At 33.8% G+C, this 229,567-nt stretch carries 243 protein-coding genes, 2 tRNA genes and 4 pseudogenes (2 of these 249 only partly in view); 128 read left to right on the top strand and 121 right to left on the bottom strand.

Translation table 11 applies throughout. The features are described from left to right. A protein-coding gene (locus tag ACQH2P_RS10285; RefSeq protein WP_425362619.1) for an IS630 family transposase occupies positions 1-712 on the top strand; the annotation gives its coding sequence in 2 pieces (ribosomal slippage) (positions 1-149 and positions 152-712; 882 coding nt in all); it begins 172 nt to the left of the window's first position. A gap of 277 nt (positions 713-989) precedes the next feature. Here the strand turns inward: ACQH2P_RS10285 and clpP are convergent. Continuing rightward, positions 990-1,592, bottom strand: coding sequence for an ATP-dependent Clp endopeptidase proteolytic subunit ClpP (clpP, locus tag ACQH2P_RS10280; RefSeq protein ID WP_425364011.1), 603 nt, complete (start codon positions 1,590-1,592; stop codon positions 990-992). Positions 1,593-1,641: 49 nt separating this feature from the next. Continuing rightward, the gene (locus tag ACQH2P_RS10275; protein WP_425364010.1) at positions 1,642-3,168 is read right to left on the bottom strand and encodes an Npt1/Npt2 family nucleotide transporter; all 1,527 of its coding nucleotides are present in this window, start codon (positions 3,166-3,168) and stop codon (positions 1,642-1,644) included. 464 nt (positions 3,169-3,632) lie between these two features. On the opposite strand from ACQH2P_RS10275, the gene pgsA reads away from it, so the two are divergent. The 9 genes from pgsA to tnpB (ACQH2P_RS10230) all read left to right on the top strand — a co-directional run bounded on the left by pgsA (position 3,633) and on the right by tnpB (ACQH2P_RS10230) (position 10,785). Further along, on the top strand, positions 3,633-4,181 hold the full coding sequence (pgsA, locus tag ACQH2P_RS10270; protein ID WP_425364009.1) for a CDP-diacylglycerol--glycerol-3-phosphate 3-phosphatidyltransferase: 549 nt from the start codon (positions 3,633-3,635) through the stop codon (positions 4,179-4,181). 245 nt (positions 4,182-4,426) lie between these two features. Beyond that, positions 4,427-5,833 (top strand): hypothetical protein, encoded by a 1,407-nt coding sequence (locus ACQH2P_RS10265; RefSeq protein ID WP_425364008.1) that lies wholly within the window; start codon positions 4,427-4,429, stop codon positions 5,831-5,833. After that, positions 5,830-8,082 (top strand): tetratricopeptide repeat protein, encoded by a 2,253-nt coding sequence (locus ACQH2P_RS10260; RefSeq protein WP_425364007.1) that lies wholly within the window; start codon positions 5,830-5,832, stop codon positions 8,080-8,082. Before ACQH2P_RS10265 ends, ACQH2P_RS10260 begins: the two co-directional genes overlap by 4 nt. A gap of 124 nt (positions 8,083-8,206) precedes the next feature. Further along, positions 8,207-8,830, top strand: a complete 624-nt coding sequence (locus tag ACQH2P_RS10255; protein ID WP_425364006.1) for a nucleotidyltransferase family protein — start codon at positions 8,207-8,209, stop codon at positions 8,828-8,830. A gap of 98 nt (positions 8,831-8,928) precedes the next feature. Next, a complete protein-coding gene (locus tag ACQH2P_RS10250) occupies positions 8,929-9,132 on the top strand; it encodes a hypothetical protein (protein WP_425364005.1) in 204 nt (67 codons plus the stop codon). A 93-nt stretch (positions 9,133-9,225) separates the two neighbouring features. Continuing rightward, on the top strand, positions 9,226-9,516 hold the full coding sequence (locus ACQH2P_RS10245) for a hypothetical protein (protein WP_425362654.1): 291 nt from the start codon (positions 9,226-9,228) through the stop codon (positions 9,514-9,516). Positions 9,517-9,605: 89 nt separating this feature from the next. Next, entirely contained in the window at positions 9,606-9,962 is a 357-nt protein-coding gene (locus ACQH2P_RS10240; RefSeq protein WP_425362711.1) for a transposase, read from the top strand. 56 nt (positions 9,963-10,018) lie between these two features. Continuing rightward, positions 10,019-10,444 carry a hypothetical protein gene (locus ACQH2P_RS10235; protein ID WP_425362592.1) on the top strand — a complete coding sequence of 142 codons (426 nt, stop codon included), beginning with the start codon at positions 10,019-10,021 and terminating at the stop codon, positions 10,442-10,444. Then, complete coding sequence (tnpB, locus tag ACQH2P_RS10230) at positions 10,432-10,785, top strand: IS66 family insertion sequence element accessory protein TnpB (RefSeq protein WP_425362591.1); 354 nt, start codon at positions 10,432-10,434, stop codon at positions 10,783-10,785. The genes ACQH2P_RS10235 and tnpB (ACQH2P_RS10230) overlap by 13 nt, the downstream gene beginning before the upstream one ends. Here the strand turns inward: tnpB (ACQH2P_RS10230) and ACQH2P_RS10225 are convergent. Beyond that, positions 10,782-11,891 carry an IS66 family transposase gene (locus ACQH2P_RS10225; protein WP_425362590.1) on the bottom strand — a complete coding sequence of 370 codons (1,110 nt, stop codon included), beginning with the start codon at positions 11,889-11,891 and terminating at the stop codon, positions 10,782-10,784. The two genes, tnpB (ACQH2P_RS10230) and ACQH2P_RS10225, sit on opposite strands and share 4 nt — an antisense overlap. Positions 11,892-12,193: 302 nt before the next feature. Then, positions 12,194-12,427: a hypothetical protein gene (locus ACQH2P_RS10220; protein ID WP_425362589.1), complete on the bottom strand. Its 234-nt coding sequence runs from the start codon at positions 12,425-12,427 to the stop codon at positions 12,194-12,196. Between the two features lie 263 nt (positions 12,428-12,690). Between ACQH2P_RS10220 and ACQH2P_RS10215 the strand changes: the two genes are divergently transcribed. The 11 genes from ACQH2P_RS10215 to tnpB (ACQH2P_RS10165) all read left to right on the top strand — a co-directional run bounded on the left by ACQH2P_RS10215 (position 12,691) and on the right by tnpB (ACQH2P_RS10165) (position 22,301). Further along, positions 12,691-13,257 carry a hypothetical protein gene (locus tag ACQH2P_RS10215; RefSeq protein ID WP_425364004.1) on the top strand — a complete coding sequence of 189 codons (567 nt, stop codon included), beginning with the start codon at positions 12,691-12,693 and terminating at the stop codon, positions 13,255-13,257. A 268-nt stretch (positions 13,258-13,525) separates the two neighbouring features. Beyond that, positions 13,526-15,439, top strand: coding sequence for a threonine--tRNA ligase (thrS, locus tag ACQH2P_RS10210; RefSeq protein WP_425364003.1), 1,914 nt, complete (start codon positions 13,526-13,528; stop codon positions 15,437-15,439). 33 nt (positions 15,440-15,472) lie between these two features. Then, on the top strand, positions 15,473-15,604 hold the full coding sequence (locus tag ACQH2P_RS10205; RefSeq protein ID WP_425364002.1) for a hypothetical protein: 132 nt from the start codon (positions 15,473-15,475) through the stop codon (positions 15,602-15,604). Positions 15,605-15,680: 76 nt separating this feature from the next. Further along, complete coding sequence (infC, locus tag ACQH2P_RS10200) at positions 15,681-16,223, top strand: translation initiation factor IF-3 (protein WP_425364160.1); 543 nt, start codon at positions 15,681-15,683, stop codon at positions 16,221-16,223. 15 nt (positions 16,224-16,238) lie between these two features. Further along, complete coding sequence (locus tag ACQH2P_RS10195; protein WP_425364001.1) at positions 16,239-17,480, top strand: pyruvate dehydrogenase complex dihydrolipoamide acetyltransferase; 1,242 nt, start codon at positions 16,239-16,241, stop codon at positions 17,478-17,480. Positions 17,481-17,760: 280 nt separating this feature from the next. Beyond that, the gene (gene prfA / locus ACQH2P_RS10190) at positions 17,761-18,828 is read left to right on the top strand and encodes a peptide chain release factor 1 (protein ID WP_425364000.1); all 1,068 of its coding nucleotides are present in this window, start codon (positions 17,761-17,763) and stop codon (positions 18,826-18,828) included. A 96-nt stretch (positions 18,829-18,924) separates the two neighbouring features. Beyond that, complete coding sequence (locus ACQH2P_RS10185; RefSeq protein WP_425362654.1) at positions 18,925-19,215, top strand: hypothetical protein; 291 nt, start codon at positions 18,925-18,927, stop codon at positions 19,213-19,215. Positions 19,216-19,304: 89 nt separating this feature from the next. Beyond that, positions 19,305-20,144, top strand: a complete 840-nt coding sequence (locus tag ACQH2P_RS10180) for a transposase (protein WP_425362653.1) — start codon at positions 19,305-19,307, stop codon at positions 20,142-20,144. 77 nt (positions 20,145-20,221) lie between these two features. Continuing rightward, on the top strand, positions 20,222-21,445 hold the full coding sequence (locus ACQH2P_RS10175; RefSeq protein ID WP_425362497.1) for an IS256 family transposase: 1,224 nt from the start codon (positions 20,222-20,224) through the stop codon (positions 21,443-21,445). An 89-nt stretch (positions 21,446-21,534) separates the two neighbouring features. Beyond that, positions 21,535-21,960 (top strand): hypothetical protein, encoded by a 426-nt coding sequence (locus ACQH2P_RS10170; protein ID WP_425362592.1) that lies wholly within the window; start codon positions 21,535-21,537, stop codon positions 21,958-21,960. Further along, positions 21,948-22,301: an IS66 family insertion sequence element accessory protein TnpB gene (tnpB, locus tag ACQH2P_RS10165; protein ID WP_425362591.1), complete on the top strand. Its 354-nt coding sequence runs from the start codon at positions 21,948-21,950 to the stop codon at positions 22,299-22,301. Before ACQH2P_RS10170 ends, tnpB (ACQH2P_RS10165) begins: the two co-directional genes overlap by 13 nt. On the opposite strand, the gene ACQH2P_RS10160 is transcribed toward tnpB (ACQH2P_RS10165), so the two are convergent. From ACQH2P_RS10160 to ACQH2P_RS10150, 3 genes are all read right to left on the bottom strand, one after another. Next, positions 22,298-23,407, bottom strand: a complete 1,110-nt coding sequence (locus ACQH2P_RS10160) for an IS66 family transposase (protein WP_425362590.1) — start codon at positions 23,405-23,407, stop codon at positions 22,298-22,300. The two genes, tnpB (ACQH2P_RS10165) and ACQH2P_RS10160, sit on opposite strands and share 4 nt — an antisense overlap. A 302-nt stretch (positions 23,408-23,709) precedes the next feature. After that, the gene (locus tag ACQH2P_RS10155; protein WP_425362589.1) at positions 23,710-23,943 is read right to left on the bottom strand and encodes a hypothetical protein; all 234 of its coding nucleotides are present in this window, start codon (positions 23,941-23,943) and stop codon (positions 23,710-23,712) included. Positions 23,944-24,428: 485 nt separating this feature from the next. Beyond that, on the bottom strand, positions 24,429-25,751 hold the full coding sequence (locus ACQH2P_RS10150) for an IS5 family transposase (protein ID WP_425362593.1): 1,323 nt from the start codon (positions 25,749-25,751) through the stop codon (positions 24,429-24,431). 145 nt (positions 25,752-25,896) lie between these two features. On the opposite strand from ACQH2P_RS10150, the gene ACQH2P_RS10145 reads away from it, so the two are divergent. Further along, positions 25,897-26,019, top strand: coding sequence for a hypothetical protein (locus tag ACQH2P_RS10145; protein ID WP_425363802.1), 123 nt, complete (start codon positions 25,897-25,899; stop codon positions 26,017-26,019). On the opposite strand, the gene hemC is transcribed toward ACQH2P_RS10145, so the two are convergent. After that, a complete protein-coding gene (hemC, locus tag ACQH2P_RS10140) occupies positions 26,009-26,920 on the bottom strand; it encodes a hydroxymethylbilane synthase (protein ID WP_425363999.1) in 912 nt (303 codons plus the stop codon). The two genes, ACQH2P_RS10145 and hemC, sit on opposite strands and share 11 nt — an antisense overlap. A gap of 5 nt (positions 26,921-26,925) precedes the next feature. After that, a complete protein-coding gene (locus ACQH2P_RS10135) occupies positions 26,926-29,412 on the bottom strand; it encodes a valine--tRNA ligase (protein ID WP_425363998.1) in 2,487 nt (828 codons plus the stop codon). 333 nt (positions 29,413-29,745) lie between these two features. On the opposite strand from ACQH2P_RS10135, the gene ubiA reads away from it, so the two are divergent. Beyond that, the gene (gene ubiA / locus ACQH2P_RS10130) at positions 29,746-30,606 is read left to right on the top strand and encodes a 4-hydroxybenzoate octaprenyltransferase (protein WP_425364159.1); all 861 of its coding nucleotides are present in this window, start codon (positions 29,746-29,748) and stop codon (positions 30,604-30,606) included. 22 nt (positions 30,607-30,628) lie between these two features. Here ubiA and ACQH2P_RS10125 read toward each other — a convergent pair whose 3' ends face one another. From ACQH2P_RS10125 to ykgO, 3 genes are all read right to left on the bottom strand, one after another. After that, positions 30,629-30,787 (bottom strand): hypothetical protein, encoded by a 159-nt coding sequence (locus tag ACQH2P_RS10125; protein WP_425363997.1) that lies wholly within the window; start codon positions 30,785-30,787, stop codon positions 30,629-30,631. 399 nt (positions 30,788-31,186) lie between these two features. Continuing rightward, positions 31,187-31,612 (bottom strand): DUF2660 domain-containing protein, encoded by a 426-nt coding sequence (locus ACQH2P_RS10120; RefSeq protein ID WP_425363996.1) that lies wholly within the window; start codon positions 31,610-31,612, stop codon positions 31,187-31,189. 52 nt (positions 31,613-31,664) lie between these two features. Further along, a complete protein-coding gene (gene ykgO / locus ACQH2P_RS10115) occupies positions 31,665-31,790 on the bottom strand; it encodes a type B 50S ribosomal protein L36 (protein WP_094648811.1) in 126 nt (41 codons plus the stop codon). A 218-nt stretch (positions 31,791-32,008) separates the two neighbouring features. On the opposite strand from ykgO, the gene ACQH2P_RS10110 reads away from it, so the two are divergent. Then, the gene (locus ACQH2P_RS10110) at positions 32,009-33,160 is read left to right on the top strand and encodes an HD domain-containing protein (protein WP_425363995.1); all 1,152 of its coding nucleotides are present in this window, start codon (positions 32,009-32,011) and stop codon (positions 33,158-33,160) included. Positions 33,161-33,257: 97 nt separating this feature from the next. Next, positions 33,258-34,499 carry an AmpG family muropeptide MFS transporter gene (locus tag ACQH2P_RS10105; protein WP_425363994.1) on the top strand — a complete coding sequence of 414 codons (1,242 nt, stop codon included), beginning with the start codon at positions 33,258-33,260 and terminating at the stop codon, positions 34,497-34,499. Positions 34,500-35,008: 509 nt separating this feature from the next. Here the strand turns inward: ACQH2P_RS10105 and ACQH2P_RS10100 are convergent. After that, positions 35,009-35,545, bottom strand: a complete 537-nt coding sequence (locus ACQH2P_RS10100; protein WP_425363993.1) for an invasion associated locus B family protein — start codon at positions 35,543-35,545, stop codon at positions 35,009-35,011. Between the two features lie 201 nt (positions 35,546-35,746). Here ACQH2P_RS10100 and ACQH2P_RS10095 point away from each other — a divergent pair, with 201 nt between their 5' ends. The 4 genes from ACQH2P_RS10095 to tnpB (ACQH2P_RS10080) all read left to right on the top strand — a co-directional run bounded on the left by ACQH2P_RS10095 (position 35,747) and on the right by tnpB (ACQH2P_RS10080) (position 39,405). Further along, positions 35,747-36,397 (top strand): bifunctional (p)ppGpp synthetase/guanosine-3',5'-bis(diphosphate) 3'-pyrophosphohydrolase, encoded by a 651-nt coding sequence (locus ACQH2P_RS10095; RefSeq protein WP_425363992.1) that lies wholly within the window; start codon positions 35,747-35,749, stop codon positions 36,395-36,397. A 282-nt stretch (positions 36,398-36,679) separates the two neighbouring features. After that, on the top strand, positions 36,680-38,002 hold the full coding sequence (locus ACQH2P_RS10090) for an IS5 family transposase (RefSeq protein WP_425362593.1): 1,323 nt from the start codon (positions 36,680-36,682) through the stop codon (positions 38,000-38,002). A 636-nt stretch (positions 38,003-38,638) separates the two neighbouring features. Next, positions 38,639-39,064: a hypothetical protein gene (locus tag ACQH2P_RS10085; protein WP_425362592.1), complete on the top strand. Its 426-nt coding sequence runs from the start codon at positions 38,639-38,641 to the stop codon at positions 39,062-39,064. Next, positions 39,052-39,405 carry an IS66 family insertion sequence element accessory protein TnpB gene (gene tnpB, locus ACQH2P_RS10080; protein ID WP_425362591.1) on the top strand — a complete coding sequence of 118 codons (354 nt, stop codon included), beginning with the start codon at positions 39,052-39,054 and terminating at the stop codon, positions 39,403-39,405. The genes ACQH2P_RS10085 and tnpB (ACQH2P_RS10080) overlap by 13 nt, the downstream gene beginning before the upstream one ends. Here the strand turns inward: tnpB (ACQH2P_RS10080) and ACQH2P_RS10075 are convergent. The 5 genes from ACQH2P_RS10075 to ACQH2P_RS10055 all read right to left on the bottom strand — a co-directional run bounded on the left by ACQH2P_RS10075 (position 39,402) and on the right by ACQH2P_RS10055 (position 44,309). Then, positions 39,402-40,511, bottom strand: coding sequence for an IS66 family transposase (locus ACQH2P_RS10075; protein ID WP_425363991.1), 1,110 nt, complete (start codon positions 40,509-40,511; stop codon positions 39,402-39,404). The two genes, tnpB (ACQH2P_RS10080) and ACQH2P_RS10075, sit on opposite strands and share 4 nt — an antisense overlap. 38 nt (positions 40,512-40,549) lie before the next feature. Next, positions 40,550-40,783, bottom strand: coding sequence for a hypothetical protein (locus tag ACQH2P_RS10070; RefSeq protein ID WP_425362621.1), 234 nt, complete (start codon positions 40,781-40,783; stop codon positions 40,550-40,552). A 30-nt stretch (positions 40,784-40,813) separates the two neighbouring features. Continuing rightward, positions 40,814-41,047 (bottom strand): hypothetical protein, encoded by a 234-nt coding sequence (locus ACQH2P_RS10065; RefSeq protein ID WP_425362620.1) that lies wholly within the window; start codon positions 41,045-41,047, stop codon positions 40,814-40,816. Between the two features lie 925 nt (positions 41,048-41,972). After that, positions 41,973-43,823, bottom strand: a complete 1,851-nt coding sequence (locus ACQH2P_RS10060) for an AAA family ATPase (RefSeq protein WP_425363990.1) — start codon at positions 43,821-43,823, stop codon at positions 41,973-41,975. 144 nt (positions 43,824-43,967) lie between these two features. After that, positions 43,968-44,309, bottom strand: a complete 342-nt coding sequence (locus ACQH2P_RS10055; protein WP_425363989.1) for a hypothetical protein — start codon at positions 44,307-44,309, stop codon at positions 43,968-43,970. Positions 44,310-44,374: 65 nt separating this feature from the next. Here ACQH2P_RS10055 and ACQH2P_RS10050 point away from each other — a divergent pair, with 65 nt between their 5' ends. The 4 genes from ACQH2P_RS10050 to gltX all read left to right on the top strand — a co-directional run bounded on the left by ACQH2P_RS10050 (position 44,375) and on the right by gltX (position 48,291). Further along, positions 44,375-44,605, top strand: coding sequence for a hypothetical protein (locus ACQH2P_RS10050; protein ID WP_425363988.1), 231 nt, complete (start codon positions 44,375-44,377; stop codon positions 44,603-44,605). A 107-nt stretch (positions 44,606-44,712) separates the two neighbouring features. Further along, positions 44,713-45,759, top strand: a complete 1,047-nt coding sequence (locus tag ACQH2P_RS10045; RefSeq protein ID WP_425362708.1) for an IS110 family RNA-guided transposase — start codon at positions 44,713-44,715, stop codon at positions 45,757-45,759. A gap of 379 nt (positions 45,760-46,138) precedes the next feature. Beyond that, a complete protein-coding gene (gene ubiG, locus ACQH2P_RS10040; RefSeq protein ID WP_425363987.1) occupies positions 46,139-46,882 on the top strand; it encodes a bifunctional 2-polyprenyl-6-hydroxyphenol methylase/3-demethylubiquinol 3-O-methyltransferase UbiG in 744 nt (247 codons plus the stop codon). Positions 46,883-46,890: 8 nt separating this feature from the next. After that, positions 46,891-48,291: a glutamate--tRNA ligase gene (gene gltX, locus ACQH2P_RS10035; protein WP_425363986.1), complete on the top strand. Its 1,401-nt coding sequence runs from the start codon at positions 46,891-46,893 to the stop codon at positions 48,289-48,291. 161 nt (positions 48,292-48,452) lie between these two features. Here gltX and ACQH2P_RS10030 read toward each other — a convergent pair. After that, positions 48,453-49,336 (bottom strand): IS630 family transposase gene (locus ACQH2P_RS10030; protein WP_425362619.1). Its coding sequence is split into 2 segments (ribosomal slippage): positions 48,453-49,013 and positions 49,016-49,336, totalling 882 coding nucleotides; the frame shifts between segments, so codons are not numbered across the junction. A gap of 195 nt (positions 49,337-49,531) precedes the next feature. Between ACQH2P_RS10030 and ACQH2P_RS10025 the strand changes: the two genes are divergently transcribed. Genes ACQH2P_RS10025 through ACQH2P_RS10015 form a run of 3 tightly spaced genes read left to right on the top strand, consistent with a single transcriptional unit; the run spans position 49,532 to position 51,177 of the window. Beyond that, a complete protein-coding gene (locus ACQH2P_RS10025) occupies positions 49,532-49,765 on the top strand; it encodes a hypothetical protein (protein ID WP_425362620.1) in 234 nt (77 codons plus the stop codon). Positions 49,766-49,795: 30 nt separating this feature from the next. Next, positions 49,796-50,029, top strand: coding sequence for a hypothetical protein (locus ACQH2P_RS10020; protein ID WP_425362621.1), 234 nt, complete (start codon positions 49,796-49,798; stop codon positions 50,027-50,029). A 38-nt stretch (positions 50,030-50,067) separates the two neighbouring features. Then, positions 50,068-51,177 (top strand): IS66 family transposase, encoded by a 1,110-nt coding sequence (locus ACQH2P_RS10015; protein WP_425362622.1) that lies wholly within the window; start codon positions 50,068-50,070, stop codon positions 51,175-51,177. Here ACQH2P_RS10015 and tnpB (ACQH2P_RS10010) read toward each other — a convergent pair. Continuing rightward, on the bottom strand, positions 51,174-51,527 hold the full coding sequence (gene tnpB, locus ACQH2P_RS10010) for an IS66 family insertion sequence element accessory protein TnpB (RefSeq protein ID WP_425362591.1): 354 nt from the start codon (positions 51,525-51,527) through the stop codon (positions 51,174-51,176). The two genes, ACQH2P_RS10015 and tnpB (ACQH2P_RS10010), sit on opposite strands and share 4 nt — an antisense overlap. After that, positions 51,515-51,940 carry a hypothetical protein gene (locus ACQH2P_RS10005; RefSeq protein WP_425362592.1) on the bottom strand — a complete coding sequence of 142 codons (426 nt, stop codon included), beginning with the start codon at positions 51,938-51,940 and terminating at the stop codon, positions 51,515-51,517. Before ACQH2P_RS10005 ends, tnpB (ACQH2P_RS10010) begins: the two co-directional genes overlap by 13 nt. A gap of 66 nt (positions 51,941-52,006) precedes the next feature. On the opposite strand from ACQH2P_RS10005, the gene ACQH2P_RS10000 reads away from it, so the two are divergent. After that, the gene (locus ACQH2P_RS10000; protein WP_425363985.1) at positions 52,007-52,408 is read left to right on the top strand and encodes a DUF6314 family protein; all 402 of its coding nucleotides are present in this window, start codon (positions 52,007-52,009) and stop codon (positions 52,406-52,408) included. Between the two features lie 185 nt (positions 52,409-52,593). Here ACQH2P_RS10000 and ACQH2P_RS09995 read toward each other — a convergent pair whose 3' ends face one another. Then, positions 52,594-53,328, bottom strand: coding sequence for a Bax inhibitor-1/YccA family protein (locus ACQH2P_RS09995; protein ID WP_425363984.1), 735 nt, complete (start codon positions 53,326-53,328; stop codon positions 52,594-52,596). A gap of 195 nt (positions 53,329-53,523) precedes the next feature. Between ACQH2P_RS09995 and ACQH2P_RS09990 the strand changes: the two genes are divergently transcribed. The 4 genes from ACQH2P_RS09990 (at position 53,524) to ACQH2P_RS09975 (ending at position 58,508) form a co-directional block, all read left to right on the top strand. Beyond that, a tRNA-Leu gene (locus tag ACQH2P_RS09990) sits at positions 53,524-53,608 on the top strand. A 139-nt stretch (positions 53,609-53,747) separates the two neighbouring features. After that, on the top strand, positions 53,748-54,506 hold the full coding sequence (locus tag ACQH2P_RS09985; RefSeq protein WP_425363983.1) for an outer membrane protein assembly factor BamD: 759 nt from the start codon (positions 53,748-53,750) through the stop codon (positions 54,504-54,506). A 6-nt stretch (positions 54,507-54,512) separates the two neighbouring features. Then, positions 54,513-56,303, top strand: a complete 1,791-nt coding sequence (gene recN, locus ACQH2P_RS09980; RefSeq protein WP_425363982.1) for a DNA repair protein RecN — start codon at positions 54,513-54,515, stop codon at positions 56,301-56,303. Positions 56,304-57,161: 858 nt separating this feature from the next. Continuing rightward, complete coding sequence (locus tag ACQH2P_RS09975; RefSeq protein WP_425363981.1) at positions 57,162-58,508, top strand: tyrosine-type recombinase/integrase; 1,347 nt, start codon at positions 57,162-57,164, stop codon at positions 58,506-58,508. A 57-nt stretch (positions 58,509-58,565) separates the two neighbouring features. Here ACQH2P_RS09975 and ACQH2P_RS09970 read toward each other — a convergent pair whose 3' ends face one another. Then, positions 58,566-59,396, bottom strand: coding sequence for a DNA adenine methylase (locus tag ACQH2P_RS09970; RefSeq protein ID WP_425364158.1), 831 nt, complete (start codon positions 59,394-59,396; stop codon positions 58,566-58,568). Positions 59,397-59,868: 472 nt separating this feature from the next. On the opposite strand from ACQH2P_RS09970, the gene ACQH2P_RS09965 reads away from it, so the two are divergent. From ACQH2P_RS09965 to ACQH2P_RS09945, 5 genes are all read left to right on the top strand, one after another. Beyond that, the gene (locus ACQH2P_RS09965; RefSeq protein ID WP_425363980.1) at positions 59,869-60,036 is read left to right on the top strand and encodes a hypothetical protein; all 168 of its coding nucleotides are present in this window, start codon (positions 59,869-59,871) and stop codon (positions 60,034-60,036) included. A 64-nt stretch (positions 60,037-60,100) separates the two neighbouring features. Beyond that, a protein-coding gene (locus tag ACQH2P_RS09960) for an IS630 family transposase (protein ID WP_425363003.1) occupies positions 60,101-60,984 on the top strand; the annotation gives its coding sequence in 2 pieces (ribosomal slippage) (positions 60,101-60,421 and positions 60,424-60,984; 882 coding nt in all). Continuing rightward, entirely contained in the window at positions 60,978-61,841 is an 864-nt protein-coding gene (locus tag ACQH2P_RS09955; RefSeq protein ID WP_425363979.1) for a sensor histidine kinase, read from the top strand. The genes ACQH2P_RS09960 and ACQH2P_RS09955 overlap by 7 nt, the downstream gene beginning before the upstream one ends. Before the next feature lie 105 nt (positions 61,842-61,946). Continuing rightward, complete coding sequence (locus tag ACQH2P_RS09950) at positions 61,947-62,609, top strand: leucine-rich repeat domain-containing protein (protein WP_425363978.1); 663 nt, start codon at positions 61,947-61,949, stop codon at positions 62,607-62,609. Positions 62,610-63,014: 405 nt separating this feature from the next. Continuing rightward, positions 63,015-63,728, top strand: coding sequence for an HD domain-containing protein (locus ACQH2P_RS09945; RefSeq protein ID WP_425363977.1), 714 nt, complete (start codon positions 63,015-63,017; stop codon positions 63,726-63,728). On the opposite strand, the gene ACQH2P_RS09940 is transcribed toward ACQH2P_RS09945, so the two are convergent. Continuing rightward, positions 63,709-65,043 (bottom strand): MFS transporter, encoded by a 1,335-nt coding sequence (locus ACQH2P_RS09940; protein ID WP_425363427.1) that lies wholly within the window; start codon positions 65,041-65,043, stop codon positions 63,709-63,711. The two genes, ACQH2P_RS09945 and ACQH2P_RS09940, sit on opposite strands and share 20 nt — an antisense overlap. 103 nt (positions 65,044-65,146) lie before the next feature. Further along, positions 65,147-65,653: a hypothetical protein gene (locus tag ACQH2P_RS09935; RefSeq protein ID WP_425363976.1), complete on the bottom strand. Its 507-nt coding sequence runs from the start codon at positions 65,651-65,653 to the stop codon at positions 65,147-65,149. Positions 65,654-65,733: 80 nt separating this feature from the next. Here ACQH2P_RS09935 and ACQH2P_RS09930 point away from each other — a divergent pair, with 80 nt between their 5' ends. Further along, positions 65,734-65,856: a hypothetical protein gene (locus ACQH2P_RS09930; RefSeq protein ID WP_425363425.1), complete on the top strand. Its 123-nt coding sequence runs from the start codon at positions 65,734-65,736 to the stop codon at positions 65,854-65,856. Positions 65,857-65,877: 21 nt separating this feature from the next. Here ACQH2P_RS09930 and ACQH2P_RS09925 read toward each other — a convergent pair whose 3' ends face one another. From ACQH2P_RS09925 to ACQH2P_RS09910, 4 genes are read right to left on the bottom strand one after another with little or no spacing between them, the layout of a single operon-like run. Next, positions 65,878-66,330, bottom strand: a complete 453-nt coding sequence (locus tag ACQH2P_RS09925; RefSeq protein WP_425363975.1) for a lysozyme — start codon at positions 66,328-66,330, stop codon at positions 65,878-65,880. Continuing rightward, complete coding sequence (locus tag ACQH2P_RS09920) at positions 66,320-66,856, bottom strand: hypothetical protein (RefSeq protein ID WP_425363423.1); 537 nt, start codon at positions 66,854-66,856, stop codon at positions 66,320-66,322. Before ACQH2P_RS09920 ends, ACQH2P_RS09925 begins: the two co-directional genes overlap by 11 nt. Positions 66,857-66,874: 18 nt before the next feature. Next, positions 66,875-67,126, bottom strand: a complete 252-nt coding sequence (locus ACQH2P_RS09915) for a hypothetical protein (RefSeq protein WP_425363974.1) — start codon at positions 67,124-67,126, stop codon at positions 66,875-66,877. Positions 67,127-67,151: 25 nt separating this feature from the next. Next, the gene (locus ACQH2P_RS09910) at positions 67,152-67,853 is read right to left on the bottom strand and encodes a hypothetical protein (protein WP_425363973.1); all 702 of its coding nucleotides are present in this window, start codon (positions 67,851-67,853) and stop codon (positions 67,152-67,154) included. 419 nt (positions 67,854-68,272) lie between these two features. On the opposite strand from ACQH2P_RS09910, the gene ACQH2P_RS09905 reads away from it, so the two are divergent. The 8 genes from ACQH2P_RS09905 (at position 68,273) to ACQH2P_RS09870 (ending at position 76,570) form a co-directional block, all read left to right on the top strand. Beyond that, complete coding sequence (locus ACQH2P_RS09905) at positions 68,273-69,004, top strand: leucine-rich repeat domain-containing protein (protein WP_425363972.1); 732 nt, start codon at positions 68,273-68,275, stop codon at positions 69,002-69,004. A 96-nt stretch (positions 69,005-69,100) separates the two neighbouring features. Then, complete coding sequence (locus ACQH2P_RS09900) at positions 69,101-69,994, top strand: transposase (RefSeq protein ID WP_425363013.1); 894 nt, start codon at positions 69,101-69,103, stop codon at positions 69,992-69,994. Between the two features lie 42 nt (positions 69,995-70,036). Further along, complete coding sequence (locus tag ACQH2P_RS09895; RefSeq protein ID WP_425363971.1) at positions 70,037-72,109, top strand: hypothetical protein; 2,073 nt, start codon at positions 70,037-70,039, stop codon at positions 72,107-72,109. A 122-nt stretch (positions 72,110-72,231) separates the two neighbouring features. After that, on the top strand, positions 72,232-73,746 hold the full coding sequence (istA, locus tag ACQH2P_RS09890) for an IS21 family transposase (RefSeq protein WP_425363970.1): 1,515 nt from the start codon (positions 72,232-72,234) through the stop codon (positions 73,744-73,746). Further along, positions 73,747-74,454 (top strand): IS21-like element helper ATPase IstB, encoded by a 708-nt coding sequence (gene istB, locus ACQH2P_RS09885; protein WP_425362751.1) that lies wholly within the window; start codon positions 73,747-73,749, stop codon positions 74,452-74,454. It begins immediately after the preceding gene. Positions 74,455-74,924: 470 nt separating this feature from the next. After that, entirely contained in the window at positions 74,925-75,158 is a 234-nt protein-coding gene (locus ACQH2P_RS09880) for a hypothetical protein (protein WP_425362589.1), read from the top strand. Between the two features lie 30 nt (positions 75,159-75,188). Then, the gene (locus tag ACQH2P_RS09875; RefSeq protein ID WP_425363969.1) at positions 75,189-75,422 is read left to right on the top strand and encodes a hypothetical protein; all 234 of its coding nucleotides are present in this window, start codon (positions 75,189-75,191) and stop codon (positions 75,420-75,422) included. Between the two features lie 38 nt (positions 75,423-75,460). Continuing rightward, a complete protein-coding gene (locus ACQH2P_RS09870; protein WP_425362670.1) occupies positions 75,461-76,570 on the top strand; it encodes an IS66 family transposase in 1,110 nt (369 codons plus the stop codon). Here the strand turns inward: ACQH2P_RS09870 and tnpB (ACQH2P_RS09865) are convergent. Then, on the bottom strand, positions 76,567-76,920 hold the full coding sequence (gene tnpB / locus ACQH2P_RS09865; protein ID WP_425362591.1) for an IS66 family insertion sequence element accessory protein TnpB: 354 nt from the start codon (positions 76,918-76,920) through the stop codon (positions 76,567-76,569). The two genes, ACQH2P_RS09870 and tnpB (ACQH2P_RS09865), sit on opposite strands and share 4 nt — an antisense overlap. Further along, positions 76,908-77,297: a hypothetical protein gene (locus ACQH2P_RS09860; protein ID WP_425362660.1), complete on the bottom strand. Its 390-nt coding sequence runs from the start codon at positions 77,295-77,297 to the stop codon at positions 76,908-76,910. Before ACQH2P_RS09860 ends, tnpB (ACQH2P_RS09865) begins: the two co-directional genes overlap by 13 nt. A 66-nt stretch (positions 77,298-77,363) precedes the next feature. Between ACQH2P_RS09860 and ACQH2P_RS09855 the strand changes: the two genes are divergently transcribed. Then, a complete protein-coding gene (locus tag ACQH2P_RS09855) occupies positions 77,364-78,089 on the top strand; it encodes a tetratricopeptide repeat protein (RefSeq protein ID WP_425363933.1) in 726 nt (241 codons plus the stop codon). Positions 78,090-78,406: 317 nt separating this feature from the next. Here the strand turns inward: ACQH2P_RS09855 and ACQH2P_RS09850 are convergent, their stop codons facing one another. The 7 genes from ACQH2P_RS09850 to ACQH2P_RS09820 form a co-directional block, all read right to left on the bottom strand. Next, positions 78,407-82,423, bottom strand: a complete 4,017-nt coding sequence (locus ACQH2P_RS09850) for a hypothetical protein (protein ID WP_425363932.1) — start codon at positions 82,421-82,423, stop codon at positions 78,407-78,409. 4 nt (positions 82,424-82,427) lie between these two features. Then, complete coding sequence (locus ACQH2P_RS09845; protein WP_425363931.1) at positions 82,428-84,572, bottom strand: hypothetical protein; 2,145 nt, start codon at positions 84,570-84,572, stop codon at positions 82,428-82,430. 30 nt (positions 84,573-84,602) lie between these two features. After that, entirely contained in the window at positions 84,603-85,166 is a 564-nt protein-coding gene (locus ACQH2P_RS09840) for a hypothetical protein (RefSeq protein WP_425363930.1), read from the bottom strand. A 262-nt stretch (positions 85,167-85,428) separates the two neighbouring features. Next, a complete protein-coding gene (locus ACQH2P_RS09835) occupies positions 85,429-85,677 on the bottom strand; it encodes a Txe/YoeB family addiction module toxin (protein WP_425363414.1) in 249 nt (82 codons plus the stop codon). Then, positions 85,670-86,317 carry a Panacea domain-containing protein gene (locus tag ACQH2P_RS09830; RefSeq protein ID WP_425363413.1) on the bottom strand — a complete coding sequence of 216 codons (648 nt, stop codon included), beginning with the start codon at positions 86,315-86,317 and terminating at the stop codon, positions 85,670-85,672. The genes ACQH2P_RS09835 and ACQH2P_RS09830 overlap by 8 nt, the downstream gene beginning before the upstream one ends. Before the next feature lie 45 nt (positions 86,318-86,362). Beyond that, positions 86,363-87,310 (bottom strand): hypothetical protein, encoded by a 948-nt coding sequence (locus tag ACQH2P_RS09825; protein WP_425363929.1) that lies wholly within the window; start codon positions 87,308-87,310, stop codon positions 86,363-86,365. 37 nt (positions 87,311-87,347) lie between these two features. Continuing rightward, positions 87,348-88,231, bottom strand: a protein-coding gene (locus ACQH2P_RS09820; RefSeq protein WP_425362619.1) for an IS630 family transposase whose coding sequence is annotated in 2 segments (ribosomal slippage) — positions 87,348-87,908 and positions 87,911-88,231 — 882 coding nt in all. Because the reading frame shifts where the segments join, the coding sequence is not laid out codon by codon here. 195 nt (positions 88,232-88,426) lie between these two features. On the opposite strand from ACQH2P_RS09820, the gene ACQH2P_RS09815 reads away from it, so the two are divergent. The 3 genes from ACQH2P_RS09815 to ACQH2P_RS09805 are packed head-to-tail and all read left to right on the top strand — an operon-like array spanning position 88,427 to position 90,072. Further along, positions 88,427-88,660 carry a hypothetical protein gene (locus tag ACQH2P_RS09815; RefSeq protein ID WP_425363882.1) on the top strand — a complete coding sequence of 78 codons (234 nt, stop codon included), beginning with the start codon at positions 88,427-88,429 and terminating at the stop codon, positions 88,658-88,660. A gap of 30 nt (positions 88,661-88,690) precedes the next feature. Next, positions 88,691-88,924 (top strand): hypothetical protein, encoded by a 234-nt coding sequence (locus ACQH2P_RS09810; RefSeq protein WP_425362621.1) that lies wholly within the window; start codon positions 88,691-88,693, stop codon positions 88,922-88,924. A gap of 38 nt (positions 88,925-88,962) precedes the next feature. Then, positions 88,963-90,072, top strand: coding sequence for an IS66 family transposase (locus ACQH2P_RS09805; protein WP_425362622.1), 1,110 nt, complete (start codon positions 88,963-88,965; stop codon positions 90,070-90,072). Here ACQH2P_RS09805 and tnpB (ACQH2P_RS09800) read toward each other — a convergent pair. The 5 genes from tnpB (ACQH2P_RS09800) to ACQH2P_RS09780 all read right to left on the bottom strand — a co-directional run bounded on the left by tnpB (ACQH2P_RS09800) (position 90,069) and on the right by ACQH2P_RS09780 (position 93,864). Further along, on the bottom strand, positions 90,069-90,422 hold the full coding sequence (tnpB, locus tag ACQH2P_RS09800) for an IS66 family insertion sequence element accessory protein TnpB (RefSeq protein WP_425362591.1): 354 nt from the start codon (positions 90,420-90,422) through the stop codon (positions 90,069-90,071). The two genes, ACQH2P_RS09805 and tnpB (ACQH2P_RS09800), sit on opposite strands and share 4 nt — an antisense overlap. Beyond that, on the bottom strand, positions 90,410-90,835 hold the full coding sequence (locus tag ACQH2P_RS09795; RefSeq protein WP_425362592.1) for a hypothetical protein: 426 nt from the start codon (positions 90,833-90,835) through the stop codon (positions 90,410-90,412). The genes tnpB (ACQH2P_RS09800) and ACQH2P_RS09795 overlap by 13 nt, the downstream gene beginning before the upstream one ends. A gap of 298 nt (positions 90,836-91,133) precedes the next feature. Next, positions 91,134-91,358: a hypothetical protein gene (locus ACQH2P_RS09790; RefSeq protein WP_425363968.1), complete on the bottom strand. Its 225-nt coding sequence runs from the start codon at positions 91,356-91,358 to the stop codon at positions 91,134-91,136. Between the two features lies 1 nt (position 91,359). Continuing rightward, positions 91,360-93,528, bottom strand: coding sequence for a Sca4 family protein (locus ACQH2P_RS09785; protein WP_425363967.1), 2,169 nt, complete (start codon positions 93,526-93,528; stop codon positions 91,360-91,362). 141 nt (positions 93,529-93,669) lie between these two features. Next, positions 93,670-93,864: a hypothetical protein gene (locus tag ACQH2P_RS09780; RefSeq protein ID WP_425363966.1), complete on the bottom strand. Its 195-nt coding sequence runs from the start codon at positions 93,862-93,864 to the stop codon at positions 93,670-93,672. Positions 93,865-94,080: 216 nt separating this feature from the next. Here ACQH2P_RS09780 and ACQH2P_RS09775 point away from each other — a divergent pair, with 216 nt between their 5' ends. Together ACQH2P_RS09775 and ACQH2P_RS09770 are read left to right on the top strand one after the other, a co-directional pair. Then, on the top strand, positions 94,081-94,254 hold the full coding sequence (locus tag ACQH2P_RS09775) for a hypothetical protein (protein WP_425363965.1): 174 nt from the start codon (positions 94,081-94,083) through the stop codon (positions 94,252-94,254). 130 nt (positions 94,255-94,384) lie between these two features. Then, on the top strand, positions 94,385-99,214 hold the full coding sequence (locus ACQH2P_RS09770; RefSeq protein ID WP_425363964.1) for an autotransporter domain-containing protein: 4,830 nt from the start codon (positions 94,385-94,387) through the stop codon (positions 99,212-99,214). 142 nt (positions 99,215-99,356) lie between these two features. Here ACQH2P_RS09770 and ACQH2P_RS09765 read toward each other — a convergent pair whose 3' ends face one another. Then, the gene (locus ACQH2P_RS09765; protein ID WP_425363963.1) at positions 99,357-99,551 is read right to left on the bottom strand and encodes a hypothetical protein; all 195 of its coding nucleotides are present in this window, start codon (positions 99,549-99,551) and stop codon (positions 99,357-99,359) included. 214 nt (positions 99,552-99,765) lie between these two features. On the opposite strand from ACQH2P_RS09765, the gene ACQH2P_RS09760 reads away from it, so the two are divergent. Then, positions 99,766-100,509, top strand: coding sequence for a hypothetical protein (locus tag ACQH2P_RS09760; protein WP_425363962.1), 744 nt, complete (start codon positions 99,766-99,768; stop codon positions 100,507-100,509). Between the two features lie 160 nt (positions 100,510-100,669). On the opposite strand, the gene ACQH2P_RS09755 is transcribed toward ACQH2P_RS09760, so the two are convergent. The 8 genes from ACQH2P_RS09755 to ACQH2P_RS09720 form a co-directional block, all read right to left on the bottom strand. Next, a complete protein-coding gene (locus ACQH2P_RS09755) occupies positions 100,670-100,822 on the bottom strand; it encodes a hypothetical protein (RefSeq protein WP_425363961.1) in 153 nt (50 codons plus the stop codon). Positions 100,823-100,907: 85 nt separating this feature from the next. Further along, positions 100,908-101,033 carry a hypothetical protein gene (locus ACQH2P_RS09750; RefSeq protein WP_425363960.1) on the bottom strand — a complete coding sequence of 42 codons (126 nt, stop codon included), beginning with the start codon at positions 101,031-101,033 and terminating at the stop codon, positions 100,908-100,910. A gap of 405 nt (positions 101,034-101,438) precedes the next feature. After that, the gene (locus ACQH2P_RS09745; protein WP_425363959.1) at positions 101,439-102,113 is read right to left on the bottom strand and encodes an Hsp20/alpha crystallin family protein; all 675 of its coding nucleotides are present in this window, start codon (positions 102,111-102,113) and stop codon (positions 101,439-101,441) included. A 168-nt stretch (positions 102,114-102,281) separates the two neighbouring features. Next, positions 102,282-102,518 (bottom strand): GapR family DNA-binding domain-containing protein, encoded by a 237-nt coding sequence (locus ACQH2P_RS09740; protein WP_425363958.1) that lies wholly within the window; start codon positions 102,516-102,518, stop codon positions 102,282-102,284. Between the two features lie 60 nt (positions 102,519-102,578). Next, positions 102,579-103,709 carry a D-alanyl-D-alanine carboxypeptidase family protein gene (locus ACQH2P_RS09735; RefSeq protein ID WP_425363957.1) on the bottom strand — a complete coding sequence of 377 codons (1,131 nt, stop codon included), beginning with the start codon at positions 103,707-103,709 and terminating at the stop codon, positions 102,579-102,581. Between the two features lie 209 nt (positions 103,710-103,918). Further along, positions 103,919-104,419 carry a pyrimidine dimer DNA glycosylase/endonuclease V gene (locus ACQH2P_RS09730; protein WP_425363956.1) on the bottom strand — a complete coding sequence of 167 codons (501 nt, stop codon included), beginning with the start codon at positions 104,417-104,419 and terminating at the stop codon, positions 103,919-103,921. 63 nt (positions 104,420-104,482) lie between these two features. Beyond that, on the bottom strand, positions 104,483-104,839 hold the full coding sequence (locus ACQH2P_RS09725; protein WP_425363955.1) for a hypothetical protein: 357 nt from the start codon (positions 104,837-104,839) through the stop codon (positions 104,483-104,485). Continuing rightward, positions 104,823-105,706 (bottom strand): IS630 family transposase gene (locus ACQH2P_RS09720; RefSeq protein ID WP_425363003.1). Its coding sequence is split into 2 segments (ribosomal slippage): positions 104,823-105,383 and positions 105,386-105,706, totalling 882 coding nucleotides; the frame shifts between segments, so codons are not numbered across the junction. The genes ACQH2P_RS09725 and ACQH2P_RS09720 overlap by 17 nt, the downstream gene beginning before the upstream one ends. Before the next feature lie 177 nt (positions 105,707-105,883). Here ACQH2P_RS09720 and ACQH2P_RS09715 point away from each other — a divergent pair. The 3 genes from ACQH2P_RS09715 to ACQH2P_RS09705 are packed head-to-tail and all read left to right on the top strand — an operon-like array spanning position 105,884 to position 107,529. Next, entirely contained in the window at positions 105,884-106,117 is a 234-nt protein-coding gene (locus ACQH2P_RS09715) for a hypothetical protein (RefSeq protein WP_425362589.1), read from the top strand. A 30-nt stretch (positions 106,118-106,147) separates the two neighbouring features. Then, positions 106,148-106,381: a hypothetical protein gene (locus ACQH2P_RS09710; protein WP_425362621.1), complete on the top strand. Its 234-nt coding sequence runs from the start codon at positions 106,148-106,150 to the stop codon at positions 106,379-106,381. Positions 106,382-106,419: 38 nt separating this feature from the next. Beyond that, a complete protein-coding gene (locus ACQH2P_RS09705) occupies positions 106,420-107,529 on the top strand; it encodes an IS66 family transposase (protein WP_425362755.1) in 1,110 nt (369 codons plus the stop codon). Here ACQH2P_RS09705 and tnpB (ACQH2P_RS09700) read toward each other — a convergent pair. The 3 genes from tnpB (ACQH2P_RS09700) to ACQH2P_RS09690 are packed head-to-tail and all read right to left on the bottom strand — an operon-like array spanning position 107,526 to position 108,633. Next, positions 107,526-107,879, bottom strand: a complete 354-nt coding sequence (gene tnpB / locus ACQH2P_RS09700) for an IS66 family insertion sequence element accessory protein TnpB (RefSeq protein ID WP_425362591.1) — start codon at positions 107,877-107,879, stop codon at positions 107,526-107,528. The genes ACQH2P_RS09705 and tnpB (ACQH2P_RS09700) overlap by 4 nt on opposite strands. Continuing rightward, a complete protein-coding gene (locus tag ACQH2P_RS09695; protein ID WP_425363954.1) occupies positions 107,867-108,109 on the bottom strand; it encodes a hypothetical protein in 243 nt (80 codons plus the stop codon). The genes tnpB (ACQH2P_RS09700) and ACQH2P_RS09695 overlap by 13 nt, the downstream gene beginning before the upstream one ends. Positions 108,110-108,132: 23 nt before the next feature. Continuing rightward, on the bottom strand, positions 108,133-108,633 hold the full coding sequence (locus tag ACQH2P_RS09690; RefSeq protein ID WP_425363953.1) for a hypothetical protein: 501 nt from the start codon (positions 108,631-108,633) through the stop codon (positions 108,133-108,135). A gap of 90 nt (positions 108,634-108,723) precedes the next feature. Here ACQH2P_RS09690 and ACQH2P_RS09685 point away from each other — a divergent pair. Together ACQH2P_RS09685 and ACQH2P_RS09680 are read left to right on the top strand one after the other, a co-directional pair. Beyond that, a protein-coding gene (locus tag ACQH2P_RS09685) for an IS5 family transposase (RefSeq protein WP_425363952.1) occupies positions 108,724-109,586 on the top strand; the annotation gives its coding sequence in 2 pieces (ribosomal slippage) (positions 108,724-109,120 and positions 109,120-109,586; 864 coding nt in all). A gap of 76 nt (positions 109,587-109,662) precedes the next feature. Next, a complete protein-coding gene (locus ACQH2P_RS09680; protein WP_425362497.1) occupies positions 109,663-110,886 on the top strand; it encodes an IS256 family transposase in 1,224 nt (407 codons plus the stop codon). Positions 110,887-110,903: 17 nt separating this feature from the next. Here the strand turns inward: ACQH2P_RS09680 and ACQH2P_RS09675 are convergent, their stop codons facing one another. After that, entirely contained in the window at positions 110,904-112,322 is a 1,419-nt protein-coding gene (locus ACQH2P_RS09675) for a hypothetical protein (protein ID WP_425363951.1), read from the bottom strand. A 156-nt stretch (positions 112,323-112,478) separates the two neighbouring features. On the opposite strand from ACQH2P_RS09675, the gene ACQH2P_RS09670 reads away from it, so the two are divergent. Then, the gene (locus tag ACQH2P_RS09670) at positions 112,479-112,634 is read left to right on the top strand and encodes a hypothetical protein (protein ID WP_425363950.1); all 156 of its coding nucleotides are present in this window, start codon (positions 112,479-112,481) and stop codon (positions 112,632-112,634) included. Between the two features lie 58 nt (positions 112,635-112,692). On the opposite strand, the gene ACQH2P_RS09665 is transcribed toward ACQH2P_RS09670, so the two are convergent. After that, positions 112,693-112,833 (bottom strand): hypothetical protein, encoded by a 141-nt coding sequence (locus ACQH2P_RS09665; protein ID WP_425363949.1) that lies wholly within the window; start codon positions 112,831-112,833, stop codon positions 112,693-112,695. A 174-nt stretch (positions 112,834-113,007) separates the two neighbouring features. Beyond that, on the bottom strand, positions 113,008-115,365 hold the full coding sequence (locus ACQH2P_RS09660) for a hypothetical protein (protein WP_425363948.1): 2,358 nt from the start codon (positions 115,363-115,365) through the stop codon (positions 113,008-113,010). 104 nt (positions 115,366-115,469) lie between these two features. Between ACQH2P_RS09660 and ACQH2P_RS09655 the strand changes: the two genes are divergently transcribed. The 6 genes from ACQH2P_RS09655 to ACQH2P_RS09630 all read left to right on the top strand — a co-directional run bounded on the left by ACQH2P_RS09655 (position 115,470) and on the right by ACQH2P_RS09630 (position 119,760). Then, a complete protein-coding gene (locus tag ACQH2P_RS09655) occupies positions 115,470-116,081 on the top strand; it encodes a 50S ribosomal protein L25/general stress protein Ctc (RefSeq protein ID WP_425363947.1) in 612 nt (203 codons plus the stop codon). Positions 116,082-116,252: 171 nt separating this feature from the next. Beyond that, positions 116,253-116,876 (top strand): aminoacyl-tRNA hydrolase, encoded by a 624-nt coding sequence (gene pth / locus ACQH2P_RS09650; RefSeq protein ID WP_425363946.1) that lies wholly within the window; start codon positions 116,253-116,255, stop codon positions 116,874-116,876. A gap of 4 nt (positions 116,877-116,880) precedes the next feature. After that, complete coding sequence (locus tag ACQH2P_RS09645; protein ID WP_425363945.1) at positions 116,881-117,315, top strand: GNAT family N-acetyltransferase; 435 nt, start codon at positions 116,881-116,883, stop codon at positions 117,313-117,315. Further along, entirely contained in the window at positions 117,312-118,406 is a 1,095-nt protein-coding gene (gene ychF, locus ACQH2P_RS09640) for a redox-regulated ATPase YchF (RefSeq protein WP_425363944.1), read from the top strand. The genes ACQH2P_RS09645 and ychF overlap by 4 nt, the downstream gene beginning before the upstream one ends. A gap of 14 nt (positions 118,407-118,420) precedes the next feature. Beyond that, entirely contained in the window at positions 118,421-119,089 is a 669-nt protein-coding gene (locus ACQH2P_RS09635) for a glutathione S-transferase family protein (RefSeq protein WP_425363943.1), read from the top strand. A 68-nt stretch (positions 119,090-119,157) separates the two neighbouring features. Continuing rightward, positions 119,158-119,760 carry a hypothetical protein gene (locus tag ACQH2P_RS09630; protein WP_425363942.1) on the top strand — a complete coding sequence of 201 codons (603 nt, stop codon included), beginning with the start codon at positions 119,158-119,160 and terminating at the stop codon, positions 119,758-119,760. A gap of 408 nt (positions 119,761-120,168) precedes the next feature. On the opposite strand, the gene ACQH2P_RS09625 is transcribed toward ACQH2P_RS09630, so the two are convergent. Both ACQH2P_RS09625 and ACQH2P_RS09620 read right to left on the bottom strand, forming a co-directional pair. Further along, on the bottom strand, positions 120,169-120,321 hold the full coding sequence (locus ACQH2P_RS09625) for a hypothetical protein (protein ID WP_425363941.1): 153 nt from the start codon (positions 120,319-120,321) through the stop codon (positions 120,169-120,171). A gap of 170 nt (positions 120,322-120,491) precedes the next feature. Continuing rightward, a complete protein-coding gene (locus ACQH2P_RS09620) occupies positions 120,492-121,358 on the bottom strand; it encodes a uracil-DNA glycosylase family protein (RefSeq protein ID WP_425363940.1) in 867 nt (288 codons plus the stop codon). Between the two features lie 26 nt (positions 121,359-121,384). Between ACQH2P_RS09620 and ACQH2P_RS09615 the strand changes: the two genes are divergently transcribed. Genes ACQH2P_RS09615 through ACQH2P_RS09595 form a run of 5 tightly spaced genes read left to right on the top strand, consistent with a single transcriptional unit; the run spans position 121,385 to position 123,958 of the window. Next, positions 121,385-122,323 carry an RluA family pseudouridine synthase gene (locus ACQH2P_RS09615; protein WP_425364157.1) on the top strand — a complete coding sequence of 313 codons (939 nt, stop codon included), beginning with the start codon at positions 121,385-121,387 and terminating at the stop codon, positions 122,321-122,323. After that, the gene (locus ACQH2P_RS09610) at positions 122,320-123,315 is read left to right on the top strand and encodes a HemK family protein methyltransferase (RefSeq protein ID WP_425363939.1); all 996 of its coding nucleotides are present in this window, start codon (positions 122,320-122,322) and stop codon (positions 123,313-123,315) included. Before ACQH2P_RS09615 ends, ACQH2P_RS09610 begins: the two co-directional genes overlap by 4 nt. A 38-nt stretch (positions 123,316-123,353) precedes the next feature. Next, positions 123,354-123,503 (top strand): hypothetical protein, encoded by a 150-nt coding sequence (locus tag ACQH2P_RS09605; protein WP_425363938.1) that lies wholly within the window; start codon positions 123,354-123,356, stop codon positions 123,501-123,503. Then, positions 123,504-123,662: a hypothetical protein gene (locus tag ACQH2P_RS09600; RefSeq protein WP_425363937.1), complete on the top strand. Its 159-nt coding sequence runs from the start codon at positions 123,504-123,506 to the stop codon at positions 123,660-123,662. Then, positions 123,659-123,958: a helix-turn-helix domain-containing protein gene (locus tag ACQH2P_RS09595; RefSeq protein WP_425363936.1), complete on the top strand. Its 300-nt coding sequence runs from the start codon at positions 123,659-123,661 to the stop codon at positions 123,956-123,958. The genes ACQH2P_RS09600 and ACQH2P_RS09595 overlap by 4 nt, the downstream gene beginning before the upstream one ends. 296 nt (positions 123,959-124,254) lie before the next feature. On the opposite strand, the gene tatA is transcribed toward ACQH2P_RS09595, so the two are convergent. Beyond that, positions 124,255-124,407: a twin-arginine translocase TatA gene (gene tatA, locus ACQH2P_RS09590; protein WP_341749841.1), complete on the bottom strand. Its 153-nt coding sequence runs from the start codon at positions 124,405-124,407 to the stop codon at positions 124,255-124,257. Positions 124,408-124,683: 276 nt separating this feature from the next. Between tatA and ACQH2P_RS09585 the strand changes: the two genes are divergently transcribed. Genes ACQH2P_RS09585 through ACQH2P_RS09565 form a run of 5 tightly spaced genes read left to right on the top strand, consistent with a single transcriptional unit; the run spans position 124,684 to position 127,394 of the window. Further along, a complete protein-coding gene (locus ACQH2P_RS09585) occupies positions 124,684-125,199 on the top strand; it encodes an aminoglycoside phosphotransferase family protein (protein ID WP_425363935.1) in 516 nt (171 codons plus the stop codon). Between the two features lie 47 nt (positions 125,200-125,246). Beyond that, positions 125,247-125,714, top strand: a complete 468-nt coding sequence (locus ACQH2P_RS09580) for a transposase (RefSeq protein WP_425363934.1) — start codon at positions 125,247-125,249, stop codon at positions 125,712-125,714. A 34-nt stretch (positions 125,715-125,748) separates the two neighbouring features. After that, a complete protein-coding gene (locus ACQH2P_RS09575) occupies positions 125,749-125,982 on the top strand; it encodes a hypothetical protein (RefSeq protein WP_425362589.1) in 234 nt (77 codons plus the stop codon). A 30-nt stretch (positions 125,983-126,012) separates the two neighbouring features. After that, positions 126,013-126,246 carry a hypothetical protein gene (locus ACQH2P_RS09570; protein WP_425362621.1) on the top strand — a complete coding sequence of 78 codons (234 nt, stop codon included), beginning with the start codon at positions 126,013-126,015 and terminating at the stop codon, positions 126,244-126,246. A gap of 38 nt (positions 126,247-126,284) precedes the next feature. Further along, positions 126,285-127,394: an IS66 family transposase gene (locus ACQH2P_RS09565; RefSeq protein ID WP_425362670.1), complete on the top strand. Its 1,110-nt coding sequence runs from the start codon at positions 126,285-126,287 to the stop codon at positions 127,392-127,394. Here the strand turns inward: ACQH2P_RS09565 and tnpB (ACQH2P_RS09560) are convergent. Continuing rightward, positions 127,391-127,744 (bottom strand): IS66 family insertion sequence element accessory protein TnpB, encoded by a 354-nt coding sequence (tnpB, locus tag ACQH2P_RS09560; RefSeq protein WP_425362591.1) that lies wholly within the window; start codon positions 127,742-127,744, stop codon positions 127,391-127,393. The two genes, ACQH2P_RS09565 and tnpB (ACQH2P_RS09560), sit on opposite strands and share 4 nt — an antisense overlap. Further along, positions 127,732-128,121 (bottom strand): hypothetical protein, encoded by a 390-nt coding sequence (locus tag ACQH2P_RS09555; protein WP_425362660.1) that lies wholly within the window; start codon positions 128,119-128,121, stop codon positions 127,732-127,734. Before ACQH2P_RS09555 ends, tnpB (ACQH2P_RS09560) begins: the two co-directional genes overlap by 13 nt. A gap of 66 nt (positions 128,122-128,187) precedes the next feature. Here ACQH2P_RS09555 and ACQH2P_RS09550 point away from each other — a divergent pair, with 66 nt between their 5' ends. Continuing rightward, positions 128,188-128,913, top strand: a complete 726-nt coding sequence (locus tag ACQH2P_RS09550) for a tetratricopeptide repeat protein (RefSeq protein ID WP_425363933.1) — start codon at positions 128,188-128,190, stop codon at positions 128,911-128,913. Positions 128,914-129,230: 317 nt separating this feature from the next. Here the strand turns inward: ACQH2P_RS09550 and ACQH2P_RS09545 are convergent, their stop codons facing one another. From ACQH2P_RS09545 to ACQH2P_RS09515, 7 genes are all read right to left on the bottom strand, one after another. After that, positions 129,231-133,247, bottom strand: a complete 4,017-nt coding sequence (locus ACQH2P_RS09545) for a hypothetical protein (RefSeq protein WP_425363932.1) — start codon at positions 133,245-133,247, stop codon at positions 129,231-129,233. Between the two features lie 4 nt (positions 133,248-133,251). Continuing rightward, positions 133,252-135,396, bottom strand: coding sequence for a hypothetical protein (locus tag ACQH2P_RS09540; protein WP_425363931.1), 2,145 nt, complete (start codon positions 135,394-135,396; stop codon positions 133,252-133,254). A gap of 30 nt (positions 135,397-135,426) precedes the next feature. Next, positions 135,427-135,990 carry a hypothetical protein gene (locus ACQH2P_RS09535; protein ID WP_425363930.1) on the bottom strand — a complete coding sequence of 188 codons (564 nt, stop codon included), beginning with the start codon at positions 135,988-135,990 and terminating at the stop codon, positions 135,427-135,429. Between the two features lie 262 nt (positions 135,991-136,252). Continuing rightward, complete coding sequence (locus ACQH2P_RS09530; protein WP_425363414.1) at positions 136,253-136,501, bottom strand: Txe/YoeB family addiction module toxin; 249 nt, start codon at positions 136,499-136,501, stop codon at positions 136,253-136,255. Then, on the bottom strand, positions 136,494-137,141 hold the full coding sequence (locus ACQH2P_RS09525) for a Panacea domain-containing protein (RefSeq protein WP_425363413.1): 648 nt from the start codon (positions 137,139-137,141) through the stop codon (positions 136,494-136,496). The genes ACQH2P_RS09530 and ACQH2P_RS09525 overlap by 8 nt, the downstream gene beginning before the upstream one ends. A gap of 45 nt (positions 137,142-137,186) precedes the next feature. Then, positions 137,187-138,134: a hypothetical protein gene (locus tag ACQH2P_RS09520; RefSeq protein ID WP_425363929.1), complete on the bottom strand. Its 948-nt coding sequence runs from the start codon at positions 138,132-138,134 to the stop codon at positions 137,187-137,189. Positions 138,135-138,171: 37 nt separating this feature from the next. Then, positions 138,172-139,055 (bottom strand): IS630 family transposase gene (locus ACQH2P_RS09515; RefSeq protein ID WP_425362619.1). Its coding sequence is split into 2 segments (ribosomal slippage): positions 138,172-138,732 and positions 138,735-139,055, totalling 882 coding nucleotides; the frame shifts between segments, so codons are not numbered across the junction. Between the two features lie 195 nt (positions 139,056-139,250). On the opposite strand from ACQH2P_RS09515, the gene ACQH2P_RS09510 reads away from it, so the two are divergent. Genes ACQH2P_RS09510 through ACQH2P_RS09500 form a run of 3 tightly spaced genes read left to right on the top strand, consistent with a single transcriptional unit; the run spans position 139,251 to position 140,896 of the window. Next, a complete protein-coding gene (locus ACQH2P_RS09510; RefSeq protein WP_425363882.1) occupies positions 139,251-139,484 on the top strand; it encodes a hypothetical protein in 234 nt (77 codons plus the stop codon). A 30-nt stretch (positions 139,485-139,514) separates the two neighbouring features. Then, positions 139,515-139,748, top strand: coding sequence for a hypothetical protein (locus ACQH2P_RS09505; protein ID WP_425362621.1), 234 nt, complete (start codon positions 139,515-139,517; stop codon positions 139,746-139,748). Between the two features lie 38 nt (positions 139,749-139,786). After that, positions 139,787-140,896, top strand: coding sequence for an IS66 family transposase (locus ACQH2P_RS09500; protein ID WP_425362622.1), 1,110 nt, complete (start codon positions 139,787-139,789; stop codon positions 140,894-140,896). Here ACQH2P_RS09500 and tnpB (ACQH2P_RS09495) read toward each other — a convergent pair. The 7 genes from tnpB (ACQH2P_RS09495) to ACQH2P_RS09465 all read right to left on the bottom strand — a co-directional run bounded on the left by tnpB (ACQH2P_RS09495) (position 140,893) and on the right by ACQH2P_RS09465 (position 148,449). Further along, positions 140,893-141,246, bottom strand: coding sequence for an IS66 family insertion sequence element accessory protein TnpB (gene tnpB / locus ACQH2P_RS09495; protein ID WP_425362591.1), 354 nt, complete (start codon positions 141,244-141,246; stop codon positions 140,893-140,895). The two genes, ACQH2P_RS09500 and tnpB (ACQH2P_RS09495), sit on opposite strands and share 4 nt — an antisense overlap. Next, positions 141,234-142,022, bottom strand: coding sequence for an IS66 family insertion sequence element accessory protein TnpB (tnpB, locus tag ACQH2P_RS09490; RefSeq protein ID WP_425363928.1), 789 nt, complete (start codon positions 142,020-142,022; stop codon positions 141,234-141,236). The genes tnpB (ACQH2P_RS09495) and tnpB (ACQH2P_RS09490) overlap by 13 nt, the downstream gene beginning before the upstream one ends. Next, positions 142,010-142,435 carry a hypothetical protein gene (locus ACQH2P_RS09485; RefSeq protein ID WP_425363927.1) on the bottom strand — a complete coding sequence of 142 codons (426 nt, stop codon included), beginning with the start codon at positions 142,433-142,435 and terminating at the stop codon, positions 142,010-142,012. The genes tnpB (ACQH2P_RS09490) and ACQH2P_RS09485 overlap by 13 nt, the downstream gene beginning before the upstream one ends. Positions 142,436-142,855: 420 nt before the next feature. Next, positions 142,856-144,178, bottom strand: coding sequence for an IS5 family transposase (locus tag ACQH2P_RS09480; RefSeq protein ID WP_425362593.1), 1,323 nt, complete (start codon positions 144,176-144,178; stop codon positions 142,856-142,858). 133 nt (positions 144,179-144,311) lie between these two features. Continuing rightward, the gene (locus tag ACQH2P_RS09475) at positions 144,312-144,437 is read right to left on the bottom strand and encodes a hypothetical protein (protein ID WP_425363926.1); all 126 of its coding nucleotides are present in this window, start codon (positions 144,435-144,437) and stop codon (positions 144,312-144,314) included. Positions 144,438-144,742: 305 nt separating this feature from the next. Continuing rightward, positions 144,743-147,778, bottom strand: a complete 3,036-nt coding sequence (locus tag ACQH2P_RS09470) for an efflux RND transporter permease subunit (protein ID WP_425363925.1) — start codon at positions 147,776-147,778, stop codon at positions 144,743-144,745. Between the two features lie 11 nt (positions 147,779-147,789). Further along, on the bottom strand, positions 147,790-148,449 hold the full coding sequence (locus ACQH2P_RS09465; protein WP_425363924.1) for an amino acid ABC transporter permease: 660 nt from the start codon (positions 148,447-148,449) through the stop codon (positions 147,790-147,792). Positions 148,450-148,637: 188 nt separating this feature from the next. Between ACQH2P_RS09465 and ACQH2P_RS09460 the strand changes: the two genes are divergently transcribed. Further along, positions 148,638-148,787, top strand: a complete 150-nt coding sequence (locus ACQH2P_RS09460; protein ID WP_425363923.1) for a hypothetical protein — start codon at positions 148,638-148,640, stop codon at positions 148,785-148,787. 110 nt (positions 148,788-148,897) lie between these two features. Here ACQH2P_RS09460 and ACQH2P_RS09455 read toward each other — a convergent pair whose 3' ends face one another. The 3 genes from ACQH2P_RS09455 to ACQH2P_RS09445 form a co-directional block, all read right to left on the bottom strand. After that, positions 148,898-149,185: a GIY-YIG nuclease family protein gene (locus ACQH2P_RS09455; RefSeq protein WP_425363922.1), complete on the bottom strand. Its 288-nt coding sequence runs from the start codon at positions 149,183-149,185 to the stop codon at positions 148,898-148,900. A 119-nt stretch (positions 149,186-149,304) separates the two neighbouring features. Further along, positions 149,305-150,714: a chromosomal replication initiator protein DnaA gene (gene dnaA / locus ACQH2P_RS09450; protein WP_425363921.1), complete on the bottom strand. Its 1,410-nt coding sequence runs from the start codon at positions 150,712-150,714 to the stop codon at positions 149,305-149,307. Further along, positions 150,699-151,082, bottom strand: coding sequence for a rhodanese-like domain-containing protein (locus ACQH2P_RS09445; RefSeq protein WP_425363920.1), 384 nt, complete (start codon positions 151,080-151,082; stop codon positions 150,699-150,701). Before ACQH2P_RS09445 ends, dnaA begins: the two co-directional genes overlap by 16 nt. Positions 151,083-151,219: 137 nt before the next feature. Between ACQH2P_RS09445 and ACQH2P_RS09440 the strand changes: the two genes are divergently transcribed. The 3 genes from ACQH2P_RS09440 to clpX all read left to right on the top strand — a co-directional run bounded on the left by ACQH2P_RS09440 (position 151,220) and on the right by clpX (position 156,484). Then, the gene (locus ACQH2P_RS09440; RefSeq protein WP_425363919.1) at positions 151,220-151,519 is read left to right on the top strand and encodes a succinate dehydrogenase assembly factor 2; all 300 of its coding nucleotides are present in this window, start codon (positions 151,220-151,222) and stop codon (positions 151,517-151,519) included. Between the two features lie 3 nt (positions 151,520-151,522). Next, positions 151,523-154,912, top strand: a complete 3,390-nt coding sequence (mfd, locus tag ACQH2P_RS09435) for a transcription-repair coupling factor (RefSeq protein ID WP_425363918.1) — start codon at positions 151,523-151,525, stop codon at positions 154,910-154,912. A 306-nt stretch (positions 154,913-155,218) separates the two neighbouring features. Then, positions 155,219-156,484, top strand: a complete 1,266-nt coding sequence (clpX, locus tag ACQH2P_RS09430) for an ATP-dependent Clp protease ATP-binding subunit ClpX (RefSeq protein ID WP_425363917.1) — start codon at positions 155,219-155,221, stop codon at positions 156,482-156,484. A gap of 359 nt (positions 156,485-156,843) precedes the next feature. On the opposite strand, the gene ppdK is transcribed toward clpX, so the two are convergent. From ppdK to ACQH2P_RS09385, 9 genes are all read right to left on the bottom strand, one after another. Next, the gene (gene ppdK, locus ACQH2P_RS09425) at positions 156,844-159,486 is read right to left on the bottom strand and encodes a pyruvate, phosphate dikinase (protein WP_425363916.1); all 2,643 of its coding nucleotides are present in this window, start codon (positions 159,484-159,486) and stop codon (positions 156,844-156,846) included. Positions 159,487-159,837: 351 nt separating this feature from the next. Further along, a complete protein-coding gene (locus ACQH2P_RS09420; protein ID WP_425363915.1) occupies positions 159,838-161,226 on the bottom strand; it encodes a S41 family peptidase in 1,389 nt (462 codons plus the stop codon). A gap of 7 nt (positions 161,227-161,233) precedes the next feature. Then, a complete protein-coding gene (parE, locus tag ACQH2P_RS09415; protein WP_425363914.1) occupies positions 161,234-163,216 on the bottom strand; it encodes a DNA topoisomerase IV subunit B in 1,983 nt (660 codons plus the stop codon). Positions 163,217-163,266: 50 nt separating this feature from the next. Then, positions 163,267-163,443 (bottom strand): HIG1 domain-containing protein, encoded by a 177-nt coding sequence (locus ACQH2P_RS09410; protein WP_425363913.1) that lies wholly within the window; start codon positions 163,441-163,443, stop codon positions 163,267-163,269. 433 nt (positions 163,444-163,876) lie between these two features. After that, complete coding sequence (locus ACQH2P_RS09405) at positions 163,877-165,352, bottom strand: sensor histidine kinase (RefSeq protein ID WP_425363912.1); 1,476 nt, start codon at positions 165,350-165,352, stop codon at positions 163,877-163,879. Between the two features lie 232 nt (positions 165,353-165,584). Beyond that, positions 165,585-166,556, bottom strand: a complete 972-nt coding sequence (locus ACQH2P_RS09400) for an SPFH domain-containing protein (RefSeq protein ID WP_425363911.1) — start codon at positions 166,554-166,556, stop codon at positions 165,585-165,587. A 150-nt stretch (positions 166,557-166,706) separates the two neighbouring features. Further along, entirely contained in the window at positions 166,707-167,723 is a 1,017-nt protein-coding gene (locus ACQH2P_RS09395) for an efflux RND transporter periplasmic adaptor subunit (RefSeq protein ID WP_425363910.1), read from the bottom strand. Between the two features lie 14 nt (positions 167,724-167,737). Next, positions 167,738-168,499, bottom strand: a complete 762-nt coding sequence (locus tag ACQH2P_RS09390; RefSeq protein WP_425363909.1) for a DUF2608 domain-containing protein — start codon at positions 168,497-168,499, stop codon at positions 167,738-167,740. A gap of 5 nt (positions 168,500-168,504) precedes the next feature. Next, complete coding sequence (locus tag ACQH2P_RS09385) at positions 168,505-169,383, bottom strand: alpha/beta hydrolase (protein ID WP_425363908.1); 879 nt, start codon at positions 169,381-169,383, stop codon at positions 168,505-168,507. A gap of 16 nt (positions 169,384-169,399) precedes the next feature. Here ACQH2P_RS09385 and ACQH2P_RS09380 point away from each other — a divergent pair, with 16 nt between their 5' ends. Further along, positions 169,400-170,569, top strand: a complete 1,170-nt coding sequence (locus ACQH2P_RS09380; RefSeq protein ID WP_425363907.1) for a glycosyltransferase family 4 protein — start codon at positions 169,400-169,402, stop codon at positions 170,567-170,569. A 145-nt stretch (positions 170,570-170,714) separates the two neighbouring features. Here the strand turns inward: ACQH2P_RS09380 and mdh are convergent, their stop codons facing one another. Both mdh and rho read right to left on the bottom strand, forming a co-directional pair. Next, complete coding sequence (mdh, locus tag ACQH2P_RS09375; RefSeq protein WP_425363906.1) at positions 170,715-171,659, bottom strand: malate dehydrogenase; 945 nt, start codon at positions 171,657-171,659, stop codon at positions 170,715-170,717. 20 nt (positions 171,660-171,679) lie between these two features. Then, the gene (rho, locus tag ACQH2P_RS09370; protein WP_425363905.1) at positions 171,680-173,032 is read right to left on the bottom strand and encodes a transcription termination factor Rho; all 1,353 of its coding nucleotides are present in this window, start codon (positions 173,030-173,032) and stop codon (positions 171,680-171,682) included. A gap of 627 nt (positions 173,033-173,659) precedes the next feature. Here rho and ACQH2P_RS09365 point away from each other — a divergent pair. Next, positions 173,660-173,827, top strand: a complete 168-nt coding sequence (locus tag ACQH2P_RS09365; protein ID WP_425363904.1) for a hypothetical protein — start codon at positions 173,660-173,662, stop codon at positions 173,825-173,827. 428 nt (positions 173,828-174,255) lie between these two features. Here the strand turns inward: ACQH2P_RS09365 and ACQH2P_RS09360 are convergent, their stop codons facing one another. From ACQH2P_RS09360 to ACQH2P_RS09350, 3 genes are all read right to left on the bottom strand, one after another. After that, positions 174,256-175,062 (bottom strand): DsbA family protein, encoded by an 807-nt coding sequence (locus ACQH2P_RS09360; protein ID WP_425363903.1) that lies wholly within the window; start codon positions 175,060-175,062, stop codon positions 174,256-174,258. Between the two features lie 179 nt (positions 175,063-175,241). Beyond that, the gene (locus ACQH2P_RS09355; RefSeq protein ID WP_425363902.1) at positions 175,242-178,718 is read right to left on the bottom strand and encodes an acyl-[ACP]--phospholipid O-acyltransferase; all 3,477 of its coding nucleotides are present in this window, start codon (positions 178,716-178,718) and stop codon (positions 175,242-175,244) included. A 308-nt stretch (positions 178,719-179,026) separates the two neighbouring features. Then, a complete protein-coding gene (locus tag ACQH2P_RS09350) occupies positions 179,027-180,634 on the bottom strand; it encodes an N-6 DNA methylase (protein ID WP_425363901.1) in 1,608 nt (535 codons plus the stop codon). Between ACQH2P_RS09350 and ACQH2P_RS09345 the strand changes: the two genes are divergently transcribed. Continuing rightward, positions 180,628-181,511 (top strand): IS630 family transposase gene (locus ACQH2P_RS09345; protein ID WP_425362619.1). Its coding sequence is split into 2 segments (ribosomal slippage): positions 180,628-180,948 and positions 180,951-181,511, totalling 882 coding nucleotides; the frame shifts between segments, so codons are not numbered across the junction. The two genes, ACQH2P_RS09350 and ACQH2P_RS09345, sit on opposite strands and share 7 nt — an antisense overlap. Here ACQH2P_RS09345 and ACQH2P_RS09340 read toward each other — a convergent pair. Next, a complete protein-coding gene (locus ACQH2P_RS09340) occupies positions 181,501-182,271 on the bottom strand; it encodes a type I restriction endonuclease (protein ID WP_425363900.1) in 771 nt (256 codons plus the stop codon). The two genes, ACQH2P_RS09345 and ACQH2P_RS09340, sit on opposite strands and share 11 nt — an antisense overlap. Before the next feature lie 16 nt (positions 182,272-182,287). Then, on the bottom strand, positions 182,288-184,276 hold the full coding sequence (gene uvrB / locus ACQH2P_RS09335) for an excinuclease ABC subunit UvrB (RefSeq protein ID WP_425364156.1): 1,989 nt from the start codon (positions 184,274-184,276) through the stop codon (positions 182,288-182,290). 74 nt (positions 184,277-184,350) lie between these two features. Between uvrB and grxC the strand changes: the two genes are divergently transcribed. After that, positions 184,351-184,623, top strand: coding sequence for a glutaredoxin 3 (grxC, locus tag ACQH2P_RS09330; RefSeq protein ID WP_425363899.1), 273 nt, complete (start codon positions 184,351-184,353; stop codon positions 184,621-184,623). Between the two features lie 19 nt (positions 184,624-184,642). On the opposite strand, the gene ACQH2P_RS09325 is transcribed toward grxC, so the two are convergent. Then, a complete protein-coding gene (locus ACQH2P_RS09325; RefSeq protein WP_425363898.1) occupies positions 184,643-184,864 on the bottom strand; it encodes a hypothetical protein in 222 nt (73 codons plus the stop codon). A gap of 195 nt (positions 184,865-185,059) precedes the next feature. Between ACQH2P_RS09325 and ACQH2P_RS09320 the strand changes: the two genes are divergently transcribed. After that, positions 185,060-186,106, top strand: coding sequence for an IS110 family RNA-guided transposase (locus ACQH2P_RS09320; RefSeq protein ID WP_425362708.1), 1,047 nt, complete (start codon positions 185,060-185,062; stop codon positions 186,104-186,106). Positions 186,107-186,523: 417 nt separating this feature from the next. Then, positions 186,524-186,600: transfer RNA gene (locus ACQH2P_RS09315), tRNA-His, on the top strand. A gap of 21 nt (positions 186,601-186,621) precedes the next feature. Here ACQH2P_RS09315 and ACQH2P_RS09310 read toward each other — a convergent pair. Next, complete coding sequence (locus ACQH2P_RS09310) at positions 186,622-186,777, bottom strand: hypothetical protein (RefSeq protein WP_425363897.1); 156 nt, start codon at positions 186,775-186,777, stop codon at positions 186,622-186,624. 66 nt (positions 186,778-186,843) lie between these two features. On the opposite strand from ACQH2P_RS09310, the gene ACQH2P_RS09305 reads away from it, so the two are divergent. Both ACQH2P_RS09305 and tnpB (ACQH2P_RS09300) read left to right on the top strand, forming a co-directional pair. Next, positions 186,844-187,269 carry a hypothetical protein gene (locus tag ACQH2P_RS09305; protein ID WP_425363537.1) on the top strand — a complete coding sequence of 142 codons (426 nt, stop codon included), beginning with the start codon at positions 186,844-186,846 and terminating at the stop codon, positions 187,267-187,269. After that, on the top strand, positions 187,257-187,610 hold the full coding sequence (gene tnpB / locus ACQH2P_RS09300; RefSeq protein WP_425362591.1) for an IS66 family insertion sequence element accessory protein TnpB: 354 nt from the start codon (positions 187,257-187,259) through the stop codon (positions 187,608-187,610). Before ACQH2P_RS09305 ends, tnpB (ACQH2P_RS09300) begins: the two co-directional genes overlap by 13 nt. Here the strand turns inward: tnpB (ACQH2P_RS09300) and ACQH2P_RS09295 are convergent. Genes ACQH2P_RS09295 through ACQH2P_RS09285 form a run of 3 tightly spaced genes read right to left on the bottom strand, consistent with a single transcriptional unit; the run spans position 187,607 to position 189,252 of the window. Continuing rightward, positions 187,607-188,716 (bottom strand): IS66 family transposase, encoded by a 1,110-nt coding sequence (locus ACQH2P_RS09295; RefSeq protein WP_425362670.1) that lies wholly within the window; start codon positions 188,714-188,716, stop codon positions 187,607-187,609. The genes tnpB (ACQH2P_RS09300) and ACQH2P_RS09295 overlap by 4 nt on opposite strands. Positions 188,717-188,754: 38 nt before the next feature. After that, positions 188,755-188,988, bottom strand: coding sequence for a hypothetical protein (locus tag ACQH2P_RS09290; protein WP_425362621.1), 234 nt, complete (start codon positions 188,986-188,988; stop codon positions 188,755-188,757). Between the two features lie 30 nt (positions 188,989-189,018). Further along, positions 189,019-189,252, bottom strand: coding sequence for a hypothetical protein (locus ACQH2P_RS09285; RefSeq protein WP_425362620.1), 234 nt, complete (start codon positions 189,250-189,252; stop codon positions 189,019-189,021). Between the two features lie 422 nt (positions 189,253-189,674). On the opposite strand from ACQH2P_RS09285, the gene ACQH2P_RS09280 reads away from it, so the two are divergent. From ACQH2P_RS09280 to ACQH2P_RS09265, 4 genes are all read left to right on the top strand, one after another. Continuing rightward, the gene (locus ACQH2P_RS09280; RefSeq protein WP_425363863.1) at positions 189,675-189,911 is read left to right on the top strand and encodes a Bbp19 family protein; all 237 of its coding nucleotides are present in this window, start codon (positions 189,675-189,677) and stop codon (positions 189,909-189,911) included. A gap of 87 nt (positions 189,912-189,998) precedes the next feature. Then, positions 189,999-190,925: an Rpn family recombination-promoting nuclease/putative transposase gene (locus ACQH2P_RS09275; protein ID WP_425363896.1), complete on the top strand. Its 927-nt coding sequence runs from the start codon at positions 189,999-190,001 to the stop codon at positions 190,923-190,925. A 92-nt stretch (positions 190,926-191,017) separates the two neighbouring features. Next, positions 191,018-191,215 carry a hypothetical protein gene (locus ACQH2P_RS09270; RefSeq protein WP_425363895.1) on the top strand — a complete coding sequence of 66 codons (198 nt, stop codon included), beginning with the start codon at positions 191,018-191,020 and terminating at the stop codon, positions 191,213-191,215. Positions 191,216-191,446: 231 nt separating this feature from the next. After that, positions 191,447-192,330, top strand: a protein-coding gene (locus ACQH2P_RS09265; RefSeq protein ID WP_425363003.1) for an IS630 family transposase whose coding sequence is annotated in 2 segments (ribosomal slippage) — positions 191,447-191,767 and positions 191,770-192,330 — 882 coding nt in all. Because the reading frame shifts where the segments join, the coding sequence is not laid out codon by codon here. On the opposite strand, the gene ACQH2P_RS09260 is transcribed toward ACQH2P_RS09265, so the two are convergent. The 3 genes from ACQH2P_RS09260 to pgeF form a co-directional block, all read right to left on the bottom strand. After that, positions 192,320-193,510, bottom strand: a complete 1,191-nt coding sequence (locus tag ACQH2P_RS09260; RefSeq protein WP_425363894.1) for a hypothetical protein — start codon at positions 193,508-193,510, stop codon at positions 192,320-192,322. The genes ACQH2P_RS09265 and ACQH2P_RS09260 overlap by 11 nt on opposite strands. Before the next feature lie 204 nt (positions 193,511-193,714). Further along, on the bottom strand, positions 193,715-195,055 hold the full coding sequence (locus ACQH2P_RS09255) for a hypothetical protein (RefSeq protein WP_425363893.1): 1,341 nt from the start codon (positions 195,053-195,055) through the stop codon (positions 193,715-193,717). Between the two features lie 22 nt (positions 195,056-195,077). Continuing rightward, entirely contained in the window at positions 195,078-195,812 is a 735-nt protein-coding gene (gene pgeF, locus ACQH2P_RS09250; protein ID WP_425363892.1) for a peptidoglycan editing factor PgeF, read from the bottom strand. Here pgeF and ACQH2P_RS09245 point away from each other — a divergent pair. After that, positions 195,744-196,187: pseudogene (locus ACQH2P_RS09245) on the top strand (hypothetical protein); the annotation flags it as partial. The gene pgeF and the pseudogene ACQH2P_RS09245 overlap by 69 nt on opposite strands. Then, positions 196,176-197,060 carry a type I glutamate--ammonia ligase gene (locus tag ACQH2P_RS09240; protein WP_425364155.1) on the top strand — a complete coding sequence of 295 codons (885 nt, stop codon included), beginning with the start codon at positions 196,176-196,178 and terminating at the stop codon, positions 197,058-197,060. The pseudogene ACQH2P_RS09245 and the gene ACQH2P_RS09240, both read left to right, overlap by 12 nt. 46 nt (positions 197,061-197,106) lie before the next feature. Here ACQH2P_RS09240 and ACQH2P_RS09235 read toward each other — a convergent pair whose 3' ends face one another. Then, complete coding sequence (locus ACQH2P_RS09235) at positions 197,107-197,541, bottom strand: hypothetical protein (protein WP_425363891.1); 435 nt, start codon at positions 197,539-197,541, stop codon at positions 197,107-197,109. A gap of 238 nt (positions 197,542-197,779) precedes the next feature. On the opposite strand from ACQH2P_RS09235, the gene ACQH2P_RS09230 reads away from it, so the two are divergent. Further along, the gene (locus ACQH2P_RS09230; protein ID WP_425364154.1) at positions 197,780-198,523 is read left to right on the top strand and encodes an ISAs1 family transposase; all 744 of its coding nucleotides are present in this window, start codon (positions 197,780-197,782) and stop codon (positions 198,521-198,523) included. A 138-nt stretch (positions 198,524-198,661) separates the two neighbouring features. Continuing rightward, complete coding sequence (locus ACQH2P_RS09225; protein ID WP_425363890.1) at positions 198,662-198,880, top strand: recombinase RecB; 219 nt, start codon at positions 198,662-198,664, stop codon at positions 198,878-198,880. A gap of 175 nt (positions 198,881-199,055) precedes the next feature. On the opposite strand, the pseudogene ACQH2P_RS09220 reads toward ACQH2P_RS09225, so the two are convergent. Both ACQH2P_RS09220 and ACQH2P_RS09215 read right to left on the bottom strand, forming a co-directional pair. Next, a pseudogene (locus ACQH2P_RS09220) lies at positions 199,056-199,151 on the bottom strand (transposase); the annotation flags it as partial. Positions 199,152-199,183: 32 nt separating this feature from the next. Next, positions 199,184-199,444 carry an RC1041 family protein gene (locus ACQH2P_RS09215; protein WP_425363889.1) on the bottom strand — a complete coding sequence of 87 codons (261 nt, stop codon included), beginning with the start codon at positions 199,442-199,444 and terminating at the stop codon, positions 199,184-199,186. Positions 199,445-200,126: 682 nt separating this feature from the next. Between ACQH2P_RS09215 and ACQH2P_RS09210 the strand changes: the two genes are divergently transcribed. The 5 genes from ACQH2P_RS09210 to ACQH2P_RS09190 all read left to right on the top strand — a co-directional run bounded on the left by ACQH2P_RS09210 (position 200,127) and on the right by ACQH2P_RS09190 (position 204,753). Beyond that, positions 200,127-201,758, top strand: a complete 1,632-nt coding sequence (locus ACQH2P_RS09210) for a tetratricopeptide repeat protein (RefSeq protein WP_425363888.1) — start codon at positions 200,127-200,129, stop codon at positions 201,756-201,758. A gap of 23 nt (positions 201,759-201,781) precedes the next feature. Next, positions 201,782-201,976: a hypothetical protein gene (locus tag ACQH2P_RS09205; RefSeq protein ID WP_425363887.1), complete on the top strand. Its 195-nt coding sequence runs from the start codon at positions 201,782-201,784 to the stop codon at positions 201,974-201,976. Between the two features lie 315 nt (positions 201,977-202,291). Then, positions 202,292-203,353, top strand: a complete 1,062-nt coding sequence (locus tag ACQH2P_RS09200) for a hypothetical protein (RefSeq protein WP_425363886.1) — start codon at positions 202,292-202,294, stop codon at positions 203,351-203,353. 100 nt (positions 203,354-203,453) lie between these two features. Beyond that, the gene (locus tag ACQH2P_RS09195; protein ID WP_425363885.1) at positions 203,454-204,098 is read left to right on the top strand and encodes an SEL1-like repeat protein; all 645 of its coding nucleotides are present in this window, start codon (positions 203,454-203,456) and stop codon (positions 204,096-204,098) included. Positions 204,099-204,117: 19 nt separating this feature from the next. Then, on the top strand, positions 204,118-204,753 hold the full coding sequence (locus ACQH2P_RS09190) for an SEL1-like repeat protein (RefSeq protein ID WP_425363884.1): 636 nt from the start codon (positions 204,118-204,120) through the stop codon (positions 204,751-204,753). Positions 204,754-205,137: 384 nt separating this feature from the next. Here the strand turns inward: ACQH2P_RS09190 and ACQH2P_RS09185 are convergent, their stop codons facing one another. Then, on the bottom strand, positions 205,138-206,460 hold the full coding sequence (locus ACQH2P_RS09185; RefSeq protein ID WP_425362501.1) for an IS5 family transposase: 1,323 nt from the start codon (positions 206,458-206,460) through the stop codon (positions 205,138-205,140). A gap of 380 nt (positions 206,461-206,840) precedes the next feature. Next, positions 206,841-207,887, bottom strand: a complete 1,047-nt coding sequence (locus tag ACQH2P_RS09180; RefSeq protein WP_425362708.1) for an IS110 family RNA-guided transposase — start codon at positions 207,885-207,887, stop codon at positions 206,841-206,843. 343 nt (positions 207,888-208,230) lie between these two features. Here ACQH2P_RS09180 and ACQH2P_RS09175 point away from each other — a divergent pair, with 343 nt between their 5' ends. After that, positions 208,231-209,607 (top strand): MFS transporter, encoded by a 1,377-nt coding sequence (locus ACQH2P_RS09175; RefSeq protein WP_425363883.1) that lies wholly within the window; start codon positions 208,231-208,233, stop codon positions 209,605-209,607. Between the two features lie 90 nt (positions 209,608-209,697). Further along, positions 209,698-211,082: pseudogene (locus tag ACQH2P_RS09170) on the top strand (MFS transporter). A gap of 27 nt (positions 211,083-211,109) precedes the next feature. Here ACQH2P_RS09170 and ACQH2P_RS09165 read toward each other — a convergent pair. After that, a protein-coding gene (locus ACQH2P_RS09165) for an IS630 family transposase (protein ID WP_425362619.1) occupies positions 211,110-211,993 on the bottom strand; the annotation gives its coding sequence in 2 pieces (ribosomal slippage) (positions 211,110-211,670 and positions 211,673-211,993; 882 coding nt in all). A gap of 195 nt (positions 211,994-212,188) precedes the next feature. Between ACQH2P_RS09165 and ACQH2P_RS09160 the strand changes: the two genes are divergently transcribed. The 3 genes from ACQH2P_RS09160 to ACQH2P_RS09150 are packed head-to-tail and all read left to right on the top strand — an operon-like array spanning position 212,189 to position 213,834. After that, positions 212,189-212,422 (top strand): hypothetical protein, encoded by a 234-nt coding sequence (locus ACQH2P_RS09160; RefSeq protein ID WP_425363882.1) that lies wholly within the window; start codon positions 212,189-212,191, stop codon positions 212,420-212,422. 30 nt (positions 212,423-212,452) lie between these two features. Beyond that, entirely contained in the window at positions 212,453-212,686 is a 234-nt protein-coding gene (locus tag ACQH2P_RS09155) for a hypothetical protein (protein ID WP_425362621.1), read from the top strand. 38 nt (positions 212,687-212,724) lie between these two features. Further along, complete coding sequence (locus ACQH2P_RS09150) at positions 212,725-213,834, top strand: IS66 family transposase (protein WP_425362622.1); 1,110 nt, start codon at positions 212,725-212,727, stop codon at positions 213,832-213,834. Here ACQH2P_RS09150 and tnpB (ACQH2P_RS09145) read toward each other — a convergent pair. Beyond that, positions 213,831-214,184, bottom strand: a complete 354-nt coding sequence (tnpB, locus tag ACQH2P_RS09145) for an IS66 family insertion sequence element accessory protein TnpB (protein WP_425362591.1) — start codon at positions 214,182-214,184, stop codon at positions 213,831-213,833. The two genes, ACQH2P_RS09150 and tnpB (ACQH2P_RS09145), sit on opposite strands and share 4 nt — an antisense overlap. After that, on the bottom strand, positions 214,172-214,597 hold the full coding sequence (locus ACQH2P_RS09140) for a hypothetical protein (protein ID WP_425362592.1): 426 nt from the start codon (positions 214,595-214,597) through the stop codon (positions 214,172-214,174). The genes tnpB (ACQH2P_RS09145) and ACQH2P_RS09140 overlap by 13 nt, the downstream gene beginning before the upstream one ends. 66 nt (positions 214,598-214,663) lie before the next feature. On the opposite strand from ACQH2P_RS09140, the gene ACQH2P_RS09135 reads away from it, so the two are divergent. Beyond that, a complete protein-coding gene (locus tag ACQH2P_RS09135; RefSeq protein WP_425363881.1) occupies positions 214,664-214,984 on the top strand; it encodes a M24 family metallopeptidase C-terminal domain-containing protein in 321 nt (106 codons plus the stop codon). Between the two features lie 215 nt (positions 214,985-215,199). On the opposite strand, the gene ACQH2P_RS09130 is transcribed toward ACQH2P_RS09135, so the two are convergent. Continuing rightward, positions 215,200-215,424, bottom strand: a complete 225-nt coding sequence (locus tag ACQH2P_RS09130; protein WP_425363880.1) for a transposase — start codon at positions 215,422-215,424, stop codon at positions 215,200-215,202. Positions 215,425-215,558: 134 nt separating this feature from the next. Here ACQH2P_RS09130 and ACQH2P_RS09125 point away from each other — a divergent pair. Next, positions 215,559-216,326 (top strand): annotated as a pseudogene (locus ACQH2P_RS09125) (IS5 family transposase). 4 nt (positions 216,327-216,330) lie between these two features. Here ACQH2P_RS09125 and ACQH2P_RS09120 read toward each other — a convergent pair. Further along, complete coding sequence (locus ACQH2P_RS09120; RefSeq protein ID WP_425362497.1) at positions 216,331-217,554, bottom strand: IS256 family transposase; 1,224 nt, start codon at positions 217,552-217,554, stop codon at positions 216,331-216,333. Between the two features lie 551 nt (positions 217,555-218,105). On the opposite strand from ACQH2P_RS09120, the gene ACQH2P_RS09115 reads away from it, so the two are divergent. After that, positions 218,106-218,231 carry a hypothetical protein gene (locus tag ACQH2P_RS09115; protein WP_425363879.1) on the top strand — a complete coding sequence of 42 codons (126 nt, stop codon included), beginning with the start codon at positions 218,106-218,108 and terminating at the stop codon, positions 218,229-218,231. Here the strand turns inward: ACQH2P_RS09115 and ACQH2P_RS09110 are convergent. From ACQH2P_RS09110 to ACQH2P_RS09100, 3 genes are all read right to left on the bottom strand, one after another. Further along, on the bottom strand, positions 218,216-218,452 hold the full coding sequence (locus ACQH2P_RS09110; RefSeq protein WP_425363878.1) for a hypothetical protein: 237 nt from the start codon (positions 218,450-218,452) through the stop codon (positions 218,216-218,218). The genes ACQH2P_RS09115 and ACQH2P_RS09110 overlap by 16 nt on opposite strands. Positions 218,453-218,517: 65 nt before the next feature. Further along, a complete protein-coding gene (locus tag ACQH2P_RS09105; RefSeq protein WP_425363877.1) occupies positions 218,518-218,694 on the bottom strand; it encodes a hypothetical protein in 177 nt (58 codons plus the stop codon). Further along, positions 218,648-218,881, bottom strand: a complete 234-nt coding sequence (locus ACQH2P_RS09100) for a hypothetical protein (RefSeq protein WP_425364165.1) — start codon at positions 218,879-218,881, stop codon at positions 218,648-218,650. Before ACQH2P_RS09100 ends, ACQH2P_RS09105 begins: the two co-directional genes overlap by 47 nt. 513 nt (positions 218,882-219,394) lie before the next feature. Between ACQH2P_RS09100 and mrdA the strand changes: the two genes are divergently transcribed. Both mrdA and ACQH2P_RS09090 read left to right on the top strand, forming a co-directional pair. After that, on the top strand, positions 219,395-221,176 hold the full coding sequence (mrdA, locus tag ACQH2P_RS09095) for a penicillin-binding protein 2 (protein WP_425363876.1): 1,782 nt from the start codon (positions 219,395-219,397) through the stop codon (positions 221,174-221,176). Beyond that, the gene (locus ACQH2P_RS09090) at positions 221,169-221,312 is read left to right on the top strand and encodes a hypothetical protein (RefSeq protein ID WP_425363875.1); all 144 of its coding nucleotides are present in this window, start codon (positions 221,169-221,171) and stop codon (positions 221,310-221,312) included. The genes mrdA and ACQH2P_RS09090 overlap by 8 nt, the downstream gene beginning before the upstream one ends. A 77-nt stretch (positions 221,313-221,389) precedes the next feature. Here the strand turns inward: ACQH2P_RS09090 and prfB are convergent. Beyond that, a protein-coding gene (prfB, locus tag ACQH2P_RS09085) for a peptide chain release factor 2 (RefSeq protein WP_425363874.1) occupies positions 221,390-222,503 on the bottom strand; the annotation gives its coding sequence in 2 pieces (ribosomal slippage) (positions 221,390-222,439 and positions 222,441-222,503; 1,113 coding nt in all). Between the two features lie 241 nt (positions 222,504-222,744). Between prfB and lepA the strand changes: the two genes are divergently transcribed. The 3 genes from lepA to ACQH2P_RS09070 all read left to right on the top strand — a co-directional run bounded on the left by lepA (position 222,745) and on the right by ACQH2P_RS09070 (position 225,670). Further along, positions 222,745-224,547, top strand: a complete 1,803-nt coding sequence (lepA, locus tag ACQH2P_RS09080) for a translation elongation factor 4 (RefSeq protein ID WP_425363873.1) — start codon at positions 222,745-222,747, stop codon at positions 224,545-224,547. Between the two features lie 21 nt (positions 224,548-224,568). Continuing rightward, positions 224,569-224,709: a hypothetical protein gene (locus ACQH2P_RS09075; protein WP_425363872.1), complete on the top strand. Its 141-nt coding sequence runs from the start codon at positions 224,569-224,571 to the stop codon at positions 224,707-224,709. A gap of 838 nt (positions 224,710-225,547) precedes the next feature. After that, a complete protein-coding gene (locus ACQH2P_RS09070) occupies positions 225,548-225,670 on the top strand; it encodes a hypothetical protein (RefSeq protein ID WP_425363871.1) in 123 nt (40 codons plus the stop codon). A gap of 164 nt (positions 225,671-225,834) precedes the next feature. Here ACQH2P_RS09070 and rplI read toward each other — a convergent pair whose 3' ends face one another. The 3 genes from rplI to rpsF are packed head-to-tail and all read right to left on the bottom strand — an operon-like array spanning position 225,835 to position 227,082. Beyond that, positions 225,835-226,389: a 50S ribosomal protein L9 gene (gene rplI / locus ACQH2P_RS09065; protein WP_425363870.1), complete on the bottom strand. Its 555-nt coding sequence runs from the start codon at positions 226,387-226,389 to the stop codon at positions 225,835-225,837. 13 nt (positions 226,390-226,402) lie between these two features. Then, the gene (gene rpsR, locus ACQH2P_RS09060) at positions 226,403-226,687 is read right to left on the bottom strand and encodes a 30S ribosomal protein S18 (protein WP_425364153.1); all 285 of its coding nucleotides are present in this window, start codon (positions 226,685-226,687) and stop codon (positions 226,403-226,405) included. A gap of 20 nt (positions 226,688-226,707) precedes the next feature. After that, a complete protein-coding gene (rpsF, locus tag ACQH2P_RS09055) occupies positions 226,708-227,082 on the bottom strand; it encodes a 30S ribosomal protein S6 (RefSeq protein WP_425363869.1) in 375 nt (124 codons plus the stop codon). A gap of 493 nt (positions 227,083-227,575) precedes the next feature. On the opposite strand from rpsF, the gene ACQH2P_RS09050 reads away from it, so the two are divergent. Then, positions 227,576-228,286 (top strand): winged helix-turn-helix domain-containing protein, encoded by a 711-nt coding sequence (locus ACQH2P_RS09050; RefSeq protein ID WP_425363868.1) that lies wholly within the window; start codon positions 227,576-227,578, stop codon positions 228,284-228,286. A 159-nt stretch (positions 228,287-228,445) separates the two neighbouring features. Continuing rightward, positions 228,446-229,567, top strand: the 5' portion of a protein-coding gene (locus ACQH2P_RS09045; protein ID WP_425363867.1) for a multidrug effflux MFS transporter. The gene runs 96 nt beyond the window's last position; only the first 1,122 of its 1,218 coding nucleotides appear in the window; its start codon is at positions 228,446-228,448; its stop codon lies beyond the right edge, outside the window.

Genomic DNA, 229,567 nt, shown 5'->3' with positions numbered 1-229,567 from the left:
AAGGATATGGTCATAAAATCCCTGATTTATCGGAGTTGCGTCATTTAGTAGAAAAGGGTAACTCGTTAACGCTTACAGAAATAGCAAAAGAATTAGATAATGTTGCAAGTATAATGACTATCAGCCGAGCTTTAAAGAAACTCAACATTACTCGAAAAAAAAGACATATGCGTATAAAGAAAGAGATGAAGGAAAGCGACAAGATTTTCTCAGTGAATTAGAAAAAGTGCCGATAGAGAGACGTGTTTATCTTGATGAAGCGGGCATAAATGATAATGAATCATATGAATATGGATGGTCAATGAAAGGAAGTCGTTGTAATGGGAGTAAATCGGGAAAACGTAGTGAAAGAACAAGTTTTATTGGTGCGTTAAATCAGAATAGTTTAATCGCATCACTAGTCTTTACTGGGAGCTGTGATAGTAAGGTATTTGAAGCTTATATAGAAAATTGCCTTGTGCCGGAGCTAAAGCCTGGACAGGTTGTCATTGCTGATAATGCAAGCTTTCATAAATCCAAAAGGGCTAAAGAATTAATTGAAAAAGCTGGCTGCAAACTAAAATTTTTACCACCTTATTCCCCTGATTTAAATCCTATTGAACATCATTGGTTTCCGATAAAAAATAACATTAGAAAATTATTAGATAAAGGTATTTCTGTATTTGAGGCAAGTTGTAGAACGTTTAAAATAATGTATGAACCTATATGTTAAGTGCTATACCAAAAAAATTTAATAGAGTTATGCAGTTTTGCTGCAAGTATACGAAGGAGGAGATGACATAAGGAAGCATTCTTAAGCCTATCCTTATGGCGAAGACGACACCAAGCCAGAGCAAAAGATTGTCACTTTAAAGATGAAGAAAGAACCCGTACACTGTATGCGAAAAGTTTACGACTGTAGTACTAGCTCCCTGCATTCGCAGGGGTGACAGGGTGTTAAGGGTGACACTAAGTTGGGCAGGGATGACAGGGTATTAGGGATGACACATTTATTTTTTTACTAGAATTTTTGCTCTATCAGTGATAATTTCATCAACAAGCCCAAATGATTTGGCTACTTCAGGATCCATGAAATTATCGCGTTCCATACTTTTTTCGATAGTCTCTAGTTCTTGCCCTGTATGCTTGACATATATGAGATTAAGCATTTTTTTTAGTTTCATGGTTTCTTTGGCATGAATTTCTATATCTGTAGCCTGCCCTTGGTAACCGCCTGACGGTTGATGGATCATTATACGACTATGCGGCAAGGAATAACGCATACCTTTCTCCCCAGCAGTAAGCAATAGAGACCCCGCAGAGCAAGCCTGACCTATGCAAAGAGTAGAAATTTTAGGTTTAATATACTGCATAGTATCATAAATTGCTAAACCAGAAGTTACAACACCACCAGGAGAATTAATATACATAGAAATATCTTTTTCTGGATTTTCTGCCTCCAGGAATAGTAATTGTGCAACCACTACATTTGCCATATAATCTTCAATTTGACCACAAACAAAAACGATACGTTCCTTTAATAATCTAGAATAGATATCATAGGCTCTTTCTCCTCTAGAGGTTTGTTCAATTACCATTGGTACGTATGTCATTCAATTTTTTCCTAAATTTATTGATAAAAAATTTGGTAGGGTAACCAACCTACTGCTGTGCTAGCAAGTTCTTATAATATCTATTTAAGACTTTTACACCAAAAACCCAAACTACACAAACAATAATAAACACCACCATGAGAAAACCTGCTAGGTCATTATGTACAGCATTTGGAAAAATACTAAAAGAAACAAACTGAATAATTGCTCCAGCAGATTTTCCTATTTTGCCACCAAGTACATCTACAGCAGCTTTTCCCTTAGTTTTCATCTCGCTATCAAGAGGGATATAGACCATTTCTTTAGTAAAATCAAAAAGCGAATATTTTATCCCTTTTCCTAAAACATGCCACAAACCGCCTATAAAAACAATTATCATTAATGGAGAAATGTGACTAAGACCAGTCATAATTGCCAATAAAGGTTTTTCCAATACGACGAAGGTGAAAAACATTGCTCCTGATAGTAACATTACAACGGGAGTAAGTACAGCTCCCCAAAACCAACCACAAGTTCTAACTAAACTACTACCTAGAAAAGCACAAATTAAAGTAAATACCCCAGTCCAAAAAAACACCTCACCACTGTAAGATATAAACGCCTGGGTAGTGGGATATAACTCCTTTGTTTTGGACATCCATAACCCTTCAATTAAGTTGATTGACATGGAATATGAAACCATTAATACACAAATAATTCCTAAATATTTCGATGTAAGAATTATTCTGCTACTCTCAATTAACCCTAGTTTTAGTATATCAGTTCTTTTATTTTTATATCTAATATTTTTAGTAGTTTCTATAATTTTCAATTCAACGAATCTATGTAAACCCAAACAGATCAGTCCAGATATTATGATAATTACCATGAATGATTTTAGAAGTATTTCTGTTTGGTCATTAAGATGAGAAAATAGAGGTATCAAAAAGTGATGACCTTTGGCAAAATATACAATTACACTGCCAGATATTAGTAAATTAGTTTGACCAAATAAGGAGAAAAACGAATAAAATCTTGGAGCTTCTTCAGTAGTGGTAATCTTATTAGCAAGTTGCCAGTATAATAGTGTACATACAATCATTGGCCATAATTCCCCCATTATATAAAATAACACAATACTCCATTGCCCCCAAATGATGATAAACCATTTTAAATGCGGAAGTGTAGTAACATAATATTCTATTACTTGAGGGTCTGGATGAAAATATTCCCGGTATGGAAACAAAACAAAGGTAAATAATAGGAAGAATCCCAAGAAAAAAGATAATATGATCCTGAACGCTTGCTCAGTTGTCATAATATTACAAAGTTTAGAATAAATGATAACAAATAAAATGCCCATAGGCATCTCGCCCCAAAGTTTTATAAAGCTTAAAACTTCCGAACTAATTAATGTTATTACCAAACTATCTTTGATACTACGTACTAGATTCTGGTTAAGGAGAATAAAGAATATTAGTAAAGCCATAGGCACAAACTTTACTAACTCGTTAGATCTAATAGGCCAAACAACGTGTCTAAATTTACTATTTCTAGCTCTATTCCACATAGTGACAGAAGAATCTACTGCATCCATTTAATACTCATGCTCATTTTCAAGCAACCTAAACTATTACAAAACCCCTGTCAAGTGGTTTGTCATTTAATAAAATTATAAATTTAAAAATATTAGTTTTAAAACAAGGTAAAATTACAATTATTAGGTTATGGGTTCTATTTAGCTCTCCTTCGCAACATAGACTGCATTGTGAATTATTATACAGAAATGTCCTTACTGCTCCCTTTTGAATATATGTAGGAAGTCTAATGTTCTAGATAGCTTCTCCGTCTATTAGCGAGGAGCCGCTTTGCGGTGATGAAGCAATTTAATGAATGTTGCCACTACACTCACGTACTCTCGCTAATAAACTGAATAATAATCTGGTTAGCTATAGATTAGTTTTTTTTGAGTTATTTTATAAAAAATGGTTCCTATTTTCTTATATTTAGATCATAATCCGTCACTGTTGTTCGTGGAAAAAGATCAAGAAGTAATAATAAATGACTATTGACAAAAATATACCAAATTATCTGACGATAGCTCGTATAGTGGTTATTCCAATTATTGTAATGACCTTTTATTTAGATAGTTCTAAACTTGCTCATAGAATTGCAGCGATATTATTTATTCTAGCTAGTATTACTGATTTTTTTGATGGTTATCTTGCTAGGAAGTTTGATTTGGTATCAGGATTTGGCAAAATGTTTGATCCAATAGCTGATAAATTATTAGTAGGTTGTGTAATTATAATGTTGGTAAAAAAAGGAGTTGCAGGAGAGATACCATGCTTATTAATTTTGGCTCGTGAATTTTTGGTGGCTGGGTTACGTGAATTTTTAGCTTTAATTCAAGTAAGTATTCCTGTATCTAGATTAGCTAAGATTAAAACATTTACCCAAATGTTTGCTTTGTCAGTATTAATTCTTGGTTCTAAAGGGTCTGGTATAATTTATATGGATTTAATAGGACAAATAGCTTTATGGGTTGCTGCACTTTTGACTGTCATAACAGGATACTCATATTTGCAGGCTTGCAGTAAATATTTTTAGACAAGTTAGGTTGTTGTGAACAAATTAACCCCTAAAAAAAATGTTATTGTTAGTTTGTTTTCTTCCTTCTAGATAAATTATTTGTTACAATAGAAAAATTAAATTTATTGACATAAAAGTAACTTAGCGTAGCATGAAAAATATGATATATAACTAAGCATAGGTGTTAATGAACCTAGATGTTTCAGATATTACACAGAGCCTAGAGGATTTTGTGTAATTTTCAACTATTAGTTTATTGGTTTATGAAAGGGCAAAATTCACCATATCTAGATAAGTTAAGAAAAAATTTATTCAAGATATTTACCTTAATTTTTATAGTGTATAGCACAATTATAATTTCATTATATCAATATTATAATGATAAAGTTGAGGTAAAAAAAACACAAATTCTACAAACCCAGTATGATAAAATATTAGAGGTAAGCATGAATAAACTTTCTTCTTTAGCATATTACTTATCTAGCAATATTCAGGACAAAAACATTTCAATTAACAGTACTAGTAGTGAAATTGAGATATGTAATGAAGCACTACAATGTAAAAATTATAATATTTTCCTTTTTGGGGAATCATTAAATCGGAATATTCCTGAATTCATTAATTACAAGATAGAACTCAATAAAAATTTTCTTTATTCAAATATTAAGATACAAAATTATCAAATGGATAAAATATACCATATTAATGATTCTCACCAACTTAACATTAGTTTGGCAATTAATAGTGTATTTTGGCATAAAGTAGAAACAGATATCAAAAGATCTTTTTGGATATTAACTGCATCTATTATAGCTAATATGCTATTGTTATATGTTCTCTTAAAAATATCATTTAACAGTTTCAGTAAATCCTATGCATTACATTATCAAGATGAATATGCTGCAGAATTAGAGCAACTCAAGTTTGAACATCAGCAGGAATTAAAACACTGTGAAATCTCTCTAATGAAAAAGATTTGGAATAATGATTTTAATAAACAAAAAGATTTGGAAATTAATTGTTTATTTGCTCAAGAAGCTAATCAAATATCATTGATAGATAATAATTCCAATAATCAAGAAGATATGCTCAAGGATTATAGGTTAAAAAACTTTGGTGATAAAGTACCTTGCTCTATAGTGTTGTACCAAGAAAATAAAATAGAAGAAATTGATACCACTAAATTAGTTGATTTATTTATTGATAGATTTAATCAGGAAGACGAGAATATATCGTTTGAAATTTCTAGTAAAGCAAAAATATTATATTTTGCTTCTAATGCAGCATTGTATCAAATCATTTATAGTGTTATTAGCTATATATTCTTTTTGTTAAGAAAACAGCCTTTTGTCACCAAGCATAATATTAGATTAACTATTAATAGTATAAAGCAAAAGATGGTACTACATTTTGAATATGATGGTTACCCTATAATGACAGCACAAGAGCTACTAAAAACGTCAAATAATTTTTTCAAAACCCATGCTAACCCTTTTTTACTTAACCTAAGCCAAGTATTTAATATATTACAAGTGAATGGTTATAACTATCAAGTAAGTCATAACCAAAGTAATGTTATAGAGATATACTCAAATGATTTGAAGAATTGGGACAACCAACAAGAAGAAAACGTCATTCTACTAAACTCTTTAATTAAGAGAAAAAAATGAATAAATATTTTTTGTTACTTATGATGTTAATTATGGTCAATGATTCATTTGCCCAGGAGCAAATATCTAATATGATTACACCAGTTAGCTATTTTGTAAATCATGAAAAACATCTTAAAATACTCAATAATAGATTAAGTAAATATAGACAAGCAAGTATAGTAGGTACTAGCGGTATTGGCAAAACGCAATTTGTTAGAATGTATGCTTATAATAATAAGGCTGATTACGATATTATTTGGTTTTTTGATTGTAATCTTGAGCTTAATGATGAATTTGTCAAGTTAGCCAAACAGCTTAATAGTATCAAAAATGCTAACATATCTGAAAAGGCTAATTTAGCAAAGAAAGAAGTAATATCATATTTAACTCATAATAATAAGTGGTTATTAATATTTGATAACCTAAAAATTAATGAGAATAAAAAAATTCAAGATTTTATTGATTGGGAGAATAATGGAAATATAATATTTTGTTCGCAAGATAGAGAGAGGTTACCTAACACTGTAGAAATGATTTTATTTGATAAAGATACTACCACTGCTTTAGCTAATAATTTATTAGAGAATAAAGACAAAAATGATATTGAATTTTTGATAAAAGCATCCAATGGTTACCCTATATTGATAGTTCAAGGTACTCAATTATTGAATAAGATCAAGGGCTTAGATAGAGAAGAATATAAGAATAAAGTTTATCACTCAGTTGATAAAATAACAACAAATATTAATATGGTTATAAAGGAATTAAATCCTAGTGCGGTAAAATTACTTAATAAAATAGCTTTACTAAATAATCAGAATTTCTCGAAACAATTACTTAGTGTTATTACTGATAATAAAGATACTCTAGATGATGATATATACCAATTATCTAAGTTCATACTGATTAGCAATATTGATCCTAACCAAGATAATCCTATTTTTGAAATGCATGATATTATTGCTAATAAAATAATGGAGCTAAATGGAGATAAAGACAATAAAGTGTATTTAGAAGATATTATTTTAAAACTACCTAAACCTAAAAATTCGGTGCTGTCGATACATTTATGGAGAGCATCAAAGACTATACGTGAAAATTTGGAGATTATTTTCAAAAATTCTGAAAAATATAATATTGGCATATATGCAATGCTTAATTTAAGAGCTGATTTGTTTTCTTTATGTATAAATGATAAAAATATATGTAAAGCAAAAGAAATGATGGATTGGTTCCAACAAAAAAATGAGGAAGGTAACTTTAAGCTTTGGAAAATGTCCGAACATCAAAAATATCATTACGCTAGATATTTGGGAGTAATAGGAGCATATAATAGAATGTCATTAGCAAATTTTGAAGTAGCTATTTCCTATCTTACTAAATCATTGAAAATTTTAGATGATCTTAATGATTGTGCTGCCTTAAAATTTAATTTTAACTCACAACTATCTCAATCTCAAGCATCTTTAGGCAATATAAAAATTACCGAAGAACTCCTTGGAAAAATGCAAGAGTTATTTAAACAAGGAGTACAAACATCTGATGTATTTTTAATATATTCTTTAAAGGCAAGCTTATTTTTTATCCAAGGAAGATATAATGAGGCTTTATCTTACATCGATAAAAATATTGAGGTACTTACAAAAAACGGATTATGCACTAATAATAGATATCTTACTGCACCTTATCTACTTAGGGCGGCAATATTAAACTATCTTGGCAGATATCAAGAATCCTATGTTCAAATTAAACAATTATGTGACATGCATCATTTGCAAATTGAAGGTGTCACTTATACTTCCAAGCAAGTGGCAAGAATTTACACGCAATTGGCAAGAAGTGAATTGGGGCAGGGTAAGATGGATAAATGTCTAGATCACATTAATAAAGCTATAGTCATGTATTTAGCAAAGAGTAGAGATATTGTGGATACAAATTATTATGAAAATCCAGATCTAGCAGCTAGTTATGTAGTACAAGGTGAGATTTTGTTTGCTCAAGATAATGTTAAAGAAGCAATAGCATCTTATAAAAAAGCTTATGCTATATATTATCATTTATATAAAGATAATCGTCAAAATATTGCACAAGTTAGTTACTTATATAGTCAGGGAGCTAAGGCTGCATGTAAAGCAAAAGATATATATAATTATAAATTCTTTGGTAAGCCTCAAGTTAAAGAGTTCGGCATACATCACCTTAATACTGTCGCCATGGTTGAATATTGTAAACAATATGACATGGATTTATGGACAAAGAAAAATTAAGATCTATAGCTAATCCGATAATAAATTATATCATTAAAAGCTCTTATTTATAACTTAATAATTTAGTCATTGACAGGAAGTAGTAGTTTTTATTAATATCCATAAAATATTATAATAGAGTAATATGAATTTTATGTTATATGACTTCCACAAGATTGCCAATGCTATTGGCACTAGTCTGCATAATGGTTCTATAATAGAGAAGATATCATACAGATTAAAAGACCCTACTTCTACCTTAAAGAAGCTGATAAGAAAGAATATTGATTTTCATCAATTAACTGACCTAGTGGCTTTTAGAATTATAGTTAATAGGCAAGAAGATTGTTACAAAATATTGGATATTATCAATGATCTATACCCTAGCAACTTTGAGAAATATAAAGACTATATTATTAGTCCTAAGCATAATGGTTATAGTTCTCTGCATATCGTGGCTGCCATTGGTACACCCAGTCGTAATGTGGAGATACAGATACGAACCAATCAGATGCATGATATAGCAGAATTTGGTACCGCTAGTCATGATGAATATAAAAAAGCACAAGAAGCAGGAATAGAAGAATTATTTGCTACAAAATTATTTAATGTAGATTCTATTTGTAGAAGCCTAAATAATGCATATAAGCTTTTTGAGCAGTTTAATTGGACTATGCTTGAGTTGGTTGCTTACGAACAAGAAGTCAAAAACCTTTGGCATAATTGTCAAGATAACTTGCAAGAAATACGCAAACAATCATTAGGATAGTAGGCTCTGTGAAGGTATCTAAAGTGACCTAATTTTGGCTCTTTTGTGCTACGAATAGACATGATTTTCTTGAAATATAGTTATGCTCATAGGATTAGGTGATAAAGAACATAACGATTGTAAGTTGTCATTCCCGCGAAGGCGGGAATCTAGATACCTGCTTTCGCAGGTATGACACAAAGTTTGTATCACCTAATTCAATAGGTTTCACTATAGGTACACTATTCCTTCAAAAATCCTATTTATTCTCACTAAAAAATAGCTCAAAATATAGACCAATTAGAAACCTTCGCAGAGCCTAGGTAGCTATTAAGGTATACTTGCAGCAAAACTGCATAACTCTATCTAATTTTTTTGTTAGTATAAAATTTATTTTATAAATTTGGGTTCCTACTATGCAAATACCATCAATTACTATTGAGCAAGTAGCTCAGCAATTTAAAGCCTGGCGTCAAACTAAAACTAACAAGTTTGATCCCATACCAAACCATCTAAAGGAATTAGTTCGCCAGCTACTCCATCACTATTCTTGCAAAGATATAGCCAAACATCTCAATATTAATAAAACAATAATTAGTTCAATTCAACGTATACTTGCAGCAAAACTGCAACAAGATATTAATTTCCTTCCATTTCAACTAGTAAATTCTATAGATAGTCTCCCCGTCAAAAGTCTAGAAGGATAATATATAATATGGTTAGCGGGTAAAAATATCTAGATAATCCATAAGAAAATGCTATAATATTGGCAGAAACCTTATGGATTGTATGAATTATGCCGATAGAAGATATAATAAAATCCCAAAAACAAGGACAGCTTTTTGGTTATAAATTGACCGAAGAATTAAACCCTAATAACAAGTTATATAAATTAAGATCGTTAATAAATTGGACTGTTTTAGAGGAATGGTTATTGACAAATGTTAATATCAAGAAATTTGGTAGGAATCGCAGATGTCACAGGTTATTACTTGGAGTAACTATGCTGCAAGCGATGTATAACCTGTCAGATGCTGCAGCTGAAGAAGAGCTGAGAGAGAACGTATATTGGCAATATTTTTGTGGTTGGGAATATTTGCAGAAAGATGCTGAGATATCAGAAGCTAGGTATACTTGCAGCAAAACTGCATAACTCTATCTAATTTTTTTGTTAGTATAAAATTTATTTTATACATTTGGGTTCCTACTATGCAAATACCATCAATTACTGTTGAGCAAGTAGCTCAGCAATTTAAAGCCTGGCGTCAAACTAAAACTAACAAGTTTGATCCCATACCAAACCATCTAAAGGAATTAGTTCGCCAGCTACTCCATCACTATTCTTGCAAAGATATAGCCAAACATCTCAATATTAATAAAACAATAATTAGTTCAATTCAACAAGCCCATCAACCTTCCCTCAAAACTTCTCCTACCTCAACTTCAAATAAAGTTCTACAACACGATATTAATTTTCTCCCATTTCAACTAGTAAATTCTATAGATACTGATCCTGTGGCTACTCCCAAACAAAATTACTACACTTGCCACATTATTAAGCCAAATGGTACCAAGCTTATTATTCAAACACTAGAGCTAAAAACCATAATTCAAACATTTCTATGCTGCAACTAACCCCTCAGTCAGTTATTTTTGTTGCCACTATTGCCATCGACTTTCGTAAGGGTATCGATGGTTTAATAGCTGTTTGCAGACAAAAACTTTCTTCCAACCCTCTTAATGGTTCCTTGTTTTTATTCTATAATAAAAACAGAACTGCCATTAAAATTTTGTCCTTTGACGGTCAAGGCTTTTGGTTATGCTCTAAACGCCTATCCAAAGGTAAATTTACGGCAAAACTTTCCCCATCTGATAATTCATCTTATCAGATTTGTTATAGAACCTTACACATTCTTATTCATAATGGCGATCCTAGTTCTGCCAAACTCTCCAATGATTGGCTTCCTGTCATTTAAGCTGCCGTCTCGATTAATTCCGTATTATTTATATATCTTGCATAGGCAAAAGGTGTATAATTCGTAGGATGCTTCTTTGCTTTGCTACTCTGCTCTTGCAGCCAATTTAAATATTTAAATGCATTGATCCCGTTCTCACTACAAGTCTTTACTATACTATACAGACCACTATGTATCTCAGCACTATTGATTGTTTTAAAGAATAATGAATTCTTCCTTTGTAAAATAATGGTACGTAGTGACCTCTCAGCCCAATTATTATCAAGACTGCTAACTGGAATTTTCAAAAATTGCGTCAAACCTTCTTTATTATTTAACCAATATTTCATAGCTTGCCCAAACCTACTATTAGGCTCAACTTTCTTGTCGTTAAATAATTCGTCTATTTTGTTATATATGTTTTCTATATATTTACTGCTATGTTCCTGATGGTACTTCAGCTTTTCCTCAAGGCTCATCTCTTTACATTGATGTTCATTATGGTAAATCCCACCAGTTTGTTTGAGAAAATATCCGCATTCTTCAGGATAGTATGGTTCATTATCTGTAAATTTCCTCTGTCCATGTGATAAACAGTTGATCATAATTATTATTGCTAGTAATTCTTTATCTGCTTCTGATAATACTGGGTTATTATTGTTACTTGCATCAGTCATTAAATGAATAGAATCAGTCCTATTCTTACGATTCTTTAGTACGTTACCAATATTTTCCCCGCCATGCTTATTACCGGTAAAATATAAAACTATCACCTCATTATTGGCAGTCTTAGCACATATAGTAGTGGTATAACAGCTGCGTCCTTTCTTATTTTGAGTACGTAATTTTTTATTGGCTACAGTAATTTCTAAAATTCTAGCTCTAGTATCATCAAGATTCAGTGAGCTACATTCGGCAGCCATTTCCAATAATACCCTGTAAATTTCAGCTCCACCACCTTCTTGCCAAACATCTAAATATTGTTGCCACAACGAGCTATATGATACAGGAACCCCGCTTAAACTTTGCAACCTAGATAAACGATAGAAGGGAGTACCGTAGGTCTTTTGTAACACTATTGCACTTTTGCTACTATTTGTCCATTTGTTGATATTCTTATTGTTCATAACTGTATAATCGCAAGCATTACAGCGTAACGTTTTCTTTACATATCTGTTGACTGTAATTGGAGCATTACCTGTAAATTGTAGCAATTTTCTAGCTTCACTATTATAGAGTTTACCATTATCACAGTGAGGACAGCTATCACCACTACAAAAATTCTCAGGAGCTAAATAGCTGGTATTTGCATCCTGATAATCATCAAATCCATATTTACCTTGCCAATTACTGCGATCTCTCTTCTTGGACTCATCGTACTCTTCTTCATTACCACCATTCTTATTATCAGATTCACTCGGTGGTTCTTTTAATGAATCTGAACTATCTTTTTTTTGTTATCTGCCTTAAAACCAATCATCATCTCCTTAAGCTTATTTATACTGATGTTTGATGATGCTAGCTTGTCTATTAGTTCGTTACAAAATTTCACAAGTTCTATCACCGCTTGCTGATCATCTCCTGTTAATGAACTTGCCTTAATATGTTGTATTAGTTCTTCTCGTTCCTCAGCACTTAAGGTCGCTACTTTTGGCTTTTTCATTTTGATTCATTCATTACGTTTAATAATTGAAATGTTATAGTATAACTGATAGTTTTTCAACCAGTTTTTTTACTAATCGGTGATATTTGCATAGTAGGAACCCAAATTTATAAAATAAATTCATACTACCAAAAAAATTTAATAGAGTTATGCAGTTTTGCTGCAAGTATACCTATTAAGTAGCTATACTTTATTGTCTTGTTGCCATTTCCTTTGTTTAGGCTATAAAGTAATCTTTAACTATAAATAAAGGCGATAAAATAATGATATTTATGAAACCAAAAAACGTAAGCTCAACAGTTGTGGGGGGGCTGTCTATCATTGGACGGATTGTGGGAGCAATAGGAGAAGGGCTTGGATATTTTACTACCCCCTATAATGATACCACTAATGTTGTATCGGTAAATAATCAAACTGAGGAAGAAAAAGTATTATCTTGGACTCAACCTACAGGAGCGTCAATGGCTGCTTTGGTAGTTGTCGTAGCTATTGTTGGTTGTTTATACAAGATATGCTTTTATCAGGAGGTAGGCGATAGCAAAACTGACTCTACGGAGAAATCTTTATCTGACCGTCAGGAATATAATGAACAGGAAAGCATAAATATTTCTATGGTCAACTTGCAGTTAACTGACCATGATAGTAATTACGACTCTTTGTTATCTATACCACAAACTAGTCGTAATTATCCGGATATAGTAATTTCTCATATTATACCTAACTTGCAGTCAGACTCAGGGGTATCTAACCATAGTAATGGTGAAGAATCTTTGATAGATAGTATATCAGCAAGTCAAGAAGCAGATTTGATGGGTGTAATATATAACTAACTAACCTGAGCAGTACTACTTCGTCATCACGAGGAGCCGCAAAGAGGCGATGCGGCAATCCAGCAATTATACCAACAAAAATCAAGCTGTTTATTTGGATCATCACGCCACTTCATGGCTCGTGATGACGGACATTCGTTTCTATAACCTAATGCTTTCTATCATTAGTTACGATTTTTAAACTGCCCTGGAGGAACTTATTAAAAATTAAGTTGAATATAAACTATTAACAATATAATATAGGAGCGTTGAAATTAGATAAGATAAAATGATTAATATTACTTTTCCAGATGGATCGCAAAAGCAATTTACAAAAAATATTACAGGGCTGGAGATAGCTAGTCAAATCTCTACTTCTCTAGCAAAAGATGCTTTGGTTATTGAGGTAAATAATGAGCTAAAGGACTTAAGTTTGCCTATAGAATCTGATTGTAATTTGAGGATTTTAACCTATAAAGATTCTGAATGCTTAGAGGTAATACGTCATGATGCTGCTCATATAACGGCGGAAGCAGTTAAAGAATTATTTCCAAATGTCCAAGTGACCATAGGTCCAGCTATCGAAAATGGCTTTTTTTATGATTTTGCCAAGGAGCAACCTTTTTCATCGGAAGATTTGCTGAAGATAGAAGCAAAAATGCATGAGATTGTTAAAAGAAATGAGAAAATTACTAGAGAAGTATGGAACCGTGATCAAGCCATAGAATTCTTTAAATCAATTGGTGAACATTATAAAGCCGAGATAATTTCAGAAATTTCAGCAAGTGAGGATATTACCTTATACCGGCAAGGTAATTTTATTGATCTGTGCCGTGGTCCACATGCTCCATCAACTGGCTTCATTAAACATTTTAAATTAATGAAAGTGGCAGGTGCATATTGGCGAGGTGATAGCAAAAATCCTATGCTACAAAGAATCTATGGTACAGCTTGGGCGACAAAAGAGCAGTTAGACAATTATCTTTATATGCTTGAAGAGGCAGAGAAACGTGATCATAGGAAATTAGGTCGGGAACTTGATTTATTCCACTTGCAGGAAGAAGCTCAAGGTATGGTATTTTGGCATGATAAGGGCTGGAGTATATATCGTACTATTGAACAATATATCAGAAATAAAATCAGAAAAATGGGATATATTGAGGTAAAAACTCCTGTACTTGCTGATAAAAGTTTATGGGAAGCTTCTGGTCATTGGGAGAAATTTAGAGAAGACATGTTTGCTCTAAATCTTGCTGATGATAAAACACTAGCCATGAAACCGATGAATTGCCCATGTCATGTGCAGATTTTTAAGCAGGGTATCAAAAGTTATCGAGACTTACCATTACGTATGTCTGAATTTGGCTTATGTCATAGAAATGAAGCATCTGGTGCACTGCATGGCTTGATGAGAGTAAGGGCTTTTCAGCAAGATGATGCCCATATTTTCTGCACTGAGGAACAAATTAACAGTGAGACAGTAAAATTTTGTAACCTTTTAACTGAGATTTATAAAGATTTTGGTTTTTCTGATATTAAAATTAAATTCTCAGATCGCCCTAAGGTGCGGGCTGGCAGTGATGAAGTTTGGGATAAAGCTGAAAATTCCCTAAAAAATGCTGTAAAAGAAGCTGGTTATTCTTACATACTAAATCCTGGTGATGGTGCATTTTATGGACCAAAGCTAGATTTCTGCCTTAAAGATTCAATCGGTAGAGAATGGCAATGTGGTACTCTACAAGTTGATTTTGTTCTGCCGGAGCGTCTTGATGCTCACTATATTGCAGCAAACGGTGAGAAAAAAAGACCAGTAATGTTGCATAGGGCTGCTCTTGGTTCTTTTGAACGGTTTATTGGAATATTAATTGAAGAATATGCAGGACGCTTCCCTTTATGGTTAGCTCCTGTGCAAGTAGCTATTGCCACCATCACTAGCGATTTAAATGATTATGCAGTTGAGGTGCATAAATTATTGGTTAGTGAAGGCATAAGGTCAGATATTGATATTTCACCTGAAAAGATTAATTATAAAATACGTTGTTTTTCTAATGATAAAGTACCTATAATAGCTGTTGTTGGTAAACAAGAAATGGCAAATAATACTGTGACTATAAGACAACTGGGATCTGAACAACAAGAAATTATTTCTTTACAAAATCTAGTAAAGCTTGTGAAAGATCAGAATACCCGCTATTTAACGTAAGTGGTATCTTGAATAGTTGAGGGTATAGCTAACTTGATTAGTATTACACCAAATTCACAGACGTCATTGCGAGGAGCTACTTTAGTAGCGACGAAGCAATCCATAAAAGTGATTAGAAATGGATTGCAACTACACTCACGTGGTCTCGCTAATAGACGAGAGTAATGCTAATCGGGTTAATTATATGCTCAATTTGAGTGATAATACAATTTTATTTTAACAATAATTATGGAGAAGTTTTATTTCTGGAGTTAAGAATAGTAATTTTCCGAAGGCTAATAGGGAAATTAGGGCTAGTCAAGTTCGTTTAGTCGGTGAGAATGGTGAGATGCTTGGCATCGTCAGTATCAAGGAAGCTTTGGAGTACGCTGAAAAGGTTGCTTTAGATTTGGTGGAAATTTCACCAAATGCTGAACCTCCTGTCTGTAAAGTTTTAAATTTTGGTAAGTTTAAATATGATAGTAAAAAGCGTGTCCAAGACTCCAGAAAAAAACAAAAAGTTGTTGTTCTTAAAGAAATGAAGTTTAAACCAAATATTAGTCAGGGTGATTTCGATGTAAAACTTCGTAAAATCAAAGACTTTTTGAAGGAAGGTGATAAAGTAAAAATCTCCTTATGGTTCAAAGGTAGAGAGATTATCCATAACGATATTGGTATGAAGTTGTTTGACCGCATATTGTTAGAACTAGAGGGGGTAGCTAAGATTGATTCTGCTCCTAAAATGGAAGGTAAACAGATAATTATGTTAGTCAGCCCTAATACCGTAAAAATACCAACGAACTAATTAGAACTAAATATTATGCCAATTAAGATTCTTATGCCTGCTCTATCCCCAACTATGACTGAAGGGAATATTGCTAAATGGCTAAAAAAAGAAGGAGATAAGGTTGTCCCAGGGGATGTTATAGCAGAAATAGAGACAGATAAAGCTACTATGGAAGTGGAAGCTGTAGAAGAAGGGACTTTTGCTAAAATAATTGTACCACAAGGTACAGAGAATGTAGCCGTCAATTCACTTATCGCTGTATTACTTGAAGATGGTGAAGATATAAGCTTATTGGATAGTTTTATAGCAAGTAGTGATAATGTTTCTAAATCAGCTGAAAAGCCAGTAACATTGATAGAAGAAAGTAAACCAGTTAATATAAGTCAAGAAAAAGACACTGAGAGGGCTTCTAATAGAGTGTATGCCTCGCCTTTGGCTAGAAGATTGGCAGCTATTGATCATATCGATTTGTCAAATATTCAAGGTAGTGGACCACATGGCAGAATAATTAAAAAAGATGTATTATCCTACTTAGTGCAACCAACAAATAGTGGTAAGATTGGGGCGGTGAACAGAAATCACGAGGAGTACAGATCAGTTCCCAATAATAATATCCGTAAAATCATCGCTAAACGTTTGCTTGAATCTAAACAAACCATCCCGCATTTCTATCTTTCAATAGAATGTAATATGGACAAGCTATTTGATATTAGAGAAGATATCAATAAATCGCTTATGGAAGAGAGTAAAATTAGAATTTCTGTCAATGATTTTGTTATTTTAGCAGTAGCCAAAGCTCTAAAAGTTGTACCGGAAGCAAATGCCAGTTGGGATGAATCTGCTATTCGATACTATAATAATGTTGATGTATCAGTTGCTGTAGCAGTCGATAATGGTCTTATAACACCTGTCGTCAGAAATGCTGATCAAAAAGATTTGGTGACATTATCACGCGAATTACAAACTCTTATAAAAAAAGCCCGGGATAATAAATTAACTCCTGAAGAATTTCAAGGAGGAGGGTTTTCCGTCTCTAACCTAGGTATGTACGGTGTTAAGAACTTTAATGCTATAATAAATCCACCACAAAGCTGTATCCTAGCAATAGGAGCCAGCTCAAAACGTCCAATTGTTGACAATGATCAGATAAAAGTTGCTACTATCATGGATGTTACTCTTTCTTCTGATCACAGAGTTGTTGATGGGGCTGTTGGGGCTAAATTTCTAGCTTCATTCAAAAAATTTATAGAGAGTCCTGCGTTGATGCTTATATAGTTAACCTGATTAGCATTTATCCATAGTAAACTAAGTCATTGCAAGGAGTGCGTAAGCACTACGAAGCAATGTTAAGTTGTCATTCTTAGCAACGGCGGGAACTAGATACCTGCGTTCGCAGGTATGACACAAAATAGGGATTGCTTCGTTGCTACTAAAGTGGCTCCTCGCAATGACAACATTTTGCTATGAGTAAACTAATCGGGTTAGCTATAGATAATTAATTGATTTGCACCATATCCTCTCACCATAACTTAAAACTTAAATTATAGAATAAATTATGAGCTTTTCTGATAATCTAGCCAAAATCTTAAATAAATATGAGGAATTATCGAAAAAACTAACTACTGGTTTAGTCGGAGAAGAATTTATAAAAGCCTCAAAGGAATATGCTGGGCTAGAGCCAATTGTTCAAACAATTAATGAATATAATAAGTCTACATCCGAATTACGCGATATCAAAGAAATGGCACAAGAATCAGATTTAGACCATGATACACAATCGATGATATATGATGAAATACATCGTTTAGAAGCCCTAATGCCCAAACTAGAAAGGGCAGTAAAACTCTCTTTGTTACCAAAAGACGAAGCTGATACAAAAAATGCTATTATTGAGGTAAGAGCTGGTAGCGGTGGAGAAGAAGCCGCTTTATTTGCTGCAACTTTATTTAATATGTATCACAGATATGCCGAATTAAAAAGCTGGCGTTTTGAAATATTATCAATCTCAGATACTGGTATTGGTGGGTATAAAGAAGCGTCAGCACTAATTCAAGGACGAGATGTGTTTTCCAAACTTAAATTTGAATCAGGTGTACACCGAGTGCAAAGAGTTCCTGAAACTGAGTCAAGTGGTAGGATACATACTTCTGCGGCTACCGTTGCTGTCTTGCCTGAAGCAGAGGATGTCGATGTTAAAATCGATGACAAAGATTTACGAATTGACACATATCGGGCATCTGGTGCTGGCGGACAACATGTCAATACCACCGAATCAGCGGTAAGGATTACCCATTTACCAACTGGTATTGTCGTTGCCTTGCAAGATGAAAAATCACAGCATAAAAATAAAGCTAAAGCTATGAAAATTCTTCGTTCTAGAGTTTATGAAGCAGAGCGATACAAAAAAGATATGGAAAGAGCCGAAGTGCGTAAAGGTCAAGTTGGTTCTGGTGACAGATCGGAAAGAATCCGTACCTATAACTTTCCACAAGGCAGAGTTTCTGACCATAGAATTAACTTAACTCTCTATAAAATAGAAGATGTGGTAAAAAACGGGCAGTTAGACGAATTTATTGAAGCTTTAATATCGGCTGATGAGGCAAAAAAACTTTCGGAAGTTTAAAGATATAGCTAGTCCGTATACTTGCAGCAAAACTGCATAACTCTATCTAATTTTTTTGTTAGTATAAAATTTATTTTATAAATTTGGGTTCCTACTATGCAAATACCATCAATTACTATTGAGCAAGTAGCTCAGCAATTTAAAGCCTGGCGTCAAACTAAAACTAACAAGTTTGATCCCATACCAAACCATCTAAAGGAATTAGTTCGCCAGCTACTCCATCACTATTCTTGCAAAGATATAGCCAAACATCTCAATATTAATAAAACAATAATTAGTTCAATTCAACGTATACTTGCAGCAAAACTGCAACAAGATATTAATTTCCTTCCATTTCAACTAGTAAATTCTATAGATAGTCTCCCCGTCAAAAGTCTAGAAGGATAATATATAATATGGTTAGCGGGTAAAAATATCTAGATAATCCATAAGAAAATGCTATAATATTGGCAGAAACCTTATGGATTGTATGAATTATGCCGATAGAAGATATAATAAAATCCCAAAAACAAGGACAGCTTTTTGGTTATAAATTGACCGAAGAATTAAACCCTAATAACAAGTTATATAAATTAAGATCGTTAATAAATTGGACTGTTTTAGAGGAATGGTTATTGACAAATGTTAATATCAAGAAATTTGGTAGGAATCGCAGATGTCACAGGTTATTACTTGGAGTAACTATGCTGCAAGCGATGTATAACCTGTCAGATGCTGCAGCTGAAGAAGAGCTGAGAGAGAACGTATATTGGCAATATTTTTGTGGTTGGGAATATTTGCAGAAAGATGCTGAGATATCAGAAGCTAGTATACGAAGGTTTCGTGCTATATTAGGGGAAGAAGGATATAATGAGATATTAAAAGAATTAACAAGAATTGGTTGCAAAGTCGGAGTGCTTAAAAAAAAAGACTTAGCATCGATAATCGTTGATACTACAGTACAAATTAAGAATATTAAGTATCCTCATGATGTGTATTTGATGGATAAGGCAAGAATAGAGCTAGTAAAGTTATGTCATACTTTAGGCATTAAGTTACATGAGACATATGCCAAGCAATATAAAAAAGACATAGTAAAATTATGGAAATATAAGGATAATAGTAAAGCCAAAAAACGTAAGAAGGTAATGCAACATTTAAAGATATTGCTGGGTCGTTTAATAAGAATATGTCAGCGAGAAATAGCAAAAACAAAGTTAAGTTTGTCATTAAAGCAGCAAGAAATACTAAATAAGATTAAAAAGATTCAGGCACAATCTATACTGAGTAAAGCAGAGAAAGGTATACTTGCAGCAAAACTGCATAACTCTATCTAATTTTTTGGCTCTGTCCAGAAAAGTGTGTAAATTTCGAGATAGGTTATATATAAAAATATAACAAAAAAGGAAATTACATGAATAAAAAAACAAATGAATCAATAAAGCAAGCAGTAGATTTATTAATAGATAATGATACAGATGTAAGCACAATACTGAAAGAAGGAGGATTATTAAAAGAATTGACCAAACGCTTGATAGAGAAGGCATTGCAGTCAGAATTGAATAATCATCTAGGCTATGATAAATACAGTCGTGTAGATAATGATAATGCTCGTAATGGTATAACTAGCAAAAAACTGATCTCCGAACATGGAGCGGTTGAGATAGAAGTACCAAGAGATAGGCGTAGTACCTTTGAACCAGCAATACTACCGAAAAGACAAAAACGTTTTGATGGTTTTGATGATAAAGTCTTATCATTATATGCTAAAGGTATGAGTGTATCTGATATTAAGGTTCAATTACAAGAGTTGTATAGTGTTGAAATAAGTGAGAGTTTAATCAGTCAGATCACCGATGATGTAATGGATGATGTAAAAGCTTGGCAGAGTAGACCGTTAGAAGAGATATATCCGATAGTATTTTTTGATTGTTTAGTAGTAAAAGTTAGGCAAGACAAAAGGATAATTAACAAGGCAATATATGTTGCATTAGGGATTGATTTATCTGGTAGAAAAGATATATTGGGATTATGGATCAGTGAAAATGAAGGGGCAAAATTTTGGCTTGGTAATTTTACTGAAATGAAAAATAGAGGATTAAAGGATATACTGATTGCCTGTAGTGATAATCTTACTGGTATGTCTGAGGCGATAGAAGCAGTTTATCCAAAAACAGAACATCAATTATGTATTGTACATCAGATTAGAAATAGTTTAAAATACGTATCATATAAAGATAGGAAGCAGGTGGCTAGCGATTTAAAGCCGATATATACTGCAGCAACGGAAGAACAAGCACATTTAGCTTTAGTATATTTTGAAGAAAAATGGAATAAACAATATCCACAAATTGCCAAATCATGGTATAATCATTGGGATAATTTAATGATTTTTCTAGGATATCCAGAGGCAATTAGAAAGGTAATTTATACCACTAATTCAGTTGAATCTGTTAATAGTCAATTGCGTAAAGTAACAAATAATAAGCGTGTTTTCCCTAGTGATAGTGCTGTTTTTAAAAGCTTATATTTGACAATTGACTATATGACCAAAAAATGGACTATGCCTATTCCCAACTGGAATGAAGCTATGGCTCATTTGATGATCAAATTTGAAGATAGGCTTAACAAAATTTAATGACCTATTTTGGAAATTTACACACTTTTCTGGACAGAGCCAATTTTTTTGTTAGTATAAAATTTATTTTATACATTTGGGTTCCTACTATGCAAATACCATCAATTACTGTTGAGCAAGTAGCTCAGCAATTTAAAGCCTGGCGTCAAACTAAAACTAACAAGTTTGATCCCATACCAAACCATCTAAAGGAATTAGTTCGCCAGCTACTCCATCACTATTCTTGCAAAGATATAGCCAAACATCTCAATATTAATAAAACAATAATTAGTTCAATTCAACAAGCCCATCAACCTTCCCTCAAAACTTCTCCTACCTCAACTTCAAATAAAGTTCTACAACACGATATTAATTTTCTCCCATTTCAACTAGTAAATTCTATAGATACTGATCCTGTGGCTACTCCCAAACAAAATTACTACACTTGCCACATTATTAAGCCAAATGGTACCAAGCTTATTATTCAAACACTAGAGCTAAAAACCATAATTCAAACATTTCTATGCTGCAACTAACCCCTCAGTCAGTTATTTTTGTTGCCACTATTGCCATCGACTTTCGTAAGGGTATCGATGGTTTAATAGCTGTTTGCAGACAAAAACTTTCTTCCAACCCTCTTAATGGTTCCTTGTTTTTATTCTATAATAAAAACAGAACTGCCATTAAAATTTTGTCCTTTGACGGTCAAGGCTTTTGGTTATGCTCTAAACGCCTATCCAAAGGTAAATTTACGGCAAAACTTTCCCCATCTGATAATTCATCTTATCAGATTTGTTATAGAACCTTACACATTCTTATTCATAATGGCGATCCTAGTTCTGCCAAACTCTCCAATGATTGGCTTCCTGTCATTTAAGCTGCCGTCTCGATTAATTCCGTATTATTTATATATCTTGCATAGGCAAAAGGTGTATAATTCGTAGGATGCTTCTTTGCTTTGCTACTCTGCTCTTGCAGCCAATTTAAATATTTAAATGCATTGATCCCGTTCTCACTACAAGTCTTTACTATACTATACAGACCACTATGTATCTCAGCACTATTGATTGTTTTAAAGAATAATGAATTCTTCCTTTGTAAAATAATGGTACGTAGTGACCTCTCAGCCCAATTATTATCAAGACTGCTAACTGGAATTTTCAAAAATTGCGTCAAACCTTCTTTATTATTTAACCAATATTTCATAGCTTGCCCAAACCTACTATTAGGCTCAACTTTCTTGTCGTTAAATAATTCGTCTATTTTGTTATATATGTTTTCTATATATTTACTGCTATGTTCCTGATGGTACTTCAGCTTTTCCTCAAGGCTCATCTCTTTACATTGATGTTCATTATGGTAAATCCCACCAGTTTGTTTGAGAAAATATCCGCATTCTTCAGGATAGTATGGTTCATTATCTGTAAATTTCCTCTGTCCATGTGATAAACAGTTGATCATAATTATTATTGCTAGTAATTCTTTATCTGCTTCTGATAATACTGGGTTATTATTGTTACTTGCATCAGTCATTAAATGAATAGAATCAGTCCTATTCTTACGATTCTTTAGTACGTTACCAATATTTTCCCCGCCATGCTTATTACCGGTAAAATATAAAACTATCACCTCATTATTGGCAGTCTTAGCACATATAGTAGTGGTATAACAGCTGCGTCCTTTCTTATTTTGAGTACGTAATTTTTTATTGGCTACAGTAATTTCTAAAATTCTAGCTCTAGTATCATCAAGATTCAGTGAGCTACATTCGGCAGCCATTTCCAATAATACCCTGTAAATTTCAGCTCCACCACCTTCTTGCCAAACATCTAAATATTGTTGCCACAACGAGCTATATGATACAGGAACCCCGCTTAAACTTTGCAACCTAGATAAACGATAGAAGGGAGTACCGTAGGTCTTTTGTAACACTATTGCACTTTTGCTACTATTTGTCCATTTGTTGATATTCTTATTGTTCATAACTGTATAATCGCAAGCATTACAGCGTAACGTTTTCTTTACATATCTGTTGACTGTAATTGGAGCATTACCTGTAAATTGTAGCAATTTTCTAGCTTCACTATTATAGAGTTTACCATTATCACAGTGAGGACAGCTATCACCACTACAAAAATTCTCAGGAGCTAAATAGCTGGTATTTGCATCCTGATAATCATCAAATCCATATTTACCTTGCCAATTACTGCGATCTCTCTTCTTGGACTCATCGTACTCTTCTTCATTACCACCATTCTTATTATCAGATTCACTCGGTGGTTCTTTTAATGAATCTGAACTATCTTTTTTTTGTTATCTGCCTTAAAACCAATCATCATCTCCTTAAGCTTATTTATACTGATGTTTGATGATGCTAGCTTGTCTATTAGTTCGTTACAAAATTTCACAAGTTCTATCACCGCTTGCTGATCATCTCCTGTTAATGAACTTGCCTTAATATGTTGTATTAGTTCTTCTCGTTCCTCAGCACTTAAGGTCGCTACTTTTGGCTTTTTCATTTTGATTCATTCATTACGTTTAATAATTGAAATGTTATAGTATAACTGATAGTTTTTCAACCAGTTTTTTTACTAATCGGTGATATTTGCATAGTAGGAACCCAAATTTATAAAATAAATTCATACTACCAAAAAAATTTAATAGAGTTATGCAGTTTTGCTGCAAGTATACGCTAGTCCCCCCGTCAAAAGTCTAAAGATACAACATCTGCTATGTTTAAACAAAAAGGATGTCATTCCTGCGTAGGCAAGAATCTATAATATCTCAGGGTTTTTTGTCGACTATTTTAGATAGTCTCCCCGTCAAAAGTGCAAAAAATTAAAAAATTAGCAGCTTAGCAAAAAATTTTTTGTATAAAATTTTAGAGTTTAATTCTTTTGATGTAAATTTTTAATATAAAAAGATGATTTCTAGAAATTTTTTGCACGATGATTTGTTAACGATTTTGTAATCGTTTGATTAATTTTCTTTTATTGAGTCATTTTTATGTAGAAAAATTTGTTTTGAGCAGGTGATTAGCAATACACCGTAAGTTCAATCCTACAGCGGAAATTAACGGATTTATTATATCTCCTATTACTCCTTTTAAGTAATTTCTGCCAACTCTACCATAATGCTTAAGGTGTCCTATTATCGGCTCTATAGCACTTCTTCTCTTGATCATTGCCTTATCATCTGAGGATAGCTTCTTCTTGCAATATGGGCTATACACCTTGTCTTTTTCTTTAAAATTATTCCCCTTATAGCCTAAATCAACAAATGTCCTGGCTATTCCCACTCCTGTTAATTTCTTTACAACCTCTACAGTCTGCGATAATGTATGACCATCATATGGATTGCCATGAAATGATTTGGCCGCTAATACAAAATTACCTCGACCACTTACTGCTATCGAAACCTTGTTACCAAACTCATAGGGTTTGTTTAATTTCCCTTTACCTATGCACTCTACCTCCGGTGCGTGAAAACTATATAATACTTTATTATCCTCCTTATATCGCTCTTTCTCTGCTTTACTCAGTATAGATTGTGCCTGAATCTTTTTAATCTTATTTAGTATTTCTTGCTGCTTTAATGACAAACTTAACTTTGTTTTTGCTATTTCTCGCTGACATATTCTTATTAAACGACCCAGCAATATCTTTAAATGTTGCATTACCTTCTTACGTTTTTTGGCTTTACTATTATCCTTATATTTCCATAATTTTACTATGTCTTTTTTATATTGCTTGGCATATGTCTCATGTAACTTAATGCCTAAAGTATGACATAACTTTACTAGCTCTATTCTTGCCTTATCCATCAAATACACATCATGAGGATACTTAATATTCTTAATTTGTACTGTAGTATCAACGATTATCGATGCTAAGTCTTTTTTTTTAAGCACTCCGACTTTGCAACCAATTCTTGTTAATTCTTTTAATATCTCATTATATCCTTCTTCCCCTAATATAGCACGAAACCTTCGTATACTAGCTTCTGATATCTCAGCATCTTTCTGCAAATATTCCCAACCACAAAAATATTGCCAATATACGTTCTCTCTCAGCTCTTCTTCAGCTGCAGCATCTGACAGGTTATACATCGCTTGCAGCATAGTTACTCCAAGTAATAACCTGTGACATCTGCGATTCCTACCAAATTTCTTGATATTAACATTTGTCAATAACCATTCCTCTAAAACAGTCCAATTTATTAACGATCTTAATTTATATAACTTGTTATTAGGGTTTAATTCTTCGGTCAATTTATAACCAAAAAGCTGTCCTTGTTTTTGGGATTTTATTATATCTTCTATCGGCATAATTCATACAATCCATAAGGTTTCTGCCAATATTATAGCATTTTCTTATGGATTATCTAGATATTTTTACCCGCTAACCATATTATATATTATCCTTCTAGACTTTTGACGGGGAGACTAGATATAGTTATGCTCATAGGATTAGGTGATAAAGAACATAACGATTGTAAGTTGTCATTCCCGCGAAGGCGGGAATCTAGATACCTGCTTTCGCAGGTATGACACAAAGTTTGTATCACCTAATTCAATAGGTTTCACTATATCATAGTTTTGGCAGCTTTTATGCCAGAATTCTTAGCATCTTTTGGATCGGAAATTTCACTATGAAAAACTATTTTACTACCGTCAAAATTGGCAAGCATAAACTCTGTGTGAATAACCTTATCAGCTATACTCAAATCATTTAAGTATATATATGTTGAATAAGCAGCTATAGGGGTTCTACAATCTGCATCTAAATATTCTAAGAATGCTCTTCCCGCCTGCATTAGCTCCCATGTTTCAAGATGGTTAATTTTATTACATATTTCCTGCATTTTGTGATCATTTTTTCTTATCTCTATTGCTATAACCCCTTGTCCTACAGATGGTAACATCTCTTTTGTATCTATTAAGTGGCAATATTGTGCATCAAATAGCCCCAATCTTTTCAAACCACTATAAGCTAGAATGGTCGCATCAACATCACCTTGCATTAATTTCTTTATTCTTGAATCAACATTTCCTCTAAAAGTGACAATTTGTAAATCAGGTCTTTTTCTTTGTATTAGGACTTTTCTACGTACTGAAGATGTACCAACTTTGCTGGCAAAAGGCAATTCTTCTATTGATTTATAGTTCAAGCAGATAAATACGTCTCGAGCATCTTCTCTCTCAAGTACGGCACATATCATCAATTCTGACGGTATTTTGCAAGGTATATCTTTTAAAGAATGTACAGCTAAGTCAATTTCTTCGTTTATAAGAGCAGTTTCTATTTCTTTTAAGAATAAAGCCTTACCACCTATGTCATACAAATTTTTATCCTTAATCAAATCACCAGAGGTAACTATTGGTACTATTTCATAATTTATCTGTGGATAATGAATTTTAATTTGCTCAATTACTAAATCTGTCTGAATCAAAGCCAGAGGGCTTCTCCTAGTGCCTATTTTTATTACCTTCTTCATTGTGGTCAGTATGTTATATTAACTACGACATCACCATTCTTTAAAACTTGATTTGTTAATGAAAATTCCTCGACAAATTCTATTTTATGAGAAGATGTAACATTTTTAAGGTCTATCGTTAAATCATTAGGAAGTTTTTCTCCTATAATTTCTAGTACCTTAATATCAGCTTTGACTGACAGATTCTTTTCTGCTTTAGCTTTTCTAACCAAATCTAGTATTTTAATAAGTCTATCAGGCTGAATTTGCTCTACCGGGAAAGATAAATTTTTGATTTGAGACCAATTACCCCGTGTATGTATAGATTTTTTACTATATAAAATTTGCCAAATTTCTTCTGTTATATGTGGCAAGAAAGGGGCTAATAATTTGAGTAAAATTTTTATTGAATGATATAAGGTTATTATAGCACTATATTGCCCTTTATTATCTGAGCCATCCATATTATAAGCCCGGGTTTTAGTGATTTCCAGGTAATTATCACAAAATATTGACCAAAAAAACTTTTCTATCAAGTCCATAGCATTGGTATATTCATAGTTTTGCATATCTGATTCAACTTTGCTTACTAACTCAAATAGCTTCACTATTAACCATTGGTCAAACTTGTGGCAAATTTTGTTTTCTATATCAGAAATTTGGGTGTCTTTATCTAATGGGTCTAATTTATCAAAATGAATAGCTGCAAATTTACAAGCATTCCATAATTTATTAACAAGCCTCTTACCATTTTTCATTACATCTTCAGAGTAAACAGTGTCTGCCCCAAGCCTAGATTTAGAAGTCCAATAACGCATGACATCAGCACCGTATTGCTCTAGCAATTTTTGTGGTACAATAATATTTCCTTTAGATTTTGACATTTTGCTACGATCGAATGCAAGGCACCATCCACTAATCATAATGTTTTTCCAAGGCAGGGTATTTTCATGCAGCTGGGCTTTAAGTATTGTATAAAAAGCCCATGTCCTGATAATTTCATGAGCTTGCGGACGTAAGTCAGCTGGAAATAATTTGTGGTGACGCTCAGCATCTACGTTAAACTTTTCAGATATACCGTGACTACTTAATTGTGGTGAGATTGCACTGGTAGCCCAAGTATCCATAACGTCATAATCTGGCTCTATTTCTTCTCGCGAATAGCCAATTGGTAAATCTTGGGTGGGGTCTACTGGCAATTGTGTTATATCTGGAAATATAGCTTTGCCTACTTCACCAATTCTTTTCGAATACCAGACAGGGAATGGCACACCAAAATAGCGTTGACGACTTATACACCAATCCCATGATAGGCTATTTATCCAGTTCTCAAGCCTAATTTTCATATTCTGGGGATACCAATTAATCTCATTTGCCCGTTGCATTAAAATATCTTTATGTTTTATCGTGCGAACAAACCATTGGGGTGTTGTAAGTATCTCTAGTGGTGCACCTGAACGTTCAGCACATTTTACTGTTTGAGTAATTTCTACTTGTTTAACTAATAAATTTTTCTCTTTTAAAACTTCTATAATTTTACTTCTAGCGTCTTTTATTTTTAAACCATTTATCTGATTATAAGAGAAGGAATTTGATAATTCGGCTGGGAAATTTATCATACCTTTTTTATCTATAATAATTTTCATAGGTAAATTATGAGTTCTCCACCAAATTATGTCGGTTGTGTCACCAAAAGTACAACACATAACAAGCCCGGTTCCTTTATCTATTTGAACTAACTCATCTGCTAGAATAGGTACTTTAACATCAAATAGCGGTGTTATGGCAAATTGACCTTGTAGTTGTTTATATCTATCATCATTCGGGTTATAAAAGATCGCAACGCAAGCTGGTAGCAGTTCTGGTCTAGTGGTAGCAATAATAATCTTCTCACCCTGATTGGTCTGAAAAATTATATCATTCATCATTGAAGTTTTTTCTTGGTCTTCGATGTCAGCTTGTGCTAAAGCCGTTTGATCAACTGGATCCCACAACATTGGTTGATTATTGCGGTAAATTTCTCCTTTATCGACTAAGTCTAAAAATGACATTTGTGATATTTTTTGTGATAACGGATTAATTGTCTGATACTCTAAAGTCCAATCAACCGATAAAGCCATTTGATTAAATAATGAGCGAAATTTTTCTTCCTCAGAAATAACGACTTCTTTACATATTTCAATAAATTGCTCTCTTGCCATACTAGCTGCTTTTAGCTGCTTTTGTTTTTCAACTAAACGTTCGGTAGGCAAGCCATTATCATCAAAACCGATTGGATAAAAAATATTTTTACCTAGCATCCGTTTAAAACGGACGATGAAATCTGCCTGAGTATAGCTATAAACATGCCCTATATGCAGCTGTCCTGAGACTGTTGGTGGTGGAGTATCTACTACAAAACTATTTTCTCTTGTTTCATTTTTATCCCAAAGATAAATTTTTTGTTCTTGCCAAAATTGTTGCCATTTTCTTTCGCTTTCACTAAAGCTATAATCTTTTGGAAATTCGGTCATAATAATATCCTAATTATATAGGGAGTGTTGCTAACTAACCTGAATTCGATATATAGCTAACTCTGGTTAGCATTACGCCGTCATTGCGAAGAGACCGAAGGTCGACTAAGCAATCCATAAAAGTGACCAAAAATGGATTGCTTCGTTACCACTAAAGTGCCTCCTCGCAATGACGTTTGTGAGTTTGGTATAATACTAATCGAGTTAGCTATAACAAGTTATGCCAAATTCGGTTATATTTGTGAATATAGCAGATTTTTATGATCCACTAATAGCAATATCATTATTTTTGTGGTACTGCTCATTTTTTTAACCGAGATATATCATAAATTAATAGTAATGCCAAATAAATTTCTCCTAAGTCTTAGTTTAATGAGGCTGCAAAATCCTACTGGCTATTTGCTGGTATTTTTCTCAGCATGCTTTGGGACACTTCTTAACAATATTGCCATATATAGTTTGCTAAAATTACTATTCTTATTCTTTATCGGAAGTATCATTACCAGGGGAGCTGGTAGTGTGCTTAACGATATTTTTGACAAAGATTTTGATAAACATGTTTTACGAACAAAAAATAGACCTTTAGCTAATGGAGCATTGAATGTAAGTGACGCGATGATTTTGTTAACTATATTATCAATTATTTCCTTGACCATTTTATTGTCATTAAATAAAACTGCAATTTGCTTAGGGTTCTTTTCCTTTATCTTGATCGTTTTATATCCGCTAATGAAGAGAATTACTTTCTTCCCGCAAATATTTCTAGGATTAACATTTAATGCAGTGTTGATTGGCAATAGTGCGGTAACTGATAAAATATCAATAGAAGCTGTTATTATGTATATTGCCTGCTGTTTTTGGACTATCGGTTATGATACTATTTATGGTTTTATGGATATAGAGGACGATAAAAAGATTAATGTCAAATCAATGCCAATATTGTTAGAAAAGAAAAATTATAAACTGCATTTATATGTTTATTATACCGTTTTTATAATATTATTCATAGTTGCTAACATTATAGCGACCCATCACCTTAATTATATAGCTATCCTTTGTGCTTATATGATGCTGATTTGGCAGGTAGTAACATTAGAAATTTCAGAACCACAAAACTGCCTTATTAGATTTAAAAATAACAATTATGTTGGCTTGATTTTGGTCTTGGGTTCGTTAGACTTAACTATAGTATAATTTTAAATATTTTACACATAACTCACGGTAATTTAAAAATTGCAGAAAAGTACAAGACGTCATTGCGAGGAGCCAAAGGCGACGAAGCAATCCAATACATTGGCTTACCTATATCTAATTTACTGGATTGCTTCGTCGCCACTAAAGTGGCTTCTCGCAATGACGGTGGTACCCTTAACAAAATCATTTGTGTGTAATGGTAAACATAGTACCCTACATTTTTTATTCTATCGTAAAAATAGCAAAAAATTATAAGGATATTATGCTACACAAGCGTCATTGCGAGGAGTGTGTAAGCACGACGAAGCAATCCACTTCTGGTCTTTTGGATTGCTTCGTCGCCTAAAGTGGCTCCTCGCAATGACAGTTAGAGATCGGTTTTTTTCCTTAAATTGATACATTATGTCGAATTACACTTTCACTACAAAATAAAAAATGTAGTGTACTATGAATGGTAAACCTCGTAATGACGCCAGGTTTGTGTTTTCCCTATAACTTATTAAATGCCATGCATAAGGGTGAATATTCTTTTAGTATGCCCTACATCTAAAATTAATCTCACTGTCAAAATTACCGATGCTTATTTACCCAAAGATTTCTGAGACTGAGAATGAGCTTGTTGTTCAATATTTACAGCTCTTGATGTAATTTGTTGCTTGATGCCAAGATCTACTACATGCTCATACTTCATGCCATTATTTAACAATGTATGACCAAGTTGATTTACTACTTCTACATCCTCTTTAGAAAACTTATTAACGATTGATTCTGTAATTTCATATAAGAACCTCCACGATAGCTCAACCTTCTCTTTTAGAGTTAGCTTCTTGGTATTATTATTTGCCTTATTAAATGGTGCGTTAAATTCTTCTGCATTATTGGAATCCTTGACAAGCATACTAACAGATGCTTTCTTGCTCTTTTTATAAACAAAGAACATAATAAACACTAAAAATAGACCTGCTACAACGATTATCAAATTAGTATTTTGCATAAGATTCTCCATCTAAAATTAAATCTTAGAAATTTAATCAACAACTATAAAACTTCTAAATCATCTAACCTTGTTTAGCTTTAAACCTTTTAATTTTCTTGTTTATTACAAGAATTTTACCTTTTCTTTTTACAACCTGACAATCTTTATCTCTTTTCTTTAGAGATTTTAACGAACTCACAACTTTCATATAAAAACTATCCTTTAATATTATTTAACAAAAATTTTAAAAGTGATAACTCAACTTTTTAAACATTTCTACTATCTTAAATTAAGAACGGTAATAGTAATACTTTCCTCAATTTTGTCAACAAAATTCTTCATGAAGGGGGGTGCTTGTAACAGGAATCTTGACAATTAACAATATTAATTGATAATGAGTCCTTTTCTAATTCTAAAAGGTAAGTTGTGATAAAAAAAATAATTTTTGCTATTATAATAAATTATATTATTTGTTTATCTTCTTATGCTGAACAGGTTCTTCATACAGTATGGGGTGATTCAATAGTTAATGATCCAATAATAGAGGAATTAATACAAAGTAAAGCTATGCAAAGAATAAAAGAAATTGATCAATCTGGTCCGCCCCCTTATTTGGAATTAATGCCGTTTTTTAGTCGCTATGATCACAGTATAGGAGTATTTGTTTTATTACAAAAAGCAGGTGTCCCAAAAATCGAACAAATAGCCGGCTTGTTACATGACGTTTCTCATACTGTTTTTTCTCATTTGGGAGATAATTTATTTTATCAACCAAATAGCAGACTCTCTTATCAGGATACTATTCATTTATGGTTTCTAAAAAAAATGGATATTGAAAAAATTATCAGTAAATATAACATTTCTATTAGTGAACTAGACCCTGATAACCCCAAGTACGTAGCATTAGAATCCCCTTTACCTTCACTTTGTGCAGATCGTATCCAATATAATATTCACACAGGGGTTATTCTTGAAAAAATTTCAAAAATTGACGCAAAGGAAATTGTCGAAAATTTACAATTTAAACATAATAAATGGTTCTTTACAGATACTGTGCTTGCTAAAAAATTTGCTATGCTCTCTTTAGATTTTACTTGGGAATTCTGGGGTAGCGAATGGAATGCTGTAATTTATGATTGCTTCGTTAAGATTTTAAAGCGTGCTGTAGATATCAATCTTATCACTAAAGGTGAGTTACATTTTGGTATAGATAAGCAAGTTTTAACGAAACTTCAAATGAGTAAAGATTTTAAGTTACAAAAGTTATTTAAGGAATATCTTCACAAAATTAGAACATTTTCAATAGTAGAATTTGGCAAAGGACAAATAAATATTAAACCAAAATTTAGAGGTATAGATCCTACAATATATTATAACGGAAGATACCAATTATTATCAAAGATAGATAAAAATTTTAGTCATAACTTTAATATGGTTAAAGAGTGGTGCCAAAAAGGTTATGGAATTAGTTACAGTAATAATGTTCCTAATAAGATAGTCCTACCCTATAGTCGAATAGGGTCAGCTTATCAATATCCTACAAACCATATACTTCCAAGGGAAACTAAAGGTAATTAGGTGTTTTAATGGCATATCTTAGAATATATAGGGTATAGAATCTAACTTGTATAGAAAAAGTTATTATTGTATTATGTTTTTTTCCCAATAGATACTTATGTTAACTCCTTTAAAATTATTCGTTATTTGGTTGTTTGGTCTAACCAGCGGATTTACCTTAATGATTACAGGTAATACTTTAAACTATTGGCTTGCCAAGGAGAATATTGACTTACAATCCATTGGGATGTTTGCTGTTATCGTAATACCTTATTCTATCAATTTTTTATGGGCTCCTATTTTTGATACTACACAGTTAGGTTGGTTAAGTAAACTACTTGGTCATAGATTATCTTGGATTTGTTTGATCCAGATTTTGTTAGCATTTGCTATTTTTCTTTTAAGTACCATGAATCCTCATCATAGTCTAATGTTGTTTGCACTAGTAGGCTTGATAATATCATTTTTAAGTTCAGCTAAAGATACTGTCCTAGGAGCCCTTAGAACCGAAATTATTGCAAAAGAATCTCAAGGAGCAGCTTCTGGCATTTATATTTTTGGCTATCGCATCGGTATGCTAATATCAGGCTCCGGAGCTATCTATCTATCAAGCTACTTGGGGTGGAATAATATATATAAAATCTTTGCCATTTCTGTACTTGTTTTTTCTGCTATTTTAGCTGTGAGTATCTTACAATTAAAACATGACTTAATTCTCCAAACATATCCAGATCATAAGGTAAATATTTCAAACTTTGTACAAAATATCTTGAGACCTGTAGGATCTTTTTCTTTAATTTTTTTAATAATAATTTTCTTGATTTTATATAGATTACCAGATGATTTTATTAGTATGATGATTAACCCTTTCTTAATGCATATTGGCTATAACGAATTTGAAATAGCTAGTGCAGGGAAATTTTTTGGCATAACATCTGCAATAATTGGCGGACTAATAGCTAGCTCAGTGATGAGAAAAAAGAATATCCTGGATAGTTTACTGATATTTGGGGTAATTCATGCCATAGCACATACCTTATTTATTCTACAAGAGATATATGGCAAAAATTTACCATTATTCTTTATTACTACAGGCTTTGAAAGTGTGACTGGGGGAATGACTATGACAGCCTACATTGCTTTTATTGCTTCAATCTGTCAAGGTAAATTTCGTGCTACACAATATTCATTTTTCTCTTCTATGATGGGATTTTCGAGATCGATTTTTCCTGCTCTTTCAGGATATATTGTAGTCCAATTCGGATGGCAAAACTTTTTTACATTTATTATTATTACAACAATACCTTCCTTGCTTCTGCTATTAAAGATCAGCTCACTACTAAAGGTAAAAATGAAGTAAATGATTTCAAGAATTGTTTACACAAATACTTGTGGGGCAAGATCCATAGTATCCTACATTTTTTATTTTGTAGTGAAAGTGTAATTCGACATAATGTACCAATTTAAGGAAAAAAAACCGATCTCTAACCGTCATTGCGAGGAGCCACTTTAGGCGACAAAGCAATCCAAAAGACCAGAAGTGGATTGCTTCGTCGTGCTTACACACTCCTCGCAATGACGCCAGTTATTTTCCCGCAACTTTTAAACTGCCATGATGACCTCTAAAGCCGCTCTACCTTCTAACTTTCGACAGTTGTTCCACTTTAGTGATGACGAAGCAATCCTGTTTTTTGTTATCCCTGCTTCAGTGCGGGATCTAGATTCCCGCCGTTGCTAAGAATGACAACTTACAATCTATTATATCATACTTTTAACTTACAATTACTTTAGTTATTTCCGACAGTTTCCTAGCACCCCATGAAAACTCCGCAAGGATTTGTGGAGTCAATTTTAAAGCAAAACAGATTACTATTTTAAAGCTTTCAAGCCTTCTTCAAGACCTTTCGTAGAAAATGGCAAGTTTACCTGTTGACCAGCTGAATTCATAAAACCAACAACAGGATTACCATCACTTGATAAAATGGTTTTAAGATCATTGTCTGATATATCAGCAATAGCCTGACAAGAATCTTTTGTACAATTAATGTATTTACCTGGAGCAGCTAATTTTTTAGAACTGATAATAGACGTACCTGGAACAACAGAAACATCAGTAGGAATTATTTGGATCATTTTTAAACTTCTTTCCTTACCACTACCAAAATAGCCTACTTGATACATAGCCAACATTTGTTGTTTATCATCTTTAGTAGAATTAATAACCTGCTGCAAAAAACAAACCCGTTTTTTGTCAGCACTTGTGGTACACTTAACTACCCAATCTGAAAATGTTCTCCCTTCTTTTACCGCAGCATCCACTCTACTAGGATTACCAAAAAACAACCCTAAACCCATTACGGCAAGACCGGCTGTAACAAATAATGATTTTTTAACACAGTTTGTCATAAATTCTACTAATTTATTGTTTGTATTTAGGAACAAAATATATCTGAATTTAATATATTTGTCAATCATCTGTGATAATAATAATTTGCTTGTAATTGACAAGCCAGTTATTATTTGATACCATCAATATGGTATAATTAGTTGATTTTTTATCTAATATTTTTAACAAGTTCACTACATGGTTTACTTAGAGTATCAATTATGCAAGATACAAATACTAACGATTTACTTAATATCATAGGGGCTATTAGTGCTAAACTATGTGAACATGACATAATAGCTGAAATATATTACAGATTAAAAGACCCTTATTCTACTTTAAAGAAGATATTACGAAAGACTATTGCTTTAAAAGAATTAACTGACCTAGTTGCTTTTAGGGTCATAGTTGATAAACAAGAAGATTGTTATAAAGTATTGGATATCATTTATGATATCTATTCTATTAATATAGATAAGTCTAAAAACTATATTGATAATCCTAAGAATAATGGCTACCGTTCATTGCATGTCATAGCTATAGTTGATATCTATGGACGTAATATAGAAATACAGATACGAACCAGAGAGATGCATAATATAGCAGAATTTGGTACAGCAAATCATGATGAATATAAAAAGACGCAAGAAATAAAGCTAAGAAAGTTATTCACTAACGTGAGGTTTGTTGGTATTAATACTGAGATAAATAATGCATATGATATTTTCCTTCAGTTTAATTGGACTATACCAGAACTTATTGCTTATGAGCAAGCAATTGAAAATCTTTGTCACAATTTCCGTGATGTATACTCAAATAATTTGAAGAATGGGAATAGACCTCTTTCGAAACGAGACAATAAGAAGGATTAATGTTACAAGAGGCTGATTCTTGAGAGAGCTTTTTAGTAGTATAAAACATTTCAGTGAACGCTCTCCCAGTTTTTTCTGCAATTTTTAAATCATCTATAAATATCTCTCCACGGTCATAATATGATGGTAGAAATTGCTATTGGTATCAGATCGATTCTTAGTTAGTCTCCCCGTCAAAAGTCTAGAAGGATAATATATAATATGGTTAGCGGGTAAAAATATCTAGATAATCCATAAGAAAATGCTATAATATTGGCAGAAACCTTATGGATTGTATGAATTATGCCGATAGAAGATATAATAAAATCCCAAAAACAAGGACAGCTTTTTGGTTATAAATTGACCGAAGAATTAAACCCTAATAACAAGTTATATAAATTAAGATCGTTAATAAATTGGACTGTTTTAGAGGAATGGTTATTGACAAATGTTAATATCAAGAAATTTGGTAGGAATCGCAGATGTCACAGGTTATTACTTGGAGTAACTATGCTGCAAGCGATGTATAACCTGTCAGATGCTGCAGCTGAAGAAGAGCTGAGAGAGAACGTATATTGGCAATATTTTTGTGGTTGGGAATATTTGCAGAAAGATGCTGAGATATCAGAAGCTAGTATACGAAGGTTTCGTGCTATATTAGGGGAAGAAGGATATAATGAGATATTAAAAGAATTAACAAGAATTGGTTGCAAAGTCGGAGTGCTTAAAAAAAAAGACTTAGCATCGATAATCGTTGATACTACAGTACAAATTAAGAATATTAAGTATCCTCATGATGTGTATTTGATGGATAAGGCAAGAATAGAGCTAGTAAAGTTATGTCATACTTTAGGCATTAAGTTACATGAGACATATGCCAAGCAATATAAAAAAGACATAGTAAAATTATGGAAATATAAGGATAATAGTAAAGCCAAAAAACGTAAGAAGGTAATGCAACATTTAAAGATATTGCTGGGTCGTTTAATAAGAATATGTCAGCGAGAAATAGCAAAAACAAAGTTAAGTTTGTCATTAAAGCAGCAAGAAATACTAAATAAGATTAAAAAGATTCAGGCACAATCTATACTGAGTAAAGCAGAGAAAGAGCGATATAAGGAGGATAATAAAGTATTATATAGTTTTCACGCACCGGAGGTAGAGTGCATAGGTAAAGGGAAATTAAACAAACCCTATGAGTTTGGTAACAAGGTTTCGATAGCAGTAAGTGGTCGAGGTAATTTTGTATTAGCGGCCAAATCATTTCATGGCAATCCATATGATGGTCATACATTATCGCAGACTGTAGAGGTTGTAAAGAAATTAACAGGAGTGGGAATAGCCAGGACATTTGTTGATTTAGGCTATAAGGGGAATAATTTTAAAGAAAAAGACAAGGTGTATAGCCCATATTGCAAGAAGAAGCTATCCTCAGATGATAAGGCAATGATCAAGAGAAGAAGTGCTATAGAGCCGATAATAGGACACCTTAAGCATTATGGTAGAGTTGGCAGAAATTACTTAAAAGGAGTAATAGGAGATATAATAAATCCGTTAATTTCCGCTGTAGGATTGAACTTACGGTGTATTGCTAATCACCTGCTCAAAACAAATTTTTCTACATAAAAATTAGCAAATAAAGAAAATTAATCAAACGATTACAAAATCGTTAACAAAACGTCATGCAAAAATTTTCTAAAAATCATCTTTTTATATCAAAAAATTACATCAGAACAATTAAACTCTAAAATTTTATACAAAAATTTTTTGCTAAGGTGCTAATTTTTGAATTTTTTGCACTTTTGACGGGGAGACGAACTAGCAACATTTATGTAGAAATGTGGCATAAGGCTGTATCCCTATAGATATAAGGCTTCCAGAGGCTATTTTCCTTGGTTTCTTCTAAAATCTCTCCATAAAAAGAAAAAATAGTTTTTAAAAAAGTATCCTATAAGTCCTTTAAATTGGTATGATATAATTTACTACTTTCTGTAAAAGGAATTTTTTATATTAGACCTCTTTCGAAAGTAATCATAAGAGTTCAAAATTATAAATTCCAGCTATAAGATTAGTATACTTGCAGCAAAACTGCATAACTCTATTAAATTTTTTTGGTAGTATGAATTTATTTTATAAATTTGGGTTCCTACTATCTCAAGTTTTGACAAAATAATTTTGTTTGTATACTTGCAGCAAAACTGCATAACTCTATCTAATTTTTTTGTTAGTATAAAATTTATTTTATACATTTGGGTTCCTACTATGCAAATACCATCAATTACTGTTGAGCAAGTAGCTCAGCAATTTAAAGCCTGGCGTCAAACTAAAACTAACAAGTTTGATCCCATACCAAACCATCTAAAGGAATTAGTTCGCCAGCTACTCCATCACTATTCTTGCAAAGATATAGCCAAACATCTCAATATTAATAAAACAATAATTAGTTCAATTCAACAAGCCCATCAACCTTCCCTCAAAACTTCTCCTACCTCAACTTCAAATAAAGTTCTACAACACGATATTAATTTTCTCCCATTTCAACTAGTAAATTCTATAGATACTGATCCTGTGGCTACTCCCAAACAAAATTACTACACTTGCCACATTATTAAGCCAAATGGTACCAAGCTTATTATTCAAACACTAGAGCTAAAAACCATAATTCAAACATTTCTATGCTGCAACTAACCCCTCAGTCAGTTATTTTTGTTGCCACTATTGCCATCGACTTTCGTAAGGGTATCGATGGTTTAATAGCTGTTTGCAGACAAAAACTTTCTTCCAACCCTCTTAATGGTTCCTTGTTTTTATTCTATAATAAAAACAGAACTGCCATTAAAATTTTGTCCTTTGACGGTCAAGGCTTTTGGTTATGCTCTAAACGCCTATCCAAAGGTAAATTTACGGCAAAACTTTCCCCATCTGATAATTCATCTTATCAAATTTGCTATAGAACATTACATATTCTTATTCATAATGGTGATCCTAGTTCTGCCAAACTCTCTAATGATTGGCTTCCTGTCATTTAAGCTGCTGTCTTGATTAATTCCGTATTATTTATATATCTTGCATAGGCAAAAGGCGTATAATTCGTAGGATGCTTCTTTGCTTTGCTGCTCTGCTCTTGCAGCCAATTTAAATATTTAAAGGCATTGATCTCGTTCTCACTACAAGTCTTTACTATACTATACAGACCACTATGTATCTCAGCACTATTGATTGTTTTAAAGAATAATGAATTCTTCCTTTGTAAAATAATGGTACGTAGTGACCTCTCAGCCCAATTATTATCAAGACTGCTAACTGGAATTTTCAAAAATTGCGTCAAACCTTCTTTATTATTTAACCAATATTTCATAGCTTGCCCAAACCTACTATTAGGCTCAACTTTCTTGTCGTTAAATAATTCGTCTATTTTGTTATATATGTTTTCTATATATTTACTGCTATGTTCCTGATGGTACTTCAGCTTTTCCTCAAGGCTCATCTCTTTACATTGATGTTCATTATGGTAAATCCCACCAGTCTGTTTGAGAAAATATCCGCATTCTTCAGGGTAATATGGTTCATTCTCTGTAAATTTTCTCTGCCCATGTGACAAACAATTGATCATCACTATTATTGCCAGTAATTCTTTATCTGCTTCTGATAATACCGGGTTATTATTGTTACTTGCATCAGTCATTAAATGAATAGAATCAGTCCTATTCTTACGATTCTTTAGTACGTTACCAATATTTTCCCCGCCATGCTTATTACCGGTAAAATATAAAACTATCACCTCATTATTTGTAGTTTTAGCACATATAGTAGTGGTATAACAGCTGCGTCCTTTCTTATTTTGAGCTCGTAATTTTTTATTGGCTACAGTAATTTCTAAAATCCTGGCTCTAGTATCATCAAGGTTCAGTGAACTACATTCGGCAGCCATTTCTAATAATACCCTGTAAATTTCAGCTCCACCATCTTCTTGCCAAACATCTAAATATTGTTGCCACAGAGTGCTATATGATACAGGAACCCCGCTTAAACTTTGCAACCTAGATAAACGATAGAAGGGAGTACCGTAGGTCTTTTGTAACACTATTGCACTTTTGCTACTATTTGTCCATTTGTTGATATTCTTATTGTTCATAACTGTATAATCGCAAGCATTACAGCGTAACGTTTTCTTTACATATCTGTTGACTGTAATTGGAGCATTACCTGTAAATTGTAGCAATTTTCTAGCTTCACTATTATAGAGTTTACCATTATCACAGTGAGGACAGCTATCACCACTACAAAAATTCTCAGGAGATAAATAGCTGGTATTCGCATCCTGATAATCATCAAATCCATATTTACCTTGCCAATTACTGCGATCTCTCTTCTTGGACTCATCGTACTCTTCTTCATTACCACCATTCTTATTATCAGATTCACTCGGTGGTTCTTTTAATGAATCTGAACTATCTTTTTTATGTTATCTGCCTTAAAACCAATCATCATCTCCTTAAGCTTATTTATACTGATGTTTGATGATGCTAGCTTGTCTATTAGTTCGTTACAAAATTTCACAAGTTCTATCACCGCTTGCTGATCATCTCCTGTTAATGAATTTGCCTTAATATGCTGGATTAGTTCTTCTCGTTCCTCAGCACTTAAGGTCGCTACTTTTGGCTTTTTCATTTTGATTCATTCATTACGTTTAATAATTGAAATGTTATAGTATAACTGATAGTTTTTCAACTAGTTTTTTTATTAATCGGTGATACTTGCATAGTAGGAACCCAAATTTATAAAATAAATTCATACTACCAAAAAAATTTAATAGAGTTATGCAGTTTTGCTGCAAGTATACTTTTGTTTAGTAAAAAATATTATCTGTAATTACATGAATTTTTAGGAAAATGCTCTACTTTCACTCTAACTGCATTGCGTTTATCTCAAAAATATTAAAAATCTTATTCGAAATTTTTGCCATTTCATCAGAAATTTGTTCAAGATTTGCTGTCTTAACATTAAATGCCGTTTTGGTGAATTTACTGCTTTTCCCAAACGGCACTTTTATAGTAATTTCAACTTTTTCTCTTTGGTCATTTTTTCTAATTACTGGCGAATTACCTCGTTTAGGGGTTGTGACGTAGACAATGGCATTCGGTTAAGAAAATCCAATGATAAGTCTTAAGTTACTAGAGCGTTGAGACCTAGAAATAAGTACTATTAACTGCTAGTCTATATAAAAAATACGACTAAATCAAGTATGTACTCTATATCTATAATTACTAGGAGTAAATATGTTAGAAGCTTAACCGAATGCCATTGTCTACGTCACAACCCCAATCGCATTTTTATAACCTCTTGTAATATTTTTGTCCTACTTGGCATAACCTCTCTCTTTTAATTTGAGAGATTCTTATACTCTATTTCCGGACAATTACCTTGTTACCAATTACGGTCATATACCTTGTTATCAACATATTTTATAGTTGTACTTGTCAAAACATTCTTGCTACTGATATAATATTTTTAACTTCCGCTCAACCTGAATATGTAAACTATGCCTTTGTTCCGCTAAGGCAATTCCTAAATTATAATAGACAGTATATTTTCCTTATAGCTCATCAACTCGATATTCTAGTGCAACTTCCTTACCACAAAAAGCTATCGCAATCTTAGTAATTTTCTTGATATGCACATGTTCTTTTATTTTAGCGTCATATTGTTTATTTATAATTTGCTTTAATCCTATTTTTGCTACAGATTCTAACTCTTCCGGGATTTTGCATATTTTATATTCAACGATAATAGCACTATCTCCACGACCAACTATTGGTACTAACATATGATCACATCTGCCATATCCAGACTCTCTATTCGATTCTATTACATATTGCACCGTCAGTGGTGCTAATATTCCGCCCATCAGATTATGGTAATCTCTCTCCACAAGCAAATCATGATAGCTGGTTGATTTTAATAAATATTCTTGCAACTTCTCGCCAAATTGAGATATTTGCTGAGTAATTAATAATTTGATAAAATTATCATACTCATTAATTTCAATATTTAATTTATTTGTCACCCATTTTCTTACTCTTGTAATGTAAATATTTCTTACTTCTTTATTAGGGATCGTTAAACGATAAGTTGGATCCTCTGGATTATCATCAGCAAGTAACGGATTTAAGTAACCGGCAAATAATAATAAACTGTAAAAGATATTGGGATCATCTTCAATCTCTCCTAGTGAGATTTTTGTATATAATCTCTTAACTATACCTTTTCCCTCTAATAAACTTTGTAAATCTTCTTGTATCTTATCTGACAATAATGCTTTATCAATAAGCCCAGTACCACCACTATCTAACCAATAATGATCAAGTGCCCCCTCATGTGCTAAACATTGCATGATCGACCATGGGTTATAGATGATTTCTCCTCCAAAATTGTAACCATTATACCAATCTTTTATTTTTTCAGGATTCGTCTCAAGTGGTACTTTGGTTAGTAATTCATCAACTTCTCCTTGGGTAAAGCCATAAAATTTAGCAAACTTTTTATCAAGCAAAGTATACTCACTAACATTATTTAAATCTGAAAATAAATTAGCTTTAGCGATACGCAATATGCCGGTAATTACTCCTTTTTCTAAACAAGGATTACCTTTTAAACTACTACCAAACATTCCGCGAAACATCTCTAGTACATCCTCAAACTCTTTTAATCTGTCACCAAACTTTAGATAAGCACTATTGATCGGTGTATCATATTCATCGATCAATATATAGACCTTTTGGTTAAAATGTTTGTACAGCACTTCACTTAAAAAACGCAAACTATCTTTTAAATCTTCTGTATCAATTTTTCCTGTAAAATATCGCTCTAACTTCTCTTGTTGTACCTCATCCAATAAGTCTGCATTTCTTGTTATATAATGTTTTAAATAGCGATGATTAATAAATAATTTTATAATTTGATTTCTTACCCCATTCTCAATAATTTGGTAACTACTACCCTTAACATCTTTAAAACTAATAAAAATCACTGGAAATTGACCTTGGTAATCAGATATAATCTCTAAATACTGGGCTATTTGCAACTTTTTAAGTGTTCTTTTTTTACCACTGGCTAATCCTAAATCTATTTCGCCCCCGATAAATAATTTGTTATTTACTCTGTCTTTTTCAGGTAAAACCTCACCTCTCTCATCTACTTCTATCTCAAAGAACTTCTGGAGCATATTCATATTCAAACTTTTACCCCACCGCCTTGGTCTAGCGATCAGGATTACATCACCACTATCTTCCAATAATTCTTTAACCATTAGGCTTTTATCAACAAATACATCACTATTTAACAATAATGTCTTAAAATCATCGGTTCCTACCCTCATTCTTGGTAGCTTGTTACCTTGTACAACTTTGCTTTTTTCAGTTATGACATTAGGTGTTTTGACAGCCATGTTATTATCCCATCATCTATTTATTACAAATTTTATACTATGACTTTTTGTGATAAAAGTCCCGGCAATAAAAACCCTTTCATTATTATTTAAAACCACCCTATCCAATATGATTAAGCCTGAACTTACCATATCATTTCCAGATTACATACCCATACTCATCCCTCTACTTTGTTGCATTTCTTCTAGATGCTGCCTATCTAACCCCTTCTGGAAATTTCTGATTTGGTTGATAGTTTTGGTTATTGAGCCATTATAATAGCTCTTGTTACTATTATTATAATGATGAACTTCCTCATAATCATCCTGAATATGTAAATTATGTCTTTGCTCTGCTACGGCAATTCTTAAATTATGGATTACTAAATTCTTCCCTTCTGATAATGTGCCACTCTGTTCAACATCATCAATATTATTGTCGTTAAACCCTGGGGTTAAGGCTTTATCCAGTTTAGCCGTAATAGATTTAGAGTATACTTGCAGCAAAACTGCATAACTCTATCTAATTTTTTTGTTAGTATGAATTTATTTTATAAATTTGGGTTCCTACTATGCAAATACCATCAATTACTATTGAGCAAGTAGCTCAGCAATTTAAAGCCTGGCGTCAAACTAAAACTAACAAGTTTGATCCCATACCAAACCATCTAAAGGAATTAGTTCGCCAGCTACTCCATCACTATTCTTGCAAAGATATAGTGAAACCTATTGAATTAGGTGATACAAACTTTGTGTCATACCTGCGAAAGCAGGTATCTAGATTCCCGCATAAGCGGGAATGATGGTATGGACGAGTGAAGCGAAATATGCTTTACTTGTACGGAGTCTGGTGAAAAATGTTTTTCAGTTGCTCCAAATTAAATAACAATTTAATTAATAGGTCCATACCATGATAAATAATAGCATAGAAAATAGTATAATTGGAATAGATTTAGCAAAAAATATTATGCACTTGGTGCAAGTTGATCAAAATGGCAAAAAAGTCGGTCATCAAAAAGTTAAAAGAGATGAGTTAATAGGATGTTTAAACAATCTCAATAAAAGTTCACTGGTGGTCATGGAAGCATGTGGAGGAGGTAATTATTGGTCGCAAGAAATTAACAAGCTTGATTTGCAAGTTAAGTTGATGAAAACAAAAGATGTAAAAATTTATGCAACATCGAGGCAGAAAAATGATTATAACGATGCCTTAGCAATATGTAAAGCTGCTCGCGATCCAGAGCTAAAAGATGTGTTACCCAAAAGCAAAGAGGAACAAGATATAAAATTTTTGCATAAAATCCGAAGTAATACGATCAGAGATCGAGTACAAAAAACTAATTCTACAATATCAAGTTTATATGAATATGGTTATAATACAAAATTAAGCAAAAATAAATTTTGCAAAGCATGTAAGTCGGAGGTAGAATTAGCGTATATAGAAGGTTATATAACTTCTGGGGTACAGTCAATTTTACTTTTAGAATGTGAAGAAATTGAGAATTTGTGTAACAAAGAAAAAACTTTAGAAAAGCTGATAATCAGTAATAATAAACAGAATGAGAAAGCTATTAGGTTGCAGACAATTTTTGGGATTGGAGCAATCAATGCTAGTTGTTTGAGCGTAGCACCAATGGAAAATTACGCAACCCCGAGGGATTTTTCTGCGTCGCTTGGTTTGGTGCCAAAACAATACACCTCAGGAGATAAGATAGTTTTAGGAGGAATTAGCAAACAAGGTGATAGATATGCTAGAACTATGTTGATTCAAGCTGCAAGAACAATAGCAATAAGAGCCAAAAGCGATAAAGAATCAAAAGATAAGCTAGTTCAGTGGGCAGTGAAGAAATTTGCTGAAAACAAATCATATAATATTATATGTGTTGGTTTAGCGAATAAATTAGCTAGAATAGCTTATGCAGTAGTTACCAATGGCAGCGAGTATGTCGCAAATTAGCGCTGTTGGCAAGAAGGATAATTTATGTCAATTAAGCAAAAGAATGGCAATTGGTAAATATTGCGAGTAAGTTAGTAACAATAAAGAGAACGAAAGTAAAAGAGTTAATGAAATAAGTATTCTGAACAAAATCCGCAATTATGTCGAGGCTCTAGAAGCCGTGGGAATGAGAGGTTACTCAAGGATATTTAGAAGAATGCAGAAACCATTATGGCACTCGATGCCGAATATATGACCGCTTCCTTTGTGGCTCTATTTTTTATTTTCTTTATTGACAAATTCACTCGTCCATATATGACATCCATTACCCTAGTTCAACATTGATAAATGCTATTCAGGTTAGCTATAGTATAACCAATTTTATAACCAGTAGGGGACTATGTCTATAAAATCTTCTATTAATCAAATAGAGCTAGAAAAATTTAATAAGATTTCTAGTCAATGGTGGCAGGAAGATGGAGAATTTAAAATTCTTCATCAAATAAATCCAATTCGTATTGGTTACATAGTAGATAAGATAAAAGAGTATTTTAACGTGCAGGATGACATATTACCTTGTTCAAATTTAGAAATTCTAGACGTAGGATGTGGTGGGGGATTAATTACCTCTCCTCTCTGTAAACTAAATGGTATAGTCACGGGTATAGATGCACTGCAAAGTAATATCGATGTTGCAGCACAATATGCCTCAGCCCAAAATCTGAATATACAATATGTTAAATCAACTGTTGAGGAATTAGTACACTCAGATGATTTAAATAAGAAGAAATATGATGTGGTGCTATGTTTAGAAGTCATAGAACATATCGATAATCCTAGTGATTTTGTAAAAAACCTGGCGAGTTTAGTAAAACCAGATGGCATGATTATAATTTCAACGATTAATCGTACGGTAAAATCCTATATGCTAGCTATTTTGATGGCAGAATATGTACTTAATTGGGTACCCAAAAACACCCACGATCATAGTAAATTTCTTAAGCCATCGGAAATTTACTCGATGTTTAATGACAATAACATCGAGCTTAAAGAACTCAAGGGCTTAACCTATAATATCATCAATGGACGTTGGCAGTTGAGTGAGGATATAGATGTAAATTATTTTGCTTACTTAACTAAATAAAGGAAAATATGACTGTAATTACTAGATTCGCTCCATCTCCTACTGGCTTCCTGCATATTGGCGGGGCAAGGACGGCATTGTTTAATTATTTATTTGCTAAACATCATAATGGCAAATTTTTGTTGAGAATTGAGGATACTGATCAAGCAAGATCAACTGAAGATGCTATAGATGCTATATTTTCCGGCTTGAAATGGCTTGGTTTAAACTGGGATGGAGAAGTACTTTTCCAGTCTAAGAGAAATGATTTATACAAAAAAGCGGCTCTGAAATTACTCGATGAGGGAAAAGCTTATTATTGCTTTACCTCTCAAGAGGAAATAGATAGGCAGCGAGATAATGCCATAGCTAATAAACAACATTTTTTGTTCCAAAGCCCTTGGCGGGATGTACTACCTTCTAATTCGCAGGAGCAGAAGAGTAGAGCAGTGATCCGCTTGAAAGCTCCAAGAGTTGGTCATACCGTTATCCATGATGCTTTACAAGGGGATGTGACTATTGAAAATTCGCATCTTGATGATATGGTATTGTTACGTAGTGATGGTACTGCTACCTATATGTTAGCGGTAGTGGTGGATGATCACGATATGCAGATTAGCCATATTATCAGGGGGGATGACCATTTAACTAATGCTGCTCGTCAAATCCTACTTTATCAAGCTTTTGGTTGGTCTGTGCCTCATATGGTACATATACCGTTAATACATGGAGATGATGGGGCAAAATTATCTAAAAGACACGGGGCTCTGGGAATAAAATCTTACCAAGATATGGGTTATTTACCTGAGAGCTTGTGTAATTATTTACTAAGATTAGGTTGGAGTCACAAGGATGATGAGATTATTTCAAGATCACAAGCTATAGAATGGTTTGACCTGGACGGGCTAGGTAAGTCGCCAGCTCGTCTTGATTTTGCCAAAATGGATAGTTTAAACTCTCATTATTTACGTCTGCTCGACGAGCAAACATTAACAGAAATGACTTGTCAGAGCTTGCAAGAAAATTATCAAGTTAATACGAAAGAAGCGGAATATATTAAGCAAGCAATGGCAAGTTTGAAAATAAGAAGTACCAATTTAGTTGAATTAGCAAAACTAGCTAAGATTTATTTGATTAATGTTCCTATTATCTATTCTGAAGAAGCTAAAGAACTAATCAATAATTGTGATAAAAATTTGCTGGGTCAAGTTATAAATGAATTAGAGAATTTATCAGATTTTGATAAAGACTCTATTCAAATAAAATTTAAAGAAATAGCCAAGAATAATAATATTAAACTTGCAGATATCATGCAGTCTATTAGAGCTTTAATGACAGGCATGACTACTTCTCCAAGTGTTTTTGAAATTATTGCCATAATTGGTAAAGAAAATGCTATTGCTAGGTTGCAATGTACTCAAATGATTTAATAGCTAATCAATATCGACGGCAACTCTTGAAAGGCAGTGAAGAGTATATATTTTACAACCTAGTTGGAACTTATGCTATTACAAGAATTTTAGGCAATTACGGCACAGCGTATACTTGCAGCAAAACTGCATAACTCTATTAAATTTTTTTGGTATAGCACTTAACATATAGGTTCATACATTATTTTAAACGTTCTACAACTTGCCTCAAATACAGAAATACCTTTATCTAATAATTTTCTAATGTTATTTTTTATCGGAAACCAATGATGTTCAATAGGATTTAAATCAGGGGAATAAGGTGGTAAAAATTTTAGTTTGCAGCCAGCTTTTTCAATTAATTCTTTAGCCCTTTTGGATTTATGAAAGCTTGCATTATCAGCAATGACAACCTGTCCAGGCTTTAGCTCCGGCACAAGGCAATTTTCTATATAAGCTTCAAATACCTTACTATCACAGCTCCCAGTAAAGACTAGTGATGCGATTAAACTATTCTGATTTAACGCACCAATAAAACTTGTTCTTTCACTACGTTTTCCCGATTTACTCCCATTACAACGACTTCCTTTCATTGACCATCCATATTCATATGATTCATTATCATTTATGCCCGCTTCATCAAGATAAACACGTCTCTCTATCGGCACTTTTTCTAATTCACTGAGAAAATCTTGTCGCTTTCCTTCATCTCTTTCTTTATACGCATATGTCTTTTTTTTCGAGTAATGTTGAGTTTCTTTAAAGCTCGGCTGATAGTCATTATACTTGCAACATTATCTAATTCTTTTGCTATTTCTGTAAGCGTTAACGAGTTACCCTTTTCTACTAAATGACGCAACTCCGATAAATCAGGGATTTTATGACCATATCCTTTCTGGTATCCCTCCTTTGACTTTATATCTCCAGTTTGTTTCTTTAATCTAATCCAATCATAGATTATTGACCGACTAATTTTAAAGGTTTCGCATGTAAGTGCTACTTTCTTATATTTCTCATAATGTTCTATAACTCTAGAACGTAAATCGTAACTGTAGGGGGATGCCATATTTCTATTATATAATTTTTTTATTATTTATCATTATAACTTATTTGAATCCATATGTTAAGTGCTATAGTATGAATTTATTTTATAAATTTGGGTTCCTACTATGCAAGTATCACCGATTAATAAAAAAACTAGTTGAAAAACTATCAGTTATACTATAACATTTCAATTATTAAACGTAATGAATGAATCAAAATGAAAAAGCCAAAAGTAGCGACCTTAAGTGCTGAGGAACGAGAAGAACTAATCCAGCATATTAAGGCAAATTCATTAACAGGAGATGATCAGCAAGCGGTGATAGAACTTGTGAAATTTTGTAACGAACTAATAGACAAGCTAGCATCATCAAACATCAGTATAAATAAGCTTAAGGAGATGATGATTGGTTTTAAGGCAGATAACATAAAAAAGATAGTTCAGATTCATTAAAAGAACCACCGAGTGAATCTGATAATAAGAATGGTGGTAATGAAGAAGAGTACGATGAGTCCAAGAAGAGAGATCGCAGTAATTGGCAAGGTAAATATGGATTTGATGATTATCAGGATGCGAATACCAGCTATTTATCTCCTGAGAATTTTTGTAGTGGTGATAGCTGTCCTCACTGTGATAATGGTAAACTCTATAATAGTGAAGCTAGAAAATTGCTACAATTTACAGGTAATGCTCCAATTACAGTCAACAGATATGTAAAGAAAACGTTACGCTGTAATGCTTGCGATTATACAGTTATGAACAATAAGAATATCAACAAATGGACAAATAGTAGCAAAAGTGCAATAGTGTTACAAAAGACCTACGGTACTCCCTTCTATCGTTTATCTAGGTTGCAAAGTTTAAGCGGGGTTCCTGTATCATATAGCACTCTGTGGCAACAATATTTAGATGTTTGGCAAGAAGATGGTGGAGCTGAAATTTACAGGGTATTATTAGAAATGGCTGCCGAATGTAGTTCACTGAACCTTGATGATACTAGAGCTAGAATTTTAGAAATTACTGTAGCCAATAAAAAATTACGAGCTCAAAATAAGAAAGGACGCAGCTGTTATACCACTACTATATGTGCTAAGACTGCCAATAATGAGGTGATAGTTTTATATTTTACCGGTAATAAGCATGGCGGGGAGAATATTGGTAACATACTAAAGAATCGTAAGAATAGAACTGATTCTATTCATTTAATGACTGATGCAAGTAACAATAATAACCCGGTATTATCAGAAGCAGATAAAGAATTACTGGCAATAATAGTGATGATCAATTGTTTGTCACATGGGCAGAGAAAATTTACAGAGAATGAACCATATTACCCTGAAGAATGCGGATATTTTCTCAAACAGACTGCTGGGATTTACCATAATGAACATCAATGTAAAGAGATGAGCCTTGAGGAGAAGCTGAAGTACCATCAGGAACATAGCAGTAAATATATAGAAAATATATATAACAAAATAGATGAATTATTTAACGACAAGAAAGTTGAGCCTAATAGTAGGTTTGGGCAAGCTATGAAATATTGGTTAAATAATAAAGAAGGTTTGACGCAATTTTTGAAAATTCCAGTTAGCAGTCTTGATAATAATTGGGCTGAGAGGTCACTACGTACCATTATTTTACAAAGGAAGAATTCATTATTCTTTAAAACAATCAATAGTGCTGAGATACATAGTGGTCTGTATAGTATAGTAAAGACTTGTAGTGAGAATGAAATCAATGCCTTTAAATATTTAAATTGGCTGCAAGAGCAGAGTAGCAAAGCAAAGAAGCATCCTGAGGATTATACGCCTTTTGCCTATGCAAGATATATAAATAATACGGAATTAATCGAGACGGCAGCTTAAATGACAGGAAGCCAATCATTGGAGAGTTTGGCAGAACTAGGATCGCCATTATGAATAAGAATGTGTAAGGTTCTATAACAAATCTGATAAGATGAATTATCAGATGGGGAAAGTTTTGCCGTAAATTTACCTTTGGATAGGCGTTTAGAGCATAACCAAAAGCCTTGACCGTCAAAGGACAAAATTTTAATGGCAGTTCTGTTTTTATTATAGAATAAAAACAAGGAACCATTAAGAGGGTTGGAAGAAAGTTTTTGTCTGCAAACAGCTATTAAACCATCGATACCCTTACGAAAGTCGATGGCAATAGTGGCAACAAAAATAACTGACTGAGGGGTTAGTTGCAGCATAGAAATGTTTGAATTATGGTTTTTAGCTCTAGTGTTTGAATAATAAGCTTGGTACCATTTGGCTTAATAATGTGGCAAGTGTAGTAATTTTGTTTGGGAGTAGCCACAGGATCAGTATCTATAGAATTTACTAGTTGAAATGGGAGAAAATTAATATCGTGTTGTAGAACTTTATTTGAAGTTGAGGTAGGAGAAGTTTTGAGGGAAGGTTGATGGGCTTGTTGAATTGAACTAATTATTGTTTTATTAATATTGAGATGTTTGGCTATATCTTTGCAAGAATAGTGATGGAGTAGCTGGCGAACTAATTCCTTTAGATGGTTTGGTATGGGATCAAACTTGTTAGTTTTAGTTTGACGCCAGGCTTTAAATTGCTGAGCTACTTGCTCAACAGTAATTGATGGTATTTGCATAGTAGGAACCCAAATGTATAAAATAAATTTTATACTAACAAAAAAATTAGATAGAGTTATGCAGTTTTGCTGCAAGTATACGGCACAGCTAAGGGAATTGCTTATTTTATAGAGGATAAAGAACATTTATACTCAAAATATCCGGGTATATTATATAGAGAGGAACTTGATGTCAACTATCACGGTAATACCAATAAGGTAAGAGCCTTTAAGGAATATCTATACTCTCTAGAGCAAAATAAAATTGTTAAATATTTTGTTAATGAGAATAATAATGCTTTATTTTACCAAATGCATTTTATCTCTAATACTCCTTGCCAGGCTGAAGCTATACATCAATGTAACTTGGATATTTATCAAGCTAGTTACATATTCTTGAATGAAGATTATTTTGAACTGAGTTATAAGATTTCAGGACCTAGTAAGGATTATACAATAAAAACTAGTTTTACTAGAATATATAGCTAATCCGATTAGTATTTATCCATAACAATAAGGCAAATGTTTGTCATCCCCGCGTATGCGGGCGGGAACCTAAAATAACGTTCAGAAAGCTCTGAGATATCATAGATTCCCGCCTACGCAGGAATGACAAGGAACACATTACATACTTTAAAGGATAACCAATCCTTTAAAGTATGAAAGAATAAGAGCTAGTTTCTTCTATTACCAAAGAATCTTAGAAGATATAGGAACAAGTTGATAAAGTCTAAATATAAGCTAAAGGCAGCCATTATAGACATTTTTTGTCCTAATTCTCCACCACCAGACATAAAATACATCGACTTAATTTTTTGAGTATCCCATGCAATAAGACCCATAAATATGGCAACCCCAATTAGAGACGTTGCAAAGTATATAGCTGAACTTTGTAAGAACATGTTAACCAACGATACAATGAGAAGACCAAATAATCCCATAACAACAAATGATCCCATTGATGTCAAATCCCTGTTGGTACTGTAGCCATAAAGACTCATTGCCCCAAAGACAGATGAGCAGATGAAGAAAGTCCGAGCAATTGACTCTCCTGTATAGATAAGTCCAAGAGATGCTAGAGACATACCAGTTAAAGCAGCATAAAGCCAGAACAACACTTTAGTAGTTTCTAGACTCATCTTACCGAAGCCCATAAAGAAATACAAAGCAATCCCCAGAGGAGAAAACATCACCAACGTTCCCAAACCAGTATTGCCCATAAATTGTCCATTTGGTCCAATCTGAAATAAAAGTCTGGCTAATGGCTCAAATGATATAGTAGCAAGGGCTGTTACTCCAGTTAATACCAAAGCCAAAGCCATATAATTATAGACTTTCAGCATGTATTCTCTCAGTCCTACATCATATGTTTTCTGAGTGGCAGTAAAAGTTTTTGTATAATCAACCATAAGAAACCCCATGAATATGTTATTATTTATACTATATAATTTATACTATACTATATAATATAGGCGGCAAGCCTTTTATTTTCAAGAAGAAAATTCTAAAATATTATTTACATAATACAAAGATATAGCTATTTTACTCATAAGGTCTAAAAATAGATAACTTAATTTTAGAGAATCTATTAATAGACATATTTAGCCTCTGTGGTGGAATGGTAGACACGGTAGACTCAAAATCTACAGCCCAAAAGGCGTGCTGGTTCAAGTCCGGTCAGAGGTACCAATAAATATACTCAAATGATTTGAAGAATTGGATTTGAGTATAGCTCTCAAAATCTATGAAAAATAATTTTCAAAATTAATCTTGTATACGCCTTAATGTTTCGTGTATAAATTAAGTTTAAAAAACTTGTCAGTTCTATATGAAATTAGCAAAATTATTATTTTATACAATCACTACCTGCTTAGTCCTATCTGGTTGTAAAACTAAGAATACGGATGAAGATTTAATTGCTCCAGCTCCAGAATTATATAATTCTGGTCTTATTTTACTGGAAAAGCAAAAATATTTGAAGGCTGCCGAAGAATTCTCGAGAATTTTTTATCAAGACCCTGGTAATAAAATGACTCCTCAAGCTGAGTTAATGCAGTCATATTCATTGTTTTTGGCAGGTCAGTATGAGGAAACGGTAGATGTATTAGATACTTTCATTACGCTTCATCCAATGCATGAAGACATTGCATATGCCTATTACCTAAAAGCACTATCATATTATATGCAAATCTCAAATGTACAACTTGATCAATCAAGAACCTTTTTAGCTAAAAAGAGTTTTGAGGATGTTATAAAACTTTTCCCAAAAACAAAATATTCAATTGATGCAGCTTTAAAAATCGATCTAGTAAATGATCATTTAGCCGGTAAAGAAATGGATGTAGGTCGCTATTATCTCAGGAGAAATAACCCCATAGCTGCTATCAATAGATTTCAGCTTATTGTCGATAATTACCAAACTACATCACATATACCAGAAGCACTTTATCGATTAGTAGAAAGTTATTTAATGCTAGGGCTTAACAATGAAGCGAAGAAATATGCCGCGGTACTCGGTCATAATTATCCAAACAGTATGTGGTATAAATATTGCTACTCACTAATTAAGAACTCTTTAAAAGAATGAAATCTAATGTTACAAAGTCTTTCGGTTAAGAACTTTATTCTGATAGACGAATTGGAAATAGAGTTTGAAAAAGGACTATGTGTAATTACCGGAGAAACTGGAGCTGGTAAGTCTGTCTTGCTAGATGCAATTTTATTCTCTTTAGGTAACAAATTCTCTGATAATGTAATAAAGCATGGGTACGATTATTGTTCGGTTGCTACGACATTCACTCTTAATAATGATTTAAAAAAGCTTTTGGAACAATTTAATATTGAATATGACCAAGAGTTATTAATAAAACGTATTCAAAAGCCTAACAACCGCAAAAAATTTCTTATTAATGACCAAGTAGTAACGGTAAATACCTTGCAACAAGTAGCAGATTGTTTATTTGAACTTCATGGGCAAAACAGTCATACTTCTCTTCTTAACCCTTTCTCTCATATTAACATTCTAGACGATTATGGAGACCTTCTAGGGTTAAGAGATGAATTATCAAAGCATTTCGACATTTTACAGGCAACTACTAAAGAAATCAATAAAGTTACCAGAGATAAAGAGCATATAGAACAAGAAATAGATTATTTAACCTTTGTAACCAAGGAATTAGAAGTTCTTGATTATCAAGCAGGAGAAGAAGAAAAACTTGTTACTATAAGGCGTAGTTTACAAAATCGTGATAAAGAAATACAAGTAACTCAAGATATATTATCATATCTTGAAGCCCCTGAAATTAATAAGTCAATTAATAATGCTCAACGTTTGATAGATCGTAATTTACGGCAAAATGCAGAATTTTCTTCTATTTCATTAAATCTAGATGATTGCTATAATAGCTTAGAAGAAGCGTGTATAAAATTACAGAGCATTATTAATAACTTTGATAAAAGTGAATTTAACTTAGATGAAGTGGAAGAAAGGCTATTTAAAATCCGTGATATAGCACGAAAATATAATATTTCTTGTGAAAAAATACCTGGATTTTTTGATAATTCTAACCAACAATTAAATGCTCTTAAAAGTAAAATCAATAATGTTAAAACCCTAGATATTAACAAGCGAGTAGAATATAAAAAATATTTTGAACTAGCTGAAGCTTTATCATACAAGCGTTCTATTAGTGCAAAAAACCTAGAGATAGCTATACAAAAAGAGCTTGAGCAACTTAAAATGGAAAAGGCAATTTTTAAAATAGAAATATTGCCTAAAAATAATCCTGATAATAAAAATTTTGTAGAATTAAACATGAGCAAGGAGTTTTCAGAAGAAATTAAGCAAGATCCGGAAAGTAGTGCTATATCCTTTTCGTACGATTCTGAGGTTAATTCTGGCGACAAAATTACCTCTCAGACACTGTTATGCAAGATGTCTGATGGTATTGATAATGTGCGTTTCGTTGCTTCAACCAATCCAGGTATGAAACTTGCCCCCATTGATAAAATTGCCTCTGGTGGTGAATTATCAAGGTTTATGTTAGCCATAAAAACCTGTCTTTTTGATAAGTCACTCAAAGACACTATTATTTTTGATGAAATAGATACAGGAATTGGTGGTATCGTAGCCGATAAAGTCGGAGAAAAACTTAAAAAACTTAGTTCTATTGCCCAAGTGATTGTCATTACTCACCAACCTCAAGTAGCAGGTAAGGCGGATCAGCATATTATTGTCAACAAGTTACAATTGGATAAAACCACTAAAATTACTGTAAAAAGTCTAAATCTTCAGGAAAGACAAACTGAACTTGCTCGCATGATCTCAGGAAAATCCATTACTGATGCAAGCTTGAAAGTAGCTAAAGAGTTGCTACATCCTTAAGTCATCTGGAATATAGCTATTGAATAATGTTTATTAAACCATTACCAAGTCCTTTAAAGCTAACTCGACTAGCATTATGTCGTCATTGCGAGGAACACAGGGTGAAATTTGCACCCTCGCAATGGCACTATTTCCGCTATTGTTTTGCACCCTTGAAACCCTAGTACTCATAAGCCTTTCTCCTCTAATTTTAATTAATATTTTGCACATTATTTTAACTTAATATATTGGTCAATTTCTTGTAAAAATTGAGGAATATACCCAAAAATCTACTATAAAACTACTATAAAAATATTATTTTTAAAACCATACTTTTAGTTGAATTATTGTTATAATAGTCAATAAAAATATATTAATTTAAATACCTAATTAACTTTATATATTTCTACATAATTCTATTAATTATATTAATTAATTATGTAACAAATTTAGTTTAGCTAGATATATGACACCAGTTCATTTCATCTTCCAAAAATAAACAACCAGAGCTACCAAATGCTAACCCTCTTGAAAAGCTGCAATAACAATTTTAGTGGCTGTTATTAGATCAACACTATTCTAAAGAACTTTAAAAAAATCTTAGTTTTATTAAAAAATCCCCTTTACTCTGCGGAAAAATAATAGTATTTGTGAAAGACGATACTACGTGGTGTAGTGTCAAGCACCGAGGTTAGAAGACAATCGAACAAATTTCACTCTAACCTCAGTGTCTATTTTCCGAAAAACAAAAAACAGGATTCAACTCTATGCCCTCCTATATTAAAAATCAATAAAAAACCACTTAATCTAAATAAAAAATATCAATAACATCATCAGTGACAACACTGTTGAAACTAATAACATAATTGAGGTAGGTATATGACAACTTTTAATTCGCATTTTACTCAAGACACTGTAAGTAAAATTATTCTTCCTAAAACTAAACAAGATTTTTATAATGATACCAAAGAAAAGGGCTTGTTTCTTATTGCAAGCAAAAGAAGTAAGACTTTTTACTTACGTAAAACAGTGGAGAAGAAAGGTCGTAGTCGTACAATTAACTTAGGTAGATTCCCTTATATTTCGGTACTAGAAGCAAGGAATAAAGCTGCTGAACTAAAAAACCAGATAGCAAAAGGCATTAACCCTCTTGAAAAATTAGCTATTACAAATAATCCAATAGATGATAAACTAACCAAGTTAACCGTTAAAGAGTTCTTTGATAAATATATTGAAGAACACTGTAAACGTAAGAATAAGGGCTGGAAGTCTGATATTGCTAAAATGACTCTATATGGTAAAGATTATTATGAAATAAAAATATCTACTGTGACAATGGATGATATTCAGAAAACGTTTAATAATATTAGTAATAATAGAGGTATATATAGTGCTAACAACTTTCTTAAGTTATTTAGTGCGATGTTCAATAGAGGTATTAGATGGCAAATGTTAGATAAGAATCCAGCAAAGGATATTGAGAAAAATCTAGAAAACGTCAGAGAAAGATATATTGCAACCCAAGAGGAACTGTCAAGGTTCATTAATGTAGTTATTGAGAAATGTACTAGGATAATTGCGGATGTGATATTAATGCTATTATTCACTGGAGCAAGGAAAAGTAATGTTTTTTCTATGAAATGGCAGGATATTAATTTTGAAAATATGACATGGTCTATACCAGCTAAGTCTGCTAAAAATAATAAAACACAAAGAGTTCATTTAGTGAACTCCGCCCTAAGGATATTGACAGGAAGAGAAAAAGAGAATAATAATAAATCAATATGGGTATTTCCTAGCGATCAGAGTAAAAGTGGTCACATAGCCTCCCCTGATTATATTTGGCAGAAAATTTGTAAATTGGCTGGTATTGAAGATTTAAGGATACATGATTTAAGAAGAACACACGGCAGTTGGATGCGTAAAGTTGGAGCAGATAGAGAGATAATAGCTGAGGCTTTAGGTCATAAGGATCAAAGGTCAACTGGAGTATATGATATTATAGGGAAGGAGCAAGTTAGAGAGTTCCAGGACAAATCTGCGGTTCCATTAGACAAGATTCTAGAAGACCTAGGATTTTTTCCAAAAAATGAAATAACTATGCCAAAGGCGACAAAAGAAATTGCTGATAATATTGAAGCTAATAATACTATTGAGGCACTGCAAAGTCAGATTAAAGCACAGCAAAAAATGATTGAAGAATTGACGCAACAGATAACTAAATAATATATAAACACAAGAGTAATACTGAGTATATGTTGAGTAATCAGCATATACTTCAGCTTATTTGTCGGCATAATTAGTAATGATAAGCTCTTTGGCGATTTCTTTCTGTACGTTTACTTTTTGTCCGGTTATGGTGTATTTAATGTCAACAGTATTTATGGTAAAATCTTGGTATATCTCTCTGATAAAATTGGTATCACTATTGGAAATCATTAGTTTTACCCCTTTGCTAGTGAGTTCCTTGGCAAAATCTCTCAGCCTAATTTGTTCATGCTCATTAAAGGGCAATCGAGTATAAAACTTCTCTCCAGCCTTATGATAAGGTGGGTCAAAATAAACAAAATCATTTTCCTTAGGTTCGATAAACGAGAAATCAGTGACGTAAATTAAGGTGTCACTTAGAAAGCTACTACATTGTTTTAGTCTGTTCTTAAAATGAGAAATACCATGGTTATGAGTAGAAAAGTGCAAGCAAAGCTTGCCCTTTTTGTTGACACAATAAATACCATTAAAAGAATATTTATTTAAATAAAGAAACCGAGCAGTAATGTTAGTAGGGTCATTGCTGTTATCATTGTTTACTACACTGTAATAATATTCTTTTGAGTGATGCTCTTTGTGTTTGGACAATAAATCACCTACTGCTGTTGGATTCTTTTTTACCATATTATAGCTGGTAATTAATTCTAAATTAATATCAGATAGAAAACATTGTTTGAATCTATCCTTGATTTTAAAGAACAACGCCCCACCGCCAAGAAAAGGCTCATAATAATTATTTAACGAGAGAGAAGTAGGAAAGCGGTCTATTAATTGATCGGCGATTTTCCTCTTGCCGCCAACCCAATAGATAAATGGTTTGGGCTTAGTCGTGGTATTAGGCATAATTATAATTGGTATTGACTTAAGTAAAGACTTAATCTTAATAATTGAACTAACAATGCAATTAATAAATAAGTCGCTTATTGTACCATAATTATCACAAAAGTACCATAAGAATTGTGAGTATAATTGAATGTAGTAAGTAGGTGAGCGGTCTGGAATTTTGCCAAGTCAATTCTTAGAAAAAGAAGAGTATATATCAACGACTAACTAAATTACGGCTTACTTATCAGCTCTCTAGCCAGCAACTATAATAACAATTTTAGCTAATGTTATTAGATTGACACTATTCAAACAAAATTAAAAAAAAGATTATCAATCGTGAAAATTCCCCTTTACTCTGGGGAAAAATGATAGTATTTGTTAAAGTGACGTTACAATAGTGTAAATGTCAAGCACTAAGGTTAGATAGTAATCTACAAAATTTTTCTCTAACCTCAGTGTCTACTTCACCAAGAGCAAAATAGGAGTTAATTCTATGCCTACCGATATTAAATATCAACAAAAAAACAAATCTACAGGGAAAAAAAATATCAATAAAAATGTTGCCGGTGACAAAATCCCCGGAACTAACAAGAAAACAAATAATATCAATAGTGACATTATTGTTGAGCTGCAACAAACCAAGAAAAATCTACAAGTATAGCACTTAACATATGGATTCAAATAAGTTATAATGATAAATAATAAAAAAATTTTATAATAGCAATATGGCATCCCCCTACAGTTACGATTTACGTTCTAGAGTTATAGAACATTATGAGAAATATAAGAAAGTAGCACTTACATGCGAAACCTTTAAAATTAGTCGGTCAATAATCTATGATTGGATTAGATTAAAGAAACAAACTGGAGATATAAAGTCAAAGGAGGGATACCAGAAAGGATATGGTCATAAAATCCCTGATTTATCGGAGTTGCGTCATTTAGTAGAAAAAGGTAACTCGTTAACGCTTACAGAAATAGCAAAAGAATTAGATAATGTTGCAAGTATAATGACTATCAGCCGAGCTTTAAAGAAACTCAACATTACTCGAAAAAAAAGACATATGCGTATAAAGAAAGAGATGAAGGAAAGCGACAAGATTTTCTCAGTGAATTAGAAAAAGTGCCGAAAGAGAAACGTGTTTATCTTGATGAAGCGGGCATAAATGATAATGAATCATATGAATATGGATGGTCAATGAAAGGAAGTCGTTGTAATGGGAGTAAATCGGGAAAACGTAGTGAAAGAACAAGTTTTATTGGTGCGTTAAATCAGAATAGTTTAATCGCATCACTAGTCTTTACTGGGAGCTGTGATAGTAAGGTATTTGAAGCTTATATAGAAAATTGCCTTGTGCCGGAGCTAAAGCCTGGACAGGTTGTCATTGCTGATAATGCAAGCTTTCATAAATCCAAAAGGGCTAAAGAATTAATTGAAAAAGCTGGCTGCAAACTAAAATTTTTACCACCTTATTCCCCTGATTTAAATCCTATTGAACATCATTGGTTTCCGATAAAAAATAACATTAGAAAATTATTAGATAAAGGTATTTCTGTATTTGAGGCAAGTTGTAGAACGTTTAAAATAATGTATGAACCTATATGTTAAGTGCTATAACTAATTTCATCTACCACAACTTTATAACAAATACATTTCTTACTATAAAAACTTCCGGTATTACCATTTGGGACATTGCTACAGGACTCCTTGAATTGGAGAAAGATGACGTTAAAGAGCATTCTATAATTGATATTATCAATTGTACTAGAGTGCAAATGGAGTACAGCCAAACTATGCTAAACTTTGTTAAGTGTCATTCAAACTTAATTGCTACCACAAAAGTAGCATTAGTACCGATGATTCCTAATAAATCCAACCCTAGGAAGTTAGTAAACAACGTTATTGATAAACTAACAATACCCTCTAACTATAAAGGCATAAAGCTTGTAACTAATTTCTACAAGGACATCCCAGATATCATCATTGCTGATAGTTACCGACTTGAAGCAATATTAACTCAGTTAATTACTAATGCCATTAATTTCACTGCAAAAGAAGGCATCGTTAAGGTAGCCACCTCTTTTTTTCCAGCAAGCCACATACTCTCAGAAATTGATAAAGATTGTGGTGGTGGAGAAGCTACAAGAGGCAAAGATACTTTACAATTCATTGTTCATGATACAGGCATTGGTATGTCTGAAGAGCAGCAACAATATATCTATAAGCAATTAAATGGTCTTGATAGCTCTACTTTTACTAGCTCGACTAGCAAAGCTACTGGTGAAGAATTGGTAACGGATTTAGGTTTAGGTCTAAGTTTAGTCAAACAATTTATTGGCAATCTGAACGGTAAAGTTAATATTACTAGCCAGCAAGGTAAGGGAACAAGCTTTACTTTGCAAGTACCGGTAACATTATATTCAACTGAAGAGCTTAACGATGACAACAATATTACTAATAACTAGGATGCCACGTGGTGTGGTGTCAAGCACCGAGGTTAGAAGACAATCGAACAAATTTCACTCTAACCTCAGTGTCTATCCGAAAAACAAAAAATAGGAGTTAATTTTATGACTACCAATGTTAAAGATCAACAAAATAATTTAACAAATGAAAAAATAAATAATATCACTAATAGTGCTGCACAAATACTTAGAGAAGTTTTGCAGAGCAATAATATAACTTGTATAGAACTTATCAAAGTTCGTGTAGCTTTAGAAGGAATTGAAATAGTTGGCAAAGTTTTAGAACATAATAAGCTTATAACCGCAATACGTCTTTGCAGCAACGATATTGGCCTTGATGGACTAAGTCTGCTTATCGAACTGTTAGAGAATAATCATAGTTTGATTAATATAGATATTGAATATAATAATATCGGGGTTCAGGGACTAATCATACTAGATGAATTTCTAGAAAATGATAAAACCATAAAGCAAATAAGTCTTAGAGGCAATGATATTGGCGATGAGGGGGTGGATATACTAGCAGGAGTTCTGACAAATAATAAAATTATAAAGCAAGTGGATATTGGTAGCAATAATATTAGTGATAAAGGAGCAATCATACTAGCAAGACTTCTAAAAAATAATAACACTATAAAGAAAATATCTCTTAGTAATAATGATATTGGTGATGTTGGGATTATCCAGCTTGTTAAAGCTTTGGAAACTAATAGAACCATCAGCCAAATAGACCTTAGTATAACAATATTACTGACAATGTGGCAATAAAACTGGTGGAAATTCTAGAGTCTAATAATAAAATTACAAGCAAAATAGTAATAGAGTTCACAGATTTTGACAATGAAAATATTAGTTATCATGTAGAAGAGCTGTTAACTGAAACTCTAGAAAGTCACAACAAAAAACTAAGGGTGGAGTAAATGCAACTTTGTAACCCAGGTACATGACAACCAATTTTTAGCTGGTTGATCGACCAGCTAAATTAAAATATTATAATTATTATCTCACCTTACGCATGGTATTAAAAGTCATAGGAAAAACAGCCAGGCGTCATTGCGAGGAGCCACTTTGGTGGCGACGAAGCAATCTAATGAATGTGGATTGCCACTACACTCACGTGGTCTCGCAATGACACCATTATTTTTCTGCAATTTTTAAATTGCCATGGGGATTATGCGTAAGGTGAGTTATTATCAAAGTACAATTAAAATAAAGGAGAGATATTTTATGGAAGATATTGAAAATTGGCAGGCAAAGTTTGAGCGTTGCGAATATTCTGCTAAGTTACTTAATAAATTGATTTTACTAAACAAACAAGCAACTCATCCCGTAGATATCAGCGAAATTACCAAAGCTATCTATTATGCTAAGAAATATCATGGTAGTCAAATGCGACAATCCGGCGATCCCTATTATTCTCATCCAATAGAAGTAGCCTACATGGTTGCTCAGTGTACAGCCCAAGAAATTCACCAATTGTTTAAAACTGACATGATCGTTACCAGTTTACTGCACGACACGATCGAAGATACAACCCTTACAGAAGAGATGATTGCTCGAATTTTTGGCAGTACTATTGCTAGTCAAGTGGAAGCTCTAACAAGGGTCAAACCTTACGGCAAGATTAGCTCCAAAGAGACTTTGGATTTATTATCTCAACAGAAGAGATTTGACGTGGTATTGATTAAATTATTTGACCGCATTCACAACCTACAAACACTAGGGGCTAAATCACCAGAAAAGGCACTGAAGATAGTTCGGGAAACTATAGGCTATTTTATAACTCTTTGTGTTCGCTTGGAAATACCAACAGCCGAGCAACAATTAATAAATCTATGTTACCAAAATTTATCTATTGACTATAAGCCTATACTATACATTTTCTAATTTTTGAGTAGGTGATTTCATCCGGTTTTGCCAGATTTTCAAAATGAGATAACCCGTAGGCAAAACCGATAATTGTCGGAATCATAATAATCCATATTCCCCAATTGCCAAAATGCTCAACAAGGTAGACAAAACCAGAAAAACTAATAATATACATCACAGCATGAGATACAGCAAATATTACGCTAGCATAGGTGAAACGTTTAAATATAGGAAAGCTTTTTAAAAAAATGGGAGTAGCAGGACTTAAACATTTCTTCCATAAGATTATAATGAATTGAATCAAAAATAACTGATAAGGAGAATTAATATTATTCAATAAATACGGACAAAATATCATAAAAATAGAAAATATTATAAGTATAATTTTTATAGTTAATAATGGTGGCACTTTTAAACTTAAATAACATAATATTAATGTGGTTAACAGTTCCATTATACAGACAAGAAAATTATGCTGAATAACTTCAGTCAGTGTATAATCAAAGCTAGTTTTTAAAATATTAGCACAATATATATAAATAAAATAAAAACATACCGGTGCAACACATTGTAATAAAAAGAAAGCTATTACGGTTTTTTTATTAACTTTCTCTTGCCAAAAGCGATTATTTTCTAAAATATTTATATCTGTATTAGTTTTTGTAAAAACTGTTTTTATTCGACGTTTGGCATCAGCAAAGTCTGGTGTTTCTCTAAGTTTTTGTCTTGCAACAGAACCAACAAAGGCAACTATTGCACCTAGCCAGAATGCCCCCCGCCAACTAACGCCATAAGAAGTAACAAGTAATGCAACCCCTAAAGCAGCTAACGTTCCAAGGGTAGCACAAGCCCCTATAAATCCAACACTTGCATATTGTATTGGTGGGTGAAGCATTTCAGTTAAATAAAGTTCTGCCCCTACTATCTCGCCCATAGAAGATATACCTTGTACAGCCCGGCAGATGGTCACTATCCAGGCTACTGCACCTCCTATTTGGTCATAAGTAGGCAGATTAGCCATAACAACACATGATGCAGCCATAGTAACAGTTGTAAAAATAACTGTTGACTTACGCCCGATATTATCACCCAACCAACCAAATATTAATGCTCCAACAGGTCGAAAAATAAACGTAGAACAAAGGGCAATCGTCCTCATAAAAGAACTTGAGTGAGAATCATTAAGTTTAAAAAATAACTCATTAAGAAATACTGCCATCTGAACATAAAGCATCAAATCAAAATATTCAAGGAAGGTTCCTATTGATAGTAACCCCACAGCTTCTTTTTGTTGTTTTTTAAAACTTGCTTGTTGTTGTGGATATCCTATCATTTTTTTATCATTAATAGACTAGCTATTAATGATAGCAAGAAAAAATAATATTACAAATAAAACTAAAAATCTTTATTTGTAATATTATCACTACAACTAACGTTCAATAAAGCTTAAACAGTCTGGGAGAAATTTCTTTGACATATTCGCTATATATTTCAGGGTAATCACCTTTGAATTTTGGTAGGTCAAATGTTCTGCGGGTACAGTTTTTCCACGAGACAAGAACATTATCGCCCATTTTTAGATAAATGTGGAATTGCATATAGTTCATCACTTCTAGCTTTAGACTATCTTCCTTGCAGATTACTTTTTGATGTATCTCCTCCAACTCATGCAGTTCTTTCACTTTTTCAGCTATTGACTCATTTGCCTCAATGATATTCTGTCTGGCAACGCTATCATCATTGCTAGAAATAGCGTAGTGTTTCCTTGCCTGTTCAACAGTTTGTGGCATCACCTCAGGGGTAGCAGAAATTTGTTTTACAGTATCATTTACCACAACTTCTTGAGGTCTATTTTTCTTTTTGCATAAATTAACAATATTTTGGCTAACAATGTTTTGATACTGCTCTTGATTCTTTTCTATTTTTATCCTTGCGGCTTTCATTTTTTTATCCTTGTTATACGTGATGTTGTTTGTTTATATAACTAATCTAATTAGCATTTAGCTATAGTAAATTGACGTCATTGCGAGGAGCTACTTTAGTAGCGACGAAGCAATCCATAAAAGTGATTAAAAATGGATTGCTTCGTAGGCTTACGCCTCCTCGCAATGACGGAGTAATGCTAATCGGATTAGCTATAACATGACGACAAAATTACCTGTCATATCTAGTTTTGTAAAAATACTGCTCTCTCTATTAATCGTCTTCTAATCAAACCCTTAAGCTTGACACCACGGGCATAAACCCATTTAGGGAATTCATCGGCAGCTAGTAAATATTCACCTCGCAGCAGCTTTTGTCTTAAACTGGAAGCTTGAAAGGCACCAGCTCCACAGTTAAAGACAAATGATATCAAAGCCCCTTCTTGGCAGTAGTTTAATGGTACGCCGCAATGTCGATAAATGGCATATTTAGCTTGTTCTACATCCTGCTCTAGTAAGTAGTCAGCATGTTCTCGTGATATACCATCAGACATTTGTTGTTGCTCGTACTCTTTTATCACATGCCCCCAGCCAATAGTTTTTAAACCAGCCGGGCAGTAATATGGTTGTAGCCTCAGTCCTTCAAAGCTTTTAATGATGTATTCTGCTTTATCATTGCTAGTAATATTAGTAGCCATTAATCTTACCATTGCCACTACCATTGACATAGGTGTGACCGTTACCACTGCCATTACCATAGAGATAACCTTTATTGTTACCATTAACTCGGTATCTGCCAAAAGCCCGATGACCGAACCAAAAACCAATAACGGCACAGAATATCCCCTGATCTTCACTGCTCCATATGGTGTCAATTGATGCACCAAATCTTATAAAGATAGCTATTTTTAATGCTACATAGAGCAGAAAAAATATATAAGTAATCATTGGTCTAACACTGGTAGCCAAAAAATCTACCCAATTATTACTGCTGTTACTGGTTGTTTGTATACCAGCATATTGATATAGATATTTATTCTCATCGTTATCAGCCTTAATTTGGATTTCCTCAAGCCTAGCACTATGACCAGTCTTTAAAGCTTTTAACTGCAAATCAATTAATTTAAGCTCATGTTCCTTGTCTTTTTTGTCCCTGAGGAAATGCAAAACCTCCGGTATAAAACTACTGCAAAATCCTATAAAGGCACTTAATATTGCTATCATATAAATAATCTAATTTTATTACCAAATAGGAGTAAATTCTAATGCTACAACACTATGAGTCTCACTATCACGGTACTGTATACTGGCATTTGCTATTAACTTACCGGTATAATTAGTCAATTTATATACCTTATTATATAGATAATTACTTGATTCAAGATGATAGCTATTCTTGTTACTATTAAATTGGTTAATTTGGTTAGAATAAGAGTTATTGCTAGCTTGTAGATTATTAACTTGCGTAGTTAAATTAGCGATTTTCGTAGTCATACTATTAATTTGCGAGTCCTTGCTATTAAATTTGCGTAGTTAAACTCCTAACTTGCGAGCTATTACTATAAACTTGTGTATTTAAGCTATTAACTTGTGAACTCATATTATTAACTTGCGTAGTTAAACTACTAATCTGAGCTTGCTTCTGATTAACAACATTATCTCTTTCTCTTAGGCTTTGTTCTAAATTACCTATTTTATTAAGCAAGCTTTCGGTTTCATCTTCTGCCATAATATCTGATAGGTGCAAACTAGCTAGTGAGGTTAGGCTTTGGCTTAAATCTTTGCTATTCTCAAGACTAAGACTACTTAGGCTGTCATAACTATTAACATAGATGATGTATTTTAGCTCTTTTACATTGCTAGGAATCCGGTTTATTAGGTTCTTCAGATTATCTCTACCAACTCGGCTATCTAAATTCCAAGGCAGGACAATATAATTACCTTCATCCTCAGAGGTCATGGTTACTTTAGTAAAAGGATGTTGCGTACCTAAATAAAAGCTTAGTGTAGCTTTAGAAAATGTTATAATTTCAGTGCCGTTGGCAGTTATTATGTGCAACTCTGCTTTATCTACCTGATTCGGTATAAAAATCTTCTCGCCCAAATGAAATTTAGCGATATCCGGTAAATGATCACTATTACTCGCGTAAACATTTCTCATGATTTTTTTAAGATTTTCGATATCTTGTAACTTGTTAAATCTGACTGCAATTTTTCTCATATAATCCCCTGTAGTATCTGTATTGTAGGAGAGTTATTATATCATAAAAAATCACAATTTGCATCATATTTTGTGATATTTTTACCTCATATTTTTACTAGTATAATTTAAGTTGTTTTACAATAGTGATGCTAAAAAAATCACAACTCTTACTAGAAAAATAGTGACAAGTAGTTATTTAGTTGTTTGACAAATTATTATTATTTAATCTTAGATGGATTGATGTGGCTATTGTTAAAAACAATTAATAATAAAAGTTTTTTGGCATCATGAGACCTTTGAGAACGGTTACAGAGAACCATGAAAGTAGCATATAGCTAACCCGTTAATGCCAACGATACAGAGATGGAATAACAGTACTTCATTGATAACTATTTAAGTACTAATCACTTTTAACCTAAATATAAAGAGAGGAAAAAATGCCATTAGAACAAACTATTATACAACAAATAAAAAACAACTCTATTACTAATCTTTCCCTTAGTAATAACCAGATAGGAGATGCTGGAGCGAAAGATTTAGCAGAAGCCTTAAAGATTAATCAATCTATTACTACTCTTAACCTTTATTCTAACCAGATAGGAGATGCTGGAGCGAAAGATTTAGCAGAAGCCTTAAAGGATAATAAATCTATTACTAATCTTCACCTTTCTGCTAACCGGATAGGAGCTGCTGGAGCGAAAGATTTAGCAGAAGCCTTAAAGGATAATAAATTTATTACTTCTCTTAACCTTGATTCCAACCAGATAGGAGATGCTGGAGCGAAGTATCTAACTGAAGCCTTGCAGATTAATCAATCTATTACTACTCTTAACCTTACTAATAACCAGATAGGAGATGCTGGAGCGAAAGATTTAGCAGAAGCCTTAAAGGATAACAAATCTATTACTTTTCTTCACCTTTCTACTAACCGGATAGGAGATGCTGGAGCGAAAGATTTAGCAGAAGCCTTAAAGGATAATAAATCTATTACTAATCTTTTCCTTGATAATAACCAGATAGGAGCTGCTGGAGCGAAAGATTTAGCAGAGGCCTTAAAGGTTAATAAATCTATTACTAATCTTAACCTTCAACAGAACCAGATAGGAGATGCTGGAGTGAAAGATTTAGCAGAAGCCTTAAAGGTTAATAAATCTATTACTATTCTTTAATGCGAATTAAGAGCTGAAGAAGACTAAGTGAATGCTTGAAAAGTACCAATCCAATAGATAAAATGTCTTTGTTTTCAACGTAAAATGGCATTTTATATGGATTGGCAATCACAATTAATATCACTCTACCTATTTATTTGCAAAGAATATCAACATAAGTTAAGAAAAAACATGGCACGTATTTCTAATTATTCAAATTTAACTTTCTCGGATGAAGAGGTTATGACAATCTATATATTCGGTATTATGAGTAAACGCCATACAGTTAAGGAAATTTATGAATATACCGATAGGCACTTGCGTGACTGGTTTAAAGCGTTACCAAGCTATGTAGCTTTTGTACAGAGATTAAATAAAGTTTCTCATCTGTTTAGCGGTTTAATGACAGCTCTCTATCACCAACTTCCAAAAGATTATAATCAGTCTTATCCATTACTTTTGGATTCTATGCCAATAATATTAGCTCATAGAGGTAGAAGATTTAACGCAAAAATAGCTCCAGAGATTGCGACTAATAATGGTTACTGTGCAACTAAAAAACTCCATTATTACGGGATTAAATTACATGCAGCGGGAAGTTACAAAAAGGGATACTTGCCTATACCGCAATATTTTGGAATAACGGATGCTGGTACTGCAGATATAAGGTTTTATGAGGAATTATCTAAGCAATTACCAGAAAATAGTAGGGTTTTCGCAGACAAAGCCTATCAAACAGGGAATCAGCCAGTTGCAGATCAAGGTGGTATTACTCTATACACCCCGGTTAAGAAAGCTAAAGGGCAGGAATTGTTAGATGCGGCAGATAGACTACTATCCAGTGCAATATCAAGCGTGAGGCAACCCATAGAGTCGCTATTTAATTGGATTGAAGAAAAGACCAATATACAAATAGCTAGTAAGGTCAGATCTTACAATGGGCTTATGGTACATGTTTTTGGTAAAATTTCGGTAGCTCTATTCATGATGCAAACTCGGTTTTGCTCTTAATTGGCATTTTACCTTTATTCTAACCAGATAGGAGCTGCTGGAGTGAAAGATTTAGCAGAAGGCTTAAAGGATAATAAATCTATTACTACTCTTTACCTTCAAAATAACAAGATAGGAGATGCTGGAGCGAAAGATTTAGCAAAACCCTTAAAGGATAATAAATCTATTACTACTCTTGACCTTAGTAATAACCAGATAGGAGCTGCTGAAGCGAAAGATTTAGCAGAAGCCTTAAAGATTAATCAATCTATTACTACTCTTAACCTTGGTGGTAACCAGATAGGAGCTGCTGGAGCGAAAGATTTAGCAGAAGCCTTAAAGGTTAATAAATCTATTACTAATCTTTCCCTTAATTCTAACCAGATAGGAGCTGCTGGAGCGAAAGATTTAGCAGAAGCCTTAAAGGTTAATAAATCTATTACTAATCTTTCCCTTAATTCTAACCAGATAGGAGCTGCTGGAGCGAAAGATTTAGCAGAAGCCTTAAAGGTTAATAAATCTATTACTAATCTTTCCCTTAATTCTAACCAGATAGGAGCTGCTGGAGCGAAAGATTTAGCAGAAGCCTTAAAGATTAATCACTCTATTACTAATCTTTCCCTTTATAATAACCAGATAAGAGATGCTGGAGCGAAAGATTTAGCAGAAGCCTTAAAGGATAATAAATCTATTACTACTCTTGACCTTAGTTTTAACCAGATAGGAGATGCTGGAGCGAAGGAGATACAAACAGTCCTAAAGATTAATAGAGATTTTGCTAATAAAGCCAGACAAGAGGCTGAGAGACTTGAGCAAGAGGCAAAGCTTAAAGAACAAGAGGAGGCTAATAAATTAAAAGCTATAGAGGAGGCAAAAGTGAAAGAATATATACCAAATATACCGGTTGTGAAATTATTTGAGGTAGCAGATGGGGATAATCAGTTTAATAATGATGAGCAGGCTACTATCCAGCAAGTATCAAGTCTAATCCGAGATGGTAACGACCGCCTGCAAGACCATAGCAAGCAAGGAATATTGCTGCTTGGTAATACTGGGGCTGGCAAGAGTACACTTGCTCACTTGTTTAGTGGCAGGAAGCTGCAAGCGATTTTTGATGATGAAACTGACGAACTGGTTATTGATGCGATGCAACCGATTAAAGATATTGTCATTGGTCATAAAATGGCTTCCGAGACTAAGATTCCTAATAAATGTGTTGCTAAAGGTACAACCATTTGGGATTGTCCTGGCTTTAATGATACTGAGCTTGTTCTAGAAATCGTTAACAGATTCTATATTAAAAGGCTCTTTGAAACTACAGAGCAGCTAAAATTTGTGTTGGTGGTAAATGAATCGGATTTAAGGAGTAAAAGAGGTAATGATTTCCTTGAAACACTATCTAATTTTATAAAAAGTTTTAAGGATATTGGGTCTATAGAGGGCAGCATATCTTTAGTAGTTAGCCATGTATCACCAAATAAAAATATTGATCATATCAAAAAATCTATAGATAAAATATTAAAAGACAATCAAGGGGCAACAGATGAACACAAAGCACTGATTAATAATTGCTCAATACATCTATTCTATAAACCAAGTGGAGAAGGTGAGTTAACTATACCTGACTTACTTGCAGCAATAGAAGAGTCATCCAAATATTCTGACGCTAAAGGTGATATGGTCAATATCACTATTTCGAAGAAAGCTATGGAATGTTCATCTCATCTGTTAAATACTGCAAGTAATAACTTTAATCAACTATTAGAGGTGATAGTTAAAGCTATTGGTAATGCAACTCAGTGCTTAAATGTCAATCCACTCAATGCATTTTCTGAGAATTATCATCTTGTCAAAAATTGGGTACCCTCATCAATTAATTACAACGAACTGAAACAACATAGTGAAGGTGAATATTTTCTAGGGCTGGAATTATTATCAAGATTGCAAAAAGTACTTAATAAGCAAATAGATAGCATATCAGATGCCATAATAAACTTGCAGATAGCAGTGGAGATTTTTGCTGAATATGCTGAGTCTGATAATTCTCAGCTTAAGCATCAGATACAAGACTATGGTTATTGCTTACAGCAGCAATATGACTATGTGAAATTTTTCTCTACTGTCTGTAAAGTGTAAATTGTAATCATCTATTGACCCCTTTAAAGGAAAAATTGTAATGAAAATTGACCCCCTAAATAAGTAACAATATCTCCGAAAAATTAATATTGTTAATATTTTTTTTAAGGAGTTTTAAAGGGGTGTTTATAGTGGAAACAATAGGAAGAATACGTAGGATGTACCACGTTGATGGTAAGGCAATTAAAAAAATTGCTAGAGAATTGAATATATCAAAGAATACAGTAAAAAAAGTCATTCGTAGTGATCAAACCAAATTTGAGTTAGCAAAATATACCAAAGATAAACCGGTTCTTGGTAATCATCTTGCAGTACTAAATCAGTTATTAGTAGAGAATAGCAAGGAGCCGGTTCGACGCAGAATGACGGCAAAGAAACTATACCAACAGCTACAGATATCGGGTTACACAGGAAGTTATGAAACTGTGAATCTAATTGTCAGGGCATTTCGTAGAGAACGCGAAGCAAAGGGTCAACAAGTTTTTATTCCACTAAATTTTGAACCTGGAGAATCTTTTCAATTTGACTGGGGAGAAGAGGAGATATGTTTAGATGGTGAGATTATTAGAGTAAAGGCTGCAAGAATAACACTATGCTACAGCCGTCATTCTTTGGTTATTGTCTACCCTAACGAGCAACTTGAGATGGTGATGAAAGCACATGAAGAAGCCTTTAAGTTTTTTGCTGGCTGCTGTAAGAAGGGAATTTATGATAATATGAAGACAGCCGTTAAAGAGATATTAGTCGGCAGGAATCGTATTTTTAACGAAAAGTTTGTTCAGATGGCATCTCATTATTTATTTGAACCGACTGCTTGTACTCCAGCATCTGGTTGGGAGAAGGGGCGAGTTGAAAAACGAGTAGGTGATACTAGACGTAACTTTTTTACACCAATACTGACAGGGGAAAGCTATGAAGATATCAATTATCAACTCAGAGAGATGTCTTTAAATTGGTCTAAAACTAGACAGCATCCTGACTTTAAAGAGCGGACAATCTTTGAAGTATATGAGGAAGAAAAGCCATATTTAATAAAATATAGAGGAGAATTTACAGCTTACAGATTGCATCCAACTATAGTTTCGCCTTTAAGCCTTGTGCAATATGATACTAATATGTATAGCGTTCCGTGTGAATATGTAGGTGTTGCTGTGCAAATTAAATCCTATGCCTGGGAGATAGTTATCCTATATGAAAGCAAGGTTATAGGAGAGCATGTTCGCTGTTTCAATCGCTACCAGAAGATTTATAATCCATGGCATTATATCTCAGCTCTGGAACGTAAACCAGGGGCTTTGCGTAATGGTGCTCCCTTTAAAGAGCTTATGAGCTTATTACCAGAGGTATTTAGTAAGATACGCAATAAACTGGAAAACTACAAGGACAGTGATAAACAATTTATAGCAATTCTGCAGTTGGTTAATAAGTATGGATTAGACAAGGTGACTAATGCCTGTAATTTAGCAATTACTATTGGTGGCTGTAGTGCTAAATTAGTTGAGCAGTATTTACAACCAGCTATACAAGTAGATATCAATGAATATAAGTTTATTCAGTTAAAAACTCCACCAGACGCTGATTGCAGCAGTTACAGTAAAATACATTTAACAACCTATTCAGTAGTGGAGGAAAATTAAATGAAGGAGTTAATATTATTATTAGATAAATTGGGTTTAGCAGGAATGAAGATGCAGTTAACAGAGATGGATTTAGCAAAAGAAATGCCTGTGGGAGCAGTATATGAAGCATTAAAAAGGCTTCTTGAAGCAGAATGTCAGTATAAAAAATCACGTTCATTGAGTTATCGACTACAGCTAGCTAGGTTTCCTACAATAAAGCTACTTTCGGACACTAGCCAAGCTAAATTGGTTAGCCATTGTGATATACAAAAAGTTGTTGATAATCAGCAGAATATAATGTTAATTGGTGGTTCTGGGTCAGGCAAGACTCATCTAGCAATTGGTTTAGCATTTACTGCAGTTGAAAAGGGTTGCAGGGTAAGGTTCTACACTTTAAATGAATTAGCTAGCCAATTACTAAATGCTAGAATGCATAACTATGAGCTCAAATTCATCGATTCAGTTAAGAGGTTCAATGTTATTGTGATAGATGAACTGGGCTATGTACCAATAAAGCCCGAGGCTAGATTCTTACTATTTGAGCTGTTTGCAAAATTATATGAACAGTCCTCGCTTATCATAACCACCCATTTGAGATTTGAAGAATGGGAAGATATATTTGGTAATCCTAAGGCAACAAAGGCAATTATCGATAGGCTAACCCATCATTGTCAAATCATAGAAACTGGTAATAAAAGTTTTAGAGGAGGAAAAGATGCAGAATAAAGATTAAAATAATATACTATTATATAAATTAAAAATTACCAATGATTTTAGGGGATTTTATCTGAATTTTAACCAAAATTAACTAATTTTTTTTGTGGTCAAGGGGGGTCAATAGTTTATTACAATAGGGGGTCAATAGATGATTACAATTTACATGTAAAGCCGAATTACCTGATCATACAAAGATTGCTGAGTTAATAACAACTTGCCATACTAAAGTAACAGAAAATCTTGAGTATCAAGTTAGTAGTTTGCCTATTGATGAGAAGCAATCTGACTCAAATTATTATCATGAAGCGTATACTTGCAGCAAAACTGCATAACTCTATTAAATTTTTTTGGTAGTATGAATTTATTTTATAAATTTGGGTTCCTACTATGCAAATATCACCGATTAGTAAAAAAACTGGTTGAAAAACTATCAGTTATACTATAACATTTCAATTATTAAACGTAATGAATGAATCAAAATGAAAAAGCCAAAAGTAGCGACCTTAAGTGCTGAGGAACGAGAAGAACTAATACAACATATTAAGGCAAGTTCATTAACAGGAGATGATCAGCAAGCGGTGATAGAACTTGTGAAATTTTGTAACGAACTAATAGACAAGCTAGCATCATCAAACATCAGTATAAATAAGCTTAAGGAGATGATGATTGGTTTTAAGGCAGATAACAAAAAAAAGATAGTTCAGATTCATTAAAAGAACCACCGAGTGAATCTGATAATAAGAATGGTGGTAATGAAGAAGAGTACGATGAGTCCAAGAATAGAGATCGCAGTAATTGGCAAGGTAAATATGGATTTGATGATTATCAGGATGCGAATACCAGCTATTTATCTCCTGAGAATTTTTGTAGTGGTGATAGCTGTCCTCACTGTGATAATGGTAAACTCTATAATAGTGAAGCTAGAAAATTGCTACAATTTACAGGTAATGCTCCAATTACAGTCAACAGATATGTAAAGAAAACGTTACGCTGTAATGCTTGCGATTATACAGTTATGAACAATAAAAATATCAACAAATGGACAAATAGTAGCAAAAGTGCAATAGTGTTACAAAAGACCTACGGTACTCCCTTCTATCGTTTATCTAGGTTGCAAAGTTTAAGCGGGGTTCCTGTATCCCATAGCTCGTTGTGGCAACAATATTTAGATGTTTGGCAAGAAGGTGGTGGAGCTGAAATTTACAGGGTATTATTGGAAATGGCTGCCGAATGTAGTTCACTGAACCTTGATGATACTAGAGCCAGGATTTTAGAAATTACTGTAGCCAATAAAAAATTACGTACTCAAAATAAGAAAGGACGCAGCTGTTATACCACTACTATATGTGCTAAAACTACAAATAATGAGGTGATAGTTTTATATTTTACCGGTAATAAGCATGGCGGGGAAAATATTGGTAACGTACTAAAGAATCGTAAGAATAGGACTGATTCTATTCATTTAATGACTGATGCAAGTAACAATAATAACCCGGTATTATCAGAAGCAGATAAAGAATTACTGGCAATAATAGTGATGATCAATTGTTTGTCACATGGGCAGAGAAAATTTACAGAGAATGAACCATATTACCCTGAAGAATGCGGATATTTTCTCAAACAGACTGGTGGGATTTACCATAATGAACATCAATGTAAAGAGATGAGCCTTGAGGAAAAGCTGAAGTACCATCAGGAACATAGCAGTAAATATATAGAAAACATATATAACAAAATAGACGAATTATTTAACGACAAGAAAGTTGAGCCTAATAGTAGGTTTGGGCAAGCTATGAAATATTGGTTAAATAATAAAGAAGGTTTGACGCAATTTTTGAAAATTCCAGTTAGCAGTCTTGATAATAATTGGGCTGAGAGGTCACTACGTACCATTATTTTACAAAGGAAGAATTCATTATTCTTTAAAACAATCAATAGTGCTGAGATACATAGTGGTCTGTATAGTATAGTAAAGACTTGTAGTGAGAACGAGATCAATGCCTTTAAATATTTAAATTGGCTGCAAGAGCAGAGCAGCAAAGCAAAGAAGCATCCTACGAATTATACGCCTTTTGCCTATGCAAGATATATAAATAATACGGAATTAATCGAGACGGCAGCTTAAATGACAGGAAGCCAATCATTAGAGAGTTTGGCAGAACTAGGATCACCATTATGAATAAGAATGTGTAAGGTTCTATAACAAATCTGATAAGATGAATTATCAGATGGGGAAAGTTTTGCCGTAAATTTACCTTTGGATAGGCGTTTAGAGCATAACCAAAAGCCTTGACCATCAAAGGACAAAATTTTAATGGCAGTTCTGTTTTTATTATAGAATAAAAACAAGGAACCATTAAGAGGGTTGGAAGAAAGTTTTTGTCTGCAAACAGCTATTAAACCATCGATACCCTTACGAAAGTCGATGGCAATAGTGGCAACAAAAATAACTGACTGAGGGGTTAGTTGCAGCATAGAAATGTCTGAATTATGATTTTTGGATCCAATGTTTGGATAATAAGCTTGGTACCATTTGGTTTAATAATGTGGCAAGTGTAGTAATTTTGTTTGGGAGTAGCCACAGGATCAGTATCTATAGAATTTACTAGTTGAAATGGAAGGAAATTAATATCTTGTTGCAGTTTTGCTGCAAGTATACGTTGAATTGAACTAATTATTGTTTTATTAATATTGAGATGTTTGGCTATATCTTTGCAAGAATAGTGATGGAGTAGCTGGCGAACTAATTCCTTTAGATGGTTTGGTATGGGATCAAACTTGTTAGTTTTAGTTTGACGCCAGGCTTTAAATTGCTGAGCTACTTGCTCAATAGTAATTGATGGTATTTGCATAGTAGGAACCCAAATTTATAAAATAAATTTTATACTAACAAAAAAATTAGATAGAGTTATGCAGTTTTGCTGCAAGTATACGAATTACCTGATCATACAAAGATTGCTGAGTTAATAACAACTTGCCATACTAAAGTAACAGAAAATCTTGAGTATCAAGTTAGTAGTTTGCCTATTGATGAGAAGCAATCTGACTCAAATTATTATCATGAAGCTATAAAATATCTGAAAAATTACCAAGATTCTCCTGCCTGCAAGAATCTTAAGGCTATAGCCTATAGTTGCTTAGCTAGTATCGCAGAGAAGGATGATGCCAATGAAGCTGCATTGGTTTATTATGTAAAAGCTATCGAAGCCAATAGCCATTTACCAGACATATATGATAAACTCGGACAGCTACTTTTTAACAAGGGTAAATATGCTAAGGCAATTGATTGCTATAAAGTAGTTAATAATGAATTGAGTATAGAAGAATGTTTTAAAGCATGGTTAAAACAAGATAAAAGAAATCCCGATATAAAGCTAAAGCAGGCTGAGTATTTTGAGTCTGCAGGTTTATTTGAGCAAGCCAAAAGATGTTATCACCACGCATTCAGCCTAAGTCAGGATGAAAATTTTAAGGCTGCGGCTTTAAAGAAAATTGGTAATATTATGGTTAATGCTACTGCTCAGGGACAAGATTTTATCACCAGAGGAGAGGAACATGATTTTTATAATTATGACCTGGTAAATGAAGAATTTACCAAAAATCTACTTGGCGATGTAGTTTTAAAATGTGATTTGTACTGCTAAAAGATTGCGGAGCAGTTTTGCTGCTTGTCATCCTAGTTATAGCTGTACGGTTAAGTCGGTGTATCAAACTACGTCATTGCGAGGAGACCATAAAAATCGACGAAGCAATCTAATATATTACCTTTCCCATGCCTAATCTTTTGGATTGCTTCGTCACCACTGAAGTGGCTTCCTCGCAATGACGGAGAGGCTATCTAGAACCTAACCAATTATTTGAATTATTGCTATGTTTTTGTCATCTAATTCAATGTGTTTCACTATAGTGCCATTACTAAGAATGATACTTTTTCGTTGTTGTGATATTTTTGCATCACACATCACCAATTCAAGCTATGGCAGTCATGGAAACCGCATAAAGCCGGCTGTAGGTAGAATAAATTACGACCTGGGATGTTTCTTTGAAGGGATTTCTTAAGCAACTCTTCTGCCTTATCCACCTCACCATTTTTGATTAAAGTAACTATTGTGCCAAAATCAATGATATCACTACCCATAGTTCCTGCTAAAGCTTTAAGCAGATTATTATAACTATCATACTCATTAAAGAAAAAATCTCCAAATAATCCAAGACCACCACCCTGTAATAAGGATGCCATAAATACTCCTTCTTCATTTGGGGCAATCCATTCTTTCCCGTCAAATAACCTTTTAGCATTGATTGATAGGTAACCAAGCCCTATGGAACCCGGTAATAACTGAAACAACATTTTAATACTAGTTGGGTTTCTCATTGATTTAGCAATATCCTTCCATGTTCCTAAATCCAATAAATTGCCACTACCTACTTGTTGATGGGTTGGTATTTGATCGATGGTTACTGATTTTAACGGTCTAGTGATGTAAGTATAGGCAAAAGTTTTAAACTGCATTATACACTTAATCACCGCGGCAGCTGGCGAGCCTGCATTAATGCCTAAATTGCCAAATGATACAGCATTTATTTCAGCAGTGTGGGGAGTGGCAACAGCTGTATCAACCCGGTCAAGTAAATATCTTCGTAAATTATTGGTCAAATCATGCTTGAGTCTATCCCTATTAATAGGGCTGATTATACTATTACCACTTTGTTGTTGTAAATGTTGGTCTAGTAAATGATCAGGTAGTAGTGCCATATCGGGTATTAAATATGGTTTATTCTCTATTTGCTGCACTAAATGCTGAAAAAGATGCCAGTTACTTTCATTAATGCCGTATCTATTAAGCAAAATCTGTAAATTATGATATAGCGAATTAAAGGGCTTATTGACTTGTGATGCTAAATTATGCGATAACAAATTACCCATTGTAGATTTCCAAGCATTATCCCACCATTCCATAAAATTTAGTTTAAAAAATGCATTGGTAAGTTTAAATACGCCCCCAGATACTGGGTATTCTCCTGCAAAACGAGAATGACTATGACCAAGTAGTGAATCTACAGCCACACCAAGCAAACTAGCAAGTTCTTTTTTCTTTTCACCATTAAAGCCAGTTATTGCCACTTGCAATATATTCACATAAGATTTCATTAGAGGTATGCCATTATTTTGTAACTCACTGACAAAACTTATCATATCAGGTATTGAAGAAAGTACCACTTTGCCAAGATTTGCCATACATTTCCAAGAGCGATAAGCTCCAAGGATACGATCAACTGACGGTATTTGTGGCTTAACTCCTAGCATTAGGTCTAACTGATTGACAAAACTGTTTGGATTACTCAGTATTGCTAATTGCTTTAAAATAGCTGGGTCTTTAATGGCTAACTCTTGTAGCTCCCTGATAAAAGTACCTTTGATCGATTGCAGCATTAACTCAGGATTACAACCCACACTCTCCATCATCCCGATGCTCCGACCTAGTATGTTAAGGTTACTAACTACTGAATCAGCGATAAAAGATCGGCTTTTAATTAGAGGGCTAATGAGCTTGTCAACAAAGTCATTTTCTACGTAATTACCAAACTCCTTCTGATATGTTAACCAAGCTTCTGGCGATTTAAAATGTAGTTTCCTACTAGCTGACACCACATCAGCTACGTTACTACCTTTAATGTGAGTAAATGCTATATTTAAATATTGGTCAGTGTCTTTTAAATGAATGCTACTGGCAAGATTATTAAATATTGCCTTATAATCTATTTTGTCATTTAGTTTAGCAATTTTCTGGTGATCAAGTAGCGGATAGATAAATTTCAACCATGGCTCATAACCCGCTTCTCGAAGTTTAAGACTATTATGCTCTTGTTTAGTAATATAACCTTCTAGCGGTATTGTATAACCACCTGCTAGATTAGCTCTATTGATGGCAATTATTTGCCATTTATTAATTATTTGAGCGAGTAACATTGCCCTCTCACTACCAGTCGGCTTTTTATTAGAATGGCTGATATTCCATAATTCCTGTATTATTGCATCCTGGTAATTGATATCGCCAAACTCGTGTATCACACCAGCTTTCTCTAAATCTCTTGTAAGACCAAATAACAGCTCTTTGGCAGTAGTTTCTTGTCGTAAATCAACTTGCCGTAAATATTCTTTTATCGCAGCAACCTTATTAGTATGATTTCTAACAAATCTCTCTATGGCCGCCATCTTGATTAAGTTTAGGGCATTATTTCTTTTTTTTACAAAGTACTCCTTCTTAAAATCATCAATGAACATATCTATTTTTTTGTCTCTCTCTAGCAAATCTAATCTTTCCTGTCCGACAAACTCTTTATGGATAGTTTTTAGCTCATCCACTAATTGTGGCTCGATGAGACTTAGAGTCTTAAATAACTCCTCTAGTTCTGAAGGGTCTGCCCCTTGCTTAACCTTGCGTAAGATTTCTTCGGTTCGTTGGTAAATAACATCTTGCTTGATGGCTTCTGCTTGATAAGTAACCTTTTGTTGTTCAGGTAGATGGGCTATGTCAACTTCTAAGGAAGCTAGATGCTCTTGTAGATTGGGAGCAGCATTGCTAGCATCAAACTTCTCATCATCACCATGGTAAAAAGATTCAGCTTCTTGTGGATTCTCAAGATTTATATGCTTGCCTTCCTCTAGCTGCTTTCTTGCTATATATAAATCCTCAGGCGATAAATCATAGCCTTTAGCCTCCCATTGCTGATGTCGTAAATTATTGATAATTTGCTGATCTAATTGTTTTACTGCTGTCAAATATTCCTGAAACTCCGGATTATTAATATGCTCCTGATATAATTGTTGTAATTTGCCTTCTTCCTCTAGTAAAATATCCAAGAACCATTTTGGTACTTGCTCAATCTTGCCATTAGTACCAAACTGATCATGCATATGTTGTTGTAATTCTGCTATTTTCCTCTGCTGGACAGAATATAAAGGATATTGTTGCTCGGCTGCCGTAATTAATTGTAGCTTCTTTGCTTGTAATTCAGCTAACCTTGATAAAGAACTGTTTTCAATATTGGCATTGGCACTTGTTGGTATTTGACTATCAACTTGCCCAGTTCCTATTATCCTCTCTTGAGGAGATGTCTCTTTTAGTACAATATCAATATTCTCTTTTAACTGACTATCAACTATCGGATGTAAGGTCTCAATCTCAGGACGTAGCTTATTTGAATGTAAGTACAACTTGTCCCGCAAATATTTAGCCGAATAACCAAGACCGTGCAAAGTTGTACCAAATAAACCACTTTCTATAATATTAATCAAACTATCCGACAAGTCATAAGGTCTTTGTTCAGTAAGTCGCTCATTATAAAGAAATGGTTCGATAGCTGTCTGACCTACAGCACCACCGACAAAACCCTTAGCTAATGTTGTTGGAAGTCTGCCATATTTTAAAGCAGCTGCCGCCCATCTTGCTTGCCCACCAATAGGAACAAAGCTAGCAGCAATGTTAATTACCGACAAATTGCCAAATACTATCTCAGCTCCAAATTTGCCAATAGCTTCAACTAATCCGCCTTTACCTGCAGCAATGATAATCTCATTAATCTCTCGCTGCTTTTTCCTCTCTAAAATATCTTCTACTAGTGCTTCAGTAAAATTAGGGTCGTATTTTAAACCTGAGTCACTATATTTTTGCTCAAAATCTTCTTTGGTTAATTTGTTATTATAATTCTCAGAATATTCAGCAATATCCTGGAACTCAGGATCAATAATATGTTGTGGGTTAAAAGATCGCCATAAGGTTGATAGGCTTGGACTATCTGCATAAGCTTGCCGGCTAACTGCTCGCCAAACATCCCATTTACTACTACCTAACAAATCAAAGACACTATTATAAGATATACGCTCCGGTAATAAGGTAGAATAGTAACGCGGGTGAATTGGTTTGCTATTTGCCCGATAACCTGAGTAACTATTTAAGCTGTCATCATTTTCCATCGTACTAATCATATTGTGGATATTCAGAGATAGTTTGTAATAATCTTTGCTTTTGTTGCTCTAAAGCTTTAGGGTTATTTAGCTCTAGCAAATCAAATTTTAGTATGTTACCATCCTTTGCTACAACCGGCAAATACCGACCATCTTTGGTAGGAAAAGTATAATAGACACTCTTTTTGTCAGACGTTAATTTCCATTTACCTTGTTGTAAAGATTCTCGTACTTTTGCAGCAGCGGTATATTGTCCTGTTGGGTCATTAATATTATCTATAATATTTCTACCATTACCCTCAGCTACGATAGTCCCATAATCACAAGCTATACTACCGTTAATAATAGCAAGTTGTATCTCTACTAAACTAGCCTCTATGTTATCAGAATTTAAATCATGAATCATACGTTGTGCTACCACCTGACGGGGTATTTGCAGATTCTTACTATCTATTCGCATATCGACCTCACTAATTAATTTGGTGGTTGCTTTTTTTACTGCTTTGGCAATTGATAAATCTTCAGTACGTTGGTAGTATTTAGCTAAATATTTTATGGCTTGCCGTGTTTGGTTAATCTCTGTCTCGTTTTGAATATCAGTTTTAGCTAAATCCTTACCCCATTGCTTGAATATACCATTATTTTCAATTTCTTTGTTAAATTCTGTAGTCTCATGACTGATAAATAATGGCTGACTTTTTACTGATAGCTCGTTAACTAATGCGATCATCTGTATAAAGGCTGACGCTGTCTTACGATTATATAGCCTACTCTCAGCATAGAATTGAGTCAGACACTCTAAATCTCCATTACCCCTTAAGATTTCATCCATTATTTCCAAGCCATATTGCTCACCGCTCCCGTCATCACCTCGCAGACTAATTATACCATCGGTGGTTTGTTGAATTTGGTTAACATCCTTACTCCCAATCTTTTTTGAATACTCATCACGTTCTTTGTTCATTAAATATTTCTGATCGTAACTAGGGATGCCTTTTTGCTCTTGCAATTGTTTCCTAAGCAATAAACGTTGAAACAATGGCATGTCTTTAGGTATTTCATCGGCATACATTTCCTCAACCATCCCAGCTGGGTCTGTTTGAGCCAATTTTAGCTGTTTGTTAAACTGCTCGGTTAAAATATGATATATTCTCTCTTTATTGTTATAATCACTATCTCCGCCCTTTGGGGCAATTTGTTGTAATATTTCCTGACCTTGATTAAATGGTAGGCGTTTTATTTGTTCTGAGATAATAAAAGCCTGCTTATATAAAGCTTCTTGGGTTCTGAATTGCAGTAATCGCGGATCACCAGCATTAAAGCTGGCTTGTAGTAAATTTTCAATGCCATCAATACCTTTGCCAGTAGCTAGGAGACTAGCCAAATGGGCATCGATAAGCGAACTAAGTTGATGTTGTCTCAATAATTGCTGATGATGTATTAGATTATTTGCTTGCCCCTCTAGCTTTATCCTCTGTTCAAGCGATAAATCTTCTTTCCATTCAGCTTTTATATTGGGATTTAATATAGCATCCGGCGAATGTTTTAAAGTGCCTAGTGCTGCAGCAAATGCCAAAGCTTGCCTGGCATTAATCAGCATTTGTTCTTTTTCTTGCGGCAGTAATGATAAAGAGCTAATAGCTATTATGCTATCTTGTAAATTACTACTATAAAACTCAGGGTTATCATAAGTAGCAATCTTAAACTTTTCGATAGCTTCAATTGCTAAATGGTGACGTTTACCATCAATCAGTTTAGCTTCTGTATGACTTATTTGCCCAACTAAAGATATTCGGTAGTCATTAATCTTGGCTTGCAACATACGCCTGGTTAGTGGGTTCTTGGCTTGCTGTAGATAATCTACAGCTCGCTTATCATACTTGCCTAAAAAATACTCGATGAACGGTTTGTTATTTTCTAGATAATCCGGATGCAATTCATCAAATTGCGTTAAACAACCAAAACCACCACTTTTGTTATCGCTAGCTACCTCAATATTACTCTGTGATTGATGCAAGTGCGTAGTGGTATCTTTAATAAAGTCTGCCCATAAATTTGGCATTTCTACGCTGGCATCTTTCTCAAGTTTACGTATCAAATAACCTTTAGCTTCTTCATTAATTTGCTGACTTATTCCTGCTATAACTTGCCATTTCATCTTATTTGGTCACTTTTTATTACTTTCCTTTTACTTGTCTGTACCTTCATTAATTCTTGATATTTTAGCAAGATCAAATACACCTTTTGAAATTGTACCAAGATTCTGCCAAGGCGAAGCTGACTTGATCGAACTAATATTACGGTTAATTGCTTCCTTATTTAAATCAATCATTGCTGTGTTTAAGTTTGATCTTGGTCTTTGGTGAAAATGTTCAGCTTCTACGCTTCTTGCCTTCATCTCATCCATATAAGCCATATGCCGTAGTAATAAGCCAGCTGAGTCAGTGCCAGTTATACCAATACCAGTTTTCAGGATATTATAGCCCAACTGCTGGCGATTATATAACTGCTCTTGCCTCAGCATATCAACGTGATAACTCGATATTGCCCCATATTCAGCCGTTCTTTCTATTAGTTGTTGACGGTCAAACCTGACATTCTCCTGTTGTTGTCTCAATAAATGCTGCTGCTCATATAAGGACTGCTTGGTTTTCTCTTTATTACTTCTTAACTGGGCGTAAGTATTAAATAAAGAGCTACCTGTAGCAAATATACTAGCTCCACTCGAGAAAAAATTTAGAAGATCAAACATTACTATTTTTTACCTTTAAAAAAATTTTCGCTATTTAATTTGTTGCAAAAATATGTTACACTATAGCTAGTATTAGTTGTGTAATGTGCTGAAAAATCTGCTTTTGGCAGTCGATTCTTTCGGGGAATTAGGGCATTATCCGATTAGTACTTATCTAGCGAGGATAAAGTGGACTGGAGAACTTAGGTATGTAATGGCATTCTGTTAATCTTCTAACCTATTATTTCTAGGTTCTTATATCTTTAAATTATGATATAAGAACCTAATAATGCCCTTTACAGCTCTCTATCTGGATAATTTGCGTTTCATCATTAAAAGAATATATCAATCTATGCTCATGATCTATTCTTCTAGACCAAAAACCGCTTAATTTATGTTTTAAAGGCTCAGGCTTTCCTATCCCGTCATATGGTGTTAGGAGAATATTATCTAGCAATTTCTGAATTCGTTTGTCTATTTTAGGATTTGTACACTGCCAGAATCGTCTTTGCTCAAGTGCTTCATTAGACAAGCAGATAACTCTCAATTTCCCCCCTTTTTTCTTGTAATTCTTTTTTTGCTTTTAAAAGCTGTTCTGTAATATCTTCTGCAGGAACTCCACTGTCATAATTCATCCACCATTGATCTTCAGCATTTTCTATTTGAACAATATCTTCTTTTGAAATTGATAAAAGATAATCTTTAATATCCTTTATTACATCAGTTTTAAAGAACTTACACATTTCTTCTTTCGTAATAATTTTATTTTGGCGTATAATAGCTTCACACCAAATAGAATGTGTATGTGTTAAATTACGTAAATACGCAGCTGTATGCTCACCATAAAAAGAATAGACTTTATAAATTAATTCTTTCTGATTTTTACTATAAATATCAAAATCTATTTCTCCAGGCGAAGGAATGCCATCAGCTTCAAAATTACCAAATGTTAAACGTAAAGCTCGTGTCACTGGTCCATGTTTCCATGCTTCAATCTCTTCTGTAAAAAGCGGTCTATCAAATAAAGCAAGACTTATTCCTTGGGCAAAATATATTAGTTTTTGTAGCTTTAGCTGGGTTATGGTATCGCCAGCTTTTCTATCTACTAAAACTAAAAAATAATTAGCTATATCCAAACAACTAAGTATCTTGTCTCTTTGTTTTTTATTCATAACTATTCTTAAATTTTGTTCACAGAATCTAGACCCCTTACCAAATTAACTTACGCTACCCTTGTAATTTGGTAAAATCTTTGCCTTAGCATATATTTTCAGTATACTAACTGGGTAAGGTTTATCAACCTTAAAAGTAACATCAATATCAGTTTTTATTTCCCCGTGCATAATAAAATTTACCCAACCCGATTGGTAAGGAGTGGCAAATAAATCACATACTTCTTTAGTAGCTGTTGATGTTGTTAAATATTTCTTATCATTAACCAATCTAATCAACGCATCACTATCTACATATCTACTATTAATATGTTGCCTATCTATTTGCCCATTATCTAGCCTTTCTTCAATATAACCACCTTTACTATTAAAGACCTTCAATCCAAGTTCCGCATCTTTTTTCGGAGCATGTTCTACCTCATCCGGAAATATCAGGGGAAAAGTCTGTAATATCGAAGAATAAGGAAAACCTACCGACAAATGTCTTACAGGATGTTTTAGCCTTATCAGCTCATTATCGATAATCCTCAAATCATGTAATTCCTCATCACCAATAATAGATACGGCAATTTTCTGGAAGATTGGCAATATAGTGGCAATATTTATTTGCTGGAATGATGGTAGACAGTTACGAGCTATGCTACTTAATTCATAACCACCAATATCAGGAAATAGTTTTTTAAAAACTGGAAAATATCTTTTTGATAACAATAAATATTTTTCTAATTTTAGGCTCTTCTCATCCTCAAGAATATCTTTCAATAAAGCCGGATGAAAGCTCGGCATAATTAACTGGCAATACTCAATAATGTTCCGTTGCAAATAAGCTAGCCCTTCTTTGAGTTCTTGCATTTGCTCAAATATTTTACCCGCTAGCGGTTCAATACCATCTTCCTCACTATATACCGATGCTCTAGAGGACGATAATGAGGAGCTGTGAACTCTTGCCATTATCGGGGCAATTCTGTTTGTTACTTCGTATACTTGCAGCAAAACTGCATAACTCTATTAAATTTTTTTGGTATAGCACTTAACATATAGGTTCATACATTATTTTAAACGTTCTACAACTTGCCTCAAATACAGAAATACCTTTATCTAATAATTTTCTAATGTTATTTTTTATCGGAAACCAATGATGTTCAATAGGATTTAAATCAGGGGAATAAGGTGGTAAAAATTTTAGTTTGCAGCCAGCTTTTTCAATTAATTCTTTAGCCCTTTTGGATTTATGAAAGCTTGCATTATCAGCAATGACAACCTGTCCAGGCTTTAGCTCCGGCACAAGGCAATTTTCTATATAAGCTTCAAATACCTTACTATCACAGCTCCCAGTAAAGACTAGTGATGCGATTAAACTATTCTGATTTAACGCACCAATAAAACTTGTTCTTTCACTACGTTTTCCCGATTTACTCCCATTACAACGACTTCCTTTCATTGACCATCCATATTCATATGATTCATTATCATTTATGCCCGCTTCATCAAGATAAACACGTCTCTCTATCGGCACTTTTTCTAATTCACTGAGAAAATCTTGTCGCTTTCCTTCATCTCTTTCTTTATACGCATATGTCTTTTTTTTCGAGTAATGTTGAGTTTCTTTAAAGCTCGGCTGATAGTCATTATACTTGCAACATTATCTAATTCTTTTGCTATTTCTGTAAGCGTTAACGAGTTACCCTTTTCTACTAAATGACGCAACTCCGATAAATCAGGGATTTTATGACCATATCCTTTCTGGTATCCCTCCTTTGACTTTATATCTCCAGTTTGTTTCTTTAATCTAATCCAATCATAGATTATTGACCGACTAATTTTAAAGGTTTCGCATGTAAGTGCTACTTTCTTATATTTCTCATAATGTTCTATAACTCTAGAACGTAAATCGTAACTGTAGGGGGATGCCATATTTCTATTATATAATTTTTTTATTATTTATCATTATAACTTATTTGAATCCATATGTTAAGTGCTATAGTATGAATTTATTTTATAAATTTGGGTTCCTACTATGCAAGTATCACCGATTAATAAAAAAACTAGTTGAAAAACTATCAGTTATACTATAACATTTCAATTATTAAACGTAATGAATGAATCAAAATGAAAAAGCCAAAAGTAGCGACCTTAAGTGCTGAGGAACGAGAAGAACTAATCCAGCATATTAAGGCAAATTCATTAACAGGAGATGATCAGCAAGCGGTGATAGAACTTGTGAAATTTTGTAACGAACTAATAGACAAGCTAGCATCATCAAACATCAGTATAAATAAGCTTAAGGAGATGATGATTGGTTTTAAGGCAGATAACAAAAAAAAGATAGTTCAGATTCATTAAAAGAACCACCGAGTGAATCTGATAATAAGAATGGTGGTAATGAAGAAGAGTACGATGAGTCCAAGAAGAGAGATCGCAGTAATTGGCAAGGTAAATATGGATTTGATGATTATCAGGATGCGAATACCAGCTATTTATCTCCTGAGAATTTTTGTAGTGGTGATAGCTGTCCTCACTGTGATAATGGTAAACTCTATAATAGTGAAGCTAGAAAATTGCTACAATTTACAGGTAATGCTCCAATTACAGTCAACAGATATGTAAAGAAAACGTTACGCTGTAATGCTTGCGATTATACAGTTATGAACAATAAGAATATCAACAAATGGACAAATAGTAGCAAAAGTGCAATAGTGTTACAAAAGACCTACGGTACTCCCTTCTATCGTTTATCTAGGTTGCAAAGTTTAAGCGGGGTTCCTGTATCATATAGCACTCTGTGGCAACAATATTTAGATGTTTGGCAAGAAGATGGTGGAGCTGAAATTTACAGGGTATTATTAGAAATGGCTGCCGAATGTAGTTCACTGAACCTTGATGATACTAGAGCTAGAATTTTAGAAATTACTGTAGCCAATAAAAAATTACGAGCTCAAAATAAGAAAGGACGCAGCTGTTATACCACTACTATATGTGCTAAGACTGCCAATAATGAGGTGATAGTTTTATATTTTACCGGTAATAAGCATGGCGGGGAGAATATTGGTAACATACTAAAGAATCGTAAGAATAGAACTGATTCTATTCATTTAATGACTGATGCAAGTAACAATAATAACCCGGTATTATCAGAAGCAGATAAAGAATTACTGGCAATAATAGTGATGATCAATTGTTTGTCACATGGGCAGAGAAAATTTACAGAGAATGAACCATATTACCCTGAAGAATGCGGATATTTTCTCAAACAGACTGCTGGGATTTACCATAATGAACATCAATGTAAAGAGATGAGCCTTGAGGAGAAGCTGAAGTACCATCAGGAACATAGCAGTAAATATATAGAAAATATATATAACAAAATAGATGAATTATTTAACGACAAGAAAGTTGAGCCTAATAGTAGGTTTGGGCAAGCTATGAAATATTGGTTAAATAATAAAGAAGGTTTGACGCAATTTTTGAAAATTCCAGTTAGCAGTCTTGATAATAATTGGGCTGAGAGGTCACTACGTACCATTATTTTACAAAGGAAGAATTCATTATTCTTTAAAACAATCAATAGTGCTGAGATACATAGTGGTCTGTATAGTATAGTAAAGACTTGTAGTGAGAATGAAATCAATGCCTTTAAATATTTAAATTGGCTGCAAGAGCAGAGTAGCAAAGCAAAGAAGCATCCTGAGGATTATACGCCTTTTGCCTATGCAAGATATATAAATAATACGGAATTAATCGAGACGGCAGCTTAAATGACAGGAAGCCAATCATTGGAGAGTTTGGCAGAACTAGGATCGCCATTATGAATAAGAATGTGTAAGGTTCTATAACAAATCTGATAAGATGAATTATCAGATGGGGAAAGTTTTGCCGTAAATTTACCTTTGGATAGGCGTTTAGAGCATAACCAAAAGCCTTGACCGTCAAAGGACAAAATTTTAATGGCAGTTCTGTTTTTATTATAGAATAAAAACAAGGAACCATTAAGAGGGTTGGAAGAAAGTTTTTGTCTGCAAACAGCTATTAAACCATCGATACCCTTACGAAAGTCGATGGCAATAGTGGCAACAAAAATAACTGACTGAGGGGTTAGTTGCAGCATAGAAATGTTTGAATTATGGTTTTTAGCTCTAGTGTTTGAATAATAAGCTTGGTACCATTTGGCTTAATAATGTGGCAAGTGTAGTAATTTTGTTTGGGAGTAGCCACAGGATCAGTATCTATAGAATTTACTAGTTGAAATGGGAGAAAATTAATATCGTGTTGTAGAACTTTATTTGAAGTTGAGGTAGGAGAAGTTTTGAGGGAAGGTTGATGGGCTTGTTGAATTGAACTAATTATTGTTTTATTAATATTGAGATGTTTGGCTATATCTTTGCAAGAATAGTGATGGAGTAGCTGGCGAACTAATTCCTTTAGATGGTTTGGTATGGGATCAAACTTGTTAGTTTTAGTTTGACGCCAGGCTTTAAATTGCTGAGCTACTTGCTCAACAGTAATTGATGGTATTTGCATAGTAGGAACCCAAATGTATAAAATAAATTTTATACTAACAAAAAAATTAGATAGAGTTATGCAGTTTTGCTGCAAGTATACCCTCCTTCAACTATACCATACATACTAATACATTTTATATTATTTGTAAACTACGACTGTAGTACTAGATTCCCGCCTACGCGGGAATGACAAGAGAGTGCGGGAATGACAACGAAAATGCAGAAATGACACTAAGACTGTGATGTCACCCTTAACACCCTGTCATCCCCGCCCAACTTAGTGTCACCCCTGCGTAGGCAGGGGTCTAGATTCCCGCCTACGCGGGAATGACAAGAGAGTGCGGGAATGACAAGAGAAGTATACTTGCAGCAAAACTGCATACAGAAATGGACACTAAGACTGTGATGTCACCCCCTAACACCCTGTCACCCCTGCGTAGGCAGGGGGCTAGATTCCCGCCTACGCGGGAATGACAAGAGAATGCGGGAAATGACATCCTTCGCGGGAATGACATAATATGATTACGAAAATAATACACCAACCTAAAAACTATGACCTCCTGCACCTCGAGTTTTATGGGCAATAATTGGTTTCTTGAGTCCTTCATTAATTTTATTAATTTCATCTCTTAGGAGCTTTTGTAACTTTACATCATCTTTAATATTAGCATACTCTGCTTTCTGTTGTGGCTGTACTATTCCGCCCTCTTTACCGCTCCCCTTATTTTCTGTCAATAATCTAATCGGGTCTGCATATAGGTCTTCTCGTTGATTTTCATCAAGTTTCTCAAGCTTTTCCCATCTTTGATCCGCTGTAGTCTTTAGCACCCCCTCCAAAAGCTTTATTTTTTCTTGAGGGGTTGATAATCTTTCTAATGTTGTTCTGACATGTTTCTCTTGTTCTTTAAACCCTTTACCTTCTAAACTTTTAGACGTATCTCTTACCATCTCAGCAATTTCTGTATCAGTTTTTCGAATTGGAGGACTTATATGTTGTGTTCTTAACAAACTTGCTTTGATATCTTCAGCCCTATTTATTAATACAGCTTGAGATACCTTAGGCTCATATGACTGTTCTGTTGTTTTTTCCTCTATAGTAACTTTAACTTCTTCATATATAGGAGAATGTACAGGAATATTATCAAGATTTGATTCCATTTTCTCACTGTTTATCATATCAGTAGAAGAAAGAGTAGTCTCTTGCACTTTATGTGGTTGTGTTTCTCCAATATTTGGTATAGAGGTTTCAAGGTTCATAGATGATGGTACATCGATAGATGGCGGAATCTCCACACTGTGTTCTAGATTTTCTTGCATCATTACTTTATTTTCTTGCGTCACTGATACTTGTTCACCAGGCTTTATATAGCCAACTTCAGGGTTAGCTCCTCTGGAGGTTACAGTGAGATCAGGTGCCTCGATAGATTCAATAGATGGTGAAATATCCACCCCCTGCCCTAGGTTTTTTGCAACTTCTTGCATCATTGCTTTATATTTTTCTTGCGTTACTGGCAAGGTATAGATTTTTCCACCATGCTCTATATAACCAACTGCATCAGGACTATCTCCAGTAAACTTAACTGGATGTGGCGAGCTGACCTCGACAATCTTACCATCATCATCATAGTGAGCAGTAAAATATACAGCATTACTTGCCGCAATATTTCTACCATTCTGATCCTTGACAGCTAACGATAAATGCATCGGACCATTATTCTCAAGTTTTATAGGAAAATCTATCGTCCTATAATTGTTAATTGTGACGCTAGTACCATCACTTTTTTGCACTGTATGAGGAGGATTTATTTTATGGGTTGCTTCTGATAATGTTGCAATTTCCTGACCGTCTGCATCTCGTACTATCTGTTGCTTAATACCGCTAGCATTTTGTGTAGCTCCATCCTGCCATTCCATAGCACTAAATCTACCAGCAAAATGCGTATGAACGCTTTTGTAGCCGGAAATTTCTGCTTGTTCTAATTTATTTTTTAACTTGTTATCTCCTTTTAGAAGTTCACTGATTGTTTCTTTATTTTGTTCATTTTCAAAGTACGCACGAAACTTATTTAGATCATCAAGTTCTTCTGGTTTTACTATATTATTAGTTACCAAAGCTTCAGCTATTATCTTTCTCTGCTTGGTTAGTATCTCTTCTCTAATTGCTTGAGTTATAGGATCAATAGCTTGATCAGCAGCAGAAAAAGCAGATTCATCAACATCAAGAAAAGATTTACTTAATTCTGGAGGAGTTTTTTCCTTTTCTGATAAGCAAAAGATGTCCTGAGTAAGCTCTTGGGGTTTGATAGCAGTAACGATTTCCTGCAACGGCTCCACATATTTTTGAAAAATTTTAGTAGGTGTCTCATCATTCTGTATGGATTCTTCTAATTTTTCAGCAAATTTATCAAACACTTCCGATTGCCCTTCTATTTTGTCAGATTCCGGCAAATCATTTTGTTTTTTTGTATTCTCGCTAATTATTTCAACAAATCCCTCTAATATGTTTTTTTTATCGTTAAAACTGACTGCACTGTCTTTTAAGGTTCCCTTTACGATTTCAAGCAAAGATTGAGCTATTTCATCTGGATCTACTGTTTCAGCATCCTTTAATGCTTTCCCCATTTTCGCTATCTTATCTTTAAAATCTTCATAATACTCAAAATATTTTCTAGGCTCCTCTACATAGTCTTTAAAATTTTTCTCTTTACTCATCCCCACCTCATTCTTAAATTATAACTAGTATTTGATGCTAGTTAATATTTTTCCCTAAAGCAACTAATTTGTTTTATTTTTAAGACACATCATTGTAAGTACTAATGACACTAAGACTATGATGTCACCCCTAACACCCTGTCACCCCTGCGTAGGCAGGGGGCTTAGATTCCCACCTAACTTAGTGTCACCCCCTAACACCCTGTCACCCCTGCGTAGGCAGGGGTCTAGATTCCCGCCTAACACCCTGTCACCCCTGCGTAAGCAGGGGTCTAGATTCCCGCCTAACACCCTGTCACCCCTGCGTAGGCAGGGGTCTAGATTCCCGCCCAACACCCTGTCACCCCTGCGTAGGCAGGGGTCTTAGATTCCCGCCTACGCGGGAATGACAAGAGAGTGCGAGGATGACATCCCTTTGGTTTAAATAAACATCTAAATTAGCACTGTTTCAAATATAACACAATTGTTTCAAATATAACACAATTGATAGGGATTTATAAAAAAAAATAGTCTAAGTAGCTTGTAATTAATTAGTTTTGCATATATAGTATTTTGCGTGCTAGATATTCTAAAAAGGTTTTATATAGAATAGGTAATGTCACTCCTGTAAAAGACTGTTATCTATGCGGAAAATGTGTCATTCCCACAAAAATGATGTCCTTCCCGCGTAGGCAGGTATCTAAAAAAACCTTAGATTTCAGCCTACGCGGGAAGGACATAAGATGAGGGAAAAATGACCAAAAGTTCGTGTAGGAAGGGCATAATTTAGAACGCGGGAAGGACATTAAGGTTTTTAGAGCTAATCACTCCAAGAAACTGATTTAGAAAATAAAATTAACTTAAATTAGGAAAAATTATGAATAAAAAAAGTAAAAAAAGCAATTTTTTGAAAAATTTGCTGACTACTGCTTCTGTTGCCTCGGTGATAGTTGGTGGAAGTAATGCAGCGTTTGGTTTTGATAATGTAATGAATCAGGATAATGCTCAGTTTACTGATCTTGGACATTGGAGGCTGCAAGGTGGTGGTGCTGCTGCTGCAGTCGCAGACGGGGATAAACTTCACTTTGTGGCTGGTCGACCTACTATGATTGCGGATGCTACCGTGTCTGTTTCATTCGATACCCATGCAGTAGTTGACGCCACAGTTAAAGTGGGTGACGCGAATGCTGCTAATACTCTTACTGTTCTGAATGTTTTTGGGGGTCAAACACTTACAATCAAGGCAGACCATGCTGATTCTCACATGGTATTCGGTGATGTTGCTAATCCTGATAATGTAGGTGATTTTGCAGGCTTAAAAGCTATTGATTTTAATAATAAAGCAAATGCAACTGCTACAATTGTTCAAAATAATTTTGAGTCTAATGTTAGCTTCAAAAGTACAGGAGCTATTAACGGTACGGTTATTATTAATGCTACGGACGTGAAGTTAAATGGAGAGTGGAGTGGTGGTGCTAATGCTGTGAACAACTTGGTAGTTAATGATAATAAATCAGTAATTATAAGTAATCATTTAGCACTTGGTAATAGTTTAATTCTAAATGGTGCTGCTAACTCTGCTGGTGGTACATTAACTATTGTAAATAAAAACATAACAGTAGGTGGCGATGGAATAAAAGGTGCTAATGCTGGTGTTGGTACTTTAATTTTTGAAGGAGATTCTGTTGTTACTGCAGATGTTGGGAATGCGAATGCCTTACATAGCATTGAAATTAAGAATGGTAAAGTAGAGATTATTGCTGGTAATTCTATCAAAGCTAAGAGCATCATATTAAGTGGTGACAAGTCCGGCTTGAAAGTCAACAATCTTATTGTAACTGATAGCATTGCAATTACGGGAGATAATGAAAGTACTCTGGAGTTAAGTGGTAACCGTTTGTATGATATCACTGTTCCTATCGGTGATAAGGATAAGGCATTAAAAGAGCTTAAATTTTCAGGTGGAATAGTAGGTGGAAATGCGAGAACAATTACTAGCCGAGTATATACTAATGCCATTAGTGCAGATGGTGGTTCAATCACTTTTGTTCAAGAAGTTGATGTAGCTACTACAAATCTAACAAGGGCTGCAACAGAATTAAAGATTGATAAGGGTGGTAATCTTGGTACAGTAAATTTCAATAACATCAATAGTAACATTATCGTTGGAGCTGGCAAAAATCTTTCTGGAGAGTTTTACGGTGATAACAATGCTAAGAAAAAACACAACGCCAAAGACACAGCAGGAACACTGACTTTTGCAGCAGGTGATAGTGAATTTGATGGTACTGTAACTAATTTGCATTTGATTGAACATCTAGGTGGTGGTACTTTGAAATTCGTTAGAAAAGGTTCTAATGTTGTCGCTACCATAAAGGGGAGAAATGATAGTACATTTGAGTTTGTTAACGATTATAAATTAACTGGTGATATTGATACTGCTGGAACCTTAAATTTCGAAAACGCTGAAATTGCTGGTGATATTAAAAATGTTGATGTGATTAATCTTTTAAAGGGTAAAACATTAACAGTAGGTGGTAAGACGCTTCAAGTTACTAAGACGATCTTCTTTGGTAATGATCAAGATAGGGGAGGAACATTAGCCTTTAATTCGATAGATGACGTAACACTTGATGTACCCGCAATAGGTGAATTGTTTGGTGGTAATATTGATGCAACTAAGATGAAAGAAGGTAAGACTTTAACAATTAAGGGTAATATAGGAACTGATCCTACTGTTGCTAGCAGTACGTCTCTTGATAAAATATTACTGAGTGGACAAAATCTTAACTTACAACCTACAGCAGGAGCAGCAGGTCGTGTTAATGTTGCTGTAATGGACTTTAACGAAAAAACTTCAACAGTTGCCTTAAAGACTGCTGATGTTAACTATGCTTTGGGAGAGTTGAAAAAGGCGAAGGAAGCTAAAATTGAAATTTCTCAGAATGTCTCATTACGTGATACCAAAACGACTGATGATGAGAAGTTAGGGGAAATTTACTTCTCAGCAGATAAAGTTTTAACTCTTGATGATGGTATTGATATTACTAGTAAATCTATAACAGCTAAGACAAGTGGTCAAGGTCAGCTGGTTTTTGCTAAGAGTGCTACTTTGAAGGGAAATATAGGAGAGCGTGCTAAGAGCCTAAAAACACTTAGAGTAAATGATGATGTTGAGGCAGTTACATCTGGTAAAGCCTACTTTACAGGTAATGTATCCTTGGGAAATAATTCTATATTACTTGTAGATGATAACTATAGTGCTAATCGTGTTGTTGCTGATACTGACGGTAGTGGGATATTGAGATTTACCAATAAGGATGCAATAACATTCAGAACAGCTGATACCCCTGTTGCTGCTCCTGTTGCCGGTCGTGCTGTTGCTGTTAATGCAGTAGAGAAACTAGAAATACAAGGTGGTAATGTTGCATTAGACGGTAATGGTCTGCCATTCAAGAAAGTTGCTTTTGCCAAAGATTCAACCTTATCTTTAGCTAAGGATATGAAACTTAGTGGGATAGATGTTGAAAGTAGTGTTGACAAGGGAAGACCTACAGTTCAGTTGGGAAGTGGAGTAAATGATGAAATCATTTCAGGTCAGAATATTGGAAGTAGCGGTCATTCTGTTAATCTAGCACTTACTGGCGATACTGTTTTAGATGTTAAGAGTAAAAATGCTTTTGTTGCTATAACCACTACAGCTAATGATAAAGGTACTGTTAACTTTGATCTTGGTGCTGGTGGGACTGTTAGTACTATCGATGGTTTAGGTAGTGAGGGTCTCAAATTAAAACTGGCAAATTTAAAAACAGAAGTACACAACTTAGGTGATACCTATGCGAAAGTTATTGTTCAGGACAGTGTACGTTATGAAGCTGGTGGAATAGTAGATGGTGAAGTACAGCTTGGTCATACTAGTGCTGGTGGTGCTGCTGGTGCTAAATTTAGAGATAACGTTATTCTGAAATCTGATATGGTCAGTATGGGAGCAAAGAATAGCATCACGTTTGACGGTAATGCTGAAATTAGTGGTAAGGTTGTTGGTACAGCTCAAAATGCCTTTGAGCTGATTAAATTTACTGGTACTGAAGCACATACTGCAACCTTGAAATCTTCTGCTCTGTATGCAGACAATATTGAATTTGGTAGTGAAAATATTAAAGTTGCTGCTAAGGATGTAGCACTTCATGGTATTTCACAAATCAATGCAAATATTAATCTAGAGTCTAATCAGTTAACCTTAGAAAAAACCGGAACTTGGGGAAAGGAAACTAGTATTAAGACTATCTTAACTGAAGAAGGTTCATTTGGTAATATAGTGCTTAAGGATAAAGTTACTGTTGCTGGTAATGTAGGAGTTATCGTTAAAATTTCTGACAAAGCTGACTTAGACAAGTATAGTAACAAGCAATTTACACTTATAGATGGTGCTAATCACTTACTTCTAGAAGATGGTAGAATCAATCTGATAGATGTAGAAGGAGTCCAAAAAGACCGGGCATATATAAACTGGGACATTAAATCTGAAGGAGCTAAGTTAGTGTTTGAACGTAATGTTGATGTGAAAGCTGGTGTTACAGAAGACTTGAAGCAGCTTGATGCTAAATATTCAGAAAATATTGACCCACTTCTTGAGGCTAAAGAGCTTCTGAATGAGATAAGCTTTATATATGACCATAATAATAAAGAGGCAACTCAGAAGAAACGTGCTGATGCATACCGCAAAGTATTGACCAATAACAATGATACAGTAACCAGGGCACTTGCTATAATTTCTGATAGTGTTCGTACTAGAATGGCTTCTACTATGACTGCTAATCAAGTTGCCTTAGTTTCTGCTGGTTCTGATGATGCTACTGGAATGGGTGCATGGGCTATGCCATACTATAGTCAAGCTGTTCAGAAGAAGAACGGTGATGATGCTGGATATGGAGTAAAATCTGTTGGTGGAGTTGTTGGTTTTGATACTTTAGTCAATGATGAGCTAACTATTGGTGCTGCTGTTAGTGTCGTTAATAGTCATATGAAGTATGAAGGCGATTATGCTGGAAAAACTGCAATTAATACTGTGATGGGTTCTATTTATGGAACACAATCATTTGCTAAAGATTTCTTTGTACAAGCTGTGGCTTCCTTGGGTTCAAGTAAAATTAAAGGTACTGATCCTAGAATAGTCCCTACTAAGACTCATGAAAGTGGTCAGGAGCTTGCTAAAGCTGCTTACAGTGCTATGTCTTACGGCGGAGAAGTATTATTTGGTTACAATGCTAAAATAGCTGACTCAGCATTATTAACACCGATGGCTGGAATTCGTTATACAAGATTCGACGATGAAGCTTATAAGGAAACCGGAACAACACATCAAAATAAGATCGTTGGTAAGAAAGCTGTCAATGACATTGAGGCTGTAGTTGGTGCTAGAGCTTCAACTGCTATAGATACTGATGGTATTACAATAACTCCTGAAGCACATGCTTTTGTTTCTCAAAAGTTAGGTGATAACTCAGGAAAAGTTAATGTTAAACTAGAAGGTATGACTGATTCGTTTATTACTAAATCTGACAAAGCTGCAAAAACATCCTTTAATGTTGGTTTAGGCATTACTGCTAAAGCTGGTGTTATGGAGTATGGAGCTGGTTATGATGCATATTTAGCTAATAGCTATGTTGGTCACCAAGGTACTTTAAAAGTTCGTGTAAACTTCTAAACTAATCATTTAAGTTTACTTATCTATTACTACAAAAGGGCTTCCTTCTCAAAAAGGAAGCCTTTTTTGTTTGTAATATTCATGACAATATAGTGAACCCTATTAAATTAGGTGATACAAACTTTGTGTCATATAGTTATGCCTATAGGATTAGGTGATAAAGAACATAACGATTGTAAGTTGTCATTCCTAGCTGCGGCGGGAATCTAGATACCTGCTTTCGCAAGGTTAACACAAAGTTTGTATCACCTAATTCAATAGGGTTCACTATATAAGAATCTGTTTTAAGAAATGCATAAACGTCATTGCGAGGAGCCGCTTCGCTACGACACGGCAATCCAGAAAATTGCAACGGCAAAAATACAACAGCAAGCTGTTTATTTGGATCGCCACGCCACTTCGTGGCTCGCGATGACGGTTATTCGTTTCTATAATCTAGTATTTTATATCATTAGTTGCGACTTTTAAACTGCCCTGTTATTAATATTACATTTTATAATTGACATAGCCTTTATTTAATGCTATCATGGGATGTATACTAGAGCAATATAGTGCAAGGAGAAAATATGAACTTAAGATTAGTCATAATTCTACCATTTATTCTCTTAACTTTAATAGGCTGTGCTGGTAATAATATTTTAATACCACAACCAAATACTGTTCAAGAGGTTAAAAATATTCAGGTCACCTATATTTTGCCAAATGATATTGAAAAGCGTTCATGTACGTTCAATGGGCTTAGCTTTCGACAATATAATGGTGGCACTGATACCAAAATAGAAAGATTACATATTGATTATGTTGCTAATGGTCTACAGGTAGAAAGAAGAACCGATAATGGGATAGCAGGTTCCGGTATAATTTACACTATTGATGCAAATGTTATTCCTAAATCTGATGCCACTATGATTACTTTAACTCCAAGAACTCAAAAAACTTATCAGGAAGGTTTAATTTTACCATTTCCTGTTCCTAATTTTGACATAGAGCAGTATTTATCAGAGGCTACATTATATTATAAATTCGAGTTAAATTCAGAATACCCAGCCACCTCAATAAAAGCAAATTTTGAACGTCTTCTGGAAAGGTTTAATGCAATAGATAGTTATACTTATATTTTGCAACTTGAAGGGGCAGAACTTAAAATTAAGGCTAACATCTACCCATACAGAAATGGATCAAAAGTTGTAATCAATATTGTACTATACAATAAAGAATCGAGCAATGGAGTGATTGATGTAGTTAAGAAAATAGAAGAAGCAAAAAAGCAAATTGAAAAAATTATTAATTCTTAATAACTTTGATTTTACCTAATCAAACAGATAAGATGGATAAGTGTTACTGTACTCATTAACAAGTACTATGCCCCCGAATTCTGGGTTAAGAAAGGCATCAAGGTAAGTATTTAGTCGCTCCGTCAAAAGTTTAAAAACACAACATCTACTATAGTTATGCCTATAGGATTAGGTGATAAAGAACATAACTATTGTAAGTTGTCATTCTTAGCAACGGCGGGAATCTAGACACCTGCTTTCGCAGGTATGACACAAAGTTTGTATCACCTAATTCAATAGGTTTCACTATATGTTTAAACGCAAAAGGTGTCATTCCTAGCTGCGGCGGGAATCTATAATATCTCTCGGCTTTTTAAGAAGCATTTTAGCTCCCTGCTTTCGCAAGGGTATAGTTATGCTCATAGGATTAGGTGATAAAGAACATAACGATTGTAAGTTGTCATTCCTAGCTGCGGCGGGAATCTAGATACCTGCTTTCGCAAGGTTAACACAAAGTTTGTATCACCTAATTCAATAGGTTTCACTATAACAGACTCTGTCCTGTGGTTAGACTATAAAAAGCTTGGAAATCCATAAGATTTTCACCTTATTTTGTTCGAAACCTTATGGATTTCTAAAATTTATTGGTGGTGTCATCCAGGATCAGTGAGTGCCAAAGCATAGTACCCTACATTTTTTATTTTATAGTGAAAGTGTAATTCGACATAATGTATCAATTTAAGGAAAAAAACCGATCTCTAACTGTCATTGCGAGGAGCTACTTTAGGCGACGAAGCAATCCAAAAGACCAGAAGTGGATTGCTTCGTCGTGCTTACACACTCCTCGCAATGACGCTTGTGTAGCATAATATCCTTATAATTTTTTGCTATTTTTACGATAGAATAAAAAATGTAGGGTACTATGCTAGGTCTTAGATTGAATCTAAAACCTAATTAATAGGAATAGTTTTTACATCTTCTACTTTAATAGGAGATCTTGGTAAAATAACAGTTAATACTCCATTTTTTAGATTTGATGAGATATTGTTTCTGTCGATGTCTTTTGGTAAGAATAATTTCTGATAAAACATATTACGAGCTTGCTGATCAGAATATTTATTATCATCTTTAGCTTGCTCATTCTGAGCTTTCTGAGCAGTAATGACTAAATAATCTCCTTGTAGCTCAATTTTTATTTGCTCTTTATCGAAGCCTGGTATCTCAATATTCAGGGTATATTGCTTGTCGTTAGTATCTAAATAACTATTTAAGCTACTAGTTATAACAATAGGTGAATCAAAAATAAAGCCGTTATGGCGTATAGTAAACCTATTCCATAATTTATCCATTTCTTGAGATAGTTGCACAAATGGATTACCATGTATTTCTGAATAATTATCAGTTTTGTTCTGTTGCCCTGCTACTGTAGTAGTGGATGTATCTTGTGATTTTGGCAAAGCTGCATAAGCATTAATATCATACACTCCACTTATCCCTACAACTATGCCCATTGACAAGGCAGCAAGGATTAGTTTTTTCTTAAGCTTGTTTGCTAATAATGGATTATTATTTAATTGAATATTATCGTTCTTAAGTTGATAATTACTTACATAATTGTTTATCATATCTACTCCATATATTCATTTGTATACTAATATATATAATATCGTGAGTATTAAATTCAATAAGAATCGGCGTCTAATTATAGAAATATTTTGCAATTAATAATCCTAATAAACGACATTTAAATCTTGCTCGTTGGGTAGAATTATATGTTCAGTATCCACTAATTGTTAAATATTCAACGCCCCACGATATATCTCTATTAGGCTATCTTCTTCAGCAAGAGCGTCTTTATCTTTTTTCTTAAGTTTTAGAACATGTTTTATTATCTTAATATCATAGCCTTTATGTTTAGCTTCTTCATAAGCATCCTTTATTAGATCGGTCAACTCGTTTTTCTCTTCCTCTAGTTTCTCAAGTTTACTGATAGTGTCAATTAAATCTTGTGAATTGATTATCTCTGTCATAATTATAAATATTATAAGTTTAGTAAAATGTAAGTTTAACACCAACTGCTAATTGGCGAATTATTTGTTAAAAAACAAATAATTAAAGTAACATGCTATTCTCTTCAAAAATCCTACTTTGTCAATTGATTCTTTAGCAAGAATAGCTACTTCTTGAGCATCATTATTAACAGTTACGCTTACTTTACCGACAACATCACCAGATTTTAAAGGAGCGGAAAGAGTTGACGGTATTGATATTTTTATATCAACTCTTTCTTGGTTAGAACGTGGTACAACCATTGACAACTCTTCTGCTGCTACAAGTTGTACTTTATCCTTTACACCGAGCCATACCTGAGCCTCTTCTATCATATCGCCTTTAGCATAAAACTTTTTGTGAATAAAATTTTGCTTAATCCAATCTAATAGCATTAGAGATTCATCAGCTCGCTTTTTCATAGAACTAAGACCGTTAACAACCATAATATAGCGACGCCCATCATCTATACATGATACTACCATACCATAACCCGCATTATCAGTAAAACCTGTTTTAATCCCATCACACCCAATATCTTTATATAATAAAAGATTACGGTTTCCTTGAGTAATAGGCTGACCTTTTTGATCTTTACCAAAAGTAAAATATTTTTTACTATAAATATGATAAAATTCCGGGTGATTTTTAATAAGAGCCCTGCTAAGTATCGCAAGATCATAGGCGGTACTATAGTGATTCTCTGCTGGCCAACCACTGGCATTAACAAAATGAGTGTCTTTCAAACCTATTTTCTGTGCTTGTAAGTTCATAGCATCGGCAAAATTTTCTTCCGTTCCATACAACCCTTCAGCCGCTACAACACAAGCATCATTTCCTGATTGAACAATAATACCATTCAGAATATCTTCAAGACGTACCATTTCACCCAAAGGCATGAAAGACTTCGATCCTCCCATACGCCAAGCTTTCTCACTTACAATAAAATGAGAATCAAAAGACACCTCGCCCTTCTGAATTTTCTCTTCGATAATATAAGATGTCATTATTTTAGTCATCGACGAGGGAATCATACGTTCATAAGCATCCTTTGCCAGTAACACTTTACCTGTAACATAATCTATGACTATTGCTTGCTTTGCTTCAAGTGTTATTGCATTAGTATCAGGATGGCGAATAATATTACAATTGTCTTCGGTACTCGATGTCACTGTTTTAATATGAGACTCTGCCTTGACAGTAACAATAGGTGATATTAAGAAACAAATTAATATCAAATATAGTGTAAATATCGAAATTCTATAAATCTTGTTCATGCAATGCCATAGTTGTAAATTTTGTTTCTATATCATAATATTTATTTACAGCACATGAAAGGGTAAAACTTATATTTGATAATATATTTATTTATACTATAAAATCATTGATTATACCATAAAGGTGGTTTTCTATTAAACCATTTAGGTGGTAATTTATCATGGTGCCATTTTGCATTGAGATATTTTTTATAAGCTTCACAAGGATCACTAATATGCTTAAAATCTACCCGCATGCTCTCTGATTTAGTACAATTAGCAAATGGAGTTATGGCACCATCTGGAATATCAGTTCTGCGTTCTAACAAATACGGTAATAACTTTGTGGAAGCATGTTTTTTGTTATAACGAAAACTATACTCTTCACATAATGCTACAAAATGCTGGAGTAACCAATCCCAATTGCCAATATTCAGTGCAGCCCAAATAGTACATGGGTGTTTCATGTGAGTTGGTTTGTAGATATTATCATAAGTAACGCCACTATTAATGAATATTGCAGTACTTAATAATTGTGCCGTCTCTAAGATCATTTTAACCACACGTTTATTATCCAAAACTTGGGCAGATATTACAGGGCAGTTATTAGTAACAAAAATGTTCATAAATTTTATCGATAAAATAAATAATAATAAATATGTTTATATCACCTACTTATGGTATAAATATCAATCATTTTCAATATATAATACTGTGACATACTGACCTAATAATGGTGACTCAAATGGTACATCATAAATATGCTTATCTGTTCCTAACAATGGTTCTGCTGAATTCTCAGTGCCAGTTATATCAATAAGAGATCTTGTTGGCAAGAATGTTGTTGTCTTTAGATTAGGTGAGCCAATATCTTTCTTTGTTATATGTGCCTTTTTGGGTTGTTCAGGTATTTCGTAAATAGGTTCATCATGAGCGACTGAACCGTTGCCACTCTTAATTTTTTTTATAGCATATATTGTAGCTGCTATTAGTGTCATTGCTGCTGTTACTGTTCCAACTATATAGCACTTAACATATAGGTTCATACATTATTTTAAACGTTCTACAACTTGCCTCAAATACAGAAATACCTTTATCTAATAATTTTCTAATGTTATTTTTTATCGGAAACCAATGATGTTCAATAGGATTTAAATCAGGGGAATAAGGTGGTAAAAATTTTAGTTTGCAGCCAGCTTTTTCAATTAATTCTTTAGCCCTTTTGGATTTATGAAAGCTTGCATTATCAGCAATGACAACCTGTCCAGGCTTTAGCTCCGGCACAAGGCAATTTTCTATATAAGCTTCAAATACCTTACTATCACAGCTCCCAGTAAAGACTAGTGATGCGATTAAACTATTCTGATTTAACGCACCAATAAAACTTGTTCTTTCACTACGTTTTCCCGATTTACTCCCATTACAACGACTTCCTTTCATTGACCATCCATATTCATATGATTCATTATCATTTATGCCCGCTTCATCAAGATAAACACGTTTCTCTTTCGGCACTTTTTCTAATTCACTGAGAAAATCTTGTCGCTTTCCTTCATCTCTTTCTTTATACGCATATGTCTTTTTTTTCGAGTAATGTTGAGTTTCTTTAAAGCTCGGCTGATAGTCATTATACTTGCAACATTATCTAATTCTTTTGCTATTTCTGTAAGCGTTAACGAGTTACCTTTTTCTACTAAATGACGCAACTCCGATAAATCAGGGATTTTATGACCATATCCTTTCTGGTATCCCTCCTTTGACTTTATATCTCCAGTTTGTTTCTTTAATCTAATCCAATCATAGATTATTGACCGACTAATTTTAAAGGTTTCGCATGTAAGTGCTACTTTCTTATATTTCTCATAATGTTCTATAACTCTAGAACGTAAATCGTAACTGTAGGGGGATGCCATATTGCGTATACTTGCAGCAAAACTGCATAACTCTATTAAATTTTTTTGGTAGTATGAATTTATTTTATAAATTTGGGTTCCTACTATGCAAATATCACCGATTAGTAAAAAAACTGGTTGAAAAACTATCAGTTATACTATAACATTTCAATTATTAAACGTAATGAATGAATCAAAATGAAAAAGCCAAAAGTAGCGACCTTAAGTGCTGAGGAACGAGAAGAACTAATACAACATATTAAGGCAAGTTCATTAACAGGAGATGATCAGCAAGCGGTGATAGAACTTGTGAAATTTTGTAACGAACTAATAGACAAGCTAGCATCATCAAACATCAGTATAAATAAGCTTAAGGAGATGATGATTGGTTTTAAGGCAGATAACAAAAAAAAGATAGTTCAGATTCATTAAAAGAACCACCGAGTGAATCTGATAATAAGAATGGTGGTAATGAAGAAGAGTACGATGAGTCCAAGAAGAGAGATCGCAGTAATTGGCAAGGTAAATATGGATTTGATGATTATCAGGATGCGAATACCAGCTATTTATCTCCTGAGAATTTTTGTAGTGGTGATAGCTGTCCTCACTGTGATAATGGTAAACTCTATAATAGTGAAGCTAGAAAATTGCTACAATTTACAGGTAATGCTCCAATTACAGTCAACAGATATGTAAAGAAAACGTTACGCTGTAATGCTTGCGATTATACAGTTATGAACAATAAGAATATCAACAAATGGACAAATAGTAGCAAAAGTGCAATAGTGTTACAAAAGACCTACGGTACTCCCTTCTATCGTTTATCTAGGTTGCAAAGTTTAAGCGGGGTTCCTGTATCATATAGCTCGTTGTGGCAACAATATTTAGATGTTTGGCAAGAAGGTGGTGGAGCTGAAATTTACAGGGTATTATTGGAAATGGCTGCCGAATGTAGCTCACTGAATCTTGATGATACTAGAGCTAGAATTTTAGAAATTACTGTAGCCAATAAAAAATTACGTACTCAAAATAAGAAAGGACGCAGCTGTTATACCACTACTATATGTGCTAAGACTGCCAATAATGAGGTGATAGTTTTATATTTTACCGGTAATAAGCATGGCGGGGAAAATATTGGTAACGTACTAAAGAATCGTAAGAATAGGACTGATTCTATTCATTTAATGACTGATGCAAGTAACAATAATAACCCGGTATTATCAGAAGCAGATAAAGAATTACTGGCAATAATAGTGATGATCAATTGTTTGTCACATGGGCAGAGAAAATTTACAGAGAATGAACCATATTACCCTGAAGAATGCGGATATTTTCTCAAACAGACTGCTGGGATTTACCATAATGAACATCAATGTAAAGAGATGAGCCTTGAGGAGAAGCTGAAGTACCATCAGGAACATAGCAGTAAATATATAGAAAATATATATAACAAAATAGATGAATTATTTAACGACAAGAAAGTTGAGCCTAATAGTAGGTTTGGGCAAGCTATGAAATATTGGTTAAATAATAAAGAAGGTTTGACGCAATTTTTGAAAATTCCAGTTAGCAGTCTTGATAATAATTGGGCTGAGAGGTCACTACGTACCATTATTTTACAAAGGAAGAATTCATTATTCTTTAAAACAATCAATAGTGCTGAGATACATAGTGGTCTGTATAGTATAGTAAAGACTTGTAGTGAGAATGAAATCAATGCATTTAAATATTTAAATTGGCTGCAAGAGCAGAGCAACAAAGCAAAGAAGCATCCTACGAATTATACGCCTTTTGCCTATGCAAGATATATAAATAATACGGAATTAATCGAGACGGCAGCTTAAATGACAGGAAGCCAATCATTAGAGAGTTTGGCAGAACTAGGATCACCATTATGAATAAGAATGTGTAAGGTTCTATAACAAATCTGATAAGATGAATTATCAGATGGGGAAAGTTTTGCCGTAAATTTACCTTTGGATAGGCGTTTAGAGCATAACCAAAAGCCTTGACCATCAAAGGACAAAATTTTAATGGCAGTTCTGTTTTTATTATAGAATAAAAACAAGGAACCATTAAGAGGGTTGGAAGAAAGTTTTTGTCTGCAAACAGCTATTAAACCATCGATACCCTTACGAAAGTCGATGGCAATAGTGGCAACAAAAATAACTGACTGAGGGGTTAGTTGCAGCATAGAAATGTCTGAATTATGATTTTTGGATCCAATGTTTGGATAATAAGCTTGGTACCATTTGGTTTAATAATGTGGCAAGTGTAGTAATTTTGTTTGGGAGTAGCCACAGGATCAGTATCTATAGAATTTACTAGTTGAAATGGAAGGAAATTAATATCTTGTTGCAGTTTTGCTGCAAGTATACGTTCTATAACTCTAGAACGTAAATCGTAACTGTAGGGGGATGCCATATTGCTATTATAAAATTTTTTTATTATTTATCATTATAACTTATTTGAATCCATATGTTAAGTGCTATAACTAGTGGTATAGAATAGCTGGTTGATTGTTCGGTGTTATTATCTTCGGTGTGAGTAGATGGAGTAGTGCTTGTTATATTTGTACAACCGATAGGAATATGTTTATTAGTAACTTCGAGTTCTACAGTAGAGTTTTTAATTTGTTCTATTACCCAATTGCCCCAGTTGTCAATACATTCGAATTGTTGAATAGTGTTGTCATTTTTTACTATACTAACTGCAATATTCTGCTTACCCTGATGATTATCAGTTGTAACTGGCATTTTTCGACAATGATCTCTAATATAAGAATCCACTATATTCACCCCATTAAGTGTATTGCAATGAAATACTGCACATGGTGAGTCAGAAGAGTTGCATTTTATTAATAATATTTTATCTACATGATAAGGAGTTGTAGTAGGTTGCTCAGTTGTAGTGGGTTGTACACTATTAGTAGCATGACATTTCTTCATACTATTAATTAGACTTCCTGCATAAATAAGTTGCAGGAATAAAATAATTGATTTAAAAGTCTGTTGTTAGAAAAATTATGGTAATGGATAGTGTCAAAATACGATCAGAGCAAAAGGTTAGAGGAAGAGGAATTTAGAAGATTAACTGGAGTTAAGAAGGCAACCTTTAACCTGATGGTTAACATATTACAAGAATCGGAGAAGGTGCAGAAAATAAAGTCTGGTAAGCCTCACAAGTTGTGTGTGGAAGACAGACTTTTATTAACGCTTGAATATTTGCGTGAGTACCGAACTTATTTTCATATTGCAACTAGTTATGGAGTTCATGAGACAACAGCATTGCGTATCATAAGATGGGTTGAAAATGTTTTAGTAAAATCAAAAGACTTTGCTTTGCCAGGACGTAAAGCTCTTAGTAAAAGTGATATAGAGTATGAAGTTATTTTAGTTGATGTAGCCGAGTCTCCATGCGAACGCCCTAAAAAAAAGTCAGGAAGAAAAAGAGAGTAAAGAACCGCAAGAATAAGCAAAGATATTATTATTCTGGTAAGAAAAAAAGACATACATTAAAAACACAAATTGTGGTAGATAAAAAAAGTAAGAAGATTATATGTACAAATTTTGCCAATGGTAAAAAGCATGATTTTAAGTTGTTTAAAGAATCAAAAATTTTGATTCACCCTGAAGTTAGTCTTCTAGGAGATTCAGGTTATCAAGGTATGAAGAAGCTTCACAGTAATAGTTTTTTGCCTAAAAAGAAAAGTAAGAAGAAACCTTTAACAAACGAAGATAAAAAGAATAATCAAAATATTGCGTCACAAAGGGTTACTTGCGAACATATTATTGGACGAATAAAACGTTTTAAGATTATTGCCGATCGTTACAGAAATAGAAGAAAAAGATTTGCTTTAAGAGTAAATTTAATAGCAGGAATTTGTAATTTTGAAACTTAATAAATGGCTCTGTCCAGAAAAGTGTGTAAATTTCGAGATAGGTTATATATAAAAATATAACAAAAAAGGAAATTACATGAATAAAAAAACAAATGAATCAATAAAGCAAGCAGTAGATTTATTAATAGATAATGATACAGATGTAAGCACAATACTGAAAGAAGGAGGATTATTAAAAGAATTGACCAAACGCTTGATAGAGAAGGCATTGCAGTCAGAATTGAATAATCATCTAGGCTATGATAAATACAGTCGTGTAGATAATGATAATGCTCGTAATGGTATAACTAGCAAAAAACTGATCTCCGAACATGGAGCGGTTGAGATAGAAGTACCAAGAGATAGGCGTAGTACCTTTGAACCAGCAATACTACCGAAAAGACAAAAACGTTTTGATGGTTTTGATGATAAAGTCTTATCATTATATGCTAAAGGTATGAGTGTATCTGATATTAAGGTTCAATTACAAGAGTTGTATAGTGTTGAAATAAGTGAGAGTTTAATCAGTCAGATCACCGATGATGTAATGGATGATGTAAAAGCTTGGCAGAGTAGACCGTTAGAAGAGATATATCCGATAGTATTTTTTGATTGTTTAGTAGTAAAAGTTAGGCAAGACAAAAGGATAATTAACAAGGCAATATATGTTGCATTAGGGATTGATTTATCTGGTAGAAAAGATATATTGGGATTATGGATCAGTGAAAATGAAGGGGCAAAATTTTGGCTTGGTAATTTTACTGAAATGAAAAATAGAGGATTAAAGGATATACTGATTGCCTGTAGTGATAATCTTACTGGTATGTCTGAGGCGATAGAAGCAGTTTATCCAAAAACAGAACATCAATTATGTATTGTACATCAGATTAGAAATAGTTTAAAATACGTATCATATAAAGATAGGAAGCAGGTGGCTAGCGATTTAAAGCCGATATATACTGCAGCAACGGAAGAACAAGCACATTTAGCTTTAGTATATTTTGAAGAAAAATGGAATAAACAATATCCACAAATTGCCAAATCATGGTATAATCATTGGGATAATTTAATGATTTTTCTAGGATATCCAGAGGCAATTAGAAAGGTAATTTATACCACTAATTCAGTTGAATCTGTTAATAGTCAATTGCGTAAAGTAACAAATAATAAGCGTGTTTTCCCTAGTGATAGTGCTGTTTTTAAAAGCTTATATTTGACAATTGACTATATGACCAAAAAATGGACTATGCCTATTCCCAACTGGAATGAAGCTATGGCTCATTTGATGATTAAATTTGAAGATAGGCTTAACAAAATTTAATGACCTATTTTGGAAATTTACACACTTTTCTGGACAGAGCCTAATAAATATTTATGCAGGAAGTCTATTATATAACCTATCTCTTGTTGTGTTGAGTCATCACTCTCATTATCACTTATTTTCTTTTCCATTATACCTATTTGTTCTAAGAGCCATCCTCCCCAATGGATACCACAATCATATGTTGTAACAGAACTTTGCTGGATTACAGTAAGTGATGCTCCTGTCTTAGTATTATAGGATATTTTGTGGTCATCATAATAGACTATAATATCACTATCTGAAGGTATATGTTTTTGTTTATGAGGGAAGCAACCTTGAACTCTCTGATACATTGCAGTATGGTTATTAAACTTTTCCTCAGCCCACTTTACTATACCTGAATCACAAGATAATATTTCATATTTTGAACTTTTAGGATTGCATATAATAATAAAGGGTGTATCCTCTACTTTAGCTGCTAATGCAGGATCTGCATTATCACTTAGCCATTTTTTGAACTTTGAGACATCAAGGTGTGGTTTTAAGTGTGTATCTACACATTTCGGTTCTTGTTTATCTTTTTTCACACATCCTAGAAATTCTTTTGTTGCTCCTGGTGCAGTTTCTTCCCAATACTTTATTATAGCAGGTCCTAGTGTATATCGTCCAATAGAGTTCTCTAAAACTTGATCTGCATTATAGTTTTGTAATGCCTTGTTATTAAAATAAGAGCTAGCTGAATTAATCAAATCTTTAGAATTGTCATTATTACGTTGAACAAATGCTGCAATTCCTTCAGATAATAACGTTCTTATCCCTTGACCATTAGTATTATAATATTGAATGGCATGACCTACTTCATGTACCACGGTACTACCATCATACTTTTCTGCTTTTCCTATTACAGCTGTTATTTCACATCGTATAATATTTGGGTTTTCTTTATCTTGACCTTGTGGTATATACAGTCCATAAATGTTTCCACGAGGATTATCCCACTTGGTAAGAGTACATTTGTGTTCCATTTCAGATGGTATTATTCCAATTGTGTTGTCAAATGTTGTAATAGATTCACGAATACTGGCTTTAACCTTTAATATCTGATCATCAGTAAAGCCTTTGAGAGTGATACTCATTTTTGGATGGCTTGTCTGAAAATATGGAGTATTATCATCAGATATTTTGGCATCTACAGTCCTAAATAATTCTGGAACAAAATATTTCTCTATAGGTACTGCTCTAGATTCTAAATTTTCCGTGAAATACGGAGTATCTTTTTCTTGCTCAAGTAAATCAAAAGGCATTTTAGTCAGAAACGAGCCTAAAATATCGTTGTTACCGTAAGTTATGGACGTGGCATTTGTGTCTACTTCATTAGTATTTTTAGGGCTATAAGCACTGGTAATGCTATTCACTAGAGGAGAGAACCAGATAAGAAGATTAGTTAAATTCATGTAAAACCTTAAGTTTAGTGCGTTAATAATTAAAAAACCGTATTAAACGGTTTTTTAATTTCTACGGTAGTATATACTAAGTTTTTACTTTAGGCAAGCAGTTATTTAAGAATTTTTGAGTATATATGTAACATCTACTATATTTAAACAAAAAAGATGTCATTCCCGCGTAGGCGGGAATCTATAGTGAAACCTATTGAATTAGGTGATACAAACTTTGTGTCATACCTGCGAAAGCAGGTATCTAGATTCCCGCCGCAGCTAGGAATGACAACTTACAATCGTTATGTTCTTTATCACCTAATCCTATGAGCATAACTATAGCCCCCTCACAACTGTTAAAAATTAGAAGGTAGAAAGGGTTTAGAGGTCAACATGGCAGTTTAAAAGTTGCGGGAAAATAACTGGCATCATTGCGAGGAGGCGTGAGCCGACGAAGCAATCCATTTTTGGTTGTTTTTATGGATTGCTTCGTCGACCTACGGTCTTCTCGCAATGACGTTGACCACATACGACTTTTAAAGTACACTATCTAAAACCGCTTCCTCTTCTAACTTTCGACAGTTGTGCTAGACCCCCGCTTTCGCAGGGGTAACACTAAGTTGGGCGGGAATCTAAGATCCCTGCTTTCGCAGGGATGACATAAAAATAACGCAGATGGATTATACTAAGTGGGTTTAATCCCTTATTTACCCTGACCTGCAGGTCGAGTTTTAGGAGGAAGGGGGGGCGGGGCAGGTAGTTTAGTTTGTCCTACAACATTCTCAGGTTTGGGGATAGTTTGTCCAATAGCTTTTGCTTCTTCTTGCACATCTGTACGGATTTCTCCCTTTGGTGCATCAACAGCAGGTTTAGCCGATAAGTCAAGATTACCTGCATTATACTGGCTTTTAATGCTCTCTAATTCTTGGATAATTTTATTTTGTTTGGTTTCTTGAGCCGAGTCATCTACACCCCACTCACCGAAATCTTCATTAATAAATTTAATTAGCTCTTTTTTACTGTTAATATCTTTAGCTTCCGAAGATTCATTATGAAGTTTACTAATAAGAGTATCTCCATCGATCTTTACATTGTCAATAAACTTCACAATATCCTCTTTAATAAGCTTCATAAGATCAGCATGTTCATGTTCATCATCCTCATCCTCATCCTCATCTCGGATTGCTCTGGCTCTATTTTCTATCGCCTTCCTCAGCGAGTCAGCTATTGTCTCTCCTCCTTTATTTTCCTCATCCTTTGCTTTCTTTGGGTCTATGGCCTTTACTGACCTTAGTTTAAACTCACCCTTACTAATTTCATCAAATAGAGTATTCTCTGCATTTGGTGGTTGTTTTTCCTTAGGTGCGGCTACTCCTGCAGTAATTTCATCTAATAGCTGCCCACGATTCTCTTGCCCTTCCATTAGTTCTGCTGCTGGGTTCTGAGCTTGACCAGGTGGCGGTGGCGGTGGCGGAGCTGGCGGTACATTAAATCCTCCCGGTAATGGCGGCGGCGGAGGCGGCGGAGGCGGCGGAGGCGGCGGTGCTATATTAATATCTGCTGTAGGTGGCAATGGTGGTGCTACTACTTGCCCCTCTTGATGAGCACCTTGTTGTAAACCTGGTACCATAAATGGTGGAGGTGGAGGGGGTGGTGCTGGAGGAATTACCGATGCAACATTTGGTTGCTCAGTAGGAGGAATTGCCACTGCAACATCTGGTTGCTGAGTAGGTGCAAGCGGAGCTTGACGTTTTACCGATGATGACATAGATGCTCTTCTAACATTTTCCTCTGGTTGTGGGGCATTTATATCAGGCAACGACGCAGTCTGTGTTGGTGGAGGTGGAGCTTGACGTGTCGGCTGTGTTCGTATAGAGCCTGCCATTATTTGCTGGGTACCAGGCAGCGGCGGTGCTGGAGGTATTGATGCTGTAGCCTCTTGTTGCTGCTGAGCAGCTTGGTTCGGTAACGACGCATTAGCCAGTGGAGGCACTGGAGGTGCTGGACGTAAATTAGGCATTGATGAGTGGATGGCTTGAGATTGAGCCGGCTCTTGACCAATCATAGTAAGTAATGGTTCTGAAGCAGAAATTGCTTTGGAAAAAGTCAAATCAATTTTACTGCTTAAAGCGTTTACTGCTTCTAATTGGTCTTCTGATATCTTCCTTCCTTTTAAACTCTCTAATTCTTTATGTAACTTATTTTTTCTAGCTAAAGCTGAACTTTCTATGTTCTTACCAGTGAATTTTAAAGCATTATCAACATTTTTTAAGGTTGCATTGTTTTTGGCTACGGTGTCTTTTAAAATTTCTTCCGGAGTACTTACGAAAACATGCTTGATTTTCGCCACAACTTGTTTAAGGCTTTCTAGCCAAGTTAATGGTAATTCTTGTCGCAATTCTGCTAATTCTTTTTTTATAGCAAGTAGTCCCTTAACCTTATCATTAGCATCTACCAGTTTGGTTATGTCTTTTTGTATTTGTGTTAGTTGGGTTCTTTCTTGCATTAATGCTACAGCTTCATTAGCATTATAAACTTTTGGTACAATCTCCCTAAATGTGTCTTGGGATACAGCCAAACTGTTCAGGTATTCTTGTAATTTTGCTGCTCTTATAAGTTGTTCGCTTGTTAGCTCTTTTTCAATAATCTTATCTAACCCTACTTGTAATTCTTTATCGATGACTACTTGTAAAGATGAAGATTTTTCTCCTATTCTTTTTAATGTACTGTCAACATATGTGAGTACCTCTCTGTTTATTTCCCTCTTCTCTGCAGCAATTTGTTCATCATTTTTTATAAAAAGATATTTTACTTGTGGAATAATTTGTACAAGCCTTTTAAACCAAGGTAAAGAGGGGGCTTCTTTCTTTAGCTTGTCCACTTCCTCTTTTAGCTGTCTACTATTATCTAGTCGTTGATTAGCCTCTAGGAGCCCTCCTATAGCATCCTGCATCTTTGTTAATGCAGTTGTTTCACTTAATAATACAGTGTCTATGTTTTTTTGATCTTGTTGTTGATCTTTTGACATACGATAACCTCTTAATAACTTTAGTATGAGCATCTATAGTAACCAATTGACGAATACCTTGTCAAATTAATACTTGAATTTTTTTGCATTTAGTACTATCATCACTCCATATTATTAAAAGCTCTTGGGAGAAAAAGATGAGTGAACTATTAGAACTTGCAGCGGAAATGCGGGAGAAATTTGGGACAGGAGCCGCAAGAGACCTACGCAGAAAGGGTATGGTTCCAGCTGTGGTTTATGGAGCAAATAAAGAACCACTTTCCGTCTCTATTGAAGAAAAAGAAATAACTAAGCATTATAGAAAACCTGGCTTTATATCAACAATTGTTCAAATTAAAGTGGGTAGTAAAACGCATAAAGTGTTACCAAAAGCTGTAGAATTGCATCCTATTACGGACATAGTTAGGCATGTTGACTTTGTCCATTTAGAGGAAAAAACCCAAAGAATGGAAGTGCCAATAGTCTATGAAGGTAAAGAAAGAGCTTTGGGAGTTAAAAGGGGTGGGTTCTTTAATATTATAAAAAGAACTATAACTCTTTTATGTGATGTCAATAATATACCTAGAAATATTAATATTGATGTTACTAATATGCTAATAGGTCAGTCTTTAAAAGCTAAAGGCATTAAATTACCTGAGGGAGTTCAGCTGGCTAGTAAAAGCGATTTTATTATTGCTACTATCATTGGTCGTAAGGGTAGCAAGGCAGAAAATGAAGAAACTGCAACTGAAGAAGTGAAAGCAAAATAATTATAGCTAACCCGGCTAACATTCGTCATTTGCGAGGAGGCGTGAGCCTACGAAGCAATCCATTTCTGATCACTTTTTTGGATTGCTTCGTCGCTGTTTAGCAGCTCCTCGCAATGACGTTGACACCCTTGTTGACAAAACATTTGTGGGAAATGACAAAAGGTCGTGAGAATGACATTATCAAAGACGTGTGAATATCCCTCAATTATTGGTGGAACCAATTCTTCAAATCAAAAGAATATACTTGTTGTAGGTTTGGGAAATCCAGGCAAGGAATACCAAAATACTCGCCATAATGTTGGCTTCATAGCTATCGATTATTTATCAGAATATTATAAAATTTCTTGGAATACAAAATCCAAATTTCAGGCCGAACTAGCTCAAGGGATAATAGACGGACATAAGTTACTATTAGCAAAGCCTTTGACTTATATGAACCTTTCTGGAAAGGCAGTACAAGCAATATGTTCTTACTATAATATCAAGCCAGCAAATATTTTTGTTTTACATGATGATATAGATTTAGAAACTGGTCGGATAAAATATAAATTGGCTGGTGGTAGTGGTGGGCATAATGGTCTAAAATCATTGGATCAGTGCGTAGGAAATGATTATCACCGTATCAGAATTGGGGTAGGACGACCAGTGGCTAATGGTGATGTATCTGATTACGTCTTAGCTGCTTTTGCTAAAGAACAATATCAAATTGTTCTCAGTTCTATTGAAGTAATAACCAATAATTTCCATTTATTGCTTTCAGGTACGGTGGAAGAATTTAAAAAGAGTATAGTTTAAAATTATGGAGAAACAATTAGATATAGAAATAGTCTATGCCGATAATAGCATAGATGCCCAATATATGAAGATAATGGAGGATGGTTTAAATGAGCAGGCTAAAGTCAAGAAGGGACTTGATGCTATAAAATCATTTTCCTTTGCGTGTTTTGATAATGATAAAAACTTTGTTGCCGGTGTAGATGGCAAGAGTTTTTATGGTTGTTTGTATATTGACATGTTATGGATTTCTGAGAATTTCCGTGGTCAGAATTATGGCACTTTACTGATGGCAAAGGCGGAAGATGTAGCACGAAAACGTAATTGTAAATTTATGACCGTGATTACTACTGATTGGCAAGCCAGGCCATTTTATGAAAAATTAGGTTTTAAACTAGAGTTTGTAAGAAGTGGCTATGATAAAGATTCGGAAGTATATTATTTAAGGAAAGATTTATGACATTAAGATGTGGTATTGTTGGTTTGCCAAATGTAGGAAAATCAACTCTATTTAATGCTTTAACTTCCAGTATTGCAGCAGAAGCGGCTAATTATCCTTTCTGCACTATAGAACCAAATTCTGCTATAGTATCGGTACCAGATGTTAGGCTAAATGAGTTGGCAGCTATTGCTAATTCTACTAAAATTATCCCTACTTATATAGAAGTTGTCGATATTGCCGGTTTGGTAAAAGGGGCAAGTAAAGGTGAAGGGCTTGGTAATAAGTTTTTATCTCACATACGAGAGGTCGATGCTATTTTGCACGTACTACGTTGTTTTGAGGATATAGATATTACTCATGTGCATAATAAGATTGATCCAATATATGATGCTGAAATAATAGACACAGAATTAATTTTAGCAGATCTTGAATCGGTAGAAAAACGCTTAACAAATGCTGAGAAACGTTTGAAAACAGGCGATAAAGCCTTAAAAGATCAAGTAGAATTATTAAAAGAAATTCAAGCGACTCTAGCGATAGGTAAACCAGTACGTAGCATAAAAAATTATAGCAAAGAGGCGTTAGATCAATTACAATTATTGACTTCTAAGCCGGTTTTATATGCTTGTAATGTCTTGGAAAATGATGCAATTACTGGCAATAAACTTACTGAGCTTGTAGCAAAAAAAGCTGAAGAAGAAGGGGCAAAACATGTTCTCATTTCATCAAAAATTGAAGCGGATATTGCAGTTTTGGAAAGTAAAGAAGAAAAAATTGAGTTCTTAAATAGTATAGGGCTTGTGGAAACAGGTCTGAGTAAAATTATAAAAGAAATGTATAATTTATTAGAACTAAAAAGTTTTTTTACTGTTGGTCCAAAAGAAACACATGCCTGGACTTTTAGTAATGGTACGCTGGCTCCTAAAGCAGCTGGTATTATTCATACTGATTTTGAGAAAGGTTTTATCCGGGCTGAAGTTATTAGCTATCAGGATTATATAAAGTTTAATGGGGAAGTAAAAGCTAAAGAAATGGGTAAAATGCGTTTAGAGGGAAAGGAATATAAAATGCAGGATGGGGATGTAGTGCATTTTAGGTTTAATGTTTAAAAAAGGGTAGTTAATTGAGGAAATTATATCATTATCCTATTTGTCCATTATCGCGTCAGGTTCGAGTGTTGTTGAAAGAGATAGATGTTCAATTTACTATGATTAAAGAGGATTATTGGCAGAGGAATCAGGAATTTTTGTCTTTAAATCAGGCGGGTACTTTACCGGTCTTACAAGAGGCATCCAATTTAATTATAGCAGGAATCTATCCGATCACTGAGTATTTTCATGAAAAATATCCAAATTTTAATTTTATGGACGAAGATTTTGATATTAGATGCGAAATCCGTCGATTACTCAGTTGGTTTAATGAAAAATTTTACCGCGAAGTAACAAAAATTATTATCGATGAAAAAATAGTAAGATCATCCTGCCAATTAGGTGGTCCTAGAACCGATTTTCTTAGAGCAGCAAAGACTAATCTATCGCATCATTTAACCTATATGTCTAGTTTATTGGAACTACGTAGCTTTATTGCATCAAATTCCTTAAGTTGTGCAGATATAGCTGCCGCCTGTCATATATCAGTTCTAGATTATTTCGGTGAAATTAACTGGGACAAATGGTCACCTATTCGTCATTGGTATGCAATCATCAAATCTCGACCTAGCTTTCGTTCCCTATTACACGATAAAATACCAGGTTTTACTCCACCCACATGCTATGCAGATTTAGATTTTTAATGATTGAGATAAGGGAAATTTTCTGCTAGAATTTTCACTGAAGGTTTTAACTAAATATAGAGAAGATTATGGGTAAGCAGATAAATGAGGACGACATGAAGGCTCCGGGGGAAACGAAGAAGTCCCCAGAACCTTTGCCAAGGGTTGATACAGATTTGGATATAGCTTTAAGTAAAATTGCAGAGTGTTTAAAAGCAGCAGAGGAAGAGCTGAAGAAAATTACACCATTAAAAGGAGTGGCCAAACTGCAAGGTGAAAAAGCACAATCTCTCTTACAAGGTTTTAAAGATGGGTTTGACAAAGCAAGAAAAGAGGTAAAAGAATATACTGACACTGTACCTGGTAGCCCCATAAGAGATTTTGCTGACCAAAGAAGTGCTGAACAATATGAGAAAAGTCCCATTGGGCGGCTAGAGAAATTTGCTAAGGATCAACTGAAGAAAGTTGAGAAAATATTTGAGGAGCCTGTCAATGCTATCAAAAATAATAAAATTTTAAATGCAGTGGCGGATGTAATAAAATGTTCATGTAAGGCAGTTAGTACTATAGTTAAAAGTACTTTAAACAATGCTATAGCCGTGGGAAAAGTTGCAGAGAGTGTTGTTAATCTAGGATCTACAATAAAAAATGCTGCTATGGGTAAAGGGACGCAACAATCAATGACTAAATAACTACCTAGCACCAGGGCAGTTTAAAAGTCGCAACTAATGATATAAAATACTAGATTATAGAAACGAATAACCGTCATCGCGAGCCACGAAGTGGCGTGGCGATCCAAATAAACAGCTTGTTGTTGTATTTTTGTCGTTGCAATTTTTTGGATTGCCGTGTCGTAGCGAAGCGGCTCCTCGCAATGACGTTTATGCATTTCTTAAAACAGATTCTTATATCATTAGTTGCGACTTTTAAACTGCCCTGCCCTAGCACCCGTACTGTTGAGTTATTTAGTCGCTCCGTCAAAAAGGCTGTAGGCATGAGAGGTAATACATGTTTGCGGTTAAAAATCACATCAAAATCCATAAGATTTTCACCCTATTTTGTCAAAAACCTTATGGATTTACAAAGTTTTTATAACCTAATCACAGTACCAAGCTTGTCATCCCTACGAAAGCAGGTATAGTGAAACCTATTGAATTAGGTGATACAAACTTTGTGTCATACCTGCGAAAGCAGGTATCTAGATTCCCGCCTTCGCGGGAATGACAACTTACAATCGTTATGTTCTTTATCACCTAATCCTATGAGCATAACTATATTTATTTCAACGGAAAAGAGGTCATTCCTAGCTGAGGCGGAAATCTATAATATCTCAGGGCTTTTTTGGCTCTATTTTAGATCCACGCCTACGCTGGGATGACACATTACTTTAGTTTACTATGGATAAATGCCAAGCGGGTTAGTTTTATATCCCGATATTTGTATTAATATAATCATGGATTTTTATTAAATCATACCAGGTGGCTTTTTTCTGCATTGGTTGTCTAAGAAGATAGGCAGGATGGAAGATAGAAGTGGTTTGAATTGGCTTGGTAAGATACTGATTGGTATATAAATAATATTCTTGTCTGATTTTACTTATACCAGCATTTTTGCCAAGTAAGCTAGTTGCTGCAACATTTCCCACTAAAACAATTAGTTTTGGGTTTATTAAAGCGATATGCTTTTCAACAAAAGGTCGGCAAATATCTATTTCTTCTGGTGTCGGTTGGCGGTTGGCTGGTGGTCGCCAAAATACTGTATTGGTAATATAGGCATTATGTTTTCTTGAAATATTGATAGAGGCTAAGACATTATCGAGTAATTTACCACTTTCGCCGCAAAATGGTATCCCTTCTGCATCTTCGTTGCTGCCTGGTGCTTCTCCAATAAACATTATAGAACTTTGTGGATTGCCATCAGCAAATACGGTTTTATTAGCTAATTTCTTTAAATCACAACCGTTAAAATCCATTAATAGTGTTTTTAATTCTTCTAGATTGCCGGCTGAATCAGCCAAAGATCTAGACAACGAAATGATGTCATCCTGTTTCCGTACAGGCTCTGGATTCCCGCCTACGCGAGAATGACCAGGGGGGCTGGAATGATTAAGAGTGTTGGAATGACCAGGACTATTGGAACGAGGAGCTGGTGGAATGCTAATCGGCTTAGCTTTAATATTAGAATTAATTTGTATTTTTTGCTGATTAATAGTTGATTCTGACAAATAATAATCTATACCAATTGCTTGTAACCATTTTAGTTGGTTGATTTTTTTTGTTAAATGAGTCATTTTATTATTTTAAAATATTTCAAGTAATGGAAGAATATAACATACCCAAAAATCTAGATGGTTTTAGACTTGATAAGGCTTTGGTAAGTCTTATCGATGAAACATCTAGAAGCCAAGTTCAGAAGATGATAAGTGACTTCCAAGTACAAGTTAATAGTTTGATTATTTCTGATTCTAACTTTAAGGTCAAGGAGAATGACATTATCTCAGTATTTTTTAAAGTTCCTGAGCCATTAACAATGCAGGAAGCTGATATTAAACTTGATATTTTTTATGAAGATGAAGATTTAATGGTGATCAATAAAGCAGCTGGTATGACAGTACATCCTGGTAGTGGTAACCACCAAGATACTTTGGTAAATGCCCTATTACACCATGCAAAATCTTTATCTACTATAGGAGGGTTAGAAAGACCAGGCATCGTTCATCGTTTGGATAAAGATACATCAGGGCTTATGGTGGTAGCAAAGAATAATTTTGCCCATGTACATCTTGCAAAACAGATAGAAAGTCGTAATCTTATACGCAAGTATAAAGCATTAGTTTGGGGTATTATTAATCCGCAAGAAGGAGTTATAAGAAATAATATTGGCAGAGACCGTATCTTACGGCAAAAAATGACTATTTTAAAATTTGGTGGTAAAGAGGCGGTTACTCATTATAAGACAGAGGAAATATTTTTTAATGGTATTATAAGTATGGTAGAATGTCGGCTTACTACCGGACGAACTCATCAAATCAGAGTGCAATTGAGTCATTTAAAACATTCTGTGGTAGGAGACCAAACCTATGGTAATAATAGCAGAAAAGTTAGCCGTAATTATAGCATAGTACCACAAAAACTAGTCGATTTCAAGAGGCAGGCATTACATTCTTGGTATATAAGTTTTTCCCACCCGGTAAGTGGTAAATTGTTAGAATTTGAATCACCCCTACCGCTGGATATTACGGAGATAATTGCGTGAATATATACTCAAATGAAAGTATAAAAGAGTCCTTAATTTATGCTACTAGCAAATTGCAAGCAGTAGGTATTAAATCAGCCAGCTTAGAATCACGCATATTGATACAACATGCGACTGATAAATCTATTGAATATTTATTAGCAAGGTCAGAAGAAGAATTAACACAGCAACAACAAACTATTTTTGCAAATTTGGTTAATAGACGTACATTACTAGAGCCAATAGCCTATATTGTAGGATATAAAGAATTTTATAGTTACCAATTTATTATAAATGATAAAGTGCTTATTCCTCGGCAAGATACCGAGACTCTTGTAGATGCAATTTTAAAGGATGTTATAGCCAACCCGACTAGCATTCCTCCAGCCCTATCTCGTTCTAGTGTTCCTTGTCATTCCCGCGTAGGCGGGAATCTAGATCCCTGCTTTCGCAGGGATGACAGTAAGTTAAGCGGAGATGACATCAGGGTAGAGCTAGCAATATTAGAACTTGGCACTGGTAGTGGTTGTATTGCTGTAAGCTTATTATTGGAAATGCTAAATGCTAATATCAATGTCAATGTAACTGCTACTGATATAAGTAACGAAGCTATTACTATTGCTTGCCAAAATGCCATAAAACATCAAGTTATTGATAGATTGACAATAATTAACAGTAACTGGTTTGAGAATTTAGCAAAGCAAGAATTTGATATCATCGTAAGTAATCCGCCCTATATTTCCTTTGATGATACTGTTTATATGTCTCCTGAGACCCTAAAATATGAACCCCACTTAGCCTTATTTGCTGAAAATAATGGTTTAGCGGCATATTATATAATTGCTAAAGAAGCCAAGAAGTTTTTAAAACAAAACGGTAAATTATTTTTAGAAATTGGCTTTAATCAAGCGGTATCTGTTACAGAAATTTTTATGAATCATGGCTATACGATTCGGCAAGTTTATAAAGATCTAGAAGGTCTAGATAGAGGGCTGTTGATTAGTTTAAAATAATATTTGACTTTATACGTCAATGACGTAATAATATTAATATGGAATATATAGAATCTCCTTTATTTAATAAGTTGTTAAGTTCGTATTTAACTGATGATGACTATGCAGACTTTCAATGGCATTTAGCTTTGCACCCTAAATCAGGAGATATTATTCCTGGCAGTGGAGTATCTAGAAAAATAAGATAGATGGCTAAAGGACAAGGTAAACGCAGCGGCATTCGAATTATTTATTACTATAAAAATAAACAAGAACAAATTTGGTTATTAACCATTTGTGCAAAGAATGAGGCTGAAAATATTCCAACTGCTATTTTAAAGAAAATAAAAGAGGAATTAGGGGTATGAAAATAAGACGAGATATCGGAACAGAAATTTTACAATCCATCCAAGATATAAAGGCAGGAAAGGGGCATGTACAGAAAATAGAAACAAAAGATGATATAGTGAATATTAGAAAGCACTTACACCTCTCTCAAGTAGATTTTGCTGCTTTAATGGGGATTAATGTTAGAACATTACAAGAATGGGAACAAGGACGACGTAAACCTAGGGGGGCAGCTATATCATTATTAAAAATAGCATCTAAACATCAGGGCAATTTAAAAGTCGCAACTAATAGTAAAAAAGCCAGTTTTATTTAGGTGAGTAGTCGTCATTGCGAGGAGCCGCAAAGAGGCTACGCGGCAATCCAAAAATTGCAGCGGTAAAAATAAAACAGCAAACTGTTTATTTGGATCGCCACGCCACTTCGTGGTTCGCGATGACAACCACTTGTTTCTATAATTTGGCATTTCTATCATTAGTTGCGACTTTTAAACTGCCCTGATCTAAACATCCCCAGATTTTTATTAACTGTTCTCATAACTGATTATTGTGTAGTAACAATTATAATTCCCAAAAGTATTGCCTCAAGTAAAAATAGTAAACCTATTAGACATTATTCATCTTTTTTCTTATCATCTTTTATTCCTTCTTTAAAAGCTTTAAGACCTTTAGCAAGATCTGACATTACTTGAGGCAATTTACCAGCACCAAACAATACTAAGATGATTAATAAGATCACTAATAAGTGGCTGAAGCTCATTCCCATAATATCAATTTTGTAAGTTTTAAGTTAAAGATAATCATCTACTAGACACTGTTAACAAAGCTTATTTAATTGATGAATTAATGGATTTTTTAGCGAAAATTAATAAGATTTTTGCTGGAATAGTATACCTATTTCAAAAAAAATCTTATAATTTGCAGCAAAAAAGACTTTATTCACCAATTAAATAAGCTTTGTTAACAGTGTCTAATTACCTTAATTTTTACTATAGCAAATATTGTTAATTTGTTCTAGTATGAAAAACGCAAATCTATCAATATGAAAACATTTAAAACTAACATCATTAATATCTATGGTAATCAAGGTAAAGTTTGGTTAGATGATTTACCAAGAATTGTTGATGGATTGGTTGAGGAATATGGCTTGTCTAACTTAAAGCCAGTTGATAATTTGAGCTACCACTATGTTTTAGAAGGTTTTCAAGGTGAACAACCGATTATTTTAAAGTTGGGGCTAGATATTGATGGGCTTAAGAGAGAGCTATTAGCCTTAAAAGTTTTTTTGGGATTTGGCAGTGTGAAAGTTTTGGCTGAAAGCACGGGTTTACTGCTACTTGAAAGGGCTGTTTCTGGTATGTCATTAAAATCTTATTTTTTTACCAAAGATTATGAGGCTATTCAAATAGCATGTGATGTAATGACAAGATTACACCAAGGTTCTTTGTTGCCCATAGAAGGTTTTCCTTATGTCAGAGATTGGTTGGCAGTACTAGATAAAGAATGGGATATACCAACTGATTATTTAAAAAAAGGCTCTGTCCAGAAAAGTGTGTAAATTTCGAGATAGGTTATATATAAAAGTATAACAAAAAAGGAAATTACATGAATAAAAAAACTAATGAATCAATAAAGCAAGCAGTAGATTTATTAATAGATAATGATACAGATGTAAGCACAATACTGAAAGAAGGAGGTTTATTAAAAGAATTAACCAAACGTTTAATAGAGAAGGCACTGCAGTCAGAATTGAATAATCATCTAGGCTATGATAAATACAGTCGTGTAGATAATGATAATACTCGTAATGGTATAACTAGCAAAAAACTGATCTCCGAACATGGAACGGTTGAGATAGAAGTACCAAGAGATAGGCGTAGTACCTTTGAACCAGCAATACTACCGAAAAGACAAAAACGTTTTGATGGTTTTGATGTATACTTGCAGCAAAACTGCATAACTCTATTAAATTTTTTTGGTAGTATGAATTTATTTTATAAATTTGGGTTCCTACTATGCAAATATCACCGATTAGTAAAAAAACTGGTTGAAAAACTATCAGTTATACTATAACATTTCAATTATTAAACGTAATGAATGAATCAAAATGAAAAAGCCAAAAGTAGCGACCTTAAGTGCTGAGGAACGAGAAGAACTAATACAACATATTAAGGCAAGTTCATTAACAGGAGATGATCAGCAAGCGGTGATAGAACTTGTGAAATTTTGTAACGAACTAATAGACAAGCTAGCATCATCAAACATCAGTATAAATAAGCTTAAAGAGATGATGATTGGTTTTAAGGCAGATAACAAAAAAAAGATAGTTCAGATTCATTAAAAGAACCACCGAGTGAATCTGATAATAAGAATGGTGGTAATGAAGAAGAGTACGATGAGTCCAAGAAGAGAGATCGCAGTAATTGGCAAGGTAAATATGGATTTGATGATTATCAGGATGCGAATACCAGCTATTTATCTCCTGAGAATTTTTGTAGTGGTGATAGCTGTCCTCACTGTGATAATGGTAAACTCTATAATAGTGAAGCTAGAAAATTGCTACAATTTACAGGTAATGCTCCAATTACAGTCAACAGATATGTAAAGAAAACGTTACGCTGTAATGCTTGCGATTATACAGTTATGAACAATAAAAATATCAACAAATGGACAAATAGTAGCAAAAGTGCAATAGTGTTACAAAAGACCTACGGTACTCCCTTCTATCGTTTATCTAGGTTGCAAAGTTTAAGCGGGGTTCCTGTATCCCATAGCTCGTTGTGGCAACAATATTTAGATGTTTGGCAAGAAGGTGGTGGAGCTGAAATTTACAGGGTATTATTGGAAATGGCTGCCGAATGTAGTTCACTGAACCTTGATGATACTAGAGCCAGGATTTTAGAAATTACTGTAGCCAATAAAAAATTACGTACTCAAAATAAGAAAGGACGCAGCTGTTATACCACTACTATATGTGCTAAAACTACAAATAATGAGGTGATAGTTTTATATTTTACCGGTAATAAGCATGGCGGGGAAAATATTGGTAACGTACTAAAGAATCGTAAGAATAGGACTGATTCTATTCATTTAATGACTGATGCAAGTAACAATAATAACCCGGTATTATCAGAAGCAGATAAAGAATTACTGGCAATAATAGTGATGATCAATTGTTTGTCACATGGGCAGAGAAAATTTACAGAGAATGAACCATATTACCCTGAAGAATGCGGATATTTTCTCAAACAGACTGGTGGGATTTACCATAATGAACATCAATGTAAAGAGATGAGCCTTGAGGAAAAGCTGAAGTACCATCAGGAACATAGCAGTAAATATATAGAAAACATATATAACAAAATAGACGAATTATTTAACGACAAGAAAGTTGAGCCTAATAGTAGGTTTGGGCAAGCTATGAAATATTGGTTAAATAATAAAGAAGGTTTGACGCAATTTTTGAAAATTCCAGTTAGCAGTCTTGATAATAATTGGGCTGAGAGGTCACTACGTACCATTATTTTACAAAGGAAGAATTCATTATTCTTTAAAACAATCAATAGTGCTGAGATACATAGTGGTCTGTATAGTATAGTAAAGACTTGTAGTGAGAACGAGATCAATGCCTTTAAATATTTAAATTGGCTGCAAGAGCAGAGCAGCAAAGCAAAGAAGCATCCTACGAATTATACGCCTTTTGCCTATGCAAGATATATAAATAATACGGAATTAATCGAGACGGCAGCTTAAATGACAGGAAGCCAATCATTAGAGAGTTTGGCAGAACTAGGATCACCATTATGAATAAGAATGTGTAAGGTTCTATAACAAATCTGATAAGATGAATTATCAGATGGGGAAAGTTTTGCCGTAAATTTACCTTTGGATAGGCGTTTAGAGCATAACCAAAAGCCTTGACCATCAAAGGACAAAATTTTAATGGCAGTTCTGTTTTTATTATAGAATAAAAACAAGGAACCATTAAGAGGGTTGGAAGAAAGTTTTTGTCTGCAAACAGCTATTAAACCATCGATACCCTTACGAAAGTCGATGGCAATAGTGGCAACAAAAATAACTGACTGAGGGGTTAGTTGCAGCATAGAAATGTCTGAATTATGATTTTTGGATCCAATGTTTGGATAATAAGCTTGGTACCATTTGGTTTAATAATGTGGCAAGTGTAGTAATTTTGTTTGGGAGTAGCCACAGGATCAGTATCTATAGAATTTACTAGTTGAAATGGAAGGAAATTAATATCTTGTTGCAGTTTTGCTGCAAGTATACGTTGAATTGAACTAATTATTGTTTTATTAATATTGAGATGTTTGGCTATATCTTTGCAAGAATAGTGATGGAGTAGCTGGCGAACTAATTCCTTTAGATGGTTTGGTATGGGATCAAACTTGTTAGTTTTAGTTTGACGCCAGGCTTTAAATTGCTGAGCTACTTGCTCAATAGTAATTGATGGTATTTGCATAGTAGGAACCCAAATTTATAAAATAAATTTTATACTAACAAAAAAATTAGATAGAGTTATGCAGTTTTGCTGCAAGTATACGAATTACCTGATCATACAAAGATTGCTGAGTTAATAACAACTTGCCATACTAAAGTAACAGAAAATCTTGAGTATCAAGTTAGTAGTTTGCCTATTGATGAGAAGCAATCTGACTCAAATTATTATCATGAAGCTATAAAATATCTGAAAAATTACCAAGATTCTCCTGCCTGCAAGAATCTTAAGGCTATAGCCTATAGTTGCTTAGCTAGTATCGCAGAGAAGGATGATGCCAATGAAGCTGCATTGGTTTATTATGTAAAAGCTATCGAAGCCAATAGCCATTTACCAGACATATATGATAAACTCGGACAGCTACTTTTTAACAAGGGTAAATATGCTAAGGCAATTGATTGCTATAAAGTAGTTAATAATGAATTGAGTATAGAAGAATGTTTTAAAGCATGGTTAAAACAAGATAAAAGAAATCCCGATATAAAGCTAAAGCAGGCTGAGTATTTTGAGTCTGCAGGTTTATTTGAGCAAGCCAAAAGATGTTATCACCACGCATTCAGCCTAAGTCAGGATGAAAATTTTAAGGCTGCGGCTTTAAAGAAAATTGGTAATATTATGGTTAATGCTACTGCTCAGGGACAAGATTTTATCACCAGAGGAGAGGAACATGATTTTTATAATTATGACCTGGTAAATGAAGAATTTACCAAAAATCTACTTGGCGATGTAGTTTTAAAATGTGATTTGTACTGCTAAAAGATTGCGGAGCAGTTTTGCTGCTTGTCATCCTAGTTATAGCTGTACGGTTAAGTCGGTGTATCAAACTACGTCATTGCGAGGAGACCATAAAAATCGACGAAGCAATCTAATATATTACCTTTCCCATGCCTAATCTTTTGGATTGCTTCGTCACCACTGAAGTGGCTTCCTCGCAATGACGGAGAGGCTATCTAGAACCTAACCAATTATTTGAATTATTGCTATGTTTTTGTCATCTAATTCAATGTGTTTCACTATAGTGCCATTACTAAGAATGATACTTTTTCGTTGTTGTGATATTTTTGCATCACACATCACCAATTCAAGCTATGGCAGTCATGGAAACCGCATAAAGCCGGCTGTAGGTAGAATAAATTACGACCTGGGATGTTTCTTTGAAGGGATTTCTTAAGCAACTCTTCTGCCTTATCCACCTCACCATTTTTGATTAAAGTAACTATTGTGCCAAAATCAATGATATCACTACCCATAGTTCCTGCTAAAGCTTTAAGCAGATTATTATAACTATCATACTCATTAAAGAAAAAATCTCCAAATAATCCAAGACCACCACCCTGTAATAAGGATGCCATAAATACTCCTTCTTCATTTGGGGCAATCCATTCTTTCCCGTCAAATAACCTTTTAGCATTGATTGATAGGTAACCAAGCCCTATGGAACCCGGTAATAACTGAAACAACATTTTAATACTAGTTGGGTTTCTCATTGATTTAGCAATATCCTTCCATGTTCCTAAATCCAATAAATTGCCACTACCTACTTGTTGATGGGTTGGTATTTGATCGATGGTTACTGATTTTAACGGTCTAGTGATGTAAGTATAGGCAAAAGTTTTAAACTGCATTATACACTTAATCACCGCGGCAGCTGGCGAGCCTGCATTAATGCCTAAATTGCCAAATGATACAGCATTTATTTCAGCAGTGTGGGGAGTGGCAACAGCTGTATCAACCCGGTCAAGTAAATATCTTCGTAAATTATTGGTCAAATCATGCTTGAGTCTATCCCTATTAATAGGGCTGATTATACTATTACCACTTTGTTGTTGTAAATGTTGGTCTAGTAAATGATCAGGTAGTAGTGCCATATCGGGTATTAAATATGGTTTATTCTCTATTTGCTGCACTAAATGCTGAAAAAGATGCCAGTTACTTTCATTAATGCCGTATCTATTAAGCAAAATCTGTAAATTATGATATAGCGAATTAAAGGGCTTATTGACTTGTGATGCTAAATTATGCGATAACAAATTACCCATTGTAGATTTCCAAGCATTATCCCACCATTCCATAAAATTTAGTTTAAAAAATGCATTGGTAAGTTTAAATACGCCCCCAGATACTGGGTATTCTCCTGCAAAACGAGAATGACTATGACCAAGTAGTGAATCTACAGCCACACCAAGCAAACTAGCAAGTTCTTTTTTCTTTTCACCATTAAAGCCAGTTATTGCCACTTGCAATATATTCACATAAGATTTCATTAGAGGTATGCCATTATTTTGTAACTCACTGACAAAACTTATCATATCAGGTATTGAAGAAAGTACCACTTTGCCAAGATTTGCCATACATTTCCAAGAGCGATAAGCTCCAAGGATACGATCAACTGACGGTATTTGTGGCTTAACTCCTAGCATTAGGTCTAACTGATTGACAAAACTGTTTGGATTACTCAGTATTGCTAATTGCTTTAAAATAGCTGGGTCTTTAATGGCTAACTCTTGTAGCTCCCTGATAAAAGTACCTTTGATCGATTGCAGCATTAACTCAGGATTACAACCCACACTCTCCATCATCCCGATGCTCCGACCTAGTATGTTAAGGTTACTAACTACTGAATCAGCGATAAAAGATCGGCTTTTAATTAGAGGGCTAATGAGCTTGTCAACAAAGTCATTTTCTACGTAATTACCAAACTCCTTCTGATATGTTAACCAAGCTTCTGGCGATTTAAAATGTAGTTTCCTACTAGCTGACACCACATCAGCTACGTTACTACCTTTAATGTGAGTAAATGCTATATTTAAATATTGGTCAGTGTCTTTTAAATGAATGCTACTGGCAAGATTATTAAATATTGCCTTATAATCTATTTTGTCATTTAGTTTAGCAATTTTCTGGTGATCAAGTAGCGGATAGATAAATTTCAACCATGGCTCATAACCCGCTTCTCGAAGTTTAAGACTATTATGCTCTTGTTTAGTAATATAACCTTCTAGCGGTATTGTATAACCACCTGCTAGATTAGCTCTATTGATGGCAATTATTTGCCATTTATTAATTATTTGAGCGAGTAACATTGCCCTCTCACTACCAGTCGGCTTTTTATTAGAATGGCTGATATTCCATAATTCCTGTATTATTGCATCCTGGTAATTGATATCGCCAAACTCGTGTATCACACCAGCTTTCTCTAAATCTCTTGTAAGACCAAATAACAGCTCTTTGGCAGTAGTTTCTTGTCGTAAATCAACTTGCCGTAAATATTCTTTTATCGCAGCAACCTTATTAGTATGATTTCTAACAAATCTCTCTATGGCCGCCATCTTGATTAAGTTTAGGGCATTATTTCTTTTTTTTACAAAGTACTCCTTCTTAAAATCATCAATGAACATATCTATTTTTTTGTCTCTCTCTAGCAAATCTAATCTTTCCTGTCCGACAAACTCTTTATGGATAGTTTTTAGCTCATCCACTAATTGTGGCTCGATGAGACTTAGAGTCTTAAATAACTCCTCTAGTTCTGAAGGGTCTGCCCCTTGCTTAACCTTGCGTAAGATTTCTTCGGTTCGTTGGTAAATAACATCTTGCTTGATGGCTTCTGCTTGATAAGTAACCTTTTGTTGTTCAGGTAGATGGGCTATGTCAACTTCTAAGGAAGCTAGATGCTCTTGTAGATTGGGAGCAGCATTGCTAGCATCAAACTTCTCATCATCACCATGGTAAAAAGATTCAGCTTCTTGTGGATTCTCAAGATTTATATGCTTGCCTTCCTCTAGCTGCTTTCTTGCTATATATAAATCCTCAGGCGATAAATCATAGCCTTTAGCCTCCCATTGCTGATGTCGTAAATTATTGATAATTTGCTGATCTAATTGTTTTACTGCTGTCAAATATTCCTGAAACTCCGGATTATTAATATGCTCCTGATATAATTGTTGTAATTTGCCTTCTTCCTCTAGTAAAATATCCAAGAACCATTTTGGTACTTGCTCAATCTTGCCATTAGTACCAAACTGATCATGCATATGTTGTTGTAATTCTGCTATTTTCCTCTGCTGGACAGAATATAAAGGATATTGTTGCTCGGCTGCCGTAATTAATTGTAGCTTCTTTGCTTGTAATTCAGCTAACCTTGATAAAGAACTGTTTTCAATATTGGCATTGGCACTTGTTGGTATTTGACTATCAACTTGCCCAGTTCCTATTATCCTCTCTTGAGGAGATGTCTCTTTTAGTACAATATCAATATTCTCTTTTAACTGACTATCAACTATCGGATGTAAGGTCTCAATCTCAGGACGTAGCTTATTTGAATGTAAGTACAACTTGTCCCGCAAATATTTAGCCGAATAACCAAGACCGTGCAAAGTTGTACCAAATAAACCACTTTCTATAATATTAATCAAACTATCCGACAAGTCATAAGGTCTTTGTTCAGTAAGTCGCTCATTATAAAGAAATGGTTCGATAGCTGTCTGACCTACAGCACCACCGACAAAACCCTTAGCTAATGTTGTTGGAAGTCTGCCATATTTTAAAGCAGCTGCCGCCCATCTTGCTTGCCCACCAATAGGAACAAAGCTAGCAGCAATGTTAATTACCGACAAATTGCCAAATACTATCTCAGCTCCAAATTTGCCAATAGCTTCAACTAATCCGCCTTTACCTGCAGCAATGATAATCTCATTAATCTCTCGCTGCTTTTTCCTCTCTAAAATATCTTCTACTAGTGCTTCAGTAAAATTAGGGTCGTATTTTAAACCTGAGTCACTATATTTTTGCTCAAAATCTTCTTTGGTTAATTTGTTATTATAATTCTCAGAATATTCAGCAATATCCTGGAACTCAGGATCAATAATATGTTGTGGGTTAAAAGATCGCCATAAGGTTGATAGGCTTGGACTATCTGCATAAGCTTGCCGGCTAACTGCTCGCCAAACATCCCATTTACTACTACCTAACAAATCAAAGACACTATTATAAGATATACGCTCCGGTAATAAGGTAGAATAGTAACGCGGGTGAATTGGTTTGCTATTTGCCCGATAACCTGAGTAACTATTTAAGCTGTCATCATTTTCCATCGTACTAATCATATTGTGGATATTCAGAGATAGTTTGTAATAATCTTTGCTTTTGTTGCTCTAAAGCTTTAGGGTTATTTAGCTCTAGCAAATCAAATTTTAGTATGTTACCATCCTTTGCTACAACCGGCAAATACCGACCATCTTTGGTAGGAAAAGTATAATAGACACTCTTTTTGTCAGACGTTAATTTCCATTTACCTTGTTGTAAAGATTCTCGTACTTTTGCAGCAGCGGTATATTGTCCTGTTGGGTCATTAATATTATCTATAATATTTCTACCATTACCCTCAGCTACGATAGTCCCATAATCACAAGCTATACTACCGTTAATAATAGCAAGTTGTATCTCTACTAAACTAGCCTCTATGTTATCAGAATTTAAATCATGAATCATACGTTGTGCTACCACCTGACGGGGTATTTGCAGATTCTTACTATCTATTCGCATATCGACCTCACTAATTAATTTGGTGGTTGCTTTTTTTACTGCTTTGGCAATTGATAAATCTTCAGTACGTTGGTAGTATTTAGCTAAATATTTTATGGCTTGCCGTGTTTGGTTAATCTCTGTCTCGTTTTGAATATCAGTTTTAGCTAAATCCTTACCCCATTGCTTGAATATACCATTATTTTCAATTTCTTTGTTAAATTCTGTAGTCTCATGACTGATAAATAATGGCTGACTTTTTACTGATAGCTCGTTAACTAATGCGATCATCTGTATAAAGGCTGACGCTGTCTTACGATTATATAGCCTACTCTCAGCATAGAATTGAGTCAGACACTCTAAATCTCCATTACCCCTTAAGATTTCATCCATTATTTCCAAGCCATATTGCTCACCGCTCCCGTCATCACCTCGCAGACTAATTATACCATCGGTGGTTTGTTGAATTTGGTTAACATCCTTACTCCCAATCTTTTTTGAATACTCATCACGTTCTTTGTTCATTAAATATTTCTGATCGTAACTAGGGATGCCTTTTTGCTCTTGCAATTGTTTCCTAAGCAATAAACGTTGAAACAATGGCATGTCTTTAGGTATTTCATCGGCATACATTTCCTCAACCATCCCAGCTGGGTCTGTTTGAGCCAATTTTAGCTGTTTGTTAAACTGCTCGGTTAAAATATGATATATTCTCTCTTTATTGTTATAATCACTATCTCCGCCCTTTGGGGCAATTTGTTGTAATATTTCCTGACCTTGATTAAATGGTAGGCGTTTTATTTGTTCTGAGATAATAAAAGCCTGCTTATATAAAGCTTCTTGGGTTCTGAATTGCAGTAATCGCGGATCACCAGCATTAAAGCTGGCTTGTAGTAAATTTTCAATGCCATCAATACCTTTGCCAGTAGCTAGGAGACTAGCCAAATGGGCATCGATAAGCGAACTAAGTTGATGTTGTCTCAATAATTGCTGATGATGTATTAGATTATTTGCTTGCCCCTCTAGCTTTATCCTCTGTTCAAGCGATAAATCTTCTTTCCATTCAGCTTTTATATTGGGATTTAATATAGCATCCGGCGAATGTTTTAAAGTGCCTAGTGCTGCAGCAAATGCCAAAGCTTGCCTGGCATTAATCAGCATTTGTTCTTTTTCTTGCGGCAGTAATGATAAAGAGCTAATAGCTATTATGCTATCTTGTAAATTACTACTATAAAACTCAGGGTTATCATAAGTAGCAATCTTAAACTTTTCGATAGCTTCAATTGCTAAATGGTGACGTTTACCATCAATCAGTTTAGCTTCTGTATGACTTATTTGCCCAACTAAAGATATTCGGTAGTCATTAATCTTGGCTTGCAACATACGCCTGGTTAGTGGGTTCTTGGCTTGCTGTAGATAATCTACAGCTCGCTTATCATACTTGCCTAAAAAATACTCGATGAACGGTTTGTTATTTTCTAGATAATCCGGATGCAATTCATCAAATTGCGTTAAACAACCAAAACCACCACTTTTGTTATCGCTAGCTACCTCAATATTACTCTGTGATTGATGCAAGTGCGTAGTGGTATCTTTAATAAAGTCTGCCCATAAATTTGGCATTTCTACGCTGGCATCTTTCTCAAGTTTACGTATCAAATAACCTTTAGCTTCTTCATTAATTTGCTGACTTATTCCTGCTATAACTTGCCATTTCATCTTATTTGGTCACTTTTTATTACTTTCCTTTTACTTGTCTGTACCTTCATTAATTCTTGATATTTTAGCAAGATCAAATACACCTTTTGAAATTGTACCAAGATTCTGCCAAGGCGAAGCTGACTTGATCGAACTAATATTACGGTTAATTGCTTCCTTATTTAAATCAATCATTGCTGTGTTTAAGTTTGATCTTGGTCTTTGGTGAAAATGTTCAGCTTCTACGCTTCTTGCCTTCATCTCATCCATATAAGCCATATGCCGTAGTAATAAGCCAGCTGAGTCAGTGCCAGTTATACCAATACCAGTTTTCAGGATATTATAGCCCAACTGCTGGCGATTATATAACTGCTCTTGCCTCAGCATATCAACGTGATAACTCGATATTGCCCCATATTCAGCCGTTCTTTCTATTAGTTGTTGACGGTCAAACCTGACATTCTCCTGTTGTTGTCTCAATAAATGCTGCTGCTCATATAAGGACTGCTTGGTTTTCTCTTTATTACTTCTTAACTGGGCGTAAGTATTAAATAAAGAGCTACCTGTAGCAAATATACTAGCTCCACTCGAGAAAAAATTTAGAAGATCAAACATTACTATTTTTTACCTTTAAAAAAATTTTCGCTATTTAATTTGTTGCAAAAATATGTTACACTATAGCTAGTATTAGTTGTGTAATGTGCTGAAAAATCTGCTTTTGGCAGTCGATTCTTTCGGGGAATTAGGGCATTATCCGATTAGTACTTATCTAGCGAGGATAAAGTGGACTGGAGAACTTAGGTATGTAATGGCATTCTGTTAATCTTCTAACCTATTATTTCTAGGTTCTTATATCTTTAAATTATGATATAAGAACCTAATAATGCCCTTTACAGCTCTCTATCTGGATAATTTGCGTTTCATCATTAAAAGAATATATCAATCTATGCTCATGATCTATTCTTCTAGACCAAAAACCGCTTAATTTATGTTTTAAAGGCTCAGGCTTTCCTATCCCGTCATATGGTGTTAGGAGAATATTATCTAGCAATTTCTGAATTCGTTTGTCTATTTTAGGATTTGTACACTGCCAGAATCGTCTTTGCTCAAGTGCTTCATTAGACAAGCAGATAACTCTCAATTTCCCCCCTTTTTTCTTGTAATTCTTTTTTTGCTTTTAAAAGCTGTTCTGTAATATCTTCTGCAGGAACTCCACTGTCATAATTCATCCACCATTGATCTTCAGCATTTTCTATTTGAACAATATCTTCTTTTGAAATTGATAAAAGATAATCTTTAATATCCTTTATTACATCAGTTTTAAAGAACTTACACATTTCTTCTTTCGTAATAATTTTATTTTGGCGTATAATAGCTTCACACCAAATAGAATGTGTATGTGTTAAATTACGTAAATACGCAGCTGTATGCTCACCATAAAAAGAATAGACTTTATAAATTAATTCTTTCTGATTTTTACTATAAATATCAAAATCTATTTCTCCAGGCGAAGGAATGCCATCAGCTTCAAAATTACCAAATGTTAAACGTAAAGCTCGTGTCACTGGTCCATGTTTCCATGCTTCAATCTCTTCTGTAAAAAGCGGTCTATCAAATAAAGCAAGACTTATTCCTTGGGCAAAATATATTAGTTTTTGTAGCTTTAGCTGGGTTATGGTATCGCCAGCTTTTCTATCTACTAAAACTAAAAAATAATTAGCTATATCCAAACAACTAAGTATCTTGTCTCTTTGTTTTTTATTCATAACTATTCTTAAATTTTGTTCACAGAATCTAGACCCCTTACCAAATTAACTTACGCTACCCTTGTAATTTGGTAAAATCTTTGCCTTAGCATATATTTTCAGTATACTAACTGGGTAAGGTTTATCAACCTTAAAAGTAACATCAATATCAGTTTTTATTTCCCCGTGCATAATAAAATTTACCCAACCCGATTGGTAAGGAGTGGCAAATAAATCACATACTTCTTTAGTAGCTGTTGATGTTGTTAAATATTTCTTATCATTAACCAATCTAATCAACGCATCACTATCTACATATCTACTATTAATATGTTGCCTATCTATTTGCCCATTATCTAGCCTTTCTTCAATATAACCACCTTTACTATTAAAGACCTTCAATCCAAGTTCCGCATCTTTTTTCGGAGCATGTTCTACCTCATCCGGAAATATCAGGGGAAAAGTCTGTAATATCGAAGAATAAGGAAAACCTACCGACAAATGTCTTACAGGATGTTTTAGCCTTATCAGCTCATTATCGATAATCCTCAAATCATGTAATTCCTCATCACCAATAATAGATACGGCAATTTTCTGGAAGATTGGCAATATAGTGGCAATATTTATTTGCTGGAATGATGGTAGACAGTTACGAGCTATGCTACTTAATTCATAACCACCAATATCAGGAAATAGTTTTTTAAAAACTGGAAAATATCTTTTTGATAACAATAAATATTTTTCTAATTTTAGGCTCTTCTCATCCTCAAGAATATCTTTCAATAAAGCCGGATGAAAGCTCGGCATAATTAACTGGCAATACTCAATAATGTTCCGTTGCAAATAAGCTAGCCCTTCTTTGAGTTCTTGCATTTGCTCAAATATTTTACCCGCTAGCGGTTCAATACCATCTTCCTCACTATATACCGATGCTCTAGAGGACGATAATGAGGAGCTGTGAACTCTTGCCATTATCGGGGCAATTCTGTTTGTTACTTCGTATACTTGCAGCAAAACTGCATAACTCTATTAAATTTTTTTGGTATAGCACTTAACATATAGGTTCATACATTATTTTAAACGTTCTACAACTTGCCTCAAATACAGAAATACCTTTATCTAATAATTTTCTAATGTTATTTTTTATCGGAAACCAATGATGTTCAATAGGATTTAAATCAGGGGAATAAGGTGGTAAAAATTTTAGTTTGCAGCCAGCTTTTTCAATTAATTCTTTAGCCCTTTTGGATTTATGAAAGCTTGCATTATCAGCAATGACAACCTGTCCAGGCTTTAGCTCCGGCACAAGGCAATTTTCTATATAAGCTTCAAATACCTTACTATCACAGCTCCCAGTAAAGACTAGTGATGCGATTAAACTATTCTGATTTAACGCACCAATAAAACTTGTTCTTTCACTACGTTTTCCCGATTTACTCCCATTACAACGACTTCCTTTCATTGACCATCCATATTCATATGATTCATTATCATTTATGCCCGCTTCATCAAGATAAACACGTCTCTCTATCGGCACTTTTTCTAATTCACTGAGAAAATCTTGTCGCTTTCCTTCATCTCTTTCTTTATACGCATATGTCTTTTTTTTCGAGTAATGTTGAGTTTCTTTAAAGCTCGGCTGATAGTCATTATACTTGCAACATTATCTAATTCTTTTGCTATTTCTGTAAGCGTTAACGAGTTACCCTTTTCTACTAAATGACGCAACTCCGATAAATCAGGGATTTTATGACCATATCCTTTCTGGTATCCCTCCTTTGACTTTATATCTCCAGTTTGTTTCTTTAATCTAATCCAATCATAGATTATTGACCGACTAATTTTAAAGGTTTCGCATGTAAGTGCTACTTTCTTATATTTCTCATAATGTTCTATAACTCTAGAACGTAAATCGTAACTGTAGGGGGATGCCATATTTCTATTATATAATTTTTTTATTATTTATCATTATAACTTATTTGAATCCATATGTTAAGTGCTATAGTATGAATTTATTTTATAAATTTGGGTTCCTACTATGCAAGTATCACCGATTAATAAAAAAACTAGTTGAAAAACTATCAGTTATACTATAACATTTCAATTATTAAACGTAATGAATGAATCAAAATGAAAAAGCCAAAAGTAGCGACCTTAAGTGCTGAGGAACGAGAAGAACTAATCCAGCATATTAAGGCAAATTCATTAACAGGAGATGATCAGCAAGCGGTGATAGAACTTGTGAAATTTTGTAACGAACTAATAGACAAGCTAGCATCATCAAACATCAGTATAAATAAGCTTAAGGAGATGATGATTGGTTTTAAGGCAGATAACAAAAAAAAGATAGTTCAGATTCATTAAAAGAACCACCGAGTGAATCTGATAATAAGAATGGTGGTAATGAAGAAGAGTACGATGAGTCCAAGAAGAGAGATCGCAGTAATTGGCAAGGTAAATATGGATTTGATGATTATCAGGATGCGAATACCAGCTATTTATCTCCTGAGAATTTTTGTAGTGGTGATAGCTGTCCTCACTGTGATAATGGTAAACTCTATAATAGTGAAGCTAGAAAATTGCTACAATTTACAGGTAATGCTCCAATTACAGTCAACAGATATGTAAAGAAAACGTTACGCTGTAATGCTTGCGATTATACAGTTATGAACAATAAGAATATCAACAAATGGACAAATAGTAGCAAAAGTGCAATAGTGTTACAAAAGACCTACGGTACTCCCTTCTATCGTTTATCTAGGTTGCAAAGTTTAAGCGGGGTTCCTGTATCATATAGCACTCTGTGGCAACAATATTTAGATGTTTGGCAAGAAGATGGTGGAGCTGAAATTTACAGGGTATTATTAGAAATGGCTGCCGAATGTAGTTCACTGAACCTTGATGATACTAGAGCTAGAATTTTAGAAATTACTGTAGCCAATAAAAAATTACGAGCTCAAAATAAGAAAGGACGCAGCTGTTATACCACTACTATATGTGCTAAGACTGCCAATAATGAGGTGATAGTTTTATATTTTACCGGTAATAAGCATGGCGGGGAGAATATTGGTAACATACTAAAGAATCGTAAGAATAGAACTGATTCTATTCATTTAATGACTGATGCAAGTAACAATAATAACCCGGTATTATCAGAAGCAGATAAAGAATTACTGGCAATAATAGTGATGATCAATTGTTTGTCACATGGGCAGAGAAAATTTACAGAGAATGAACCATATTACCCTGAAGAATGCGGATATTTTCTCAAACAGACTGCTGGGATTTACCATAATGAACATCAATGTAAAGAGATGAGCCTTGAGGAGAAGCTGAAGTACCATCAGGAACATAGCAGTAAATATATAGAAAATATATATAACAAAATAGATGAATTATTTAACGACAAGAAAGTTGAGCCTAATAGTAGGTTTGGGCAAGCTATGAAATATTGGTTAAATAATAAAGAAGGTTTGACGCAATTTTTGAAAATTCCAGTTAGCAGTCTTGATAATAATTGGGCTGAGAGGTCACTACGTACCATTATTTTACAAAGGAAGAATTCATTATTCTTTAAAACAATCAATAGTGCTGAGATACATAGTGGTCTGTATAGTATAGTAAAGACTTGTAGTGAGAATGAAATCAATGCCTTTAAATATTTAAATTGGCTGCAAGAGCAGAGTAGCAAAGCAAAGAAGCATCCTGAGGATTATACGCCTTTTGCCTATGCAAGATATATAAATAATACGGAATTAATCGAGACGGCAGCTTAAATGACAGGAAGCCAATCATTGGAGAGTTTGGCAGAACTAGGATCGCCATTATGAATAAGAATGTGTAAGGTTCTATAACAAATCTGATAAGATGAATTATCAGATGGGGAAAGTTTTGCCGTAAATTTACCTTTGGATAGGCGTTTAGAGCATAACCAAAAGCCTTGACCGTCAAAGGACAAAATTTTAATGGCAGTTCTGTTTTTATTATAGAATAAAAACAAGGAACCATTAAGAGGGTTGGAAGAAAGTTTTTGTCTGCAAACAGCTATTAAACCATCGATACCCTTACGAAAGTCGATGGCAATAGTGGCAACAAAAATAACTGACTGAGGGGTTAGTTGCAGCATAGAAATGTTTGAATTATGGTTTTTAGCTCTAGTGTTTGAATAATAAGCTTGGTACCATTTGGCTTAATAATGTGGCAAGTGTAGTAATTTTGTTTGGGAGTAGCCACAGGATCAGTATCTATAGAATTTACTAGTTGAAATGGGAGAAAATTAATATCGTGTTGTAGAACTTTATTTGAAGTTGAGGTAGGAGAAGTTTTGAGGGAAGGTTGATGGGCTTGTTGAATTGAACTAATTATTGTTTTATTAATATTGAGATGTTTGGCTATATCTTTGCAAGAATAGTGATGGAGTAGCTGGCGAACTAATTCCTTTAGATGGTTTGGTATGGGATCAAACTTGTTAGTTTTAGTTTGACGCCAGGCTTTAAATTGCTGAGCTACTTGCTCAACAGTAATTGATGGTATTTGCATAGTAGGAACCCAAATGTATAAAATAAATTTTATACTAACAAAAAAATTAGATAGAGTTATGCAGTTTTGCTGCAAGTATACTGTTCTATAGCAAATTTGATAAGATGAATTATCAGATGGGGAAAGTTTTGCCGTAAATTTACCTTTGGATAGGCGTTTAGAACATAGCCAAAATCCTTGACCATCAAAGGACAAAATTTTAATGGCAGTTCTGTTTTTATTATAGAATAAAAACAAGGAGCCATTAAGAGGGTCAGAAGAAAGTTTTTGTCTGCAAACAGCTATTAAACCATCGATACCCTTGCGAAAGTCGATGGCAATAGTGGCAACAAAAATAACTGACTGAGGGGTTAGTTGCAGCATAGAAATGTTTGAATTATGGTTTTTAGCTCTAGTGTTTGAATAATAAGCTTGGTACCATTTGGTTTAATAATGTGGCAAGTGTAGAGATTTTGTTTGGGAGTAGCCACAGGATCAGTATCTATAGAATTTACTAGTTGAAATGGGAGAAAATTAATATCGTGTTGTAGAACTTTATTTGAAGTTGAGGTAGGAGAAGTTTTGAGGGAAGGTTGATGGGCTTGTTGAATTGAACTAATTATTGTTTTATTAATATTGAGATGTTTGGCTATATCTTTGCAAGAATAGTGATGGAGTAGCTGGCGAACTAATTCCTTTAGATGGTTTGGTATGGGATCAAACTTGTTAGTTTTAGTTTGACGCCAGGCTTTAAATTGCTGAGCTACTTGCTCAATAGTAATTGATGGTATTTGCATAGTAGGAACCCAAATTTATAAAATAAATTTTATACTAACAAAAAAATTAGATAGAGTTATGCAGTTTTGCTGCAAGTATACGTTACTTCATCTACAATATTATCGATAGTTTGACTAAAACTATCAGACAAAATATATTCCCTAATATCTCTGCTTAATGGTTTATCGAGTATGATACTTCTTAGGCAAACAACTATTTCTTCTCGTCTCTTGAAATTGCTCAGCTCATTAGTCTCCCCGTCAAAAGTGCAAAAAATTCAAAAATTAGCACCTTAGCAAAAAATTTTTGTATAAAATTTTAGAGTTTAATTGTTCTGATGTAATTTTTTGATATAAAAAGATGATTTTTAGAAAATTTTTGCATGACGTTTTGTTAACGATTTTGTAATCGTTTGATTAATTTTCTTTATTTGCTAATTTTTATGTAGAAAAATTTGTTTTGAGCAGGTGATTAGCAATACACCGTAAGTTCAATCCTACAGCGGAAATTAACGGATTTATTATATCTCCTATTACTCCTTTTAAGTAATTTCTGCCAACTCTACCATAATGCTTAAGGTGTCCTATTATCGGCTCTATAGCACTTCTTCTCTTGATCATTGCCTTATCATCTGAGGATAGCTTCTTCTTGCAATATGGGCTATACACCTTGTCTTTTTCTTTAAAATTATTCCCCTTATAGCCTAAATCAACAAATGTCCTGGCTATTCCCACTCCTGTTAATTTCTTTACAACCTCTACAGTCTGCGATAATGTATGACCATCATATGGATTGCCATGAAATGATTTGGCCGCTAATACAAAATTACCTCGACCACTTACTGCTATCGAAACCTTGTTACCAAACTCATAGGGTTTGTTTAATTTCCCTTTACCTATGCACTCTACCTCCGGTGCGTGAAAACTATATAATACTTTATTATCCTCCTTATATCGCTCTTTCTCTGCTTTACTCAGTATAGATTGTGCCTGAATCTTTTTAATCTTATTTAGTATTTCTTGCTGCTTTAATGACAAACTTAACTTTGTTTTTGCTATTTCTCGCTGACATATTCTTATTAAACGACCCAGCAATATCTTTAAATGTTGCATTACCTTCTTACGTTTTTTGGCTTTACTATTATCCTTATATTTCCATAATTTTACTATGTCTTTTTTATATTGCTTGGCATATGTCTCATGTAACTTAATGCCTAAAGTATGACATAACTTTACTAGCTCTATTCTTGCCTTATCCATCAAATACACATCATGAGGATACTTAATATTCTTAATTTGTACTGTAGTATCAACGATTATCGATGCTAAGTCTTTTTTTTTAAGCACTCCGACTTTGCAACCAATTCTTGTTAATTCTTTTAATATCTCATTATATCCTTCTTCCCCTAATATAGCACGAAACCTTCGTATACTAGCTTCTGATATCTCAGCATCTTTCTGCAAATATTCCCAACCACAAAAATATTGCCAATATACGTTCTCTCTCAGCTCTTCTTCAGCTGCAGCATCTGACAGGTTATACATCGCTTGCAGCATAGTTACTCCAAGTAATAACCTGTGACATCTGCGATTCCTACCAAATTTCTTGATATTAACATTTGTCAATAACCATTCCTCTAAAACAGTCCAATTTATTAACGATCTTAATTTATATAACTTGTTATTAGGGTTTAATTCTTCGGTCAATTTATAACCAAAAAGCTGTCCTTGTTTTTGGGATTTTATTATATCTTCTATCGGCATAATTCATACAATCCATAAGGTTTCTGCCAATATTATAGCATTTTCTTATGGATTATCTAGATATTTTTACCCGCTAACCATATTATATATTATCCTTCTAGACTTTTGACGGGGAGACTAGCTATAGTTATGCCTATAGGATTAGGTGATAAAGAACATAACTATTGTAAGTTGTCATTCTTAGCAACGGCGGGAATCTAGATACCTGCTTTCGCAAGGTTAACACAAAGTTTGTATCACCTAATTCAATAGGTTTCACTATAGCCCCCCGTCAAAAGTCTAAAAATACAACATCTGTTATGTTTAAACAAAAAGGATGTCATTCCTGCGTAGGCAGGAATCTATAATATCTCAGGGCTTTTTGTCCACTATTTTAGATCCCTGCTTTCGCAGGGATGACAAGCTTGGTACTATGATTAGGTTATAAAAACTTTGTAAATCCATAAGGTTTTTGACAAAATAGGGTAAAAATCTTATGGATTTTGATGTGATTTTTAACCACAAACATGTATTACCTCTCATACCTACAGCCTTTTTGACGGAGCGACTAGCTAATCCATCCGGTTAGCTATATTTAGTATCTCTTTTAAAACTTTGATATAAAACTGGAATAACAAATATAGTAAATAGAGTACCAATAGTCATACCACCAACTATTACCAGACCGATAGATTTTTGTGCTTCTGCTCCCGCTCCTGAGGCAATGACTAATGACATTGCCCCAAAAATGGTCGCTAGAGTGGTCATTAGAATTGGTCTAAGCCTTAAGTTACAGGCTTTAGTTACAGCTTCTCTAATATTTAACCCTTGGCTTCTTAAGTTATTAGTAAATTCTACAATCATAATAGAATTTTTTGTGATCAAACCAATTAAAGTGATCAAGCCAATATTACTATACATATTAAGCGTATTACCAAATATCCAGAGTGTTAATACGCCACCAGTAATCGAGAATGGTACAGCAATAAGTATTAATATAGGATCAGTAAAACTTTCAAATTGTGCTGAAAGCACTAAGTAAATAAACAACAAAGCAAATAGGAAGGTAATAGTCATATTACCTTCTGATTCAGCCTTTTGCTTAATCTCTCCAATATATTCTAGGATAGTTGTATTACTATCCAATAATTCATTAGCTATGTTATTTACCTGTTTTATTGCATCGGTAATTTTTTGGTTTGGTGCCAAATCTGCCGAGATGGTTACTGATCTAGCATTATTATAATGGTTATAATATTTGATAGATATTTTCTCAACTATATTAGCCACAACACTTAATGGCAATAAATTATCAGTTGGGTTATTAGTGGGTATCAGTATCTTACTAAAGTGATCGATATTACTACGATGTTTTAAATTATACTGCATAGTTATATCATATAGTTCATTGCCCATTCTGAAATCACCAACTTGCTTTCCGGCAAGCAGATATTGCAATGTTAACCCTATATTTTCTAAACTCACCCCATAAAGGTAAGCTTTATCTCGGTTAACAATTACGTCAATCGTCGGCATGGAGGAATCTAAATCACTATCAATATTCATAAAAATTGGGTTTTTTTTCATGCTATTAACGAATTTCTGCGATATTTGATCTAGCTGCTCATATTCAAGCGAGGATTGCAAAGTAAATTCCACAGGGCTGCTAGCATTACCGCTAACCATTGAGCGTGGTTCCATTGCAAAAATCGATATTCCAACTATTTGTTGAAATTGCTGATTAAGCAAATTTACTATAGTTTTTTGTGACATTGACCTTGTCTTCCAGTCTTTAAGAGAGACAAAGCCACTACCACCTCCCTGATAAGTTACTGTCAAATAACCTACTATATCTTTGTAAGAACTGAGTATTTTCTCAACTTCTACTATTGCTTTTTCTAATTGTTCACTATTAGAACCTTGAGAACCAAAGAAGGAAAGCCGCACGAAACCATCATCTTCCTGAGGAATAAAAACTTTTGGGACAAAGATAAAACTAACAACCAACACCACTAAAGACAGTGCAATAATAAGTGAGAATAGCTTTTTATGATCAAAAGCAAGATTTAAATAGGACAAATACTTGTTTTGAACTAATTTAATAAACTGATCAAATTTAACTAAAAACCCTAAGGGTGGTCGATCATTTTTGCCGACCATGCGACTTGCCATCATGGGCGTCAGAGTTAAAGCGACAAAACCAGAAACTAACACACAAAATGCCAAGGTCCAAGCAAATTCAAGGAATAACTTCCCCATAAATCCATCAATAAAACCTATTGGTAAGAATACTGAGGCAAGTGTTATAGTCATTGCTATAATGGCAAAACCAATTTCCTTAGATGCAAGGATGGCAGATTCCATAGCAGAATGCCCCATCTCATTATATCTAAAAATGTTTTCCAGCATTACTATTGCATCATCTACCACCAAACCAATAGCCAGTATCATTGCTAAAAGGGTAAATATGTTGATAGAAAATCCTAAATAATACATGACAATAAATGTACCAATCAGCGATACTGGAATGGTTACAAGTGGTATCAGAGTGATTCTTACTGATGCCAGAAATAAATATACTACTATTATAACTAAAATTAATGCTTCAGCGATAGTGAAGAACACTGATTTGATTGAAGCATTAACTGGAATCGAATCATCATAGGCTATATCAATTGTTATGCCCTTAGGTAGATTCTTTTTAATTTTATCTAGTGACGATCTAACTTCTTTAGATAAATCAAGTATGTTGGCCTGTGATTGTTTTATAAGACCAAGTGCTACCGAATTTTTGCCATTACATCTAAAAATTACATCATCTTCTGGAGGGCCTAAATATATTTTAGCAATATCTTGTAACCTTAATATACTAGCATCTTTTACTTTTAATATAATTTGTTCAAATTGTTCCGGTTTACTTAAAGAACCATCTAATCTTACAGTAAAATCACGAGTAGCTGTTTTAATAGTTCCCGCCGGATAATAGATATTTTGTTTTTTTATAGCATTTTCAATTTCTAACACCGACATTTTATGCTGATATAATTTTACCGGATCTGGTTCTATCCGCATAGAATAATATTTACCACCATGAACTTTAACCTGACCTATTGTTTCAAGTTTTTCTAAAATGCTTTTAACGTTCTCTTGAACAATTTGGGTTAATTGCAAATCATTATATACATCACTACTAATACTTAAGAACAAACTAGGAAAATTATTGCCATCTTGCTTACTAATACGAGGTGTTTCCATATCTTTTGGAAATATACGACTTATCTCAGCAATTTTAGATCGAACATCGTTTAAGGATACTTCGATATTAGCCGATGATAAAAATGTTAAAGTGATATGGCTACTACTTGTCGAGCTTTGGGAAGTGATAGAATCAAGATTTTTTATAGTTTTTAGGGCTTTTTCAATACGAGTAGTGATCTCTTTTTCCATATAAAGAGCATCTGCCCCAGGATAATGTGCAGACACTGTTATTACAGGAAACGAAATATCGGGAATACCCCTAATTTGTAGTTTAGTAAAAAATACAGCCCCTAAAATAACAATTACTAGACTCATAACTGTTGCAAAGACTGGACGCTTGATGCATATTTCACTTAGGTACATATAAACAAATCCTATTCAACTCCAATTGCTAGTTTTTTCTCAAGAATTTTGGCTAAATTACTGATAATTATCACCATAACATAATAACAAAACCCTGCTATTAACATAGGAGTAAAATAAGTATAATGTTCAACCGATACTACCTGAGCTCTCCGCATTAAATCCATTTCACCGATAATTGATATAATCGATGACTCTTTGATTAAGTTAATAAGCTCATTGACCAGTGAAGGTAAAATATTTCTTATGGCTTGTGGCAAAATGATATCTTTGAGCATTAATCTCTCAGGTATGCCTAACGCTTTAGCAGCTTCAATCTGCCCCTTATCAACAGCATTAATTCCAGCTCTAATTATTTCCGAAACATATGCCCCTGAATTTAATGAAAAAGCTATGGTGCCTGCAGCAAAGACCCCAAGCTTAATACCAATTAAACCAGGCAAACCAAAATAAATTATGCTAAGTTGGATAAGCAACGGAGTGCCACGAAAAATCGATGTATAAAAATCAGCAAATAGCCTTAAGGCACGACTTTTGCTTACCTTACAAATTGCTAGTAAAGTACCGATAATCAATCCTAATAACACCGAAACTACACTATATTTCAGTGTTACTACCATCCCTTGCATAATAAAATATACAGAAGAGAAATCAAGTAATTGTTCAAACATCTAACACTCTTAAATCTCCTGAACTTGTCCCAGTACAGGAGCTAATTAAATCTATTCAAATAACTCGTCTATAGCTAAGTATTCGGGTTATAGCTAACCCGAATAAGTTTTAGATATTATGTCATATTTCGCTTCACTCGTCCATACCATCATTCTTAGCAACGGCGGGAATGACAATTTACAACTTCATGTCATCCCCCTGCGTAGACAAGGTTCTTAGATTCCCGCCGTTGCTAAGAATGGCAAGGGAGTGCGGGAATGGCAATTTACAACCGATCTTTAACTGTCATTGCGGAGAGCCCACTTTAGGCGACGAAGCAATCCATAAAAATGATTAGAAATGGATTGCCACGACCACTTACGTGGTCTTGCAATGACGCCTGAGTTTATAACTCGTCATTGCGAGAAGTGCGTAAGCACGACGAAGCAATCCAATCCATGACATACGTTAAACAATGTCTTCATATAAATCACGCCATTCTGGATTCATAATCGTAATTAATTTTAATTTCCTAGCTCTGGAGTCAGATTTAATTTGCTTTTCTCTAGCAATAGCACTATCCATTGTCTCTAATACTTCATAAAATACTAGGTCAGTACACTTATATTTTGAAGTAAACCCTTTAATAATACCATGTTTATGCTCATAAACTCTCTTAATAAGATTTGAAGTAACAGCAGTATATAGGGTGCCATTCTTCTGGTTTGCCATGATATATACTGCAGGTTGTTTCATATTTTGTTTATACTATTATGGATTGCTTCGTCGTGCTTACGCACTCCTCACAATGACGCCAGATTTGTATAGATAAATGCTAAATTGGGTTAATCATACAAAAAATCTAATTTTACAGCCTAATTTTGCAATATCTTCATTAACAAACTAAGTTCTTCACGAAATTCTGTATCAATCTCACATAACTCTTCTACCTTTTTGATAGCATGCATTATCGTAGTATGATCTTTCTTGCCAAATTTTTTGCCGATATCAGTAAGGCTTTTTGGTGTTAATGTTTTACTCAAATACATAGCTACTTGTCTTGGTCTAGCTATTGAGCGAATACGTCTAGGAGAAGACATATCGGAAAATTTAATATTATAACGATCAGCTACTTTTCTTTGGATATCCTCAATTGTGATAATTTTTTCATTGGAGCGTAGTAAGTCACGCAAGATATTTTGGGTATTTTCTAAAGTTATTTCCCTACCAACTAAGGTAGAATGAGCGATAACTTTATTAAGAGCTCCTTCTAACTCTCTGACATTCGATGTTATTTTAGCTGCTAGAAATTCTACAACATTTTTAGGTATATGGATATTCATCTGTTCAAGTTTAGATTCTAAGATTCCCAATCTTAGTTCATAAGTAGTACTATGGACATCTGCAACCAATCCCCAACCAAGCCGGGATTTAATTCGATCTTCGATATTATCTAAATCTGACGGTGAACGGTCACACGATATAACCATTTGACGATTATTATCAATTAAAGCATTGAAAGTATGAAAAAACTCTTCTTGAGTGCTATCTTTACCTGATATAAATTGAATATCATCGATCATTAGCACGTCAACCGAACGAAATTCTTCTTTAAAAGACATAACATCTTTATTACGTAGTGCTTTGATGAATTGATACATAAATTTTTCTGCCGACATGTAAATTACCTTACGAGTCGGATTATTATGTTTTATATACCAAGCAATGGCATGCATTAAGTGTGTCTTACCAAGCCCCACCCCTCCATATAAAAATAAGGGGTTAGATTCAGCTACCGCACCTTCCGATTCAGCTACCGCTCTAGACGCTGCATACGCTAATTCATTCGGTCCACCCACCACAAAATTTTCAAAAGTAAATCGTAAGTCTAATGCTGAAAAAATGCCTTCGGAATTGATATCCATTCCTTCTTTTATTGATGGAACTTTTGCTAAATATTCAGGTATATTTGGATTTTGTTCTGATAATTCTTTAGTAATGATTTCAATTGATTTGATGTCTTTGTCATAGGATTGCCAAGATTGTAATATAGTACGTGTATATCTCGATCTTATCCAATCTCGAATAAAATTTGTCGGTGTAGAAAGTACAATAGTACTAGTAGTAGCTTCTAGAAAATTAATCTTACTAAACCAACTTTTATACAAGGCATCGCCGTAATGTTTATTAAGGTCAGAACAAACTTGCTGCCAAATATCTCTATGATAAGTCACTTCCTTTGCTATAGTCAATTGATTATGGTTAGTATTCACAGAATTTGCCATGGTAAATTATTTTGTTTCCAACCAGCTCCATTAGTTCCTCCTTCAAAACCATCAATAATGTTGTAGCAGTCTTTATAACCTAAAGTATCAGCAAACTGTGCTGCTTCATGAGATCTACCACCTGAACGACAAAGGAATAATAGTTTATGGTTATTACTAACTTTCGACATGAGCTGGTTTTTAAATTCGTTATTTAATGACATATTAGGCAATAAGCACCAACTAACAAAAACTATCTTATCTTTATCAAGCTTTGGAATGCCTATTTGCTGCCATTCTTCAGTAGTTCTAACATCAACTATCATGCTGTTATTATCCATTTCTAGCAACTTATAAGCCGTTACGGAAGATATATTTTTAATGCTCATAAAGTTTAGCGTTTCTTTGATATATTAAATTTTATTGAATAAGGAAGATTTGAAGCAACTAAATTCGAGTACCATTTTATACAGATTACATTTTATTTTATATTTGTTAATTGTCAAACTATCTGAATTATATTATGATGTTTTTTTATAAGATTGTAAATATGGATTATTTTAACAAAACATCTTTAGCCAAAAAACTGTTATACCAAAGCAAAAATCGTGGTTGCAAAGAAATTGGGTTAATATTAGGTAAATTTGCTGAAAAATTTCTTGCTAACATGGATAGAGCTAGTTTAGCAGATTTTGCTTTAATACTTAACCAAAATGATATAGATATTTATGATTGGATTACCAATAAAACTACACCTCCTTCTCACTTAAATTCAAAAGTGATGTTACAGATACTTAGTTTTGATATTAACCACATAGAAGCTTAGTAAATGATACAACAACTGCTACCACTCAGTGCGAAAAGTTTTTTTGCTAGTGAGTATTTTTTAAATAAATTCACCAAGAATATTTTACTTATTTTTGCTAGTGAAGATGATGCAATCAATAGCCATAAACAATTATTGTTTATGGCACAAAACATTAAAACTAGCAATATATTACATTTTCCTAGTCTTGATACTATACCATATGATCGTATTTCACCAAATCAAAATATTTTATCAGAAAGAGCGAATATATTAAGTTATTTAGCAACTAATAACGATAGAAAATTGCTAGTGACTAGTGCTGCAAATTTACTGACAAAATTACCTCCCCCAGAGTTATTGGTTAAGTCTTTTTTGAGATTACATAATAAAATGAAGCTCTCAGCCAGTAAACTAGCGGAATTCTTGGTACATAATAGTTTTACCAGGAGTAGCAGTAGCATTGATAGTGGTGAATTTTCTGTAAGAGGAGAGATAGTAGATATAGTCTTACCTGGTTCTAAAGCTTATCGTATTAATTTTAGTTGGGATCACATAGAATCAATCAAGGAATTTGATATTGATAGCCAGATTTCTACCAATAATCGCACGGAGCTAATACTTAATTCTGCTAGTGAGGTGATATTAAACCCAGAAACAATAAAGAATTTCAGAGATAATTATTTAAAAGCTTTTGGTGTTAATTACACAAATACTCCTTTATATGAATCAGTGATTGAAGGAAAAAAATTTCAAGGATACGAACATTTATCTCCTTTATTCTACAATTCTTTCAGTAGCCTAATTAATTACTTAGATAATCCTATTATTATTTATGATAATTTATCGTTGCAATCAATTGTTGAGCAGGAAAATAATTATACAGATCTTTACAGATCGCGGATTGAGTCTAACAAAATAAAATTAAATACATTTTATCCTGCATTGCCTCCTGAGCAAATTTATTTTACCAGTCAGGAAACACAAAAGTTCCTGGAACATGATAATAATATTTTAATTAGTCCAGAGGATTCATCCTATGCACATTCATTAGAAAAAATTACTGTAACTAGTTTTATGGAGGATAAGACAGTTTTTAATAAGCTATTTGAGATTATAGAAAATAATAACAATAAAATACCTATTATTTTTTGTCACTCTAAAAGTAATTTGGAAAGATTCAAAAGCCTAATAGATAGTTATTCACGAAAATATATCGAAATAGACCATTTACAACAGGCAAAAATTGGAGTTATAAATCTTGCCTATGTTCAGCTTAGCCAAGGGTTTTATAGTGATAAATATTTGTTTATTGCAGCTCATGATATATTAGGAAAAAGTGCGGTGAGTTTTCGTCAGCAAAGTGCTAAACGTAAGCTTAAAAATATTTTAATGGAATTAGATAATTTAAGTGAAGGAGAGCTAGTTGTTCATAAGGATCATGGTATTGGGCAATTTCTTAATGTTGAAATACTAGATGTTAAAGGCAAAGCTCATGATTTCCTAAAAATTCTATATGAGAATAATGATAAATTATATATTCCTGTTGAAAATATAGAGTTAATCAAAAAATATGGTAGTAGTGAAGCACAGCTTGCCAAATTAGGTAGTAGTGCATGGCAAAGAAGTAAAGCCAAGCTTAAAAATCGTATTACAGAAATTGCTGAACAATTATTAGAAATAGCCGCTAAGAGAAAATTAACTATAGCAAGTCCAATAGAATTTGATCATGCAGAGTATGATCAATTTTGTCATAGATTTAAATATACCGAAACTGAAGATCAATTAAATGCTATAAACGATATTAGGAAAGATTTCGACTCGGGTATTTTAATGGATAGATTAATTTGTGGAGATGTTGGGTTTGGCAAGACTGAAGTAGCTATACGAGCAACTTTTATGGTAGCAAAATCAAATTGTGATGATACTGATAAAACCCCTCAAGTAGCTATCATCGTACCAACTACTATTTTGGGTAAACAGCATTATTTAAGATTTCTTAAAAGATTTAAGGATTTTGGCTTGAATATAGTACAATTATCCAGTCTGGTTACCAATAGCGATGCTAAAATTATTAAAGAACAAATCAAAAACGGTACAGCTAATATAATAATTGGCACACATGCTTTATTGAATAAAAATATAGAATTTAGTAATCTTAGATTATTAATAATTGATGAAGAACAACATTTTGGTGTTACTCAAAAAGAATATTTAAAGAGACTTAGAACTACAATGCATGTTCTATCTCTTTCAGCGACACCAATTCCTCGTACAATGCAAATGTCAATGGTCGGGCTTAAAGACCTTAGTATCATTGCAACACCACCGATGGATAGGTTAGAAGTTCGGACAACAGTGATGCCCTTTGATCAAGTAATTATCAGAGATGCTTTACTTAGAGAGCGTTTTCGTGGTGGCAGAAGTTTCTATGTAGTGCCTAGAATTAAGGATATTCCAGATATAGAGAGATACTTACAAACAATTGTGCCAGAATTAAAGTACAAAGTTGCTCACGGTCAGATGCCAGCTGGCAAGGTAGATGAAATTATGGGTGAATTTTGTGATGGTAAGTTTGATATACTCGTTTCCACCACAATAATTGAATCTGGTATAGATATTGCAGAAGCTAATACGATGATTATTCATAAATCTGACACTCTTGGTCTAAGTCAGTTATATCAGCTCAGGGGTAGAATAGGGCGGAGTAAATTCAGAGGTTATGCCTACCTAACCTTAGCAAATTATAAAAAAATGACTGCCCATTCAATAAAACGTCTAGAAATAATGCAGAGTAGCTGCTCTCTTGGTTCTGGTTTTACCATCGCTAGCCATGATATGGATTTACGTGGTTTTGGCAATTTAGTAGGAGAAGAGCAATCTGGTCAGATTAAAGAAGTAGGGGTAGAGCTTTATCAGGAGATGCTAGATGAACAAATAGCAATTTTTAAGGGTGAAGTTACTGAAAATCCAAAATCTTTTGTTCCAACAATTAATTTGGGGTTACCTGTTTTCATTTCCGATAATTATATTGCAGACTCTTCTCTTAAACTAAGCTTATATAGAAGAATTGGCAATTTAACTGACGATACAGATATTGAAAGTTTTAAGGATGAAATGGTTGATCGTTTTGGTTCTATCCCATTAGAGTTTAATAATCTACTTGATATAGTAAAAATAAAACATAAATGCAGTAAACTTAATATTGAAAATTTAGACTCTGGTGAACGAGGATTTGTTTTAAAATTTTATAAAGAAGCGGATATAGCTGATAAGGTTAAGAACTTTGTTATAAAACATCCTCAGCAAACTAAAATAAAACCGGATAATAAGTTAGTATTTAGTAAAATATTGGTAGGGAAGGATATTATAAAAGAGGCTAATAGCTTGCTAGAACAATTATTAGCAGCCTAACTAACTCTATAACCCGAATAGTATTACTCCGTCATTGTGAGGAAGACGAAAGTACTTCCGTCATTGCAAGACCACATAGTGGTCGTGGCAATCCATAAAAGCAACCAAAGATGGATTGCTTCGTCGGCTCACTCTTTCTCGCAATGACGGAGTAATGCTAGTATGGTTAGCTATACAACCTAAAGATAAGTTATGTTTCTTATAATATGAGGTAATCCTGAAAATATATTAGACTTACCTAAATAACTTATCTATATTTAGACATATATAGATAATATTAAAATCACAAATTAAAGAAGCAGAATTATGGCAAGTGGTGAAGTCGAAAGAAAAGAGTTAAATTGTTCTTTTTGTGGTAAAAATCAATATGAAGTAATAAAGTTAATTGCTGGACCTACGGTATTTATTTGTAATGAATGTATTGAACTTTGTCTTGACATTATAAAAGAAGAAACTAAGGTAGCACTTAAGCAAATTTCCTCTTCAATTCCAACGCCACAAAAGATTTTTTCTACTCTTAATGATTACGTAATTGGTCAGGATCAAGCAAAAAAAGTCTTATCAGTTGCGGTATATAATCACTATAAAAGATTAGAATATATCGAGTCAAGTAATAATGATGTTGAATTAAACAAATCAAATATCCTAATTATTGGCTCTACTGGTTCAGGTAAAACTCTTCTAGCTCAAACCTTAGCAAAAATTCTTGATGTACCTTTTACTATGGCAGACGCAACTTCTTTAACTGAAGCTGGTTATGTTGGTGAAGATGTTGAAAATATCTTGCTAAGATTATTACAAGCAGCAGACTTTAATATAGCTAAAGCCCAACGAGGCATTGTCTATATAGATGAAGTAGATAAAATCGCTAGAAAATCCGAAAACCCTTCGATAACAAGAGATGTCTCAGGAGAAGGTGTGCAACAAGCGTTACTTAAAATCATGGAAGGAACTGTTGCATCTGTACCACCACAAGGGGGAAGAAAACACCCACAGCAAGATTTTGTGCAAGTAGATACTTCCAATATTTTGTTCATATGTGGCGGTGCTTTCATGGGGATAGATACTATAATTACTGCTCGTACTGCTCAAAGTTCAATTGGTTTTGCAGCAAATGTCCAGTCAAAACAAGAAAGAAACCATAGTGAAACACTCAAATCATTAGAAATTGAAGATTTAGTAAAGTTTGGGTTAATTCCTGAGTTTATTGGCAGGCTTCCAGTAATAGCAACTTTAGACGACTTAGACAAAGCGTCTTTAGTGGCAATTTTAACTCAACCAAAGAATGCTGTTATTAAACAATATCATAAATTATTCGAGTTAGACGATGTTGAGCTATCAATTGACAACGATGCTTTAGAAGCAATAGCTGAAAAAGCACTAACACGAAAAACCGGAGCTAGGGGTCTTAGATCTATAATTGAAACACTTCTACTTGACAGTATGTATAATGTTACCAATCTGAAAAAAATGCACGTACATATTTCCAAAGATGTGATAGATGGTACAGCTCAGCCAGTAGTTACCCCAAAAAATTATGTAAAACCTACTAAAAAACGTATGGCGGTTTAGAGGGGTAATAATTTTGGTATTAACAAAGATTTATATTGTATTTTGTCTTAAAAATTAACAGAAGGACTCCTCTGAGTAAAACGCATTTTCAACGAATTGGGATAGTTTAACTGGAAACGCATAGTACTCTACATTTTTTATTTTGTAGTGAAATAGCAAAAAATTATAAGGATATTATGCTACACAAGCGTCATTGCGAGGAGCGTGTAAGCACGACGAAGCAATCCACTTCTGGTCTTTTGGATTGCTTCGTCGCCTAAAGTAGTTCCTCGCAGTGACAGTTAGAGATCGGTTTTTTCCCTTAAATTGGTACATTATGTCGAATTACACTTTCACTACAAAATAAAAAATGTAGGGTACTATGCTTTTATTGCCGCCTGAGCTGCGGCAATCCTGGCGATAGGAATACGGTATGGTGAACAGGATACATAATGCAAACCAACCTTATGAAAGAACTCTATAGAGTGGGGGTTACCCGCATGCTCCCCGCATACACCAAGTTTTAATGTAGGGTTATTTTTTAACCCACGTTTTATAGCGATTTCTATTAACTCCCCAACCCCTTCCTCATCTAATTTACTAAAGGGATCAAATGCAAAGATTTTTTTCTCCAAATAATCAGGAAAAAATGATGCCACATCATCTCGAGAAATACCGTAAGTTGTTTGTGTTAAATCATTGGTACCAAAACTAAAATAATCTACCTCCTCAGCAATCTCTCCAGCCTTTAGAGCAGCTCTTGGTAGTTCGATCATAGTACCAAGAGTGAAATCAAACTTGCATTTGTTAATATCTTCCATGTTAGTAATAACATCTTGTATATGGGTCTTTAATATTTTTAGTTCGTTAACATCACTAATTAAAGGAATCATTAACTCCAAAATAGTATTTATATTTTCTTCAACTTGTAATTCTCTGACAGCGGTAAGAATTGCCGTTATTTGCATTTGATAAATTTCAGGATAAGAAATACCGAGGCGACATCCTCTATGCCCAAGCATAGGATTCACTTCATATAGTGCGTGCAAACGTTGTTCAACAACAGCTAATGGTAAATTCATCACATTTGCTAAGTTTCTTTTATCATCCTCTGTTGTTGGTAAGAATTCATGTAAAGGCGGGTCAAGCAATCTGATATTTATGGCTTTGCCCTGCATAATTTTAAATAATGCTTTAAAATCTTGAATTTGCAAGGGCAATAATTTACTTATCGCCTGTTTCCTTCTCTCTATATCGGGAGCAATGATCATTTCTCGTACTAATGGAATTTTATCATGATCAAAAAACATATGTTCTGTTCTACATAACCCTATTCCACTTGCCCCAAATTTTAGGGAAACACCTGCATCTAAAACAGTCTCCGCATTAGCTCTAACTTGTAGAGTAGCAAATTCATCTGCCCAATCTAGAATTGTTTGAAATTCCTTAGTAAAAGTAGGCTGAATCAATGGCACTTCCCCTAAGAAAATTTTTCCCGTTCCACCATCGATAGTTATTAAGTCACCATAATTGATGATAGTGTTACCTATTTTAAATATCTGTTTTTTTTCATCTATTACCACATCATTTGCCCCGCAAACACATGGTTTTCCTAGGCCTCTAGCAACTACCGCAGCATGTGAGGTCATCCCACCTCTGGCGGTCAGAATACCAGCTGAAACATACATACCACTTATATCTTCAGGGCTAGTATCATGGCGTACCAAAATTACTTTATGGTGGTGTGACATTTTCTCGGCATCATAAGGAGAAAAAACCACTATACCAGTGGCAGCTCCTGGAGAGGCTGGCAGCCCCTTAGAGATAGGGTTTAGAATATTGCTATAATCAATAGCCGTATGCAAAAGCTGAGTTAGCGATTCCGGATCTACACGCATTATTGCTTGTTGTTTAGAAATCAGCCCTTCTTGTACCATATCCGTGGCAATTTTAATACTGGCTAAAGCTGTTCTTTTAGCAGTACGTGTTTGTAAAATATACAAAACACCGTTTTGTACGGTGAATTCAATATCTTGTACGTCCAAGTAATGCAGCTCTAACTTCTTACAAATTCCTTGCAATTGATCAAATATTTGGGGCATAACCATTTGCATTGAGGAGTCTATATCATGCTCGTTTGCCATAATAAGGCTTGGGGTTCTTGTTCCTGACACAACATCCTCGCCTTGGGCATTTACTAGATATTCACCAAAAAGCTTATTTTCACCAGTTGCAGGGCAACGCGAGAATACTACACCTGTAGCAGAATTACTCCCTTGATTACCAAAAACCATTGACTGTATATTAATCGCTGTACCCCAATCATTGGGTATATTATGTAACTTTCTATAAGTTACCGCTCTATCACCTGCCCAGGATTTCAATACGGCTTTTATTGATTGTTCTAATTGTTTATATGGGTCAAAAAATGATTCATCACAATGATTAGAAATTATCTTTTTAAACTCTTCAACTATTATTTTTAAGAAATCTCCTGTAATTTCTTTCTCTTGATAGAGATTACATTTGACCTTATGCATCTCAAATGCATTTTTAAATAAACCATTTGAAATTGACAATACCATTGATCCATACATTTCTAAAAATCGTCGATAGCTGTCAAGAGCAAAAATTTCATTTCCAGTAATATTTGATAGTGCATCGCAAACTTGATCATTATACCCAAGATTAAGTATAGTATCCATCATACCAGGCATGGAAGCTCTTGAACCTGAGCGGACGGATAATAATAGTGGATTTTTATGATCCCCAAAGACCTTACCTGTAGAATTCTCCAAATTTTTAATAGCTATCACTAAATCATTATTAAAGTTCTCAGGCAAACTGTAATTATTTTTATAAAAATAATTACAAAGTTCTGTAGTAATAGTAAAACCATCTGGAATAGGTAAATTTAAGTTAGACATCTCTGCAAGACCAGCCCCTTTACTGCCAAGCACGTCTTTCATTTGGGCATTACCATCCCCACCTTTAGTACCAAAATAATAGATCCATTTGTTCATAAATACCAAAATAATTTATACGAATATAGTTTCGATATTCGGGTTAGCTATATCGAATTGAGGTTATAATATAGCAGATTTTTATACTCCACTAATAGCAATTATCATTATTTTTGTAATATTTTAAATTTTTTTCTATAGCTAACCAGTTAAGATTTTAGAGGTAGAGCAGGTTTAGATAGTACACTTTAAAAGTTGTATGTGGTTAACGTCATTGCGAGAAGACCATAGGTCGACGAAGCAATCTATAAAAGTAACCAAAAATGGATTGCTTCGTCGACTTTACGGTCTCCTCGCTAATAAACGGAGTAATGCTAGTCGGGTTAGCTATAAGCAAGCCCCTCTACTTCTTCAGTTCATTTTCACTTTATTAGTTAAAATTAAGCCCATAATCAAATCATAGGCTCTAGCAAATTGATAATCTTTTTTGTAAAGATCAGATAGTTGTTCTAGAGTATTCTTCGATTCAGTCTTTTTTGTCTTATCTTTATCTTTTGTAATATCATCTGTTTTCTTAGTAGCCTCTTTATCTTTATTTGTAGAGTCTATTTTTTTATTATCGTTTTTGTTATTATCGTTTTTTAGGTAATTTTTTAAAGAAGCTTCAGAGAATCTTCCATCCATCACTTTTGTTTCGGGATATTCAACTTTTACCATCTCAACAAATATGTCAGGTTCGATACCCTCTGCTTGAATTGAACGATCATTAGGAGTATAATATTTAGCCGTAGTAAGCTTTATAGCAGCTCTAGGACTGATTAGACCAAAGCTTTGTACGGATCCTTTACCGAAAGATTTTGTGCCAAGTATTACCGCTCTTTTATGATCTTGTAATGCACCAGCTACAATTTCAGCAGCTGAGGCAGAACCAACATTAATAAGAACAATCATTGGAACTGAGGGAGCTTTTTCTGCAGATTTATTGCTATTAAATACGGAGTTACTATTTTTGGTTCTTCCTTTGGTAGTAACAATTACCCCTGAATCAATAAAATATTCGCTAACAGCAACAGCTTGGTCTAACAACCCCCCTGGATTATTACGTAGGTCTAATATAATACCTTCTATGCCATTTTTACTTCCATCTTTTAAAGTTTTCATAGATTTTTTTAATTCTGCAATGGTATGTTCATTAAAAGTCACTATTCTTATATAAGCTATGTTATTTTTTTCTAAATGGGCTTTTACTGGGACAATGGTAACTACTTCGCGGGTAAGTTCAATTGCTTTTGGTTTAGATTCACCTTCTGTAATCACCAATAATTGTACCTTTGTCCCTGGTTCTCCACGCATCTCTTTGACAGACTTATAAAAACCCAAAGCTGAGACAAACTCATCATTAACTCCTACTATATAGTCTCCTGCTTTTATACCTGCCCTATAGGCGGGTAGATCATCGATAGGGGAAACGACTTTGATAGTTCCATTGTCATACTGCACTTCTACACCAATACCGCCAAATTCTCCTTTAGTATCATTAAGAAAATCTTTTAAATCATCATCAGTAAAATAGCTAGAATGAGGGTCTAGCGAAGTTAACATACCTTCTATAGCCGCATCAGTCATTTTTTGTTTTTCAGGTTCTTGGACATAGTCTCTATTAATACGTTCAAAGACCTCTTGGAATTGTTTGAAATAAGCAGGATTGGATAATTCATTTTTCTTTGCTTCTTCAGCTAATGTGACATTAACACAAAAGATAAAATTTGATAATAATATTATAATTAAACGTATGAACATAATACTCCTAAATATCGAGATTGTTTATAATTGTATCAATCTTAATTAAAGCCTGATTATAAATGAACTGAAAACGTTTTTCTGGTTTCTTGCCCATAAGATCGTCTACTATCTTAGCAATATTATCAAAATCATCTATAGTAACTTTTAAAATGGATCTATTTTTTGGATTCATTGTTGTTTCTTTTAACTGAGCTGGCATCATTTCACCTAATCCTTTAAATCGACCAATATCTATTTTAGCCTTACTATTCTTTAATAATTTAGCAGTTAAATCAGTTTTTTGTTGTTCATTTACTGCATAGTAAGTTTTATTAGACTGTGTTAGTCTATAAAGCGGTGGTTTGGCAAGATATAAATGACCTGAGGATATTAATTTCGGCATACGAAGATAAAAGAACGTCATTAACAATGAAGCGATGTGAGCTCCGTCAACATCAGCATCTGTCATAATTATTATTTTCTCGTAACGTAAATTCTCCTCTCGGTAATTTTTAAGACTACCGCATGCTAGTGCCACCTCTAAATCTTGAATTTCTTGATTGTTAGTAATCTTCTCGAAAGTCGCATTGGCAACATTCAGGATTTTGCCTCGAAGAGGTAAAATAGCTTGGGTTTCTCGATCTCTTGCCTGCTTAGCTGATCCTCCAGCGGAATCTCCTTCAACCAAGAATAATTCCGTCCCATTAGGAGAAGTTCTTGTACAATCTGCTAATTTACCTGGTAGTCGCAATTTTTGTGTAGCAGTTTTACGTGAAATATTTTTTTCGTTACGCTTATTTATTCGGTATTCAGCAATATTGACTATATGCTCAAGCAATTGGTTAGCTGCTAGCTTATTACTGCTCAGCCAATGATCAAAATGGTCTTTAATAATGTTCTCTACTATTTTATTAATCCCAGGTGAAACCAATTTTTCTTTTGTTTGTCCTTGAAATATTGGTTCTTGGATAAATATAGAAAAAACAATAGAAGAAGTCTCAAGAATATCTTCAATAGTAAGTAAAGTAGTTTTTTTATTGCCGGTCATTTCGCCATATACTTTTATACCACGCAATAATGCACTACGCATACCTTGCTCATGGGTTCCACCAAGAGGGGTAGGAATAGTGTTACAATATGATTGGATGAAGGGTTGGACTTCATTTTTATGCCAAGCAATTGCCCATTCCACTTTTATGTGATCTTGGTCCCACTCAATATTACCACAAAAAATCTCTCCACTAACTAAATCCTCCAAATTTATTTTTGAAATTAAATAATCCTTCAAACCATCCGGAAAATGGATTAGAGCTGTGGTTGGTACATCACTTTTAGTTTCAATTTCACATTGCCACTCTATTGTTACTCCCCTATATAAATAGGCTTTTGATTTAGCCAATTCATATATTCTTTTTGGCAAAAAATACGATTTATCTCCAAAAATTTCTGGGTCAGGATGAAAATTGATAGATGTTCCCTTTAGTTTTTTGGCAGTATCTTCACTGGTTAAATCATTCAATTTTTGTCCTTTGGAATAAGATTGCTTGAATAATTTACCCTGCTTGTATACCTTAACTTCTAAATAGTCTGATAAAGCATTAACAACAGAAATGCCAACTCCATGTAATCCACCTGCTGTTTGATAGACATTATTTGAAAATTTTCCACCCGAATGGAGGTGAGTTAAAATTACCTCAAGAGCAGATTTCTCAGGGAATTTTGGGTGATTATCAACAGGAATTCCTCTACCATTATCAGAGATAGTGATACTATTATTTACATGCATTTTTATGGTTATAACGCTAGCAAAGCCAGCAACAGCTTCATCCATAGCATTATCTAGCACTTCCGAAACAAGATGATGCATAGCATTCTCGTCCGTTCCGCCAATATACATGCCAGGACGCTTGCGTACAGGCTCAAGCCCTTCTAATACTTCAATATCTTTCGCTGTATACGAATTATTAATTTTGGGCTTCTTCTCATTGAAGCTAAATAGATCAAGCATATTATGATATTAACTTACAAATTTTTATGAATACTATTTGAGTAGATATACTATTTTGAAAGATAGAGAAAAGCAAGAACACATACAGCAAATGCTTGAAATATAACCCGTAACGACATTAATTTGGAACCAAATTTCTTGTCAAATCTCCCACCAATAGCCATAGAGACAATGCCTATCACTAAGATTAATGTAGTCAAACTTAAAGCAATTAATATATATACCACAAAATTATCTCTAAAAATAGACTTTATAGCTAACCCGTTAAGCAGGGTACACTAAAAGTCGCAGCTAATGATTAAAATACTAGGTTATAGAAACGAATAACCGTCATCGCGAGCCACGAAGTGGCGTGGCGATCCAAATAAACAGCTCACTGTTTTATTTTTGCCGTTGCAATTTTCTGGATTGCCGTGTCGTAGCGAAGCGGCTCCTCGCAATGACGTCTGTGCCTATAACCTCATTGCGAGACCACGTGAGTGTAGTGGCAATCTATTTCTAATCACTTTCTAGATTGCTTCGTCGACCTACGGTCTGCCTTACTAATAGACAAAAGCTATCCAAAACATTCCCCTTAGCTATAAAAGTAAATAAAAGAATCATTGGAAATATACTCGAATAATTCAATATTTGCAAATTTAATTCTTCAAAGCAGTATAGCTAATCAGAAGAAAAAGTTAGTGTTACGGTAGTGCCTATGCCTATTTTACTTTGTAAATCAAATTTACCTTTCATTAGTTCAACCAACTTGCGAGTAAGTGGTAAACCAAGACCAGTTCCTTGATATTTTCTGCCAACGGTACTATCAATTTGACCAAAGGTTGACAATACTTTTGGAATATCTCTCTCATCAATTCCTATACCAGTATCTATAACTTGTACATAAACTAGTCCTTTAGATTCATCTTTCTCAGCATAAATTGTTATAGTACCTGATGAGTTAGTGAATTTTATAGAATTAGATAAAAGGTTAAAAAATACTTGTTTAAGTCTTTTGGGGTCTGCTTTTATAACAATATGTTCTTTTGGTAATTTTTCAATTAATTCCACTGATACCTGATCAGCTCTTGGCTTCATTATCCTTACAGTAGAAGTAATTAATTTATTTAGATCTAACTCGATAAAATCAACTAATAGCTTGTCAGCAGATGCTTTGGACAAATCTAATATATCGGTTATTATACTGAGTAAATGCTTACCCGCACTGTTAATATCTTTTATATAATTATCATGGTCTTTATTGTAAGGTGTAGACATCATAATTTCTGAAAAACCTATAATAGCATTTAGAGGGGTACGTAGCTCATGACTAACATTGGCAAAAAATTTAGTATGAGCCGAACTTTCATTTCTAACCTTAACTACTGCTTCCTCTAATGCTTTATTAGTCTCGAATTGTTGATCTATAATTTTCTGGGCATAATTTGTATTACTTGTAACTATAACTAAGAATATTACCAAAATAATAAAAAAGGTTAGTAATACTGTTTCTTCCAGCTCTATAATACTTGACCATAAACTAGTAATATTGGTATTAATCTCTAATACACCATCAACAGGGTAGCTAGATAGGCTGCGGTTTATTATTGGAATATAACTTGTTATACAAGATGTCTTCTCTACTTTCCCTGACATATGGAATATAGCTCTAGGGATTAATACATGACTTGTTATTCCTTTAAAAGCTTTGTTAAAGGCTTGTTCTACAACCAGCTCCTTTAAAAAATATTTATCAATTTGGCTAATAATCCTTTGATATAAATTCTCTTCAGGAAAATTCACTTGACTTGTTACTTGAATTGGAGAGCTGGTTATGACTTTATTACCTTGTAGATCATATAAAGAAATATAGGCATTGAGATTAACAAAAATATCAACTGAAGTAGTTGCAAACTTAATAAAATCAGCATCTTGTAATAAGTTTATATAACCAAATTCATGTAATTTATTTACAGCAGTTTTATTCCTATTCCAGACATTTTTTGTGTAAACATTAGCTATTTTAATATTTGCTTCTCCAACTTGTTTTAAAATCATTTCTTCAATAATGAAGTAACGATAGTAAATCATGTTGACAATGATATTTATAAACAACCCAAAGAACGCCAGTCTAACAATATACTTATTTTGAATCATTAGATTTACACATATTATTTAGAGTATATAGTACCCGAGAAGGTTTTAGCCATGATAAACTGGTCATTGCGAGGAGTACGTAAGCACGACGAAGCAATTGTAAGTTGTCATTCTTAGCAACGGCGGTAATCTAGATATCTACTTTCGCAGGGATGACACAAAACAGGATTGCTTCGTCGCTACTTGTAACTCCTCGCAATGACGGAGTAATGCTAATCGGATTAGCTATAAGTTATTCACTAGCACTAAGTTTTTTCTTCATAGATGATTCCTTAGGTAATTTTTTATCGTTCACTGATTTCAGCTGATCAAAAATACTTAGAGCTTGAGTTATAAAACTTCCGGGCTCAGAAAGATTTGCCGGGAGAATTACTGTATTACTATCCTTGGCTAATTCGCCAAAAGCAGATATATATTGTTCAGCGATTTTTAAAGATACTGCATCGTTACCTCCAGATTTTTGAATAGAGGCGGCTATAAGCTCAATACTTTTAGCAGTAGCCATGGCGACTAATCCTATTGCTTCAGCCTCACCCTTAGCCCTATTTACTTGGTCAATATAGGAAGCTTCAGAATTTAATACAACTTGAGCCTTCTCACCTTCCGCATGATTTATTTTTGCTTGTCTATTGCCTTCTGAGTCTAAAATTTGGGCTCGTTTCTGGCGTTCTGCCGCAACTTGTAACTCCATAGCTTTAAGTATTGTTTGTGGTGGCTGAATGTCTTTAATTTCATAACGCATACATTGTATCCCCCAATTTACTGCCGCTTGGTTAATAGCAGAGACAATAGCAATGTTCAAGGTTTCTCGTTCTTCAAAAGTTCTATCTAATGGTAATTTACCTATTTCTGAACGCATGGTTGTCTGTGCAAGCTGGGTAATGGCATAATATGGACTATTAACCCCATAAGATGCGGCAACTGGATCGACAATTTTTACATATAAAACACCATCTATTAATAACGTAACATTATCATTGGAAATGGCTGTTTGAGCAGTCACATCAATCGCTTCTTCCTTCAAAGTGTGTTTATATGCTACTCTTTGAATCACTGGTATCAAAATATTCAAGCCAGGCTGCAAAACCTTATCGAACTTCCCAAACTTCTCAACAATCCATGCTTGTTGTTGTGGTACAACCTTAACCATCTGTATGATAATAAGAATTGCCACAATACTACAAACTAATAATATATATTCCATATTTTCTCTCCTTTATTTGATCTATAGCTATAGTTATGCCTATAGGATTAGGTGATAAAGAACATAACTATTGTAAGTTGTCATTCCCGCGTAGGCGGGAATCTAGATACCTGCTTTCGCAGGTATGACACAAAGTTTGTATCACCTAATTCAATAGGTTTCACTATATAATAATTTCACTATGCTACCGTCATTAATCTTAGTAATCCCTTCCACTATCACCATATCTCCTTCCTTGATTTCATCTGAAATAATCTCTGTTAGACCATTTAGACTAGTCCCTAGCTTAACATAAAGTTGTTGAACTTTGTTATCATTAAGTTTATATACAAAATACTCACCTTTACTATTACTCTGTACTGATTGACTAGCTACTGCTAAATTCCTATGTTTATTAAGAATTAAGTCTATATGCACATAGCTTCTATGTACAATATTACTATTAGAATCAACAATAATTTTAGCACTTATAGTGCCATTATCTGAAACATATTGCGAGATTTCAGCAATTTTCCCATTAATCTTATCACCATTATTCTCAGTTATTACTAAATCAGTGGATCTTGACACCTGATTATAAAGCCCCTCAGGTAACTCCATTAAAATACTCTTAGTGGTAGAATCTTGAGCAATAATGCTAAAAAGATACTTTCCTTGCTCTACCTTATCCCCTATTCTCAGTTTTATTATACCAATATTTCCATCAAATGGTGCTATAATAACCATATCGTTGTAACTATTCATCGCTTTGGCAAAAGCAAGCTTAGCTACTTCTAAAGCACTATTTGATTTTTCTAGCACATCGCTACTAATATATTTTTTGGCATATAATGCCTTATCACGACTATAAGCAGCCATAGCCATTTTTAAAGATACTTCTGCTTGTGACTTAGTTGACACAGCTAAATCTTGGTCAATAATAAGTAAAACATCTCCTTTATGAACCTTACCACCCTGGGCATTAGATATTATATCAACCGTACCGGAAGTATTTGTATAATAATCCCGGCTCATATCATTTTTACATTGCCCTACAACAGTGAAAACATTATACAGATCAGCCATTTGTACTTTACTGGCTTTTACCAAAATGCCCTCTTGTTCTTCAGCGATAGTACAGCACGAAATAATGCATATACTTACAAAAACAATTAACTTATTTAACATTTCAAATATAATATTTAAAGTTTTAAATCTGTTACCCAACGATGTTCTTTCTCTAGTATCTCAAAACGAATTTTTTCACTTTTCTTATCAAGTTCTGCTTCTGGCACTAGAGAAGCTCCGTTAAATTCAAACCCATAAAAATTAATTTGTAATTTAGTACATATTTTTTCCACCGACTCAATATTTTCTAAAACATCATCAACGAATATTATGGTTTTAGGATAGTAATTCCTGTTGTGTAAAATATTCTCTAATACTGCACCTTTATCAATATCAGCAGTAAGAATCACCCCTTCTTTCATCATTGGTATACCATTCTTACCATGTAATCCATCAATTAATATTTCCTCTTTTATGGGAGTAGATTTCATAAAATCTATATTTATTCCTTTCAGCTCTTTTAAACGCCAATCAGTAAAATCCTCAATAACACCGAACCGACCTGTATATAATTTAGTCAGAGCAGCAGTTGGAATTTGCTTCTCCCATAATTTATTAAGTATATCATTTATATGGGGATCCACTAAGCGAATAGTACGATTTTTTAAAATAATACTAAAAAAAAGTTGCCTTTCTTCTCTGGTAAGGCGGTTTTTACTTTCAGCACGCCATTCAAGTCTATAAGGGTGAGTTAAGCGATATTCATCTTGATCCATGATCAGTACGTCATCCACGTCAAAAAGTGCCAAACTATCTTGATCTAGCTTATCTATTACTTCTGAGATTCTTAAAAAATCTGAGACTTTAGTTGTTTTAGTAAATGTATGTCTGTTCATTAGTTTTAATAATTTATTATTTCTTCCAAAGAATTAGCAATTATAGCTAAATCTGATTCTCGTGCAAGGTTGTGATGTCCATCTTTTATTAATTTCATCACTACTATATCACTAGTAATTTTTTCTACCAGCTTACTTGAAATGGTATAAGGTACGTCAACATCTAACATCCCATGAATTAAATGAACAGGTTGCTTAAGATTAATACTATTTGAGTTTAGTAACAAGTGATTTTTAGCTTCAAGTATTAATTGATAACTTATTGGATATGTATCATTGCAATTACGCCCACCAACCTCAAGCCATTTTTGTTGCTGCATTTGTATTTTTTGAATTTCAGTTAAATTTTCCCAAATAGTTTCTGTAAAATCTATTGCCGGAGCAAGAGCAACAACGCCACAAATTTTACTAGGAAATTTTATAGCAGCAAGAATGGCTAGCCAGGCTCCCATACTGGAACCTATTACAATAGTTGGTTGTATACTCTTCTGCTCCTGCGAATTGGTTCCGCAAAACTTCGGGGTATTTGCGTACTCACGTACTTCATGTACGCCTAGTACGCTCACCCCTTGTTTATTGCCCCCATTCATAGGATCATTTGAGTATATGAGAAATTCATCTAATACCATCTCAACCCCCATAAGCCATGAGCCAATAGTTTCATCGAGAAAATTACCTGATGATTTTCCATGACCAAAATTATCAAATGTGATAAAATTATAATCCTGTGTTTTGCAGTAATTCTCAAGAAATACAGCTTTTGTACCATTCATATGTGACATCAAACCATGTAAGAACATTACGGAAGGCATGTTTTTTTTGTTACTTTTATAATTATTATAAGTGATAAATTTTTTCTTTTCTGTATTATATAGTTTATTCATTTAAATTAGTTAATTAATGATTTCATCAAATTCACCCAAACGATACCATAAACCAACCGTTTTGCAAGTAGTTCCAGCTTTATTCTCTGGGGGAGTAGAACGAGGGACAATTGAAGTAGCTAAAATGTTAAAAGAAGCTGACTATAATGTTATTGTAGTCTCCTCTGGTGGTTCATTAGTTGAAAAGTTAGTATCTGCAGATATACCACATGTTTTTATGAATAGTGCTACTAAAAATCCTTTTTCAATATGGAAAAATGCAAGGATTCTATCAGAAATAATTAAGGAATATGATGTAGATATAGTACATGCAAGATCGAGAGCTCCAGCTTGGAGCTGTTATATGGCAGCAAAGGCTACTAATACCAAATTTTTAACAACATTTCATGGCATTTACAACGTCTCGAATTTGTTCAAACATTTCTATAATAGCGTGATGATCAAAGGTGAAAAAGTCATAGCTGTGTCTAATTTTGTAAAACAGCATATATTAGCTAATTATAAAATTCTAGAAGAACAAATTGTGGTAATACGTCGAGGGGTAGATTATCGCTATTTTGATCCCAAAAATGTTACAGAAGAAAAATTAATAAAATATAAAAAGAAATACGGTCTATCTAATAACACTCCTCCTATAATATTATTACCATCAAGAGTTACCAGTTGGAAAGGACACCTTACCCTTGTTGAAGCACTTGGCAAATTAAAACATCTAGATTTCTACTGTCTCATGGTTGGAGATTTATCTAAACATCCAAATTTTACAAACCGAGTGAAATCTCTTATAAACTTATTGAAACTACAAAGTAAAGTTCAAATTTTCGGTAATGAAGTTGATATGCTCGGTCTTTATGGTATTTCAGACATAGTGTTATCTACTTCGATTGAGCCAGAAGCGTTTGGTCGAACTATAACTGAAGGACAATCAATGGAAAAGCTAGTAATTGCTACAAATATTGGTGGAGCTATTGAAACAATATCAGATACAAATACTGGATTTCATGTCAACCCAAACGATCCAATTGATCTCGCAGAAAAAATTGAACATTGCTTATCTATACTTAAAACCAATGAAGGTAAGAAAATACAACAAGCGGCAAGAAAAGCAGTAATCGATAAATTTTCTCTTGATTTAATGCTAAGTAAAACCTTAGATTTATATAAGGAAATACTCAAAGGAAACTAGTAAGCCTCCACGTTAAAAGTTGGAAAGAACTTTCAGGCTGTATTAAACCATAGCACCCTACATTTTTTATTTTGTTGTAAGGTGTCATTCCTAGCTGCGGCAGGAATCTAAGATACCTGCTTTCGCAGGTATGACATAATCTTTATCATTTTACTGACTCAATCAACTTTCTAACTCCATCTACTGATTTGTTAAATAAATTTTGTTCTTCATCATTTAATTTTATTTCTACTATTTTTTCCACACCATTTTTACCAATAATAACCGGCACACCGACATACATATTTTTTACTCCATATTCCCCTTGAAGATAAGCAGCACAACTTAATATTTTGCGTTTATCTTTTAAATAACTCTCTAACATTTCAATAGCAGAAGTTGCTGGAGCGTAATAGGCGGAACCACTTTTAAGTAGTGAAACAATTTCTCCACCACCATTTCTTGTACGATCTATTATTGCGTTAATACGTTCCTTCGTTGACCATCCCATTTCTACTAAATCTAAAACTGGTATTCCATTAATTGTCGAATATCTAACCAAAGGAACCATTGAATCACCATGCCCCCCAAGGACAAAACTACTAACATTTTCTACAGAAACATTAAATTCATGGGCTAAGAAAAGGTTAAATCTGGCTGAGTCAAGTACCCCAGCCATCCCAACTACCCTATTGCTAGGTAGTCCACTTTCCTTTAACATTACATAAACCATAGCATCAAGTGGGTTGGTTACAACAATGACAAAAGCGTTTGGGGCATATTGCTTAATATTTGCCGCAACAGTTTTTATGACAGTGCTATTCACATTAATTAAGTCATCACGACTCATCCCTGGTAAACGTGGTACTCCGGCTGTAACAATTATAGCATCTGCACCTTCCATGTCTTTATAATCATTAGTGCCTGTGATACTTACATCTGAACCTGTAATGGCCCCAGCTTGTGATATATCTAAAGTCTTACCCTGCGGAAAACCGTTAGATATATCAAACATAACTACGTCACCAAGTTCTCTAAAGGCTATCAAATGTGCAAGTGTTCCACCGATATTGCCACCACCAATTAAAGCAATTTTTGTTTTTTTAGCCATACTTCCTCCTGAAAAGCATTTTATGAATTCATTGAGTCAAAGAATTCTGTATTAGTTTTAGTATTTTTAAGTTTATCAATTAAAAACTCTGCTGCATCTATTGTCCCCATTGGATTAATGATTCTACGAAGAACCCACATTTTGGTTAAAATGGCTTTATCAACCAATAACTCCTCTTTACGTGTACCAGATTTAGTAATATCAATCGCAGGATAAATACGTTTATCAGCTATTTTACGATCGAGAACTATTTCAGAATTACCAGTACCTTTAAATTCTTCAAAGATCACCTCGTCCATACGTGAACCGGTGTCAATTAAAGCGGTTCCTATTATAGTTAATGAACCACCATTCTCAATATTTCTTGCCGCTCCAAAGAATCTTTTTGGTCGTTGTAATGCATTTGCATCAACTCCTCCTGTAAGAACTTTACCAGACGATGGTACAACAGTGTTATAAGCTCTAGCAAGTCTTGTTATTGCATCAACCAATATTACCACATCTCTTTTATGCTCTACTAACCTTTTAGCTTTCTCAATAACCATTTCTGCAAGCTGAACGTGCCTCATAGCTGGTTCATCAAAAGTTGAGCTAACTACTTCACCACGCACTGAACGCTGCATATCAGTAACTTCTTCTGGACGTTCGTCGATTAATAAAACAATTAAAAATACTTCTGGATTATTGGTGGTAATGGCATGTGCTATATTTTGCAATAGAACAGTTTTACCAGTTCTTGGTGGAGCAACAATCAACGCACGTTGTCCTTTACCCATAGGAGCCACCAATTCAATTATTCTTGTACTAAAATCCTTGCTATTATCTTCTAGTTCTAATGATAATTTTTCTTCAGGATAAAGTGGCGTTAAATTATCAAAATGTACTCTATGATACGCCTTAGAAGGATCTTCAAAGTTAACTTTATTTACTTTTAATAATGCAAAATACCGTTCTCCCGGTTTTGGAGCCCTAATTTGCCCTTCTACCGTGTCCCCTGTACGTAATCCAAAACGACGAATCTGACTTGGAGAAATATAAATATCATCAGGGCCAGCGGAATAATTTACCTCTGGGGATCTAAGGAAACCAAATCCATCAGGTAGAATTTCCAGTACACCTTCTCCTGAAATCAAATCACCCTGCTCAACAGATTTCTTAAGTATAGCAAAGACTAGCTCTTGTTTTAGCAAAGCACTAGAATTCTCAATATTAAGATTTTCTGCTTGTACTTGTAACTCTTCAGGTGATTTACGCTTTAATTGTTTAAGATTGATGGTAACAATACCATCTTTATTGGGATTATCATACTTGATACTATTATTGTAATGATTATCAGATGATTCCTTATTGTCAGTCACTGTATTTCTTGTCATATTTTATTTTCTTTAGATTAGTTAAGATTAGACTGTTATAGGTTCTGTTGACAAAATTTAAATTATTCTATTTTGACTCTTTATTAGCTGCAAATTATAAGATTTTTTTGAAATAGGAATAACTATTCCTGCAAAAATCTTATTAATTTTCGCTTAAAAATACCCAAAATATAAACAATTTAAATTTTGTCAACGGAACCTAGAAACTTTATTCTTTTAGGTCATTGTGTTGTCAAAATCAATCGAGGAAATCCTTGCGTACATTTTTAAGCACTAGTTACGATTTTTCGATTAAATTTTTATTAAAAACTCCTCTCTCATAGCTAGTTTTGAAAGAGATTTATTGCTTAAAAACCGGAAAAATCATGAAACCTATGAAAGATTAAGGTTTAGACTACTACTCGAATGATTTGAAGAAATTAGCATCGCAAAATTCCAACAACCTAACTAGGTTTAAATAGAACTATAGAGAGCATTTATATTTTCGGGTTACTCTTAATCTTTAAAAAATTGGCTCCGTAAAACCTCGAGGCACCAGCGTCACAACTGTCGAAAGTTAGAAGAGGAAACGATTTTAGATAGTGTACTTTAAAAGTCGTATGTGGTCAACGTCATTGCGAGAAGAGCATGCAATCCTGTTTTGTGTCATCCTTGCTTAATATTAATGTCATCCCTGCGAAAGCAGGGATCTTAGATTCCCGCCTACGCGGGAATGACAATTCACAATTGCTTCGTCGGTTCACGCCTCCTCGCAATGACGCCAGTTATTTTCCTGCAACTTTTAAACTGCCATGATGACCTCTAAACCCGCTCTACCTTCTAACTTTCGACAGTTGTGGTACCCGGTGCGAACAATCTTCATGTACGCTCCGCTAACTCACCCCTTGTTTATTGTCCCCATTCTCCAAATTATTTGAGTATAACTAACTTAATTTTTGGGAATAAATACTAGCACTAATGTTTATCAAATTATTTTACATTTGTCAAACAATTTACACAAAACAACCATCTCAAAGTAATTAAAAAGTCATAATCAATAGCTGAATATACTCTAATGATTTGAATATATCATTAGATTTCCTGCATAAGTCAATTTAGTTAGTGATTTTGTCGTCGAAACTCACCTTTACTCCTCACGTACGTCTATGTACGTTGCGGCACTCGACTTCGTTTCTTCTAAAAATCCCGAGGGCTTTTTTGACTTATGCTAGGTAAGTCTATTATCATTTATTTTGACTTCTTATATCGGCAATTATTTTTTGCAATTGCTCCATATCCATCATCCCTGCCACTAATTTACCATTAATAATATAAGCAGGAACTCCTTGTATTCTTAAACCTTTTGCTAATTTAATATTTTTGTCGAGAAGATTTTCTATCTCTCCTTTATTAATTTCTTTTGTGATTATTTCAAGATTTAAATCATTTTCTAGGAGCAGTTTTTCTACAGATTCTTTGGTAATAGGTTTTAGCTCCATTAAACCATTATGAATATCCTGAAACTTATCCGGAGTTGTCTTATAAACAGCCAAAGCAATAGTTGCAGCATAATTAGATGCATCACCAAGAAGTGGGTATAGTTGCAAAACAACTTTAACGTTCTTATCTGATTTGATTAACTGATTAATAAAATGACTACCTTTTTTACAATAACCACAATTATAATCATAAAAGGCAGCAATGATTATATCACCATTCGGATCACCAAGCACTGGAGATGTAAGAGAATTTTCTATTTCAGATTTATTATCTCTGATATATTCACCAGTTTTTATTTCCATTTCCTGCATTTTACGCCGCTGAAGAGCTTCTATTGACTGAATTATTACTTCAGGATTTTTTAATAAATATTCTTTTACAATTTGCTCGATTTTTTCTACCGCTTCTTTTTTTTCTAATAATTGCTGATCGGCAGTGTTAATCGAAACCGTAGCAGAAACAGCATTAGGAGTCTTCATAGTTTTATAAGCAAATAATGCTATTAGGACAACAACAATAATCAATAATATTTTACTAATAACATTATGCATAATATCTTTTCTATTAAATATATTTAGGTTACAAAAAAAGGTTTGTACTCAAAATAGTAAATCAACAATTACTTTGCCTATAGCTAACCAGATTAGCATTTATCCATAGTAAACTGGTATAATGTTAGCTATATCAATTTTTCTATTAAATTATGAGTTATTTACCTCATCTTAGCATTCTAGGTTACTTTTCTATAATTTTCAAGCATTTTAGTTATTTGCCTATAATTTACTTTACCTATTGGTAGAATTGGTATTTCTTTAACAGAAATAATTACTGGTAAATAGCTTTTTGATGCAGTATTTTGTCTCAAATATACTGCATTTTTAGCCATCATTTCTATAAAATTTTCCCTATTTATAGTCTGACTGGTGGTAAAGAGAAAAATTTGTCTATCTTCATTACCATCATCCGAACAAATAGCTACATGCTTACTATCAACATCTACCATATTAGCTAAATCCTCTATTAATAGCAATGAGTTTACTTCTTCTGTTGTAACAAATTGTTGAACACGACCCAATAAGGTAAGATAACCATCTTTATCAATTTTCACAATATCCCCAGTATCGTACCAGCCCAGACCCAACTCGTCTGATGATGTAGGATGAATAACCCCAGGATTATTAGAGTACATATAGCCAAGCATAATATTTGGTCCCTTGATAAATAGTTGCCCCCCTTCTTCTATTCCGTTAATTGCTTTAATATAATATTCTATTTTTGGCATCAAACGACCTACGCTTCCACCACGATAATGCATTGGAGTATTACACGCTATTATTGGAGATGTTTCAGACGTACCATACCCTTCAAAAATTCTTATACCAAACTTATCAAGCCATAATTGCGTTGTTTCTTTTCTAAGTTTCTCACTACTAGCAAACACGTATCTTATAGAATAAAAATCATAAGGATGAGCACAGGTGGCATAACCATGTAAAAATACATCCGTACCAAAGATAATCGTTGCTCCGATATCATATATTACCTCAGGAACACTCCGGTAATGTAAAGGAGAAGGATAAAGAAACGCTGGTATACCGTTAAGTGTCATCATTATTGTACCAGATAAACCAGAACAGTGAAATAATGGTAAAGCCATAAAAGCCAAATCATCCAGACTAAAATGTAACTTAGCTAGAACCTGGCATCTATTAGCTTGCAGATTTCTATGTGACAATACTACAGCTTTAGGGGGTGCTGAAATACCTGAAGTAAATACTACAACTGATGGATCATTGTCACCATAGCTAGTACACATATTGCTATAATAACTCTGTGGGAAAAAGCTAGCAATCACCGACTTAATTTTAAAATATAAACTAACTCTTGATATTAAATCTTCAAGGTAAATAACTTTTATATTAACTTCTAAGATCTTTGCCACTGCTTCTTGTAACCCAGCTTTTTCGACAAATTGTTTTGAAGTATATACTGTTTTTACTGAAGTTGTTTCACACGAAGCTACTATATTGCTAACCTCACTCATATAATCAATCATCACTGGTCGACGGGAACAGGCTTGCATAGCATAAAAAGTAATAATAGCTTCAACCATATTAGGTAGCATAATACCTAGATAGTCAGCTACTTCTGTATCTTGCTTTATTAAATTTGCTAAAGTAAAAGATTGTAATATTAATTGGCGATAGGTAACAGACTTGTCATCAATATCTTGTATTATTTTTTTGTTAAAACCATAAGCTTTTGCTGTATCAATGAGAGACTGAAATATAGTATTCTGGTAATCAGAACTTTCAAATATCATATCAACCATGATATCATAGAGAGCCTGACCTATATATTTACGTTTTTCCCTATTATCTATATTCTGATTAGCAGAAAATTTTATTGGTGGCAAAATAGTGATAGTAACTTTAGGAAACATCCGTGTTTTTAGTATATTTTTAAGTTTAGAAAAATGAGTAAATTGTGTACCATCTATTCTTACAGGTAAAATTGTTGCATCAGCTTTCTCAGCAATCATGCCAGGTCCTTCATATATCTTCATTAAGGAACCAGTAATACTTATTCTTCCTTCGGGGAATATAGCGACTTTTTTATCTTTCTGCACTTCCCTAATCAAACTCTTTATAGCCATTGCATTAGTGGGATCAATTGGTAAAGTTTTTGCCATTGTTAAAAATGGTTTGACCCACCACACTTTAGCCATAGTTGTATTAATGGCAAAAGTCATTTCTTCAGGTAGATAAGTTGCAAGTAATGCAGGATCAAGATATGAAATATGATTGGCGATAACTACTGATCTTTTGCCAGCTTTATAAAAATTTTCAATACCTTTCACCTCCACTCTGTACATACAATCAAAAAGAAATTTCAAAATAGCTCGGTGAACAGCAAAAGGTATTATTTTTACTTCAGGAATTAATTGATAAATATAATAAGCTACCACTATGTTAAGCAGGCTAATAAATAATATAACGGATGGTATCGAATATCCCCAATAGAATAACAGCGAAAGTATTACAGTAGATCCGGCCATAAATATAGCATTAACAAAATTATTTATAGCAATTATTCTACTACGATGAGCTGAGGAGCTCAAATATTGTAATACTGCAAAAAGTGGAACAATATATAGTCCAGCAATAGCAGCTATAAAAAATAAATCGATAATGATCCGCCAATTATGCTTTTTAGATAAAAAGACAAATATACTCTTTAACTGTTCCGGTTCATAATGAACTGCACTAATTCGACTGGCAAAAAATAAATCAATACCAAATATACTGATACCAATCGCCGAGACAAAAACATATTTTGTGGTAATTTCATTTCCAAAAATCTTACTGCACCAAAAAGAACCAACCCCTACTCCAATTGAAAATGTTGCAAGGAACAAATTAGCAACATTTTCATCTGCTCCAAAAGTATCTTTAGCAAGAGATGGGATTTGAGCAAGTATTGCTGCACTAATAAACCAAAACCAAGATATACCAAGGATTGACAGATATACTTGCTTTTTAGCTTTAGCATATTTAATCATTTCTATACTTTCACGAAATAAATTTAAATTTATTTTAATTTCACAGTTAGAATTATTCGATTTTGGCATAAAATAACTAGCAACAACGCCAACTATAGCAATTATTATCAGAATAGTGATTATTAAATTGCCACTTATGGTGTAATACCCTCCAATAATAGTACCAACTAAAATAGAAATAAATGTTCCTGCCTCAACGAATCCATTAGCTCCCAATAACTCATTTCGGTATAAATGGTCTGGCAGAACACTATACTTAATTGGTCCAAAAAATGTCGAATGTATACCCATAAGAAATATAGATAAAAAAAGTATTACTAAACTATTATTAAAAAATCCATAAGTAGCAAAAAGCACTATGAATAGTTCAAATAATTTAATGATTTTAACTATAGTTGATCGCTCGTACCTATCAGCCACTTGCCCTGCAATACTTGCAAATATGACAAAAGGCAATACAAAAATAGTATTAGCAGCTAGTACAAGCAATTGGGTTGATCCTACCAATTGACTAGATAGTTTATAGGTAATTAATATAATTAGAGCATTTTTTAGTATACTATCATTCAGACAACCACAAAATTGTACTATGAAGATAGGCAAAAAACGCATATCTCGAAATAAATATAATCGATTTGATGGCATGCTTTCTCCAAAGACATTATAATTGCGGTATAGTATGCAATTCCTTGCCTTATGTCAAATAATCTAATTCGGATTACCTAACATAACTTAAATGATTTGAAGAATGGGGACAATAAACAAGGCATGAGTACGCGAATGCTACGTAGCCTTAAATATTTTGCCAGGATGCACCGGATTAATTTTATGCATATAAGTTACCTTTTATTTATGATAATCAATTATTTCTACTTTGTAAGCATTACCATTTTATACTTAAAACTTTTTGCAATCATTTCCTGACTAACAAGAAATTATAAATTCTACTTAATTCATAAATGAGGTAAAATTTTATGTATAGATTCTTTAAGATTATTTTTAACTTTCTGAAATTCCCCCGTAATATTATTTAGTTTACTTATTTTCTCTAAGAATTCTTCCATTTCATTTTTTTTAAGTAATGGTATGTGTATATTACAAAGCTGTTCATAAGTTAAGTTTGCTCTAACAGCTCCATACTTTGTATCGTATTTGCCAATAATGGCTAAATAATATTTTGACTTTAAAATATGTAATAAATATTCGGATGGTATAGTATCTTGGAATTTTTTTAAAACTCTAAATACGATATAGATACCGCTTACATAACCACCGCTTAAATCCTCGCTCACTAAACCTAAAGAACCAACATTAATCCTATGCGGATTATATACCAAATTTCCAGCTTGAACCTGCTTGTATTTTTGGTTTATGTCTTCACCTTTTAAAATCTCATTGTCAAAAACACCAATACTATTACTTACACCTAAAATTCTAAAATCTATAACTGGCTGCAAAGACGGTTCTGTTTTTTCTGTTATCTCCTCAATATAATCACCAAGTTTTATAATATCGCCTTTTAAATTAGCAAAAATATCAAAATAATCATAAATCCATAAACTGTAGCTATTCTTGGCGATTTCAGTTGATGGTATTATAGCAGATTCAATTTCCAAAACAGTCTTTTTATTATTGAAAGCATCAAGTACGGCTGGTAAATCATTGTCCTTAATTGGCTTCTTTCTTGAGCCAAGTTCATGACCAACCGCATTAACTGCAAAAAAGAACGTGTTTGATATCTTTCTGTTTTTCTCGAAATATACAATGCTTGTTTTTGTTGGTGTGTAAGGTTCAAAAAGCTTTCTTGGCAATGAAACAATAGAAACATTTGATGAGTTATTAAAAATATACTCTCTTACCTTTCCAACATCTCCCCCATCTGAAACAAAATTTTCTTTTACAAGTAAACAACCTCTACCACCTAGCTTTAAAGCTTCAAAGCAATGCAAAGCACAAATAGCGTCACCATTATTTGATTGAATGGGATATAAATACCCAAACCTTGTTTGTTGCGAATATGGTGGATTTGTAATTACAATATCATATTTTTGATTTACATAATCAGAAAGGGTATCTTGTTTTTTGATATTACTATGTCCATCTCCGAACAAAATCATATTCATTTTTGCAATTCTTGCATTAACAGTAATCTCAGAACCGTAAATTGTTTTTTTTCTTAGAATATTTTGCATCTCATCATTAAACGAAGTTCTGATTTTTAAATATCTAAAAGCTTCAATTAAGAATCCTCCTGTACCACAAAAAGGGTCATAAATGGTTTCACCAATTTTAGGATTAACCATACTTATCATTGTTCTTACAATGTTTCTAGGTGTAAAATATTCGCCTAAATCTTTAATTTTAATGCCTTGGTAAGCATTTTTTAAAAAATACTCAAAAGCATCTCCATTCACATCACTATCTGAAGCTGTAAGGTTAAGTTTTGAAAGCTCGTAAATAATTTCTCCAAAAATATCAGGTGAATTATAGCACTTAACATATGGATTCAAATAAGTTATAATGATAAATAATAAAAAAATTATATAATAGAAATATGGCATCCCCCTACAGTTACGATTTACGTTCTAGAGTTATAGAACATTATGAGAAATATAAGAAAGTAGCACTTACATGCGAAACCTTTAAAATTAGTCGGTCAATAATCTATGATTGGATTAGATTAAAGAAACAAACTGGAGATATAAAGTCAAAGGAGGGATACCAGAAAGGATATGGTCATAAAATCCCTGATTTATCGGAGTTGCGTCATTTAGTAGAAAAGGGTAACTCGTTAACGCTTACAGAAATAGCAAAAGAATTAGATAATGTTGCAAGTATAATGACTATCAGCCGAGCTTTAAAGAAACTCAACATTACTCGAAAAAAAAGACATATGCGTATAAAGAAAGAGATGAAGGAAAGCGACAAGATTTTCTCAGTGAATTAGAAAAAGTGCCGATAGAGAGACGTGTTTATCTTGATGAAGCGGGCATAAATGATAATGAATCATATGAATATGGATGGTCAATGAAAGGAAGTCGTTGTAATGGGAGTAAATCGGGAAAACGTAGTGAAAGAACAAGTTTTATTGGTGCGTTAAATCAGAATAGTTTAATCGCATCACTAGTCTTTACTGGGAGCTGTGATAGTAAGGTATTTGAAGCTTATATAGAAAATTGCCTTGTGCCGGAGCTAAAGCCTGGACAGGTTGTCATTGCTGATAATGCAAGCTTTCATAAATCCAAAAGGGCTAAAGAATTAATTGAAAAAGCTGGCTGCAAACTAAAATTTTTACCACCTTATTCCCCTGATTTAAATCCTATTGAACATCATTGGTTTCCGATAAAAAATAACATTAGAAAATTATTAGATAAAGGTATTTCTGTATTTGAGGCAAGTTGTAGAACGTTTAAAATAATGTATGAACCTATATGTTAAGTGCTATAATAGGGAATGTTTCGCTAAAAATATCACCATATTTCTTGCTAATCTTAATCCACACAACATCTTTCACATATTGATACAATTCGTTTCCTTTTCTCTGAGAAAATGAACTCCATCTAAGGTACTCATCTAATGTATTTTCTTCACCTCCCCACGTTTTTAGAACAGAAATTTCATCAAGAATTTTTAAAAACAAAATATCAGAAAATGCCCCAAATCTGTCAAGACCTGCTTGCAATCCATCCTCTCTTAGTAAATTAGCTGCCCTTTTAAATACCTTAATCAGTTCATCTCTTGAATGCTGAATAAAATTTACCGCAGATAGTATTTCAGAACCCTCATTAACAAATCTCAGTGCCGTATGGTGATTTACAAATTGCCTTACATCTTCCCCGTCAATTTTAAGATTACGTCCATTATACAGATATTGTGTTTCAATATAACTTCCATTATAAGCAAATATAAGTGGCGTATTTAGTGGTTTAGCATATAAATTTAATGCTTGGTGCATTGCTAATTGTATACTTTCATTCGGTTTTTTTGCCTCAATTATTATTATTGGTTCGTTACTTCCTTCCTTGTATAATACAAAGTCAGGTATTTTCCCGTTAAGTAATTCTTTTTGTTTTGTAAGTTTCACTCTTTGTTGAAAAACATTACACTTTGGGTCTTTTTCATCGACAATCCAACCAAGATTGTTAAGTTGGACTAAGATATCATGCGTTACAGACGCTTCTAATCTTTTAGTATACATATAAAATATTCCAAAATTAAGTTAACTCTAAAGCAGCTTCTTCCAGCATGTTAATTTGATCTCGTATTTTTGCTGCTTGTTCAAATTCCAAATTACTAGCCTTTGAGTACATTTCTTTTTTCAATTTATTGATATGAGCTTTTAATTTTACTGGATTGTCCAATAATATATGAGCTTGTTTTTTATTGTCTAATTTATTATCCAATTTTTCTAATTTGATTAGTGCATGGATATGACTATTAATTGTCTGGGGTATTATAGAATGTTGTCTATTATATTCCTCCTGAATTTTTCTTCTCCTATATGTCTCGCTTATCGCCTTATCAATAGACTTGGTGATGCGATCTGCATAGAGTATTACCCTTCCTTGACTATTCCTTGCAGCCCTACCAATAGTTTGAATTAACGAAACTTCAGAACGTAAAAAACCTTCTTTATCAGCATCGAGTATGGCAACAAGTCCACATTCTGGAATATCTAGACCTTCTCGTAATAAATTAATACCAACAATAATATCTATAGTACCTTGGCGTAAATCTCTGATGATTTCAATACGCTCAAGAGTATGAACATTAGAATGCAAATATGATACTTTATACCCCAATTCTTGCAGGTAATTTGTTAAATCTTCTGACATTTTTTTAGTTAATGTTGTCACTAAAATACGGAATCCTTTATTTATCGTGGATTGAATTTCGCCTAGCAAGTCTTCAACTTGGTTAGTCGCTGGTTTTATAATACATTCTGGGTCAAGTAACCCTGTTGGTCTAATAATTTGCTCAACCATAACCCCTGCTGTCTCGTCCAATTCAAAAGGCCCCGGTGTAGCCGAAACAAAAACCGTTTGAGGTCTAAAATCTTGCCATTCTTCAAATTTTAATGGTCTATTATCTAAGGCTGATGGAAGGCGAAATCCGTGTTCCACTAATACTTCTTTCCTAGCTCTATCACCATTATACATTGCTCTAACTTGTGGAACAGATACATGACTTTCATCAACAAATAATAAAGCATCTTTAGGTAAATATTCAAATAAGGTTGGCGGGGGCTGTCCATTTGCTTTACCAGTCAGGAATCGAGAATAATTTTCAATACCTTTACAACTACCAGTCTCCATCATCATTTCCATATCATACTGGGTACGCTGATTTAACCTTTGGGCTTCTACTAATTTACCATGTGTGTTAAGAAATTCTAAACGCCGTTGTAATTCCTCCTCAATTTGTGATATAGCATTTTGTACTACTTCTTTAGGCGTTACAAAGTGTGATTTAGCATAAATTACAGCTTGATCCAATTTAGCTAATTTTTCACCTGTAAGCGGATCAAATTCACTTATATATTCCAGTTTATTGTCAAAAAATGATAATCGCCAAGCCTTGTCATTATAATGTACTGGGAATATATCAATATTATCACCTTTTACCCTAAACGTACCACGCTCAAACCCCACATCATTACGCTTATATTGTAAGCTTACTAAGTCATTAAGCAATTTATCTCTAGCATAAATTTCCCCAGACTTAAGGTTTATTGTCATCTGATAATAAAGACTCGGTGAACCAAGACCATAAATACAAGAAACAGAGGATACAACAATTACGTCCCTACGTTCTAAAAGAGACCTAGTAGCAGAGTGTCTTAATAAATCTATCTGTTCATTTATCGAAGAATCTTTTTCTATGTAAGTATCGGTTCTTGCAATATATGCTTCAGGTTGGAAATAATCATAATATGATACAAAATACTCAACGGCATTATTTGGAAAAATTGCCTTCATTTCCGAATAGATTTGAGCAGCTAACGTTTTATTATGTGCCATAATAAGTGACGGTCGACCAGTTCTCGCAATAACATTTGCCATAGTAAAGGTTTTGCCGGAACCAGTAATACCAAAAAGTATTTGCGAAGGCAATCCCGATTCAAGCCCTTTAATAATTTCATTAATGGCTCTTGGCTGATCGCCAGCTGGACTATATTTAGATATTATCGAAAAATTATTTATCATTAATTTGTAACTTGCTAGTTTATTATTATATATGGATAATAGTTTATAACCAATTAAACAGGATAACTCTTATGAAAAGCATTCTTATACATACGGTCATTATTTATACATTAACATATTGTCCCTATTGCACTAAGGCCAAAAAACTACTTAATCAAAAAAATATATCTTACGAAGAAATAATCGTAGACAATTATAATGAAAGACAAAGATTAGAGTTGCAGGCTAAAGCTAATGGACAACCTACATTACCACAAATATTTATTAATGATAAGCATATTGGTGGGTGTGACGATCTTTATGAGCTTGAAAAAGAAGGAAAACTAGATGAATTGGTAAAATAATACCAGCAAATTACTAAGTTTACAATCTGTGCCATCTCTGCTTCGGTGCAGTATCTAGATTACAACTGTTGAAAGTTAGAAGAGGAAGCGGTTTTATAGGTAATCGTAGCAGTTTAAAAGTTGCGGGGAAGTAACTGGCGTCATTGCGAGGAGGCGTGAACCGACGAAGCAATCCATTTTTGGTTACTTTTATGGATTGCTTCGTCGACCTATGGTCTTCTCGCAATGACGTTGACCACATACGACTTTTAAAGTACACTACCTAAAACCGCTTCCTCTTCTAACTTTCGACAGTTGTGGGAACTAGATTCCCGCATAAGCGGGAATGATGGTATGGACGAGTGAAGCGAAATATGCTTTACTTGTACGGAGTCTGGTGAAAAATGTTTTTCAGTTGCTCCAAATTAAATAACAATTTAATTAATAGGTCCATACCATGATAAATAATAGCATAGAAAATAGTATAATTGGAATAGATTTAGCAAAAAATATTATGCACTTGGTGCAAGTTGATCAAAATGGCAAAAAAGTCGGTCATCAAAAAGTTAAAAGAGATGAGTTAATAGGATGTTTAAACAATCTCAATAAAAGTTCACTGGTGGTCATGGAAGCATGTGGAGGAGGTAATTATTGGTCGCAAGAAATTAACAAGCTTGATTTGCAAGTTAAGTTGATGAAAACAAAAGATGTAAAAATTTATGCAACATCGAGGCAGAAAAATGATTATAACGATGCCTTAGCAATATGTAAAGCTGCTCGCGATCCAGAGCTAAAAGATGTGTTACCCAAAAGCAAAGAGGAACAAGATATAAAATTTTTGCATAAAATCCGAAGTAATACGATCAGAGATCGAGTACAAAAAACTAATTCTACAATATCAAGTTTATATGAATATGGTTATAATACAAAATTAAGCAAAAATAAATTTTGCAAAGCATGTAAGTCGGAGGTAGAATTAGCGTATATAGAAGGTTATATAACTTCTGGGGTACAGTCAATTTTACTTTTAGAATGTGAAGAAATTGAGAATTTGTGTAACAAAGAAAAAACTTTAGAAAAGCTGATAATCAGTAATAATAAACAGAATGAGAAAGCTATTAGGTTGCAGACAATTTTTGGGATTGGAGCAATCAATGCTAGTTGTTTGAGCGTAGCACCAATGGAAAATTACGCAACCCCGAGGGATTTTTCTGCGTCGCTTGGTTTGGTGCCAAAACAATACACCTCAGGAGATAAGATAGTTTTAGGAGGAATTAGCAAACAAGGTGATAGATATGCTAGAACTATGTTGATTCAAGCTGCAAGAACAATAGCAATAAGAGCCAAAAGCGATAAAGAATCAAAAGATAAGCTAGTTCAGTGGGCAGTGAAGAAATTTGCTGAAAACAAATCATATAATATTATATGTGTTGGTTTAGCGAATAAATTAGCTAGAATAGCTTATGCAGTAGTTACCAATGGCAGCGAGTATGTCGCAAATTAGCGCTGTTGGCAAGAAGGATAATTTATGTCAATTAAGCAAAAGAATGGCAATTGGTAAATATTGCGAGTAAGTTAGTAACAATAAAGAGAACGAAAGTAAAAGAGTTAATGAAATAAGTATTCTGAACAAAATCCGCAATTATGTCGAGGCTCTAGAAGCCGTGGGAATGAGAGGTTACTCAAGGATATTTAGAAGAATGCAGAAACCATTATGGCACTCGATGCCGAATATATGACCGCTTCCTTTGTGGCTCTATTTTTTATTTTCTTTATTGACAAATTCACTCGTCCATATATGACAAGGGCGTGCAGGAATGACAGTTTACAATTGTTCGATAGTCCTTGCAATAACAGTCTGGTTGCTATAAATCTACTTGACTTATAAGTGATAATAATTTACTTTAGCACAGGTTATATGGCGGATGTAGCTCAGTTGGTTAGAGCATCAGATTGTGGATCTGAGGGTCGCGGGTTCAAGTCCCGTCTTTCGCCCCAGCTTCTCAAGGTTTTATAACTTCACTCAAACATTTTCATTTTGGTTTCATTTTGGTTTTTTGCTAAAATGCTCCAAACTTGACTTACAAAACAGCCCGTTTCTGACCGTTTCTCACGGGAGAGGAATATGACGGAATCGTTAACCCTTCCTGATGGTTTAGCGTATACTTGCAGCAAAACTGCATAACTCTATCTAATTTTTTTGTTAGTATAAAATTTATTTTATACATTTGGGTTCCTACTATGCAAATACCATCAATTACTGTTGAGCAAGTAGCTCAGCAATTTAAAGCCTGGCGTCAAACTAAAACTAACAAGTTTGATCCCATACCAAACCATCTAAAGGAATTAGTTCGCCAGCTACTCCATCACTATTCTTGCAAAGATATAGCCAAACATCTCAATATTAATAAAACAATAATTAGTTCAATTCAACAAGCCCATCAACCTTCCCTCAAAACTTCTCCTACCTCAACTTCAAATAAAGAACTGCAACACGATATTAATTTTCTCCCATTTCAACTAGTAAATTCTATAGATACTGATCCTGTGGCTACTCCCAAACAAAATTACTACACTTGCCACATTATTAAGCCAAATGGTACCAAGCTTATTATTCAAACACTAGAGCTAAAAACCATAATTCAAACATTTCTATGCTGCAACTAACCCCTCAGTCAGTTATTTTTGTTGCCACTATTGCCATCGACTTTCGTAAGGGTATCGATGGTTTAATAGCTGTTTGCAGACAAAAACTTTCTTCCAACCCTCTTAATGGTTCCTTGTTTTTATTCTATAATAAAAACAGAACTGCCATTAAAATTTTGTCCTTTGACGGTCAAGGCTTTTGGTTATGCTCTAAACGCCTATCCAAAGGTAAATTTACGGCAAAACTTTCCCCATCTGATAATTCATCTTATCAGATTTGTTATAGAACCTTACACATTCTTATTCATAATGGTGATCCTAGTTCTGCCAAACTCTCTAATGATTGGCTTCCTGTCATTTAAGCTGCCGTCTCGATTAATTCCGTATTATTTATATATCTTGCATAGGCAAAAGGCGTATAATTCGTAGGATGCTTCTTTGCTTTGCTGCTCTGCTCTTGCAGCCAATTTAAATATTTAAAGGCATTGATCTCGTTCTCACTACAAGTCTTTACTATACTATACAGACCACTATGTATCTCAGCACTATTGATTGTTTTAAAGAATAATGAATTCTTCCTTTGTAAAATAATGGTACGTAGTGACCTCTCAGCCCAATTATTATCAAGACTGCTAACTGGAATTTTCAAAAATTGCGTCAAACCTTCTTTATTATTTAACCAATATTTCATAGCTTGCCCAAACCTACTATTAGGCTCAACTTTCTTGTCGTTAAATAATTCGTCTATTTTGTTATATATGTTTTCTATATATTTACTGCTATGTTCCTGATGGTACTTCAGCTTTTCCTCAAGGCTCATCTCTTTACATTGATGTTCATTATGGTAAATCCCACCAGTCTGTTTGAGAAAATATCCGCATTCTTCAGGGTAATATGGTTCATTCTCTGTAAATTTTCTCTGCCCATGTGACAAACAATTGATCATCACTATTATTGCCAGTAATTCTTTATCTGCTTCTGATAATACCGGGTTATTATTGTTACTTGCATCAGTCATTAAATGAATAGAATCAGTCCTATTCTTACGATTCTTTAGTACGTTACCAATATTTTCCCCGCCATGCTTATTACCGGTAAAATATAAAACTATCACCTCATTATTTGTAGTTTTAGCACATATAGTAGTGGTATAACAGCTGCGTCCTTTCTTATTTTGAGTACGTAATTTTTTATTGGCTACAGTAATTTCTAAAATCCTGGCTCTAGTATCATCAAGGTTCAGTGAACTACATTCGGCAGCCATTTCCAATAATACCCTGTAAATTTCAGCTCCACCACCTTCTTGCCAAACATCTAAATATTGTTGCCACAACGAGCTATGGGATACAGGAACCCCGCTTAAACTTTGCAACCTAGATAAACGATAGAAGGGAGTACCGTAGGTCTTTTGTAACACTATTGCACTTTTGCTACTATTTGTCCATTTGTTGATATTTTTATTGTTCATAACTGTATAATCGCAAGCATTACAGCGTAACGTTTTCTTTACATATCTGTTGACTGTAATTGGAGCATTACCTGTAAATTGTAGCAATTTTCTAGCTTCACTATTATAGAGTTTACCATTATCACAGTGAGGACAGCTATCACCACTACAAAAATTCTCAGGAGATAAATAGCTGGTATTCGCATCCTGATAATCATCAAATCCATATTTACCTTGCCAATTACTGCGATCTCTCTTCTTGGACTCATCGTACTCTTCTTCATTACCACCATTCTTATTATCAGATTCACTCGGTGGTTCTTTTAATGAATCTGAACTATCTTTTTTATGTTATCTGCCTTAAAACCAATCATCATCTCCTTAAGCTTATTTATACTGATGTTTGATGATGCTAGCTTGTCTATTAGTTCGTTACAAAATTTCACAAGTTCTATCACCGCTTGCTGATCATCTCCTGTTAATGAATTTGCCTTAATATGCTGGATTAGTTCTTCTCGTTCCTCAGCACTTAAGGTCGCTACTTTTGGCTTTTTCATTTTGATTCATTCATTACGTTTAATAATTGAAATGTTATAGTATAACTGATAGTTTTTCAACTAGTTTTTTTATTAATCGGTGATACTTGCATAGTAGGAACCCAAATTTATAAAATAAATTCATACTACCAAAAAAATTTAATAGAGTTATGCAGTTTTGCTGCAAGTATACGCTTTCGCAAGGTTAACACAAAGTTTGTATCACCTAATTCAATAGGTTTCACTATATCAGTAACTTTTTTCCTGAAATCTATGATAATATTAACTGGGATGAATGTTTTAAACTATTTTTTGAGCTGAGAGGGGTTCCAAGTTCAATCCTTAAGAATGAGCAAGAAGTATTACAAATCAGACAACAACGTAAGATGATGCAAATGCAACAATTACAACAGCAGCAACAGACACAAGGGTAAGAAGAATAAATGAAACTATTAATTAACTCTTCATCCCCAGCAAATTTACTAACAAAAGAGCAATTAAAATCAATTTATTGCAAGCTTTTTAGCGGAAAAGATGGTAAAATAATATTAGAGGATTTAGCTCAAATGAGTGGTATATATCGCAGCAATTTTGTTAGGCAAGAAAGTGATTACACTGCCTTCCTTGAAGGCTACCTAAGCGTTGTTTCTATATATCTGCTCGCAGGTTTCAGAAGATGATGGAGTTAATAATATCGATGGTGCTAAAAATATTAATGAATCAGATAAATAAAGGCAATATTTAGTACAATTAAGAGGTTATGTTATATGTTTTTATCAAAGTTTCTTGATCCTAAAAATGATTTTTGTTTTCGTAAAATCTTTGGTACGGAAAAGAACAAAGATATACTAGTGCATTTTTTAAATGATGTTCTCAAGTGTGAAGGAGATGAGCAAATAATTGAGGTGACGTTTTTACCAACTATCCAAGTTCCTGATATTGCTATTTACAGAAAGTCTATAGTTGATGTTTTATGTAAAGATCAACACGGTAATCAATTCATAGTAGAGATGCAGGTAAGTAAGCATCCAGGATTTGAGAAAAGAGCCCAATATTATGCAGCTAAAGCATATTCTCAGCAAATAATTAAAGAAGATGAGAACCACAAGAAACTGGCAGTATACGCCAAATTAAAAGGAGTAATATTTTTAGCAATAGCGGATTTTGTGATGTTTGACGATAAAAAACATTGGAAATCACAACATCGTATTTTAGATACAGAGAGCTATGCCCATGATTTAAAAGATTTCTACTTTGTTTTTTTAGAGTTGGCGAAATTTAAAAAAACTATTACAGAGCTAAAAACTATTGAAGAAAAGTGGATGTATTTTTTTAAGCATGCAGGAGATAGTGCATTAACATTAACAGAGATAGAGAATTTAATAGGTAAGGATGAAATTATTAGAAGAGCATTTGAGGCAGTAGACCAAGCTAGTTGGTCAGAGGCAGAACTTAACACCTATGAGCAAATGACCAAAGCTCGTCTCGATAATTTAGCAGTAGAGCAGCAGAAAATTGAAGATGCTAAAGCTGAAGGCGAAGCTAGAGGCGAAGCTAGAGGCGAAGCTAGAGGCGAAGCAAAAAAAGCTATAGCCATGGCAAAGAAAATGTTGGCTAAAAGAAAGCCAATAGATGAAATCATTGAATTTACCGGACTAACCATTGAAGAAATAGAACAGTTAAAAGAAGAATAAGGAACGTCATTTAATAGAATGTTTTTTTGGAAAAATTAAGAATTTTAGACGCATTTTCTCAAGATTTGATATAGTTATGCTCATAGGATTAGGTGATAAAGAACATAACGATTGTAAGTTGTCATTCCCGCGAAGGCGGGAATCTAGATACCTGCTTTCGCAGGTATGACACAAAGTTTGTATCACCTAATTCAATAGGTTTCACTATAAAACGACTTCTGTTTTTTTATCTTTTTTGCATTTTGCAGGAGTTCTCATTTGGACTCAGTAGAAACCTTCACACAGCCTAGATCCTTTAGCCCGTTTAGGATGACATACCGTTTTAACTTATATAATTTCATGCAATTGTTCTGGCATTTTACCTAACATTTCCATGTCTATTTTATGAAATACTTCTTTAAAAGAAAGATTTAATGAGTCAAAAATGTGCATTGAATAGCCTTCTATTTGTTTATAGCACTTAACATATGGATTCAAATAAGTTATAATGATAAATAATAAAAAAATTTTATAATAGCAATATGGCATCCCCCTACAGTTACGATTTACGTTCTAGAGTTATAGAACATTATGAGAAATATAAGAAAGTAGCACTTACATGCGAAACCTTTAAAATTAGTCGGTCAATAATCTATGATTGGATTAGATTAAAGAAACAAACTGGAGATATAAAGTCAAAGGAGGGATACCAGAAAGGATATGGTCATAAAATCCCTGATTTATCGGAGTTGCGTCATTTAGTAGAAAAAGGTAACTCGTTAACGCTTACAGAAATAGCAAAAGAATTAGATAATGTTGCAAGTATAATGACTATCAGCCGAGCTTTAAAGAAACTCAACATTACTCGAAAAAAAAGACATATGCGTATAAAGAAAGAGATGAAGGAAAGCGACAAGATTTTCTCAGTGAATTAGAAAAAGTGCCGAAAGAGAAACGTGTTTATCTTGATGAAGCGGGCATAAATGATAATGAATCATATGAATATGGATGGTCAATGAAAGGAAGTCGTTGTAATGGGAGTAAATCGGGAAAACGTAGTGAAAGAACAAGTTTTATTGGTGCGTTAAATCAGAATAGTTTAATCGCATCACTAGTCTTTACTGGGAGCTGTGATAGTAAGGTATTTGAAGCTTATATAGAAAATTGCCTTGTGCCGGAGCTAAAGCCTGGACAGGTTGTCATTGCTGATAATGCAAGCTTTCATAAATCCAAAAGGGCTAAAGAATTAATTGAAAAAGCTGGCTGCAAACTAAAATTTTTACCACCTTATTCCCCTGATTTAAATCCTATTGAACATCATTGGTTTCCGATAAAAAATAACATTAGAAAATTATTAGATAAAGGTATTTCTGTATTTGAGGCAAGTTGTAGAACGTTTAAAATAATGTATGAACCTATATGTTAAGTGCTATAACAAATTCTGGAGTCCATTTATATGAATTTGCACTAGGCATTAGTCTTTCATTATCTGAAACACGATCTAAAGTCTTTGTTAATTGATCCATTTTTAAGTTATGATATTCTGTCTCTTTACTAAATTTTGCAAAATCCCAATTTATCTCATTTAAAGCTATTAAATCAATATGAGGCATAGCCTCACCTTTTGCATCGGCTATTTCAGTAATACACCTTATTAGGTATACTAAGCCGCCACCAGAACCAATACAGTCTATTAGATGAATTTTGTGATCCTTAACGTCTTCTGCTGTAATTCCCATATGCTGCATATATTCCTTATACGCCTCATGAGATTCAGTAGTTAGGACGTTTGGAATGATACCATTTGTACACTGTTCTTTAATTTGATCAGGATGTCCTGAAATTGCCAGAGATACAGCTTTTACATGTGGTTTAGTGTGGGTAATAATTTTTTCTAAAGGATAACGAATTAATTGCGGTGTGTTACCTACAAATATTACAATATCACCGTCAGAAACAATTTTTTCTATTTCTTGTGCCGCTATCACCACATCATGTATTGTATCATCTTTTGATATATTTAGATTAGAGGACTCCAAATTACTACTCATAGTATGAACATAGTCATTTGTTACCTTATATTTTTTAGTTAAGCTTAATGCTGATTCCCATTCTTCTGCTGAAACAAGGTCGGGCTGGATGACAGACTTTAATGTTTCTAATTGTTTACTATTTATAGCCTTAAAGAAGTTCTCTATTGTATTGCAATCTATCTTGCTTTTAGAGATATTTCCCCATGATTCAGGTGGGTTGCTTATATGATTAAACATTTTTCTAGTTTTTGCTATTATTTCTTCACCTACTGTAACATCAATTATTTCATCTTTGTCATTTAAAATCTTATATGTACAATCGTCTGAGGTAGATTCATATGGAGTTGTGGTAGCTGAAGTATATATAAAATCATCAGAATATTTTTTAGTAGATATGTATATTGAATCTTTAATGAAGTTTAAAAATGTTGGGGCCATTTTTATGATTCTAATATAATTTGCTGCATTGATTTCTGGCTTATCACCATCGTAAGCACAAGGGTTTTTAGTAGCAACATAGTTTACATATTCTTTCGTTAGAGAAGATAGTAATTCGGAAGGGCTAATAGTCATATATATATTCTGTTTGAATTAATATATCATATTTTAACAATATAATAATCCGTTGTCAACGGTTTTTATTCTCACAGCTTTTGTTGCATATAAGTCTGGTAAGCCAAATGTGTTATAGCTAACCCGTTAATGTTTTCGATAGTTCTTTGTTAATAGACGTCTATGAATTTGGCGTAATGTTGGTTGAGTTAGCTATAGATATTCCTAAATTGTTCTTGCTCCCTCCTTTTTATTATGTGGAGGTAGTGATGTTGATATTTTAGATGACATATGTGATTTTGCTTCCTGTCCTATAATTGTTGCTTTATCGTGCAATTGTTCAAGTGCTGGTATCTTGCTTTTATCGTAAGAATATCCATGCCATTTATCTTTTAAGAACTCACAAATTCTTTTAACAAAATTTTTCTTTGGAGTTACCACATCCGATGAAGCAGCTCGATCTTTTACTAAATCTTCAGAAAATTTCCTTATTGCATATTTGTCTGGCTGATCAATAAACTTATTTAACTGCCCAACAGTTTCTTTTGCAATATCATTAATTGACTCTGCACTTAATTTACCAGTCTCTTTATCTTTTTGAGTTTCGATTGCTTGATCAATTCGCTTTACTAACAAATCAGCTAAAGCCTCTTGAACACCATCTAGCTTTTTTAATGTTGTTATGGCTTTAGTTTGATCTTCATCAGAAGATATAACTTGTGAAACTTTTTCTGTTACAGCTGCTTTATATTGTTCATCAGTAAGAGTATCAGTTAATAATTGCTTCGATAAAGCACCATTACTCTGAATGATTGATTTAGTATCTTTGGCAGGACATTTTGTTTCAATTGTTTTTAACTTATCAATAATTTGACTAGCGACCTCTCCAGTACCAGCTACATCAATCATTACTTGCTGTGTTGTTGGTTCAGTGTTTCCTACTGCTCCTAGCGTGGCTGTAAAATTCATCACCATGAAATCTTGGCTATCAAATTTTGTATCCATCATATTGTTAAGGTCTGCATCTGAAGAAAAAACATACTTACTACAATCAAACATAATTTTCTTTCCACCGACATATGATACATTATTATCTTTATCTATAATAATCTTGGATGCAATGCCAGTTTTTATCCACTCATTCTCTATAACCTGCGTACCATCCATATTGTAGCAATTATCGTATATTTTTACTTTCAGATTGTTAAATCCAGCCATACCACCAGCTATACTACCTTGATGACCTGCTACTAAAATATAGTTTGTTTGTTGTTCTGATAATTTATAATCATTGGTTAATGTCTCATGTATATCTTGATAGGTTACTTGATACTCATCACCTTTACCTAACTTACACTGAGCTACTAGGTCTACTATCTCTCCTTTTGGGGTTTCAATATAAAGTATCCCGTTGCGTTGTATATCTAGGTTAAATCTACGCTGTTGTACTTCAGTCTCATCTTGAGAATATTTGTCGTATTTAGGGTCAAAGGACTCTGCTATATACTGCAAGGCTTTATCCGGGTTCTGCATAGCATCATCAGATGTAAAACTATGTGATTTCATAATATCTCCTTAAATTACATTTTTAATCTTTAATTACAATAGTGGATAATATTGTGTGGTTATATAATTCTCCAGTATGGCAGCAACGTCGGTAACTTTGGTACTTCTCTGGGTTGCTATAGGTATCCTCTAATATCTTGATTATATCTTTAATACCCGCTTCTTGTAATTGAAGTTCTACGTAAGCTGGTAAATCGAACATATAATATCCTGTTTTCAGGGAATTAATAAAAAACCTCGAATAATCAGCTCGTTGCTGTATAAAATTATCGTAATATTCTTGATCAACCTCATAAGAACATTGTTGAATAGCAGGGCAAATAATAGCCTTAATATTTTTTGCTCCTTTTTTCTGCATTAATTCTACCACATTATTAATGATACCGGCTTTAGCCCCACGCCAACCGCAATGAGCAGCCCCTATAACCATACCATCTCCGCTACTTAACAAAACAGGAACACAATCAGCAGTTTGTATTGCTAGCACTAGATTCTTTTTTGTAGTAACTGTTCCATCAGCTTCCAGGTCACTATCAGTAATTAAATCAGCATCAATAATTTTGGTACTATGTACTTGCTGTAAAATGACAATATTATCGGCATTATAGTGCCTAACTACTGCTAACCTATTATTTTGAACAATCTCTAAGTTATTAGGAACACCAGACTTATTTTTTTTACTATAAATATGACTAGATTGCTTGAAGCTTTTATCAAAAATTTTATAATATACTTTATTCTTTACAAACTCATGCACATGACAACTCCACAGAATTTTATTTATAAATTATCAGATTATTTGCAAGAAAACAATGCATTGCAAAAAATCATCAATAAATTCCAAACAGATTACTCGCTAGTACCTTGTATTGGAGTAGAAATAGAATTTTTTTTAAGTAAAAATATTGATCCACTCGAATTGCAAACTCTGCTTGGCATAGTAGTTAAGAAAGAAAAAGGCGATAATCAATTTGAGATAGATTTGCCACCTTCTACTAACATAATTGAGTATATAGGAAAAATTAGTAGCACTAAGTCTAAAATACAAATTATTGCAAAAAAATTGCAGGGCAGGGTAAATTTTTCTGCCAAACCATTTTCAAACGATTACGGTAGTAGTATGCATTTTCATGTAAATTTTATAGATTCTTCTGCTTTAATGAATAGTGTAGCTAACCCGATGTCATTCCCGCGTAGGCGGGAATCTAGCGTAGGTTGTCATTCCCACAAAAGCAGGAATCTATATCCCTGCCTACGCAGGGATGACACTGAGGAAAAGATGTCATTCCCGCGTAGGCGGGAATCTAGCGTAGGTTGTCATTCCCACAAAAGCAGGAATCTATATCCCTGCCTACGCAGGGATGACACTGAGGAAAAGATGTCATTCCCGCGTAGGCGGGAATCTAGCGTAGGTTGTCATTCTCACGAAAGCAGGAATCTAGAACCCTGCCTACACAGGGATGACACTGAGGAAAAGATGTCATTCCCGCGTAGGCGGGAATCTAGCGTAGGTTGTCATTCTCACGAAAGCAGGAATCTAGAACCCTGCCTACACAGGGATGACACTAAGTTGAGTAAAGATAACACAGATATACTTGATCTAATGGGGCGGAGTATCTGCCATTATATGCTCGATAGTTTTCTGATATTTATGCCGAATGAAGATGATTATCTTCGTTTAGATAAAAATTTTATGGCACCAACTAATGTGTCTTTTGGTAATAATAACAGAACTGTTGCCGTACGCATTCCTGACTCATCTCCTAGAAGAGTAGAACATCGAATAGCAAGCCCACTAACCGATCCTTATTTGGCAATTTTTACTATTTTAAACTCTATATTATTAGGTCTAGAATTTCCTGATAAAATCAACAATATCAACAAAATATATGGTAATGCTTTTGATCAACAATATAATTTAGTACCACTACCAAAATCATTAGCAGAAGCATTAGAACTGTTTAATTTGCAGTTTTTTTTAACTAACCTCGATATAAGTATATAGTTTGGTACATACAGTATCCTTCCTGATTTTGCTTTGAGCGGCAAAATCATTTAGTCGTCGTTTTTTCAAAAATATCGAACGGAAAACGTAGAGAGGTCTCAAGTTTTTTGCCACTCAGTTTCAGGTTCTGAAATACGAAATTTATCATTTTGCGTTTTTCGAGGGTTTCAGAACCTTTGAAGGTTTCATAGGCTTCAGAAGCTAGAGTTATCAGCATTGTAGCGGTATCAGTAAATTTATCGTCTGCTTCCTCATAAACTTTAAGTAAACGAGTAATTTCATATTGACGATCTTTTAATTGTTGTTTCTTTGCTTGGAATTCTTCTTTGCTTAGTTCGCCGCTTAATCTTAAATCAATTAATGAATTTAGTTTATTTTCATTTTCTGTATGTTCTTTCTTTAAAGCAGCTGTTGCTTGCCCATGCTCGTCTTTTTTTAGCTCATTTGTGTTTTTTAAATAGGCTAGAGTCTCTTTTAGCATTTCTGGCTCTCCTTTACCTATTCTTTTAAAAACCTCTTCTACCTGCTTTAAAACCTCATCTTCTCTTACATAAATCTTTTTGGTTGGATTCTTTGGATCCCATGTACCTAAATATAGTCAAACCTATAGAATTAGGTGATACAAACTTTGTGTTAACCTTGCGAAAGCAGGTATCTAGATTCCCGCCGTTGCTAAGAATGACAACTTACAATAGTTATGTTCTTTATCACCTAATCCTATAGGCATAACTATATATGCAGCTGAATCAGGTATAACTTTATTCGGCAAAGTTATTGATAGTAAAAAGAATGAGATTACATCTATTCCAGAAGCAATAGAGTGTTTGGATATCAAAGGAGCAATAGTTAGTATTGATGCAATGGGGTGTCAAAAAAATATAGCTAAGCAAATTGTAGAGAAAGAGGGTGAATATATTTTGGGTTTAAAGATGAATCACCCTGGATTGTACAACGAGGTTGAAAAAACTTTTCAGACAGAGGTTTTTGAGTTTTTAGGAACGGATATTGCAGGAACATATGAAAAGGGACATGGCAGAATTGAGGAAAGAAAATGTCGCATAATTCGTGATATTAAGAAAATAACTAATGATGATCAATGGGCTAGTTTGAGTTCTGTTATTGAGATCAAAAGAAAAGTAGTTGAAAAAAATAAAGTGTCAGAATCAGTAAATTATTATATCAGTAGTTCCAACAATTCTGCTGAAGTAATGTTAAAGAATATAAGGTCCCATTGGGGAGTTGAATCTATGCATTGGATACTAGACGTGGTATTTAACGAGGATGCAAGTAGCATAAGACAAGGCAATGCTCCTGCGAATATGGCAATTATCAGAAGATTTGTATTAAATATTTTAAATAAAATAAAGACTAAAAGGGAGACTAGACCCAAAATGATGCTTACTATGGGTTGGTCACCAAAGAACTTAAAACGTTTTACTAATGCTTTAATAGAAATTAACTAATTGTTCATGAGGCCGCCGTGACTAAGCAAAGAAGAATTCCAAGCAAAGAAACAACAATTAAAAGATCGTCAATATGAAATTACTCGTTTACTTAAAGTTTATGAGGAAGCAGATGATAAATTTACTGATACCGCTACAATGCTGATAACTCTAGCTTCTGAAGCCTATGAAACCTTCAAAGGTTCTGAAACCCTCGAAAAACGCAAAATGATAAATTTCGTATTTCAGAACCTGAAACTGAGTGGCAAAAAACTTCAGACCTCTCTACGTTTTCCGTTCGATATTTTTGAAAAAACGACGACTTGTACAAAAATGGCGGGGCGTATGGCACATATTGCGAACCTTAAACCAGTTTAGATTGGAGCTTTTACGGATTATTTTAAAGCCTAGTTATTTTAGGAGACTGTTGGATGATGTACAGAGAATTGCTTTATAAACTGAAAGATTTACATAATTTGTAAAAGTAGAGACCGGATTGTTGAAAAAGTATAAGTGGTTAAAATTACACCAATATTTTTATCTTTAATGAAAAATGATCCGGTACTTTATCTTCTAAACTTAACCTACAAAACCATCTATATGCTATGTTAAAATGAATCTCCTTACATAATTGACGATTTGATAATATGTAAATTACTATTCCCGATTTTACAATATAATTTAATTATTTTTTTCCTTTGTATCTTGACCATTATTGATAGTTGATTGTTGTTGATTCCTCAGTTTGTTCTTTTCTGATATTGAATTAAGAAAAAAATGAGTAAATATTAGGAATCCAATTACCATAGGAATAAAAACAAATATAATTGCATTGCGTTTTCTAACAGATTCTTCACGATCTAAACGACTCTCCTGTTCTTCATAGGTCTCTCCTAATTCATTACGCCATATATCTTCTTGTTCTGAATTATTTTCTAGCATTTTATACCTTCTATAAATATTATTTACAATGGTTTAGTAATTATAATTACAAGAAATTATATATAAATTTAATTAAAATCAATATTTAATTTTTGATTGTATTAATTTAAATTAAATCCATTGTAAGGATTATGGGGTTTCTAATTAGTTGTAAAACTTTGATATATCAATAAATTAGCTGGCTTATGATATCATACTAGTAGCAAAAATCTATTGCTAAAATACTACAAAACTAATTTTCTTTAGATATATACTCAATTAACCTGAAGAGTTGCAGAAGTGATTAATGTTAATGATCTGAAAATTATCACTGATAGTCATTATACTTACAACATTATCTAATAACTTGAGGGGAATACGTTCTGTCAATTAATCAGTGATTTTCCTCTTACCGTCTACCCAATTGACAAATAGTTGGAGCTTATTTTTCGCTTATTGTATCATAAAAATACCACAGCAAATGTGGATATATTGTAGGTATTTGTAGGAAAAGTTAGGAAAAATAACGAAAGTGAATAATGCTATCATGGATAAAAATAAAAGCGATAAATTAATTAGAAAAATAAGAATTATGACAGAAAGTAAAGAAGAACTAGAGAATATATTAGTAAAGTTGATATGATAAGCTTCTAATAACCATTGCTGTGTAATTTTATAATAGTGGTTAGAAATATAGGAAAATATGTCAGAAAAAAATAATTATGGTGACTTAACAAGACTAGATATTCTCTTGGGTGAACTAGGGTATATCTATGATAGTTCTGAAACAATTAAATGTTGCGATGAAATACTTAAACTAAAGCCTGGTGAGGCATATGTTTATTATGTATGGTGGTACGAAGGTTGTACATATAGGAAAATAAAAAATTATGAGGAAGCTACTAATTGCTGGAAGAAAGCACTAACATTAGATTCAACAAATGGTGGAATAAGGGCTTTAAAAGATTTAGAATATCTAGCATATACTACTTCTATAAAACGTTACGACAAAGTATTAAAACATTATAACTATGCTTTGGGAAGTAAAAATTATGCACTAAAGACTCTTAATCTATACGTGAATAAAGAAAAATATTCATGGATCAAAAAAGGGAACAAATATATTGAACAAAAGCTATATGAAGAAGCTATTAATATTTTTGATAAAATTATCCATCAATGTGCAGATATACAATATATACACAGGAAAGCACTACTGGGAAGAACAACCTGTCTATTTGAATTAGAGAAATATAAAGAAGCCTTAGAATATTTTGAAAAAGGATTAGCATTAAAACATGATGATAGCACCTTTCTTCTTGGTAAAGCAGAGTGCTTATTTCGATTGAAAAAATATGAAGAAGCGATTGACTGTTTTGCTGCGTTGTTACAATTAAAGGAATGTAGTGAATTTGCAAAGCAATGTGGTTTGGAATATCAAGCAAAATCATACTTCAAACTAAACAAATATAAAAAAGCCTTAGAATATTATGATAGATTTCTAATTATAAAATCTTCTTTAACAGCATTGCAAAGTAAAGCAATTTGCCTGATGCAATTAAACAATTTTGAAGAAGCTTTTGATGTACTTAACACAGCATTAATAGCGTCTCCCCATGACATATTCACATTACATTGTAAAGCATGTTGTTTATACTTGCTAGAGAAGTATGAAGAGGTTCTTAAGGTTTATGATGAAACTGCAAGTAATTCTGGACAACAAGATAGTCCAGAAATTCTTGAATATAAAATAATAGCTCTACATAAATTAGAAAGGTATGAAGAGGCTATTATTTGCCAAAACGCCTTATTAATGATGAATATAAAAAATAGTAAGGCTTTAGAATATAAAGCATCAACACTAAGACAATTAGGAAAACAGGAAGAATCAATAAAATATCTAGAACGTGCTGTTAATATTGATCCAACTAATAAGAAACTAGCCATCAGTTTAGCTTTATCACAAACTATTTATTTAGAAAGTGTAGGCAGAATGGATGAAGCATTGATTGCTATTAATAAAGTATGCGAACTCACACCAGATAACATAGCTATTATGGTATATAAAGCACGTATTTGTAATTTTATTGGTAAATATTCTGAAGCAATTAAATACTGTGATAAAGTGATTGATATAGACCAATGGTTTATAGAGGCATGGGAAGAAAAGGGTATAGCTTGTTCTAAGCTAGGTAAAGAAGAGGAAATAGGAAAGATGTATAATGCTCTAATGTCTAAAGTAAAGTTACTGGACTCACAAGACAAAAAAAGGCAAGAAGCTAATAATAAAGCAGTTATATTGGATTTCCCAACTGCAACTAAATCTGATATTTGATATAGTTATGCTCATAGGATTAGGTGATAAAGAACATAACGATTGTAAGTTGTCATTCCCGCGAAGGCGGGAATCTAGATACCTGCTTTCGCAAGGTTAACACAAAGTTTGTATCACCTAATTCAATAGGTTTCACTATATCAGCGGCAGTTAGAGAGAATATTACCACAGTAATTATCCCCGAGGGGAATAAAAGAGATATTAGACTTCCTGCATAAGTCAAAAATAGTTGAGGGATTTTTAGGAGAAACGAAGCCGAGCACCGCAGCGTACATAGACGTACGTGAGGAGCGGAGGCAAGTTTCGACGACAAAATCACCAACTAGATTGATTTATGCAGGAAGTCTATTGCTAAAATACCACATGAAATTAAGGGGGTATTAACCATCAAAACCATATCTCATGCTAGTGAGTTATTGAATATTGTTTTTATTAACAAAAAATAATAATATTTTAATAAAAAATTAGTTGACTATTTAATGTAGGTTATATTTTAATTAAAATTATAGCTACTTCAACTAAACTTAAAGATGGTGAAAATAGATACAATGGCTGATGATTTTGATAACGGTAAAGGGAAGAAGAAAGATAGTGTAGACTTTGCTCAGATAATGAATGTTGTTAATGATATCAAAAGTCATGTAAAAAGCTTAAACCCTGTTACTTTCGAATCATTAAGGGCTACGCTTGCCAATGTCCTTGATGCCCATCCGGAAGTTGCAGAATTTGCTAATATTAAGGAAATATTTGAGCAATTAGAGTTGGCTCTTAAAGAAGAAGAACAACGCGTTAAAGCGGTAATTGCTTCTTTGGTTAATGATGAGAACAAAGCTGCCGAAGTCAAAAGATTAGAAGAGGAGGCGGCAGAAAAAGCACGTGAGGAAATAGAAAGGCGTGCAGAAGTAGCTGGGGTATATAAAGCTTTTGATTCTTTTCATAAGGATTTCCTTGATCAACAAAAAGAAGAGAATAAACATTTAGATGATGCATTAAAAGCTATTGAAGAAGGTAGGGACATTGATGAAGAGACCAAGAAAAAATTAACCAAAACCCCTGAACAAATAGAAGAAGAAAAGCGACTTTGGCAAAATATTGAACAAACCTATAAAACAGCTACAGATGATGAAAAACGTTGTATTGCTGAAATACAGAGGATAAAGAAGCTTGAAGAAAAAGTTGCCCATCTACCAAAGAATCACCCAGAAAGAGTCTTTTTGGCTAATGAAAGGAACGGTTTTGAGCAGATCCAGGGTTCAGCTAAAACTAAGAAAGCAGAATGTGTAGAGCATTATGAAGTAAGGGATGAATGGGCTAAGGGTCTCAAGAAATGCCAAGAAACTGAAAAGCAACACCCGAATCAAAAAAATAAAAATTTTATTACCGAACGTGAAGAGGTTTTTCGTGGAATATATGAACCTCACTCTAAAGAAATAGCAGAGGCAGCAATTAAGAAAGAAGCTGATCAGATTCGTCAGTCTCTTATAAAAAATAACAATAAGAAGAACGGTGATAATAAAAAGGCAACAACAGATAAAACTAAGGCAACTACTAAAAACAATAATAAGACTAAAGGTAATCAACAATGGGCTATTTAATAAAATGACAGTACTAGAAACAACTTCTATCATGATGTCCAAAATGCTGATAAAGTTTTATCTAGGATTGATTGTAGTATCTAAATAGGAGGGTATTATTATGGCAGAAACAAAGTTGGAAGAAGACTTAAATACCGCTGATAAATATTACAGAATGGGAGAACACGATTATAAAATAAGGGGAGAGATACTTACAACCGGAATAGGTACAAAAACTGAGAAAGAAGGTTTTGGGGTGCTAGCAGCTGGTGCCTTTTATCAAGCATTAGCTTTAGGTCATCAAAAGGCTCCTTTTTCTCTATATGCTTGTTTCGGTCAGGGAATAGGAGTAAAGCAAGATGATGATATAGCCGCTATGATGTTTGCTGTGGCACAAAATGTCAAAGATCCAAGATGTCAAGGTAAAAACATCAACATTCCTAAATCCATGCAACCTAAAGCTGAAGAGCTTACTGAGTTAGTAAGAAAAACTCATGCTAAGATTCCTGCTGAAGGAGTAAGTACGGAAAAAGTTCTTAAACAAATGGAGATATTTCAGACTATCAAACTTCCGAACGGAAGATCACTACAAGATTGTTTTACTGAGAAAGTTATCCAAGATAGTTCTAAAGAAAAAGATTTGAAATCCCATATATTGCAATTAACAAAGAATCTACCAAAACACAATAAAACAACAATAGCTACTAAAGATCATCATTCTAGAAATACTAATAGTGGTACATCTAGAAACGGTTTTAGTATCTGATAAATAGGAGGATATTATTATGGCAAAATCGAAAAGCAAGTCAGAAGAAGACTTAAATACCGCCGATAAATATTATAGAATGGGAGCACACGATTATAAAATAAGGGGGGAGATACTTACAACCGGAATAGGTACAAAAACTGAGAAAGAAGGTTTTGGGGTGCTAGCAGCTGGTGCCTTTTATCAAGCATTAGCTTTAGGTCATCAAAAAGCTCCTTTTTCTCTATATGCTTGTTTCGGTCAAGGGATAGGAGTAGAGCAGGATGATGATGTAGCCGCTATGATGTTTGGTGTAGCACAGAATCTTAAGGATCCAAGATGTAAAGGTTTAAAGGTCAAAATCCCTAAATCTATGGAACCCAAAGTTAAAGAACTTACTAAGTTAGTAAAAGAAACTCATAGTAAAATTCCTGCTGAAGGAGTAAGTACAAAAAAAGTTCTTGAACAAATGGAGATATTTCAGACTATTACACTTCTGGATGGAAGTTCACTACAAGATTGTTTTTCTACTAAGAAAAGTACTACAACCCATGATGAATATGGGGCATCTAGTTCTGCACATGACACCTCTTTAGACAGTGGTATACATGATAAATCATTTGATGAAGGAAATGTTGCAATGGGTGGAGAGAGTTCTCACCATCATCATCATTAGTGTGTTTGGTTATGTAGGGTTTAGAAACGTCATTGTGAGCCTACTGGTCATTGCGAGGAAGACCGTAGGTCGACGAAGCAATCCATAAAGGTAACCAAGATTGCTTCGTCGCTACTAAAGTAGCTCCTCGCAATGACGTATGTACTTTGTGTCATATATGGACGAGTGAATTTGTCAATAAAGAAAATAAAAAGTCTCCCCGTCAAAAGTGCAAAAAATTAAAAAATTAGCAGCTTAGCAAAAAATTTTTTGTATAAAATTTTAGAGTTTAATTCTTTTGATGTAAATTTTTAATATAAAAAGATGATTTCTAGAAATTTTTTGCACGATGATTTGTTAACGATTTTGTAATCGTTTGATTAATTTTCTTTTATTGAGTCATTTTTATGTAGAAAAATTTGTTTTGAGAAGGTGATTACCAATACACCGTAAGTTCAATCCTACAGCGGAAATTAACGGATTTATTATATCTCCTATTACTCCTTTTAAGTAATTTCTGCCAACTCTACCATAATGCTTAAGGTGTCCTATTATCGGCTCTATAGCACTTCTTCTCTTGATCATTGCCTTATCATCTGAGGATAGCTTCTTCTTGCAATATGGGCTATACACCTTGTCTTTTTCTTTAAAATTATTCCCCTTATAGCCTAAATCAACAAATGTCCTGGCTATTCCCACTCCTGTTAATTTCTTTACAACCTCTACAGTCTGCGATAATGTATGACCATCATATGGATTGCCATGAAATGATTTGGCCGCTAATACAAAATTACCTCGACCACTTACTGCTATCGAAACCTTGTTACCAAACTCATAGGGTTTGTTTAATTTCCCTTTACCTATGCACTCTACCTCCGGTGCGTGAAAACTATATAATACTTTATTATCCTCCTTATATCGCTCTTTCTCTGCTTTACTCAGTATAGATTGTGCCTGAATCTTTTTAATCTTATTTAGTATTTCTTGCTGCTTTAATGACAAACTTAACTTTGTTTTTGCTATTTCTCGCTGACATATTCTTATTAAACGACCCAGCAATATCTTTAAATGTTGCATTACCTTCTTACGTTTTTTGGCTTTACTATTATCCTTATATTTCCATAATTTTACTATGTCTTTTTTATATTGCTTGGCATATGTCTCATGTAACTTAATGCCTAAAGTATGACATAACTTTACTAGCTCTATTCTTGCCTTATCCATCAAATACACATCATGAGGATACTTAATATTCTTAATTTGTACTGTAGTATCAACGATTATCGATGCTAAGTCTTTTTTTTTAAGCACTCCGACTTTGCAACCAATTCTTGTTAATTCTTTTAATATCTCATTATATCCTTCTTCCCCTAATATAGCACGAAACCTTCGTATACTAGCTTCTGATATCTCAGCATCTTTCTGCAAATATTCCCAACCACAAAAATATTGCCAATATACGTTCTCTCTCAGCTCTTCTTCAGCTGCAGCATCTGACAGGTTATACATCGCTTGCAGCATAGTTACTCCAAGTAATAACCTGTGACATCTGCGATTCCTACCAAATTTCTTGATATTAACATTTGTCAATAACCATTCCTCTAAAACAGTCCAATTTATTAACGATCTTAATTTATATAACTTGTTATTAGGGTTTAATTCTTCGGTCAATTTATAACCAAAAAGCTGTCCTTGTTTTTGGGATTTTATTATATCTTCTATCGGCATAATTCATACAATCCATAAGGTTTCTGCCAATATTATAGCATTTTCTTATGGATTATCTAGATATTTTTACCCGCTAACCATATTATATATTATCCTTCTAGACTTTTGACGGGGAGACTAAAAAATAGAGCCACAAAGGAAGCGGTCATATATTCGGCATCGAGTGCCATAATGGTTTCTGCATTCTTCTAAATATCCTTGAGTAACCTCTCATTCCCACGGCTTCTAGAGCCTCGACATAATTGCGGATTTTGTTCAGAATACTTATTTCATTAACTCTTTTACTTTCGTTCTCTTTATTGTTACTAACTTACTCGCAATATTTACCAATTGCCATTCTTTTGCTTAATTGACATAAATTATCCTTCTTGCCAACAGCGCTAATTTGCGACATACTCGCTGCCATTGGTAACTACTGCATAAGCTATTCTAGCTAATTTATTCGCTAAACCAACACATATAATATTATATGATTTGTTTTCAGCAAATTTCTTCACTGCCCACTGAACTAGCTTATCTTTTGATTCTTTATCGCTTTTGGCTCTTATTGCTATTGTTCTTGCAGCTTGAATCAACATAGTTCTAGCATATCTATCACCTTGTTTGCTAATTCCTCCTAAAACTATCTTATCTCCTGAGGTGTATTGTTTTGGCACCAAACCAAGCGACGCAGAAAAATCCCTCGGGGTTGCGTAATTTTCCATTGGTGCTACGCTCAAACAACTAGCATTGATTGCTCCAATCCCAAAAATTGTCTGCAACCTAATAGCTTTCTCATTCTGTTTATTATTACTGATTATCAGCTTTTCTAAAGTTTTTTCTTTGTTACACAAATTCTCAATTTCTTCACATTCTAAAAGTAAAATTGACTGTACCCCAGAAGTTATATAACCTTCTATATACGCTAATTCTACCTCCGACTTACATGCTTTGCAAAATTTATTTTTGCTTAATTTTGTATTATAACCATATTCATATAAACTTGATATTGTAGAATTAGTTTTTTGTACTCGATCTCTGATCGTATTACTTCGGATTTTATGCAAAAATTTTATATCTTGTTCCTCTTTGCTTTTGGGTAACACATCTTTTAGCTCTGGATCGCGAGCAGCTTTACATATTGCTAAGGCATCGTTATAATCATTTTTCTGCCTCGATGTTGCATAAATTTTTACATCTTTTGTTTTCATCAACTTAACTTGCAAATCAAGCTTGTTAATTTCTTGCGACCAATAATTACCTCCTCCACATGCTTCCATGACCACCAGTGAACTTTTATTGAGATTGTTTAAACATCCTATTAACTCATCTCTTTTAACTTTTTGATGACCGACTTTTTTGCCATTTTGATCAACTTGCACCAAGTGCATAATATTTTTTGCTAAATCTATTCCAATTATACTATTTTCTATGCTATTATTTATCATGGTATGGACCTATTAATTAAATTGTTATTTAATTTGGAGCAACTGAAAAACATTTTTCACCAGACTCCGTACAAGTAAAGCATATTTCGCTTCACTCGTCCATACCATCATTCCCGCGTAGGCGGGAATCTAAGATACCTGCTTTCGCAGGTATGACATTAAACTTAAACGGAAATGACATTAACTAACTTAAATCTATAATTATTTTGTTTATATCACTTAGTGCAACCATAAAATATTATATACTCAAGTAGTATTAACACAAAATATAGAAAATTATGTTTAATAAAAATAATCACTGGAGAAATATGAACTATCCGAAACCAACAACATTGAGCCAACTATGAGTGAAGCTGTTCAAGAAAATACTAGGATTATCCCTAACCGTCAGACTAGCCTTACAAGAGAACAAAGAGAATCTATTGGCTTACTATCAATTGGAACATTCTTAGAGTATTTTGACTTGATGCTATATGTCCATATGGCAGCGTTTCTTAATGAATTATTTTTTGAGCCGACTGATCCGCACACAGCCTCTTTAATGATGTCATTTGCTTTTTGTACTAGCTTTGTTTTTCGACCTGTTGGGGCAGTAATATTTGGTTGGTTGGGTGATACTATGGGACGTAAATTTACGATGATCATCACAACTTTTATGATGGCTGTGACATGTCTTGTGATGGCTAATCTACCTACTTATGCTCAGATAGGGGTTACCGCTACCTGGGTAATAACCATCTGCCGGGCTGTACAAGGTATATCTTCTATGGGAGAGATGACCGGAGCACAACTTTATTTAACGGAAACGATTAAACCACCAGCCCAATATGCAAGTGTTGGATTAATGTGGGCTTGTTGTGACCTAGGGGGCTTAGGAGCTTTAGGGGTTGCCTCACTTGTTACTTTGCATGGTTTTAACTGGCGTCTGGCATTTTGGCTTGGTGCAGCAATTGCATTGGTTGGTTCTGTTGCCAGAACAACTTTGCGGGAAACACCAGAATTTGCTGATGCCAAACGTCGAATTAAAAAAATCTTTGAAGAAACTAATACCGATACAGCTAGCTTAAAAGACCATCCTATATTGCAAGAAAAAGTTAATAAAAAAACAATAATAGCTTTCTTTTTATTAAAAAATGCTTCACCGGTATGTTTTTATTTTAACTATGTATATTGTGCTAATATTTTAAAAGCTAACTTTGGTTATACAATGACTGAAGTTATTCAGCATAATTTTATTGTCTGTTTAGTGAACTTCTTAACCATATCAACATTATGTTATTTAAGTTTAAAAATATATCCATTATTAACGGTAAAAATTATTCTGTTCATATGTTCTATTTTTATCATATTTTGTCCGTATTTATTGAATAATATTAATTCTCCTTATCAATTGTTTTTGATTCAATTCGTTATGAGTTTATTAAGCGAATGCTTAGGTCCTGCTAGCCCAATTCTTTATAAAAGCTTTCCGGTGTTTAAACGTTTTACCTGTGTTAGTATAATATTTGCTATATCTCGGGCTTTAATGTATGTAGTTACCTCTTTTGGTTTTATCTACCTTTATGAACATTTTGGTCATTGGGGTTTATGGGTTATTATGGTTCCGATAATTATCGGTTTTGCCTATGGACTGTTTTATTTTGACAAATTGGCAAAAGAGTGTGGTGGTTATCCTATAGGTCATAAAGATTTGTTTGTTTATAAAGAAACAACTATTTGAGTCAATTATGAGTGAAATTGTTCAAGCAGATAAAAGTAATCACTGGAGTGGTATGGGTAATTTGAAGTTAACAACAACATTGAGTCAATTATGAGCGAAGCTGTTCAAGAAAATACCAGAATTATCCCTAATCAGCAAACTAGCCTTACAAGAGAACAAAAAGAAGCTGTCGGGCTACTTTCGATTGGGACTTTCTTGGAATACTTTGACCTAATGCTTTATGTACATATGGCTGTATTATTGAATGATTTGTTTTTTGAGCCTTCTAATCCTTTTACCTCTTCTTTATACACAGCATTTGCTTTTTGTTCTACATATGTTTTAAGACCTGTAGGGGCTTTAATTTTTGGATGGATAGGGGATAATATTGGTCGCAAGGTTACCGTTGTGATTACGACTAGCATGATGGCGATTTCTTGCGTTATAATGGCTAGTCTTCCAACATATGCAGAAATTGGTATTCTTGCATCTTGTTTAGTTACAATATGCCGTATGGTACAAGGCATGTCTTCTATGGGTGAAGTAATAGGAGCTGAGCTATATGTGTCACTGAAATAACAAAACCACCCATACAATACCCAGCTGTAGCGTTAATAACGATTTTTTCTAGTTTAGGAGGTTTTGCTGCCTTAGCGGTTGCATCTTTTACTACTAATAAAGGTTTTAACTGGCGTATTGCTTTTTTTATTGGAGCTATAATTGCGGTTGTTGGAGCAGTTGCAAGAACACGTCTTAGAGAAACCCCTGATTTTGCAGATGCTAAACGTAGAATAAAAAATACTATTCAGAAATGTGGTTATAATCCTGATTCAATAGATTCAAACCCAGTTACACAAGAAAAGGTTAAAATAAAATCTTCAATCTCTTTGTTCTTAATTCAATGTGCATGGCCAGTATGTTTTTATTTTATTTACTTTCACTGTGGCACTGTTCTTAAAAATTCTTTTGGCTATACTACTGAACAAGTTATTAATCAAAATCTTATTATCTCTATAGTACAAGTCTTAAGCTTTATGGTATGGACTTATTTAAGTTGTTATATATATCCTCTAATTCTTCTTAAATTTAAATTAGCGATATTTTCCATTATTATGGTATTTTTCCCTTATTTATTAGATAACTTAACTTCTCCCTTTGATTTACTTATACTTCAAGTAATTATGACTATGTTCTCACTTTCATATTCTTCAGCCATGCCTATTTTTTATAAACACTTTCCAGTATTTAAACGCTTCACTTATGCAAGTGTTTTATACGCTTTATCAAGGGCTATAATATATTTGATAACGAGCTTTGGACTTGTTTATCTTACAAATTATTGGGGAAATTTCGGGATATTGATTATTATACTTCCTGTAATAATGGGCTTTGCATTTGGATTAAATCATTTTGGAAACCTAGAGAAGGCAGTAGGGAATTATCCTCAAAAAAAACTAAGTTTAGTTGTAAGGTATACTTGCAGCAAAACTGCATAACTCTATTAAATTTTTTTGGTATAGCACTTAACATATAGGTTCATACATTATTTTAAACGTTCTACAACTTGCCTCAAATACAGAAATACCTTTATCTAATAATTTTCTAATGTTATTTTTTATCGGAAACCAATGATGTTCAATAGGATTTAAATCAGGGGAATAAGGTGGTAAAAATTTTAGTTTGCAGCCAGCTTTTTCAATTAATTCTTTAGCCCTTTTGGATTTATGAAAGCTTGCATTATCAGCAATGACAACCTGTCCAGGCTTTAGCTCCGGCACAAGGCAATTTTCTATATAAGCTTCAAATACCTTACTATCACAGCTCCCAGTAAAGACTAGTGATGCGATTAAACTATTCTGATTTAACGCACCAATAAAACTTGTTCTTTCACTACGTTTTCCCGATTTACTCCCATTACAACGACTTCCTTTCATTGACCATCCATATTCATATGATTCATTATCATTTATGCCCGCTTCATCAAGATAAACACGTCTCTCTATCGGCACTTTTTCTAATTCACTGAGAAAATCTTGTCGCTTTCCTTCATCTCTTTCTTTATACGCATATGTCTTTTTTTTCGAGTAATGTTGAGTTTCTTTAAAGCTCGGCTGATAGTCATTATACTTGCAACATTATCTAATTCTTTTGCTATTTCTGTAAGCGTTAACGAGTTACCCTTTTCTACTAAATGACGCAACTCCGATAAATCAGGGATTTTATGACCATATCCTTTCTGGTATCCCTCCTTTGACTTTATATCTCCAGTTTGTTTCTTTAATCTAATCCAATCATAGATTATTGACCGACTAATTTTAAAGGTTTCGCATGTAAGTGCTACTTTCTTATATTTCTCATAATGTTCTATAACTCTAGAACGTAAATCGTAACTGTAGGGGGATGCCATATTTCTATTATATAATTTTTTTATTATTTATCATTATAACTTATTTGAATCCATATGTTAAGTGCTATAGTATGAATTTATTTTATAAATTTGGGTTCCTACTATGCAAGTATCACCGATTAATAAAAAAACTAGTTGAAAAACTATCAGTTATACTATAACATTTCAATTATTAAACGTAATGAATGAATCAAAATGAAAAAGCCAAAAGTAGCGACCTTAAGTGCTGAGGAACGAGAAGAACTAATCCAGCATATTAAGGCAAATTCATTAACAGGAGATGATCAGCAAGCGGTGATAGAACTTGTGAAATTTTGTAACGAACTAATAGACAAGCTAGCATCATCAAACATCAGTATAAATAAGCTTAAGGAGATGATGATTGGTTTTAAGGCAGATAACAAAAAAAAGATAGTTCAGATTCATTAAAAGAACCACCGAGTGAATCTGATAATAAGAATGGTGGTAATGAAGAAGAGTACGATGAGTCCAAGAAGAGAGATCGCAGTAATTGGCAAGGTAAATATGGATTTGATGATTATCAGGATGCGAATACCAGCTATTTATCTCCTGAGAATTTTTGTAGTGGTGATAGCTGTCCTCACTGTGATAATGGTAAACTCTATAATAGTGAAGCTAGAAAATTGCTACAATTTACAGGTAATGCTCCAATTACAGTCAACAGATATGTAAAGAAAACGTTACGCTGTAATGCTTGCGATTATACAGTTATGAACAATAAGAATATCAACAAATGGACAAATAGTAGCAAAAGTGCAATAGTGTTACAAAAGACCTACGGTACTCCCTTCTATCGTTTATCTAGGTTGCAAAGTTTAAGCGGGGTTCCTGTATCATATAGCACTCTGTGGCAACAATATTTAGATGTTTGGCAAGAAGATGGTGGAGCTGAAATTTACAGGGTATTATTAGAAATGGCTGCCGAATGTAGTTCACTGAACCTTGATGATACTAGAGCTAGAATTTTAGAAATTACTGTAGCCAATAAAAAATTACGAGCTCAAAATAAGAAAGGACGCAGCTGTTATACCACTACTATATGTGCTAAGACTGCCAATAATGAGGTGATAGTTTTATATTTTACCGGTAATAAGCATGGCGGGGAGAATATTGGTAACATACTAAAGAATCGTAAGAATAGAACTGATTCTATTCATTTAATGACTGATGCAAGTAACAATAATAACCCGGTATTATCAGAAGCAGATAAAGAATTACTGGCAATAATAGTGATGATCAATTGTTTGTCACATGGGCAGAGAAAATTTACAGAGAATGAACCATATTACCCTGAAGAATGCGGATATTTTCTCAAACAGACTGCTGGGATTTACCATAATGAACATCAATGTAAAGAGATGAGCCTTGAGGAGAAGCTGAAGTACCATCAGGAACATAGCAGTAAATATATAGAAAATATATATAACAAAATAGATGAATTATTTAACGACAAGAAAGTTGAGCCTAATAGTAGGTTTGGGCAAGCTATGAAATATTGGTTAAATAATAAAGAAGGTTTGACGCAATTTTTGAAAATTCCAGTTAGCAGTCTTGATAATAATTGGGCTGAGAGGTCACTACGTACCATTATTTTACAAAGGAAGAATTCATTATTCTTTAAAACAATCAATAGTGCTGAGATACATAGTGGTCTGTATAGTATAGTAAAGACTTGTAGTGAGAATGAAATCAATGCCTTTAAATATTTAAATTGGCTGCAAGAGCAGAGTAGCAAAGCAAAGAAGCATCCTGAGGATTATACGCCTTTTGCCTATGCAAGATATATAAATAATACGGAATTAATCGAGACGGCAGCTTAAATGACAGGAAGCCAATCATTGGAGAGTTTGGCAGAACTAGGATCGCCATTATGAATAAGAATGTGTAAGGTTCTATAACAAATCTGATAAGATGAATTATCAGATGGGGAAAGTTTTGCCGTAAATTTACCTTTGGATAGGCGTTTAGAGCATAACCAAAAGCCTTGACCGTCAAAGGACAAAATTTTAATGGCAGTTCTGTTTTTATTATAGAATAAAAACAAGGAACCATTAAGAGGGTTGGAAGAAAGTTTTTGTCTGCAAACAGCTATTAAACCATCGATACCCTTACGAAAGTCGATGGCAATAGTGGCAACAAAAATAACTGACTGAGGGGTTAGTTGCAGCATAGAAATGTTTGAATTATGGTTTTTAGCTCTAGTGTTTGAATAATAAGCTTGGTACCATTTGGCTTAATAATGTGGCAAGTGTAGTAATTTTGTTTGGGAGTAGCCACAGGATCAGTATCTATAGAATTTACTAGTTGAAATGGGAGAAAATTAATATCGTGTTGTAGAACTTTATTTGAAGTTGAGGTAGGAGAAGTTTTGAGGGAAGGTTGATGGGCTTGTTGAATTGAACTAATTATTGTTTTATTAATATTGAGATGTTTGGCTATATCTTTGCAAGAATAGTGATGGAGTAGCTGGCGAACTAATTCCTTTAGATGGTTTGGTATGGGATCAAACTTGTTAGTTTTAGTTTGACGCCAGGCTTTAAATTGCTGAGCTACTTGCTCAACAGTAATTGATGGTATTTGCATAGTAGGAACCCAAATGTATAAAATAAATTTTATACTAACAAAAAAATTAGATAGAGTTATGCAGTTTTGCTGCAAGTATACGTTATTCTACAACCAGGTATGATTGTGTCCAATGAGCCAGGTTACTATAAAATCAATGAATTTGGCATTAGAATAGAAAATTTGATGTATGTCAGAAATAGCTTACAGGATATAAATTATCTAGAATTTGACACTCTTACTATGGTTCCTTATGCAAAGGAGTTAATAGATTACAGAATGCTAAATGAAGATGAGATAAATTATATAAAACAATATTATCAAAAAATTAAACAACAAGTTTATCCCCTACTGTCAATTAGAGGACAGAAATGGTTAAGCAATCAATTACTTTTCACATATAGCTAACAGATTAACATTTAGCCACAGTAAACTGGCGTTATTGCGAGTAGGCATAAGCATAGTACCCTTTTTTATTTTGTAGTGAAAGTGTAATTCGACATAATGTACCAATTTAAGGAAAAAAACCGATCTCTAACTGTCTATTCCTATTATATTCCATTTTGGGTCTCCCTATTGTTGTTTTAATACATTAAATATTAAATCTAGAAGAATAACAACTGCTATTCATTCTGTATATAGGGTAGACCCATACCATTATTGCGAGGAGCTGTATGTCTATATCCGCTATATCTACCGCTATCATTAGATATTGGTGCAACACCTATTAATGATGCTATTTGTTTGCGGTTCAATGTACCAAGTTCAGGTAACAAAGCTATAAGCTCATTAGATACTACTTTGCCTATACCATTAATGGTTTGCAGAGTCTCTTTCTTAGCTTGCAAGAGTTTATCGTTTGCTATTAAGCCATCTATTTCTTTAGTAATAGATGTAATTTGTTCTTCTAGGGCGTGTCATCAAATGAGTTGACATAGTGATATAAATCATTAAGTTTATAAAAAACTAAAGGATTGTTGAAATGCGTCGATATGCTTTAAGAGATGAGCAATGGGATAGGATAAAGGATATACTACCTGGAAAAGAAGGAGATGTAGGAGTAACAGCTAAGGACAATCGTCTTTTTGTAGAGGCGGTACTATATAGATATAGAGCAGGAATAGCTTGGAGAGATTTGCCTGAGAGATTTGCCTGAGAGATTTGGGGATTTTAGGGTAATTCATACAAGACATACAAGATGGAGTCAGAGAGGAGTTTGGCAGAAGGTATTTGAGTTACTTGCAGCTGATGCAGACAATGAGTATGCGATGATCGATTCTACAATAGTGCGTGCACATCAACATAGTGCTGGTGCAAAAAAAAAGTCATAACAACTGATCAAGCTATTGGTCGTAGCAAGGGTGGTTTGTCGACTAAAATACATGCAACTGTTGATGGACTTGGTAACCCGACTGGCTTTCATTTAACAGCAGGACAGGCACATGATTTGCAAGGGAGTGATGCACTAATGGAAAGACTAACACAAGGATTGCATGTACTTGCAGATAAGGCTTATGATGCATATGAGCGGGTAAGGAATAGGCTAAAAGAAAAAGGTTGTGTGGCTGTAATTCCATCAAGGAAGAATCGCAGAATTCCAATAGAATTGGATACAGAGCTTTATAAGGCACGGTACTTAATTGAGAATTTTTTTGCTAAGCTTAAACAATATAGGGCGATTGCAACACGCTATGATAAAACGGCTCAAAACTTGGCTCTGTCCAGAAAAGTGTGTAAATTTCCAAAATAGGTCATTAAATTTTGTTAAGCCTATCTTCAAATTTGATCATCAAATGAGCCATAGCTTCATTCCAGTTGGGAATAGGCATAGTCCATTTTTTGGTCATATAGTCAATTGTCAAATATAAGCTTTTAAAAACAGCACTATCACTAGGGAAAACGCGCTTATTATTTGTTACTTTACGCAATTGACTATTAACAGATTCAACTGAATTAGTGGTATAAATTACCTTTCTAATTGCCTCTGGATATCCTAGAAAAATCATTAAATTATCCCAATGATTATACCATGATTTGGCAATTTGTGGATATTGTTTATTCCATTTTTCTTCAAAATATACTAAAGCTAAATGTGCTTGTTCTTCCGTTGCTGCAGTATATATCGGCTTTAAATCGCTAGCCACCTGCTTCCTATCTTTATATGATACGTATTTTAAACTATTTCTAATCTGATGTACAATACATAATTGATGTTCTGTTTTTGGATAAACTGCTTCTATCGCCTCAGACATACCAGTAAGATTATCACTACAGGCAATCAGTATATCCTTTAATCCTCTATTTTTCATTTCAGTAAAATTACCAAGCCAAAATTTTGCCCCTTCATTTTCACTGATCCATAATCCCAATATATCTTTTCTACCAGATAAATCAATCCCTAATGCAACATATATTGCCTTGTTAATTATCCTTTTGTCTTGCCTAACTTTTACTACTAAACAATCAAAAAATACTATCGGATATATCTCTTCTAACGGTCTACTCTGCCAAGCTTTTACATCATCCATTACATCATCGGTGATCTGACTGATTAAACTCTCACTTATTTCAACACTATACAACTCTTGTAATTGAACCTTAATATCAGATACACTCATACCTTTAGCATATAATGATAAGACTTTATCATCAAAACCATCAAAACGTTTTTGTCTTTTCGGTAGTATTGCTGGTTCAAAGGTACTACGCCTATCTCTTGGTACTTCTATCTCAACCGCTCCATGTTCGGAGATCAGTTTTTTGCTAGTTATACCATTACGAGCATTATCATTATCTACACGACTGTATTTATCATAGCCTAGATGATTATTCAATTCTGACTGCAATGCCTTCTCTATCAAGCGTTTGGTCAATTCTTTTAATAATCCTCCTTCTTTCAGTATTGTGCTTACATCTGTATCATTATCTATTAATAAATCTACTGCTTGCTTTATTGATTCATTTGTTTTTTTATTCATGTAATTTCCTTTTTTGTTATATTTTTATATATAACCTATCTCGAAATTTACACACTTTTCTGGACAGAGCCCAAAACTTTTTGGGGGCGATTCATCTTGCTGCTTCTGTAATTTTGTTGAATTGATGACACGCCCTAGTACTTCAATCATTTTAACACAACTAGACTTGATTAAATCAGCTCTCGGGGACTGAGACCTATTTTTTTCTGCAATCAACATTTGTTTGAGATCGTTCCTACGTCCTACTAATTCATACAAGTTTAAAGCTTGTTTAGATTGCACTTTAAATAACTCTAATACTACAGTCGTAAACTTTATGCATACAGTGCACGGGTTCTTTCTTTATCTTTAAAGTGACAATCTTTTGCTCTGGCTTGGTGTCGTCTTCGCCATAAGGATAGGCTTAAGAATGCTTCCTTTGTTGTCGTAAATAAGCTTGAAAAAATCAACTTTACAAAACGTCTAATTTCTTGAACCGTAAGGCTGATAAAATCTTCTGTTTTTTTTTATATTCGTGCATTGAATCCAATTGCTCTTGACCTGCAGATATAGTGAAACCTATTGAATTAGGTGATACAAACTTTGTGTTAACCTTGCGAAAGCAGGCATCTAGATTCCCGCCGTTGCTAAGAATGACAACTTACAATCGTTATGTTCTTTATCACCTAATCCTATAGGCATAACTATAACATAAAAGATACTGAAAATTGTATGGTGTCTTAGCTCCTACCATTTCCGTTAATTGCCAGCTATTCTTCCTCTCAACAGAACTCATTAATGCTTTGACATACAGTGACATATTATTAAAAGTTCTATAATCATTACATCCTACTCTTAAACCACTCTGACCTTCTTCTATCATTCCTTCCAGTTCTTGCCATATCTTGATGTTATCCATTCCTTATCTCATCTCCTCCTTCAACTATGCCATACATTCTAATACATATTTATATTATTTGTAAACTACGACTGTAGTACTAACCTTTCTGACCGTGCAAAACCATAAAGTGCTAGAGCTTTAGCGTCAAGACTATCAGTTTTAGCTGCATTCCCAAAAGACCTAATAAAGTTTTTAACTTTACGAGTATTGGCTCTATGCACAGCAATAGTTTGAGTAGAAAGAGTTAGTAATATCTCCATTTCGTATCCACCAGTAGTTTCTAAAACGCATAATGCCAGAACTAAGCTCTTTTTTGTAATCCTTGATAAAATCAGCTATTCCATTAGAGTTGTTATCATATTCTTTAGTTTCTTTTGTTCCATGAATAGCAACAACAAAATTGAATTTTCCTATATCAAGACCGATAAAATTACTATATAATAGCATAATACCTCGAAGGCTTTTAATGTTTACGATTGTAAGCGGGAGTGCAAAGGCATCCCAATCAATTATTCAAACGTCTCGGGGATTTGGGCTAGAGTACCAGGATCCATACGATCTTAAAACCAATTGCTTCACGGTCGCTCACGCCTGCACTGCGATAGTCATTTATGTTATTAATGACTATCGCTGCAACACACCCCCTTATAAGTAAATATAAATCATTATTTACATTTACTTCAATATCTATTATATCATACTTTTAACTTACAATTGCTTCGTCGACCTATGGTCTTCCTCGCAATGACGTTGACCACATACGACTTTTAAAGTACACTATCTAAAACCGCTTCCTCTTCTAACTTTCGACAGTTGTGGGCTGAGGTGCTTTGTTACACTTTAAGTCGAATACATGACGGTATTTACTTTTTTCTGTCAAGTATTATTTTTTTCTTGCATTTTCTGGTAGTTCCATACATGACTTAAAACATCTAATATGATGACTTGAAAACACCTAATATGCTAAATAATAAAATATTACATAACCAATTAATATCAAGACGTTCTTTTCTCATAGGTTCAGGAAAACTGACCTTATTTTCATTGTTGGCTGGAAAAATGTTTTACATGCAGTTGTTTGAAAGTGATAAATATCGTACTTTATCTGATAAAAATCGTATAAGTTTTATTCTAGTTCCACCCTTCAGGGGACAAATTTATGATGTTAAAGGTAATGTTTTGGCTACAAACAAAACTTGTTTTAGGTTATTGCTTGATATGCATGATGGCAATGATTACAAACAGGAATTAATTCTAGTAGCAAATATCTTGCAACTAACTGAAGAAAAACAAAATTACATTAATCAGAAAATAAAAAAAGCCAATAGACGTATTCCTTTACCTATACTAGATAATCTTAGCTGGCAACAAATGTCACTCATTGAAGAACAAAAGTTAAATTTAACTTCTATTTTTGTAGATGTCGGTTATGTAAGATTTTACCATTTTTCGGAAGCAACTTGTCATGTGATAGGGTATACTGGACAGATTAATGAGCAAGAAAAACAAGATTTAGAAATTAATAATTTAGGGGATTTTAATATTGGTAAATCTGGTGTAGAAAAATATTATGAAGAAAAATTACGTGGAAAATTTGGTTATAAACAGATAGAAGTAAATGCTTTAGGCAAACAAGTCAGAGAAATCGCCAGTCTTCCAAGTCAGCAAGGAGAGAACTTGCATCTAAATATTGATGTAGAGCTGCAACAAAGAGTGCAGTCTTATTTGAATAAACAAGGTTGTTCGGCTATAGTTATCGACACCACTAATGGTAATGTAGTAGTTCTAGCTATGTCGCCGGTATTTGAAGCCAATAATTTTATAAAATTATCTCAAGATTATTGGCAAAGTTTAATTAATGATCCTTATAAACCGTTGATTAATAAGGCAATACAAAGTACCTACCCACCTGGCTCTATTTTTAAAATTATTACAATTTTAGCTGGTTTAGAGAGTGGAATTAAACCGGATAAAACGGTTAATTGTACTGGAGAATCAGTATTAGGTAGCAATAGTTTCCGGTGTTGGAGTCGTCATGGTCATGGGGTAGTTGATATGTATAATTCCATTAAACATTCTTGTAATTCTTATATGTATGAAATATCTCGCTTAACAGGTCATAAAAGAATATTAGATATGGCAAGAAATTTTGGCTTCGGTACAAAAACTGGTATTGATTTGACTGGAGAATCATCAGGTTTTCTTCCTTCAGAAGAATGGAAAATAAAAAGATTTAACTCTAAATGGACGATTGGTGATACTCTTAATTTATCGATAGGGCAGGGGTTCTTATCAGCTACTCCAATCCAGTTAGCTAGGTTTGTAACAGCAATTGCTAGTAATGGGAAATTGTATAATCCTAGAATTGCTAAAGATATATCGGTATTTGATCAGGTCAATATCAATCAAAAATATTTAGATATTTTAAAAGAAGGTATGTATAAAGCAGTTAATACCGAAGGAGGGACTGCCTATTATAGTAGAATTCTGGCAGAAGGGCATCAATTAGCTGGTAAAACAGGTACGGCACAAGTACAAGCAAAAGCTAATATAGATGATGATTTAAGTAGTAAATCAGTTGTTTGGCAAAGGCGTAACCATGCTATATTTGCCGGGTTCGCTCCCTATCAACAACCTCGTTACTCTATTCTAGTCTTTGTCGATCATGGTGGAGGTGGTGGTAGGGCAGCGGCTCCTATAGCTAGCAAAATTATGACTATGGTGCTTGATAAATATGGTTAACCAGGGTTGGCATTTAGCCATTTATCTCAACGAAAAGGATGTCATTCTTAGCAACGGCGGGAATCTAGATACCTGCTTTCGCAGGGATGACAAGTTAAATCTCGCAGGGATGACACAAAACAGGATTGCGTCGTAGTGTTCACGCACTTCTCGCAATGACGCCATGCTGTTTTTTGACTTTTAAATGCCATGTGTAAGGTGAATCTTCTATGGCTAACAACTGCTAGTATTACCAATACTCATTGATAGGCTAGCTGAAACAAATTTTTCTAAATCTCCATCGAGTACACCCTTAGTATCAGACGTCTCATGATTGGTACGTAAATCCTTAACCATCTGATAAGGTTGCAATACATAAGATCTTATTTGATGTCCCCAACCATTCTCAGTTTTGGATGCATTTTGTTCATTAATATCATCGGTACGTTTTTTTACCTCTACTTCATAAAGCCTTGCTTTAAGCATTTTCATAGCCTGTGCTTTGTTCTTATGCTGTGACCTATCATTTTGACACTGTGTTACGATATTAGTAGGTAAGTGGGTAATCCTTACTGCAGAATCAGTAGTGTTTACGTGTTGCCCTCCAGCACCGGAAGATCGGTAAGTATCAATTCTAAGATCTTTTTCATCTATTACAATTGCAATACTATCATCAATTTCTGGGTATACCCAACTGCTAGCAAAGCTAGTCATCCTTTTGCCTGCAGCATTAAAAGGCGATATCCTAACCAATCTATGCACACCAGATTCTGTTCTAAACCAACCATATGCTTGGTAGCCATTAATTTTAATAGTACATGATTTGATTCCTGCTTCTTCACCATTAATAAGATGAATAATCTCGCTTTTAAACCCCTGTCTTTCGGCAAAGCGTAAATACATACGCATCATAATTGATGCCCAGTCGTGACTCTCTGTTCCCCCAGCTCCAGCATTGATTTCTAGAAAACAATTATTACTGTCAAAATCTCCTGAAAATAAGCATTCAGTCTCAAATTTTTCGGCAACAATAGATAGCCTTCCTAATTCTTCTTGAACTTGCCCTAAAACTTGTTGGTCATTTTCGATAAATGCCAACTCCTCAAGTTCTAAACATTCCGTAAGATTAGATTGAAGTTGTTTAAACGAATTAAGCTTAGTTTCTAGAAGTCTTTTTTCTCTCAGAATATTTTGAGCCTTCTCCTGATTATTCCACAGAGCTGGATTTTCTGATATATTTTCTAACTCTACAAGCCTTTTGGTTGCGTTATCAAAATCAAAGTGACCTCCTGAGCAGTCCTAAAGACTGTTCGATTTTTTTTACATAATGTTCAATTTCAGCACGCACTATTAAATTTCCTACTATAAAATGGAATTTTATTATATAACAGATAAGATTATGCCAAAACTCAATAAGGTTTGGAATAATCTTATAGCTAACCCGAATAAGTTCTTGATATCCCAGGCGTAATTGCGAGGAGGCATAAGCCGACTAAGCAATCTAATGAATAGTGGATTGTCACGACCACTATGTGGTCTCGCAATGACGAGAGAACTTTTTCTAATTTTAACATTATATCGAATATACAATGAATAATCAAAAGTTTATCAGAAATTTTTCAATCATCGCCCATATTGATCATGGCAAGTCTACTTTAGCAGATAGATTAATTGAATATTGTGGAGGATTGGTAGCTCGAGAAATGAGTCATCAGGTACTTGACTCAATGGACATAGAAAAAGAACGGGGAATCACTATTAAAGCACAGACTGTTAGATTAATTTACCAAGCTAAAGATGGTAATAGCTATTATCTAAACCTAATGGATACTCCTGGTCATGTGGATTTTTCTTATGAAGTAAGTAGGTCGCTCGCTGCTTGTGAAGGCTCGTTGTTAGTGGTAGATAGTAGCCAGGGTGTTGAGGCACAAACTTTAGCAAATGTTTATCAAGCGATCGATAATAAGCATGAAATTGTTCCAGTGCTTAATAAAATAGACCTACCAGCGGCTGATCCTGATAAAGTTAAGCAACAGATAGAAGACGTAATTGGCATAGATGCAAGCGACGCATTACTAATTTCGGCAAAAAGTGGGATAGGAATAGAGGAGGTGCTTGAAGCAATTGTTAATAGGCTGCCTTGCCCCACAACTAATCAAACAGATGTTTTAAAGGCATTATTGGTTGATAGTTGGTATGATTCTTACCTAGGGGTAGTAATTTTGGTTAGAGTTATCGATGGAACTTTACGTAAAAATATGCGTATTAGGATGATGGCTAGTAATTCTAGTTATAATGTTGAGAATGTTGGGTATTTTACACCTAAGAAACATATATCAGATGTTTTATATCCAGGAGAAATAGGTTTTTTTACTGCTTCAATCAAACAAGTTGTTGACTGTAAAGTTGGTGACACAATAACTGATGAGAAAAGACCTTGCAAGGAACCTTTGCCTGGTTTTAAGCCTCATTTACCGGTAGTATTTTGTGGGTTATATCCTTCAGATGCTTCGCAATTTGAGCATTTAAAAGATTCTTTAGCTAAATTAAGACTTAACGACTCTAGTTTTGAATTTGAAACAGAAAGTTCAACTGCCTTAGGTTTAGGGTTTCGCTGCGGTTTCTTGGGGCTGCTGCATCTTGAAATAGTGCAAGAAAGATTGGAGCGTGAATTTGATCTTGATATGATAACTACTGCTCCTAGTGTGGTTTACAAGATTAATATGCGTGATGGACAACAATTAGAAATACATAATCCGGCTGATTTACCTGTTACTCAAAATATAGAATCAATGTTAGAGCCTTGGGTTAAGGCAACAATATTAGTACCAGATGAGTTTTTAGGTAGTGTTTTATCTTTGTGTACTGATAAAAGAGGAGTGCAAATTGAATTAACTTATGTAGGTGGTCGGGCTATGGTAATTTACCGATTACCGTTAAATGAGATAGTATTCGATTTTTACGATAAGTTAAAAAGTTACACAAAAGGTTATGCTAGCTTTGATTGGGAAATAGATGGTTATGAGGAAAGTGATTTGGTAAAATTATCTATTTTGGTTAATAGCGAGCCAGTTGATGCTTTGTCTACTATAGTACATCGCTCAAGATCAGAATATCGAGGTCGAGAATTGTGTAAACGTCTTAGCGATTTAATCCCAAGGCAATTATTTCAGATTGCTATTCAAGCTGCTATTGGTAGCAGAATAATTGCTAGAGAAACCGTCAAGGCAATGCGTAAAGATGTTTTATCTAAATGCTATGGTGGGGATATAACTCGTAAACGTAAATTATTGGAAAAACAAAAAGCTGGCAAAAAACGTATGCGTAATATTGGTAATGTTGAGATTCCACAATCAGCTTTTATAGCTGCCCTTAGAATCGGAGATGAGTGATATAGCTACCGTGATGGCTTTTTGTCTATAGTGAAACCTATTGAATTAGGTGATACAAACTTTGTGTCATACCTGCGAAAGCAGGTATCTAGATTCCCGCCGCAGCTAGGAATGACAACTTACAATCGTTATGTTCTTTATCACCTAATCCTATGGGCATAACTATATTAGTGAGGAGACGTAAGTCAACGCAATGACGTCGTTTGAAGGCAGCCCGCAATGTACTAAATGTACATAAGGATTCAAGGACGGAAACAACGGTGGAATCGTCCATTAAAGAGAAATGTTCACAGAACCCAAACATGAAAGAACCATTATCGATATATATACACTGGCCATTCTGTTTATCAAAATGTCCGTATTGTGATTTTAATTCTCATGTTTTAGATAAAGTAGACCATGTAATAACCATATGTTTTTATATTTAGCAAATGATAAAATAGAAATATTATTTGCTATGAAGCTGTAATTTTATTATATTTAATTAACTAGGGAGGTTTTTACTAACTAGACTTTAATTTAAAGGCAGCACAAAACATGGTTACTCAATTCCTATCTTCTGAAATGTCTAAAGGCTTTGTTTTAAAACTACTGGCTGTAACTTTAGTTGCTCTTCTTACATCTACCATCACATTTGCATTTACAACAAAAACAAATACTGATTCACTCTCCCATACTGAAATTGTAGCACCTAACTCTCAAAAGATAAAAGAGGAAGAGATAAGTGCAGAGAATCTAGAAGGGGTAGAGGTTATATTTGATTATGAGGGGTACCAAAATAATTTAGCAATGTGCGAATCTTCAAATAATGCCAAAGCCGAAAATGAGTTAGGATTCATAGGTTTATACCAAATGGGTGAAGCAGCTTTAGTAGATGCTGGTTATTATCATGCTAAATCACTTAAACCAGGACAAAAGCTAGGAGAACAATATAATAATGACTGGACTGGCACCTGGACGGGCAAAAATGGTATAAATATAGTTATGCTCATAGGATTAGGTGATAAAGAACATAACGATTGTAAGTTGTCATTCCCGCGAAGGCCGGAATCTAGATACCTGCGTTCGCAAGGTTAACACAAAACAGGATTGCTTCGTCGACCTACGGTCTTTCTTGCAATGACGTTACCCCACTTAAAACCCCTTCCTTTTCGAACTTTCGACAGCTGTAACGTAAAGCCCAACGAAGCAATCCTAATATATCACTTTTATGGATTGTTTCGCCGCCACTAAAGTGGCTCCTCGCTAATAGACGTCTTTACTATGGATAAATACTAATCGAGTTAGCTATAACTGTTCCACATCGTTAGGAGTAGAAACTCCTTGTTGATCAAAACTCTCAGTAGGACTAGTAGCATCTTGCTTATTAATTCTTGCATAATCTTGTGCTTCAGATTCTGACCTTGCCACAATTACCGTTATATTTGTGCTAAGATCAGCATGCAACCTAACCTCTACCACAAATGCACCTGTTGACTTTATCGGTTTCTTAAGAATGATATTTAAATGTGATATTGACTGTGAAGAAGCCTTAGATAAACTTTCGGCAATTTCTTTATTATTCACTGAACCAAATAATCGACCATCATCAGCAGATTGTCTAATAAATACTAATTCTTTACTACTTATAATATTATTAATAGCTTCTGCCTCAGATCTTATTTTTAGGTCTTTTTCCTCAAGATCATGTTTTTGAGTTTCTATGAACTGTTTATTAAGTTCTGTTGCCCTAATTGCTAATTTCCTAGGGATAAGATAATTACGAGCAAAACCCCTTTTTACCTTAAGAATTTCTGCAATTTTCCCTAGCTTTCTTACGGGTTTAATTAAAATAACTTCCATCTTATTCCTCTGCTCAAACTTGAAACACAAAAGGCAATAATGCTAGAATTCTAGCAATTTTTATAGCATTTTTCAGTTTTCTTTGTTTTTTGGCACATACATTGGTGATTCTGCTAGGTAGCATTCTACCACCCTCCGATACAAATTTTATTAACAAGTCAGGGTTCTTGTAATCAATTATTGGAGCATTGGCAATAGAAAGAGGGCAACCTTTACGTTTTCTAAAAAACACCCTTTTATTATTTCTATCAGCCATTCTAGTCATTGACTTAGAGTCAGTAGCGTCATTTTCAAACATTTTAATCTTTTCCAATTTTATTACATTGAGTCTTTATTAATTGTTACATCGACTATTTCTTCATGATCTAAACTTTTGCTTCTTAGAATAGGTGAAGGTTCAGCACTTATTGAATCAACATTTATATTAATAAACCTAATAATATTTTCACTTAGCTTCATTTTCCTTTCTATTTCAGTTATTACTGAAAAATCAGTTTTAAGCCCCATAAAAACATAATGCCCTTTTTTGTTATTACCAATCTTATAGGCTAAACTTCTTAAACCCCAATATTCAGTTTTAACAACTTCACCATTACTATTTTCAACAATTTTAGCAAAATCATCGGTAATTTTATCTACATCAGCAGACGAAATATCTTGCCGTATGATAAAAACTGATTCGTAAAAAGCCATATATAAGAATCTCCAGCTACAAAATAAAGTCATTTATAACAATAAAAAATATTTAATTCAAGTGTTATCTTTACTATAAGGCATAAATTAATGAATCTACTAAAAATATCTTTGATGATTGTATTTGATAGTTGCATAATTACAACCGTTTTGTACGGACTGTAAACAAATAATTAAATTAGTAGACTTATGTTAATAAATTTAGTAGAAATTTATTAATTAATTCGATAATATTGCACTTTAAAAAGTTAAGTTTAATATCATTACAATAATTTACAATAATGTAACATTAGACTCTTGCATAACTAAAGGATACTCTTTTGCTTTAGAATTGGTTTCACAAAACTTTGGAGATTGACGCGTTTTACTTAATATTTCTGTATACGTAGTTTTAGACCCACCTTTTGTTTATGCTCCAATTTTTCAAATCATTTGGATATACAAGACAAGAATTTAGTTACGCCTAAAGTCTTCATTTAATTAAGTATTTAGAATGTTTGATAAATTACCACCTAGAATTCTTATTATAGAATCAACTAAAAGCGTCAACGCTTCTTTGTCTAACGTTATAGAGAGAGCGTGGTTTAATCTTATTAGGGCTAATACAGTAGAAAAAGCAATAGTTCTTTCTAATATTAACCGCCCTGATATAATTATTATTGATTCGATAGTACAAGATAAAGTTGCTACAGAGATAGCAGCTAAAATAAGAGAAATTGACGATTTAGCGAGAGTGCCAATAGTTTTTTTGTTACACCCCGGAGAGTCTCCGTCTGATTACACTTTAGAAGATAGCAACTTTGTTGCTTCTCTCATTAAGCCATTTACGTCAGATCAGTTAATGCTCTTAATAAGATCTTTATTAAGACGCTCTAATTTAATTCTACAAGATAAAGTTATAAAATATAAAGAAGTAAGTATGGATCTTACCACTTATAAAGTAACTAATAACGGCAGGATAGTTCGTTTAGGACCAACAGAATTTAAGATTTTACAACTTTTCATAAAATCACCTAAAGTAATATTTTCCCGTCAAGATATTGTAGACAAAGTGTGGGGTAAGGGTGCGATTATTGACCTACGTACTATTGATGTACATATAAATAGAATAAGAGCATCTCTAAAAAACAAAGAATCTGAAATATTTATAAGAACTGTGCGTTCCACAGGATATTGTCTTGATTTACCAGATATTCAGGATTAAAGTAAGAATTACCTGTTATTAATCAAACAAATACCTATTCAGAAGCCTCTCATGTAGTTTTTTCAAATAATATACAACTTGCAATTTCAAAAATTTGCTGTAATGTTCTGAAACATTAGTGTCTAAAGTACAAAATATCCAACCAATTAGTAAGTTGTTATGAAACCAGATAAAATTCAAAATACCCTCATTATACCATTATACATTATTGTATTAATTATTGCAATACCGATGTTAAGTGAAACTATTTATACCCCCTCACTTCCTAGCTTAGCCAAGGATTTAGCAATTAGTGCTAATTTAGCTGAATACACACTCACTATTTATTTGTTTGGTTTTGCTGTTGGTGTTTTAATATGGGGCAACTTATCTGATTCTTATGGGCGTAAGCCTTGTCTACTCGCAGGATTTTTGGTTTACGCCTTATCGTGCTGCATTTGTTATCTAGCAGATAATATAAATATGTTATTGGCTGCAAGATTTATGCAAGCTGTTGGTGCTAGTGTTGGTTCGGTATTAGGGACGGCCATAGCTAGAGATGCAGTAGAACCGAAAGATCGTGGCAGAGTATTCTCAACTATAGGTATTGCTATGGCTTTTGCGCCTGCTATAGGACCAGTTATAGGTAGTTTTGTAGTAAAATTTTATCATTGGTCAGCTGTATTTCTTGTACTAATCGTAATAGCAATATTCATTATGGTGTTAATATCAGTTAAACTTCCAGAAACTAACCAAAATCTAAAGGCAAAACGCTCGGCTATTATATTGTATAAAGAATGTTTTAATAAAATGGTCAGAGATCTAAGGTTACTCGGTTTTGTATTTTTAATTGGAGCACTAAATGGTATTACATTTGGTTATTTTGCTGAAGCACCTTTTTATTTTATCTCAGGGCTAAATATTGCAACTTCGTCATTTGGTATGATAGCACTATTTTTGTGTATTCCCTCAATTTTAGGTGGGCTTATATCTAAAAAGATGCACAAACTGCAAAGAACCTCTGACCATATTATTTCCGTAGGCGTTAAACTTATGTGCCTAGGCTCTGTGCTATTCTTTTTATCTAGCTATTTTAGTTTAATTAATAAAGATAATGTAACAGTATCTGTATTACAAACTTTATTATGGATGGGTATGATTGGTATTGGTGGCATGATGGTAATGCCCAATTGCTTAGGTCAGGCTTTAGAAAATTATGGTAAATTTACTGGTACTGCTGCCTCGCTTTCTGGTTTTATGTATTATGTAATTATTGCAGGTTTTACAATGTTAATGGGATAT

Origin of the sequence: Candidatus Tisiphia endosymbiont of Hybos culiciformis, assembly GCF_964030975.1 — a bacterium.
Lineage (GTDB): Bacteria > Pseudomonadota > Alphaproteobacteria > Rickettsiales > Rickettsiaceae > Tisiphia.
This window is presented reverse-complemented; position numbering and strand designations above follow the sequence as displayed.

What these genes read in the sequence shown, in the direction of transcription:
- clpP (WP_425364011.1), bottom strand. Translation starts at nt 1,592, where the DNA reads ATGACATACGTACCAATGGTAATTGAACAAACCTCTAGAGGAGAAAGA.
- ACQH2P_RS10275 (WP_425364010.1), bottom strand. Translation starts at nt 3,168, where the DNA reads ATGGATGCAGTAGATTCTTCTGTCACTATGTGGAATAGAGCTAGAAAT.
- pgsA (WP_425364009.1), top strand. Translation starts at nt 3,633, where the DNA reads ATGACTATTGACAAAAATATACCAAATTATCTGACGATAGCTCGTATA.
- ACQH2P_RS10265 (WP_425364008.1), top strand. Translation starts at nt 4,427, where the DNA reads ATGAAAGGGCAAAATTCACCATATCTAGATAAGTTAAGAAAAAATTTA.
- ACQH2P_RS10260 (WP_425364007.1), top strand. Translation starts at nt 5,830, where the DNA reads ATGAATAAATATTTTTTGTTACTTATGATGTTAATTATGGTCAATGAT.
- ACQH2P_RS10255 (WP_425364006.1), top strand. Translation starts at nt 8,207, where the DNA reads ATGAATTTTATGTTATATGACTTCCACAAGATTGCCAATGCTATTGGC.
- ACQH2P_RS10245 (WP_425362654.1), top strand. Translation starts at nt 9,226, where the DNA reads ATGCAAATACCATCAATTACTATTGAGCAAGTAGCTCAGCAATTTAAA.
- ACQH2P_RS10240 (WP_425362711.1), top strand. Translation starts at nt 9,606, where the DNA reads ATGCCGATAGAAGATATAATAAAATCCCAAAAACAAGGACAGCTTTTT.
- ACQH2P_RS10235 (WP_425362592.1), top strand. Translation starts at nt 10,019, where the DNA reads ATGCAAATACCATCAATTACTGTTGAGCAAGTAGCTCAGCAATTTAAA.
- tnpB (WP_425362591.1), top strand. Translation starts at nt 10,432, where the DNA reads ATGCTGCAACTAACCCCTCAGTCAGTTATTTTTGTTGCCACTATTGCC.
- ACQH2P_RS10225 (WP_425362590.1), bottom strand. Translation starts at nt 11,891, where the DNA reads ATGAACAATAAGAATATCAACAAATGGACAAATAGTAGCAAAAGTGCA.
- ACQH2P_RS10220 (WP_425362589.1), bottom strand. Translation starts at nt 12,427, where the DNA reads ATGAAAAAGCCAAAAGTAGCGACCTTAAGTGCTGAGGAACGAGAAGAA.
- ACQH2P_RS10215 (WP_425364004.1), top strand. Translation starts at nt 12,691, where the DNA reads ATGATATTTATGAAACCAAAAAACGTAAGCTCAACAGTTGTGGGGGGG.
- thrS (WP_425364003.1), top strand. Translation starts at nt 13,526, where the DNA reads ATGATTAATATTACTTTTCCAGATGGATCGCAAAAGCAATTTACAAAA.
- ACQH2P_RS10195 (WP_425364001.1), top strand. Translation starts at nt 16,239, where the DNA reads ATGCCAATTAAGATTCTTATGCCTGCTCTATCCCCAACTATGACTGAA.
- prfA (WP_425364000.1), top strand. Translation starts at nt 17,761, where the DNA reads ATGAGCTTTTCTGATAATCTAGCCAAAATCTTAAATAAATATGAGGAA.
- ACQH2P_RS10185 (WP_425362654.1), top strand. Translation starts at nt 18,925, where the DNA reads ATGCAAATACCATCAATTACTATTGAGCAAGTAGCTCAGCAATTTAAA.
- ACQH2P_RS10180 (WP_425362653.1), top strand. Translation starts at nt 19,305, where the DNA reads ATGCCGATAGAAGATATAATAAAATCCCAAAAACAAGGACAGCTTTTT.
- ACQH2P_RS10175 (WP_425362497.1), top strand. Translation starts at nt 20,222, where the DNA reads ATGAATAAAAAAACAAATGAATCAATAAAGCAAGCAGTAGATTTATTA.
- ACQH2P_RS10170 (WP_425362592.1), top strand. Translation starts at nt 21,535, where the DNA reads ATGCAAATACCATCAATTACTGTTGAGCAAGTAGCTCAGCAATTTAAA.
- tnpB (WP_425362591.1), top strand. Translation starts at nt 21,948, where the DNA reads ATGCTGCAACTAACCCCTCAGTCAGTTATTTTTGTTGCCACTATTGCC.
- ACQH2P_RS10160 (WP_425362590.1), bottom strand. Translation starts at nt 23,407, where the DNA reads ATGAACAATAAGAATATCAACAAATGGACAAATAGTAGCAAAAGTGCA.
- ACQH2P_RS10155 (WP_425362589.1), bottom strand. Translation starts at nt 23,943, where the DNA reads ATGAAAAAGCCAAAAGTAGCGACCTTAAGTGCTGAGGAACGAGAAGAA.
- ACQH2P_RS10150 (WP_425362593.1), bottom strand. Translation starts at nt 25,751, where the DNA reads ATGCCGATAGAAGATATAATAAAATCCCAAAAACAAGGACAGCTTTTT.
- hemC (WP_425363999.1), bottom strand. Translation starts at nt 26,920, where the DNA reads ATGAAGAAGGTAATAAAAATAGGCACTAGGAGAAGCCCTCTGGCTTTG.
- ACQH2P_RS10135 (WP_425363998.1), bottom strand. Translation starts at nt 29,412, where the DNA reads ATGACCGAATTTCCAAAAGATTATAGCTTTAGTGAAAGCGAAAGAAAA.
- ACQH2P_RS10120 (WP_425363996.1), bottom strand. Translation starts at nt 31,612, where the DNA reads ATGGAGAATCTTATGCAAAATACTAATTTGATAATCGTTGTAGCAGGT.
- ykgO (WP_094648811.1), bottom strand. Translation starts at nt 31,790, where the DNA reads ATGAAAGTTGTGAGTTCGTTAAAATCTCTAAAGAAAAGAGATAAAGAT.
- ACQH2P_RS10105 (WP_425363994.1), top strand. Translation starts at nt 33,258, where the DNA reads ATGTTAACTCCTTTAAAATTATTCGTTATTTGGTTGTTTGGTCTAACC.
- ACQH2P_RS10100 (WP_425363993.1), bottom strand. Translation starts at nt 35,545, where the DNA reads ATGACAAACTGTGTTAAAAAATCATTATTTGTTACAGCCGGTCTTGCC.
- ACQH2P_RS10095 (WP_425363992.1), top strand. Translation starts at nt 35,747, where the DNA reads ATGCAAGATACAAATACTAACGATTTACTTAATATCATAGGGGCTATT.
- ACQH2P_RS10090 (WP_425362593.1), top strand. Translation starts at nt 36,680, where the DNA reads ATGCCGATAGAAGATATAATAAAATCCCAAAAACAAGGACAGCTTTTT.
- ACQH2P_RS10085 (WP_425362592.1), top strand. Translation starts at nt 38,639, where the DNA reads ATGCAAATACCATCAATTACTGTTGAGCAAGTAGCTCAGCAATTTAAA.
- tnpB (WP_425362591.1), top strand. Translation starts at nt 39,052, where the DNA reads ATGCTGCAACTAACCCCTCAGTCAGTTATTTTTGTTGCCACTATTGCC.
- ACQH2P_RS10075 (WP_425363991.1), bottom strand. Translation starts at nt 40,511, where the DNA reads ATGAACAATAAGAATATCAACAAATGGACAAATAGTAGCAAAAGTGCA.
- ACQH2P_RS10070 (WP_425362621.1), bottom strand. Translation starts at nt 40,783, where the DNA reads ATGGTGGTAATGAAGAAGAGTACGATGAGTCCAAGAAGAGAGATCGCA.
- ACQH2P_RS10065 (WP_425362620.1), bottom strand. Translation starts at nt 41,047, where the DNA reads ATGAAAAAGCCAAAAGTAGCGACCTTAAGTGCTGAGGAACGAGAAGAA.
- ACQH2P_RS10060 (WP_425363990.1), bottom strand. Translation starts at nt 43,823, where the DNA reads ATGGCTGTCAAAACACCTAATGTCATAACTGAAAAAAGCAAAGTTGTA.
- ACQH2P_RS10050 (WP_425363988.1), top strand. Translation starts at nt 44,375, where the DNA reads ATGCAAATACCATCAATTACTATTGAGCAAGTAGCTCAGCAATTTAAA.
- ACQH2P_RS10045 (WP_425362708.1), top strand. Translation starts at nt 44,713, where the DNA reads ATGATAAATAATAGCATAGAAAATAGTATAATTGGAATAGATTTAGCA.
- ubiG (WP_425363987.1), top strand. Translation starts at nt 46,139, where the DNA reads ATGTCTATAAAATCTTCTATTAATCAAATAGAGCTAGAAAAATTTAAT.
- gltX (WP_425363986.1), top strand. Translation starts at nt 46,891, where the DNA reads ATGACTGTAATTACTAGATTCGCTCCATCTCCTACTGGCTTCCTGCAT.
- ACQH2P_RS10025 (WP_425362620.1), top strand. Translation starts at nt 49,532, where the DNA reads ATGAAAAAGCCAAAAGTAGCGACCTTAAGTGCTGAGGAACGAGAAGAA.
- ACQH2P_RS10020 (WP_425362621.1), top strand. Translation starts at nt 49,796, where the DNA reads ATGGTGGTAATGAAGAAGAGTACGATGAGTCCAAGAAGAGAGATCGCA.
- ACQH2P_RS10015 (WP_425362622.1), top strand. Translation starts at nt 50,068, where the DNA reads ATGAACAATAAGAATATCAACAAATGGACAAATAGTAGCAAAAGTGCA.
- tnpB (WP_425362591.1), bottom strand. Translation starts at nt 51,527, where the DNA reads ATGCTGCAACTAACCCCTCAGTCAGTTATTTTTGTTGCCACTATTGCC.
- ACQH2P_RS10005 (WP_425362592.1), bottom strand. Translation starts at nt 51,940, where the DNA reads ATGCAAATACCATCAATTACTGTTGAGCAAGTAGCTCAGCAATTTAAA.
- ACQH2P_RS09995 (WP_425363984.1), bottom strand. Translation starts at nt 53,328, where the DNA reads ATGGTTGATTATACAAAAACTTTTACTGCCACTCAGAAAACATATGAT.
- ACQH2P_RS09985 (WP_425363983.1), top strand. Translation starts at nt 53,748, where the DNA reads ATGAAATTAGCAAAATTATTATTTTATACAATCACTACCTGCTTAGTC.
- recN (WP_425363982.1), top strand. Translation starts at nt 54,513, where the DNA reads ATGTTACAAAGTCTTTCGGTTAAGAACTTTATTCTGATAGACGAATTG.
- ACQH2P_RS09975 (WP_425363981.1), top strand. Translation starts at nt 57,162, where the DNA reads ATGACAACTTTTAATTCGCATTTTACTCAAGACACTGTAAGTAAAATT.
- ACQH2P_RS09965 (WP_425363980.1), top strand. Translation starts at nt 59,869, where the DNA reads ATGCCTACCGATATTAAATATCAACAAAAAAACAAATCTACAGGGAAA.
- ACQH2P_RS09955 (WP_425363979.1), top strand. Translation starts at nt 60,978, where the DNA reads ATGTTAAGTGCTATAACTAATTTCATCTACCACAACTTTATAACAAAT.
- ACQH2P_RS09950 (WP_425363978.1), top strand. Translation starts at nt 61,947, where the DNA reads ATGACTACCAATGTTAAAGATCAACAAAATAATTTAACAAATGAAAAA.
- ACQH2P_RS09945 (WP_425363977.1), top strand. Translation starts at nt 63,015, where the DNA reads ATGCGTAAGGTGAGTTATTATCAAAGTACAATTAAAATAAAGGAGAGA.
- ACQH2P_RS09940 (WP_425363427.1), bottom strand. Translation starts at nt 65,043, where the DNA reads ATGATAGGATATCCACAACAACAAGCAAGTTTTAAAAAACAACAAAAA.
- ACQH2P_RS09935 (WP_425363976.1), bottom strand. Translation starts at nt 65,653, where the DNA reads ATGAAAGCCGCAAGGATAAAAATAGAAAAGAATCAAGAGCAGTATCAA.
- ACQH2P_RS09925 (WP_425363975.1), bottom strand. Translation starts at nt 66,330, where the DNA reads ATGGCTACTAATATTACTAGCAATGATAAAGCAGAATACATCATTAAA.
- ACQH2P_RS09920 (WP_425363423.1), bottom strand. Translation starts at nt 66,856, where the DNA reads ATGATAGCAATATTAAGTGCCTTTATAGGATTTTGCAGTAGTTTTATA.
- ACQH2P_RS09915 (WP_425363974.1), bottom strand. Translation starts at nt 67,126, where the DNA reads ATGACTACGAAAATCGCTAATTTAACTACGCAAGTTAATAATCTACAA.
- ACQH2P_RS09910 (WP_425363973.1), bottom strand. Translation starts at nt 67,853, where the DNA reads ATGAGAAAAATTGCAGTCAGATTTAACAAGTTACAAGATATCGAAAAT.
- ACQH2P_RS09905 (WP_425363972.1), top strand. Translation starts at nt 68,273, where the DNA reads ATGCCATTAGAACAAACTATTATACAACAAATAAAAAACAACTCTATT.
- ACQH2P_RS09900 (WP_425363013.1), top strand. Translation starts at nt 69,101, where the DNA reads ATGGATTGGCAATCACAATTAATATCACTCTACCTATTTATTTGCAAA.
- istB (WP_425362751.1), top strand. Translation starts at nt 73,747, where the DNA reads ATGAAGGAGTTAATATTATTATTAGATAAATTGGGTTTAGCAGGAATG.
- ACQH2P_RS09880 (WP_425362589.1), top strand. Translation starts at nt 74,925, where the DNA reads ATGAAAAAGCCAAAAGTAGCGACCTTAAGTGCTGAGGAACGAGAAGAA.
- ACQH2P_RS09875 (WP_425363969.1), top strand. Translation starts at nt 75,189, where the DNA reads ATGGTGGTAATGAAGAAGAGTACGATGAGTCCAAGAATAGAGATCGCA.
- ACQH2P_RS09870 (WP_425362670.1), top strand. Translation starts at nt 75,461, where the DNA reads ATGAACAATAAAAATATCAACAAATGGACAAATAGTAGCAAAAGTGCA.
- tnpB (WP_425362591.1), bottom strand. Translation starts at nt 76,920, where the DNA reads ATGCTGCAACTAACCCCTCAGTCAGTTATTTTTGTTGCCACTATTGCC.
- ACQH2P_RS09860 (WP_425362660.1), bottom strand. Translation starts at nt 77,297, where the DNA reads ATGCAAATACCATCAATTACTATTGAGCAAGTAGCTCAGCAATTTAAA.
- ACQH2P_RS09850 (WP_425363932.1), bottom strand. Translation starts at nt 82,423, where the DNA reads ATGGAAAATGATGACAGCTTAAATAGTTACTCAGGTTATCGGGCAAAT.
- ACQH2P_RS09845 (WP_425363931.1), bottom strand. Translation starts at nt 84,572, where the DNA reads ATGAAATGGCAAGTTATAGCAGGAATAAGTCAGCAAATTAATGAAGAA.
- ACQH2P_RS09840 (WP_425363930.1), bottom strand. Translation starts at nt 85,166, where the DNA reads ATGTTTGATCTTCTAAATTTTTTCTCGAGTGGAGCTAGTATATTTGCT.
- ACQH2P_RS09830 (WP_425363413.1), bottom strand. Translation starts at nt 86,317, where the DNA reads ATGAATAAAAAACAAAGAGACAAGATACTTAGTTGTTTGGATATAGCT.
- ACQH2P_RS09815 (WP_425363882.1), top strand. Translation starts at nt 88,427, where the DNA reads ATGAAAAAGCCAAAAGTAGCGACCTTAAGTGCTGAGGAACGAGAAGAA.
- ACQH2P_RS09810 (WP_425362621.1), top strand. Translation starts at nt 88,691, where the DNA reads ATGGTGGTAATGAAGAAGAGTACGATGAGTCCAAGAAGAGAGATCGCA.
- ACQH2P_RS09805 (WP_425362622.1), top strand. Translation starts at nt 88,963, where the DNA reads ATGAACAATAAGAATATCAACAAATGGACAAATAGTAGCAAAAGTGCA.
- tnpB (WP_425362591.1), bottom strand. Translation starts at nt 90,422, where the DNA reads ATGCTGCAACTAACCCCTCAGTCAGTTATTTTTGTTGCCACTATTGCC.
- ACQH2P_RS09795 (WP_425362592.1), bottom strand. Translation starts at nt 90,835, where the DNA reads ATGCAAATACCATCAATTACTGTTGAGCAAGTAGCTCAGCAATTTAAA.
- ACQH2P_RS09785 (WP_425363967.1), bottom strand. Translation starts at nt 93,528, where the DNA reads ATGAGTAAAGAGAAAAATTTTAAAGACTATGTAGAGGAGCCTAGAAAA.
- ACQH2P_RS09770 (WP_425363964.1), top strand. Translation starts at nt 94,385, where the DNA reads ATGAATAAAAAAAGTAAAAAAAGCAATTTTTTGAAAAATTTGCTGACT.
- ACQH2P_RS09755 (WP_425363961.1), bottom strand. Translation starts at nt 100,822, where the DNA reads ATGACACCTTTTGCGTTTAAACATATAGTGAAACCTATTGAATTAGGT.
- ACQH2P_RS09745 (WP_425363959.1), bottom strand. Translation starts at nt 102,113, where the DNA reads ATGATAAACAATTATGTAAGTAATTATCAACTTAAGAACGATAATATT.
- ACQH2P_RS09740 (WP_425363958.1), bottom strand. Translation starts at nt 102,518, where the DNA reads ATGACAGAGATAATCAATTCACAAGATTTAATTGACACTATCAGTAAA.
- ACQH2P_RS09730 (WP_425363956.1), bottom strand. Translation starts at nt 104,419, where the DNA reads ATGAACATTTTTGTTACTAATAACTGCCCTGTAATATCTGCCCAAGTT.
- ACQH2P_RS09725 (WP_425363955.1), bottom strand. Translation starts at nt 104,839, where the DNA reads ATGAACCTATATGTTAAGTGCTATATAGTTGGAACAGTAACAGCAGCA.
- ACQH2P_RS09715 (WP_425362589.1), top strand. Translation starts at nt 105,884, where the DNA reads ATGAAAAAGCCAAAAGTAGCGACCTTAAGTGCTGAGGAACGAGAAGAA.
- ACQH2P_RS09710 (WP_425362621.1), top strand. Translation starts at nt 106,148, where the DNA reads ATGGTGGTAATGAAGAAGAGTACGATGAGTCCAAGAAGAGAGATCGCA.
- ACQH2P_RS09705 (WP_425362755.1), top strand. Translation starts at nt 106,420, where the DNA reads ATGAACAATAAGAATATCAACAAATGGACAAATAGTAGCAAAAGTGCA.
- tnpB (WP_425362591.1), bottom strand. Translation starts at nt 107,879, where the DNA reads ATGCTGCAACTAACCCCTCAGTCAGTTATTTTTGTTGCCACTATTGCC.
- ACQH2P_RS09695 (WP_425363954.1), bottom strand. Translation starts at nt 108,109, where the DNA reads ATGGCATCCCCCTACAGTTACGATTTACGTTCTAGAGTTATAGAACGT.
- ACQH2P_RS09690 (WP_425363953.1), bottom strand. Translation starts at nt 108,633, where the DNA reads ATGAAGAAATGTCATGCTACTAATAGTGTACAACCCACTACAACTGAG.
- ACQH2P_RS09680 (WP_425362497.1), top strand. Translation starts at nt 109,663, where the DNA reads ATGAATAAAAAAACAAATGAATCAATAAAGCAAGCAGTAGATTTATTA.
- ACQH2P_RS09675 (WP_425363951.1), bottom strand. Translation starts at nt 112,322, where the DNA reads ATGAATTTAACTAATCTTCTTATCTGGTTCTCTCCTCTAGTGAATAGC.
- ACQH2P_RS09670 (WP_425363950.1), top strand. Translation starts at nt 112,479, where the DNA reads ATGTCATTCCCGCGTAGGCGGGAATCTATAGTGAAACCTATTGAATTA.
- ACQH2P_RS09665 (WP_425363949.1), bottom strand. Translation starts at nt 112,833, where the DNA reads ATGTGGTCAACGTCATTGCGAGAAGACCGTAGGTCGACGAAGCAATCC.
- ACQH2P_RS09660 (WP_425363948.1), bottom strand. Translation starts at nt 115,365, where the DNA reads ATGCTCATACTAAAGTTATTAAGAGGTTATCGTATGTCAAAAGATCAA.
- ACQH2P_RS09655 (WP_425363947.1), top strand. Translation starts at nt 115,470, where the DNA reads ATGAGTGAACTATTAGAACTTGCAGCGGAAATGCGGGAGAAATTTGGG.
- pth (WP_425363946.1), top strand. Translation starts at nt 116,253, where the DNA reads ATGACATTATCAAAGACGTGTGAATATCCCTCAATTATTGGTGGAACC.
- ACQH2P_RS09645 (WP_425363945.1), top strand. Translation starts at nt 116,881, where the DNA reads ATGGAGAAACAATTAGATATAGAAATAGTCTATGCCGATAATAGCATA.
- ychF (WP_425363944.1), top strand. Translation starts at nt 117,312, where the DNA reads ATGACATTAAGATGTGGTATTGTTGGTTTGCCAAATGTAGGAAAATCA.
- ACQH2P_RS09630 (WP_425363942.1), top strand. Translation starts at nt 119,158, where the DNA reads ATGGGTAAGCAGATAAATGAGGACGACATGAAGGCTCCGGGGGAAACG.
- ACQH2P_RS09620 (WP_425363940.1), bottom strand. Translation starts at nt 121,358, where the DNA reads ATGACTCATTTAACAAAAAAAATCAACCAACTAAAATGGTTACAAGCA.
- ACQH2P_RS09615 (WP_425364157.1), top strand. Translation starts at nt 121,385, where the DNA reads ATGGAAGAATATAACATACCCAAAAATCTAGATGGTTTTAGACTTGAT.
- ACQH2P_RS09605 (WP_425363938.1), top strand. Translation starts at nt 123,354, where the DNA reads ATGGAATATATAGAATCTCCTTTATTTAATAAGTTGTTAAGTTCGTAT.
- ACQH2P_RS09600 (WP_425363937.1), top strand. Translation starts at nt 123,504, where the DNA reads ATGGCTAAAGGACAAGGTAAACGCAGCGGCATTCGAATTATTTATTAC.
- ACQH2P_RS09595 (WP_425363936.1), top strand. Translation starts at nt 123,659, where the DNA reads ATGAAAATAAGACGAGATATCGGAACAGAAATTTTACAATCCATCCAA.
- tatA (WP_341749841.1), bottom strand. Translation starts at nt 124,407, where the DNA reads ATGGGAATGAGCTTCAGCCACTTATTAGTGATCTTATTAATCATCTTA.
- ACQH2P_RS09585 (WP_425363935.1), top strand. Translation starts at nt 124,684, where the DNA reads ATGAAAACATTTAAAACTAACATCATTAATATCTATGGTAATCAAGGT.
- ACQH2P_RS09580 (WP_425363934.1), top strand. Translation starts at nt 125,247, where the DNA reads ATGAATAAAAAAACTAATGAATCAATAAAGCAAGCAGTAGATTTATTA.
- ACQH2P_RS09575 (WP_425362589.1), top strand. Translation starts at nt 125,749, where the DNA reads ATGAAAAAGCCAAAAGTAGCGACCTTAAGTGCTGAGGAACGAGAAGAA.
- ACQH2P_RS09570 (WP_425362621.1), top strand. Translation starts at nt 126,013, where the DNA reads ATGGTGGTAATGAAGAAGAGTACGATGAGTCCAAGAAGAGAGATCGCA.
- ACQH2P_RS09565 (WP_425362670.1), top strand. Translation starts at nt 126,285, where the DNA reads ATGAACAATAAAAATATCAACAAATGGACAAATAGTAGCAAAAGTGCA.
- tnpB (WP_425362591.1), bottom strand. Translation starts at nt 127,744, where the DNA reads ATGCTGCAACTAACCCCTCAGTCAGTTATTTTTGTTGCCACTATTGCC.
- ACQH2P_RS09555 (WP_425362660.1), bottom strand. Translation starts at nt 128,121, where the DNA reads ATGCAAATACCATCAATTACTATTGAGCAAGTAGCTCAGCAATTTAAA.
- ACQH2P_RS09545 (WP_425363932.1), bottom strand. Translation starts at nt 133,247, where the DNA reads ATGGAAAATGATGACAGCTTAAATAGTTACTCAGGTTATCGGGCAAAT.
- ACQH2P_RS09540 (WP_425363931.1), bottom strand. Translation starts at nt 135,396, where the DNA reads ATGAAATGGCAAGTTATAGCAGGAATAAGTCAGCAAATTAATGAAGAA.
- ACQH2P_RS09535 (WP_425363930.1), bottom strand. Translation starts at nt 135,990, where the DNA reads ATGTTTGATCTTCTAAATTTTTTCTCGAGTGGAGCTAGTATATTTGCT.
- ACQH2P_RS09525 (WP_425363413.1), bottom strand. Translation starts at nt 137,141, where the DNA reads ATGAATAAAAAACAAAGAGACAAGATACTTAGTTGTTTGGATATAGCT.
- ACQH2P_RS09510 (WP_425363882.1), top strand. Translation starts at nt 139,251, where the DNA reads ATGAAAAAGCCAAAAGTAGCGACCTTAAGTGCTGAGGAACGAGAAGAA.
- ACQH2P_RS09505 (WP_425362621.1), top strand. Translation starts at nt 139,515, where the DNA reads ATGGTGGTAATGAAGAAGAGTACGATGAGTCCAAGAAGAGAGATCGCA.
- ACQH2P_RS09500 (WP_425362622.1), top strand. Translation starts at nt 139,787, where the DNA reads ATGAACAATAAGAATATCAACAAATGGACAAATAGTAGCAAAAGTGCA.
- tnpB (WP_425362591.1), bottom strand. Translation starts at nt 141,246, where the DNA reads ATGCTGCAACTAACCCCTCAGTCAGTTATTTTTGTTGCCACTATTGCC.
- tnpB (WP_425363928.1), bottom strand. Translation starts at nt 142,022, where the DNA reads ATGCTGCAACTAACCCCTCAGTCAGTTATTTTTGTTGCCACTATTGCC.
- ACQH2P_RS09485 (WP_425363927.1), bottom strand. Translation starts at nt 142,435, where the DNA reads ATGCAAATACCATCAATTACTATTGAGCAAGTAGCTCAGCAATTTAAA.
- ACQH2P_RS09480 (WP_425362593.1), bottom strand. Translation starts at nt 144,178, where the DNA reads ATGCCGATAGAAGATATAATAAAATCCCAAAAACAAGGACAGCTTTTT.
- ACQH2P_RS09470 (WP_425363925.1), bottom strand. Translation starts at nt 147,778, where the DNA reads ATGTACCTAAGTGAAATATGCATCAAGCGTCCAGTCTTTGCAACAGTT.
- ACQH2P_RS09465 (WP_425363924.1), bottom strand. Translation starts at nt 148,449, where the DNA reads ATGTTTGAACAATTACTTGATTTCTCTTCTGTATATTTTATTATGCAA.
- ACQH2P_RS09460 (WP_425363923.1), top strand. Translation starts at nt 148,638, where the DNA reads ATGTCATCCCCCTGCGTAGACAAGGTTCTTAGATTCCCGCCGTTGCTA.
- ACQH2P_RS09455 (WP_425363922.1), bottom strand. Translation starts at nt 149,185, where the DNA reads ATGAAACAACCTGCAGTATATATCATGGCAAACCAGAAGAATGGCACC.
- dnaA (WP_425363921.1), bottom strand. Translation starts at nt 150,714, where the DNA reads ATGGCAAATTCTGTGAATACTAACCATAATCAATTGACTATAGCAAAG.
- ACQH2P_RS09445 (WP_425363920.1), bottom strand. Translation starts at nt 151,082, where the DNA reads ATGAGCATTAAAAATATATCTTCCGTAACGGCTTATAAGTTGCTAGAA.
- ACQH2P_RS09440 (WP_425363919.1), top strand. Translation starts at nt 151,220, where the DNA reads ATGTTTTTTTATAAGATTGTAAATATGGATTATTTTAACAAAACATCT.
- mfd (WP_425363918.1), top strand. Translation starts at nt 151,523, where the DNA reads ATGATACAACAACTGCTACCACTCAGTGCGAAAAGTTTTTTTGCTAGT.
- clpX (WP_425363917.1), top strand. Translation starts at nt 155,219, where the DNA reads ATGGCAAGTGGTGAAGTCGAAAGAAAAGAGTTAAATTGTTCTTTTTGT.
- ppdK (WP_425363916.1), bottom strand. Translation starts at nt 159,486, where the DNA reads ATGAACAAATGGATCTATTATTTTGGTACTAAAGGTGGGGATGGTAAT.
- ACQH2P_RS09420 (WP_425363915.1), bottom strand. Translation starts at nt 161,226, where the DNA reads ATGTTCATACGTTTAATTATAATATTATTATCAAATTTTATCTTTTGT.
- parE (WP_425363914.1), bottom strand. Translation starts at nt 163,216, where the DNA reads ATGCTTGATCTATTTAGCTTCAATGAGAAGAAGCCCAAAATTAATAAT.
- ACQH2P_RS09405 (WP_425363912.1), bottom strand. Translation starts at nt 165,352, where the DNA reads ATGATTCAAAATAAGTATATTGTTAGACTGGCGTTCTTTGGGTTGTTT.
- ACQH2P_RS09400 (WP_425363911.1), bottom strand. Translation starts at nt 166,556, where the DNA reads ATGGAATATATATTATTAGTTTGTAGTATTGTGGCAATTCTTATTATC.
- ACQH2P_RS09395 (WP_425363910.1), bottom strand. Translation starts at nt 167,723, where the DNA reads ATGTTAAATAAGTTAATTGTTTTTGTAAGTATATGCATTATTTCGTGC.
- ACQH2P_RS09390 (WP_425363909.1), bottom strand. Translation starts at nt 168,499, where the DNA reads ATGAACAGACATACATTTACTAAAACAACTAAAGTCTCAGATTTTTTA.
- ACQH2P_RS09385 (WP_425363908.1), bottom strand. Translation starts at nt 169,383, where the DNA reads ATGAATAAACTATATAATACAGAAAAGAAAAAATTTATCACTTATAAT.
- ACQH2P_RS09380 (WP_425363907.1), top strand. Translation starts at nt 169,400, where the DNA reads ATGATTTCATCAAATTCACCCAAACGATACCATAAACCAACCGTTTTG.
- mdh (WP_425363906.1), bottom strand. Translation starts at nt 171,659, where the DNA reads ATGGCTAAAAAAACAAAAATTGCTTTAATTGGTGGTGGCAATATCGGT.
- rho (WP_425363905.1), bottom strand. Translation starts at nt 173,032, where the DNA reads ATGACAAGAAATACAGTGACTGACAATAAGGAATCATCTGATAATCAT.
- ACQH2P_RS09365 (WP_425363904.1), top strand. Translation starts at nt 173,660, where the DNA reads ATGCAATCCTGTTTTGTGTCATCCTTGCTTAATATTAATGTCATCCCT.
- ACQH2P_RS09360 (WP_425363903.1), bottom strand. Translation starts at nt 175,062, where the DNA reads ATGCATAATGTTATTAGTAAAATATTATTGATTATTGTTGTTGTCCTA.
- ACQH2P_RS09355 (WP_425363902.1), bottom strand. Translation starts at nt 178,718, where the DNA reads ATGCCATCAAATCGATTATATTTATTTCGAGATATGCGTTTTTTGCCT.
- ACQH2P_RS09350 (WP_425363901.1), bottom strand. Translation starts at nt 180,634, where the DNA reads ATGCCATATTTCTATTATATAATTTTTTTATTATTTATCATTATAACT.
- ACQH2P_RS09340 (WP_425363900.1), bottom strand. Translation starts at nt 182,271, where the DNA reads ATGTATACTAAAAGATTAGAAGCGTCTGTAACGCATGATATCTTAGTC.
- grxC (WP_425363899.1), top strand. Translation starts at nt 184,351, where the DNA reads ATGAAAAGCATTCTTATACATACGGTCATTATTTATACATTAACATAT.
- ACQH2P_RS09325 (WP_425363898.1), bottom strand. Translation starts at nt 184,864, where the DNA reads ATGTGGTCAACGTCATTGCGAGAAGACCATAGGTCGACGAAGCAATCC.
- ACQH2P_RS09320 (WP_425362708.1), top strand. Translation starts at nt 185,060, where the DNA reads ATGATAAATAATAGCATAGAAAATAGTATAATTGGAATAGATTTAGCA.
- ACQH2P_RS09305 (WP_425363537.1), top strand. Translation starts at nt 186,844, where the DNA reads ATGCAAATACCATCAATTACTGTTGAGCAAGTAGCTCAGCAATTTAAA.
- tnpB (WP_425362591.1), top strand. Translation starts at nt 187,257, where the DNA reads ATGCTGCAACTAACCCCTCAGTCAGTTATTTTTGTTGCCACTATTGCC.
- ACQH2P_RS09295 (WP_425362670.1), bottom strand. Translation starts at nt 188,716, where the DNA reads ATGAACAATAAAAATATCAACAAATGGACAAATAGTAGCAAAAGTGCA.
- ACQH2P_RS09290 (WP_425362621.1), bottom strand. Translation starts at nt 188,988, where the DNA reads ATGGTGGTAATGAAGAAGAGTACGATGAGTCCAAGAAGAGAGATCGCA.
- ACQH2P_RS09285 (WP_425362620.1), bottom strand. Translation starts at nt 189,252, where the DNA reads ATGAAAAAGCCAAAAGTAGCGACCTTAAGTGCTGAGGAACGAGAAGAA.
- ACQH2P_RS09280 (WP_425363863.1), top strand. Translation starts at nt 189,675, where the DNA reads ATGAAACTATTAATTAACTCTTCATCCCCAGCAAATTTACTAACAAAA.
- ACQH2P_RS09275 (WP_425363896.1), top strand. Translation starts at nt 189,999, where the DNA reads ATGTTTTTATCAAAGTTTCTTGATCCTAAAAATGATTTTTGTTTTCGT.
- ACQH2P_RS09260 (WP_425363894.1), bottom strand. Translation starts at nt 193,510, where the DNA reads ATGACTATTAGCCCTTCCGAATTACTATCTTCTCTAACGAAAGAATAT.
- ACQH2P_RS09255 (WP_425363893.1), bottom strand. Translation starts at nt 195,055, where the DNA reads ATGAAATCACATAGTTTTACATCTGATGATGCTATGCAGAACCCGGAT.
- ACQH2P_RS09240 (WP_425364155.1), top strand. Translation starts at nt 196,176, where the DNA reads ATGCATTTTCATGTAAATTTTATAGATTCTTCTGCTTTAATGAATAGT.
- ACQH2P_RS09235 (WP_425363891.1), bottom strand. Translation starts at nt 197,541, where the DNA reads ATGCTAAAAGAGACTCTAGCCTATTTAAAAAACACAAATGAGCTAAAA.
- ACQH2P_RS09225 (WP_425363890.1), top strand. Translation starts at nt 198,662, where the DNA reads ATGCTGATAACTCTAGCTTCTGAAGCCTATGAAACCTTCAAAGGTTCT.
- ACQH2P_RS09215 (WP_425363889.1), bottom strand. Translation starts at nt 199,444, where the DNA reads ATGCTAGAAAATAATTCAGAACAAGAAGATATATGGCGTAATGAATTA.
- ACQH2P_RS09210 (WP_425363888.1), top strand. Translation starts at nt 200,127, where the DNA reads ATGTCAGAAAAAAATAATTATGGTGACTTAACAAGACTAGATATTCTC.
- ACQH2P_RS09195 (WP_425363885.1), top strand. Translation starts at nt 203,454, where the DNA reads ATGGCAGAAACAAAGTTGGAAGAAGACTTAAATACCGCTGATAAATAT.
- ACQH2P_RS09190 (WP_425363884.1), top strand. Translation starts at nt 204,118, where the DNA reads ATGGCAAAATCGAAAAGCAAGTCAGAAGAAGACTTAAATACCGCCGAT.
- ACQH2P_RS09185 (WP_425362501.1), bottom strand. Translation starts at nt 206,460, where the DNA reads ATGCCGATAGAAGATATAATAAAATCCCAAAAACAAGGACAGCTTTTT.
- ACQH2P_RS09180 (WP_425362708.1), bottom strand. Translation starts at nt 207,887, where the DNA reads ATGATAAATAATAGCATAGAAAATAGTATAATTGGAATAGATTTAGCA.
- ACQH2P_RS09175 (WP_425363883.1), top strand. Translation starts at nt 208,231, where the DNA reads ATGAGTGAAGCTGTTCAAGAAAATACTAGGATTATCCCTAACCGTCAG.
- ACQH2P_RS09160 (WP_425363882.1), top strand. Translation starts at nt 212,189, where the DNA reads ATGAAAAAGCCAAAAGTAGCGACCTTAAGTGCTGAGGAACGAGAAGAA.
- ACQH2P_RS09155 (WP_425362621.1), top strand. Translation starts at nt 212,453, where the DNA reads ATGGTGGTAATGAAGAAGAGTACGATGAGTCCAAGAAGAGAGATCGCA.
- ACQH2P_RS09150 (WP_425362622.1), top strand. Translation starts at nt 212,725, where the DNA reads ATGAACAATAAGAATATCAACAAATGGACAAATAGTAGCAAAAGTGCA.
- tnpB (WP_425362591.1), bottom strand. Translation starts at nt 214,184, where the DNA reads ATGCTGCAACTAACCCCTCAGTCAGTTATTTTTGTTGCCACTATTGCC.
- ACQH2P_RS09140 (WP_425362592.1), bottom strand. Translation starts at nt 214,597, where the DNA reads ATGCAAATACCATCAATTACTGTTGAGCAAGTAGCTCAGCAATTTAAA.
- ACQH2P_RS09120 (WP_425362497.1), bottom strand. Translation starts at nt 217,554, where the DNA reads ATGAATAAAAAAACAAATGAATCAATAAAGCAAGCAGTAGATTTATTA.
- ACQH2P_RS09110 (WP_425363878.1), bottom strand. Translation starts at nt 218,452, where the DNA reads ATGGATAACATCAAGATATGGCAAGAACTGGAAGGAATGATAGAAGAA.
- ACQH2P_RS09105 (WP_425363877.1), bottom strand. Translation starts at nt 218,694, where the DNA reads ATGGAGATATTACTAACTCTTTCTACTCAAACTATTGCTGTGCATAGA.
- ACQH2P_RS09100 (WP_425364165.1), bottom strand. Translation starts at nt 218,881, where the DNA reads ATGCTATTATATAGTAATTTTATCGGTCTTGATATAGGAAAATTCAAT.
- mrdA (WP_425363876.1), top strand. Translation starts at nt 219,395, where the DNA reads ATGCTAAATAATAAAATATTACATAACCAATTAATATCAAGACGTTCT.
- ACQH2P_RS09090 (WP_425363875.1), top strand. Translation starts at nt 221,169, where the DNA reads ATGGTTAACCAGGGTTGGCATTTAGCCATTTATCTCAACGAAAAGGAT.
- lepA (WP_425363873.1), top strand. Translation starts at nt 222,745, where the DNA reads ATGAATAATCAAAAGTTTATCAGAAATTTTTCAATCATCGCCCATATT.
- rplI (WP_425363870.1), bottom strand. Translation starts at nt 226,389, where the DNA reads ATGGAAGTTATTTTAATTAAACCCGTAAGAAAGCTAGGGAAAATTGCA.
- rpsR (WP_425364153.1), bottom strand. Translation starts at nt 226,687, where the DNA reads ATGTTTGAAAATGACGCTACTGACTCTAAGTCAATGACTAGAATGGCT.
- rpsF (WP_425363869.1), bottom strand. Translation starts at nt 227,082, where the DNA reads ATGGCTTTTTACGAATCAGTTTTTATCATACGGCAAGATATTTCGTCT.
- ACQH2P_RS09050 (WP_425363868.1), top strand. Translation starts at nt 227,576, where the DNA reads ATGTTTGATAAATTACCACCTAGAATTCTTATTATAGAATCAACTAAA.